Below are 192,326 nucleotides of genomic sequence, written 5' to 3'. Positions count from 1 at the left end.
AACTACCAAACGGAGACACAGAACATGTCTACGAAAAAGTAAATACATTCTTCAAAGACAAAGAAGGAAATGAGATTCCGAAATATCCAAGTGAGCCAGGAACAGTAGATAAGAAAGACATCCCAGAATACAGATTCGTAGAAAGTAAGAAACTACCAAACGGAGATACAGAACATGTCTACGAAAAAGTAAACACAGTGTTTAAAGATAAAGAAGGAAATGTCATCCCAGGAACAACAACAGAAGTAGGTGAACAACCTAAGAAAGATATTCCAGGATACAGATTTGTAGAAACTAAGAAACTACCAAACGGAGATATCGAACACGTATACGAAAAAGTAACAACTCCAACTCCATCAGTTGAAAAACCAAAAGGATTAATCAGAGATACAGAAGGAAACGTAATCCCAGGATTCGAATTCGATATGTTATCACCAGTTCTAGATATTCCTGAATATCAATATGTTGAAACAGTAACAGAAAAAGATGGAACAGTTAAACATATTTACAGAGCAAAACAAACTATCCACAGAGATAAAGATGGAAACCCAATTCCAAACGTACCTGCAAAAGAAAAAGGACTAAAAGGAAGCAGAAATATCCCAGGATACCGTTTAGTAGAAACTAAGACTCTTCCAAACGGAGATGTAGAACATGTATACGAAAAAGTAACAACTCCAACACCAGCAGCAGTAATTACAACATGGACAGATGAAAATGGTAACCCATTAAAACCATCTGAAAATGGAGCTAAAGGTGAGGGAACATTTGAAGGATACGAGTTCGTAAGAACTGTAGTAGACGAAAATGGAAATGTACGTCACATCTTTAGAAAAGTAACTGCAGCTACTCCTAAAGCACAAGTTAAACGTTTAGCTAACACAGGTAGCGAAACAGCTAACTCAGCGGTAGCAGGATTCGGTGTATTACTTGCAGGAATTGCAGCGGCAATCAGAAAACGAAAAAAAGAAGACTAAGATTTAATCATCAGTCTAAAATAAAGAATCACCCTCGATATATTTCGAGGGTGATTTATTGGTTTATTGTAAAGGTCCTTTGTTGGATAATTTAAAATAATATTTATAATGGTATTAAGGAATACTAATAGACAATTAATCTAAGTATCCTAATTTTTTAATTAGTTCCGCAGTTAATACAGCTCCACCAGCTGCTCCACGTAATGTGTTATGAGAAAGTCCTACAAATTTGTAATCAAATAGGTTATCTTCACGTAAACGACCTACAGTAATTTGCATACCTTTTTCGTTATCGCGATCTAGAACTGGTTGTGGACGATCGTTTTCTTCATAGTATTTAATGAATGGAGTTGGTGCTAGTGGTAAGTCGTATTTAGCAATTTCAGGAACATGGTTTTTGATTTTTTCAACTAAAGTTTCTAATCCTGGGTCATTTTCTAAATTGAATGAAACACAAGCAAGGTGTCCATCAAGAACTGGAACACGAATACATTGAGCTGACAGTTTCATAGAATCATCTGGAACGATTTTTCCATCAACTACTTTACCAAAGATTTTAAGTGGTTCTTTTTCACTTTTCTCTTCTTCTCCTCCGATGTAAGGAATGATGTTTTCGATCATTTCAGGCCATTCGTTGAAAGTTTTTCCGCTTCCTGAGATAGCTTGGTAAGTACAGATAGATGCTTCTTTAACACCGTACTCTTTAATTGCTTCAAAGATAGGAACATAACTTTGAATTGAACAGTTAGGTTTTGTAACGATGAATCCTTTTTTAGTTCCAAGACGTTCTCTTTGCGCAGGAAGAACATCTAGGTGAGCAGAGTTAATCTCTGGGATAATCATCGGTACATCATCTTTGTTTCTGTTTGCAGAGTTGTTAGATACAACAACAACTTCACGTTTAGCATAGTCTTCTTCAAGTTTAATTAAAGCTTCTTTGTCAAGGTTGATAGCGCAGAATACCATGTCAATTCCTTCAGAAACTTCGTCAATTTTGTATAAGTCTTCAACAACTAATTCTTTAGTGTATTCAGGAATAGCGTGGTCTAATTTCCAACGGCTTTCCATAAGTTCTCCATATTTTTTACCAGCAGAACGAGGTGACGCTGCTAATTTAACTACGTCAAAGTATGGGTGATTTTCTAATAATACTAATAAACGTTGTCCTACCATTCCTGTTGCCCCTAATACGGCTACTCTTGATTTTTGCATAATAAATCTCTCCTTTATTTGTATAAAAATTATTTCAAAATGAACTTCTTCTCTGCAATAAAAGAAGAAGTTCAAAAATTATTAACATATTAATTTAGAACTACTGTTCCTTCTTTATCAACTTTTAGTAAAATTGCTTGCCAGTCATATTTTAATTTAGCAAGTTCAGTTTTTATTTTTTCAATATTGTTAGTATCGCTAACTATATTCATAAGTGTAGAACCACTTCCAGAAATGAAAAATGCTGAACTATCAATTTTCTCACAAATTTCTCTAACTTCGTGATATTCGTGTATTATTTCTTTTCTGTAAGGTTCGTGGATTTTATCCCCCATAACCTTATTAAGAAGTTCTAAGTCATAAGTTTCAAATGCTTTAATAACCGATCCGATACGTGATAATGAGTAGATTGCATCTTGAAGCTTAATTTCTTTTGGCATTACTTTTCTAGCTTCTTCAGTAGAAGTTTCGAAGTTTGGAATTAACGCCAGGAAATTAAATCTCTCATCGACCTCATATCTTACAGTTACCGCTTCTTTACTATCAGTAGTACAAGATGAACTTAGACTTCCGAAAATAGCTGGCGAAACATTATCTGGATGACCTTCAATTTCATTAGCTATTGTAAAGATTTCTTGTTTATCAATAGGTGTATCAGTTAGTAAGTACGCACCGTATATTCCAGCGACTACACAAGTAGAGCTACTACCTAAACCACGGCTAATAGGTACATCATTATTGATTGATATTCTAACACCTGAAATTTCTTTGTTTAATTTTTTTAGTGTAGTTAGTAATGTTTGATAAACTAGGTTGTTTTCATTTGAAAAACGTTCTTCAAATCCGACGAATTCTAGACCATTGTCTAATTTTTCGAATTTAAAAGTAGTGTAAAGTGTTAAAGCAACACCAAGGCTATCGAAACCACATCCTACATTTGCAGAAGTGGCAGGCACACGAACACTTACCATTATAAATCACCTAGTTTCTCTAAGATGTATTTCTTCATATCTTCTTTATTAATTACATCTTTGTGTCTAATTTCTTTTTTGTCAAGATCTCTTAAATTCTCAGGGATAACAACTTTTGTTTGTTCATGAAGTTTATTCATAAGAGTAAACTCGTCCTCACCTTGAGTTTCGAATAGAGAAGAGTAGACACTTTCTGTAAATTTATATGGAGATGCTGTTGATAATACAATACTAGCATGCTCATTATCTAAATTATCAAGAAGAACTTTGTAAGCTACTGCAGTATGAGTATCTAATAGGTAGTTATCTTTTTCATAGATAGCTTTAATAGTTTCTTTAGTTTGTTCATCATCAGCAAACCCAGCTTGGAATTTGTCTTTTATCTTAGCTAATACTTCACCTGTAACTTCAAAGCGACCAGCTTGTTTTAAGTCTTTCATAAGTTTAGCAATATATGCATTATCACAACCACTAATGTAGTAAAGCAGACGTTCTAAGTTACTAGAAATTAAGATATCCATACTTGGTGATACTGTTTTTAAGAAGTCTCTATTCTTATCATAAACACCAGTTGTTAAGAAATCATAAAGTACATTATTGTTGTTACTTGCACAGATTAGTTTATTTACAGGTAAACCAATTTGTTCAGCGTAGTAACCAGCTAGAATATTACCGAAGTTTCCAGTAGGTACTACAAAGTTTACTTTATCATTTAATTTAATTTTGTTTGTATTTACTAAGTCTAAGTAAGAAACAACATAGTAAACTACTTGAGGGATAAGACGCCCGATATTGATTGAGTTTGCACTTGATAACTTAATGTTTTTAGAAAGTAATTCTTTTTTGAATTCTTCATCAACGAATAGTTCTTTAATCCCACTTTGAGCATCATCAAAGTTTCCGTGAATTGCACAAACTTTTGTATTCTTACCTTCTTGAGTTTGCATTTGTGTTTTTTGTACTGTACTTACACCATCGTTAGGGTAGAAGACCATAATTTTTGTTCTATCTACATCTTTAAAACCTTCTAGTGCTGCTTTACCTGTATCTCCACTAGTCGCTGTTAAGATAAGAATGTCATTTTTGTCTTCTACTTTTGTAAGTGCCGTTTTTGTAAGTTGTGGAAGAAGTGAAAGACCTACGTCTTTAAATGCACTAGTAGGTCCATTGAATAATTCAAGAACGTAGCTATCTTTTAATTCTACTAGAGGGGTAATATTCTCGTGAGAGAATTTTCCTCTATAAGCTTCTTCTACACATTTTTTAATTTCTTCATCGCTAAAGTCTACGAAAAGACGTAACACGGCTTCAGCTACTTCATAGTAACTTTTTCCGATTAATTTCTCTAAATCTAATTTATTTTTTCCTAAATCTCTTAAAACGAAAAGTCCACCTTCTTCACTTAAACCTTGAAGAATAGCTTCACTCGGATTTAATTTTCTATTAATATCTCTTGTACTTTCGTAAATCATTTAAAATCTCCTTGCTTTATCGTTGTATATATGATACAATGTTCTCTATAAAAATACAAGTGTTTTTTACAAAAAGAACTTATTTAATTTTTATAATTATAATTTTACACCAAAATAAGTTATAAAAACAGTCGAAATAATCAAAAAATTGAAATTTTTTGAAAATTTTCAAATTGATTTATTTGACATAAATAAAATACTTGATAAACTTTAACTATATAATTGAAAATAAATAATGAATTTAGGAGAAAATAATTATGAAGATTGCGATTTTAGGATATGGAACTGTTGGTAGTGGGGTATATGATATTATTACTGACGGTAAAACAGAAGAATTAAATAAAATTGAAGTAAAAAGTGTTTTCGCAAGAAGTCGTGATAAAATGCACCTTGCTACAGACGATATTAATGAAATTTTAAGCGATGAGGAAATCTCGGTTGTAGTTGAGTGCTTAGGTGGATTAAATCCTGCGTATGATTTCATTAAGAAATCTTTAGAAAATGGAAAACACGTTGTTACTGCGAATAAAGCTGTTGCAGCAAAGTATCTAGGTGAATTTGTTGAGTTAGCTGAAAAGAATAATGTTAAGTTTATTTTTGAGGCTAGTGTTGGTGGAGGAATTCCATGGCTTGTAAACTTAGAAAGAACTAGACGCGTTGATGAAGTAAAACGAGTATATGGTATTTTTAATGGAACAAGTAACTATATATTAGATAACATGTACAGAAATGATCAAGAATTTGATTCTACTTTAAAAACTGCTCAGGATTTAGGGTATGCTGAAGCTGATCCGAGTGCTGATGTGGATGGTGGGGATGTTGTGAACAAAATTATCTTAAGTAATGCACTTGCTTTCGATATTCACGTTAAACCTGAATTTCCTACATACTCTATGAGAAACATTACAAAAAATGATATAGACTATTTAAAACAGTATGACCTAGCTGTTAAATATATTGGAGAAACAAATGTAGAAAATGGGGAGTATGAGACTTCTGTAATGCTTTCTATATTCGGAAAAGAATCTCAAGAAGCGGCTGTTCCTTTAAATAATAATATCATTACTTTAGATGGTTCTTTCATCGGAGAACTTAAGTTTTATGGACAAGGAGCAGGAAAACTTCCAACAGGAAATGCTATTGTTCAAGATATAGTTGATATTAATGAAGGTTCAACTCGTGTTGATGTAGTAATTAAGAATGACTTATCTTATTCAGAAGAATTAACTAAAAGAAATTACTTAGTACGTTCATCAGTTGAATTATCTGGTGAATTAGTTGAGAGTGTTGAACAGTATAGAGAAAGCTACTATGTAAAAACAAAAGAAATTTCATTAAAACAATTAAGTTCTTTAGTTGATGAAGTAAAAGAGAAAGATAGTAAATTTGTAGTTGCTAAGTTTCATAAATAATTAAAAATAAGGAATAATATGATTATTAAAAATAAATGTTAGATTTTTCAGAAAATTTATTGATTTTTCTACAGATAGTTATATAATATAAATTAGTAATAAAATTACAAATAACATGAATTAGAAAAAGGAGTTAAGATGGTTAGAGTATCAAAATTTGGAGGAAGCTCGGTAGCGAGTGCTGAACAATTTAAAAAAGTTAAAAATATTGTAGAATTAGACGATGCACGTCGTTTTGTTGTAGTGAGTGCTGTTGGTAAGGCGAATAAAGAAGATAATAAGGTTACAGATTTACTATATTTATGCTACGCACACACTAAATACAATATAAATTTTGATAATATCTTTAAAATGATTAAAGATAAATTTATTGCTATTAAAAGTGAATTAAACTTGAAATTTGATATTGAAGGTGAACTTGCTAAATTAAAATCTGAAATTAGTAAAGGTATTGATGAAGAGTATTTAGTAAGCCGTGGTGAATATTTAACAGCTTTATTAATGGCAGAGTATTTAGGATATCACTTTGTAGATGCTAAAGACTTAATCTTTTACAACTATCAAGGTGAGATTGATTTTGAAAAAACTCAAGCAGCTTTTGATGCAATTGTAAAAGAATATGATCGTCTTCTTATTCCAGGGTTCTATGGAAGTAGACCAAATGGGGAAATTAAAATTATGACTCGTGGTGGAGGAGATGTTAGTGGAGCGATTGTTGCTAATATCGCAAACGCAAGTGTTTATGAAAACTGGACTGACGTATCTGGAATCTTAATGGCAGATCCTCGTATTATTGACAATCCACATGAGATTAAAGTAATTAGTTATACAGAACTTCGTGAACTTTCATATATGGGTGCAAGTGTTCTTCATGAAGAAGCAATCTTCCCAGTTCGTGATAAAGACATTCCAATCCAAATTCGTAACACAAATGATCCAACAGCAGAAGGGACTATTATCTCAGATAATAAACATCTAGATGCGAAACAAATAGTTACAGGTATTGCAGGGAAAAAAGATTTCTCTATTATTACTATTAAAAAACGTCACATGGCAAATGAAGTTGGATTAATTGGTAAAGCTCTGAAAATTTTTGAAGACTTTAATGTTAGTATCGAGCACATTCCAAGTGGAATTGACTCATTCTCTGTAGTTGTTGAAACAGGGAATGTTAGACCATTTATTCATGAGTTAGTAGCTAAAAATAAAGCTGTTTTAGATGCGGATGAGGTAAATGTAACTCATGAGATTTCTCTAATTGCTACAGTTGGGGAAAAAATGAAAAATACAAAAGGACTATCTGGCAGATTATTCAAAGCACTAGGGGAAGCTGGAGTAAATATTGCACTAATTTCACAAACTAATGATGAGATTAACATTATCGTTGGTGTTCATAACGATGATTACGAAAAAACTATAAACACTATTTATTCAGAATTTAAATAATATAAATGGCTTCTTATCTGATGTTAGATAAGAAGTCATTTTTTATAATATTTTATTTTATGAGGTGAAGTATGAAAATTTTACAGATTATGTGTCATCCAGATTTTGATGGAAAGCATAGAATTTCTAATATTTTAGCAAAAATTGGTGAAGAAAAATTAATAGAAGAAGGTTTTAACAATATTGAAAAGATAAATTTATATAATCCGAGTACTTACATTCCCGTGATGGATAAGTTTATGTTTAATTATGAGGGAGAGCAATTAACAGATAGAGAACAGCAAGATAAAATTAGACAAAAAGAATTGTTAGAACAATGGAAGAGTGCTGAAGCAGTGTTTATTTATATGCCGCTTCACAATTTTAATGTAGTATCAAAATTCAAAGATTATGTCGACAATATAATGATAGTAAATGAAACTTTTAAATGTGAGGTAGAGTCTCTAATAGGATTAGATCCTTCTAATAAACAAATAACCTTTGTCATTACTAGTGGGGGAGAATTTGATAAACATATCCAATATACTAATCTAGACTTTGCAGTTCAATATGTGAGAGGAATTTTTAGCGTCCTAGGAATAGACAAAGTTAAAGTTATAAGAGTAGAGGGCTTGGATTTAGCTTTCAATAATAAAGAAATAATAGTAGAGAAGGGTGTCTCTGATTTAAAAGAGTGGATAGAAGAATTTTCGAAAAAGAATAAAAAATAAGCTAAGAAGGAATAAGAGACTGTTTAATATGGTTTCTGATTCCTTCTTAGTTTTATTTAATATCAAATTCTAGTTGTTTTTCTTTTGAAGATAGAATTTTGAATTGACCGTTAGTTAGGTTAGCGATCCAATTTTCAAAGCTATCGTAGTCTTCTTGCATTACATAAATTGTATAAACGATTTTGTCAGTGTATTCTAAGTTGTTCACGATGAAATTAGTTTTTCCAATTTCATATTCTATTTTTCCGTTTAGACTATAGTCTAATTCTAATCTGACTTCAAAAGCATCTTTTCTTTCTACTAATGTTGCATTTTTTAGCGCGTTAATTACTCCACCACCATATGCACGAACTAAACCACCAGTTCCTAGCTTAGTTCCACCGTAGTATCTGATAACTGTGGCACAGACATTTTTTATTTCGTTTTTTACTAGTACGTCTAGCATTGGAGCGCCAGCAGTTCCACTAGGTTCTCCGTCATCATTAGCACGAGTTATTTCGTTATTATCACCAACTACATAACATGAGCAAACATGTGTAGCATCATAATGTTTTTTCTTCATTTTTTGAATAAACTCTCGTGCTTCTTCTTCGCCACTAATTCTTATAAGATGAGTAATGAATGTAGATTTTTTCTCTACAAATTCATCGTATGAATCTTCTTTGATTGTAATAAATTTTTTTGCCATAGAACCTCCTTTATAATTTATAATTTGCTAAATTTACTATATTAATTATGATGTATTATAAATAAAATGTCAATAATTAGAATGTATTTCTCATTATACTACTTGACAGATTATACTATGTAATGTATAGTATAATATGAAAGGAGATATTTGTATGGAATCTCAATTAAAAAGAGGATTATTGGAAATCTGTGTCCTCGCTACTTTACGTAATTCCGAATCATATGGTTATAAAATTATAAAAGATGTATCAGATGTAATTCCAATATCAGAATCAACATTATATCCTATCTTAAAACGTTTAGAAGCGAATAATTGTGTTACTTCTTATTCTGTAGAACACAATAGTAGACTAAGAAAATATTATAAAATCACAGATATTGGTCTTAACAAAATTCAAGAATTTCTTATTGACTGGCAAGTGATTAGTAATGCACATAAATATATTTTAGGAGATGAACAACATGAATAAAAAACAGTTTTGTACTCTTTTGGAAAATGAATTAAGAATATATTTATCTTCGGAAGAAGTATATAAGACTCTTAATTTTTTCAAAGAAATGATTGACGATCGTGTTGATGAAGGATTAAGCGAAGAACAAGCTGTATCGCAATTAGGTAATATAGACGATATTGTTGGTCAAATTTTAGATGAACATAATATAAAAAAAAGACAGAAAAAATTAGTATGGAGATTTATACCACAAAAAACACCCTCAGCAGCTAATATAATTATTGCTATACTACTTTTCCCTATTTGGATTACCATTTTTTCTTTAGTAGCTAGCTTTTTTATAGCTTTTGTGTCTTTAATATTCAGTTTGGTACTTGCTGTAATTTCATTTTTCGTTGGGGGGATTGCTCTTATATTTAAAGCACCCTTCTACCTTATATATGAAAAGAACATAGCTTATTGTTTAGATACTTTAGGCTTTGGTTTTATTATTACAGGAATTGGTTTAATAGGAATTTATTATTTATTAAAATCATTAAAAAAAGTAAGGAAAAATGGTTGGAGTTTCAAAAAAATGTTTGTGAAAGTTTTCAAAAAAGAGGTGTATATCAATGAATAAATTTATTAAAATCGCCTTTAGCCTGATAATTACTGGTTTCATACTAATAGGTTTTGCAACATACTTAAATAATGGTAATATACCTAGATTCTCTGCTAATTATGATAAAAAGAATTATACTGTCTCAATTAATGAGATTAAAGATTTGGATTTAAATATTCTTGATTCCGATATTGTCTTAGAAGAAAATACCTCTTCTGATAAAATAGAAATAGAATACTATACTGGTATAGAGCGCGAAACGCTTATAACCCACACTGACAAAAAATTATCTATAAAAGAAAATAAAAATACTTTTGGAGTTGATATAGATTTTAGTATTTTTTCTAAAAAACAAGAAATTAAAATAAAAATACCTACGTCTTCTAGTATAGATGTCCATTCTTTAAATAAGATAGGTAATTTAATTATTAAAGATTTAAGCATCAAACATCTTACAGCAAATAGTAAAATAGGAAATGTTTATTTAACTAATCTTTCTACTTTAGACACTGAAATCAAACTTTCAACTGGTGATCTTAAAATTAATAATTTTAAAAGTGAAAATAATTCTCTAAAAATAAAGACTGCTACTGGAAACATAAAACTAAATAATATTAGCGGTATTAGCAATCTAAATATTGATAATAATACTGGAGATATTGATTTATCATCATCAACTATAAAAAATATCAATATATCTAATAAACTTGGAAATATAACATTAAATAATTTACCTAATGAATCAACAGATAATATTAATTTAGAAACCAATACAGGGGATATTTCATTATTCAATCTTACAGCAAATAACTCTATTTCTCTAAAATCTTCAACTGGTAATATTCTTGCTGAATTAAACGATAATGAATCTAATTTCACAAATGGTTCTAATAAAAAGAAAACGCTGTTTACATCTTCTTCTACTGGAACTGTAAATGTAAAATTTTCAAATAAATAAATAATATCCCATCAAAATTAGTTTTGATGGGATATTATTTATTCTTAATTATTATTTACTCCGGTATTTTGATTAGCATTTGTTGTACCGACACCAGTTGTAGTATTTTGCTGTTCATTGCTATTGTTAGCATTGTTTTCAGTATTACCATTTTCATCAGGTCTGTTTTCATTGCTTACGGTAATATCATTTTTTAAATCTTTTTTAGTAAGTCTTTCAGGAAGATTTGCCAGTAAGTCTTCTGGTGACATTATTGTAAGTCCAACTTGAGGATATATAGTTTTTGGTAATAAATCATTTATTCTATATTCTTTTAATCCTATACTTATATGACCTTGATAGTAAATGTTTAGTAAGTCTTTCGCTTTTGGTAATGGTAAATCTAAATTATCTCTCAGTGCAGATGATGCGTATAATAGAGATAGTGGACGAGGATAGTAGTAATATACACCGTTATACATTACATCATATCCATCGATTCTGTGTGAAACGATTTGAATATCATCATTAAAGAACATTTTTATCGCTGAAGAGATTTCTGTCGTTGATAGGTTATGTTCTACATTATCACCTGCGATATTAATTACATCATTGATTTTAGTTAAAGCATTTAAGCTTTTTGCTTTATCGATAAGAGCGTGAATAGCTTGAAGCTGACGTTGACCACGTTCGATATCACTATCGTAATATCTACTACGAGCAAAGGCAAGAGCTTGTTCACCGTTTAGAGTGTGCCATCCTTTTTTCAATTTAACAGTGTTTTCTTCACCATTAGCATTTTGTTCATCCATATCGAATGGTACGTATAAATCAATTCCACCAAAGGCATCGACTGTTTGTTCAAAAGCTTTGAAGTTTATTAATACGTAGAAGTTGATGGGTGTATTTAATAAGTTTTCTACTGCGTTTGTTGTTCCTTTTACATCATTGTAGGCATGAGCATGAGTAATCTTATCATAGAAGTATGCACTATCATTATTCTCGTCATTTTTTTCACGCATTAAAGCAAGTGAGTCACGAGGAATACTAACCATGTCCATACGTTTTTTATCTTTGTTAACAGTTGCTAAAATCATAGAGTCTGTTCGACTGTCTGCTCGTGTTTGACCTTGAGCCTTACGATCATCGTTCATATCTATTCCTAAAATTAGTACTGAAAATTTCTTAAAGTTAGGATCAACTTCTTTCAAGTAATCAACTTTTTTGTATCCTTTTTGAGTTGAATTATAGAAGTTGAAGAACGTGTATGCTGCAAAAGCTCCTGTTCCTAAGAACAGCAATGCTAGAACTGTAAATATTATTTTTTTTAAACTTCTTTTTTTAGGAGAACGTTTATCATTTCTTGATCCAGAACTGATTCTATCTCTTCTAGATATTCTTTCTTTCATTTAATATAATCCCTTCTATACATTATAACTTTTTTATTATACTACAAATTTCAATTTGTTGCCATAATAAAGGTGAAAATTGGGGATAAATATTGAAAATAAGAGAAATAAAAGTGGGAAATTTTTGATATTTTCAAATATTTATATTAAAATAAAAATGTAAGTATAAAAATAGGAGTATATTATGCCAGAATTACCTGAGGTAGAGAATATAAAATTTGGACTTGAAGAAGTAGTAATAAATAAGAAAATTCTAGATGTGAAATATTCAAATGTTGTGACAGAAAGTCATAAATTGAATAAAATGGCGATAGTGAAGCAGGATATAAATTATTTTTCAGAAAATGTAAAAGGTAAAACTATAGAGAAATTATCTAGAAGAGGGAAATATTTATATTTTACATTAAATGAAGGATACATTATCACACATTTTGGAATGACGGGAGCATTTTTTTTAGTAAAAGATATAGCAGAAATTACTAATAAAAACTACTTCAAACATCAACATGTGATTTTCGAATTATCGACTGGTGAAAAATTAATCTACAGTGATATTAGAAGATTTGGTGAACTTAGATACATAGAAGATGTAACGAAATTTAAACCTTTTGTTAATCTGGCTCCAGAACCGTTTGATAAAAAAGCTAAAAAGTATTTTCTAGATAAATTAGATGAAAATAAATATAAAGATCAATCTATTAAAGCATTGCTTCTTGAAGGGAATGTATTTTGCGGATGTGGTAATATTTATGATTGTGAAGTATTGTATCGTCAAAAAATACACCCTTTAACTAAGGCGAGTGAACTTTCTAAAAAGAAAAAAGAAAGTCTATTTAAAGAGTTAGTTGATATTTTAGAATTAGCGATAAAAGAGGGGGGGTCTACAATTTCAGACTATGTACATACAGATGGTGGGGAAGGGAATATGCAGAATTTCCACCAAATTTATGGTAAGAAGGTTTGTCCATTAGGTCATGATGTTGAAAATGTTACAATAAAAGGTCGTTCTAGTCATTTTTGTCCTATTTGTCAAAAAATAAAATAAAAAGGAGATTCAATGGATAGTAGATTAGAATTTTTAAAGAAATATATTAGTATAGTTATAGGATCGTTGATCTTTGCAGCAGGATTAGAATTTTTCTTAATTCCTAATAATATCCTAGATGGAGGAGTGATTGGGGTATCTATTATTGCCCGCCATTATTTAGGATTACCACTTGGATTATTTATCTTTCTTTTAAATATTCCATTCTTATATTTAGGATATAAACAGATAGGTAAAGGATTTTCGATAGCATCTATTTTTGGTATTGTTATTCTTTCTGTAGCTACATCATACTTCCATAGCATTCCACCACTAGTTACGGATCCATTTTTAGCTTGTATATTCGGAGGGATTATACTTGGAATTGGAGTAGGGCTAGTTATTAGAAATGGTGGTACATTAGATGGTAGTGAGATGTTCTCAATCTATGCTACTAAAAAGTTACCAATTTCTGTAGGTGAGATGGTTCTTGGAATAAATGTTGTTATCTTTATTGCATCTGGATTTGTTTTCACATGGGAAGCTGCATTATATTCTATGATAAGTTATTTCATCGCATCTAAAGTTATGGATATCGTTATTGAGGGGCTAAATGACTCTAAATCGGTTATGGTTATTACAAGTAATTACCAAGTAATAAGTCAAGAAATTCAAGATAGACTTGGTCGTGGAGTGACTTTATTACACGGAGAAGGCGGTTATTCAGGACAAGAAACAAAAATTATCTTTTGTGTAATCACTCGTATTGAAGAATCAAAACTGAAAAAAATTGTATTTAGAAATGATAAGAATGCCTTTCTATCGATTGGAACAGTTAGTGAAGTAAGTGGAGCTAACTTTAAGAAAAAAGATATACATTAATAAACTTTCCTTTGCAGTATTTTCTGCAAAGGATTTTTTTATGTTATAATTAGTATAAAGAGGTGGGAGTTATGGAAGAATTATATAATTATCTTATTAAGAGTGAGAAAGTTTATTTGTTGGAAAGAAGAAAAACAGTAAAATGGTGGCATATACTATTTGAATTTGTTGGATTCCTATATTTTTGGGGAGAATATGGAAAAGATAGGACTTACGATTGCTACTTAGTTAAGTTTGAAAAACATTGGGAAATACTAGTGTGTAAAAAAGGAAAAGCACGAGAAAAAATTAAGCTTAAAGAGAAGTTTGAATTAAAAAAGAAATTTCTTTGCGGAGGTTATAAGTATAAAGTTCACCATGAAATTACGCATGAACTATACAACTATTTGAAATATTCATGCTAGCATGAGCAAAATTTGTCTAAATATGTTATAATAGACTGATGAATTTTTTAAAGGATAATAAAATGAAAATCAAAGAAATAATAGTAGTAGAAGGAAGAGATGATACCAATAGGGTTAAAGAAGCAATAGATTGCGATACATTTGAAACTAATGGCTCTGCTCTTACTAAGAAAAAAATAGAACGATTAATCTTTTTAGAAAAAACAAGAGGATTAATAGTTCTAACAGATCCTGATTATGCGGGGAAAAGAATTAGAAGTATAATAGAAAAAAATATCCCTACGGCAAAACATGCATATATATCAAATAAAAAGGCCGTTGATAGTAAAGGGAAAATTGGAATAGAAGCTGCGAGCAAAGAAGATATTATAGCGGCTATAAAAAATTATTATACACCGATGGATGAGGTGAAAAATGATATAAGTAATGAAATATTGATAGAGTTAGGTTTAGTAGGAGGAACTACGTCAAAAGTCCTAAGAGAAGAACTTTGTGAAAGATTAAATATAGGATATACTAATGCAAAACAACTACTAAATAAACTTAATATGTATAATATTTCTAAAGAACGTTTATTAGATGAGATGGAAAAAATAAGTAAAGGATTGAAATAATGATAGGAACACCTAAGAACACTTTTGAAATACTAAAAAAACACGGATTTACATTTAAGAAGAGTTTAGGACAAAACTTCTTGATAGATGCGAATATTTTAAATAGAATCGTTGATGGAGCAGGAGTAAATGAAAATATAGGAGTAATAGAAATAGGGCCTGGGATAGGTTCTCTTACAGAAGCATTAGCTAAAAAAGCTAAAAAAGTAATTTCGTTTGAAATTGATGGTAGACTTTTACCAATTTTATCTGAGACACTTGCTGATTATTCTAATGTTGAGATTATCAATAACGATATCTTAAAAGTCGATGTTGATAAAATAATTGCTGAGAAGATGTCAGATTGTGAAAAAATTATGGTAGTAGCTAACTTACCTTATTACATTACTACACCGATTTTAACTCATTTAATTGAGAACACTGAGAAAATTGATGGTTATGTAGTTATGATGCAAAAAGAAGTTGCTAATAGATTAAATGCTAAGGTAGGAACAAAAGATTATAACTCATTAACAATTTTATTAAATTACTATACAGATGTTGAGTATTTATTTACTGTACCGAAAAAAGTATTTGTACCTGCACCGAATGTTGAGAGTGCTGTTGTAAAAATCATGACAAAAGAAACTCGCGAATTTGAAACTGATGCCAAATTCTTTAAATTCGTGCGCTCATGTTTTGTACAACGTAGAAAAACTTTGCTTAATAATTTAATTTCAAGTTATGGTAAAGATAAGAAACAAGATCTGCAAAATGCTTGTGTAGACAGTGATATTGAACCTGGAAGACGAAGTGAAACTCTAAGTTTAGCGGAATTTTACAATTTATATAATAATTTAACAAACAACAGCTTAATTTAAAGGTAAAAAGATGGAAGAATTAAAAACTATAATAACTGAATTTCGAGAAAAAAGAGGTTGGGGAGAGTACGATACTTTAGAAAGATTTTCTAAAAGTATATCGATAGAAGCGGCAGAACTATTAGAGCATTTTCAATGGAGTGAAGAGGGAGATAATATACAAGAGATAAAAGATGAGCTAGCAGATGTGTTAATCTATGCTCTAGCAATGTGTTATCATCTTAATGAAGACCCTAAAAAGATTATAAAAGATAAGTTAGTTGATGTCGCAAGACGTTATCCAGAAAAATAAAAGAGGTTGACTCAAAAGTCTTAAAATTTAACAAAGTTCATATGAGAATATATAGACGCAGTGGTTTATTGATATCTAAATTCGCCTTGTAAAAGCTCTTTAGATATCTAATAAACTGTGCGGGGGTGACTCGACAAAATCGATTTCTACGAAATCACGATTTTTGAGTCACTCCCTTTTGTTATTAATAATAAATATCTATAAAAAAAGTAGCCCTTAATTTAGGACTACTTTTTAAAGTTTTTAATATTACTATCGACTAGTTTTAGTTTTTAACACTGGTACTTCTTTAGCTTTGTAGAACATAGCGTAAAGAACAGTTACTCCAATTGTTACTATTGCACAAAGGATGTAAATTCCTCTGTATGATAAGATTCCTTGAACAGTACCTAGTGCATATGGTCCAAATCCAAGACCAAGGTCTAATCCGATGAAGTATGTAGATAATGCAATACCTACTTTAGTAGAATCAACAAGTTTTAAACAAACAGCTTGTCCATTTGACATGAATGTTCCATATCCTAAACCGATTAAAGCACCAGAGAATAATAACATGAAGCTACCGTTTGTGAAACTTAACATTAATAATCCTAATGTTAAGAATACAAAACTTGGATACATAACTGCATTCTCACCACGTGCATCGAATACGCGTCCTGCGAATGGACGAGTAACTGTAACGATAAGAGCATATACTACAAAGAAGAATGCCCCAGCAGTAGATAAGTTTAAGCTATCAGCGTAGATAGATAAGAATCCTAATACACTAGAGTAAGCTAAACCAACTAGGAATGCTACAGTAGAGATGAATAATACTTTGTATTCAATAAATGTATTTAAAGCCCAGCTGTTTAATAATTTTTTTTGTTTTTCATCTAATTCGATATTTTGAACTGGGAATAAGAAACAAGCAATTGTAACTGCTACAGATAATACGATTGCTAAAATGATAACTGCATTAAATCCTGTAATAGGAAGTAATAACATACCGATAAATGGTCCAATTGCAGCTGCTAAACTTGTACTTAATCCGTAGTAGTTAATACCTTCACCGTTACGAGATTTAGGAATGTAAGTTGTAACTATTGCATTAGCTGCAGTAGAGATAGTCCCATAAGCAAATCCATTTAAGAAACGAACTGTATCTAAAATAACAATGTTAGATGAAATTAGGTAAGCTGCTGTTGTGATTAAATAGATTAACGCTCCAAAACGTAAAATTTGTTTACGCCCAACAATTTCTAATTTTTTCCCAATATAAAGTCTAGCAACAAGTGTACCGATAATATAAATACCAGCGGCGAATCCTGCCTGAGCAGCAGTAGCACCTAGTTGAGACGTTGCGTATTTTGCTGTAATAACTACGAAACAGTAATAAATTAAAAATACGATAAAATTAATTGTAGTTATTGTTATAAATCCTTTATTAAATAATTTGTCTTTTTCTTCTATAGCTATCTGGCTATCCATAAAAATTCTCCTAACTTATTTTTTAATAACATATATCTATCATACTCCTCTGAAAATGTATTTTCAAGTGTAAATTTTCATGAAAATGATATATTTTCAATTTTATTTTCATGTAAAATACTATTTATTATAATTAATAATAAATGGCTGTATAACAGTAGTCTGAAAGTTTCTATATGTGTATTAATATTTAAATATCAATATTTTAGCTATGAAAACGAATTATTTTCATAAGTTTCAAAAAATATTGAGAAAACACCTTAGTTTTTATAGTACAGCAAATATACATAAAACACCGTTAATATCCTTTTAATATTTTTTTGAAAATATACGTATTTACTTTTTTTCTTTACATGCCGAAAATTCATAGGTATGAATAATTTTAGATGAATTGTCAGAATCTTTTAATTTTTTTAGAAAAATATCTTGACAATAAAAAAAACTGTTGCTATAATGTAAACAAGAATTAAACGTAAAGGAGAAAAAAGATTTATGAAACTGTATCAAGTTGACACGCTACAATTAAATATTCGTTGGCAAAGCCACTAGATACTGAGTCGATCTTGTTTCTTTTTAACATAGATACGACTCTCAGGTGAGAAGTAAGTATCTATGTGGATTATTTGTGATGAAAAAATGAGACCACATAGAAATATCTAGGTGGTTTTTTATATTAAAAAAATGTCGAGGGACCACTAGATATTATGCTAGTGGTCTTTTTCTATAGATACGCTTCTAAAATTTGATTACAAAAAATATTATTAAAGAAAAAAAGGAGATTATTAAAATGAAAATAAATAAAATTTTTGTAGCATTCGCGGTATTATTAGTTTGTGTATTAGGTTATGGTTACTTCTCAAGTAAGAAAGGTGAAGATACTAAAAAAGTTGATAATAAAGAGGTAAAAGTAGGGGTACTTCAATTACTTAGTCACCCAGCGCTTGACCAAATTTATAAAGGTTTAGAAGATGGACTTAAAAAAGAAGGATATGAAGTTGGTAAGAATTTAAAAATTGATCTTCAAAATGCTCAAGGTGATCAAAGTAACTTAGCGAGTATGGGTCAAAAATTAGTTACAGATAACAACGATATCTTAGTAGGTATTACAACACCAGCTACTTTATCTCTATCAAACGCAACTAAAGATAAACCAATCATTATGGGTGGTATTACTTATCCAGTTGAAGCAGGATTAATTAAAGCTGAAGATAAACCAGGAAACAATATTACTGGTGTTAGTGATAGAACTCCAATTAAACAACAACTTGAAATCATGAAAAAAGTATTACCTAACATGAAAAAAGTTGGTATTCTATACACAGCAAGTGAAGATAACTCTGTAAAACAAGCTCAAGAAGCTGAAAAATTAGCTAAAGAATTAGGATTAGAAGTTAAAGTATCAACAGTAGCAAACACAAATGATATTCAACAAGTAACAGAAAGCCTTGCTTCACAAACTGATGCAATTTTTGTACCAATCGATAACACAATCGCTAGTGCAATGGCAACAGTAGTAAAAGTAACAGACGCTAAGAAAATTCCAGTATTCCCATCTGCAGACACAATGGTAGCTGACGGAGGACTTTTAGGACTAGGTGTTGACCAATATCAAATCGGTGTAGAAACAGCTAAAGTTGTTGCTAAAGTATTAAAAGGTGCAGACACTAAAGATATGCCAATCGTACTTGCTAATGAAGGTGTAATTTATCTAAATGAAGCAAAAGCAAAACAATTAGGAATTGAAATTCCAAAAGAAATTAAAGATAAAGCAAAAGTAGTAGATAAAAAATAATGGGAGTGACTCAAAAATCGTGATTTCGGAGAAATCGATTTTGTCGAGTCACCCCCGCACAGTTTATTAGATATCTAAAAAGCTTTTCTAAAGCGTATTTAGATATCAATAAACCACTGCGTCTATGAATTATCATATACATTTTGTTAAAATTTAGAACTTTTGGGTCAGTCCTATTATAGATAGTAAATAAAGTTAAAGGGGCGGCTCATAAAATCAGTATTCTAAATAGTTGTTTATGAGTCGCTCTAAATTATATAAAATTAGTTTAGGGAAAAATAAAAAAAGAGGTGTAAAATGGATTTATTTGTTTCTGCGATTTCACAGGGGATGCTGTGGGGGATATTATCGCTTGGATTATTTATTAGTTTTAGAGTATTAAATATTGCAGATATGACGACTGAAGGTGCGTATCCATTAGGAGCTGCGGTATGTGTAATCTGTATACATAATGGTATTAATCCTATTATTGCTACATTGATTTCAATAGTAGCTGGAATGTTAGCGGGACTTGTTACAGGATTTTCAATTACTGTTTGTAAGATACCAAGTTTACTTGCTGGGATTTTAACAATGACTGCATTATTATCGGTGAATCTTAGAATTATGGGAAGACCAAATTTAAGTTTAATCAATAAAGATACGATTTTTAGTAAAATTCAGGGATTAAACTTACCAACTCATTATGATACTGTACTTGTTGGAATTATTCTTTCTGGATTAATTATCTTCGCTATGTCTTTATTCTTTTCAACAGAATTAGGTCAGAGTTTAATTGCAACGGGGGATAATGAAAAAATGGCAACTGCTCTAGGTATTTCTACTAAATCGATGACGATTTTAGGATTAATGCTTGCTAATGGAATTATTTCTTTAGCTGGTGCAATTTTAGCACAAAATAATGGTTATTCTGATGTTAACAGCGGAATTGGAGTTATAGTAGTAGCTTTAGCAGCAATTATTATAGGTGAAGTAATCTTCAAGGATGTGACTTTTACGACAAGATTGATATGTGTCATTTGTGGAGCAATTATCTATAGATTATTATTAGTTGGAGTGTTAAAACTTAATATTATCGGTGCTAATGATTTTAAATTAGTTTCAGCACTAGTTATTGCCATATTCTTAACATTGCCTCAATTAAAATTAAAAGCTAAGAGAAAGGATGTATAGATCATGTCATTTATAAAAATTAATAAAATAGATAAAACGTTCTTTCCAGGTACGATTAGAGAACAACATGCTTTGAAAAATGTTAGTCTTGAAATCAAAGATGGTGATTTCATTACTATTCTTGGAGGAAATGGAGCGGGGAAATCAACGTTTCTTAACGCACTTGCTGGTTCTTTTTCACTAGATGGTGGTGAGATTTTAATTGAAGGAAAAGATGTAAGTAGTATAGTAGAACATAAGAGAGCAGGATTTATCAGTAGAGTCTTCCAAAATCCTTTAGATGGGACAGCTCCTCGTATGACTGTTGCACAAAATATGTCCTTAGCACTTCGCCGTGGTAAAGTGAGAGGATTTAAACCAGGAACTACTAAAGAAGATAGAGAACTATTTAAAAAGTTATTAGCAACTTTAGATTTAGGTCTTGAAGACAGATTAGATAGTGAAATGGGTCTATTATCTGGAGGTCAACGTCAGGCTATAGCACTTTTAATGGCAACTATGACTACTCCAAAACTTTTACTTCTTGATGAACATACAGCTGCACTAGATCCAAAAACTCAGAAGAAAATAATGGAGCTTACTCGACAAAAGATTGAAGAGAAAAACTTAACAGCTTTAATGATAACTCACAATATTCAAGATGCAGTCAAATATGGAAACAGAATAATAGTTCTACATCGTGGGGAGTTAGTTCGAGATATTAGTAAAGAAGAAAAAGAAAAACTGGATGCGAAAGCATTGTATGAATTACTTTATAATTTAGAAGAGAATGAATAAAAGTAGATAGAGCCTTTGAAATCAAGGCTCTATTTATTTTACTTTCCGTTGATATTTTATATATTAAACAAACTTTTTTAACATAGAAAGAAAAAAGTTAATATGGTATAATAAAAATGACGTAAGGAGTAGTATAGAGTGAGTACGCCTTGATGGAGGAGGCTCAGGTTGAAATCTTGGCTATTACGTCTAAGACATCTATTTATGAATAGGTGTCTTTTTTCATTTTAGATTCATTTTTTTATTTTAGAATGTATAGTAAATGAAATTATAAAGGGGTTGACTCCAAAAAACCACTGCGGAAAGTGACTAGATAAAATCGATTTCTTCGAAATTACGATTTTTGAGTCACTATCTTTACATTTACATATTAATTAAGTAAAATATAGTAGAAATTTAGTACGAGGAGATTGTTATGAAAATACTTGTTGTTGAAGATGAACGCGATTTGAATAGAATAATAACTAAGCATTTAAAGAAAAATAATTATAGTGTAGATAGTTGTTTTGATGGTGAAGAAGCTCTGGATTTTGTTAGCTATAGTGAGTATGATTTGATTATTACAGATATAATGATGCCAAATGTTGATGGCTATGAGTTTATAGCGAGACTTCGTGAGAGTAAAAATAATACACCTGTTATAATGTTAACAGCAAAAGATACTTTAGAAGATAAAATCGTTGGTCTTGATAGCGGAGCAGATGATTATATAGTTAAGCCGTTTGAGTTTGATGAGTTATTAGCTAGAATAAGAGTTTTGATGAGACGTAACTATGGTTTAGCAACTAATGTTATTCAAGTAGATGATGTTGTTTTGGATATTTCGAAGAAACAAGTGTTAAGAAATGGTCAGAATATTGGCTTAACTGGTAAGGAATATGAGGTATTAGAATATCTTATGAAAAATAAAGAGAGTATCCTAAGTCGCGATCAAATTCTTAACCACGTTTGGGATTATGATTATGACGGGGCATCTAATATTGTAGATGTTATTATAAAAAATATTAGAAAAAAATTAGATAACGGTACAGATAAGACTATTATTTACACTAAAAGGGGGTTAGGATACTTTGTTAAATAGAATCAAGAAATTATCGATATTTCCATTTAGAAAAGTATCATTAACTTTCAAAATCACTTTATGGTATACAACATTTATAGTTTTATTAATAGGATCATTGATAGTTGGGACATTTTTAGTTAGTGATAGTGTAGTAGGAAAAAATAGTGAGAAAAGATTGATAGAAGAAGTAACAGAAATTTCTACTGGAAGAGATAAGTTTACTCCTTTTGAGGATGGTGTTACGTTATCTGTTTATGATAAAGATGGGAACCTTGTTGCAGGGGCTGTGCCAAGAAATTTTAAAGTTAATGATTTTAGTCTAGGAGTTATTTCTGAGTATAAAGATGTTACTAATAATAAATATCTGTATTATGATTTAGAAACAAGTTCTGCGCGCTTAGGAAATGGAAAATATGTCCGAGGAGTAATACAAATTACTAATAATATTAATAGTTGGATATTACCATTAATAATAAGTATAGGAAGCCCGTTTGTTATAATAGTTATAATGTATGGTGGATATTTAATTATTAGGAGTTCATTAAAACCCGTTAGAGATATGACTGAAACTGCTGATGCTATCGCAAAGAGTAATGACCTTAGTAAAAGAATTACTATAAAAGATGGTGCGGATGAAGTGCATAAATTAGGTAAAGTTTTTAATGAAATGTTAGAAACATTAGAGAATTCTTCGAAAAGAGAACGTCAATTTAGTTCAGATGTATCACATGAACTTAGAACACCGATTTCCGTAATAATGGCAGAAAGTGAATATGGAGCTAAGTATACCGATTCTGTGGAAGATGCAAAGGAATCTTTTGATGTTATAGAAAGACAAAGTAAGAGAATGACTTCTATGATAAATCAAATTTTAGAATTAGCTAGATTAGATAGTCGTTTAGAGATTCCAAAAGAAGAACTAAATTTGTCGGATCGAATAAAATATACTTTGGAAGACTATAAAATCTTATTTGATAATAGGAATATAAAATTATCATTAAATATAGAAGAAAATATAATAGTAAATGCTAATGAAGCGTTAATTATGAGAATGATAGATAACTTATTATCTAATGCCTTGAAGTATACTCAAACAGAAGTAAAGGTTTGTTTAGCAAAAAGAAATAGAATAATACTTGAAGTTGCAGACGACGGAATAGGGATAAATGATAATGAGAAAAAACATATTTGGGATAGATTTTACAAAGTAGATAAATCAAGGACAACAACAGAAGATAACTCTTCAGGGCTAGGTTTATCTATAACGAAAAAAATAGTAGAATTACATAATGGTAAAATAGCTGTTTTAGATAATAAACCAAAAGGAACAAAATTTGTAGTTAATCTTTAAAAAAATGAGGAAGAGTGACTCGAAAATCGTAATGTAGAAATCGATTTTTTTGAGTCACTCCTTTTTTATATTTTAGAAAATTATAAATTAATATGAATCTTCATTTAAGATTCATAAAACATAGATATAATAAAAATATCTTAAAAGAAGAACAAAAGTGAAATCTTCATTTAACGTTCATAAAATAAAGATATAATAAAAATATCGAAAGAGAAGAATAAAAATGAAATCTTCATTTAACGTTCATAAAACGAAGATATAATAAAAATATAAAGAAAAAGAGGTAAATTAAAAATGACAAAAAATATAAATAATAACGAAATCGAAACAATTGAAGGAACTTATGTAGAAAATATCGAATATGATAACCAATATAATGAACAACCTAAAAAAACAAAAAGAAATTTTTTAAAACCATTAATTATCGGAGCATTAGCTGTAGTGGTGACTGGTGGAGTAGGAGCCTATGCATATGATAAATATGAAACTGCACAAAGAACTAAAATTCAAGATGCTTACTCAAATATTAAGTTGAATACAGGAAATCAAACAGATTCAAATAACAACGGAAATAACAACAATACACAACAAAATGCTAAGTCACAACAAGAGATTCGCTCAATTGTAGCAGAGGCAATATCAGTACCGGAGCAAAATATTAACTTTGTAAAAATTAAACCTAAATACGAGGATGATTATGCGCCACAAAATAATGGATCATCTTTATACGTGTACAAAGTAGAAGCACGTGCTAATGGATTAGAGTATGATGTAGTAGTAGATGCAGTATCAGGTAAAGTATTAAAAGTAGAGATAGATAATTAATAAAATAATAAACTGATAATCTAGAAAGAAAATCTAGGTTATCAGTTTTTTATAGTTATATGGGATGGTCTAAACGATTAATTATTCCTTTTTAATTGATTACTTTCTATTGTTATAAATATAGTATCCAATGAAAATAGCCGCTATTAAATATAGATTGAAGTTAGGATTTGCAACGTAGAAAAGCATTGCTTTATATGAAAGTCTCATAAATAATCCTTGGATAATTGACGGAGCAAAAAGTAAAATTACAATTACAGAATTATCCATTTTTTTTGCTAGTATTATTATAAATATTAATACAAGTAAAAGAATTAGAATTGCTAAGTATTTATTTATAATAATATTGAATGATGTTGGAAATTTAAAAGGATTAAAAAATATCAGTAATGCTATTAATAGTACTAAAATTGTAATTATTGTACTTTTAGTACGTTCATCGAGTTTGCTTTTGTTTGTATACATGAATATATAACTTAAATAAAATCCACCGAAAATTAAGATTCCAACTATAGCTGCTTCTAATAAATTTAAAGCCATAAAAGGATTAGCTAAAATAGGTGTAAGATAAAAAAGTAAATATATACCTGTAGCTATTATTAAATTACGTTTGAATATTGTCATATGCTCTCCTTAATTATTTAAATAATGATGATAGACCATAAGCTATAAATGAAAAAACTATTATAATAAGTAATAAAACTAGAGCACTTGAATTAAAGATGAAAAATAAAGGAAGTGCTAGAATAGTACTTAATACGGGTATAAATATAGTTCTTTGAATAAAGTATGATATTAATAGTGTTATAGCAAATGAAGTGAATCCATAAACCAATATTAAAATGAAACCAGCTTTATCACTAGTGCCATTGTAGAATTTCAAAAAAAGTAGTGGGATAATATAGTAGAAAATACTAGTAAGTAAAAATATCCCTAAAAATGTTTTTCTTTGCATGTTAAAGTCTCCGTTTATCTTGTTTTTATTATTGTAATATTTTCTATAATAGAAGTCTAGTAATATAAGAGTTTTAATAAAAAAATATTTTTTAAAGGAGGTAAAATATTTTCGGATATCCCTTGTTAAAATGAAATAATTAGAGTAAAATAAATATAATAATATAACAAAGGAGAACTATAATTATGTCAAAAGTTCATGTATTTGATCATCCATTGATCCAACACAAATTATCTTTTATTAGAGATAAGAGAACGGGTTCTAAAGACTTTAGACAGCTTACTAATGAAGTAGGTTCTTTAATGGCTTATGAAATTACTCGGGATCTTCCATTAGAGGATGTTGAAGTAGAAACTCCAATTCAAACTACTACTTGTAAACGTCTTGCAGGTAAAAAGATAGTTTTTGTTCCAATTCTTCGTGCAGGATTAGGAATGGTTGATGGTTTAATGAATTTAATTCCATCAGCAAGAGTAGGACATGTAGGTTTGTATCGTGATCCAGAAACACTTCAACCACATGAGTACTTTGTAAAAATACCAAGTAATCCAGAAGAACGTCATTTCATCGTTGTTGACCCAATGTTAGCAACTGGTGGTTCAGCTATTGCTGCAATTGACTCACTAAAACAACGTGGAGTTAACGATATTAAATTTATGTGTTTAATAGCAGCACCAGAAGGTGTAAAAGCTTTACATGATGCACATCCAGATGTAGATATCTATATCGCAGGATTAGATGAAAAACTAAATGATCATGGGTATATCGTACCAGGACTAGGAGACGCTGGAGACAGAATCTTCGGAACAAAATAATAAAATATTAATAACATATTTTTAAACAATTTAGATAAAATTTAAGAAATCGCTAGCAAATATTATAAAATAATATTATAATATGTATTAAGTATTTCTAATTTTATATTACAACAGATTTAGAAATATAAAAGATACTTAAGAAAAGAGGTGAGGGGAATATATGGAAAAACATACATATCTTATTACCAAATTATTTGGCTATGATATAACGGTTAATATTCCTAGTGTAATCACAACTTTAATAACAGTGTTGCTTACCTTTATTATAGTGATGTTTCTAACTAGTAGAATTAAATTAAGACCAGATAGTAAACGTCAAAATGCAGCTGAGTTACTTGCTTATTTCGTTAGTGATAATGTAATTAAGGGTAACGTTAGTTGGAAAAAATATGGTAAAGGATTATGGGCGACAGCGTTAACACTTATTTCACTTATTGCTGTAGCAAATACGATTGGTGTGCTTATAGAAGTTAGTTACAATGAAGTTGTATATGTGAATTCTATAACAGCCGATCCAACATTTACTTTCTCTCTTGCATTATTAGTTATTGTGTTTACTCATTATGCAGGAATTAAGTATAAAGGTACTAAACATTACTTTGGTACATATACTTCTTCGGGTATAGGTATTGCGCCGTTTAAAGTTATCGAAGAGTTTACAAACTTATTGACACTTTCAATGCGTTTATTCGGTAATATTTATGCAGGGGAAGTACTGTTAGCACTTTTAGCGACACTAACAACAGCAGGTGTCTTCGGTGCTATCGCAGGTATTACAGGTTTAGTAGTATGGAAAGGATTCTCTCTATTTATAGGATTTATCCAAGCATATATCTTTACGGTATTATCATTTATTTATATATCACATAAAATTAGTGATGAACATTAATTCAAATAAGTACACAATTTTATGTAAAAATTAATAATTAATAAAATTCATTTATTATCCAAGGAGGAAAATATAATTATGGTAGAATTAATTGGAGCAGGATTAGCAGCAGGATTAGCAGCGATTGGAGCTGGTATTGGTAACGGATATTTATTCGGTAAATTTATGGAAGGTGTTTCTCGCCAACCAGAAGTTGAACCTAAATTAAAATCTAATGCATTTGTAATGTTCGCACTTGTTGAAGCGGTACCTATCTTAGCAGTAGTTATTGCATTCATCATTTTAGCAAAATAGTTAATTTTAGTAATAAAATAAAATAACTAAGAAAAATAGGAGCAGTTAGTAAATGGAAAATTTAGTATTTTTAGCTACTGAACACGCTTCTCATCAAGGTTTTAATCTAGGAAATATGGCTATTAACATAATAGCTGTGTTAATCTTATTAGTATTACTGAAAAAATTTGCTTGGGACAAACTTATTGATATGTTAGATGAGCGTCAAAGATTAGTTGAAGGTCAACTTGATGATGCTGCTAGAAATCAAAAAGAAGCATTAGTTTTACTTGAAGAAAATCAAGAAAAATTAAAAAATGCTCAACAAGAAATTAAAGTTATGATGGAAGATGCTCGCGAACAATCTAAGATTGAAAAACAAGCTATTCTTGAAGAAGCTCGCAAACAAGCAGAACAATTAAAAGTAAATGCTCAAAGAGATATTGAGGATGAGAAGAAAAGAGCGCTTGAAGAAATCAACAGACAAATTGCTGATTTATCAGTGCTTGTAGCTTCGAAAATTTTAGAAAAAGAATTAGATGACTCAACACAAAGTGAATATGTTGATAAAGTCATTAAAGAGGTAGGGGTGAAATAATGAGTAAGTCAGTATTAGCTAATAAAATTGGATATTCATTATTTGAAGTTGCAAAAGAAAATAACGCATTAGAACAAGTAGCTAATGAGTTACCAGAAGTTGCAAAAGTTATTAATGGAAACTCTGATTTTGTTACATTGATGAACAACCCTAATTTAGAAAAAATAAAAAAAATTAACTTGATTGAAGCGTCATTTGCAGGAGTAAATAAATATGTTGTAAATGTTGTGAAAATCTTAGCAGGAAATCTGCAAATCTCATTAATAAATTTTGTTTTAGAGCAATTTACTGAATTGTTTAATAAACATTCAAATAGCGTTGTTGTAAAAGTTGAATCAGCTTCGCCACTAACTGAAGTTCAGTTAGAAAATCTAAAAGAAAAACTTAAAAATGAGTTACAACTAGAAAAAGTAGAACTTAATAACCTTGTAGACAAGAGTCTTCTAGGTGGGCTTAAACTTACTTACAATAACAAAGTAGTAGATGCTAGTGTTAGAGCAAAATTAAACGCTATAAAGTCAAAAATTTCTACAATCTAGAAGAAGTTGAAACAAGGAGGGACATAAATGGCTATTAGAGCTGAAGAAATTAGTTCATTACTAAAATCACAAATAGAAAATTATCAGTTTGAAGTTAAGTCAACAGATGTCGGTACAGTTATAGAAGTAGGGGATGGTATAGCTCGTGTATACGGTCTTAATGAAATAATGAGTGGTGAGTTAGTTGAATTCACTAAAACAGGGGTTATGGGTCTTGCTCAAAACCTTGAAGACACTAATGTTGGTATCGTAATTTTAGGACCAACAACTGATATTAAAGAAGGAGACGAAGTTCGTCGTACTGGACGTGTTATGGACGTTCCTGTTGGTGAAGAATTAATAGGACGTGTAGTTGATCCATTAGGACAACCAGTTGATGGACGTGGTCCAGTAAATACTACAAAACGTCGTCCAATTGAATCTCCAGCAGTTGGGGTTATGGGACGTAAATCTGTATCAGTTCCTTTCCAAACTGGTATTAAAGCGATCGATGCATTAGTACCAATCGGACGTGGACAACGTGAGCTTATTATCGGGGATAGACAAACAGGTAAAACTGCAGTAGCTATCGACTCAATTTTAGCTCAAAAAGGACAAGATGTTATTTGTATCTATGTTGCAATTGGGCAAAAAGAATCTACAGTACGTAGTGTTGTAGAAACACTTAAAGAACATGGTGCATTAGACTACACTATCGTAGTTACAGCATCAGCATCTCAACCAGCACCACTTCTTTACATTGCACCTTATGCAGGGGTTGCTATGGCGGAAGAATTCATGTTTAATGGTAAAGATGTAGTAATCGTGTATGATGACTTATCAAAACAAGCAGCAGCTTACCGTGAGTTATCATTACTATTAAAACGACCACCAGGTCGTGAAGCTTACCCAGGGGACGTATTCTATTTACACTCACGTCTTCTAGAGCGTGCAGCTCGTGTAAATGAAGATTTTGGTGGAGGAAGTATCACTGCACTACCATTCGTAGAAACACAAGCAGGTGACATTTCTGCATATATTCCAACAAACGTAATCTCAATTACTGATGGACAAATCTTCTTACAATCAGATTTATTCTTCTCAGGTATCAGACCAGCGATTAACGCAGGGCTTTCAGTATCTAGGGTAGGAGGATCTGCACAAATTAAAGCTATGAAAAAAGTATCAGGTACATTACGTCTTGACTTAGCATCTTACCGTGAGTTAGAAAGCTTTGCTCAATTCGGTTCTGACCTAGATCCAGCAACTCGTGAAAAACTAGAACGTGGTAAACGTACAGTTGAAGTTCTAAAACAAGACTTACACAAACCAATTCCAGTAGAAAAACAAGTTATGATTCTTTATGCTTTAACACACGGATTCTTAGATGATGTTGAAGTTAAAGATATTCACAGATTTGAACAAGAATTATATGCGTACTTAGATGCTCATGAAAATGAAGCAGTTAAGCACATTAAAGAAACAAAAGACTTACCAGCAACAGAAGTTATGGATGAAGTAATCGCTGCATTCAAAAAAACTTTTGCTTAAGATGAGAAGTAGTAGAGTAAAGGTGGTGAACTAATTGGCGTCACTAAGAGATATTAAAAACAAAATCAATTCTACAAAGAAAACTAGTCATATTACAAAAGCGATGGAAATGGTTTCCACTTCTAAACTTTTAAAAGCACAATCTAACACACAAAGATTCAATCCTTACATGCAAAAAATGCAAGAAGTGATGGGAACAATTTTTGGTAAAGGAGCTAATATCAAGCATCCTATGTTAGAAAAAAGAGAAGCTAAGAAAACTCTTTATGTGGTAATTACTAGTGATAGTGGTTTATGTGGAGGATTCAATTCTAATATCATTAGAAACTTTGTTAATACTGTTAACGAAAGACATAATGATAGCGAATATGGAATTGTAGCTATAGGTAACTATGGTGCAGAATTCTTCAGAAAAAATGGCTATAATGTAGTTGATAGTTATAGAGATATACCAGATGAGCCAAGTTTCACACAGGTTAAGGAAATTACTAATAAAGTTGTAGGTTATTTCATAGATAAAGAATATGATGAAATCTACATACATTACAATCACTTTGTTAGTATGATTCAACAGGTTGTAACTGAAAGTAAAGTTCTTCCTATAGAAAATACAGATCAATTCGCAAATTCTGATGAGCAACCTACAGGAGCTTATGAATTTGAACCTGGTGAGGCAGCAGTACTAGATGTAATACTACCACAATATGCTGAAAGTATGATTTACGGAAGTATATTAGATAGTAAGGCTAGTGAACATTCTGCAAGAAAAACAGCAATGAAAAACTCAACTGATAATGCAGGAAATATTATTGATACACTTACGATTAAATACAATCGTGCAAGACAAGCTGCAATTACACAAGAAATTACAGAGATTGTAAGTGGAGCAGCAGCAACAAAATAGTAATGAGAAAGGAGAAGCTATTAAGTTAGCAAACAACATATGAATAAAGGTTATATTCTCCAAGTTATGGGACCTGTAGTAGACGTAAAATTCGAATCAGGGCATATGCCTAATCTATTAAATGCTTTAGAAGTATTTATAGAAAAAGGTGATGGAAAAAAAGAAAAATTAGTTCTTGAAGTTTCTCTAGAAATTGGTGATAACGTAGTTAGAACAATTGCGATGTCATCTACTGATGGATTAAATAGGGGAGCAGAAGTAGTAGATACAGGAGCACCAATTACAGTTCCTGTTGGTAACTACACATTAGGTCGTGTGTTCAACGTATTAGGTGAAGCAGTTGACCACGGTGAAGAAGCAGGAGCAGAAGTTCGTAAAGATTCAATTCATAAAGAAGCTCCTACATTCGAAGAATTATCAACACACGTTGAGGTTCTTGAAACAGGTATTAAAGTTATCGACTTACTAGCACCATATATTAAAGGTGGTAAAATCGGTCTTTTCGGTGGTGCGGGAGTTGGTAAAACAGTTCTTATCCAAGAACTTATCAATAACGTTGCACAACAACACGGTGGTCTTTCAGTATTCACTGGTGTAGGTGAACGTACTCGTGAAGGTAATGACCTTTACTATGAAATGAAAGATTCAGGTGTTATTAACAAAACAGCCATGGTATTCGGACAAATGAACGAACCACCTGGTGCTCGTATGCGTGTAGCATTAACAGGATTAACAATGGCGGAATACTTCCGTGATGAAGAAGGACAAGACGTACTTCTATTCATCGATAACATCTTCCGTTTCACACAAGCAGGTTCTGAGGTTTCTGCGTTATTAGGACGTATGCCTTCAGCCGTTGGTTACCAACCAACACTTGCTACTGAGATGGGACGTTTACAAGAACGTATTACATCAACTAAAAAAGGATCTGTTACATCTATTCAAGCGATCTATGTACCAGCCGATGACTATACTGACCCGGCTCCAGCTACAACATTCGCTCACTTAGATGCAACAACAAACCTTGAGCGTTCATTAACAGAGATGGGTATCTATCCAGCCGTTGACCCATTAGCTTCTACATCAAGAGCATTAGCTCCAGAAATTGTAGGGGAAGAACACTATCAAGTTGCGACTAGAATTCAAAGAACTCTTCAAAAATATCGTGAATTACAAGATATTATCGCTATCTTAGGTATGGACGAATTAAGTGATGAAGATAAGAAAACAGTTGATAGAGCACGTCGTGTTCAATTCTTCTTATCTCAAAACTTCCACGTAGCAGAACAATTCACTGGTCAACCTGGATCATATGTTCCAGTATCTGAATCAGTAGAAGCATTTAAAGGAATCTTAGATGGTAAATATGACTATATTCCAGAAGATGCATTCCGTCTAGTTGGTGGTATTGAAGACGTATTAGAAAAAGCTCGTAAACTAGGAGTAGAAGTATAATACAAATAGGAGGTAAATAAATGAATACTTTAAGTGTAAGCATTGTTACTCCTAATGGAGAAGCTTATAGCGCAAAAGAGGCTTCTATGGTTGTATTAGGGACTACAAGTGGACAAGTTGGGGTAATGGCCAACCACGTTCCAATGGTTGCATCATTAAAAGTCGGACCATTAAAAGTAGTTTTTCCTGATGGCAGAGAAGAATATTTAGCTGTAAGTGAAGGATTTGTGGAAACACATAAAGGCGAAGTAACTATTATAGTTCAAACAGCAGAATTAGATAAAGATATTGACGTTGAACGTGCTCGAAGAGCATTACAACGTGCGGAAGAACGTCTTGCTAAAAAAGAAAATGGTCTTGATGTAAGACGTGCAGAACTAGCTTTAGCTAAAGCTTGTGCCCGTCTGAAAGTATCTGAAAAGTAAAGAAAAAGATATAGTTCATTTCATTTGAACTATATCTTTTTTTATAATTTTAAAGAGATAACTGGGAGTGACTCAAAAATTGTTATTTCGAAATCGATTTTGTCGAGTCACCCCCGCACAGTTTATTAGATATCTAAAAAGCTTTTATAAAGCAAATTTAGATATCAATAAATCACTGCGTCTATTAGTTTTCATATACACCTTGTTAAAATTTATAATTTTTGGGTCAGCCCGAGGTAAAAGTGTATTAGCTATTTTTTCTACGTTTTAATAGTATAGTTGCAGCGAATAATGAAATTCCCAATAAAGTTAAAGCCTTATTAGTAGTTTCTCCAGTTTTAGGAAGTGTTTTTGGTGGGTTTTTAGGAGTTGATTTTGCTCCTTTTGCATTTATAACTGTGAATTTTTTCTCTTCTTGTACTGCAGAAGTATTAATATCTTTTTCATTAGATGCTAATGCTGTTTTAATTTTTGCTATAATAGCAAACTTACTAAAGTGATTTACAGTAAATTGTAAATTTCCACCTGTAGTACTTGAAGGTATTAATTCAATAGAATTATCGTCTTTTAAGTGATATACAAGTATTTCTTTATCTTGTTCATTCTGAAGTAAAGCTATATGTACTGTTCTTGGTACATTTAGTTTAACTGTTTTATTATCTTTTTGTAATTCTAAATCAACAACCCTAATAGATGAAATTTCATCTTTATTATTAATTCCATTATTTTTATCATTTATTATTTTTGCTTTTAATTCTTCTAAATCTATTTTATTAGTAATATCAGTTGCTTTAAAACTGATTTCTTCGGCATGGTTAGAGTTTAGTTCTACACTGATATTTTGATCTTTTGATTTAATTACAACAGTTGTTGTTTCTTTGTTGATAGTTAGTTCTGGAAGTTTTGGAACACTAGGTGCTCTTTCTGGGTTTCTAAATTCAGAAACTTTACCATCTTTATCGATAACAACTTTATTTCCATTTGTTGAAAGTCCATCAATTTTTCCAGTGAAAGGTTTCAGAGCCTCAGCAATAGGAGCGTCAGCAGGAGTATTGAATTCAGAAACATTCCCATCTTTATCAACTACTACTTTATTGCCATTTTCAGAAAGTCCATTAACTTTACCAGTGAAAGGTTTAAGAGCTTCGGTAACAGTAGCATCAGTAGGAGTATTGAATTCAGAAACATTACCATCCTTATCAACAACTACTTTATTACCATTTTCAGAAAGTCCATCAATTTTACCAGTGAAAGGTTTAAGAGCCTCAGCAATAGGAGCGTCAGCAGGTGTGTTGAATTCAGAAACATTACCATCCTTATCAACAACTACTTTATTACCATTTTCAGAAAGTCCGTCGATTTTCCCAGTGAAAGGTTTAAGAGTATCAGCAAGAGGGACGCCAGTAGGAGTATTGAATTCAGAAACATTACCATCCTTATCAATAACTACTTTATTACCATTTTCAGAAAGTCCATCAATTTTACCAGTGAAAGGTTTAAGAGCCTCAGCAATAGGAGCGTCAGTAGGTGTGTTGAACTCAGAAACATTACCGTCATTATCAACAACTACTTTATTACCATTTTCAGAAAGTCCGTCAACTTTACCAGTGAAAGGTTTAAGAGCATCAGCAACAGGAGATTCATTAGGAATTGAATATTCATATTTTGTACCATATTCATTTTCTCTTACTTTATTTCCATTTTCGGCAACAACTGTTTTTCTAATGTTTGGATGCATTATGAATTGATTATTATCTTGGAATAATTGTCCCATTTCCAGAAGTATTTTTTCTGAATTATTTTTTGCGGCAAACATAACTCCAAGAGGAAGATTATTTTCACTCTTATAAACTGGTAAAGAGATAGCAGGATTTCCTGTTAAGTTAAATAGCCATGTAAATGGTGTTCTTCTCATCATTGGTTCCCATTGTTTTACTAGTAGATTGAATCTCTCTTTTGGATCTTTTATTTGATTAATATTATAAAGCTTTTCTTCAACCTCTGGATCTACATAAGGGTCAACTTTTTTATCGTTAGATGGTGCTGTCACAGCATTCGTTGCCATTAAGAATAAATCATATTTTTTATAAAATTCGTTCATTTGATTTATATATTCAGACATTGGTTTTGCAGAAGAAATATCAGTGTTAACAGTCTTACCTTTATATGACGATGTTCCTAGTGCATAAGTTGCAGGATCTAAATCGCGTTTATTATCTTCAGTAGCTACTTTTGCGGGAGCAGTGTATGCTCCACCAATAGCTCCAATTGTATAAGTTCTGATTCCTTCGTAACCATCAATAGGGAATTCATTTATTTCTTCTACAGTGAAGCCTTGTTTTCTAAGAAATTCAACAGCTTTAAGAACGGCCTTTTTTCCATCTTCACTTAATTCAACATCTCTTAATGGTGTTTTAAGTGAATACGCAATTTTTAATTTTTTCAAATCAGTTGGAACTTCTTCTAGTGTTTTAGGTTTGTTGATTGTTGTCTTGTCAAAATATGCCTTAGCATCTTCGATAGTTTTTACTAGAGGGAATTTTACTACATGACCCGTAGGTTTTAAACCAATTAAACCTGTCCATGAAGCAGGGATACGAATTGAACCACCAGCATCACTACCGCTTGCAATTGATACCATTCCACTTGCTACAGCACCTGCGCTTCCTCCTGAAGAACCACCTGTATTTCGACTTGGATCCCAAGGGTTACCAGCAGGTCCGAATAATTTAGAATCTGTGATATTTCTAGTTCCTAGTTCAGGGTAGTTAGTTTGTCCAAGTATTACAAATCCAAGTTTTTCGAATTCTTTTGCGACAGCTCCACTAAACTTAGAGACCTTACCTTTATTAAAATAGATACCATTAGAAGTATCACCATCTTTTAGTAAATCTAATCCTTTAATTAATGTAGGAACTCCTAAGAATGGTTGTTCTTCCCAGTTTACAGGATTAGCGGCAAGATTACCTGCTTTTACTCTCTCGTCTATTTCTTTAGCAGTTCTATATGCTTCATCGATAATAGCTTTAGGAATTTTTCCATTTTCAGTAGTGAGTACAGCATTTAATTTAGGATTTTCATCTGAAATAACTTTATATGCTAGATCAACTAACTCTGTACTTGTTACTTTTTTCTCACGAATTAGTTTAGCAAGTTCAAGAGCACTTTTTTGTTTATACTCTGCTACAGTAAATGGGATTGTAGGTTTAGAAGATGTGTTTTCTTCAGTATTAGTAGTAGAAACCTCATTATTACTACTATCTACATTAGGTTTAACATCTGTAGTTGAAGATGAATTTGTAGCAGTGTTAGAAGTTGGGGTTTCAGTAGTTGAAGTTCCGTTATTGCTAGCTGTATTATTAACTGGTGCAGATACTGTATCACTGTTTTCATTAGCATGGGCTTGGTTGTCGGTTGCTAAGACAGGAAATAGTGTAGTAGCTGCAAATGCTGGTATAAGAACGTATTTTAGATTTTTCTTTTTCATTTTTGACTCCTAATTTAATGAATAATAAATAAGCTGTTATATGCTTTGCTACTTAATTATACTCTGATATTCGCTATCAATCAAGGATATAGAATTAAAAAATAGAAAAAAATATAAGTGTCTTAATATTATCTTTTATTAGATAATATTAAGACACTCTAAATTGTTAATTTTATATAAGATTAGTATCCTTTAAGTGCATTTAGACGAGCTTCAGATTGTCCTTTACCGTCTTTTTTCTCACCTTTGTATACTGCAGATTCCCATGATCCGTACATAGGGTTAGGGAAGATGATGAATTTATCCCCAAATTCAGCTTTTAATTGTTCAAACATTTTATCTCTATCAGCTTCTGATTTAGTTGAGAATTCAGCGAAGTCAACTAAGTTATCCCCAAATAACATAACTAGGTTAGTATGTTTAATAACTTCTTGACGACGTCCTTCTTTAGACTTGTCACCTTCTTTTTTGAACATTAGGTGATCGCGTCCTTGAACTGGAAGACCTTGTGCTTCAAGGTTTTTAATTGTAGCATCTATTTGTGCATCAGTTCTGTCAGAAATGTAGTAAATTTGAACTTTATTTTTGTCAGCAAATTGTAAGAATTCTTTAGCTCCAGCCACTGGTGTAGCTTCTGCTTTTTGAACCCACTCGTCCCATAATTTTGGATTGAATGCAGTTCCATCTTTAACCATTTTTACTTGGAATGGTATGTTGCTTAATACTGTTTCATCAATATCTAAGACGATAGAATATGGTTTATCAGTAGGCTGTTTTAATAGTTCTTTTAACTTATTAGTAGCAACATTGTAACCTTGTTGGTATAATGCATCTACTTCAGCAGCATTTTGATACCATAAAGCTCCCATTGTATTTTCGCGTGATCTAAGTTGATCGTAAGTAAGAGTTATCTTGTTATCTCCACTCTTATTTTCTTCTTTTTTTTCTTCAGTTTTTTGTGCACAACCTGTTGCAAGAACAACAGTAGCTAATACTGATGAAATAGTCATAACAAATTTTTTATTTTTCATAATAAATATAGCTCCTTTTATTGTCTATAACTATAAGTATAATTTATTAATTAGGAAATTTCAATATGAAATTATTTTTTAAAAATTTATAATTTAAATATTTTAATATAAAATATTTAAATTAACGTTGAAAACGATTTATGAAATGATAATAAAACAAAATTAGTATTATTTTTATTTGAAGAATAATGATTTGTATTTTCTCGATTGAAATACAGAATTTTATATGCTATACTGAAATTAGGTGTTTTGAAACGCTTACTATAAGATTTCTTATAGATAATCACAATTAAATAATGAATTAAAAAGTTTAGTTTGTCATATAATTTTACTTAAAAGAAATTCAGGTTGTAAAAGGGATGAAAATATGAGTTATCTTATAGGAGTAAAATAATTAACAGGGGGAAAAACACATGACAATAAAAGTTGCTATTAATGGTTTTGGTCGTATTGGGAGATTAGTCTTAAGACAGATTCAAGCTCAGCATGCAGATGATATTGAGGTTGTAGCTGTCAATAGATCAAGAATGAGACCGATAAATCAAATAGTTTATCTGTTAAAATATGATACAACGCAAGGACCTTTTCCAGGGACTGTAGAAGAAGGAGAGGGAGCGTTTATCGTAAATGGTAAAGAAATTAAGGTTTTTGGAGAACCAGATCCAGAAAATTTACCATGGAAAGAGTTAGGTGTAGATATTGTTCTAGAATGTAGTGGACGTTTTAACAGTAAGGATAAAGCTGAAGCGCATATAAGAGCGGGAGCTAGGAAAGTCCTACTTTCTGCACCAGGAGGCTCAGATGTCAAAACTATTGTATATAATGTTAATCATGAAATACTAACTGGAGAAGAGACTGTAATCTCGGGTGCGTCATGCACTACAAACTGTCTTGCTCCAATGGCAAAAGTATTACATGATAAATTCGGTATTGTACATGGTTTAATGACAACTATCCACGGATATACAGGAGATCAGCATACTTTAGATGGATCTCATAACAAGGGGGATTTTAGACGTGGACGAGCAGCCGCAGAAAATATAGTACCGAATACTACAGGTGCTGCTAAGGCTATAGGATTAGTTATCCCAGAGTTAAATGGACGTTTAGATGGAGCAGCTCAAAGGGTACCCGTTCCAACTGGTTCGTTAACAGAATTATTTGTAACTATTGAAAAAAATGCTACTGTGGAAGAAATTAATGAAGTAATGAAAAAAGCAGCTAATGAATCATATGGATATACGGAAGATCCTATAGTATCTTCAGATATAATAGGAATGAGTTATGGTTCATTATTTGATGCTACACAAACAAAAGTTATTGGACAGGGCAAAAATCAAATGGTTAAGGTTGTTTCTTGGTATGATAATGAAATGTCATACACTGCACAACTAATTAGAACATTGAGATATTTTGTAAAATTAGTATAGAATATAAATTATAAGGCTAGGAATCTAAAAAAGGTTTCTAGCCTTTTTTGATTTCCATTATTATTTACTTAGTCATTTACTAAAAAAATTATTATTTTTCTGAATATAATGATAATATGATATTTTTTAGTTTTTGATTGTGTTATTACAAAGAAAAAGGTAATTAAAATAAAAAAATTACGTTATTTAAACTTATCTGTTCGACCTAAAGAGGTGTTGAAAAAGCACTTATATTACTATATTATAGTAGGTGTAATACAACAAAAAGTATAAAATAAATTTATAAATATGGAGAAAAAGTATGAAGAATTTATTTAGTAGAAAAGAAATATTTTCAATAAGAAAATTTAGTATGGGAGTAGCTTCAGTAATAATAGCTTCAAGTCTAATTGTGTCATCTCAAGCTAATGTACAATTGTTGAAAGCAAAAGAAAATATAGAAGTGCAGGCTAATAAAGATATTAATATACGTGTCATAGAAAGAGATGGAGGAGCTGTAATTGAGCTAGCTGCAACTAAAGATTTAACAGATATAGATGTAAATGTAATGTTAAATGGAAATAGAGTAGCTTCATATCACATTGAAAATATAAAGGCTGGACAAAAAATAGATAAGAAAGTAACAAAAGAACAGCTAGAAAAAATTAAAAAATTGATATCGAATGGGCAAAAAACTTTACCTAACACAGCAATAGTGGAAAGAAGTGTTTCACAAACAATTAATATTGCAGGTAATAATTTAAGAGTAGATGTTAAGTATCATGTAGAAGATAATTCAGTGCCGGAAATAAAACCAGAAAAACCAGAGATGAAACCAAAGCCTGAGGTGAAACCAGAAAAACCAGAGATGGAACCAAAGCCTGAGGTGAAACCAGAGAAACCAGAAGTAACTCCAACGCCAGAAGTAAAACCAGAAAAACCAGAGGCAAAACCAACGCCAGAAGTAAAACCAGAAAAACCAGAGGCAAAACCAACGCCAGAAGTAAAACCAGAAAAACCAGAGGCAAAACCAAAGCCAGAAGTAAAACCAGAAAAACCAGAGGTGAAACCAACGCCAGAAGTAAAACCAGAGGAAAAACCAACCCCTGAGGTAAAACCAGAGAAACCAGAAGCAAAACCAACCCCTGAAGTAAAACCAGGACAACCAGAAGTAAAACCAGCGCCAGGAGTAAAACCGGAGAAACCAAAGGAAAAACCCACTCCTGAAGTAAAACCAGAGAAACTAGAGGTGAAACCAACTCCAGAAGTTAAACCGGAGAAACCAGAGATAAAACCAACGCCAGAAGTAAAACCAGAAAAACCAGAGGTGAAACCAACCCCTGAGGCAAAACCAGAGAAACCAAGTGACAATGTAAATACAACTAAACCTGTAGGAGAAGAAAATAATAAAAAAGATGAAGAAGTAATTATTAAAGACAAAAATCTAAGAAAATTGATAAATAAAAATATCGATACTTCGCGAGCTGATGACGAAAAAATTACTAGAAAAGAAATAGAGTCATTAAAAGAAATTAGTATGAGAGATATAAAAGATAATCCGATACTAAAAGCAAAATCTTTAAAAGATACTCCTGAATTTAAGTTTATTCAATCATATGGTATTACAAATTTATCTGGATTGGAAAATGCTGTGAATTTGGAAAAACTAGATTTAGGGGAAAATGAAATAAGTGATTTGTCACCTATAGCTAAATTAAACAAATTATTAAAACTTTCATTAATAAGAAATAGAATCTCTGATCTAACTCCTATTTCAGAATTAACGAATTTAGAGTATTTAGACTTATATGCAAATAAAATTGAGGATATTTCACCTTTAGCTAAACTGACTAATCTAAGACATTTGGATCTTCATAATAACAATAATCAAACAGGAGACCCAGTTCATCCAACTGTTAGTGGTGGTATTAATGATATCTCTGCAGTTAGAAATATGTCGAAACTAGAATTGTTGTCATTAGGAAGTAATAATATAACAGACATAACTCCTATAAAAAATTTAACTAATGTTAAAGATTTAGTGTTAAGTGGAAATCATATAAGTAATTATGAGGGGCTGGAACAGTATATTTCTGATATTTTAGCTAAGCAAATGTCAGGTGAAGGGAGTGTTAGTTTTGCAGGTCAAAGATTAAATTACGATAAAACAGTTGACGTTTCAAAAACTAATGTATCAATAGATAGTCCATTTAGAGGAATTAATGAGCTAGGAGAAAAAATAGCTAAAGTTTTTGAAAGTGATGAACCTGTTAATCTATTTTCAACAGTTACTACTAATGTAGAAGGAGTAAGTGCAACATACAATCGAGAAACTTCAAAATTTGATTTTACATTTACTGAAGAGTTTTTAAATAAAAATCAAGGTAAAGTAGTACCAATAGATTTAAAATTATCAGTTGATGACTATACTTGGAATATAAGAAATATTAAATTAAACATTAAAGAAAAAGTTGCTGAACCTAAAAAATTAGTCATTGATGATTTAGTTGTAACAAATGAAAATAAACCTGTAACTGATAAGCTAACATACATACTAGTTAACAAAAAAAATGACAATGAAGTAATTGAAAAAAATACTAATAAAGGAATGTTAAGTGGACTTGAACTTACTAAAGATGAAGTTTATACATTATCTCTAAATGATAATGAGAAATATCAGATGGAAGATATTGATGTAGTAGCAAAAGAAGAGGATGGATTCTCTGTATTATATAATGTAAAAACTAACGAAATAATACAAAATTTAGAAGTGAAAAAAATAGAAAAAGAGGAAACACCTGAGGATGATGTAGTTACATTGGATGGTATTACTGCAAAAGTGACTAATAGTTCAGGTGCTCCAATTAGTAATGTTCCATTTAGACTGTTTGAGTATGATGGTATTATTCCAAATATTGTAAAACAAGAAAAAACTGGTGAAGAAGGTACATTAACATTTACTGCTAATAAACTTAAACCTAATAAAAAGTATGAATTAAGAATTGAAAAAAGAGATTCAGCATTTAATAGAGAGAATGTTATATTTACAACTGATGAAGATGGAGAAATTGTAAGTATTGATAATAAAGCAGTTACCGAACAAACTACTGGAGTAATTGATTTTAAAGAAGAAAGAAAAAATGATAAAGAAATAAAAACAATTAAATCATATTATAAAGTAGTAGATGAGAATGGAAATCCTGTTGAGAATGTTGAATTGTCTGTAAATGGTATTAGAACGAAAATTACAACATTGAAAAATGCTAGATCTAATAAAAATGGTATTGTAGAGTTGGATTTAGAAACTAAAGTTAATGGTGTAGATTATATAGTAAATGTATCAAAAAATGACCAATTCAACTGGGAATTCAGACCTGATTCAGTGAATTTAAATGTTTCAGAAGAAGGGAAAATCTCATATAATGATTTGAATAAAAATTATATATTAGAAGATTATAATGGTACTAAGATTCCAGTATTTGTGGTGAAAAAAATAGATTTAAATTATTTAAAAACAGATTTAAAAGAAAAAATCAAAGAAGCGGAAGCAGAATTAGAAAAATCACCTAATAAAGAATTAAAAAATATTGTAAATTCAGCGAAAGAGGAACTTGCTAAATCAGAGACTTTACCAATTTATGTAAAAGGTTATATAGGAAACTTGACAACTGCATTAGAAAAAATTAAAAAATCAAAAGAAGATGAGAAACCACTTAAAAAAGGTACTATTCCTGAAATGTTAGTTAGAAACGGAAAAACTCCTGAATTAAGTGAGGTGACAGTTGAATTCATTAATAAAAATAATCCAAAAGATAAAGTTATCGCTACCAGTGAAAATGGTATGTTATCTAATGTTCAGTTAACTGTTGGAGAAGAATATATTATTAAGATAAAAGGAAGAGAAGATGAAGTATTCCATGATAATCTCGTATTAAAAGAAAAAGAGGGAGAATTTATTCCATATAAAGTAGGAACAGATGAATTTTATGATTCTATAGATTTAGGTGAATTAAAAAAAGAAGAAAAACCCAAAGAGGATTTAAGTAAAATACGCGGTGAACTTGAAAAATTAGTTAGCAGAGAATTAAGAACAGAAAAAGGTTATATCGCTAACGAAGGAAATCAACCAGCTAATAATGCGTGGATTTTTTCTAAAACAGAAGCAGAAAAAGTACTTAGAAATCCGAATGCCACTAAGGAACAATTAGAAAATGAAATAAAAAACCTTGCTAAAAGAACAAATGAAGCAATAGTAGGAAGTGAAAAAACAAAAGTTAAGAAATTAATTGTCGCATCAGATAAAGACAATGAAGATAAGTTAAAATTAAGAGCAGAATTAAATGCAGCCAAAACTATAGAAGAAGTTAAGGCTATTGCTGAAAAAATAGGAGGGAAAGTAACTCCCCCTGGTGAAGGGAATGTGGATTCTAAACCGGAAACTCATGAAGAAAATAATTCTGGAGCAAAACCAGAAAATCCCGAGGTGAGCAAACCTAATAAATTGGAAAATGAGGGGAATGTTTCAACAGGAAATAATAAAATAGTGTCTATTAAAGAAGCTATCGTTCAAAATAAATTGTCAGGTAAGGGTGGGTTATTATTACTTGATGTAGAAGTTAAAAATACAGATGTAAACAAAGTAGGACTCGTTGCTTATCGAGATGGTGTAAAAACAGAGAATGTAACAATAGATAAATTTTTAACTGAATCAACTAATAAAGTGAGTTACACTATTACTGTTCCAAAAAATGAAAGTGATAAAGAAGTAAATTACAAATTTGTAGCTACCGTAGATGGAAAAGAAACGGATAAATATTTAGAAAAAACACAAGAAGCATTTGTAAAAGATTCTAAAATAACAAATTATTCATTAGAAAATGAAGTTCTCCAAGGTAAAGGAGTAGGTACTTTAGTTTTAAAAGGGGATAATTTGACTACAAGTAATGTGAAAATAAGAGTATTTAATTCTGATTCGATAGAAGAAAATAGTTCATTAACAAGCAGTGTTGTTTATGAAAAACGCAATAATGATATTTTAGCGAAAATTAACTTCCCAGAAAATAATGAGAGTAGTTCAAAATCATATAAAATTAAAATTTATCAAAACGGTAAAGAGGTTAATATTACAACATTAGACAAAAGAGATAGACGAGATAAGCCCACATTTACGGTAGTGGGTAGAAATCAAGATAGTACAAAACCAGTATTATCAAATTTGACAATTACATCATATAGAACTAGTGGGACTGGTGCTGTGAATGACGGGATAGAAAAAACTGAAACAACTGTAGCATCGAATCAAGTTAGTAAAAAAACTGAAGTTCACCTTTACGGAGCTAATTTGAATGAAGTAAAAACAAAAGTTGAGATAGTTGACCAAAATGGAGTAGAGTGGCCTATAGAAGGAGCTGAGAGTGATCTTATTAAAATGGTTCTTGCAGGTAAGAGTGGTGTAAATAATGGTATTCTTGGAAATGGAACATTCCAAATTGCTGAAATAATTTTACCAGGTAATTTAAAAGAGAATATGAAATTCACTTATACTTTTGCGGTGGATGGAACAAATTTTGATACAACTCATAAAGTACACGCTATTGTTGAAAAGACAGGCGGACAAGTAGATCCAGTGGTAAAAACTATAACACTTAAATATCAAGATGAAACTGGTAAAAAGATTGCTGAAGATAAAGTATTAAAAGCATATAGTCACTTCCCAGTTTCAGTAGGGAAAGCTGACTTAACAGGGTATACATTTGTTAAAGTAAAAGATATTAGTGCACTTAATGATAGAATTGGAGAAAAAACAGAAATAATATATGTATATAAGAATTCTAATGGTGATTCAATGACAGCAGAAAAACCAAAAGTTGAAGATTCAAATAACGGAACACAGCCAGTGGTTAATGAAGATGTTAAGAAATTAAAAGAACAACTACAGAATCTTGTAGCAAAAGACCTAAGAACTGAATCTAATTATAAAATGCAAGGAACTGGAGAAGAAACTGCTTGGCTGAATTCAAGAAATAATGCAGAAAAAGTACTATCTAAGGCTGGCGCTGATAAAAATGAATTAGAGATAAGAATTAATAAATTATCTGCAGCTATAAAAACGCTTGAGAAAGCAAATGCTCAGAAAAATAGTAGTTCTGCAGAAGTAACACCTTCAAATAATAATTCAACTTCTATGACTGAAGAGTTGAAATTAGTTAAAGAGGAAGCTAAAAATAAGGTATTGAATTCTGAGTTTATTCAAGATAAAACAAAATATATCAAGAGAATCAAAGAAGCATCAACTGTTGAAGTATTAAAAGTACTTATCTCTGAAATAGAGAAACTAAATAACAACGAGGGTATAAAACCTAAAACTGAGGAGAATATATCAGAAACTACTGAACAACTGAAAGAGAAACTGCAAGCATTAGTAGATAATGATTTAATGAAAACTGACAAGTATACTCAGGCAGCCCCAGAATTAAAAACTGAATATAAAAAAGCAAGAGCTTTAGCTAGAAACTATTAAATGAAGATACTTCAAAAGAGGGGATAAAAGAACAAATACAAGTCTTAGAAACTGTTATTAAAAAAATCACAGCATAATAAAAATATCGACTGAAACTTAATTATTTCAGTCGATATTTTTTATATATTAATAAGTCTTAGTATTTTATCGTAATATGAGTAGTTATTTTCTAAGATATTTTTTTCTTCTTTTACAAGTTCAGGTTCATCGGTAATAATACCATCTGCAGGGCTTTGTAAGTATCTAGTAATTAAAGCTGGATCATTTATTGTCCAGACAAAAACTTTTTTGTTTTGTTTTTTAGCTTGTTCTACTAGACGGTCCCTATACGAGAAGTCTTCTATTACGAAAAAGTCGACGCTACTTTGTTGAAAGTTTCCAAATTGAAGAGGGATTACATAACCAGTTTCTAAATTTGGTGCTTTTGTTTCAAGGTCTTCCATAACTTTAGAATTAAGTGACATGAATTTATAATTTTCAAGTTTTAATCTTTTTATCTCTTTAATAAGGATGTCGACGTAGTTACTTGGTTCACCACCATGAGGTTTTAGTTCTATTACTAGATTCATATTTAAATCCTTAGCTTTATTTACAAATTCTTCTAAAGAAGGTATTTTACTAGTATGGTTTCCTTGTTTTATTTGTAGACCAACAACCTCATCGAACGTCATATCTTGAACTCGTTTATTAACACCTGCAAGTCTTTTAAGGTTATAGTCATGCATTACAACGAATTTATTGTCTTTAGTTAGCAATATATCTAATTCTACGTAATTAGCTCCGACTTCAGCCGCACCTTCAAGAGCTTCGATAGAATTTTCTACACCTTTATAGACATAACCTCTATGAGCGATTGTTTCACTATTTTTGTTGACTCCATTTCCATAAATATTAAAACCATTAATAATAGAAGCAAGAATAATTATTATAGTAGTAAAGGTTGCTACTAATCTCGATTTATTCTTATTTTCGTTAAGGTTATTTACTAGTTCTTCTGATATTTCATTTTGATCTATTAGTACAGTTACTAATGAAGTTATGACCGTTACTTTTGAAATTACTCCAAGAAAGAATATAATTGCACTTATTGCCGAGAAAAATAAGGTTTGAACTATAGGATTATTACCATCTTTGTCAATATAAATACATAAGAAGGTGATAACACCGATTAAAATTACTGCAATAATGATGTATATTATTTCAAATAAGATAATAGTGAATACAAGTTTTCTTTTACCGGTTTTTGTAAGTTCCCAACTTCTTTTAATACTATCGAGTATATTCTCATCACCAACAGCAGTTAGGGGTAATGTAAAAATCAACCTAAGATTGAGATAGGCGAAAACAATCATTATTATTCCCCAAATGATAAAACCACTATTTGTTTTCATTATTTCACTGCTAATAAACTTTGGAATGAAGAGATTTTTAGCAAGAACGGATCTTACACCTATATTTACTGTAGGAATAGTAATTATGAAATAAATTATAAAAAATAGAGTTTGAAAACCTGCCAAATTTTTTGTTTTATTCCATGCATTCTTTAAGATTTTTCGATATGAATATTTCTTATCTGTTAGTTGTCCGTATATTGTAAATGTCAGTATAGAAAATTCTATAAACATAAAAAATGCTACGATAAGTATTAAAAAATTGAGAATTATAAAACTATAGGGATTGGTTAGTATGTGAAGGATATTGTTTTTATCAAGATATTCTTCACCTGCCAGAGTAAGTGCTAGTTGAAAAACTCTAGCGATTAACCATAAACCACATACAAGAATTAGTTGAATTATAGCAGCTATTGAAATGTATGTGAATTTATATCGATTAATGTTTGTAAAAACACTAGTAAATAGATTTTTAATTGAAAAATCCATATAAGCCTCCTATTTTATAGTTATTAGATTATAACAAAAATAATACTTTGAAGCAAGGAAGTTACTATTTATAAAAAATTATGGTAACGTTACTTTTTTCTCTTGACAATTTGATATTAAGAGGTGTACAATAAAAAAGTAACGTTACCATTTGTATTTTGGTAAATGTTAAGAGTCATTATATTAAAATTTAAAAATATAAAGGAGAAAGAACTATGGACTTAAAAAAAGTTGTTAAAGAAGTTGTTGAACATAGTGGTGGTGAGGAAAACTTACGCTCTGTTGTTCACTGCGCAACTCGTCTTCGTTTAGAATTAAACGATGAAAAAAAATATAATAAAGAAAAATTAGAGGATATTGAAGGTGTTAAAGGTGTATTCTTTAATAATGGTCAGCTTCAATTAATCTTCGGAAGTGGTCTTGTTCAACAAGTTTACGCAGCATATAATGAAGTATTCAAAGGTGCTGCATCAAATAGTGAAGAAGATTCAAGTGAAACTGTTAAAAAACCAAAAGGAAATCCGCTTCAACGTTTCGTAAAAATGTTAAGTGATATTTTCGTTCCAATTATTCCAGCGATTGTTGCTGGTGGTCTTTTAATGGGTATCAATAACGTATTAACAGCTAAAGATTTATTCTACACTGGTAAATCAGTTATTGAAGCTAACCCAGGTATCGCAGGTCTAGCAGACATGGTTAACGTATTTGCTAATGCGCCGTTCGTATTCTTACCTGTATTAATTGGATTCTCTGCTACTAAACGTTTTGGTGGTAACCCATATCTTGGGGTAGCACTTGCGATGTTAATGGTTCACCCAGATGTAATGAACTTCTATACATTTGGTAAATTAGATCCATCTACAAACCAACTTCTTGCACCAGCTTTAGATATCGTTAACCAAAGTGGTCAAGCTGTAGAAGGTCTTCAAAGAGTTACAACTCTTGGGTACTGGGATGTATTCGGATTTAAGATCGCTAAAGTAGGATATCAAGGAACTGTATTACCGATTCTTGCAGCTGCTTGGTTATTAGCTACAATCGAAAAATTCTTACGTCGTGTAACTCCATCATGGTTAGATAACTTAACTACACCATTAATTTCATTATTCGTAACAGGATTCGTAACATTCGCATGGATGGGACCAGTACTTCGTGAAGCTGGTACTTTACTTGGTCAAGGATTACAGTGGTTATACATGCAAGGCGGATTCGTAGGAGCAGCAATCTTCGGTTTATTCTACGCACCAATCGTAATTACTGGATTACACCAAAGTTTTTCAGCTATCGAAACTCAACTACTAGCTGCAACAGGATTAACATTTATTTTCCCAATCGCATCTATGTCTAACGTAGCTCAAGGTGCAGCGGTTCTTGCAGTATTAGTATTCTCTAAAAACACAAAAATGAAATCAATCTCATCAGCATCTGGTATTTCTGCTTTACTAGGTATTACAGAGCCAGCTATGTTCGGGGTTAACTTAAGACTTAGATATCCATTCTACGGAGCTATTGCAGGAAGTGCAGTAGGAAGTGCATGGATTGGATTAAACAAAGTATTTGCATCAGCATTAGGTGCAGCTGGTCTTCCAGGATTCTTATCAATTCCTGCAAACCATTGGTCAACATTTGGTATTGGTTTAGCATTATCATTCATCGTTTCATTCTCAGTAACAGCATACTTCTTCAAAACTAAGAAGGAACTTGTAAATGCTAGCTAATAACTGGAAACAAAATCTTCATTTAGAACCTACTAAAGGTTGGCTAAACGATCCGAATGGATTAGCTTACTTTAAAGGTAAATATCATATTTTTCACCAATATTCTTATGAAGTAGAAGGTGGATTAAAACTATGGTATTACTATACTAGTAGTGACCTAAAAAATTATGAAGATCGTGGCGTATTCCTTACACCAACTATAGAAGAAGAAAAAAGTGGTGTTTATTCAGGGAGTGCCAATATAGAAGATGGGAAATTAGTCTTCTACTACACAGGAAATGTGAAATATAAAGGTGATTATGACTACGTTCATGAAGGACGTGGTCATAATACCATATCTTTTGAAACGGAAGATGGAATTAATTTTACTGAGAAAAAATGTCTGTTAACTACAGATGATTATCCTAATATGTCAAATCATGTTAGAGATCCTAAAATATTTGAAAAAAATGGAAAAAATTATTTAGTTCTTGGAGCTAGAGATAGCAATGATTATGGATGTTTATTAGTATTCGATAAGGATACTCTTAAACCATATAAAACTATTTACTCAGAAAAAAATCTAGGATTCATGTGGGAATGTCCAGATTATTTCGAAGTAGATGGTAAAGAAATTTTCATGTTCTCACCTCAGGGTATTACAAGAATGTATCCAAATTATGGAAATATGTACCAAATTGGATATTCTGTAGTTGAAGAGGGAATTGAGAATGTTGATAAATTAGATAACTTCACATTACTAGATTATGGACATGATTTTTATGCATCGCAAACATTTTTAGATGAAGATGATAATCGTGTGCTTATCGGTTGGATGTATGTACCAGATAGTAGCTATACTAATCCAACTACGAAGTTTGGTTATCAAAACTGTCTAACTGTTCCGCGTGTAGTAAATTACAAAGATGGTAAGGTTAGACAAACGTTACACAAATCGGTGAAAGATTTATTAGGTAACGATATTAAAACTAATGACTTTAACAAAAATACATGGTATTATAAACAAGAACATAGCGATAAGTTTGAAATTAGCGTAGCTGATTTTAAAGTAAGCTATGACAATAAAGAATTGAAAGTATCTTTTGGAACTAGTGGTTATGGAAGAGATGATAGAAAATATAAACTGGATTTAGAAAATGTGGAAATAGTATTTGATAGTTCATCTATTGAATTATTCGCAAATGAGGGATCTTTTGCACTTTCAACAAGATTTTATCCAGAAAATCATAATGTTAATATCTTAGCCACTGATTATTTAGCAAAAGAACTTGGAGCAATTGAAATTAGAGAGGAGAACTAAAATGGCAGTTTTATGTATAGGAGAAATGCTAATTGACTTTATTGGAGAAGGTGTAGGTACAATCGATAAAGTAAAATCGTTTAAAAAAGAGGCTGGTGGATGTGTAGCTAATGTGGCTTGCGTGGCACAAAAACTAGGACATAAGAGTTATTTATTAACATCATTAGGACAAGATGGTTTTGGTGATTTTCTAGAAAATACTTTAAAAAATGAGAATGTAGATTGTAAATATGTGAGTCGTAAAGCTGATAGTTTTACACCATTAGCATTTGTTTCTTTAGATGAAACTGGAGACCGTTCATTTAGTTTTTACTTTAAAGGTTCATCAACATTAAGAATTAGTAAAGAAGATGTTGAAAAAGTTGATTTATCTGAAATTGAAGCAATTCATTTCGCAAGTATCGCTATTCAAGAAGAATCAAAAGATAGCCATCACTTATTATTAAAAAAGGCTAAAGAAGCTGGAGTGTTAATTTCTTTTGATGTTAATTTACGATTCAATCTTTGGGATGATCACAAATTATATCTTGAAACTATTAAAGAATTCTTACCTTATGTTGATGTAATAAAAGTTGCTGATAACGAATTAGAATTCCTAACTAGAACTACTAATATCGAAGAAGCATTGAAAAAAGACTTCAGTCACATGAAAGTTGTTCTTTATACTAAAGGAGAGCATGGTGCGGAAGTTTATTATGAAAATCATAAAGTAGTGACTGAAATACCTAATATAAAAGCAGTTGATACTACTGGGGCAGGCGATGCGTTCGCAGGTTCATTCTTATCAAAATTATTAAATCATGAAGATCTAAATAATATTTCTGAAGAAGATTTAGCACAAATGGCTAAATTTGCGACAAACTACGCTAGTTTAACAACTACAAAAACAGGTGCAATTTCAAGTTACTTAACAGAAGAAGAATACAATAATTTAATATAATTTTTAAAAAATAAGTCCTAATTAGGGCTTATTTTTTTCCCTCAGGTAACACGATAGAATTTCTAAAAATATTTAGAATAATATTTTCTAAACAAAATAAATAAATAAATAAAGGGGGTTATTTACAGATTTAATAATAATAAACTAATATTATTTTATTTATTTTATATTTTAGAATATATAAAATATAAAATAAAAGTTAGAATTTATGATGTATATACATCGTAAATTAAAAAATAATTATTCAAATATAGTTTTAATTTTGTTATAATATGTTTATAGAAATAAATAAAGGGGGATATTCATGGAGAAATATTCATTAAGAAATGACTTCTTGGGGGAAGTTATTGGTTCATTTATATTAGTTCTTTTTGGAACGGGCTCTGTGGCAGCAGCGGTATTATATGATGCACATCAAAGTTTGTTCCAAATTGGTATGTTATGGGCATTTGCGGTTACTTTTGGTATATATATGACTAGAAATTTAAGTAATGCTCATTTTAATCCAGCAGTATCAGTAGCAATGGTTCTTACAGGTAGAATGAGTGCTAAAAGATTACCGACGTATATTGCTGGGCAATTTATCGGAGCGTTATTAGGTTCACTAGTGATGTATGGTATTTATAGCTCATCTATAGCTCAGTTTGAATCTAAAAAGAATATAGTACGTGGAACATTTGAATCAGTTGCTACTGCGAAAATGTTCGGAGAGTATTATAATCAACCGGGTGGTTATAACATTTCTATGCCAGTGGCATTTGCTACAGAAGCACTTGGAACGTTTTTATTAGTTTTAATTATATTCCTGTTTACTGAAGGTGCTAATGTAGGTAGACCAAGTGATAACATGGCTCCTGTACAAATAGGTTTAACTGTTGGATCATTACTATGTTTATTAGCGACAATTACTCAAGCTGGTATGAACCCTACTCGTGACTTTGCACCACGTTTAGTAGCTTGGGCATTTGGTTGGGGATCAGCGGCATTTCCAGATGCCAGCGGTGGTTTCTTCTGGGTTTATATACTAGGACCAATAGTTGGTGGAGTATTAGCTGGATACCTATTTACTAAAGTATTAGAACCAGCGTTAAAAAGACAAAATGAATTAAACAAATAATATAATAAGGTTAGAGGAGAAAAGAATTATGACAAACAAAACAGATTTAATTTTAGTAGGTGGATTTTTAGGAGCGGGGAAAACTAGTCTTCTATGGGAAGTTGCGAAACGTTTAAACGAAAAAGGACGTAAAGTAGGATTAATCACAAATGACCAGGCGAGTGAACTTGTTGATACTTCATTTTTAGAAACTAATAATGACATCGTTGAAGAAGTAAGTGGAAGTTGTTTCTGCTGTAACTTTGGTGGCTTTGCTAATGCAATTGCTCACCTACAAGAAGCAAATAACAGTGATATTATTTTAGCTGAACCAGTAGGAAGCTGTACTGACTTATCAGCAACTATTATGCAACCATTAAAAGAAAAATACAATGAACAAGTTAACTTGAAACAACTTACAGCATTAGCGGATCCAACTCGCTTAAAAGCAGTATTAAAAGATCATTCAAACCCTGGAGATTATATTATTTATAAACAATTCGAAGAAGCGGATGTTATCTTAATTAACAAAGTTGAATTATTATCAGAAGAAGAATTAGCTGCTTTAGTAGAAAAAACTAAAAAAGAATTTAATAATGAAAATGTTCTAACTGCAAGTGTAAAAACTGGAGAAGGTTTAGACGCGTGGTTCGATTACATTATTAATAGTGAAAAAGAAGTAGGAAGAAGAATTGTAGAAGTAGATTACGATACTTATGCTGATGGAGAAGCATTATTCGGATGGTTGAATGGAACTTATGCTATTGAAAAAGAAGAATCATTTGAAACATTAGCTACTGCATTTTTAGCTAACTTAGGAGAAAGATTTGACTCATTAAATCTAAACGTAGGTCATGTGAAATTCCTTCTACAAGGTAAAGAAGAAGGTTTAGTAGGAAATATTGTAGGTAAGAAAGAAACTGCAACACTACGTAAATTAGATAATGCAAGTGATAAAGTGTTCCTTACAGTTAATGCACGTGTAGAAGTTCACCCAGATAAATTAGTTGAAATCGTAAAAGAAGAGGTTGAACGAGTGTTTAACGTAGTTGGATACAAAGAAGAAACTTTAAATGCATTAATTCCTGGACGTCCAAATCCAACATTTAGATATAGAGAAATCGTTAAACTATAATTATAGAAAAAAATAAACTTCTATGATAGAATAAAGAATAAGTGATAGTTGCTTGAATCAGTTGATTCAAGCAACTATTTAATATGAAGGGATGGTGATAAAATGAATAGTAATATCAAAATAAGATTATCAGTTGATAACTTTTATGATAATATTTCTAAAAATAAACAAAAGACAAAAATTGATCCAAAACAACTGAGTAAATCACTAGGATATGATGAAAAAATTATTAATGAGTTTCCTGATGAGATAAATATGGGGCTTTCTTGCGGAAATCCAATTAACCACTTGAAAATTAAGGAAGGACAATCTTTAATTGATTTAGGGTGTGGAGCTGGAATGGATATTTTCATTACAAAGATGAAAAATCCAAAAGTAGGAACACTATATGGTTTAGATAGATTAGATTCAATGTTAGAAAAAGCTAAGAAAGTTAGGGATAACAAGAAATTTGATAATATTGAATTTATTAAAGGAGAACTAATAAATATTCCTTTAGAAGATAAATCAGTTGATAGAGTTATTAGTAACTGTGTTATCAACCTTGAGCCTGACAAGCAAAAAGTATATGATGAAATATATCGCATTTTAAAAGAAGATGGTATGTTTGTAATATCTGATATTATCTTGAAAAAGGAGTTACCATTAGAGTGGAAAAATTCTCAACAGATGCACTGCACTTGAGTGGCGGGTGCTCTTCTGGAAGAAGAGATGGTAGATATTATTAAAAAAGCTGGTTTCACGAAATTCCAAATCATTAATTCTGATGTAACAGATGAGTATGCAGAAAAATGGGGATATGGAAAAGGTATGAAAGATTACATACAAAGTGGACTGCTTATCGGAAGAAAATAATGTTGTTGGCTAACGAAGAAAGCGTTAGCCAATTTTTTTGACATATCTAGGCAAAATGGAGTAAAATGTATACAATAAAGTTATTATAACAAATATTTTTTATAAATAGTAAGAAAAATATTAAATAATAGCTATATTTTGGTATAATATATTATATAGATAGAAATGAATTTTAGTGAAAGTAGTTATTATAAGTAGAATTAATAATAGTTATAAATTCATATATTTTAAGGAAATTTACATAATAATTCAAACTAAAATTTTTGTTTAAACTTTATTTTAATTAATCTTTGTATAATTATTATGATATAAATTGTATATGATGGAAAGATATAGTGAGGAGTGGAAGACGATGAGGTTATTATTAGCCGAAGATGAAAGAGACTTAGCAGACGCTCTTGAAGCAATGCTAAAACACAACAATTACTCAGTTGATGTAGTAAATAACGGACAAGATGCATTAGATTATCTAATGTTAGATGACTATGATGGTGCAATTCTTGATGTTATGATGCCGCAGATGGATGGAGTAACTGTGGTGAAAAAACTAAGAGAGAATAAAAAAAGTACACCAGTATTATTACTTACAGCTAAATCAGAGATTGAAGATAAGGTGTATGGACTAGATAGTGGTGCAGATGATTATCTAACAAAACCATTTGTAACTAAGGAATTATTAGCGAGAGTTCGTTCTATGACTAGAAGACAGGCGACATTCACTAGTAATGTATTAGAATTAGGTAATGTAAGTTTAAGTAAGTATACGTTTGAATTAGCTACAGAAAAAGACAAAGTGAGACTATCAAATAAAGAATATCAAATGATGGAAATGTTGATGAGAAATCCTGGAAATGTGATTCAAACTGAACAATTTTTAGAAAGAATTTGGGGATATGATAGTGAGTCTGAAATTAACGTAGTTTGGGTTAATATTTCATATCTAAGAAAAAAATTAAAAGCTTTAGACGCAAATATCCATATTAAAGCTACTAGAAATGTTGGTTATACTTTGGAGATGATTGATGTTTAAGAGTCTTAGAAGAAAATTTATTACAACGGCTGTAGGGAGTGTAGCTGTGGTAATAGCTATTTTGGCTATTGCGTTAAACTTTATAAATTATTATAAATTAGAGGAGAGAATCGACACAACACTATTAGATGCTTCTAGATCTCAGGCATTGATTAAAATTTTCGCAGAAGATGGAGATGATTTAATAATTACAAAAAATTCATCTAGTACGACAGATTATAATGGTTTTTCTATTGCGAAGGTTGACGATTCTGGGAGGATAATTAAATCATATCGTGATGATACTTTAATACCTGATCAAGATGCTTTGCAAGGTAAAGTTATTGAAGCATTAAAAGCAGGGAAAACAAGTGGATTTATCGGTAGCTATAGATTCTTAAAGGCAGAAACTAATGTTGGTAATTTGATACTATTTTTAAATTGTCAACGTGAGTTAGATTCACATTATTCATTTGAAAAAAATAGTTTATTAATTTCTATTGGAGTTATAGCATCAGTATTTGTTTTAATTGTGTTAGTCTCTAAAAGAGTGATAGCACCAATTCAAGAAACTTACATAAAACAAAAACAATTTATAACAGGTGCGAGTCACGAACTGAAAACACCGTTAGCTATAATTAGTTCTAACGCTGATGTATTAGAGATGATGAATGGTGATTCAAAATGGACGCAAAATATACATAATCAAGTAGATCGTCTTACTAGTTTAGTTAATAGTTTAGTAGTATTTAGTAGAATGGAAGAAAAGGATACTGTAGAAAGATCAAGATTTGATTTGACAAGTGCATTGGAATCGAGAATTGAAGATTTTGATGAATTAGCAAACTTCCAGAAAAAAAATATCGTTACAGATGTAGATTCTAATCTGTACTATTTTGGAGAAGAAGCTTCAATAGTACAATTGATGGATATACTATTAGAAAATGCTATTAAATATGCACCAGAAGACAGCAGTATATCAGTTAGTCTTAAGAAAAATAGAAAATATGCTATTTTAAAAGTTTCTAATAAAGCTGAGGTTAAGAAAGGTGATTTAAGTAAAGTATTTGAGCGTTTTTATCGCTTAGATGAGTCAAGAAACAGCGCAATAAAAGGATACGGTATAGGATTATCTATGGCGCAACTTATTGCTGAAAAACACAAAGAAACAATTCGAGCATATGCACCAGAAGATGGAATCTTCAAAATAGAAATGCGTTTTACACTTGATGAAAGATTATAATAAAAGTTAATCTTCCAAGCCAATGAGGTTTGGGAGATTATTTTTTGTTTTAAATTAATATGTTTATCAATAATAAATATTATAGAAAAATTTGTAATTATAAAATAATAATGCTATAATCTATATAATAAATAGAAAGATATTAAAGATTCATAATATTGAAATAGAATCAGTTTTTATAGAGGAAAATAAAGGGGAAGAAATGATGTTTGACGTATTTTTTGACTACGTAATTGGGATTGTTGGTGGTGCGAAAAAATCACTAAAAAAGTAGTTAGAATTCACAGAATTATAGCGATTATATTTTACTGTGTCGAGGTAATAACTCTTTTAGGTATCGCTATATTAACGATTGATGATTATCAAAATACAAAAAGTCTATTATATTTATTTAGTTTGTTCATTTTTGTATTGTTATGCCATATAATATTTAATAAAAAGTATCTTAATAAAAGTGAAGTAAAAGATTAAAAAGGGATAAATGAAATTCTTAATTAGTTAATTTTTAAAATTATCATTTTAGGTATAAAATTTGCTAATTCAGGTAATTTGTTATATATTATGAGAACGTTTTATGTTATAATTAGAAAAAGGAAAATCCTTTAATTTTATAGAAGGAGGGTTTTATTATGAAACCATTCAAAAGAACAGTGGAGAAAGTGTTAGCATGGATTGCTAATGTCATTTTAATAGTTTTAACAGGAGTTTTTGCGTATAGCTCATTCTTTAAAATTTCAGTTTTAAAAGATAATCCTGAGTTTTTAAATTTATTTAAGTCAGAACTAGAAAAAAATCCTAATGGGGCTACCTTAAATGGGGTTAACTTATCAGCCGAACAAATACTTGATTACACAATTCAAGGTTTAAAAATGTATTCAGTTCTGTTAGCAGTATTAGTTGTAGTAGCGTTATTAGCGACCTTCTTAATGAAAAAACGTATTTTATCTGGAATACTTTTCTTATTATTAGCAATAGTAGTAGCTGTTGGGACAGTAGGGGTATTAATTCCGGTATATCTATTCTACTTTATCGTAGCGATTATGCTATTTGTTAGAAAAGAAAGACCTGAGGAATATCAAGAAACGGTTAGTTACCTATAGATATTTATCTAATTATTAAAATATATGAGTAAAGAAAAGGTGACTTCATGGTTAGTAATATTTTATTATTTTGTCAAATATTAATAGGTTTATATAGTATATATATTAATTTTAAAAATTCAAAGTATATGAAGAAATCTAATTGGATAAATAGTATGACCTGTTATGTCTTTTTAGGTATGATTATTGAAAAAATGGATAATATCTATACTAAGATAATTCTTGTTTTCGTGATGTTTTTAATTTTAATTAATGAATTAAATACAATAAGAATATTAGAAAATAGCGATGAAGAGTCGATTGTAGAAAGAGTGTAACTAAACAAATAGTATTTAAGTTTGAAAAATTTAATAGAGAGTAACTTTAAGATAATGATTTTCGAAGAATCATGATTTTAAAGTTACTCTTTTTTTATGATTTTAGTAGATAACCAATATATTAAATTTTTAATCTGAAATTTAGACTATCAAATTTCAATAAATTGGGATATTGTGGTATAATTTATAAAGAGAAATAATGAAGGATTTATTATGATAAAATATAATTATAATGAGAGATTAATAGAAAAATTTAATATTATTCCTTTTATAGAAAAATATAATTTTAATAATGAAAAATACAATACTGCTATTTTTTGTGCGTTAAGTTCAATATATAATCATAGATCTAATTATGATAATATCGAATCAAAATCGATATTACTTGGAGATTATTATAGCTTTGAGTATTATAGTATATTGAAAGATGAGTTGGATAAGTTAAGTATTTTAACCGATACTATGAAAGTAGGCTATTTTCAACTTGTTACTAAAAGGATGAGTGAGGAAGAATTTTATTTAAGTATAATAAAGACATGGTTTAGTTTTTATGGTATTGAATTCCAGGAAACTGATAGTAAGACTGTGGTCTTTGTATAAAAATGATGGAGAATAGAATGTTAAAACAGTATGATACGTTGGTACATGATGTTTTAGAAGATATCTTAGATATCACAAAATGTGATGATGATAGATTAAATGAGATTATAAAAAGATATTTTTTAAATGGTGGAAAGAGGGTAAGAGTCCTTCTTTTACTTATGTGTGCTAAATTAGGAAATTTTGAATTGAATAGAAAAGATATAATTCGAATGGCTAGTATAGTTGAAATAATTCATACTGCAAGTCTTATTCATGATGATATTATTGATAATGCTGATACGAGACGCGGTAGTATTACAATGAATAAAGAGTATACTAATGAATTTGCTCTACATGTAGGGGATTACTTATTTGCGATAGTTTTAAATGAGGTTGCGAGGTTTAGTGATGAGAGAATTCATAGTTATTTAGCTGAGACTCTTAAGGAACTTTGTATTGGTGAGCTTATTCAAGCTGATGGTTTATATAATATTAAAACTAGACGAATAGATTACTTAAAGAAAATCAAAAGAAAAACAGCGATTCTAATCGCATTTGCTTGCGTTGCTGGTAGTATTGTTTCTAAAGCTTCTGATGAAAACATTAAAAGTGCATTTTCGTATGGTTATTACCTAGGAATGAGCTATCAAATTATTGATGATTACTTAGATTTCGCTGGTGGAGCTGAGAATCTTGGGAAAGAAGTGGGACAGGATTTAATGAATGGTAATATCACATTACCAGCATTACTTGCAAGAGAAGAAAACTCAGAATTATTTAGTAACTTTACTGGTGAAACAAGTTCTGAAGAAAAAATGGAAATTATTGACTATATAAAAAATAATGAGAAAATTTTATCAGAGACTCTTGATATAAGTAGACGTTATTTGCTAAAAGCACAAAATAGTATAGATAAAATAGAAATTTCAGTTAAAAATGAATTGACTTTTATAATGAATAAGTTGGCAAGGAGAGATAATTAAATGGATTTACAACAATTTTTAGAAGAATTAAAAGATATTGATTTTACTGCACTAGATAGAGAACAACAAGAAGAATTTCGTACAATACTTTTAGATTATGGATTATTTGATGAGTGTTTAGAGCTGTCTAAAGTTATTTATGAACAAAACAGAGAAGATGATACAGCTATCGAAGGTTATGTTCATAATTTATTATACTTAGATAGAAAAGATGATGCTTTGGTAGTATTATACAATTCACCAAAAACTTCATCAATTCTATATCAAGAAGGTTTAATATATTTAGAAGATGAATTATACGAAATTGCTGAGGATAAATTCTTGGCTGCAAGAGCTGGAACAGATTTTAATGAGGCAATTCGTGCTATCGATAAAGAGTTAGTTGGTATTTATTTAGCAACAGGTAGAGAAGATAAAGCAAAAAATCTGAGTGAAAGAATTTTCTATGAAGAGCCATCTTTAGAAAATTTCCAAACAGCATTTGATAATTTATTTGCTTTAGGATTATTTGAAGAAGCTATTGACTTTTACAATCAAAACGGTAGAGGATATGAAGATGCAAGCATATTATTCTCATTAGCATTTGCTTATAATCAAATTCAGAATTTGGAAAAATCAAAAATGCACTTATTAAAAACTATTGCTTTAGATCCTGACTTCACTGAAGCATACTTACATTTAGGGCATATGTCTAAAGGTGATGAAGCTAAGAAATATTTAGAAAAATATATTGAGTTACAAGGTATGGCGATTAGTGCATACTTACATTTAATTTCTTTATATAAAGATGATCAACAATATGACAACATTCGTACACTTATGCAAGAAGTCTTATCTTCTCAAGGAATTTCTGAGCAAACTTTATTTATTACTATAAATGCTCTTAAATCACTATTCGAATATGAAAAAATCTATGACTTATATAATGATAATTCATTGATAAAAGATGATCCAATCCTTTTAGGTGCTGCTTTAAATGCTTTATCTGAAGAAGAGGATTATATTGACTTTGTTGAGGAAGAAGTTGTTACTTATTTTGAAGTACTTCATGATGAACCAACATATGTAGAAACTTTAAGAAATGTTTATGACTTAACAGGAAGTGCAAGAGTGAGAGATATAATCAGTCATTTCGAGCAACATCATGGACCACATGGTCATCATCATTAGAATCAAGAAAAAATTAGAGATAGGATAGGAGGTGTTAGTTATGGATTATAGTTTTAAAGATATATATACTAGAGCTAAGTCGGTAGTTGAAACTGATAGTTATGTAATTTACCAAACGTTAAAGTCAAAATTATACTTTAGTGGGAATTATTTATTGATGAAAAAAGAGCCAACTTCAATAGATGAACTTGAATATTATATTGCATCTTGTAGAAACTTTTTTAGAGATAAAGGTGTTAATTTTATTCATTTGGCTGCATTAGAAAATGTAAAACTATCTTGGAAGCTTAAAAGATATTTAAAGAAAGAAGGCTTTAGTGAAATTAACTTACTTTTATATTATTTAAATATTAAAGACTTCGTAGAACCAGAATTAAGTGAATTTCAGGTAGAATATCTTCAAAAAGTTGATTTAAATAGATATTTGAAGTTTCAGTATAAAATAGATGTAGAGGCTAGCAATGAAGAGTGGGCAGAACATAATCAAGGTTTATTATACGAAGATATTAGATCTGAAAATATAAAGCAACTTGTGGCAAAAGATGGAGAAACAATAGTAGGGTCAGCTAATATAATAGTTAAGAGTAATTTCTTTGAGATAGATAATTTATATATAGCACCTGAATACAGAAATCGTGGGCTAGCTAAGCATATTATTACTCACGCTATAAAGAGTGAACGTAAAGAGAATGTTCTTTTAGTAGCTGATGCTAATGATACGCCTAAGTATATGTATGAAAATATTGGATTTTCAAAAATTTCAGAACAGAATTTTTATTTAAAAACGAAAGTATAATTTGTAAAGAGAGTGAACGACTCATAGATCATGATTTCCTCGAAATTAGATTACTTGAGTCGTATCTTTTTTATAAACATTATTAGGGATATTGAAGTTCCATGTTTCCTGTTGAGAAAATAGTTAATATGTAGTAAACTAGTAGAAGAAACGTAGAAAATATGCGGAAAAAGGATGTGATTATTGTAGTGAAGAGAAAATTTAAGAGATTTTTAAAGTTTGTTATTGAATCGATGGCAGTTATTTTGGTTGTATATGGAGTATTTTCTGCGGGTGGACATCTTAAGGCAAAGAAGGATGCGGCTAAGCAGCAAGAATTAGCTCAACAACAAGAACAAAATAAAGAAAATCAACAAGAAGAATCAACATCTGAAAATACAAAACTTAGTGAGACAGAACTTAATGAAGCGTTTGATAGCATATTAGAGCAATATAAAGGAGACAATGAGATAGGAATTGTCTACAAGAACTTTTCTACGGGATATAAATATGGACAAGAAGAAAACAAATACTTTACAGCCGCAAGTACAATAAAAGTAGTATATGCTATGAGAATATATGACCGCATAAGAAATGGTGAAGTATCAGAAGATGCTGATATATATTATAATGAGAACCATTTAGAAGAAGGAAATGGAGAAATCACCAATAATAAGAAGAAAAATAGCTACAAATTAGATTATGTTATTCAAAATATGATACAGTACTCAGATAATACAGCTACAAATATGCTTGTAGGGAATAGTGCTACTGCAGCTGATCTATTGGTGAAATATTTGGATGGCTTGGGTGTGAATTTATCACAGGAAGAAGCTCAAAAAAATAGAATAACACCGGCAATGATGGAGGTAGTTTGGGCAAAACTTTACAATGAACGTGATAAGTATTCGAAGTTAATTAAGTACCTAGAAGATTCTGAAGCTGGGGAAGTAATAAAAGATGGAATACCGAATAAAAAAATAGCTAGTAAGTATGGGGCTATAGAGGCTAATTATCATGAAACTGCTATAGTATTTGGTGATAAAGATTATATGTTATTAATCTATACTAATAAGTTGAATAAATCAAAACAAGCAATAAAAGAAATTGCTAAGAAAATTGATGAAATTACAAACAATAATATGTAATAAAAGGATTAGATAGAAAAAAACTATCTAATCTTTTTTTGTGAATTTTAAAGAGATTGACTCGGAAGCCGTAAATTTTTAGAAAATCCATTTAACAATAAATAAAAGGGGTTGTTTATTTATATCTAAATTAGCTTTATATCAGATGTTTAGATATCTAATAAATCTTAAGTGACGGACTCCGAAATTCTATTTCTTTAAAATCCTATTTTTTAAGTTACTCTTTTGGTATAATTTTATGATTACCCTTATCCCTTTATTAATTTTTATTTTCATGCTATAATTAACAGGTTATATAAATAAGACAGTATATAAAATTGGATAAATTAAGGAGAATTAAATGACAACATTTGAAGAATTAGGGGTTAGTCAGGAGACGGTTCAATCACTAAGAAACATGAATTTCATATCTCCAACTGGTATTCAAACAGAAACAATTCCATATGTATTATCAGGAATTGATATTTTAGCACAAGCACAAACAGGATCAGGAAAGACAGGTGCATTTGGAATACCGTTAGTAGATACAGTAAGGAAGAGTGATCAATTACAGTCATTAATCCTTGCCCCAACTAGAGAATTAGCTCAACAAGTAGGTGAACAACTTCGCCTTATGTCACGAGCAAAAGGATTAAAGGTTAGCATTGTTTTTGGTGGAACAAGTATTGAAAGACAAATTCAAGATTTGAAAAAACGTCCTCAAATTATAGTAGGAACACCAGGTCGTGTTATCGATCATATTAATAGAAGAACAATTAAATTAGATTCATTAACACATCTAGTATTAGATGAAGCGGATGAAATGTTAAATATGGGATTCATAGAGGATGTTAGATTTATTTTATCAAAAATAACATCAAGACATCAGACGCTATTGTTCTCAGCGACTATGCCTAAGACAATTATAGAACTTTCAAAAGATTTCATGAAAGATTATAAACTAATAAAAACTATCAGTGATGAAGATTTAAAACCAGATATTACTGAATATGCTACAATCGCTAGAGAAAATGAAAAACTAGAGACGTTGATTGGATTTTTAGATGTTCAAAATCCTAACTTGGCAATTGTATTCGGTAGAACTAAGCGTCGTGTTGATGAATTATCAAGTGCACTTATTGCTAAGGGATACTTAGCTGAAGGATTACACGGAGATATAACTCAATCTAAACGTTTAGAAATACTACGTAAATTCAAAAATAATTCATTACAAATTCTAGTTGCAACAGATGTAGCAGCTCGTGGTATTGATATTAGTGATGTAACTCATGTATATAACTTTGATATTCCACAAGATGTAGAAAGTTATACTCATAGAATTGGAAGAACTGGTCGAGCAGGTAAGTCTGGAGTGGCAATTACATTCCTGAATCCTGTAGAGATGCCTTATCTGAAAGATATTGAAAATTCTCGTGGGGAAAGAATGAAAATGTTACGTCCTTACTCACAAGATGAAGTGAAGAAAGCTCGCCATAACAGATTATTTGATGAAGTTGTTTCGGAAATGGACAATAACCATGTTGAATTTAATAGCTTGGCTAATAAATTGTTAGCTGAAACAAATGCAGAAAAAGTAATCACTATTCTACTAAGTAAATTAATCAATGATAAAAAAGATGTTGATGTAGAACTATCATTTGAAAAACCATTACCACGAAAACAAGAGCGTGGAAGACGATCAAATAGAGGAAATGATAGACGCAGACGTTCAGATAATAGAGATAAGAAAAATCGTAATGAACGTAGAGGAACAGATAAGAAATTCTTCGATAAAAAAGGTCGTAGAATGCAAAACAAATAATAAGGAAAAGATGTCAGTCTGTTGATTGATATCTTTTTGTTATATAAAATTATTAATGTAATTTTTAATGAATATACTGGAGAAATTCTGTAGTTTAAGGTATAATACTAATGTATAATTTTTATTAGTTTGGAAGGATATAGTGAACTCTTTATAACGAGATTAATTCCCTATATCTTTTAAAATGTGATAAGAAAATAATTTAAAGAAGGGAATAAGAATAATGAAGAAAGTAGGTGTCTTTTTAGGTATTTTATTTATAGCTATTTGTACATTCTTATTATTCTACGGTGAACCTGCTTACCAAAAATGGCAAGAGTACAATTTTAAATCGCAGGTTAAAGATACGGTGGAAGATGCTGATAAATCAGATTTCGCAAAAGATAGCAGTGCGAAAAGCGGGTGGTTAGGAGATAAATTCGTAAAAGTTTATTATCCAAACTCAAACTCTTCTAATTCAGATGAAATAAAATCACGTTTGGATGAAGAGACAAAAGGATTAGTTGAAGGAGAATTAGACTTTAATAAAGATATTAAAGAAATTGTTTTCTACGGAAGTAAAGAAAAAGAAAGTAATTTTGCTAATGTATCAGAATTAAGTGTTGAGAAAGTTACTCATAAAGTTTCTGATAAAAAAGTAGAAGCTGCAACAGAATCTAATATTTCTAGTATTTTCCATACGAGTGATGGGAAACCTTTCACCTTATCTAGTCTATTTTCTTCTCCAGATGATGCTAAGAAGAAGTTTTTATTTAAAATACAAAAACAATTAGAAGTTCGTGGAGTTTCTGAAGCAGAAGGAAAAGATGCTATTGTTAAACTACGTGATCAAGATATGGCTGATTGGAAATTCACTTACGGTGATTCTAAATTTAATATAAATATAGATCCTAAAGTCGGAGAAGTTAGTTCAGTAGAAGTGCCTATGGCTGACTTACACAAGTATATAACGGAGAGCTATCTAAAAGGAGAAGATTTAGATAAATATAAAGAATATGTTAAGAAAAGAGATAGAAAAGCTGTTGCATTAACATTTGATGATGGACCAAATCCACAGACAACACCTGTAGCATTAGAATTATTGAAAAAATATAAAGCTAAAGGTACATTCTTTATGGTAGGTCGTTCTGTCGCAGGAAATGAAGATCTTATTAAACAAGTTGTTGTCGAAGGGCATCAAATTGGTAACCACTCTTGGGATCATCCAGTTTTACCAAGTATAGGTCTAGAAAAAGCGAAAAAACAAATTAATGATACAACTGAAGCACTGAAAAAAGCAAGTGGACAAGATGTTCATGTTATGAGACCTCCATATGGAGCAATAAATGGTGCAATTCAAGCTGCTGTCGATCAATCATTTATTTTATGGGATATTGATACACTAGATTGGAAAAACCGTAATACTGCTTCTATAATGAAAGAAGTTAGAAAAGCTAAGCCTGGTTCAATTATCCTAATGCACGATATTCACCAAACAACTATTGATGCATTACCATCGATATTACAGTACTTAACTGAACAAGGATTTGAAATGGTGACTGTTGATGAACTAATGGGAGATCAATTAGAACTTCATCAATCATATACAAATAGAGAATAATAATTAAAGAGTATGATTATAAGGATTTTAAAGTTCTTATAATCATACTCTTTTTATTTTGAGAAATTAATAAGAAGAGATTATATAATTTATTTTTTAATGAATTTGATGTAGAATATAATTGAAAGAAATAATGAAAATATTGAGAGGCGAATATTATGAGAGTTGAATTAGTGTCAGTAGGAACTGAATTATTATTAGGTGATATAGTAAATACAAATACAGCTTATTTATCAAAAGAGTTGGCGGCTCTTGGGTTTGGAGTTTTTAGACAAACAACTGTAGGTGATAATCGAGAGAGATTAATTAAAACTTTAGAGAGTGCATTTTTAGAAAATGATACGGTTATTATTACAGGTGGCTTAGGACCTACTGATGATGATATAACAAAAGAATGTGTGGCAGAATACTTTGGTAGAGATTTTTATTTCCATGAGTATTCATGGGTGAAAATATTAGAAAGACTTACAAGATCAGGAAGAAATATTATAACGGAAAATAATAAAAAACAAGCAATGATTCCTGAAGGGGCAATAGTATTAGAAAACTTTTGTGGAACTGCACCAGGTATAATAATTGAGGAAAATAATAAAAGAATAATTTTATTACCAGGACCACCACGAGAAATGCGTGATATGTTTGAGAAAAGTGTAAAACCATATTTAGAGGAATTTAGTAATAAGTATTTTATATCTAAATACGCAAGATTTTATGGTATAGGAGAGTCTTTATTAGAAACTAAAATTAAAGATATAATGGATAATCAAACAAATCCTACGTTAGCACTTTATGCTAAAACAGGAGAAGTGCTACTTCGTATAACAGCTAGCGGTGAAGATAAGAATGAATGTGAACAACTTATAAGCGAACAATTGAAAGAGATTGAGAAAAGAGTAGGAGAGTACATATATCTTGTAGGAGATGAAGATATTTCAGGAACACAAACAGAAATGAATAATGTGGTGGCTAATCTTCTTATAGAAAATAATTTCACTATATCAGTAGCCGAGTCTTTAACTGGAGGAAAGATTTCTTCTATGTTAGTAGAAAAAAGTGGAATTTCAGAATCATTCCTTGAAGGTGTAGTTTGTTATTCAAATAAGTCAAAAATTAATACTTTAGGAGTGAATGAAGAAACTTTAGAGAAGTTTGGTGCGGTTAGTGAGGAAGTAGCTAAAGAGATGGCATTAGGAGTAGCGAACCGATTAGGTTCCGATTTTGCAGTTGCTACTACTGGGATTGCAGGTCCTAATAGTGATGAAAGTGGAAAACCTGTAGGATTAGCATATATTGGTATTTATTCTCAAGGAGAAGTGAGTGCAAAAGAGGTAGTTTTCACAGGAGACAGAGAATTAATCCGATACAGAACAAGTGTTGAAGCGTTTGCGGAAATTAGAAAAAATATTTTGGAAAAACTATAGTTTTTGCTTGTAAAATGATAGACTATTTTGTATAATATTATTAATAAAAAAAGATATTTAAGGAGATTGATTATGTATACAATGAACTTATCTAGTTTGGAGTCGCCGGATCCCAGGTATGGGCAAGATGATGAATATTCCCAGGACTTCAATACTGAAATAGACTATGAAGATGAAATTTTATCAGATTATGCTGATGAAAGTTATAACGAAGTAGAGTTTTCTGTTCCTGAAGAGGAATTCTTAGATTACTCTAACGAGATGTTCCTATACAAGGAGTATTCGTACGATTTTGCTGATGACTACGAATATGATGAAGTTAGTATATCTAATGATCAAATAATGTTAGAAAATATAAGCGAAGCTTAATATAACATTTTGAAAAAATAAGTTGACCTATAAGTGTTTTTCACTTATGGGTCAATTTTATGATATTATATTTTTAAAGAGATTTTGTTTATTTTAAATAGTTAAATTAATGCGAGTGATTTATATTTGAATATAAATGTATTTAGTTTTATTTAAACAATTTTTTATATAATTGTTATTAAAGAATGTGATATAATAAGTATTAGTATACAGTTGAAAGGAGGAGAAATATTGAAATATCGTAAATTGATAGCGTCTGCTTTACTAGGTTTAGGAATGGCAACTATTAATCATTCTAACGTTAAGGCTGATTATTTTACAGATTACAATACGACAGTAACGGATACAGTTTTTAGAGAAAATATATTTAATTTTGATATATTCAATAATAATAGAAATTATTCTCTTCCTGTAATAAAAAATAGTGTTATTCAGAGTAATATGGATGAACTTGAATACAACGCTGAATTACTTAGCTATAAAAAAAATTCATATAATTTTTTAATTTTTTATTCGTTAGATAGTAACAATATCCCAAATGAGCTTTTTAGAATACCTTTGAAAAAGAGTGGTAATGGGAAAATAGTTGATAAAAGTTTACTAAAACTTTTTGCTCCGAATACTAGAATAATAATGAATGTAATGACTTATGATATTGACAATAATGGTAGTATTAAGAATTTAGAATATTCAAAATCTAGTAAAATATATTTTACTAAGAAAAATATTAATTTAGTAGTAAGTGAAGGTAACAAAGAAGTAGTAAATAGGAATATTGAACTTAGAAATACTCCCCAAGAAGATAAGATTTCAGTTTATCCATACGAGATTGAAAAGTATTATAACCCGGATAAATATTATAGTTACAAGAAAGCTGTTATCTTAATTGATGGAAAAGAGTTGAATTCGGAAAATATTGAGTTACCTTATCTAGCTAAGAAAATCGAAGTAAAATTAGCACAAGATAAAGATTATTGGAATAAAGTAACTGTGGAATATCCATCTGAGTTGAAAAGAGATAATAAAGAATATTTAATAAAACAAGGAACAACTTTTTCAAGTTTTGTTAAAGAGAATGATATCAAGGAAATTACATCTAAAGATGCTAAGTATGAATTTTCTGGTTTCTATCTTGATGATAAAGAAATAGTGAGTTCACAGGTATTAGGAAATAATATAAAAATCCAAGCTAAATATAATACTAAGGTAGTATTAGATAATGGAAGTTCAAAAAAAGAAGTAACTTTGTTAACTGGTCAAAAATTAAGTGAAATAGATACTAAGTTCTTTAGTAAAGAGAAGTATCATGTAGAGAGTTATTCTATTTATAATGCAAATGATAATTCTAAGATTAAAGATGTAAAGGACTTGTCCGAGGAGAAGGTTGATAATAGTATCATTATTAAGGCTAATTACAAAGAAAATGTTAATACTCTTAAAATACGACAAGATGATTATAATAAACGTTTTGGTAAAGTTGATAAGAGTATTAGAGATAAAGATATAGAATGGCCTGAAACAAAAAAAATTGGAGAATTGTTATCTAAGCTACGTAAAAAAATTAAACCAAGTACAGGATACGAAGTACTATTTAGATCTAATAAAAAAGTTATAAATGATGATGAATACATTAATTCTGAAACTATTATAGAAATTTACTTTAAAAAAGTAGAGAGTGAATGGGTTAATGTCAAATTCGTAGGAAGAGGAATAGATAAATTTTTATCAGATGGTCAAGATGTACTAGTTGGTTCAAGAATAGATAGTATGGCTAACTTACCTACGGCTACAGGAGTTACAGATCAAGAATTTTTAGGTTGGCAGGCGAATGGTGATTATTTAATTGCTGGAGAAAATTCTGAGAAAATTAGAGTATCTAAAAATAAACTCCTTCAAACTAATGAGTTAGGTGCAGTTGTAACTGAAAAAGGAAAAGATATTGAATTTAATGCGGTCTATAGAAAGTTATTTAATGTAGAATTTGAGAATACTTTTGCCGGTAATATTAATTTTTCAAAAGATTCATCTAATATACTACGTGTTGATGAATTCAATAGTATTGGTGATGCTACAAAAAATAATAAAATACTAGTAGTTCCTAGATTAGGTTACTCATTATCTCATTTTATAGCAAATAAAACTGTAAAAGTAAATATGGACAAAGGTACTAGAGAAATATTTGCAGGTCAGGAAATTCAAGAAAATGATTTGTATAATGTTGTACCTACATCAGATTTAAAGATAACACCAGTATTTAAATTAAGTGTAGTTCCATCTTCACTTGAAGAGATGATAGAAAATAATAAAATAAAAACTGTTGATGATGCATTGGATATAAAATTTGAATCAACAGAAAATATTAGAAAAATTTTAGGACCATTGTATTACTTGAGATAAAAAGAATGGTATTAAATATGAGATAATAAAAGGATGCTTATCTCTGCTCAGCAGAGATAGGCATCTTTTTATTTTGTTTAAAGGTTATATATTTAATTTTCTCTTATATTAAAAAATATAATGTGTATAATAAAATTGTTTAGTGTTATTTTTGTATAAAGATCAATTTTTAAAATTTTAAAAAAATAATATAAATAATATGATATTATCTTTTTAAAATAATTATTTACTTGATATTAATACAATAATAATTGGTGTATATCAGTAGAAAACCATTTAATGTCCATATTAATATAGACATTAAATGGTATTCTGTCTTTTATGAAAACGTATTATAATATAAATAGGGAGGGATGAGGATGATAAGAAAATTAGAAAATCGCCAAGTAGAATTGTTACAGATATTAAAAGAAGCAGAAGATTTCTTACCTGTACATGTTATTGCAGAAAAAATGGGGATATCTACTAAAACTGTTTACAGGGATATAGAAAAAATAGTTAAGGATGTAAAAGAGATTAAACTATTAAAAAAACAAGGTAGTGGAATAAAAATGTTGTTTTCGAATTTTCTCATTGAAAAAATTCCTCAGAAACAATTAGTTAAGTATTCTTTAGAAGAACGCAGAGTTAATATATTATATTATTTATTAATAAATTCAAAAAACTATACTTCTATTGAAGAACTAGCTGAAATGAACTTTGTGGGGAAATCGAGTATAGTAAATGATTTAAATTATTTAGAAGATAGACTTGCTAATGAGAATATAAAATTAGAAAAAACGAGATTAGGAACTAAAATAATTGGAGATGAGAAAAATATTAGAAAAAATATAATGAATTTGATTCGAGATTATTCATTTACAGAAGATGAAAATGCAGAAGTATATTATTCTGATAGAATTGAAAAAAATACATTAAAAGAACTATCTTCTAAATTTGATTTTAGAAAAATAGAAACAGTTGAAAGAATTATATCGAAACACGAAAAAAATCTTCCGTATACAATAGGTGATTTATATTATATTAATTTAGTAGTTCATTTACTTATTGCAATAGAAAGAATAAATAGTGAAAATTATTTAGAAAATAATGGATTTCCTAATATAACTGATAAAAAATTTTATTATGAAGCTGAAAGTATAGCAGCTGACATTGAAAATGAATTCTTCATAAGTTTACCACCAAATGAAATTTATTACATCTATCAGTATCTCGTTAGTATGGGAGTAGGGAATTTAAATAATGATGTTGATTTTGAGGTGAAAGAAGAACTTGAAAATATTGTTAATGGATTTCTAAAAGCTGTTTCTAATACAAATAATAAGGTAAATGAAAACAGAGATAATATTTATTATTTATTTATACTACATATCAGAGCATTAATGAGACGATTAAAATATGGAATTAACATTAAAAATCCTTTGTTAAATAAAATAAAAGAAGACTATTCGAAACAGTTTTCTGATGTGAGTGTGTTGGCAAGAAAAATATTATCAGAAAAAATAAGTGAGGATGAGATAGCGTATTTAACTGTATATACTGAATCAATATTAAAATTGAATAATTTAAAGACAAAAGTAGTATTAGTTTGTAATAGTGGTTTTGGTACATCTCTATTTTTAAAAAAAAGGATAGAAGATAAGCTTAAAAATATAGAAGTAGTAGATGTTGTATCTACTAAAGATATAAAATTTTATGATTTAAGTAAAATTAGTTTTATAATATCTACAGTAAAATTAGAAAGTAAACAAGATGCTGTTTTCGTAAATGTTATGCTAAATGATGAAGATATTCAGAATATTAACAGAAAGGTGTATGGTAATGGCGATGAAGTTTAGAGTGTTTAATAATGAAAAAAAAGTAAGGTTAGAAGATATATATATTGATGTAGCAAGATATTTAGAAAGTAATTCATGGATATTTTCAAAGCAAATATTTTTGAAGGATTTGGAAACTAGAGAAGAATTAGGTTGTATTAAGGTAGATGAAAATTTTTATTTACCACATTTAGTAAGTAATAATATTAAAGAAAATATAGTAGTAAGAGTAGATGATTTTGAAGATGATGTGTTGTTTATTTTGATAAAAGAGAATGATAAAGAAGCTGAAAATAAGGCTAGAAATATTGTAAGAAATCTTTTAATAGAAAATAAAAGAAATATAATATTAAAGAGTAATAAAAAAAAATTTGAAGAGATTTCAAAATATGTGTAAGGAGGTATTTATATGTTAGATGAATTGTTTTCGGAAGATAATATATATTTGGGTGTTGAGGGAAATAACTTTTTGGAAGTTTTAAATAATGTTTCAAAAGAATTAAACAATAAAAAATATATAAATGATGGCTATATAGAATCTGTAATAGAAAGAGAAAAAATATTTCCAACAGGGCTTGAGTTTCCTAAATATTGTATAGCTATTCCTCATACAGATTCAAAATATATAAAAAAAGATGCAATAGCCGTAGTAAAACCTAAACAGAGCGTAATATTCAGGGATATGGCTACGAATTCAAAAAATCTTGAAGTAAATGTTTTTCTGTTACTGCTTATTAGTAAAAATGAAAATCAGGTAAAAGTACTATCAAGTGTTATAAGAAAATTTTCTGATGAAGATTTTTATAATAAAATCATACAGGTTACTGATAAAAAGCAAATTTTAAATATTATAAAAAATAAGGAGATTTAAGAAAATGACAAAGAAAGTATTAATTGCATGTGGTGCAGGTATAGCGACATCAACAATAGTTGTATCTAGAGTTGAAGAATTGATAAAAAAACATAATCTTGATGTAGATATTAAACAAATTAAAATAGCAGAAGCTGCTAGTTTGCAAAATGAAGCGGATTTGATAGTTTCAACTACAATTTTACCAACTACCTACTCAATTCCTAGTATAATTGCAACTAATTATATTATGGGGATCGGTGAAGAAGAGTTAGATGAAGAAATTTTAAGTCACTTAAGATAATTAAAAAATAAATAAAGGAGAAAAGTTATGCAAAAATTATTAGATATAACAAATTATATATTAGGTTTAGGACCTACTGTTATCTTACCAATAGCAATCTTTATTTTAGCTATTATATTTAGAGTACCTGTAGGTAAAGCTGTTCGTAGTGCACTAACTATAGGGATTGGGTTTGTAGGTATTAACCTAGTTGTGGGCATTTTAACTACTAATTTAGGCCCTATTACAGAGCAATTAGTAGAAAAATATAGTATTTCATTAAGTACTATTGATGTTGGCTGGCCAGGGGCAGCGGCAGGCTCTTGGGCATCACCTGTAGCAGCAATTTTAATTCCTATATGTGCTTTAGTTAACGTTATTATGATTGCATTAAAACTAACTAGAACATTGGATATTGATATTTGGAACTACTGGCATTTTATTGCAGCTGGAGCAACAGGATACATAGTATCAGGAGGTTCATGGTCATTCAGTATTTTATGTGCTGTTCTATATGAAGTAATGGTATTATTAATGGCAGATAGAACTCAAAAAATGGTTCAAGATGTATATGGTCTAAAAGGTATCTCATTACCAACAGGATCTACAGCAGCATTCGGATTTGTAGGTATTCCAATTGGTTGGCTGATAGCTAAAATTCCAGTTATTAAAGATATTCATATAGACTCTGAAACAATTCAAAAACGTTTTGGTATCTTTGGTGAACCAATGGTAGTAGGTACATTCTTAGGTATGATTTTACAAGCATTAGTTAACTGGAGAGATGTTGGTTTAGTATTAAAAACAGGTATTGCGATGGGAGCATTCATGTTATTAATGCCTCGTATGGTTAAACTATTAATGGAAGGTTTAATTCCAATTTCTGAATCTGTACGTGACTTTATGAAAACACGTTATAAAGGTAGAGACCTATACATTGGTCTTGATGCTGCGGTTTCAATTGGACATCCATCTAATATATCAACAGGATTAATCTTAGTTCCAATTACATTACTATTAGCAATTATTATTCCTGGTAACAAAGTTTTACCATTCGGGGACTTAGCTACTATTCCGTTCTACGTATCATTCATCGTAGCAAGTAGAAAAGGGAATATCTTCCACTCAGTACTAGCTGGAACAGTGGTAATTGCTTTATCATTACTTATGGCAACAGACTTCATCGGGGTTCATACTCAAATGATGCAAGGATTAGAACAATATAGTCATGGACATACAAGTTTAAGTTCATTAGACATGGGTGGTAACTTCTTTAACTGGGTTATCCTAAAATTCTCACAATTATTTTATTAAAATATAATTGTTAATAATAAATTTCTATGGCACCATAGTTCTATAATCTTTATTAGAAAGTAGTTGATTATGGTGCCGTATTAATTAGAAAAAAGAGGTATATAAAATGAAAGCTTCGGTTATGTACGAGCATAGAAAATTTGAATATAAAGAAATAGAGGAGCATAAGTTAGGTGAAAATGATGTAAGAATAAAAGTTCATTCTTGTGGAATATGTGGCTCAGATATTCATAAGATGCAAACTAAATGGAAATATGGGTATCCAGCAGTAATTGGTCATGAATACTGTGGAGAAGTAGTTGGATTTGGAGATAAGGTCACAAAATTTAAGAAAGGTGACAGAGTCGTCTGTGTTCCTTTTATGCCATGTAATGAATGTGAGTATTGTAAACAATCCTTATATTCAATGTGTGAAAATTACACTATGATTGGATCACATAGATTTGGTGGTTTTGCAGAATATTCTATTATAGCTGAGGAAAATCTTTTGAAAATAGGAGATTTAGAATATACTAAAGCAAGCTTCATTGAACCATTAGCAGTTGTAATGCATGCAGTTATGGGAATAGATATAAATCTAGGAGATAGTGTTGTTGTATTGGGCGCTGGAACTATAGGAATGTTAGTCTTACAAGCAATTAAGGCTGCAGGAGCTGGGAAAGTGATAGTTGTTGATATTGATGATAGAAAATTAGAATTAGCTAAAAAGTTGGGAGCTACTCAGACTATAAACTCATTATCTGAAGATTTAGAAAAAAAAGTAAAGGAATATACTGATGAAAAAGGTGCAGATATTTCTTTAGAATGTGCGGGTAGTGTTGTTACACAGGAGCAAGCTTTATTATTAACTAGGAAGCATGGTAAAGTTGGGTATTTAGGAATTGCTTATAAAGATGTAACACTTAAAGAAAAAGCATTTGAGAGCATATTTAGAAAAGAGTTGACTTTAAAAGGTTCTTGGAATTCCTATTCAGCGCCGTTCCCAGGAAGAGAATGGACTAATGCAATAGAATTAATTTCTAAAAATAAAATTGATGTAGAAAGCTTAATTACACATAAATTTACATTGAAAGATGTTGATAAAGCTTTTGAAATGATATTAGGAAGAACAGAACCGTTTGGGAAAATCCTTATTCTTCCAGAATTATAAGAAAAGAGGATAATAATATGTTAGCAGCAGTAAAAACAAAAGCAGGTTATGATAATTTAGAATTATTAGATGTTGAAGAACCTCAAGTATATGGTGATAGGGTAAAGATTAAAGTAGCATACACCGGAATATGTGGTTCAGATATTCATACTTTCAAAGGTGAATATAATGCTAAAGGATTACCAGTCACATTGGGTCATGAGTTTTCGGGAGTTGTAGTTGAAGTAGGAGCAGATGTTAAAAATGTGAAAATTGGAGATAGAGTTACTAGTGAAACTACTTTTGAAACTTGTGAACAATGTATATACTGTAAATCGAAAGATTATAACTTATGTGATAATAGAAAAGGAATAGGTACACAGGCTAACGGTAGTATGGCAAGATATGTATTGTCAAGAGAAGAAAGTTGTCATGTTCTACCAGAAAAAGTGAGCTTGAGAGCAGCTTCTTTAACTGAGCCATTAGCATGTTGTACGCACTCTGTTATGGAAAGAACATCGATAAAAGATGGAGAAACTGTTCTTGTTATTGGACCAGGGCCGATAGGGTTATTAGCAGCACAAGTAGCTAAAGCTAATGGAGCAAAAGTTATAATTACAGGAATTACAAAAGATAAGCCACGATTAGATTTAGCTAAAGAAATAGGAATTGATGTAACGGTAGACAGCTTAGTTGATGATTTAAGAGAAGTTATATTAAAAGAAACAGATGGATATGGTGTTGATAAAATATTTGATTGTTCAGGATCAGTATTTGCAGTAAATAATGCTTTACCACTTATTAAGAAAAAAGGAGATTTTGTTCAAATTGGATTATTTGCTAAAAAAATGAATGAATTTGATCAAGAAAGTATTATTCAAAGGGAAATACGCTATATTGGATCAAGATCTCAAAAACCATCATCATGGAATTTAGCATTAGACTTATTAGAAAATAATAAAATTGCAACAGATAAGATGATTACTAAAATATTCCCGTTAGAAGAAACTCGTGAAGCATTCGAAGCAGTAATGTCGGGAAAAGAGATAAAAGTATTAATCAAATCAAGTGAAGATATAGAATAATTATTAATACAATAATATAATTATTTATGGAGTAGTATGGGATTAAGAGTACTATTTTTCATCTCAAATTCCAACTTTGTGCAAAACAACTATTAAATTTAGTTAATTATTCAGTTAATAAAACTAGGAGAAATGGGGATATACTATGATAAAGAAATAGGGACTACAATGGTCTAGTAATGATTTTGGGTTCGATTAAACTCCTATATAGAAAAATCTATATAGGAGTTTTTAGTGATATTAAATTTTCTTTAGAAATTCTTCTACTTCTTTTTGAGTTTTAGCTAGTCTTGATACGAATCGACTAACTTCTACATTATTTTTGTAACCTACAAAAGAAGGAATACCAAAAATATCAAGAGCTTGAGCTATTTCTGGATAATCATCACGATTAACGTAGATGAATTTTATTTCAGGAAACTTGTTTATCGTTTCTTCTAAGTAACGGTCTAACATGATGCAATCTGGACACCATGTCGCAGAAAATACAAAGACAATCTTTTCATTTTCTTCTTTTAATACTTTAAATTGTTCTATAGAATTTAATTTTTCTATATAATTAAACATATAATCACCTCATTTATGACTAAGATTATATCACAAAAATTAATTGTTAGCATGGAGAATGCTTAGCTTCTAATTTTCAGTTTAAGTTTTCATTTTCAATTTTGATTACAAATGTAAGCATATATATTGAATTTAATTGTTAAATGTTGCATAATATGTGATATAGAGATTAGATTTATGTGATATAATAATATAAATGCTAATCTTTAGTTGATAAAAGCTATACAATATTATAGAGGTGAAAACATGGCAAAACATTATGATTATATTGCGATTGGTGGAGGAAGCGGAGGAATAGCTTCAATTAACCGAGCTGCAATGTATGGTGTAAAAGGATTGTTAATAGAAGGAAATGAATTAGGTGGAACATGTGTAAATGTTGGATGTGTTCCTAAAAAAGTTATGTGGCATGCGTCACAAATCTCTGAGAGTTTAAAATCATATGCTAATGACTACGGATTTAGTTTTGAAAATTTAGAATTTGATTTTTCAAAATTAGTAGGTAATCGTTCTGCTTATATCGATAGAATTCATGGTTCTTATGAACGTGGATTAAATAATAACAAAGTAGATTTAGTAAGAGGATATGCTAAATTTGTTAATAAAAATACAGTTGAGGTAAATGGTGAACAATATACAGCGGATCATATTTTAATAGCAACTGGTGGACAACCAACTATTCCTAATGTTGAGGGAGCAGAGTATGGTGTTACTTCTAATGAAGTTTTTGCATTAAAACAATTACCGAAACGTATTGCAGTAGTAGGTGCAGGATATATTGCGGTTGAACTTGCTGGTGTATTCCACGGTTTAGGTGTAGATACTCATTTATTTGTACGTCGTGATCGTCCTTTAAGAACTTTTGATAGAGATATAGTAGATACTTTAGTAAAAGTTATAAATGAAGAAGGACCAACTCTTCACACAAATGCTATTCCTAAAAAAGTTGTAAAAAATGACGATGACAGCGTTACTTTAGTGCTTGAAGACGGACGTGAAACTACAGTTGACCTATTAATTTGGGCAATTGGTAGAAAACCATTAACTGAAAATCTTAATTTAGAAGCTGCAGGAGTAGAACTTGATGAACGTGGATTTATTCCTACAGATAAATTCCAAAATACTAATGTAGAAGGAATTTATGCAGTAGGTGATGTAACAGGGCGCTTAGCGTTAACTCCAGTTGCAGTTGCTGCAGGACGTAGATTATCAGAAAGATTATTTAATAATAAACCTGAAGAACACTTAGATTACACTAACGTTGCTACAGTAGTATTCTCACACCCAGCGATTGGTTCTATTGGATATACAGAAGAGCAAGCTATTAAAGAATTTGGTGAAGAAAACATTAAAGTTTATAAGTCATCATTCACTCCAATGTATTCAGCAATAACTAGCCACAGACAACCATGTTTTATGAAACTTATTACTCTTGGTGAAGAGGAGAAAGTTGTAGGATTACATGGAATTGGCTATGGTGTAGATGAAATGATTCAAGGTTTTGCTGTTGCTATTAAAATGGGGGCAACAAAACGTGATTTCGATAACACAGTAGCTATTCACCCAACAGGTTCTGAAGAATTCGTAACAATGAGATAATTTTATAAAAAAATGATTGGCCTTTTCCTAGGTCAATCATTTTTTTTATTGACTTTCTATTTTTATAGGAGTATTCTGAACATAGGAGGGGCTTATTATGAAAAAAATATTAAAAACAATAATTATTGGAATATTCACTGTGTCGATAGCCACAGGTTGTGTGAGATTCAGTAATGATACTAATGATAAGCAAGAAAAAATATTTCTGAAGAATTTTCTAATAAAGTCTTTAGTGAATGGATTGGGAAGAAAGGGATAGATAGTATTAAAATTAACACATTGAAAAACAATGTTAAAGTTTATTATCACGATAATGAGACGATTTTAATACAAGGAAAGTACAAAGGAAATTATAAGTATTTTATTGATAATAATTTATTAGATATTACTGCTTTTGCAGAGGAATTAGGTGATAATAGCCTTAATGTATATCTTCCTAATAAAGTATATAAAAATATAAGTCTGGAAAACAGAGATGCAACTTCAAAAATATTTGTAAATTTAGAAAATTTAATTATTAATAGTAATGACGAGGTAGTAGTTGATGGAGCTGAGATAGGTAATCTTAAAATCGCTACTGATAATAAAAAGGTACAGATTACAAAGGATACTATAAATAAAGCGATTATTGAAACTAAAAATAATACAAAGATTATAGTAGACCAAACTAAAGTGAATTCTATGGATTTAATCACAGAATCTGGAGATATTTTCGCAAAAATTAAAGGAAATAAACAAGATTATCAAATAAATTATAATAAGAACACAAAAGAAATTAAAGATAAACAGATAACAGCAGTGTCAGATAAAGGGAAAATTGAAATTAGCTTTAGTTAGATTTGAGAAGGAATTTTTCAAAATATTAAAATAAGAGATGGATTTTTAATTAGTCCATCTCTTTGTTTTTATATTTAGAATCGACCATTTTTTATGAAATTTTCTAGTTTTTTTCTATCATTATCACTCATGCGGATATGTCTATTTTTTAATTCTCGTGAATTATGTTTTTTTGTTATTTTAGAAACATTTTGTTTTCTATCTTTCAACTCTTTTATAAACATATGACAATCACGTAAAATCGCTCCGTAGCCAAGAGTAGTGTCACGTTCATCATGATCGTCACTTACAACTATTATATCGATGAAATGATCAATTCTTAGCTCTCTAGTTTTTCTTTCTATCCATTGATCAGCTCTTTCACCAGTTTTTGTATAAACAATAGTGATAGGTGGTTCTTCTTTAATATATTCTTTTGAACGTGTTAGATAAGCATCGAATATACAGTACACGATATAATTGTTACCTCCTGCATATTCGCGAAGCATATCAATTAGAATATCTCGTTCTGTAGGAAAGGTAGAGCTTTTTATTAAGTCATATTCTTTCATACGAAAAAGTAAATTATAACCATCAATAAATAAATATTGTTTTTTCATAAAAAGTCCTCCTTTGATAATTTAATTAATTTCTTTCCTCATATCTACATGCTCAATACCAGCGTCTAAATAGATTGTATCGTTAACTTGATTATAACCTAATGATTCGTAAAACTTCTCAGCTTGAATTTGAGCACTTAGTTCGATAATTATTTTTCTTTTTAAAATTTGCTGTGCGATATTTTCGCATCCATTAATAAGTTCACGACCAATACCTTGACCACGATATTCTTTATCGATAGCGACACGTCCGATATGAATAACATCTTTATCCATATCGATAAGACGTGCGACTCCGATAAGTTTATCATCACTAAAATATCCAATATGAACCGTATTTTTGCTATGATCTTTTTCATCGAGTTCAAGCTCCACTGGAACATTTTGTTCTTTAACGAATACTTCTATGCGAAGGGAGTGACTCAAAAATTGTGATTTCAGAGAAATCGATTTTGTCGAGTCACCCCCGCACAGTTTATTAGATATCTAAAAAGCTTTTAAAAAGCGAATTTAGATATCAATAAACCACTGCGTCTATGAGTTACCATATACACTTTTTTGAAAATTTATGACTTTTGGGTCAAGCTCTTCTTTAGATTCTAATATTTTAATCATTAGATTTAATTCTTTCGTACATTATTATACCAGCTGCAACAGAAGCGTTTAAGCTTTGAATTTTTCCTAACATAGGTAGGTGATATAAGAAATCACATTCGTTAGTAACAACTTTGCTCATACCTTCACCTTCGTTACCAATAACGATAGCTAAAGGTACATCTTTTGCGATTTTTGTATAATCTTCAGAACGTTCAGCTAATGTTGTTCCAGCAATCCAGAATCCTTTTTCTTTTAATTTTTTAATAGCGTCAGTTAGGTTTGATACACGGATAACAGGCATGTGTTCGATTGCTCCTGCAGAAGCTTTAACCGCAGTTTGGCTAACCACAGCGGCACGACGTTTAGGAATTATTATTGCCTTAACACCACTTGCTTCAGCAGTTCGAATTATTGCACCAAGGTTATGTGGATCTTCAATATGATCTAAAATAAGTAAGGTAGTGTCCTTATTAATTTCTAAGTTATTTACTACTTCATCAAGTTCAAAGTAAGAGTATGGCGCAACATAGGCGATAACTCCTTGATGACGTTCAGTAGTTGAATTGTCTAGCTTGCGTTTTGGAACTTCTTGACAAATGATTTTTTTCTCATTTGCAATGGCGAAAATAGATTTTAATCTTCCTTTTTCTATACCCTCTTGGAATAAAATTTTATTAATTTCACGACCTGATTTAATTGCTTCTAATATAGCATTACGCCCAGCAATTACTTCTTTATCTAAATCAACTTCAGCAGTTTGAACTTGAGATTTTTGTTCTTTGTTTTTCAGTCTTAATTCTTTATAGTGTTTATTGTTTTTCTTCATATAGTCTAATTATGTAGTTAAACATTTCCTCCAATCTTTCAAAGTTTTTTTCTAAATATAAATAACCGAATACCGCCTCTAGTCCAGTAGCAAGTTTGTATTCCATAATACTTGCATTTTTTGCTTTAGAGTTGTTTTTTTGATTTTTTGCACGGTTATAAATTTTTTCTTCTTGTTCCGTTAATATACTATTGTTAAGTATATTTTCCATAAAACTTGCTTGGGCTCTGGCAGATACGATTGTAGAAACTGTTTTATGAAGATCATTTATTTTTCCTAAGTGATTTTTCATAACATATTCTCTACTCATAATATCGTAAATACTATCTCCAATATAGGCAAGGGTTAAAGCCTGCATTTGGTTAGGGTTAGTGAAGTTTTTTTCGGTAAATTTAAATGTTATATTTTTTTCCATCGTACACCTTGTTTTGTATCTTCTAGAATAATTCCTTGTTCTTTTAAGTCATCACGGATTTTATCAGCTAAGGCGAAGTCACGGTTTTTACGAGCGGCTTCACGTTCAGCTATCAGACTTTCGATGTGTTCACTATCGAGTGCATTATCTTCTTTTACATTTATTCCAAGAATTGAACTATACGTTTCGAATGCAGCGTTAATTAGTTCTAATGTTTCCTTATTAACAGCTTCTTTTGCTGTATAAGAATTAGAAATTCTTACGATTTCATACCATGAAGAAAGAGCATTCGCTGTATTGAAATCATCTTGCATATATTCTTCAAATTTATTTAGTTCTTCTGTAACTAATGTTACAACTTCTGTATCTAATTTTTCTTCAGTCATTTCGTTATTTAATCTGAATTGTAGATTTTGATATGAAGTTTTAATTTTTTCGAAGTTTGTTTTTGCTAATTCAATATTTTCTAATGTGTAGTTAATTGGAGTTCTATAGTGGACTGTCAACATGAATAAACGAAGTACCATTGGATTGATTTCAGCAATAATATCTTTTACTAAACGGAAATTCCCTAAACTTTTACTCATTTTAACATTATCAATATTTATAAATGCATTGTGCATCCAGTAATTACTAAATGGTGCATGGTTATGACATTCTGATTGTGCAATCTCATTTTCATGGTGAGGGAATGTTAAATCCTGACCACCAGCGTGGATATCGATTGTTTCGCCCAGTGTTTCTTTAGCCATAACAGAACACTCAATGTGCCAACCGGGGCGACCTTCTCCAAATGGACTATCCCATTTAACTTCACCTGGTTTAGCTTTTTTCCATAGTGCAAAATCTAGGGGATCTTCTTTGTGTTCTCCAACTTCAATACGAGCACCACTAATTAAATCATCGATAGATTGTTTACTTAATTTTCCGTAGTCTTCTTTTTTACGAGTTCTGAAATAAACATCACCGTCTGCTTCATAAGCAAATCCTTCTTCAACTAATTTAGCTATGAATTTGATTATTTCTTGCATATATTCTGTAACTCGAGGATTTTTTGTTGCTCTTTTACATCCTAATGCATCGTAATCCTTAAAGAAAGCATTGATGTACTTATCTGTAAGTTCACTAGTGGAAATTCCTTCTTCATTACTTGCTTTAATAATCTTGTCATCAACGTCAGTAAAGTTAGAGATAAAATCTACTTCATATCCACTATGTTCTAAATATTTTCGTACAACATCAAAAACTATAATAGGACGTGCATTACCGATATGAATATAATTGTATACAGTCGGTCCACAAACATACATTCGTACTTTATTTTCTTCTATTGTTTTTAAAATTTCTTTTTGTTTTGTCAATGTATTATAGAGTTTAATCATAAATAGCTCCTTTTTAATTGGGGGCAAATATGTAAGTGATGTACTCCCAAAATTCTCAATTTTTTAATAATTAGAAAAATCTATTACTTAAATTTTAACACAAAATGTTGATAAAATGAATTATTTATTAATATTTCATGTGAGATAGTTGATTTTTAATTGTTTTAAAATTTAATTTGTATTAAAATATATAGTGGATAAAAAATAAAGGATAAGGATAACATGAAATTATCAGATACGATTTATACGACTGATCAACATAAACAATCAAAAGATATATTTCTAATAATACTAGGAACAGTATTATTCTCAATTTATGCTGGATTGTTAATACCTGTTAATAATATTGGTGCGGGTGGTGCATTAGGATTAAGTTTAGTAATTAATAAAATAACTGGGATAAAAATAGGAACTGCACAATTTGTTTTAAATGTTCCATTATTTTATTTAGGTTATAAATATATTGGGAGAAAATTTGTAATACTAACAGGATTAGTAATTAGTATCTCATCTTTTTTAATTAACAATTTACCTAAGATAATAACTCCTGTTAACCTTGGAGATTCTCTTGTAGCCGCAATCTTCTGTGGAATTATTTCGGGATTAGCTATGTGTTGTCTGTTGGTTGCTGGAGCTTCAACGGGTGGAACGGATATAACAGGTAAGTTTATTACTAAGCAGTTTAAATATAATCTACCAACAGTTTTTTTAATACAAGATATAACAATATATACAATAGTGTGGATATTTTTTGATATTAAATATGTAATGTATGCACTTGTAATGAGTTTTGTACGTAATCAGACGATGAAAGGTGTTCAAAAATTCTTTTCAGCATATATACAATGTACAATAATTTGTAGTAATCCAGAAAAAATGGTGGAACTAATAAACACTACACTGCATAGAGGTTCTACAATAATGGATGTTGAAGGTGGATATTCTCATAAGAAAAAAAGAATGATTATCGTAGTTATTCAACAAAATGAGATGCATCTTTTAAGACAATTAGTAGCGAAAAATTGTCCAGAAGCATTTATTACAGTAACTGCAGTTAATACTATTGTAGGTAATTTTAAAGAACATTCATATAGACTATAATAACAAAGTAAATACGGCTTGAAAACACAGGTTTTCGAGTCGTATTTTTGTGAGTGACTCAAAAATCGTGATTTCGTAGAAATCGATTTTGTCGAGTCACCCCCGCACAGTTTATTAGACATCTAAAAAGCTTTTATAAAGCGAATTTAGATATCAATGAACCACTGCGTCTATGAGTTCTCATATGAACTTTGTCGTTTGGGTCAACCCCATAATAAAGGAAGTTTAAAAAGGGGAAATAAGTTGATAATTGACCATATTTGATATATAATAACAAGTGAAAAAGAAAATTAGGAGGTAAGAAAATGAATTTAATTCCTACAGTAATTGAGCAAACTTCTCAAGGAGAAAGAGCTTATGATATTTATTCAAGATTATTAAAAGATAGAATCATTATTTTAGGATCAGATGTTAATGATCAAGTAGCTAATTCAATAACAAGTCAACTTTTATTTTTAGAAGCACAAGATAGTGAAAAGGATATCTACTTTTACATAAATTCACCAGGGGGAAGTGTAACGGCTGGATTTGCAATTTATGATACTATGCAACATATTAAATGTGATGTTGTAACTATTTGTATGGGTATGGCGGCTAGTATGGGAGCATTCTTACTTGCAGCAGGAACTATTGGTAAACGTTATGCACTTCCAAATGCAGAAGTGATGATTCACCAACCCTTAGGTGGAGCGCAAGGTCAAGCAACTGAAATTGAAATAGCAGCTAAACATATTTTAAGAACTCGTGAAAAACTAAATAAAATTTTAGCGGACAGAACTGGACAAACTATTAAAGCTATTGAACGTGATACAGAACGTGATAACTACTTAACTGCTGAAGAAGCATGTGAATATGGATTAGTTGATAAAGTAATGTATCCAGAAAATAATAAACCACAAAAAAAAGAGAAACCAAAAAAAGCTACGAAAAAAGTTGCTAATAAATCAGAATAAATAAAAAAAGGAATTGGGCATGCAACCCGATTCCTTTTATATTTTCCAAATTTTTCCAAGAGCGTTACGAAATTCGTAATTATCCATAAAGTATTCTATATTACCATTGAAATTACGTTTAAATTGAAGAACACCGTAGTCACTTGCTGTTTCAGAAGTGAAATCTTTTGAGGTACCGAAGAAATTGAAATATTTAAAGTTATTATTTATTGCATATTTCATCATATGGAATAATATAGCATATGGTCCTTCATAACGATGGAACTTACTGATTGCTCCACTAGTGAAGTATATTAAATCTTGTCCTGATTCGATGAAACTTGCACATGATAAATTAATAATATTTCCATTTTCTGATTTTAGTTCTTTTATTTTTTCAATTTTTTTATACCAAATTCCAATATTTTCATCAAATTCCTTTAGACGATTCGTTGCCTTTTTAGCGTTAACTTTACCTTGATCTAGTTTTTCTTTTAAGTCATCTCGTTCTTTTTCAAGAGTAGCTATTGTTTCTGTAGTAGTTTTAATAAATTGATCGCAATCAATGTAAGAAATAAGATAACGTGCTTTTTCACCAATATTATTTTTAAGTGATTTAAAGTATGTATTGTCACGAATTTCAAAATTAATTCTATTTTCTGTGGCACGATTTATTTCATCAAAAATTTTAGCATCATTCTCATTAAAAATATCTATTTCTCGTACTAATACACCTTCTTTAATAGTTCTATTTATAGTATAACGAGCAATTTGAGATATATTTTTTAATAAATTAGATTCTGTTATGTTTTCATCTAATGACTTAGAAAATATACAACGGGGAGGTAATGTTGGGTTTGTAAACAAGTCAGCATTCATAGGGATGTAATTTAAATCATTCAAAATTTTTGCGACTTTTTTAGCATCTTGATTTTCAGTAATATATTCAATATCTTTGAAATATTTCTCGTTTACAAAAGGATTCACCCTTACAGAAAGCACGCGAAGATCTTTAGCAAAGTATTTTTTTAATTCTGTCATATAGAATTTTACTAGTTCAATATTTGAATAATTCATAATTGGACCAAATTGAGCAGTCACCTTATAAAAGAATTTTTTATACTGAAAATAAATGAAAGTTCCATAAGCTAAGATTTTATTATTTTCTTTAACTGCTAAAATTTTAGTTTTTAAATTATTATTGCTATTATTTGTCATGAAATTATATTCAGCTGACTGAGGGAAAAAATAACGGTGGTTATTTTCTTTTTGAAATTGTTGGAGTTCCTCACTATTAATTTCAGTAAATATCATCTTGAAATCTCCTTTTTAATATGTTTATTTTCAAAATTACTTATACGATTATATAATAAATTTTAGAAAAAAAAAAGTAATATACTGTAATTAAACTGATATGAGGGTAAAAGTAAATCAATTATAGTGTATAATAATCTTGAATTCATACAAATAATCGATCTAACTCAAAGAAGGTTGTAATTAGTTAAAAAACAATTACAACCTTATTTCTATATTTTCTTAATTTTTAAATTGCTTACCATTAGATAAGAACATAATATTACTAAGATTAGCGTAGCAATGCTTGGTAATTTTATCGGTGCGATAATCGCAAGAATTGTTCCACAAGTTGTGATAGGAACACCTTGGTAGTATCCATTTTTCATTTTTGTAACGTTGAATCTGGCTAGACGATAAGCACCACAACATACGTATACTCCGCAAATTATTGCAACTATTGTTGTTAGAATAGCTGATGGTTTTTCAGTAGTAACAAATATTTCAAAAACAAGCATAGCTGGTGCAACTCCAAAACTAACTACGTCACATAATGAATCTAAATCGTGACCAATTTCAGAAACAACACCAAGTTTTCTTGCAACGATACCATCGTATCTATCTGCAAGCATGGCTAATATAATAAAGACAGTTCCCCAAATGAAATATCCGTGTGATGTAGTCAAAATTGACATGAATCCACAAAATATATTACATAAGGTAAGATAATTTGGTATGAAGTTTTTATTCATTTTAAAAGTCACCCTCCAATATTGATATTATAATTATAGTACAAATTTGAAATAATGTCTAAGAAAATATAAAATTTATAATAATTAAAGTTAGAAAATTTATATAAGTACGGTGTTGTTTATCCTGAAAGAAACTGTTATAATTAGGGTACAGTTGAATTTTGGGAGGTGCACTATGGAAAAGAATTTTAAAAATTTAAATTTAATGAAGATTATAAAAGAACTGCTTATTATCTCTTTGGGATGTGCAATTTATTCTTTTGCGATTATGCATTTTAATGTTCCAAACAAACTTGCAGAAGGTGGAGGAACAGGGATAGCGCTGTTATTATTATATGCAATTGGACTACCGGTTTCTGTTGGGACAATTTTGGTGAATATTCCTTTATTAGTAATCGGTTATAAAATGTTAGATAAGAAAACTATGTTATATACTGTATATGGTATTTTTATGCTAACTTTTTGGATAGGAGTATTTGAAAAATATAATATCGCTATTGATATAGGAGGGGATAGACTACTTGCTTCTGTTTTTGGGGGGATACTTGCTGGTATTGGTCTTGGAATAGTCTTTTTAGCAGGTGGAACAACCGGGGGAGTAGATATCGTAGCTAAGATTATTCAACTTTATACAGGAAGTTCAATCGGTAGAATAATTCAAGTTCTCGATGGAGTAATTATAGCTTTAACATTTGTAGTAGTTAAAAGTTTTCCTGCGATATTATATACATTAATTTATATTTTCATATGTACTAAGATGATTGACTATGTTGTTGAAGGTGGTGTTCCTGGAAAAGGAGTAATGATTGTTTCATCAGAGATTGAATTAATAACTAAACGAATTCAAGATGATATGAATCGAGGTTTGACATATATTAAAGGTCAGGGAAGTTATTCTAAGAAAGATTTAAATATAGGATATTGTGTAGTCTCTAGAAATGAGATAGGGAAAGTGAAATCTATCGTTTATAATATTGACCCACGGGCGTTTGTAACAATCACCGAAGTTCATGATATTATTGGTGAAGGATTCAGTTTTGATCAACCGAAGAAAACGAGATTATCGTTTAAAAACAAATTATAAAAAAGGATGTATGGGAGTGACTTTATAAAAATGATTTTTTATGAATCATAAGTCTAAAGTCGCTCCTATTATTATTTAATACAAGGAGGAAAAAATCAAAAATAGTATGGTTAAAAATTATTATATAAGATTAGTAAGTTTAATATTATTAATAGCTGTTTGTTGTTCGGTATTTGGGCAGATACTATTAAATTTAATAGAGATAACAAGTGGTTACTATAAGTATTTGATAGTATTAACACCTTTAATTTTAATTTTCACAAAATTTAGTAATAAGTATTTAAAAACTAATACGATAGGAATGAAATATTTTATAGAAGCTGCAACTGGTAATAAAGATAAAGTAACATGGAGCTTTCCTTTTATACTAACGTTGAATACCTTATTAGCACATGGATTTGGAGTAAGTGTTGGACGTGAAGGAGTTGCTGTACAATTAGGTGGAGCTATCGGAGGTAATCTTACTGGAGGAGATTTCAGTAAGGAGAAGAAACAATTTTTTGTTAAATTAGGAATGATTTGTGGTTTTGCAGGATTATTTCAAACACCACTTGCTGCAGTAGTATTTATTTTAGAAGTTGTTAATGAAAAATTTTATTTTACAGTGAATAAGGTATATGAGTATATAATATATATAATCGGAGCATATATTAGCGCCTTTGTTTCCCATAAGTTAGGTTTAGAGAAGTTCTTTGTAGAAATAGATGTAAGTAAGGTAAATATAAATTTAGAATTTATATTCAAACTTATTTTAATTGGTATTGTTTTTGTATTTGTAGGGATCTTCTTTGTTGTTATTCAAAGAAAAATTAAAGAAGTGGTAGTTTTAAATGAGAAAATCAGTTGGATTCTTTTGATTGTTTTTATTCTAGTTAGTTTTATTTTTGAATATAGGTATGCTTCGTTAGGAACAAATTTAATTGGCTTTTCTTTCACAAACTTTGAACAAATTCAAATTTATGATTTTATATTGAAGATTGTTTTAACAGCGATTTGTACAGGTATTGGTTTTAGTGGTGGAGAAGTTACGCCACTATTTGCGATAGGAGCTACATGTGGAGTGATTTTAGGAACTTATTTAGGATTACCTATTTTAGTAACAGCAGCTCTAGGGTATTGTCTTGTATTCTCAGCAGCAACGAAAACTTACATTGCTCCTATACTTCTTGCTTTAGAAGTATTTGGTTATAAGCTTATGCTCTTTGCAATTGTTCCTTCATTTCTAATTTACTTAATAAATAAAAAGTATAGTATATATAAGTAGTAAAGATATAGAAGAAACCCTAGTGTGATAATTCACACTAGGGATTTGTTTTTAGAGTCCAAGTATATTAAGTATTTCTTTTTTATATTTTAATTTTTGCTCATCTTGATTTTCTATATCAAGATTTATTTTAATTTCTGATACTATTTCACCAGGTTTGTTTTTTATGATATAAATTCTATCACTAAGATCGATAGCTTCATCAATATCGTGGGTAATAAGTAGAGTAGTTAAGTCAAGTTTATTCTTAATTTCTAAATACCAAGAGTGTAGTGAAATTTTAGTAATTGCATCGAGTGCACTGAATGGTTCATCTAATAAGAATAGTTCTTCTTTAAACATATATGTACGAAGTAGTGCGATTCTTTGACGCATACCTCCACTTAATTCACTAGGATATTTATCTTTATATTCATAAAGATTAAATAATTTTAGACTTTTTATTGCTTCTTCTTCAGCTTCTTTTTTACTGACTTTTCTTATTAGAAGTGGAAGTGTTATATTTTGAATAATAGTTTTATGCTCTAGTAATAAATCTTTTTGAAGCATATAACTTACACGACCTTTATAGTCTGTGTTACCTTTTATAGATATCTCACCACTTTGAAGAGGATTGATACCTGCGATAATATTGAAAAGTGTAGTTTTACCAACACCACTACCGCCGAGTATAGATACGACTTCACCTTTATCGACGTAAATATTTATATCATGTAATATTTTATTGTTCGGATAATTGAAAGATAAGTTTTTTATTGATAATATATTCATTATTTTATAAAGTCATTGCTGAATCCAGTGTTTTCTGCAAGAGGTTTTTCAGTGATTTTGTTGTCGTTAACCCAACGGTAGAATGCATTCCATCTGTTAGCGTCGAATTCACCCCAGTGATCTTTGTTTGATGCATATTGTTTAGATAAATATTTTTGAGATTCAACGATGAAATCTTTTTTATCTTTTAATTCTGGAGCATTTTTAATTAAAATCTCTGCAGCTTCTTCAGGATGTTCTATAGCGTAGACATATCCTTTCTTAATAGCTTTAAGAACTTTTTTAGCTTCTTCTTTATTTTCTTTTAAGTAATCATTATTTGCAATAATTACTGGAGAATAGTAGTCTAAGTCTTTGTTGAAATCTTTTAAGTAGAAGTAGTTAATGTCTAATTTCATACTTTCTGCTAATTTACCATCCCAAGCATAGTAAATCCAAGCAGCATCGAAAAGACCATTTTCTAATGGAGTAACAGAGTTAGTATCTGTATTTGGAGCTAAGTTTAACTTATTAGCATCTCCACCTTGTTTTTGAATTAATGATTTAACCATTGCTAATTCTACTGGATCATTCCAAGTTCCATATTTTTTACCTTCAAGGTCTTTAGGTTCTTTAATATTGTTTTTCTTAAGCGAAATAATACCAGATGTGTTATGTTCGATAATAGCAGCTACAGCAGTGATTCCTGCTCCTTTAGAAAGTTTGTTAGCCATTGAGTCTTGGTAATAAATTCCAAAAGGTGCTTTATTGTTAATAATTAAATCAGAAGTACTGTCTTCAGGTGCTGGTTTAATATCAAGATCGATACCTTCTTCAGCAAAGTATCCTTTTTCCTTCGCTACATATAGACCAGTGTGGTTAGTATTAATCGCCCAGTCAAGAACGAAGTCAACTTTCTTAAGTTCTTTTTTCTCTGCATTTTTATTTACTGTACTACATGCAGTTAATGAAATTGCTAAGATAAATGCAAAAATGCTAGTTAATATCTTTTTCATGATTTTCTCCTATATATTTCCATTTAATAAATTTTTTCTCACTTAGTTTAACAAGTTCAATACTTAGTAAACTGATGACTGATACTAATATGATAATTGCAAACATAGTATCATATTCAAAAAGTTTTTTTGCTTTAATCATGTATACTCCAAGTCCTTCAAATCCTCCAAGCCATTCAGCTACTACTGCAGCGATAAATGCATAAGAGACGCTGACTCTAAGTCCTGCGTAGAAATAACTAAGACTAGTAGGAATTTTAACATGCCAAAGTATTTGGAATTTACTCGCATTCATAAGATGTAAAAGAGTGATCATATCTTTATCACAGTTTCTAAATCCATCTAGAATACTAACAACTATTGGGAATGTTGTCGTTAAAACAATCAATACAATCTTTGGAGTTAGTCCGTATCCAAGCCAAAGAACAAGGATAGGGGCTATGGCTATAGTTGGAATAGTTTGAGTTAGTACTAAAAGTGGATAAATTGTCTTATTAAATATTGGTATACTATCCATAATTAAAGCAAGAAGCCAAGCTATGACTATTCCTAGAAATAATCCTATTATAGCTTCGAGTAGGGTGATTTTGCTGTGAAAAATTAATAGTTGATAGTTTTTTATAAATGCTTTTACTATTTCAATGGGTGTTGGAATAATGTATTTAGGTAATAAACCAAGGTTTCCAGCACCTTGCCAAATTATGATTAAGAACAACATAGAAATAGTTGCAGCGTATTTGTTAATTAAATTTACTAATTTTCTCATCAATAGTTAAAACGTCTCCATAGTTAATTTTCACATTTGCAAAAATATTTTTGCTGTCCTCACCCGCTAGGACTAAACATTCTTTTAATGTATCCATTAAATCATTGAATTCTCCTTCAATGACCGTTTCGAATGGAGTTACCTTTAAATTAGAATGTTTATTTTGTAGAAAATAGATAACTTTATCTATAATCTTTAATCTCCCATCATGATTATCAAGTGGAAGAATTTGTAATGCAATACTGCAATTTATCAAAATAAAAAACCTCCTTACAATATAAGGGGGGTCTAAGTTTTGTCTTTAAGCTAAGTGTACCTACGCTGGCATTATCCAGATCAGGTGCGGTCGAAATATTGATATTTCCTCTCAGACTGTTCACAGACTCCCGTATAAATAATTATAGCATAATGGTAAAATAATTCAATAAAAGTACTTTCAAGTGAGTGACTCAAAAATTGAGATTTCGGAGAAACAAAATTTTGTCGAATCATCCCCGCAAAGTTTAGTAAATATCTAAAAAGCTTTTGTAAAGCGAATTTAGATATCGATAAATCACTGCGTCTATGAGTTTTTATATGAACTTTGTTAAATTTTAGGTCTTTTGGATTAGCCTCAAATAGGTAAGACTGTAAAATAGGTGAGATGAGTAGATTTAATATAACATAAATGATATATTTCTATATAGAAGTCTAAAATCATACTAGAGTTATTAATTATAATAACAATAGTATATATAAAAGAATTATTTTTGATTTTTCTTTTGATATATGATAGAATTATTAATCATAAATAAAATAAAAGAGGGATATACCAGTGAAAATTTTAAGAGAAATTATGGAATGGATAGTAGTTGTAGTAGTTTCGATAGCTATTTATCTTGTTCTAAGCACTTATGTTATTGCACCTTTTACAGTAAAAGGTCACTCAATGGACTACACATTTGCTGATAACGATAAAGTTTTCGTTAATAAATTTAGTAAAAACTTTGAACGTGGAGATGAAGTTGTTTTCCACGCCAATGAAACTGATGATTATATTAAACGTATAATTGGAGTTCCTGGAGACACAATTGAGTACAGAAACGATGTATTATATGTAAATGGTCAAAAAGTAGATGAGCCATACTTAGCTCAAAAAATAAAAGAGGCTAAGGCTTCTGGTACAGCACCATTTACACCAGACTTTAATATTGAATTTTTAAGCAGTACAAAATCTAAGACAGTACCTGAAGGGACATACTTCGTACTTGGAGATAATAGACAACACAGTACGGACAGTCGTGTCTTTGGATTCGTTAAAAAAGAAGCGATGATTGGAAAGGTAAGCTTAAGATACTATCCATTTAGTTCATTTAAATTCTTTTAATATTCAATCATAAAGAAAATTATATATATCGAATTATTTTAGTTGCTAAAAATATTACGTTATGCTAGAATAATATACGGGCACTCTTAAAGAGTGATTTAAGAAACCACCCCCTGCGATAATTTCGTAGGGGGTTTATTATTTTTTAATAGAAGGAGAACACAATGACAAAGTATATTTTTGTAACAGGTGGAGTAGTTTCATCATTAGGAAAAGGGATTGTAGCGGCATCAGTAGGTCGTGTATTAAAAAATAGAGGATTAAAGGTAACATTACAAAAGTTTGATCCATATTTAAACGTTGACCCAGGAACAATGAGTCCATATCAACATGGAGAAGTTTTCGTTACAGAAGATGGAGCAGAAACAGATTTAGACTTAGGGCACTATGAGAGATTCATCGATGTTAACTTAGGACAATATTCTAACGTAACTGCAGGACGTGTTTATTCTTCAATTATCGAAAAAGAACGTCGTGGAGATTATTTAGGAGGAACAGTTCAAGTAATTCCTCACGTAACTAACGAAATAAAATCTCGTGTATTATTAGCAGGAGAATCTAGTGATGCAGACGTAGTTATTACTGAAATCGGTGGAACAACAGGAGATATCGAATCTTTACCATTCTTAGAAGCTATCCGTCAAATCCGTAGTGATTTAGGTCGTGATAATGTATGTTTCATTCACTGTACATTATTACCATATATTAAAGCTGCTGGAGAAATGAAAACTAAACCAACTCAACAATCAGTAAAAGAATTACGTGGATTAGGTATTCAACCAGATATTATCGTAGTGAGAAATGAGCTTGCTCTAAACGATGAACTACGTGCTAAAATTTCATTATTCTGTGACATTCCTAAACAAAATGTTATTGAAAGTCGCGATGTAAGTAATTTATATCAATTACCAGTAAATCTTAAAGCTCAAAAAATTGATGATATCGTATTAAATCACTTTGGTTTAACAGCACCAGAAGCTGATATGACTGAATGGTTATCATTAGTAGAGAGAGTAGATAACTTAAAAGAAAATGTAAGGATTGCATTAGTAGGTAAATATGTAGAACTTCATGATGCTTATATTTCAGTCGTAGAATCACTTAAACACGCTGGATATAAACACAATGCTAAAGTAAAAATTGATTGGATCCAATCTGAAGATATTACAGAAGAAAATGTACATGAATATCTTAAAGATGCAGATGGAATTTTAGTTCCTGGTGGATTTGGTGATCGTGGAGTAGAAGGTAAAATCACAACTATTAAATATGCACGTGAAAACAATGTTCCGTTCTTCGGTATTTGCTTAGGTATGCAACTTGCTGCTGTTGAGTTTGCACGTAATGTATGTGGATTAACTGGAGCACATTCATCTGAATTAGATCCAAATACACCATACCCAATTATTAACTTATTAGCAGATCAAGAAAATGTTGTTGAAATGGGAGGAACTTTACGTTTAGGAAGTTACCCTTGTACATTAACAGAAGGATCTGTAGCACACAGAGAATATGGGGAAATCAACATTACTGAGCGTCACCGTCACAGATACGAATTCAACAACTTCTATCGTGATCGTTTATCTCAAAAAGGTATGGTATTATCAGGTGTGAGTCCAGATGGAAAACTTGTAGAAATAGTAGAGATTCCTGAACACCCATGGTTCGTTGCAGGTCAATTCCACCCAGAATTCAAATCACGTCCAGAAAAAGCACACCCATTATTCGCTGGATTCATTAAAGCAAGTTTAGAAAATAAAAGATAAGAAGTAGAGATTTAATATGAAATTATCAGGTTTAATCACAGAACTTGAAAACAATCGTAATGAACTTTTAGCTGAATCAATGGGAAAGTACATGCGGGATAAATTCAACTTTCTTGGTATAAGAGGACCGAAAAGAACAGAATTATTTAAGAAGTATTTTCCTACAGCTAGAAAAACAAAAGAAATAGATTGGAATTTTATTGAAACTTGTTGGAATAAAGAAGAAAGAGAATTTCAATATGCGGTAGTGTATTATTTAAAAGCTATGCAAAAATTTCTAAAAAAAGGTGATATTTCAAAGCTAAAGTATCTTGTAGTTACTAAATCTTGGTGGGATACAGTTGATTTACTATCTAAGATTATTGGTGATGTTGTGAATCGTAACAAGGAATTAAAAACTTTGATGTTAGAATGGTCAAAAAAAGAAAACAACATCTGGTTAAGAAGAGTAGCTATTTTACATCAATTATCATTCAAAGAGAATGTAGATAAACTTTTATTAGAAACAATACTAGAAGATAATTTATCTGATGGTGAATTTTTCATTAATAAAGCTATAGGATGGGCACTTCGAGATTATTCAAAAGTTAATCCAGAATGGGTTAGGAAATTCATAGAAAAAAATAGAAGTGAAATGGCGAATCTTAGTTTAAGAGAAGCGATGAAATATTTATAGGATTAGTTAGAGAAAATTGCTTATATTTAAATGAGTGATTTTCTCTTTTTTCAATATTAATATAATGTTATACTATTAATAAATGGAATTTAATATAAATTTTATACTATAATGTAGCTTTAAAAATACAATAATATACTTAGGAAGATATTATAAACAAAATTTTTATGTGATAATATTTTTTAGTCTAATAATAAGTTTTATAATAATAGAGGTGAAATATAATGAAGAGAATAGTTACAAGTTTTTTTGTAGTAATTCTTTCGGTTGTACTATTAATAATTCTACCGTTTATTTTGAAAAATAAGCAAGAAGAATATATTGATTTTTCAAATGTAACGGAGTCTATTGATAATACTAATAATGATGATGAAAACTTGAGAATAGGATTGATTTCGGTAGCAGGAGATAATAAGAGTTATATCTTGGAGAAAGAATTAGCTAATTACATCGGTGAAAAACTAAATAAAAAGGTTAAATTGATTCAAAAAAAAAGTTATAGAGATATAAATATTCTATTGAAAAATAATAAAATAGATATTGCATTTTTATCAACAGGAGCATATTCATTATATGAAGATAAGGATTCATTAGAACTTTTAGCTAGACCAAATAGGGGAAAAGCATATTATCATCCTATAGTCATCGCTAAAAAAGACTCAAGTATAAAGGAGATAGAGGATTTAAAAAATATGAGTTTTGCTTTTGTTGATACTTATAGTTATTCCGGGTATTTAGCATTAAATGACTATTTTAAAAAAAATGGAATAATAGTTAATAAATTTTTTAGTAGTAATTATTTTACGCATAGCCATGAGGAATCGATAAACCAAGTTGCAAGTGGAACAGCGTCGGCAGCTATAATTGATGACTGGGCTTTACAATATATACAAAATAATTTTCCAGAAGTAGCTAACAATGTTAAAGTAATAAAGACATTCCCAGAGGTAGCGACTGGTCCAGTAGTTAGTCATAAAAATTATGAAGATAAAGAAAAAATTAAGAATATATTACTTTCTATAAACAAGGATAATTCAATAAAGAATACATTATCTCAACTTCAGATTGAAAAATATGTAGAAACAAAAGCAAGTGATTATCCAAATCTAATAAGCGAGGATTAGAAAATGGATAAGTTGAAGATAAAAAATAAAATTATAATATTTTTTGTGGTAATTTATACAGTATATTTGAGTGTTGTTCTAGTATATACGTATGCTAATAATAAAAATATACTTGAAGGTGCATTGAAAGATAGAATAACTCAAACTTATTACCAATTATCAGGAAATATTTCAGAGAACATAAAAACAGAAAATACTTATGAAATATATCAAAAAATTCATAGTGCATCAGTAAATAAAGAGGTAGCATATATAGTTATTTACGATAATGAGAAAAATATATTAGGGAAAACTTTAAAAGGTGTTCCAGAGAAACTTTTAACATTTAATACCGAACAATTAAATAATTTTAAAAGATATGGGAGCTCAAGAGGAGAATTATTAGAATATATTTCTCCTATAGATGATGTAAATATCGGATATATAAGGATAGGATTTTACACAAAAGATATTTATGTTAAAACATACACGCAGTTTTTAAGAATATTATTTTTAAATATGATAGTATTTCTTATGTTGTTAATAATTGCTTACTATATTTCAAAAATGATTGAACGCCCTGTTCAAGATTTAACTCTAGTTACAGATGAAATTATAAGAGAAGGAGACTATAGAAAAAAAATAGAAAAAGATAATTATAGCCGTGATTTCCATGTTCTTGTTAGCTCTATTAATAAAATGGTTGAGTCAAATAGAAAAAACAAGAAATTGAATAACTATTTATTAAACAAAATATTCAGAATTCAAGAAGAAGAAAGAAAAATGCTTTCTAGGGAATTACATGACGAGGTAAGTCAGTCTTTAGCAAGCTTGTTGTTTTTATTGAGTAATCTTGTAGAAAAAGAAAGTGATGAAAGAAAAAAAGATAGATTACTATTAATACAAACAGAGATAGAAAATAGTTTAACAAACATAAGAAATATTGCAGTAAATTTAAGACCACCAAGTTCAGAATTGAGTTTAGAAGAAGTGCTTATAAAATACATAGAAGATTATAAAAAATTATATAATATCGAAGTGGATTTTTATACAAACTATAGAGGTGGAAAGAATAATAATTTTGATATAACCCTCTATCGTATAATTCAAGAATCGTTATCTAATATAAAACGCCATTCAGGAGCAACAGAAGTACAGATTAAACTTTATGGGAATGCAGATTACATTATCTTGAGTATTGCCGATAATGGTATTGGATTAACTAAAGAACGTGTAGAGAAGGCTAAAAAAGAAGGACGATTAGGAATTTATGGAATACAAGAAAGGATTTTAGATTTTTCAGGGGAGTTTAAGGTTTTACATAATAAAAAATATTCTACAATACTAACTTGTAAATTTAAGACTGAAGTGATAGAGGAGAAAGCTGATGAAGATATTATTGATTGATGACCATAAACTAATAAAAATTGGCATAAAAGTACTTTTAGAAGATGATGAAAAAATCAGTGTCATTGATGATTGTGCAAGTAAAACTGAATTTTTGGAAAAAATTAAAGATAATATATATAATTTATTTATTTGTGATATTTCATTGCCTGACGGGAGTGGATACGATATATTAGAAATTATAAAAGAGAAAAAACTCGATGCTAAAGTAATTATATTAAGTATGCATGAAGATAAATCATATATAAAAAAAGCTTTGAGACTGGGAGCCTCGGGTTACGTAACAAAAAGCACTGCTCATGAAGAAATCTTGCAAGCAATTGATAAAGTTATAGTAAAAGATGAAATATACTTAAATGATAAGTATGCTACAATCTTCTATGAACTATTTAAAGAAGATAAAGAAATAGAACTTAGTGAACGAGAAAAAGAGGTAGGGAGATATATAGTTGAAGGGTATACTCTGACAGATATTGGAGAGAAATTGTTTCTAAGTGTTAAAACTGTGGATACATACAAAAAACGCCTTATGGAAAAAACAAATACTAAAAAAAGAAGTGAATTAGTGGAATATTTAAAAAATAACCTTATATTATAACCAAAAGAAAAATATCTCTATCAGAATAAGGAGGATTAAAAATCTTGTCTGATAGAGATATTTATTTATTAATTTTCTAACTGTTTAGATGTTTTTTTGAATAGTGTTAATGAGATGAATACAAATGCTAATACGCAAGAAACGATTAATGCGTAGAAACCACCATTCCATCCAAAGACATCAACAAGTTTACCCATAACGTAACCAGCGCTTGCTGATCCAAGTAGGTAACCGAATAAACCAGTAAGCCCAGTTGCAGTACCTGTAGCAACACGTGGAACTAAGTCTGCTGCTTGAAGACCAATCATCATAACAGGTCCATAGATTAAGAATCCGATAGCTACAAGACAGATATTATCTACTAATGGGTTTCCTGGAGGGTTTTTCCAGTAAATGAAAACAGCTACAAGAACTCCAGTTAAGAATAATAACATAGGAGGAGCACGGTGTCCTTTAAACACTTTATCACTTAAGTATCCACTAGTTAGCATACCGAAGATACCAGCATATTCATATAAGAAGTAAGCCCAACTTTGTTTGTCAACAGAGAAGTGTTTTACTTCTTTTAAGTAAGTAGGTGCCCAGTCGATAATTCCGTAACGTACAAAGTATACGAATACGTTAGCGACTGCGATAGCCCATAGGAATTTGTTGTTAATAATGTATTTAAAGAAAATATCTTTTGCTGATAATGTGTGAGCAGACTCAACTTTTTCTACAATTTTTTCACCTTTCCATTCGTCTACAGGAGGTAAACCTTCAGACTCTGGAGTATCTTTCATTAGATAAAACATAATAATTGCTAAGATAATAGCAATAGTCGCTGGTAAGTAGAATAATGATTGCCAAGCACCAAAAACTGAAAGTCCTAAAAGTGCAAGAGGACCGATTAATCCACCACCAAGGTTGTGAGAAACATTCCACCAACTCCACCAGGCCCCACGCTCAGAAGCAGAGAACCAGTTAGTCATTGTTTTAGCACCAGGTGGGTATCCCATACCTTGGAACCATCCGTTAAGTGCTGATAAGAAAATCATTAATGTTAATGAAGAAAGTACTGCAGGAACAAGACCGAAAATTAAGCTGACAGCAGCAGAGGCAACTAAACCAATAGTAATAAAGTACTTAGGATTACTTCTATCTGAAACGTTACCCATGATGAATTTACTGAAACCATAAGCTAAAGAAAGGGCAAGAGAAACTTTCCCTAAATCAGCTTTAGAGTAACCATATTGATCAATTAAATAAGGGATAGCAAGTGAGAAGTTTTTTCTAATTAGATAGTATGCTGCGTATCCAATGAAGACTCCTGAGAATACTTGCCATCGAAGTTTTTTATATTCAGCATCAGTACGAGAACTATCAATTCTCGGTTTTGGTGCTGAAGCTCTTAAAAATGAGAACATAAAAATTCCTCCTTTACTTCAATAATGTATTATTTTAAACTTTAGATAAACTTAATTCATATTAAGCTTACTTATTAAAAACTTTGACGTCAAACTTTTAATAAATAGTTTACTTTTGAAAAATAGTTAACTTATAAAAATATTATATATAACCAATAAACCTTTGTAAATGTATTTTTATAAAGTTTTTCTCTTTTAGAAAATACCTTACAGTACATGTCAGAAAATACCTTACAGAGTTAATAGTTGATAAGTCAATGATAAAAAGATATAATAATGGCAATCTATAATTGACTAGTCAATAAAAGAGGAGGTTATGTGGATGGATGTAAGAAAATATGTAAATCTATTGCATGATTTGAAAGTGTTAGAGAGAAAGATTGCTCATATATTTGAGAAAAAAATAGGGATAAGCCTAACAAGATTTCAAATTATAAAATACTTATATGAAGTTGATGTAGCAACACCTAAACAGATATCTAAGATTTTAGAAATAGACGCAGCTGCTATAACTAGACATTTGAAAATATTAGAAGAAGCAGGATATATTAATAAGCGTCGTAATAAAGAAAACAATAGAGAAATTTATGTAGAAATAACTGAAGCTTCAAAAAACAAAATTGATAGTTGTACTAAAGATACTGATATCAGAAATATTATCAGTGAGGATTTTACAGATGATGATCTAAAAAAACTGACTAAATTATTAGATAAATTTAATAAAAGCTTAATTTAAGAAAGAGGTATAAAATGAATATAATATCAACCATTTTAACAGTGTTAGTAGCAGTGCTATTTTTCTATATAATGTACTTAGAAACTTTTGTAACAGATTCAGACAGTACAAGTAGAGTATTTAATATATCAAAAGAAGAATTGAAAAGACCGAATTTAAACATATTATTCAGAAACCAAGGTATTTATAATGGCCTATTAGGTGTAGCATTATTATATGGTGCATTTATATCAAAAAATCCTAAAGAAATAGTAGGATTGCTATTGGTTTATATTATACTAGTTGCTATATATGGTGGTTTAACAAGTGATAAAAAAATAATATTAAGGCAAGGTGGATTACCTATTTTAGCTTTAATATCATTATTCTTCTAGAGGTGCGATAAAATGGAGAAAACGGCGGTAATCATTGGAGCTACAGGTGCTGTAGGTAAAGAAATATTAAAAAAAATCTTAGCAGATGACTTTTATAACAAAGTATATATTCTTGGAAGGCAGTCAATAGACAAGTTAGCTGATGAAGAAAGATTAACTAAAATAATAGTTGATTTTGAAAATTTAAATTTTGATACAAGCATTCTAAAAGATGCAGATGTATTTGCAAGTCTTGGAACAACGATAAAAATAGCCAAAACTAAGGAAAACCAACGCAAAATAGATTTGGATTACACAATTAACTTCGCGAAAATTTGTGAAGGAAGAGTTAGGAGTTTTAATGTTGTATCGGCAGTTGGAGCAAATAGCAGATTTAAAAGCTTCTACTCTTCTTTAAAAGGAGAATTGGAAGAACAATTACAAAAAATGAATTTAGGAACTTTGAGAATATATAGACCGTCATTATTAATTGCTAAGAGAGCTGATAAGAGAGTGATGGAAGATTTTTTCATTAAATTATCTCCAGTACTTAAGCCTATACTACGTGGGAAATTTAAAAAATATAGTCCTATTGAAGTAGGGATATTAGGGAAAGAAATAGTTAGATTTGCGATAAAATATAAAGAAAAAGGGATATATACTTATTCTGATTTTAAAGAAACTTAATGATATTATACATTAAGTTTTTTTATATTTTTAATAAGAAATTTATTAATAATGATAAAAATAAAAAAAGATATATAATGTACAGAATATATAAATATTATTTTTTAGTAAGGTGACAAAGTTATGTAGATTTAAATGATTAATTATTTATTGTCTTAAATATATAAAAATTTAATTGTCATACTTTTGAAAATATATAATTATTTAGAGATAAGTGTTATTTAAAAGATATTAATATCTTTTAAAATTAAATTTATTGAGATATATTTTTTATTGAAAAGAAAATATTATTATGATATAGTATCTTTTAAAGTAAACTATTTAAAAAATAGTTTTCTTAAATCTACATATTAAAAAGGAGATAACAGTATGAAAAAAGGGTTAACAATATTCGCATTAACTACTATTCTTTGTGGAGCAGCTGCAATAACAGATGTAAAACATGAAGCTTTTGCAAAAAGTAGTTCGAGCTCAAAAGGAAGTAGTGCAAGTTCAGGAGGACGAGGTTCAAGTTCGAAGGGTGGTAGTTCGCATTCAGGAGGCAGAAGCTCAAGTTCAAAAGGAAGTAGTGCGCACTCAGGAAGTAGAAGTTCGAGTTCAAAAGGAAGTAGTGCACACTCAGGAAGTAGAAGTTCAAGCTCAAAAGGAAGCAGTACACACTCAGGAAGTAGAAGTTCAAGTTCAAAAGGAAGCAGTACACACTCAGGAAGCAGAAGTTCAAGTTCAAAAGGGACTAGTGCAAGCTTAGGAGGAAAAGCTTCAAGTTCAAAAGGGACTAGTGCAAACTTAGGAGGAAAAACTTCAAGTTCAAAAGGGGCTAATGTAAGCTTAGGAGGAAAAACTTCAAGTTCAAAAGGGGCTAGTGTAAGCTTAGGAGGAAAAACTTCAAGTTCAAAAGGGACTAGTGTAAGCTTAGGAAGAAAAACTTCTAATTTAAAAGGGAACGTTTCACAAAAAGGTCAAACAAATAGAAATTCAAAAGGGAAACAAGTTTCTATAAATAAAAAAGCGAGTACGAGTGCTATTCAGAGTACAAAGAAAAATAATTCAGTAAAAGTAATTTCAAAAAATAAGAATAGAAAATTATCGAATAAAGCTGTCAGTATAAAAAATAAAACAGCTATAAAAGGAACTTCAAAAGTTAATAGTTTAAGAAAAACAAATAAAATTAATTTAACTAAAAAATTAGTTGTACCCCAGAAAAATCTTAAACTTACTAACATATCAAAAAAATATGTTACGAATAAAGCAGTTAATGCTAAGACAAAGATTGCTACGCCACAAGAAATATCAAAATTACCAACTATAGCAATTGCAAGATATGCTATAAAGACAAGAACAGGAGCTAAGCTAAATCAACTACATGGGCATTATTGTGGTCCTGGACATGGAGATATTGTTAATGGTCCAAAGCCAGTAGATGCATTAGATGCATTATGTCGAGCTCATGATATAGGATATGAAAGAAAAGGTTATTTTAATAGAGAAGTTAATAACGAATTTATAAAAGGTGTGTATAGAGATGCTCATAAAATGTCTCCGCAAGTAAGAGAAAAAGCTTATTATTACGCGGAAGGATTTAAACGTATGGATAAAACACCATTACAAGAAGGTGCAAAATTTGGAAGTTTTGTTTCTGGAAAAGTTAAGGCGGCAGGTGCAGCGATAAGTAACGCTTTTAAGGCAGTAGGAAATGTTTTCAAATCAAATACAGCACCGATTGGTAAAAGGGCCCTGTAAGTGAATGTGAAAATCGAAGTGAGAAATCACACCACTTATTCCTTCTTACTAAGAAAGTTGTGCATTAATCAAAGGTCATAGAGTACTAGAGAGAAATACCTCAAAAATTAGTTTATTTTTGAGGTGTTTTATAATGAAGGTATTACTCATAGAATTTAGAATAGTAACTTATGATAGAAAATTTTAACGTTATAAATTTCATTTGTTTTCTAAGCAGAAAAGGAGTATAATGAAATTAAATATAATAAATATTAATATAGTATAAAGGAGAATTAATATGAGCGTAGGAATAATTTTTGAAGAAGCAGGTTTATTAAAAAAACATGATAGATTTAAATTAGTAAAAAAAGTAGGGAAAGAAGGCGATGTTATTCCTAAACATAATCATCCAGAAGCTTTAGTAGTATTTACTTGTGTCAAAGGTGAAGTTAAAGTGTTTTTAAACGATGAAGAAATTCATATTGTAGAACCAGGTAAGGTATTACATTTTGATGGTGATAATTATATTAATGCAGAATTTTTGAAAGATGGCGAAGTTTTTGTTACTTTAATCAATAAATAAGACTAAGATAATCTTCCTAATGTTTTCATAGCAATCTAGATTACTATTTTAAGGGAGGATAAATTATGTTAAATCAAGTAATTTTAATAGGAAGATTAGTAAAAAAACCAGAATTAAAAGAAAGTGATAAAAAAGTAAGTTATATTAAAGCTACTATTGCAGTTCAGTCTGATTTTAAGAATAAAGAAGGGAACTATGATACTGAATTTTTCGAATTTACTGCTTTTGGTAAAATCGCAGAAAATACAGTCAAATACTGCGAAAAAGGAAGTTTACTCAATATAGTGGGTACTTTAAACAATAATGTTTATAAAGATAAAGACGGAGTGACCCACTATAGAATTAAGATTATAGCTAATAAAATTTCATTTTTAAGTAAAGGATCTAAGAAAGAAGAAAGAGAAGCTGAAGATGTTTTTGTCTTAGGGCAATAGAAATAAATAGTAAACTAGGTTGCAAAACCTCTAACATAGTACAAACTGTGTTAGAGGTTAATTTTATACTTGTTTTTTATTTTATTTGGTATATAATAGTATATAAAAATTTAAATTTGAAAGGAAAGCGTGCTATGGAAGAAGTAAAAATAAAATATTTTAAGAATGATAAATTGATAACAATACCAAAAAAAGAAAAAAATAAGATTCTTGTTCTTCAAATAGTTTTAGAGATGTTGAAAGAAAAATCACTAGAGTTTACAGAAAAGGAATTAAACGAAGCGATTAAGGAGATTCATTCGGATTATTCTCTTATTCGAAGATACTTAGTTGACTATAAGTTTTTAGATAGGGATAATTATGGAAGAATATATAAGGTTGTAGGAAAAAAAGATGAATAATACTAAATTTTATTATCTATATAATATATTAGTTACAGTAGCAACAGCATTCTTTAATCCGATTTTATATATTTACTTATTATCAAAGAATTTTTCTTTCGCTGAAGTAGGGTTGTATTTATCAATTTTTTGGTTAGCTTCTTTTATGACAGAACTGCCTTGCGGGGCAATAACTGATAATATCGGGGCAAAAAATAGTATTCTTCTTAGTTCAGTTTTTAGGGTTGTTGGTTTAATATTATTGCTTAGCAATAGTTTAATTTTACTGTATATTTCTGCGATTTTATCCGCAATTGCAGAATCGTTTCAATCTGGAACACTAACAAGTTGGTTAGTAAATGTAAGCAATAAAAATAATGAAGAGGTAAATATTGATAAAGTTCTTTCTAGAAATTCTCTGTATGCATTATTTTTCTCAGCAATTGCAGGATTTATAAGTGCTAAATATGTGTATGTTTATTATAAAAGTTTGTCAATAATATTAAGTATGCTAGTTTTTATTATTTCGCTGTTTATTACACTTTTATTTATGAAAAACTTAGAAATTACACAAAAAATATCGATTGAGAAACTAAAAGGATCATTTGGAACGGTTAAAAACTCACTGAAGGAAACATTATATGTGAAAAGTAGTGTATTTCTTATGATACTTTTCGTTATTCCGTCTATCTTAGATCTTGGACCATCTAATCAATGGCAAGCGGTATTTGAAAAGCTTGATACTAATATAATTGGTTATATTTGGGTAGGTATTTCTATTAGTGGAATGTTGGGAAGTCTTATATATGAAAAACTATCAAATGAGTTATCAAAATTCCATGTATTGTATATATTTGTAGTTATTAATATTGGAACGTTATTAATGTTTATCTTTATTCAGAATGTTTATGCTAAGTTTTTATTATTTATGCTGTATATTATTTTCTTTACTATGATGAGTATTCAGGTCAATGTATTTATGCATAAATATTTAGTAAAAAATGATGATAACAGAACAACTGTAGTTTCAATATTCTATACTTTCGAATCTATTATTGTAGCAATATTATTATCAGTTAATGGAGTACTGACTGATAAAGTTGGTATAGAAAATACATGGCTAGTATTTTTAGGAGTAATAGGAATAGTTATTATATCATTTGCACTTGCTATGTTCAAAAAGAAATTTAATAAGTCATAGAATATCAAAATAAAATTTTTATAGCTAATATTATATGAGGGTGCCACTCGATAAAAACAAAGTTTAGGAAATAATTGTTTTTATTGAGTGGTATTTTTTTGAAAAGGGTAAACAATTGATGTTGCTTATTAGTTAGATTAATAGTAAAATAATTAGTATAAACTTATATACAAGGAGTTCATATTGTGAAAAAATACAAATTATCAATATTATTAGCAAGTGCAGTGTTAGGAGGAGTAGGTGCAACTTATTTATCGGCTGAAGCCAATGAAGTTTCTGCGGCTGAGGTAAAAACAGAAGTAGTTACACCGGCTACTACAGGAAATAATGAAGTGACACCTACTGGAGCGACTACAACAAGTCCTCAAACTACTGCTCCAAAAGAAGTAAAAAACATAGGGGAAGTACAAGGTGAAAGCCATGAAAGTCCTTTAGTTGGAAAAGAAGTAGTAATAAACAATGTTGTTGTAACTAAGACTGACAAAACTGGTTTCTATGTTCAGGATAAAGTATCAGACAATAATCCAAAAACTTCTGATGCGGTATATGTCGCTTCAAAAGACAAAGTTGAATCAGGTGATTTATTAAAAGTTCAAGGAACTGTTAAAGAAGGTTATATGGAAGAATATTCTGTAAAACCAGGTCAAACTTTTAAAAAACCAGCTGGAAGTTTAACAGTTACTCAAATTATTAACGCAACTATAACAAAATTAGGGAAAGCGGATTTACCAAAAGCATTAAACATTTCTGAAAAAATGCCTAAAGACATAGTTGATAATACACCAACTAAATATAATCCAGAAACTGAAGCTTTAGATTATTGGGAAAGTCTAGAGGGAATGCGTGTAGAAGTGACTAAACCAAAAGTTACTGGGCCACAATATAAAGGTGATATTTATGTCTTACCAGGCGACTACAAAGGTCAAAAACTTAATAACATCGGTGGAGTAAATCTTCGTCCTGGTGTACAAAATACAGAAGTACTACCTATTACAGTAGGGAATAAATTTGTAGCAAAAGCAAAAGACTACTTTAATGAAAATATTACAGGAGTAGTTACTTATAAAAATAAAACATATAAAATTGATCCATCTAGCGTACCAGCAATTCAAGATGGAGGATTAAAACGTGAAGTATCTAAAATTTATCCTTCTGAAGATAAGTTAACAATTGCTTCTTACAATATTGAAAACTTCTCAGCAAATAACAGTGGTCATGATGAAACACCAGAGGAGAAAGTTGATAAGATTGCTAATTCATTTATAAAAGAAGTTCACAGTCCTGATATCATAACTCTTATTGAGGTTCAAGATAATAATGGTGGAGTTAATGATGGAACTGTTGATGGAGTTAAGAGTGGGGAAAAATTAGCTCAAAGAATTAAAAGTCTTGGTGGACCTGATTATAAATATACTGAGATAGCTCCAGTTGATGGAAAAGACGGTGGAAAACCGGGAGCTAATATTAGGGTAGCTTACTTATATAACCCTAATAGAGTAACATTAATCGGTAAAGAGAAAGGTGGAAGCGAAGAAGCTGCTCGTTTCGTTAATGGGCATCTTGAAAAAAATCCATCAAGAGTTGATCCAACTAGCGTTCACTTTGAAAAAGTTAGAAAATCATTAGCTGCTGAATTTGATTTTAAAGGTGAAAGAATCGTAGTAATTGCGAACCACTTAAAATCAAAATTAGGTGACGATGCAATTTATGGTTCTAATCAACCATCTGTTGAAAATACTAGACCAAAACGTATAGAAGAAGCGAAAATCTTAAATGCATTCATTAAAGAAGGATTGCGTCAAAATCCTAACTTAAAATTTGTTCTTACTGGTGACTTCAATGACTTCGAATTCTCAGATAGCGTGAAAACAATCGTAGGAAATGAACTTGTTAACTTAATGGCTGAACATGAACAAGGAGACAGATACTCATACTTCTACCGTGGAAGTAATCAAAGTTTAGATAATATTTTAATTTCTAAAAATATTAAAGATAAAGTAGTCTTCTCTCCAGTTCATATTAATGCTTCATTCATGGAAGAACATGGACGTGCTTCTGACCACGATCCAGTAGTTGTGCAAATTGACTTCAGTAAAAAAGAAGTATCAACTACACCTGAAACAAGTCCAGCGTCTACTCCAACTACTGAAGTAAAACCAGTTTCAGAAAATAAACCTTCAGAAGATGTAGCTTCTAATCCAAACCAAGAAGTTGCTAATTCAAAAGAAGTTAAGGAAGAAAGAGCTGAACAAGGTAGCAAAGTTACAACTGAACAAGTTAAATCTAAAAAAGAGGAAACAAACAAAGGAGAAAACTTCTCTGGGAAAAATGTTCTTCCAAAAACTGGATTAAATTCTTCTAATTCACTTCTATTCGCTGGATTAAGTGCAGTTGCTGCATTCGTTCTAGGAAGAAAAAGAAATAAAAACTAATTAAAAATTTTCAAATTTCACAGTAAAAATATTAATAAAAATTGAATTTTACTTAAACGACTTTAAAAGAGATGTTATAAAATCTTTTTTAAAGTCGTTTTTTATTGATATGCAAGTATAATCATTAGAGAAATAAGACGAAATATGTTAAAATTTTATAGTTAAGCAAAATAATGATTGAGAGGTATATTAATCATGAAGACGAAATTATTTATAAATAATCTTGAAGTATTTGCTAATCATGGGTTATTTGAAGAAGAAAATAGACTAGGTCAGAAATTTATTTTTAGCATTGAGTGTGAGCTTGATTATAAAAAGGCGTTGTTCAGTGATGAGATGACAGACAGCATAAGTTATGCTGATATTGCGGATGTAGTGGTAGAGACTGCAACTTCAAATACGTATAATTTATTAGAACGCTTAGCTGGAGAAATTTTAAGAAATATTTTTGAAAAATTTCCTCAAATTGAAAATGTTAAGCTAGAAATTAATAAACCAGCTGCACCTATAAAATATCATTTTGAACAATGTGGAGTAGTTGTAGAAACATCACGTGAAGGATTTGGATTATAATGATTATACTAGCATTAGGAACCAATATAGAGCCACGAGAACAGTATTTAAAAGATGCTTTAAGAAAAATAGAAGCGAGTAATCTTAAAATTACAAAACTAAGCAGTATTTACGAAACACCTGCATGGGGTGGAGTAGCTGATCAAACCTTTCTAAATATGTGTATAGAAATAGAGACTTCATTAGAAGCGTATGAACTACTAGATACTATTCAAAAGATAGAGTTAGAACTTGGGCGTATTAGAAAAGAGCACTGGGGAAATAGAACGATAGATATAGATATAATTACATATAATAATTTAGTTTTTAATGATGATAGATTGATTGTACCTCATAAATATATTCATGAAAGAAATTTCGTACTAGCTCCACTAGTAGAAATGTATGGAGATATAGATGTTGATGGTAAGAATATAAAGCAATCATTAGACAAAATAACAGAAAAAATTAGTTTGTATAAAGAAAAATTGTAAAATGAAAGGATAGAAGATGTTTAAAATTAGAGAAATTGAAATACCGAACAGAGTAGTTTTAGCACCGATGGCAGGTGTATGTAATGCTGCGTTTCGTCTAACAGCTAAGGAGTTTGGTGCTGGATTAGTTTGTGCCGAAATGGTTAGTGATAAAGCAATTTTATTTAATAATAAAAAGACGATGAATATGCTGTATATTGATCCTAGAGAGCGTCCACTAAGTTTACAAATATTTGGTGGTGAAATCGATACTTTGGTAGAAGCTGCAAAGTATGTTGATAAAAATACAGAAGCGGATATTATCGATTTAAATATGGGATGTCCAGTTCCAAAAATTACAAAAGTAGATGCTGGAAGTAAATTACTTCTTGATCCAGATAAGGTATACGAGGTAATTGCTCGACTTGTAGATTCAGTATCTAAGCCTGTAACTGTAAAAATGCGTATGGGATGGGATGATGAACATATTTATATAATGGATAATGCAAGAAATGCAGAGCGCGCTGGAGCTAGTGCAATAGCTATCCACGGTAGAACAAAAGTTCAAATGTACAGTGGAAAAGCCAACTGGGATGTTATTCGAGATGTTAAAAAAGAACTTAAAATTCCAGTTATAGGAAACGGAGATGTAACGACTCCAGAATTAGCTAAGAAAATGTTAGATGACACTAACTGTGATGCAGTTATGATTGGACGTGCAGCTTTAGGGAATCCATGGATGTTATATCGTACTGTAAAATATCTAGAAACTGGTGAATTAACAGAAGAACCAACACCAAGAGAAAAAATTGATGTATGTTTATTACACTTAAGAAGGCTTATGGAAATTAAACCTGAAAAAGTTGCTGTACATGAGATGAGAAAACATGCTGCATACTACATGAAAGGTATTAAAGGTGGAGCGAAAGTTAAAAAAGAATTAAATACTTTAAACTCATATGCAGAGATGGAAAACTTATTTGGTGAATTTTTAGATTATCTTGAATCAGGAGTAGCAGCACTTAAAAAAGAAATAATAATTTAATGTATTGAATTATTGATTAATTAACATATGAAATATAGAAAAAAAGAAACTGTAGTTAATTCGGTACGGTTTCTTTTTTATTTTTATATTTTGAATAATTATTGATATTATAATATTCAAATACAACTCTAAAACTTGTTAAAATAAGTGTTTTAAGAATGTCAGTAGAGTATAGATTAAAATTGTTAATAAAAAATGTTTAAGGAAATTATAATAATCAAGGATTATAATTTTAAAAAATTATCTAGAAAATAATAATTTGATGTGTTATAATATTTTTAAAAGAAAACGTTTTAAAGATAAGGTAGGTATATTATGACTAGAAAGGCAAAAATTATCGCAACTTTAGGAAACAGTACAGAAGAATTATTAGAATATATTATAGAAAATGGGGCAGATGCTATCTTAATCGATAATTATTATGGATGCGCAGAAGAGTGTGATTTTAGAATTAATAAAATTAAAGAATTAAGAGAAAAATTAAATAAAAATACTGCAATTATTTATGATTTAGATCATATATATGCAGAAAGTAAATATAAACTTATAAAAATTGAAGAGAACAATGTTCATTTTGCTTGTCAAAATGATGTTGATTTTGTTGCCTGCCCATTTGTTAGTAATTTGGATGAAATTAGAAAAGTAAAAAGTATACTTCAAGCTAATGAGAAGAAAGATATTGGATTAATTGTAAAAATAGATTGTAAAGAAGCATATGAAAATATCGATGAGATTATTCAATTTGCAGATTCAATAATGATTAATAGGGATGAGCTAGGTATGGAATTACCTTACCAAAATTTACCTAGTATCCAAAAAGAAATTATTAGAAAAGCTAATGATTCGACAAAAGAAGTAATCTTAACAACGCAGATGCTTCATTCAATGATCTATAATCCAAGACCGACACGTGCAGAAGTATCTGATGTAGCTAATGCAATTATAGATGGTGTTGATGCAATAATGCTAATCGAAGAAACAGCAATAGGGAATTATCCAAAAGAAGCATTAGAGACAGTTGATAGAATTATTACCTACATCGAAAATCAAGATATAGTAAAAGATGATGATTCGGAAGAATATAAACATCATAAAATGAATATTGCGCATGCAATCTCATTATCAACTAAATATCTTCTTGATTCTGTTGATGTAAATAATATCGTAACTTATACGAAGTCAGGAAGTACTGCGAAATTTATCGCAAGATACCGACCAAAAGTTCCAATATTAGCAGTAGTACCAACTAAACAAAAAGCTAGAAAATTAGCATTAACACGAGGTGTTACTACATTTATAGAAGAAAAAACACTATCAATGGAAGAAATGCTAAATTGTGCACCGAATTTTTCTAAAGAGTCTGGTTTAGCAAAAGAAGGAGATTTAATTCTAATTACAGCTGGACAACCAGATTTAGGAAAAGACAATGTTCCACCTACTGACTTTGTAAATATTAGACAAGTTTAAAATAATAATAAAATAAACCATAATAAGAGTGATTTAAAATATCAAATGATTTTTAATCACTCTTTTTTTGAATTCTAAAAGAATGATTCTGGATAAAAATTAATTTTCAAACTAGTAATACAATCTTTTGAAGAAATTTATGTAAATATGATATAATCTAATTTATAATTTAGACACAAAGAGATAATTTTTAGAAAGGAAAGACTTTATGAAAAATAGTAAATCAATATTAAGAAATATATTGAAATATCTACTACTAGTTGTTATTTTAATTGGTGGTTCGTATGGAGCTTACTCATATTTTAATTCAAGTACAAGTTCTACTGAGTCTCAAGTTCAAATAAATAAAAAAGAAACTAAAAAACAAGAAGAAAAATATGTTGTAGATAAAGCGGAGAAAGAATACTTAGAAAAGAAATTTAATGAGTTAAAGGCAATCAATAAAGAGGTCATCGGTTATATGTATGTACCAGGTGATGGAAAAGATTCCTTAAAAGAACCGATGTTACAAACAACAAATAATTCTAAATATTTGGAATATGGTTTAGATAATAAACCTGCCCCATATATAGGAGCAGTTTTCATGGACTATGAGAATCAACCAGATCTAACTAAGAGTGATGTGAAATGGGTTTTTGGGCATGCAAGAGCTGGAATCGAGGAAAAGAAAATTACTTTAGATACTAGAGTATTTAACAATATGAATTGGTTTGGAAAAAAAGATTATTTTGATAGCCATAGAGTTATTGTTATGGAAACTTCTGAAAGAAAGTATTATTATGAAGTAACTGGTGTGAAAGTTGTAAATGAATTTACAAATTTATATCAAATTCCAACTACTTCAGATAAAAAAGGAGAATTTATCAAGCTGTTTAAAGAAGGAGCTAAGAATTGGCTAGAAAATAGCAAGATTTCTGGAGAGGATAATATGACTGTCTTTTGTACTTGTAGATTAGATGATGTTGCATTACGTACACTAGTATTAGCAAGACAAGTACCAGATAATGAATTAAAAGAATTTTTAGAGAAAAATAAAGAGCTACTTAATAGTTAATAAAAAGGAGAACATCTGAGATATTAGTATCAAAGAGGTTCTCCTTTTAAGTTTTAGATTTTATTTCTTGTTTCTTAATACTGCATAACTAACTAATGTAGAAATTAGCATTAGAGCAGTAGTAATGAAGAATGGTGTTGTATATTTTTCTAAGTGTAGGGCTTCCGGTATTTTTGTCAGCACTACAGGAGTAAGGATAACACCAATATTTCCACCAACTAAAATTACACTTGTTGCAAAGTTGATAAATTTATTATCTAACTTATTTGAAATGTAGAAGAAGTTGAATGACATAGTTCCTACGAAGCTTATTCCAATAAAAATAGCTGCGATGTAGAAGATAATAATATTGTTTGTTAAAGCAAATAATATACTTCCAATTGTCATGAAACTTAACATTATTGGTAAAGTTAGATTTTTGAATCTCTTAACAAGAATACCAAAGATGACTCCAGAAAGTATACCACTTAAAGCTAAGATTGTAAGTAGATTTCTAGCAACATCTGGTTGGTAATGATATTTTTCTGCTAGTAGTGTAGGTATTTTAATAGTTGCTCCCATGTATGAGATTCCTACTAAAAATGTTAAAAGAGTTAGAACGATAGTTTCTTTATGAAACTTAATGCTAACTTTTTTATTATTGACATTTTCAGAATTCGGTACAAATAATAGGAAAATTATAAATATAGGAAGTGCTAAAGCGTAAACTAAAAATGTATATTGAATACCGTAGATTAGTAAGTATCCTGAAATAAAAGTAGTTAGAGCTTTACCTATATTTAAAAATGCAGTTCTTAATCCGATCATAGTACCACGGTGTTCTTCATCAAAGAAATCACTAATCATACTGATTGAAAGTGAGTTGAATAATCCGATACCAGCACCAAGAAGTAATCTACTGATTAAAACAACTTTGAAGTTAGTTGTAAAGGCTGGAACTATACCAAATATGAAGATAAGAAGCAGTCCAAGTAGAACTGTATTTTTCTTTCCGATTAATTTAATAACACCGTTGCTAAGAAGAACGAAAATCGTAATCATCATAGCTGGTATTGTTGCTAAACTCTCAATAGAAGCCAGACCTATATTTGGGTTATTAGTATGATAAAAATTATATAGGTTTGGAATTACTGGAGAAATAGCAAGATGTGACATTAATAATATAGAAATACTAAGTAATGAAAACTTAGCGAATGAATTTAATTTCATTTTTGTATCTCCTTTTATTAGATAATCAATTCTAACTTATTTTGTAAGGGGTTGCCCCAAAAGCACTAAAAAGTTCTAAAATTTAACAAGGTTCATATGAGAACTCATAGACGCAGTGGTTTATTGATATCTAAAATCGCTTTATATAAGCTTTTTAGATATCTAATAAACTGTGTTGGGGTGACTCGACAAAATCGATTTCTCCGAAATCATGATTTTTGAGTCACTCCCAAGTTTCTTATGAAAACCATACTATTCAAGTATAAGAAAAATATTAACTTTGGTCAAGTGAAGATGGGTTATATAAGTAAAGTAAAAAAACTACTAATTAAGACTTGTTAATAACATAATAATAGGATAAAATAAAGATAACAATAATTATGGAAAGGTTTTGAGAAAATGGCAAAAGCAGAAATTAAAAGAATAGTAATGGATATGGTAGATGAAAATTGCTATATAGTTTATAAAGATGGACGAGGAGTTATTGTAGATCCAGGAGAAGGATTTGAGAGAATACAAAAAGCGGTAGAAGAATTAAATGTAAAAATCGAAGCAATATTACTAACTCATGCTCATTTCGACCATATTATGTCATTAGATGAATGTAGAAAACATTATGGAGTGCCTGTTTATATTTCAGAACATGAACGTGATTGGTTACAAAACCCTGACTTTAACGGTTCAACATTGTTCCGTTTAAGAAGACCACCTATGACTGATCCAGCGGAATTTGAGTTTGAAGAAAATAAAAAATACGAAATTGCTGGTTTAAGTTTCACTGTGTTACCAACACCAGGTCATTCACCAGGTGGAGTATCATTTGACTTTGGAAAATTTATAGTTGTAGGAGATGCATTATTTAGAAGCGGTTTTGGTCGTTATGATTTATACGGCTCAGATTATGATGCTTTAAAAAATTCATTAGGAAATGTATTATTCAAACTAGATGGAGCTAAAATAGTATATCCTGGACATGGTGATGAGACTACAATTGAAAGAGAAAGAGATCTAAATCTTATAGGTTTCTAATTTTAAAAATTATATTGTTAATTTTTAAAATAGGGAGGGATTTTATGAGGAAATATATAGGAAGATTGTATGTTGATTATATATTCTTTAATATTTGGGCGATAAGTTTAACGTGTGTTGTTGTGACTTCAGCAATTTTTAAATTTACTGGTTTTGAAGAAGTTTTTGGTATAGATGTATATATTATCCTATGGATAATATTAGGGTTAGTATTTTTAAATCATGTAATAGTTGTAATGTTAAGAGATAAATATGAGTATAATACATTTTTTGAAATTACAGATGAACATTTTAAATTGTCTTCAACATCGGTGTATACATTTTTTAAGTTGGAGAAAGTAGCACCACTTAGGAATATACTAGATTACACAATTAAACAAAATATATTGTCGAAAAAATTCAATATTTATAAAGTTAGTATAAACACTGGTTCTGAAAAATTAGGATTCTATGTTTCTAGAAAGGATGTAGAACAATTAGAAAAGCAATTGTTAGTAATACTAGAAAATAATCTTAACTATAGGAGGTATAAAGATGAATAATATTAAAAAAAGTCGAGTACACCCTATGGTTATTATGGATACTGTAATTACAGGATTTAGATTGTTTGGTATTTTTATGGTGTTAGCATTAAAAGAACAAAATTGGAAATATTATTTACTAGTTTTGTCGGGATTCCTTTTATTAATAGTAATAGGTATATTTGATTATTTTTTAAAAAGTTATGAAGTCCGCGATGGGGCATTAATTTATACAAAAGGAATAATAAATAAAGAAGCAAAAAATATAAATCTTGAAAATATCCAGTCGATAGATATGAGTTCTAACGTATTGTACCAGGCATTTAACCTACTTTCTGTAGATATAAATCTTGTTGGAGGTAAGATTAGGATAAAACCTCTGAAGAAGGAAGTTGCATTAAATTTAATTGATATACTAAGAGAATTAAAACAAGGTCAAGATGAGGATATAGCTATAGATCAAGAAGAAAAAGTGCAAGAGTCTCAAAGAGAAATATTAAGATTATCCGTGAAAGGCCTTGCATTTTATGGACTGCTTAGGGTTAGGTTCTTTGCAGCTTTAGGGTTAATATTAGCATTAAATGGTAAGATTCGAGATGTTTTCAAATATATCTTCGATAATGAAGCTTATTTTGATGAACTTCTTCAAAAAAATGCTAAGTCAGTCGCAGGGAACATAACAGCCATATTTATAATAATTGGAATTTTTATGATTTTAGTCGTAATCGCATCAGTTATTCATACAATTGTAAAATACTATAACTTTATCCTTACTACTAAAGAACATAATTTATTATGTAAATATGGATTGTTAAATAAAAAATCACTAGTTATTGATATTGATAGAATTCAGAGTGTAAAATTGATATATCCGTTACGTTATCGCCTTTTTGGACTAGCGAAGTTATCTGTTGAGACTTTGACTAATAACGTATCGGAAGATTTAAGTGAGCAAAAATCTACGATAGATGTCTTACCTTTGGTAAAAAGAGATTTTGTTCAGAATTTTGTGAAAAATAATCTAAGTATTGATTTAGAACATTATGATAATTTAGAAAGTGAAAAAATACAACGAAAAGCTAGAATTGCATTGTATCGTTGGAGTTTGTTTAATTGTAGTTTTTTACCGATAATAGTATTTGTGATTTTATACTTTGCTAATATAGATTTGAAGTTAGAGTATAAAGTTTTAAGTTCGCTTGCATTCTATATTGTCTTAGTTTCATATAGTGTTTTAGTAAAAAACTATATGTTGAAATATAATGAACTTTCTTATGATAGATATTATTTCAAGAATACATTTATGAGACAATTAACAATAATAACAGAATTCATTAAGGTGAAAAAAGTAGGAACTATTAATTGTAGAACAAACTATTTTATGAATAAAAGAAATCTTGCTCATCTATCGATAAATTCTATTGGAGTAAACTCAGATATTAAGTTGAAATACTATGATAAAGGATATAAAGAAAAATTAGAAAGAGATTTTATAATTTCGGAGGTAGATTATGAATAGAATATTTGAAAAAAAATCGAGTAATTTACCACAAAGAGCCATACAATATGTGAGAATACATTTTGGAATATATGCTCTACTTCTCTTATCACCAGTTATTGGTAAAAGTGTATATGATTATTTTAAAACTAAAATAAATTATACATTTCTAGGTCTAGGTATATTAGCGATAATAACAATATATGCTATAGTGGCTTTAATTATCCCACCATTAGTAATTAAACATTATTCTTATGAAGTAGACGAAATGGGTGTGTCGGAAGTTGAAGGAGTGTTTTTCAAGAGTAAAAAAATTTTACCATTTAATATCATTCAAGATGTTACTATTCATACAGGTCCAATTTTAAATAAGTTTAAATTAGCCAATATACAGGTAACGGGAATATATAGCAAATTATCGATTGATTATCTTCCAATTGAAGAAGCGGAGAAGTTAAAGAAAAAAATTCTTAAGGAGAGAAGTAAGTATAATATTGAATATTAATTTTATACTTTATCATTTGACAAATGACAGAAAGTATATTAAAATCGAATATGCTGATAAAAGAAATATAAATACTTATCAAGAGTGAGTGAGGGATAAGGCCCGATGAACTCCGGCAACCTAATCAATTGATTAAGGTGCTTTCCTTAGCAAAGGTTACTTTGAACGATGAGGTATACATAAAGACCTTGTCTATAAGATAAGGTCTTTTATTTTTAGTTAAAAGATATTAAGGACTTAGAAAGATTTGTATTAATATCAGACAAAAAATATTTTAGGAGAAAAAAATGAGCAAAACATATTTATTTACATCAGAATCAGTAACAGAAGGACACCCAGATAAAATTGCAGACCAAGTGTCAGATGCGATTTTAGATGCGATTTTAGAACAAGATCCATACGGACGTGTAGCTTGTGAAACTTGTGTAAACACAGGATTAGCTGTGCTAGTAGGAGAAGTTTCAACAACAGCAAATGTTGACTTCCAACAAATCGTACGTGATACAATTAATGAAATTGGATACACTGATCCTAATAAAGGATATTCAGGAGATCATATTTCAGTTCTTGTTGGTTTAGATAAACAATCTCCAGACATCGCACTTGGAGTTGATAATTCATTAGAAACAAAACAACAAAAAGAAGAAAATGAAGTAGGTGCGGGTGACCAAGGTCTTATGTTTGGATTTGCGACTAATGAAACACCAACATATATGCCACTACCAATTTACCTAAGTCAAAAACTTTCGAAACAATTAGCAGAAGTCAGAAAAAATGGAACGCTAACTTACTTAGGGCCAGATGGAAAAGTTCAAGTTACAATCGAATATGATATGAATCATAAAGTAAATAGAATTGATACAATTGTAGTTTCTACACAACACGATGCAGATGTAAGTCAAGAGCAAATCCACGCTGATATTAAAAAATACGTAATTGAGCCGTGTTTAGATAAAGATTTATTAGATGAAAATACTAAATACTTCATCAATCCAACAGGAAGATTCGTAATCGGTGGACCAGTAGGAGATGCTGGACTTACAGGACGTAAAATTATTGTTGATACATACGGTGGATTCTCACGTCACGGTGGTGGAGCATTCAGTGGTAAAGATGCGACTAAAGTAGATAGATCAGGAGCATATATGGCTAGATATATTGCCAAGAATATCGTAGCTAGTGGAATCTGTGATAAAGCTGAAGTTCAATTAGCTTACGCAATTGGAGTGGCTCACCCAGTATCAATCTTTGTTGAAACATTCGGAACTTCAAAAGTTGACGAAGGGGATATCGTTAAAACTATTAAAGAAGAATTCCGTTTAACACCAAACGGAATCATCGAAACTTTAGACTTAAGAAAACCAATCTTTAAGAAAACAGCTGCATATGGTCACTTTGGACGTGAAGATGTAGAATTCACTTGGGAAAGAACTGACAAAGTGGATGCATTCAAAAAATTATTAAAATAGTAGTATTGAGACGTAGAGTGGGTAATATCCTATTCTACGTTTTGTATTTTTGACAATAAAATTTGCTAAATTAAAAAAATCTCAATAATAAATTGATGTTTGATAGCATTTTAATTGCAAAATAATACTATATGTAGTTTAATATAAATAAGGACAAAAAGTGAAAAAAATATGTACAAATTGTGGAGGTAATTATGAACCTATATGAAAAAATAGGAGAAGAAAAAATTGATGAGTTAGTTATACATATGTATGATGATATTATCCCTAATGATGATAGAATAAATATTTTGTTTAATGATGGGTTTGAGAAAATAAAAGTGGAACAAAAGAAATTCTTTAGGTTGTTTTTAGGGGAGCCAGGGCATTCTGTATTCGCTACTCCAGATTTAAGAAAAAAACATATGAAATTACCAATTTCAATAAAAGAAGCAAAATATTGGTTGGAGGATTTTGAATTAGCTTTAGATAGATTAGACATAGATCCTGCAATAAAGAAATTTGTGAGTCAAAAAATTAATTCATTAACAATGCAGATGATTAATACAATTTAATAAATTAAAGAACCTTCTTTATCGATAATTTAATTCAATAAAGAAGGTTTTTCGTTATGCGACAACTTCGTCTTCATCTGATTTAGAGAATATTTCTCTAAGTGTTTCAGGAGAAGAGGTAGAAACAAATTTTATTGATGATTTTATATTGAACAGGAATGCTTCATCTTTGTGAATTCTATTAGCAGTTAATGCACCTTGGATACTAGTGAATAACCATTCGCTAACAGGGTTACAAACATCTTCTGGTAGATTTCTATCGAATAAACCATCAGCAAGTAGTAAACGCCAATTTTCAAGAATATCACTGCATTTTTCAGCGATTATTGGAGAAAGTTCTGCAGTCTCCATCGCCAATAATGTAAGTGAAAAACCACTACGTTTACAAGCTTTCCCTTTTGATATAAAAAGATCAAAAACAGCTGTTAAATACTCCTCTAAAGTCCCTAATTTTGGAGAAATTGTTTTAAATTCTTTTTTTACATTACTGTTGATTTTATCTAATGCTTCTAGATAAATTTCATCTTTTCCTTTTGGAAAATAGTAGTATACGCTTCCCTTAGGGGCTTTAGCTTTTTTAATTATATCCTGAACACTTGTCAGAGAATAGCCCTTAGTTCAAACGTTTTGGACAGTTGTTAAAATAATGTTTTCTTTAACTTTATTGTTTAACGTCATGTCATTCACTCCCTTGTTTTATTATTATAATTCCATTATACAATTTTATGTTATTAAAATCAACAATATATAATAAAAATTTTCTACTTAACCTGAATATACAGATACTGAATTATAGGCAGTGTTAACGTGTAACATTCAAAATAGTCTATAATTCTAAAATTATGGAAATATAAGAATATAATGTAATAATAATTATTATTTAAAAAAATAAATTTTAATAGATAATTTTGATATATTATTAGCTTTTTTCTTTGCAATATTTGTATTTAACCGACTTTTATAGTAAAATATAGAATGATATTCAATAAGGAGACGGGTATGTTAAAGAAGAAAATGTTTCAACTTTGTGTTGAATTAACTAATGGAAATATGAGCTCTAAAGCTCTGAAAAAATTAACAAAATCTAATCTAAGTCGATTAATGATACAACCATTTGCTAAGGTATATGATATTAATACTGATGAAATTTTAGATGAAATTGATGATTTTAAAAATTTAAATGAATTTTTTATTAGAAAGTTACGCCCAGATGCTCGACCAATCAATCTAGATGAGAATTCACTTGTAAGTCCAACTGATGGAGTGATTTCTGAAGTAGGTGTTATTTCTGAAGAAAGAACATTTGTTGTGAAAAATCAAGTTTACAACGTTCAAACATTGGTAGGAGATAGTGAGTTAGCGGATAAATATAAAGATGGTACATACATGATAATATATCTTAGTCCTAAGAATTATCACCGTATTCACTTTCCTATGAATTGCCAAGTAAAGGATGCTTATAGTCTTGGTAAATATTCATATCCAGTTAATAATCTTGGGTTAGAATTAGGAGATAATATACTAAGTTATAACTACAGACAAGTGTATAAATTAAGTGGAAAAATCAATTATACACTAATACCTGTAGGGGCTCAAAATGTTAACTCAATTATTCCTACATATGAGAGTATCTATGTGAAAAAAGGAGAAGAGTTGGGTTATTTCGAGTTTGGTTCAACAGTTGTATTACTGTTTGAAAAAGATAACATAATCTTAGAAGAAAACTTAGAGAATAAAGAAATCAAGATGGGAGAGAAAATAGCAACTATTTTATAGGCTATTGTGTAGAAAAAATGGTACTAAAAAGATATTTTTCACCAGATGATTTTGTAGAAAAGTATGAGTTTATTGATGTTGAGTATATGAATATGCACAACAAAAAAGTAATTATTTCAGATTTAGATAATACTTTAATATCATGGGATAGTAAGAAAGATACTAAAGAATTGAATAAATGGCTAAAGAAGATGAAGAAAGCTGGTTTTGATATTATTGTTGTATCTAATAATACAGAAGAGCGTGTTGAAGAATTTTGTAAAAAATTAAATCTTCAATATGTTGCGGGTGCAAAGAAGCCTTTAACTATCGGTTTTAAAAGAGCACTAAAAAAATTAAATAGAAAGCCAGAAGAAGCAATTATTTTAGGAGATCAAGTTTTAACTGATGTTTTAGGAGCGAAAAGTTTTGGAGCCATGAGTGTATTAGTTAAACCAATTTCAAAGACAGATGCTTTTAAAACTAGAATTAATAGATTTTTTGAAGCATTAATAATACATAATCTAACTAGAAGAAAAGCATTTCCTAAAATGAAAAAAGTAGGATATAGATTAAAACACAAGAAAGAAAATAGTGGAGGCCATATTGAGTAATAAAGTTTATTGTATAGGTTGTGGTGTTGAAATTCAAAGTGAGGATCAAAATAAACAAGGCTACTTACCAAAAAGTGTTGTAGAAAAAAGTATTGATGGTAATCTTGTTTGTAAAAGATGTTTCAGATTGAAAAATTATAATGAGGTATCTGATGTTCAACTAGGTGCTGAAGATTTTTATCAACTTATCAAAACATTATCGAAAAAAGATGCATTAATAGTAAAAGTTGTAGATATCTTTGATTTTTCTGGAAGTTGGATTGAAGATGTAGTAGATATCGTAGGAAATAATAAAGATATTGTCTTAGTAGCTAATAAACTAGATTTACTACCGAAATCAGTTAAACAAAATAAGGTGAAACAATGGTTGTTTAAGATGCTTAAGGCGAAAGGAATTAAAGTAAAAGATATTCTATTAATTAGTGCAATAAAAAATCAAGGTGTAGAAGAAGCTGCTAGTCGTATAGATGAGCTTCGTAATGGTAAGGATGTATATATTGTAGGTGCGACAAATGTTGGTAAGTCTACATTTATTAACAAACTTATTGAACTTACAACTGGGGATAAAAATGTTATTACAACATCTCACTTCCCTGGAACAACACTTGGAATGATCGAGATACCTTTAGACAGAGCTACTAGTATTTATGATACGCCGGGTATCATATTAGATTACGATATTGCTCATTATCTAGATGCACAAAGTTTAAAATTAGTAATGCCTAAAAAGGAGATTAAAGCTCGCGTATTTCAATTGAATGCTGAGCAAAGTTTATTCTTTGGTGGTATGGCTAGAATGGACTTTGTAGAAGGTGAGCGTCAAAGTTTCACTTTATATGCGTCTAATTTAGTAGAAATTCATCGTACAAAACTTAGTAATGCAGATGCATTATTTGAAAAACATTTAGGAACGTTATTGAAACCACCATTTGAAGATAATATTTCAATATTCAATAATCAAGTTAAGAAAAGTTTCACTATTGATAGTAGAAAAATGGATATTGTAATTTCTGGATTAGGTTGGATAACGGTTAATAGCGATAGTGGATGTAAGATTGATATTCATGTTCCAGAAGAAATTGAAGTGTTTGTACGTGAATCAATAATATAGTATAAGAAAAGAGGATAAGATGTTAAAAGGAAAACAAAAAAGACAATTAAGAGCATTAGCACATCATTTATCACCGATTTTCCAAGTTGGAAAATCAGGTGTGAATAGTGATATGATTCAAGGAATCAGAGATGCGTTAGAAAAACGTGAATTACTAAAAGTTAGTATTTTACAAAACTGTGAAGAAGATAAAGATGAGGTAGCGAAAATTTTATCTGAACGTACTTCATCTGAATTAGTTCAAGTTATTGGACACACAATTGTATTATACAAACAAAGCTCTAAGGAAAAGTATAGAAAAATAGAGTTGGTGAAGTAAGATGTCAATTGCACTTTATGGAGGTAGTTTTGATCCAATACATATTGGACATTTAATTACAGCTGAAAATGCACTAGAAACTTATAATTTAGAAAAAATTATCTTTATACCATCATATATTACACCCTTAAAAGGCCGAAAATTGGAGGCTAGTGATAAGAATAGATTTGAGATGACTAAGCTGAGTGTAAGAGATAATTTAAAATTTGAAGTTAGTGATTATGAAATCTCAAATGAAGGGATAAGTTATAGTTATAATACCGTTAAGTATTTTAGTGAACTATATAAAAATGAAAAAATCTATTTTATTATTGGAACAGATAGAGCGAAAGATTTAAAAAGATGGTATAATATAGAAGAACTATCTAAACTTGTAACATTTATTTTTGTAGCACGAGACGAAGAGGATTTGTATGAGGTAGTAAATGGAGATGTATTTTATAAATCTATAAGTTATGAGATAATGAGGACTCCAATAATAGAGATAAGTTCTAGTTTAATTAGAGATAATTTAAAAAATAAGAAAAGTATTAAATATATGATCACTGATGAATGTAGGTCATATATAGAGGAGTTGAGTTTATATGGAATATCAAGAAATTCAAAATAGAGTAAAAGAAATATTACCAGAAAAAAGATACGAACACACTTTAAGAGTTGTGGAAGTGGCGAAACATTTAGCAGAAATTTATGGGGCAAGTTTGGAAAGAGCAGCATTAGCAGCTTTAGTTCATGATGTTTGTAAACCTATGGATGAAGTATTAATGAAAAAATATGTAATTTTACATAATTTAGATGTTAATTTATTAGATTATCCTGTAGAGGTTCTTCATGGACCAGTAGCAAGTGCATATATCGAAGAAGAATTTGGTGTTGCTGATGAAGAGGTTAAGCTTGCTGTTGCAAACCATACTTTCGGTAGAAAGCACATGACGCTACTAGAAAAAATAATCTTTATCGCTGACTATATTGATCCACAAAGAAAACACCCGCATTTAGCTGAAGTGACAGAAGTATCTCAATATGATCTTGATGAAGCGGTTAGACTTGCGGCAAAATATACATTAGTTTACTTAATTGACAATGATGAAAGAATTTATCCTTCATTATTAGAATGTTATAACTACTATAATATTAAAAATTATCGTGTTGGATTTAAAGAAAAAAATAAAGACAAAATCTTAACAGATGAAAAAACAATCACTATCAGAAATAAGAGTGAAGCTCATTTCAAGAAAGGTGATTTATTAGAAGCTACAACTTATGAAGATCCAGATACAGTGTTTGCTACATTAGAAGTTGATTTAGTTAAACCTGTAACTAGAGAAACATTAACAGAGCGTTACGCTAAATATTACGGAGTTACTTTGGATGAGTTAATCGAAAAACTTGCGAAAAGATATCCAGAAGATGACGTACTATACGTAGTAATGTTCCATATTATAAAGAAATAAATAAAGAAAGAGGATGAAAATGGAAGTAGAAAACTTATTAAAAATTGTTGTAGATGCATGTGACGATAAGCACGGATATGATATCGTTGCTTATGATTTAACACAAGCAGGAGTATTATATGATTATTCTGTAATCTGTCATGCACCTTCAAATAGACAAGTAGAAGCAATTGCACAAGAAGTTAGAGAACAAGTATTAGAAAATGGTGGAGAAATTCACAGCACAGAAGGTTTAAGAGAAGCTAAATGGGTTCTTATGGACTTAGGTGATGTTGTAGTTAACATTATGACACGTGATGATAGAGAATACTATGAATTAGATTCATTATTTGAAAAATACCCTATAAAAGGTGTTTAATATGTATGAAAATTTAAGTATTGTTTATGATAAACTAATGGATGTCAACTACGATGCTTATAGAAATATTATTAATCAAGAATTAGAAGATAGAAGAAATCTTCTAGTTCTTGATTTAGGTTGCGGTAGTGGAACGATGCTACCAACACTGAAAAAATATGGAGAAGTGTTTGCAGTAGATAATAGTGAACAAATGTTAGCGATAGCGAGTGAAAAAGTTCCAGGTTGTAATTATTTTGCGATGGATCTATTAGAAATCTTATCGTTAAATATAGAATTTGATTTTGTTTTAAGTGCATTCGATGTATTTAATTATTTATCAGATTTTGAGGAATTTAAGCAAGGATTAAAAGAGGTTTATTCATCTTTAAAAGAAGGCGGAAAATTTATTTTTGATATTCATACTCCTAAAAAAGTTGTAGATATGCTAGAAAAACAAGTTTTTGGGTATGAAGATGAAGAAATTAGTTATCTATGGTTCACATATGAAACAGAAAATTCGTTAGAGGTGGAAAGTGAACTGTCATTTTTTATAAAAGAGAATAATGGATTATATAGAAAACTTGAACAGTTCCATTTACAAAGAACTTATGAAATAAATGATGTCCTTGGAGAAATTCAAAATATTGGATTTAAAGTGAAAGATTATTTCTGTGATTTTGATAAGAATAATAAAAATTACTCTGAATCAGATCGAATAATCTTTATTTTGGAAAAATAAAATGGCAGTAGATTTCAAAAAAACTCTTAAGCATTTATATGCACCTAAAACTAAACCAAGTATTGTAAATGTAGATAAGGCTAATTATATAGCTGTTAGGGGATGTGGTGATCCTAATGATGAAAATAGTGAATATAAAAAATCAATAAGTTTATTATATCCTGTAGCTTACGCGATAAAGATGAGTAAAAAGGGAGAGTATAAAATTCCTGATTACTTTGACTTTGTGGTACCGCCATTAGAAGGTTTTTGGTGGCAAGATGGAATAGAAGGTGTTGATTATGCTAATAAACAAAATTTCAAATTTATTTCATTAATAAGAATCCCAGATTTCGTTACAAAAGAAGTATTTGATTGGGCGATTAAGCAGGTGACAGAAAAGAAAAAAGAAGATTTTTCATCGGTTGAATATTTCACTTATGATGAAGGACAATGTGTGCAATGCATGCATATAGGCCCATATGATTCAGAGCCAGAAACTGTTGCTAAGATGCATGAATATATGATTTCTGAAGGTTATGAGTTAGATATAAATGAGACTAGATATCATCATGAAATTTATATTTCAGATGTGAGAAAAACAGTACCGGAGAAACTTAAAACAGTAATAAGACATCCAATTAAGAAAAAATCTTAAACTTGATTTTAGCATTGCTAAAATCAAGTTTTTTATGAATTGACATTATATGTTTAACATAGTATTATAGTTACAGATGTAACTGAGAAAAAAAGGATGAATGGAAATGGATATTAATATTTCAGAAGCTGAATGGGAAGTAATGCGAGTAGTCTGGAGCAATAAAGAAACTACAAGTAAATTTGTAATAGATACTCTAGGTGAAGAAAAGTCTTGGACTCCTTCAACTATTAAAACTTTACTTTCAAGGTTAGTAGAAAAAGGTTTTTTAGAAACAAGAAAACAAGGTAACAAATTTTTATATTCAGCAAAATGTGTAGAAGATGAGTGTTTAGAGATATTAACACAGAATTTTTTAGAAAGAATTTGTGAAAGAAGAACACATATAATTGTTAAGAATATAATTGAGAAAGATAATTTGAGTAAAAGTAATATTGATGAAATTATTGAATTATTACAAGAAAAGAGAAAAACTGCAGCTGAAGTTATTACCTGTAAATGTCTAAAAGGACAATGTAGTTGTGCTGCAAAACATGGTTAAAAGAGGGATGTAAAATGGAAACTGGTAAACAAAAAATACTAATCACAGGAGCTTCAAGTGGTTTAGGTCGAGAATTAGCTCATCAATTCGCACAAAAAGGAAACGTGGAGTTGATATTAGTTGCCCGTAGAAAAGAAGCATTAGAAAAAGTTGCTAAAAAGTGTAGCGCCTTTGACAATGTAAAAACTAGAGTTTATAGCGTTGATATTGGTTCGCAGGATCAAGTAGAACAGTTACTTTCTTCTATTACAGATATCGATATTCTTATTAATGGTGCAGGATATGGTATTATGAAAGACTTTAGCGAATTTAGTGATGCTGAGGTAGTTAATATGTTTGATACAAATGTAATTGGAACTATTCAATTGACTACAGAAATAGCTAAGAGAATGAGAGAAAGAAAATCTGGAACAATAGTTACTATTGCTTCATTAGCAGGTAAAATTGCAACGCCAAAAAGTTCTGTATATTCAGCAACTAAATTTGCATTAATTGGATACTTCAATTCTTTACGTTTAGAACTTAAAAAAGATAATGTTCACGTTATGACAGTAAACCCAGGGCCTGTAGCTACAAATTTCTTTAATATAGCTGATGAAGATAAGAGTTATCAAAAAGCTATGGGTGGTAAAACATTAACACCTAAACTTGTTGTAACAAAGATAATAAAAGGAATTGAAACAAAAAAACGCGAGGTAAATTTACCGTTTAAATTAGTTGTTGGTGTTAAAATTAGTCAATTATTCCCAAGGTTAAGTGATCGAATTTTAGCAAATATGTTTAAATAACAAAGAATAAATAAAAATCAAGGTTAGAAGAATCTAATCTTGATTTTTAATTTTATTCTAAAGTTTTTATTTTAAAAAAATCCGTTTTTTAATCGTTATCATTATTTCATACAGATTTTAGTATTGAAAAACTCGTACATTTATGATATTATGTAAATTATAAATTACAAATATGAAAGCGAGAAAAAAAGTTATTATGAAGAAAAAAAATTACACATTAGCGTCAGCTACAATAGTAGGATTAGCAATTGCAACTTCAGGGGGAGTAGCATTCGCAGATGAGACGCAAGGAAATACTTCGTCGTCAGCAACAACTACGCAGACACAGCCAACAGCACCAGCTTCTGCTTCTGCAACAGCATCAGAGAAAGATTTAGTATTAGTTCATACTAATGATGTTCACGGGCGTATCGTAGAAGAAAAAGGTCGTGACAAAACTACATCAGTTGTTGGGGATGCAAAATTAGCTACAGTAATTGAAAATGAGCGTGCTAAAAAAGATCAAACAACAGTAGTTTTAGATGCAGGGGATGCTTTCCAAGGTTTACCTATCTCTAACTCAACTAAAGGAGAAGCTCGTGCGGAAATTTTAAACAAAATGAATTACGATGCTATGGCTGTAGGGAACCATGAATTTGACTTTGGGTTAGATGAAGCTAAGAAGTATAAACAAATCTTAAAATTTCCACTGTTAAGCTCGAATACATACGTAAATGGAGCACGTTTATTCGAAGCTTCAACAATTGTTGATAAAGACAAAACAGTTAAAGGTGATGAAGTTGTTGTTATTGGGGTAACAACACCAGAAACTGCCACAAAAACACACCCTAAAAATGTACAAGGTGTAACGTTCAAAGATCCTATTCCAGAAGTTTTAAATGTTGTTAAAGAAATTCAAGCAAAAGCAAAAGCTACTGGTGATGATTATAAAACGTATGTTGTTTTAGCTCACCTTGGAGTAGATACAACAACTCCAAACGAATGGAGAGGTTCTACTCTTGCTGATGAACTATCAAAAAGTCCTTTACTTAAAGGAAAACGTGTAGTAGTAATCGATGGACACTCTCATACTGTTGAATCGAAAACATATGGAGACAATGTTACTTATAACCAAACAGGAAGTTACTTAAACAACATTGGTAAAGTTACATTAAAACCAAATAGTTTATTAGGAACTCCAAGTTTAATTAAAGCTTCAGAAACTACTAATGTGACTCCAAATGCTGAAGTTAAAGCGTTAGTTGATAAAATTAAAGCTAAATACGATGCAGAAAATGCTGTTGTGGTAGTGAAAAATAGTCCAGTTGAATTAAGTGGTACTCGTGAAAATGTTCGTGTTCGTGAAACTAACCTAGGGAACGTAGTAGCTGATTCACTTTATGAGTATGGTCAAACAGGATTTAAAAATAAAGCGGATATCGCAGTAACAAATGGTGGTGGTTTACGTGAAACTATTGCTAAAGACAAACCTATTACAAAAGGTAGCGTAATTGCAGTTCTTCCATTCGGTAATACAATTTCTCAAATTAGTGTTACAGGTAAAGACGTATTAGCTATGTTCGAAAAATCTTTAGGATCTATTTTACAAGTTGACAAAGCTGGTAAAACTGTTTTAGATGAAAATGGACAACCGTTATTAGAACCAAGTGGAGGTTTCTTACATGTATCAGGAGCTAAAGTATACTATGATACAAACTTACCTTCAGGTAAACGTGTATTACGCGTAGAAGTTAAAAATCATGATACAGGTGCCTATGATAAATTAGATTTAGCTAAAACTTACTACTTAACTACAAATGATTTCTTAGCAGCAGGTGGAGATGGATATACTATGCTAGGTGGAGCACGTGAAGAAGGTCCATCTATGGATGAAGCGTTCAAAAATTATTTAGAAAAAGCAGATTTAACTAAGTATGCTGTAGTAAATCCAAATTCACGTACAATTTCTGTAGATTCAAAAACTTACAAATTTGAAGAGGAAAAAGCAGAACAACCTAAAGAAGATAATTCATATACTGGAAATGTAGGTTCAGGAGCTAATCAAGGAGAACAATCAACTAAAGAAGAAGGAGTAACTTCAGGGAAAGTAGAACAAAACGGTAATAATGAACAACGTAAAGTTGAAAATGTTGAAAACAAAGATGAAGAAGCTAAATCAGAATCTAAAGCAACTAATGTTAAATTACCAACTAGTGCAGCTAACAACCAAGTTGTAGAAAATAGTAAAGAAAATAAACTACCTAACACTGGTATGAACACAACTAGCACAACTGCATTAGGATTAAGCTTAATTGCCCTAGTTGGAGCTGCCGTTAGACGTAAACTTTCTGAATAATTAAGTAATTAAATTATAAAAAAATTAAAGAGTATGGATATTTTCTGTACTCTTTAATTTTTAAAGTTTTATTATAATGTTCTTTAGTAATTGCTAAAATTGAATGATAAAAAAATATTGACAAGGGTTTCTTAACTTGATATACTTAAAACACAATAAAAAATTACACTTTGAAAAGAAGAGTAGTAGTTGATGTTTGCTTAGAGAGTCTCGGTAGGTGAAAGGAGATCAAAGATGATACTATGAAGATGGTCTTTTCGTGTTAGTAGTTGAATAGTTAAACTACTACGGAATAGCCCGATATAGCTAAGGGTATAAAAATAAAATCTAGATTTTGTTTTGGTACTTTATAAGTTAGTATTTGTGAGAATACTATAAATCAAGGTGGTAACACGTCAATAGATACGTCCTTGTAGAAGTGAATAACTTCTACAAGGACTTTTTTCTTTGTGTAAGAAAAGTGAGGTATATTTATGAAAAAAAATAATAAAAAAATAACAAAAGTTGTAAGTTCAAGTTTAGCTTTGACATTATTATTAGCAGGTTGTGCTACTAATCAAAGTAAGAAAACAGGGGATATTACAAAACCATCGGTTGAATTTAAAACTTTAGTTCAAAATGATGGAAATTCAGTTTCAGATAGTCATTTAAAAGTAGGAATATTATCGGCAGATCCCCTTACAGGAATGTTTAATCCGATATTCTTTTTACAAGCAACGGATTATTATATTATGAGAGACACGATGTTGTATACTTTTGCATTAGATAAAGATTACAGATTAAAACAAGATGATGATAATGCTCCTGCAAAATTTCATTTAGATAAAGAGAAAAAAGAAGCAACAATTACGTTGAGGAAAGATCTAAAGTGGAATAATGGAGAAGATGTTACAGCTGATGATATCATTGCTACATATAATCTAATGGGGAATCCTAAATATGTGGAAAATATCAGATATTCTTCTGATTATGAAGTGATTGAAGGAATGAAAGAATATCATGAAGGGAAAGCCTCGTCAATAAAAGGTATAGTTAAAAAAGATGATAAAACTGTAGTAATTAAATATACAGATGTGAGACCATCGTTACTTTGGGGAAATGGATTTTTAACTGTATTTCTAAATAAAGGTCAAGTAGAAGAAGCTTCTAAAGATTTCACAAAATTCTCTGGAGCAAATCTTAATACAAAACCATTATCATATGGACCTTACTACTTAGATAAACAAATCAATGGAGAAAGTGTTCTAGCTAAACAGAATCCTCATTTCTTTAATAAAGATAAAGTCAAAGTAAAAGAAATTGAATTTAAAGCTGTATCACCTTCTCAAGCTGCATCTGTTATTAAAAATGGAGACGTAGACTATATCCGCTCTCTTAGTCCAAATATTTGGGAAGGTATAAAAGATTCTAAAAATGGAGATGTCTTAGGTCAAACGGATCTTTATGTATCTTACGTAGGATTTAAATTAGGAAAATTTGATAAAAAAGAAGGAAAAGTCGTAACTGATACAAGTGGAAAATTAGGTGATGTTAAACTAAGACAAGCTTTTGGGTATGCTGTTGATTGGGATCAAATTAATGATAAATTGTTTAAAGGGTTAAGATATACTCCAACTGGTTCAGGTTTCTTCCCACCTAGAATCGAATTAGCAGTTAATCCTAACGGTAAAAAATTCAAAAAAGATGTAGAAAAAGCTAAAAAATTACTAGATGAAGCGGGATATAAAGATACTGATGGAGATGGATTACGTGAAAACAAAAATGGCGAGAAATTAGTATTCAATTATGCTGCAAGAAATACTGGTAGTGAAATAGATCAAGCGTTAGCAGATAACTTTATAAAATCTTGGAAAGAAGTAGGACTTGATGTTAAGTTAGTAGATGGTAAATTATTGTCACCTAAAGATTGGTCAACAAGGGTGCAAGGTGATGATCCCTCTATAGATATCTTCCAAGGAGCTTGGGGATTCTTTAATAATCCAAACCCTAACTATATAGCTGGAGGAACATCAAAATTAAACTTACCAAGATATATTGATGATACTCTAGCAAAAGACTTAGATACAATTGATTCGAAAGATTCATTTGATGACAACAAAATAAAAGAAGCCTTTAATAAATTTGATAATGATTTTGCTGAAGCTACTCCATGGTTACCGCTAAGCTGGAGTACAGATATAGTTTGGGTTAATAAAAGAGTTAAAAATATAGATCTTAAAAAATATAATACTTTTGATCAACAATTCTATGAACTTGAATTAACTTCAGATAAAGGAATAAAAAACTAAAAATAAATATATAAATAGATTGGGAACAAATAAATTAATATTTATTCAAAAACAATAAACATTAAAAGATTTATTTGTTCCTAAATATTATACAAATTTTAAAAATGTTAATTGTAAATTATTAATATTGAAAAATAATGAAATAATAATATTTTTATTAGTTTTTTCATAGTGATAATAGATATTATTATATGGAAAAATTTTCTTAAATATGATAGAATAAAGTATTGAGAAATCAACGAGTAAATTTCTAATGAAAGAGATTAAAGGAGATTATATGATTAATAAATTAGGATGGAAAATTGGTGGAGAACAAGGTGAAGGTATTGAAAGTACAGCCGAAATTTTCTCTACAGTAGTAAATACACTTGGATACCACATGTATTCTACAAGAGACTTTGCGAGTAGAATTAAAGGTGGTCACAGTAACAGTAAAATTTGTATTTCAGAAGAAAAAATAAATGTAATTGACTATAAGACAGATATTCTTATAGCTTTCGACCAAGCTACACTGGATAACTATATTCCAGAATTAGATGAAAATAGTATTATTATTGCGGATGCTAAAATTAAACCTGAAATATCAGAAGAAATTAAAGGTTTAGTTGCGGTATTTCCAATTACAGAATTAGCTAAAGAAATTGCTAATCCGATTATCAAAAACATAATTACGTTAGGAATTTGTTCAGCATTATTAGATATTGATTCAAAATTATTCTATGATATGATTGATTCAAAATTTGCTAGTAAAGGTGAAGAAATCGTAAATATTAATATTCAAGCCTTTGATAAAGGTCGTGAAATCATGACTGAGTTCATGGATGAAAATGGTATTAAAGATAAATATTATCTTAAAAAATTAAATCCAACTCACAAAAATATGTGGTTAATCGGTAACCATGCTGCTGGTCTTGGAGCTTTAGCAGCAGGTTGTAGAATGTATGCAGGATATCCTATTACACCAGCAACAGAAATTATGGAATATTTATTTGAAAAGCTTCCATTAGTAAATGGAGCATATATTCAAACTGAAGATGAAATTGCAGCCTTAGGTGTTGCTATTGGAGCTAACTTCGCAGGAGTACGTGCTATGACAGCTACATCTGGACCAGGTATTTCACTTATGACTGAGTTCTTAGGTATGGCTGCTATGGCAGAACAACCAGTTGTTATTGTAGATGTTCAAAGAGGGGGGCCTTCTTCAGGGCTTCCAACAAAAACAGAACAATCTGATATTTTCCACGCTGTCTACGGTGGAACTGGAGATGCTTCTCGTATCGTACTAGCTCCAACATCTGTAGAAGATTGTTTCTACACTATGATAGATGCATTCAACATGGCGGAAAAATATCAAACACCAGTTATTGTTTTAATGGATTTACAATTAGGAATGAATAAAGAAACAGTGCCTAACTTTGACTTTAGTAAAGTTCAAATCGATCGTGGTAACTTATTAAAACAAGAAGAAATTACAGAAGAAGATATTATCTACTTCAAACGTTATGCAACGGATGTATTAGTTTCAAATAGAACTATCCCTGGTCAAAAAGGTGGGATTCATAATGCGAACAGTTATGAACACTCAGTAGTTGGACTGCCTTCAGAGGTGAAACGTAATACAAAACGTCAAAAAGAAAAACGTGCTAACAAGATTGAATCAGCATTAGTAGAAAGACCATTTGTATTAAATGAATACAATGATGAAAAAGATATTCTATTAGTGGGTGTTAACTCAACTTATGGAGTATTAAATAAAGCTGCTAAACAACTAAAAGAACAAGGATTGAAAATTGATACAATGCATATTCGTCAAATTTATCCAGTTGCTCAAGCTGTTCGTGATACATTTGATAAATATAGAAAAATATATATTGTTGAACATAACCACAATAAACAATTGCGTACAGTAATTGCTAGTAAATATCATAATTCAGATAAAATTAGTAGTTTACTAAAATATGATGGAGATATTTACTATACTCATCAACTTGTTGAACAATTACTAGAGGAGGAGAAATAGTTTGAAAGTAACATTAAAAGATTATAAAAATGATGTTAAGCCCGATTGGTGTGCCGGTTGTGGAGACTTCTCGGTACTTGCGGGTATAAATAGAGCTGTAGTTAACCTAGGGATTAAACCAGAGAATGTTGTAATTTCTGCGGGGATTGGATGTTCTGGTAAAATTAGTGGATACACAAAAGCGTATGGTGTACAAGGACTACACGGACGTTCATTACCAATTGCACAAGGTATTAAATTAGCGAACCAAGATTTAACAGTTTTTGCAATGGGTGGAGATGGTGACGGATATGCTATCGGTATTGGTCATGCAGTTCATGCTATGAAACGTAATGTTAATATGACTTACGTAGTAATGGATAACCAACTTTATGCCTTAACTAAAGGTCAAATGTCTCCTAAGTCTGATGAAGGTTTAGTAACGACTACAACTTTAGAAGGAGTAATGGAAAAACCTTTATCAGCGATGAAAATTGCCTTATCTTGTGAAGTAACGTTTTTAGCACAAGCATTTACTGGTGATATGAAAGAGATGATGCAGATTTTCGAAGAAGCTGTTAACCATGATGGTTTCTCACTAGTTAACGTATTTAGTCCATGTAAAACTTATAACTATAAAAATACACCAGCTTGGTATAAGGAAAACTTAACTAAACTTTCTGATATCGAAGGTTATGACAATACTAATAAATTAGAAGCGTATAGAGTATTAGAAGAGTACAATGACCTTGTAACAGGGGTAATTTATAAAAATGATAAAAAACCTCATTATGAAGATACTTTACGTAATTATAAACGAGATGAACCAATTGCTCATCAGAATTTAGAATTTAGTGAGGAATTATTTAACTCGTTATGTGATGAATTCAGATAAGAGGTAAAATATGAAATTTAGAAAAATACTACTTCCATTAGCAGCAGCTTATGCTGGATATCGTATATATCAAAAAACAGAGGAACAAGAGTTAGACAACGATCATATAGATAGATGTAGAAATAAACTAATCGCATTAGGTTATGATGTGATTGATAGTTATACATTGAATCTAAAAGAAAATCCATACTTAATGTTTTATTTTGATAACGACAATATCAAGTACGAAGTTCGATATGATAAAGAAACGGAAATAATAGAGTACATAAAAGAGGTATAAGAAAATGAGTAAATCAATAGAAAGATTCAGAGAATTAACAATGTTAGACGGAACATCAGGATTTGAAAGTGAAATTTCAAAATATTTAGAAGAAAATTTATCTAAATATGCTGATGAGATTAAGTATGATAATCTTGGTGGAATCTATGCTATTAAGAAATCAAAAAAAGAAGATGCTAAAACTGTTATGATTTCAGCGCATATGGATGAAGTTGGGTTCATCGTGACTAAGGTATTACCAAATGGTATGCTTAAGTTTGAAACGCTTGGTGGTTTTAGAGAAGATGTTCTTTTAGCTCAAACATATACAGTAACTTCATATGAAGGGAAAAAATTCACTGGTGTAATTGGATCTATTCCTAAACACTTTACTGCAGGTGTAGCACAAAATGTAAAAATTAGTGATATGACTATTGATGTTGGTGCTTCGTCAAGAGAAGAAGCATTAGCGATGGGAATTCGTGAAGGTGCTTTTGTTACTCCAAAAACAACTTTTGAACAACTTACTGAACACAGATTTATGAGTAAGGCTGTCGATAATCGTTATGGATGTGTAATTATTACAGAAATTTTAGAGCAATTTGCAGAAAAAGAGTTAGATTTTAATTTAGTAGTTTGTGCTACTGTTCAAGAAGAAGTAGGTCTTCGTGGTGCAACTATTGCTGCTAATATGATTAAACCAGATGTATGTTTTGTTGTAGACTGTAGTCCAGCAAATGATATGGATGGAAAAGAGACTAGTAATGGTCGTTTAGGACAAGGTTTCTTAGTGAGATTAGTAGATAGAACTATGGTTCTTCGTGCAAATATGAGAGAAAAAATTGTAACTCTTGCAGAAGAAAATGGAATTAAATATCAATACTTCACTTCACCAGGTGGAACAGATGCGGGTAACATTCATCAAGCTTTAAATGGAGTTCCAACTACTGTAATTGGTATTTGTGCTCGTTATATTCATACTCATAACGCAGTATTTGATATTCGTGATTATTATGCTGCTAAAGCAATTTTAGGGAAACTAATTGAAACTATCGATGATAAGTTCATTGAAGATGTAAGAAAATAAAAAAATGTGGATAGAAATTTTTTCTATCCACATTTTTTATCTTTTTCTTTTACTTCGACGAAATTGTTGAGGTTCTTCTTCATAATATCTATTGTTGTTATTTTCGTATACAGGTTCTAAAGGATCATAATCTTCTTCATATTGAACCTCATCATAATCTTTTTCGTAGTTATCATAGTATTCATCTTCCATATATTCTTCTTGTATTGTCGCATGAATTTTTACTATTATTCCAAATAGAATACTATTTGCAATAAGTGAACTTCCACCGTAACTAATAAATGGCATACTAATACCGATAACTGGGATAATGCTCAGTGTTGAGAATATATTGATGAAAAATGAAAAGCAAAAACTACAAATACTAAGAAGAATAAAGTAATAGCTATAGTTACCTTGTTCACATTTTTTCACTATATTAAATAATCTTAAAATAAAGATGAAGAAGATGAATAAGAATATTGCAGCACCTATAAAACCAAAGTTTTTAGCAACTATAGAGAAAATAAAATCATTAAATTGTTCGTCTATATAGTTTTTATTTTTAACGAATGTACCAGTTAAACCACCTAATTTCACCTCATTAAGAACTTGAGTAATCTGGTAAGAATAGTCTAGCTTATATGCTTCAGGATTTAGCCATGAAAGAATACGGTTAAGCTGGTAAGATTTTAAACCAACCAAGCTAAGCAACCTCGGGAAGTATAAAGCCGCTAGAATAATAATTGCTAGTCCAGCAATAACTACCGAATAAATCCTAAATAGGGTTTTACCTTTGTTACAAACTAAGAAGACTAACCCTAGGAATAAAAAGATGAAAAACAATCCATTTCCTAAGTCATTTTCTTTAGCAACTAGGATAAATGGTATAGAAATTATTAACGCTAACTTTAAGAGTTTAATTGTATCAGTATTATCTTTAAAACTCTTTTCTTTAATAAGCATACTAACCATTGCTACAGTAGCTATTTTACCAAATTCTGAAGGCTGTAACGTAAATAATTTAAAATTATACCAACTACGAGCACCGTTAACTATTGGAGCAAGAGTAGGTGGAACTAAGAATATTCCAACTAAAAGAACCAAAGCAAGTAAATAAAATGCTATTGAAAATTTTTCGATATAAGTTATTGGTATTTTTTGTAATAGATATATTATTCCAAAACCAATTAAGTAAAAAACAAATTGTTTTAGAAATAGTGTTGGTGTTTTATTGTTGTTATATTCAGCTAATAGTATAAATAGTAAACTAGAAAAGCTAAATATAAAATAAAATATCAATATTGATAAATTTGTTTTATTTTTTATGAAATTTAACATAAGTCAACTCCTTTGATGTAATTATACAATATTGAAGGGATATACGCAACTTAAGAGGAATCTACAATATGAATTCAGTATAATAAGAGTAGACGAAGAGAAAATTATAGATTCTAGCTTTTTATTAGCAAATTCATCTAACGATTCATTATATTCTCAGTTGGCTACTTATGATAGTAAAGGGAATAGAATAGTATTTATAGATACAAATAATCTTGAAATAGGAAAAAATATAATGTTGGAACATTAGGAGATTCAATTGGTTCTGATATCAAACTTGAAGATATATATATAATGCTGATGGTGAATTTGAAGTTTCTAATGAAGACATTAGAAGAGATAAACCAGAGAATATTGATTCTAATGAGAATAAAACTAAATAAAACAAATCGGCAACTAATGAGAATAATGTTTTAAGTAAACTTTTAGCAAATACTGGACTTTTAACTGGGGGAATGGGAGTATTATCAGTTATCATCCTCTTATAGTAATATTGATATTAAGAAAGGAAAAATAATTGTATACTAAATTTATAAGAATAAATAATAAAAGAGTTACGTTAGTAAGTTGTGATTTACTAGCTAACTCTTTTTTATGTGTTTTGCCACATGTCACACTACTAAAAAATAACGTTTTATGCTAAAATTATATATGTTATAAATAAATGAAAGAAATAAAGAGAAAGGAACTTTTGAGATGAAATATACTCCAATGATAGAACAATATCTGAAGATAAAAAAAGATTATCAGGACATGTTTTTATTTTACCGTCTTGGTGATTTCTATGAGATGTTCTTTGAAGATGCGACTAGAGCGTCAAAAATATTAGAAATAACTCTAACTGCTCGTGATGGGGGAGCTGAAAAAATACCTATGTGTGGAGTTCCATTTCATTCATCAGCTACTTATATTGATACTTTAGTTAATAACGGCTATAAAGTAGCTATATGTGAACAAGTTTCAGAACCAGGTCAAGGAAAAATAGTAGAACGTAAGGTAGTGCAGGTGATTACACCAGGGACTTATATGAACTACAAAAACTACGATGAAAATAACTATTTAGGTAGTGCATATGTAAAGGATAATAATATCTATTTTGCATTTTGTGACATTATGACAGGGGATAGCCGTTGTACCGTACTAAAAACTATGGCTGACCTGCAAGATGAGGTACTGAAAAATAATATTAAAGAAGTAATTAGCATAAAAGATCAAGAGTTGGATATTAGTGCTTATATTACTGAAGTTGAATTAAATAATAATATTACTAAGGAAAAAACAAGTAATCTTACTGATAGTAATCTTCGTGTTGCTTGTGATGTTCTTTTAGATTATATTGAAAAAACTCAAAATAAGGATATTTCAAGCCTTAAAGATTTTGAAGTATATTTCAAAGATAAGTTTGTTTATATGACGAACTACTCATTAAAAAACTTAGAAGTTACTCAGAACATGGCTAATGGTGGTAAGAAAGGGTCTCTTCTCAGTATTGTAGATAAAACTTCAACAGCAGCGGGTTCTAGAAAACTGAAAAAATGGTTAGAAAATCCATTATTAGATCTTAAAGAAATTAAAAAACGTCAGGAAATTGTAGAAGATTTTACTAAACATTATTTTGAAAAAGCTGATGTGAAAACTAGTTTGAAAGAAGTATATGATCTTGAGAGAATTTCTACAAAAGTTTCTTATAATATAGTAAGTCCTAAGGAATTATTAAATCTAAAGAAAACATTAGCTCAAATACCAGAAATTAAGAAATTGTTATTAGGATTTGAATCTAATAAATTAAAAGATATCGCAGAGAATATCGATGAATTAACAGATTTATACGATTATCTTGAAGCGACAATCCATGAAGAAGCTGGTCAGACTGTTAAAGAAGGTAATGTAATTAAATTAGGCTTCAATGAAGAATTAGATAGCTATAAAAATGCTAGTAAGAATGGAAATAGAATTTTATTAGAAATCGAAGAACGTGAAAAAGAGAGAACTGGGGTTAAAAATCTAAAAGTTGGATACAATAAGATTTTCGGTTACTTTATCGAAGTATCTAAAGTAGGGCTTAAAACTATAGATCCAACTGAACTAGGTTATCATAGGAAACAAACACTTTCTAATTGTGAGAGATTTGTATCTGAAGAACTGAAAAAAGTTGAAGAACATATCGTAAATTCTAAAACGAAAATAGAAGAGTTAGAATTACAATTATTCCAAGAAGTTAAGACGAAGATTCATAACTATATCATAAGATTACAAAGAGTTGCGAATACTTTAAGTGATATTGATGTTTTTGTTTCATTATCTGATGTGGCAGAAGAATATGGTTATGTGAAGCCTGAGTTCAACGACAATAATATTATTGATATTGTTGATGGTCGTCATCCAATTGTTGAGAGAAATGTGAGTGCTGATAGTTATATTAGTAATGATTGTAAAGTAGATAAAGATAATAATATCTTGCTTATTACAGGGCCGAATATGTCTGGTAAATCTACTTATATGAGACAACTTGCTCTTATAGTGATTCTTGCACAAATTGGATCTTTTGTTCCAGCGACTTCTGCGAACTTACCGATTTTCGATAAAATATTTACGAGAATAGGTGCGAGTGATGATCTAGCTGGTGGTAAATCGACGTTTATGGTTGAGATGATTGAGGCGAAGAATGCTTTAGTCGAATCTACTGCAAATTCATTATTAATTTTTGATGAAATTGGTCGTGGGACATCGACATATGACGGTATTGCCTTAGCTCAATCAATACTAGAATACATTAATAATACTATTAAGTGTAAAACATTATTCTCAACTCACTATCATGAGCTTACAAAATTAGAAAATATTACCCAGGGAATAAAGAATATTCACGTTTCTGCAAAAGAAGATCATGGAAAATTAATTTTCTTATATAAAATTAATGAAGGACCTATAGAGAAGAGTTATGGTATCCATGTAGCTCAACTTGCTCATTTACCGGAAGATGTTATCGTAGGTGCTAATAAAATTTTAAGAGAATTAGAAAGTGGTAATAAAGGTAGTGAGGACCTTGTTGATAATGCTCGATATAATAAAGTTTTATTAAATGATGCTTCATCACAAGAATCTGAAGAAAAACTAAGAGCGAAAATTCGTTCTGAACTAGAAGAAGAATATAGTAGCAGAGTAGTTAAAGAAGATGTTATAAAAGTAGATGAGGAAGCTTTAAGAACGGAGCTCCATCAAGAACTAGAAAAAGAACTTAAAGAAGAATTAGAGAAAACTATTAGAAAACAATTAAAAGAAGAAGAAAAATCGAAGAAAAATTATGCGAAATTACAATTGGATTTCGATGGTGATAATGAGAAATTTGATGAAATCAAAAAGCAATTAGAAAGTGTAAACTTCTTAGAAACGACTCCAATGCAGGCGTTCAATCTTCTTTATGAATTACAAAGAAAAATAAGTGAGGATGTGAAATAAATTAGATGGGAAAAATAAATATATTATCTGCGGAATTATCTAATAAAATAGCAGCAGGAGAAGTTGTTGAAAGACCTTCTTCTGTAGTTAAAGAGCTTGTGGAGAACTCTATTGATGCAGGAAGTACTAATATTAAAGTTATAATTAAAGAATTTGGTATTCAACAAATTAGAATTATTGATAATGGTAGTGGTATTTCTAATGATGATTTAGCACGAGCATTTTTACGTCATGCAACTAGTAAAATAAGTGCAGACTATGATTTATTTCATATAGAAACGCTAGGTTTTAGAGGTGAGGCATTAGCGAGTATTTCATCTGTGAGTAAAGTAGTAATTAAGAGTTGTGCAGGAGAAGCACAAGGAAAAATGTTAGTTCTTGAAGGTGGAAAAGTAGTTTCTGAGGAATATTACGCTCCTATTAAAGGAACTGATTTAAGTGTAGAAAATTTATTCTACAATACACCAGCAAGATTAAAATATCTGCGCAATCCTCACACAGAACAAGCTAATATTACTAATATTATTCATAAGTTTGCCTTGTCTTATCCTAATGTAGCTTTCGAACTTCATGTAGATGGTAAGATTACCTTTAAAACATACGGTGATGGTGATGTTCATAAGATTTTATCTAAAATCTATAATATGGGTGTTGCTAGAAATATGATTGAATTCAGTGGTAGTAATGATGATTATAAAGTATTTGGTTATATTTCTGTTCCTGAAGAGACGAGAGCTAGTAAAAACTATATAAATATTTTTATTAATGGTCGTTATATAAAGAATTATGGAATTCAAAATGCTATAATCGATGCGTATGGAACACTTTTAATGATTAATAGGTATCCATTATGTGTAATTAATATCGAAATGGATCCAATTTTATTAGATGTTAACGTGCATCCAACTAAGCAAGAAGTAAGATTATCGAAAGAAGCGGAGTTAATACGTTTAATCAAAGAGGTTATTGCAGAAAGATTAAGTAATTATACATATATTCCACAAGGAATGAATAATGTTCTTACGAAAAAAGAAAAGGCGAAAATCGAAAAAATAAATTTCTTAGATGAACTTGATAATAAGTTCGGAAATATTGAAGATGAAAGTATTTTCTCAGCGGAGCAAAGAGAAGTTGCGGATAATAATCAAGATGAAAGTGGCTTTACTGATAACCAAACAGAACTTGCAAGTCATGTTGTTCAAGAAGATGAGTTTCTTTTCGGAGGAGATTTATTGACGGGCTCTAGCGAAGAAAAAACTTCAGTACAAAGTAAAGAAAACACATTTAATCAAAGAAGTAAAACGCAAAGAATTAAGAGCGACTTACCGGATTTAAGTTATAGTTCACATCCACGCGACAATAGAAACAAATACGGAGATAAGCCGACTAAAAAAGAAATAGAGAACTTCATGAATTTTTCTAAAAAAGAAGATAATACGAATTATGATGATCGTACTGAAGAAGTAGTTTCTAATGTAGTAAAAGATTACAGTCACTTTAATGAAATTAAAGATGCTAAAATTGTCCAAGATGATGATACAAAAGTTAGAACTCTACCAGACTTAAAAGTATTAGCACAAATCTTTAAAACATATATCTTATCAGAAGCGGATAATAAGTTATTTCTAATAGATCAGCATGCTGCTGCGGAAAGATATAATTATGAGAAATTACAACGTGAATTTATTGAAAGAAAGAATTATAAAAAGCAGATGTTAATACCGCTTATGTTTGATTTTTCTGTAGATGAAGTGGCTGAAGTTCGTAATAATTTAGAAAAATTCGAGGAACTTGGTATTGTATTCGAAGAGTTTGGAGATAATTCTTATGTTGTTCGTGAATTTCCTGGTTGGATAGAAGAAGACGAAGAACAAATGATAAAAATTATTGTTGAGAAGGTCCTTAAAAATAATAATATAACTTTCAACGAATTAAGAAATGATGCAATTGCAATGGCGAGTTGTAAAATGTCTATAAAAGCGAATCAAGTACTTACTGATGTAGAGATGAATAAGGTTATAAGTGATCTTTATGAATGTAAGAATCCATTTACGTGTCCACATGGACGTCCGATAATCACAAAAATGGAGAAAAAAGATTTAGAAAAAATGTTTAAGCGTATAGTGTAGGAGGTAAGATGGAAAAAATACCTTTAATAGCGATAGTAGGACCTACTGCAGTTGGGAAAACAGCACTTAGTATAGAACTAGCAAAAGAGTTCAACTGTGAAATAATTTCTATAGATAGTGTTCAAATTTATAAGAAGTTTGATATTGGTTCTGCGAAGGTGAAAAAAGAAGAGATGGATGGAATAGTTCATCATTTAATTGACGAACTAGAGCCTACTGATACTTGTTCTGTCTATGATTTTCAAAAACTAGCACGTAAGAAAATAGAGAAAATACATTGTCGTGGTAAGATGCCTTTATTAATCGGAGGAACTGGTTTTTATATGAATGCTGTTCTAAATAATTATGAGTTTACTGATTTAGAGGAAAAAACTTATGACATTGATGTTGATATGGCCAGAGAGTATCTAAAAGAAAACTATCCAGATACATATAATTCGATCGACCTAGAAAATCATCGTCGTGTAATCAATGCATATAATTATGTGATGAATGAAAAGAAATCTGTAACGACTAACAACAATGGGGATACGGTTCTTGATTGTTATAATCCATTTTTAATAGTTCTTAATACTGATAGGGAAGTTCTATATAGTCGTATTAATAAGCGAGTTGAGCTGATGTTTGAAGAAGGTTTAGAACAAGAAGTTAGAGAAATTATAGATGAGTATGGAATAGAACTCCAAGCTTTAGGAGCGATAGGATATAAGGAGATGATTCCGTATCTTAATGGTAATGTTTCTAAAGAAGATACCATTGCAGCTATCTCTCAAAACTCACGCCGTTATGCAAAACGTCAGTTAACATGGTTTAGAAATAAAATGGATGGAACTTGGTATGATACTGCTAATAAGGAACTATTGGCAGATGTAATAAGAGGGATCAAAGAGAAATTTAATTTATAATTATATTAGTAATTGTCTAGGGCTTGGAAGATTAATTTTTCAAGCCTTTTTTCTAATTTATTACAAGTTATTTTCTATTGTATAATAGATTGAACTCTAGTTATGATAAGATATAATAGAAAAATTTAAAATATTTCAAGAGTATTTCTGATTTAACTAGAGTTTTTGTTAGTTATGTGCTAAACTAGTAATACTAAAGATTCTTAGGAAGTAGGAGGAGAAGATGAATTCATTTAAATATCTTAAGCCAAAGTTATTTAGTGTGATGAAAAATTATACAAAGGAACAATGCTTAAAAGATATAATTGCTGGTTTAATAGTAGCTGTTATAGCATTGCCTTTATCGATTGCTTTGGCGATTGCATCTGGGGTGAATCCAGAACAAGGTCTTTATACTGCGATTATAGCAGGTTTTTTTATTTCGTTTTTAGGTGGAAGTAGAGTTCAGATTGGTGGACCTACGGCTGCTTTTGTCGTTATTATTTATGGGATAATAGCTGAACATGGAATTGCAGGATTAACTGTTGCTACTCTTATGGCAGGGATTATGCTGATTCTAATGGGGCTATTTCACTTTGGTGACTTAATTAAATTTATTCCGAAAACTATCACTATTGGATTTACACTAGGGATTGCTATGGGAATAGTAGTTGGTCAGGTTAAAGATTTTCTAGGATTAAGTATGGGAGCAGTTCCGGCAGAATTTGTTGGAAAATTAGTAGTGTATGGACAAAATATAAAAAGTATTAGCTTTGTTACTTTAGGTATAGGTGTACTTGCGATATTAATTCAAGTATTTTGGCCAAAAGTATCGAAGAAAATACCAGGTTCTTTAATTGCAATACTAGTTACAACATTTTTAGTAGCTATTTTCAAATTGCCGGTTAAAACTATTGGTGATCTATACACAATTAAAGCAGGACTTCCTAGCTTTACAATGCCCACAATTTCATTTTCACTAATCAGAGAGATGATTTTACCGGCATTTACAATCGCGATATTAGCCGCTATAGAATCGCTATTATCTGCTGTAGTATCTGATGGTATGACAGGAAGTAAGCATAAATCTAATGCAGAATTAGTTGCTCAAGGTGTAGGGAACTTTATGTCAGCACTTTTTGGAGGAATACCTGCAACAGGTGCAATTGCGAGAACGGCAGCTAACGTAAAAAATGGTGGGAGAACACCAGTAGCTGGAATGGTTCACGCATTTACTTTATTATTAATACTATTATTTTTAATGCCATATGCATCGTATATTCCTATGAGTTGCTTGGCTGCGATATTAATAATTGTGGGATATAATATGAGTGGATGGCGTATTTGTGTACGTATGTTAAAGACTGCACCGAAAAGTGATATAGCGGTATTAATTATCACTTTCTTATTAACGTTATTCTTCGACCTAGTAATCGCGATAGAGTTCGGTATGGTATTAGCTGCGTTCTTATTCTTAAAACGTATGTCTGATATTGCAGAAGTTCGACAATGGACATACAAAGGTTCATCTGATGATGATAAGTTATCTGAAGAAGTTGATTTAAAATATGTCCCTGAAAATACTATAGTTTATGAAATTTTTGGAGCGTTGTTCTTCGGAGCTGCTAATGTGTTTACAAGCTTTGAGCATGGCGAAGGAAAAAATGTTTTAATTATAAGAATGCGTAATGTTCCAGCAATGGATATTTCAGGATTAGAAGTGTTAGAAGAAATATTGGAAACTTGTAAAAAACGTGGATTAACATTAATATTATCACACGTAAATGAACAACCATATCATGTTATGGAAAAAGCTGGCTTTATTGAAAAAATAGGTAAAGAAAATATATGTGAGAATATTGATGCTTCTTTAGAGAGAGCGGAGAAATTAAGAGAACTATAAATTTAAGTAAACTTTAATTATAGTCTAAAGTTTATATAAGGTTTAAGATATATAATATAAATATAACAAAACTTAATAATATTTTTTTCATGATATATGGCTCATCGAAAGATGAGCCTTTCTCTATTTTAAGGATGCTTATATTCTGATTGGTATAGTATATGAAGAAAATTTATTAGTAACATTTATTTTTGAGTTATATATGGGTAATTTTTTGTACAGATAATATGATATAATAAATTTAAATAGAGGTAAATAGTATGAGTATATTAGAAATTTTATTAGTAGTATTTTCATTAATCTTTTGTATTTTTTATATGATAGTATTTGTAATAGCTAGAAAAATAGTGAAAAAAGAGGAAATGCTTTTAGAGAAGTTAACAGATAAAGAAATAGAAAAAGTTAGACTAAAGGAGAACCCTTCAAAAATTTCCTTGTTATTAAATTTAGTTATCACTGTAGCATGTTATATATATTTACTCATTTCAATAATAGATAAAGGGTTATTGATAAGTTTCTTCGGGGAAACACTAAACAAAGTAATTAATTCACTTATTATTGTTATAATTTTACTGCCACACTTATTGGAGAGAATTAATGTTATTCGTCGTTACAATAAGGTGAAAAATATGGCAGAGAACAATTAGACGTTCAAATATTTAAATATAAATTTAATAAATTTTTAAGATAATTGGTAAAATATTTATCGATTGTCTATTTTCATTAAAACTAAATTATTGACAATTGTAAACTATAGAGGTAGAATGAACTCATTAGTATTTAAAAAATTACTAATGAGTTTTTTAAAAAGATAATAGTCAAAAGATTTTACTGATTTGGAATTGCTTTTCATTGTTTATAACAGTGAAGAATAAATGTAAAAACAAAAAATACCTTTGAAGTTTTAAGATGAAGAGCATGTCCATAGTATTGTTACTGATAATAAATGTGACTTTAGGTAGGGAGTGAATATAAGTGAATAGTCTATTAAAATATTCAAGCATGTTTTCTAGAAAAAAATATGAAAACAACTCATTATATGAGTATTATGCTAGAAAAAATGGTTTGCAAGGTAAATCGCTATTAATATTAACCTGTCTTTATTATACAAAGGATGGGATAACTCAAACTACTATTTGTGAAAAAACATATTCTACGAAACAAGTAGTTAGTGCAGCAATGAAGACTTTTAAGGGAAAAGGCTATATTTATTTTGAGGAACAAGAAAAAGATAAGCGGGAGAAAATAGTTAGACTTACAGAAAAAGGTTACTTATATGCATCAAAAATTTTGGATCCTCTTAGAGAGGCTGAAGAGAAAGCAATAGGTCAACTTTCAAGTGAACAACAAAAACTATTTATAGAATACTATACAATCTTTAACGATAATATGAAGAAAAATATTGAAAAACTAGTATTGAAAGGAGAAAAATAAAAATGATTAAATATAATAATGTTTCATTATGCTGTTCCACAAATGGTTTAATACTTGACGGATTGAATTTTGAAATACAAGAAGGAGAGTTTTTTGTTCTAGTTGGACCTAGTGGAAGTGGAAAAACAACAACTTTAAAATTAATAAATAGACTGATAGAACAAACTGACGGTGATATTTATTTTGAAGATAAGAGATTGAAAGATTATGATTTAAGGGAATTAAGACTTAAAACTGGCTATGTTCTTCAACAAATTGCACTATTTCCGAATCTTACGGTTGCAGAAAATATTGCGTTAATTCCAGAGATGAAAAACTTTGATAAGAAAGAGATCAAAGAAAAAACAGAAGATTTACTAAGAAAAGTAGGATTGGATCCGAAGCATTATATGAATCGTCTTCCTAAAGAACTTTCTGGAGGAGAAAAACAGCGTGTAGGAATACTACGTGCAATTATTGCTAATCCTAAAATTTTATTGATGGATGAACCATTTTCGGCATTAGATCCTATTAGTAAAGTTCAACTTCAAGATTTAATAAAACAACTACATGATGAGTATAAAAGAACAACAGTTTTTGTAACTCACGATATGGATGAAGCGATGAAACTTGCTGATAGAATTTGTGTTTTAAAAGAAGGTAAGGTGGTTCAAATTGCTACACCAGAAGTACTAAAAGAAAATCCTGCGGATGATTTTGTTCGTGAATTTTTTGCAAGGGGGAATAAATAATGAATTTAGTAAGTACATTTTTAGAAAGAAAAAGTGATTGGATAACTGGCTTATATGAACATCTTCAAATTTCATTATTATCACTTATTATTGCAATTTTTATAGCAGTTCCGTTAGGAATAATTATTTCAGGGAATAAAAAGACAAGTGAGTGGTTTTTACAAATTACGGGTATCTTCCAAACTATTCCTTCTCTTGCATTACTTGGGTTATTCATTCCATTTATGGGGATTGGTACATTACCAGCAGTCGTTGCATTGGTAATTTATGCAATATTCCCAATACTACAAAGTACTATTACTGGATTATCGGAGATTGATCCATCGTTAGAAGAGGCTGCAACAGCCTTTGGTATGACAAAACTAGAAAAGTTGAAAAAATTTAAACTTGCACTCGCTATGCCAATACTTATGAGTGGTGTGAGAACTGCGAGTATTATGATAATTGGTACAGCAACTCTTGCCGCTTTAATAGGAGCAGGGGGATTAGGTTCATTTATTTTACTAGGAATAGATAGAAATAACTCAGCGTTAATTTTAATTGGAGCTATTTCATCCGCAATATTAGCGATTCTATTTGGGTTATTAATTAGATTTTTACAAGATAAAAAACCGAAAACTATTTTAGCTTCATTACTTGCAGCTGTAGTGGCTTTAACTATCAGCTTCCTTCCAATTGGAAAAATGTCTAATGATAAACTAATAATAGCTGGTAAAATAGGAGCAGAACCTGAGATATTAATAAATATGTATAAACTTTTAATAGAAGATGAGACAAATATTGACGTTGAGGTTAAACCTAATTTTGGAAAAACAAGCTTCTTATATGAGGCGTTAAAAGGTAAAAGTATTGATATTTATCCAGAATTTACAGGTACAGTTACTACAACATTATTAAAAACTCCTCAGACTGTTGCTTCTAATGATCCCGATGAGGTTTATGAGGTTGCTAAAAATAAAATTTTTGAACAAGACAATCTTGTGTACCTAAAACCTACAAAATTCCAGGATACTTACGCTTTAGCCGTAACAGAAGATTTTGCAAATAAAAATAAATTAAATAATATTTCAGATATAAAATTAGTAGAAAATTCTTCAAAAGTTGGATTCTCATTGGAATTTAATGATAGAGAAGATGGTGGTATAGGACTTAAAAATCTTTATCACTTAAATCTAAATGTTAAAACTATGGAAATAGCGTTAAAATATCAAGCTATTTCAAATGGTGATGTAAATATTATCGATGTATTCTCAACAGATAGCAAAATAATAACAAATAAGCTTAAATTATTAAATGACGATAGACATTTATTCCCACCATATCAAGGGGCACCGTTATTAAGAGAAGAGACATTGAAAAAACATCCTGAGCTTGAAAAAATCTTAAATAAACTTGCTGGAAAAATAACAGAAAAAGAAATGACTGAAATGAACTACAAAGTAGATATTGAAGGTAAACCTGCTTATGATGTAGCAAAAGAATATCTACAAAAAGAAGGATTAATTAAAAAATAACGTAGTATCTTAGTTGAAAATAAAATTCTCAAGCCTTATGGTTTGGGAATTTTTTTCTTTCTAACATTTCCTTTTTCATGTGATTTTTGATAAAATTAAAGGTGAGAGTTTTTTTAGCGAGGAATGTAGAAAGTAGGTGTAAATTTGCAAGTTACAAATATAACAAAGCTAAAAGTTAAGTATAAAATAGATTTGGAAAATGGTAAACATTTTTATGTTTCTGAAGATACGATAATTAAGTATGGACTTATAAAAAAAATAGATTTATCAAAAGAGCAATTAAAAGAAATCATAGCTCACGAAAGTGTAGAAAGTGCCTATAGTAAAGCAGTACATTATTTACAATTTGGTCTAAGAACTAAGCAGGATATAAGAGAATATCTTCAGAAGAAAGAGATTGCTAATAATGTTATTGATGAAGTAATTGAGAAGTTAATAGAAATTGGTTATTTGAATGATAATCACTATGTAGAAGCTGCGGTGACAGATTATTTTAATCTAAATTTAAAGGGGCCATATTGGATACAAAGAAAACTGTTAGAAAAAGGCCTAGATAAAGATGTTATAGATGAAAATATTGCCAAGATTTGTACTGAAGAAGCAATGATAGAAATTCTATATAAAATTATTGAACGTGAGTATAAAGTAAGAAGAGAAACGAAAAACAAAAAAGTTCAAAAAATAACACAAAAACTTTATACAAATGGCTTTACATCTGATATAATAAGAAAGGTGTTTGACATATTTTTCGAAGACTATGAAGATGAAAATGAAGAGGAAATATTAGATGAGCATTTTAGAAGGGCTTATCAAAGTTATAGTCGTAGATATGAAGGATATGCACTTAAACAAAAGCTGATTGAAAAGCTAATAAGGGATGGTTTTTCGTATTATACAGCTAAAGACTACGTAGAAAAACAAGATTTGTAAAGGAAGAATAAAATGGATAAAAGAAATGAAAGGCAAAAGAAAATAAGGAACTTTTCTATAATTGCACATATTGACCACGGGAAATCGACTCTTGCGGACAGGATTTTAGAAAAAACAAAGGCGTTAGAACAACGTGAAATGAAAGCACAACTTCTTGACTCAATGGATATTGAACGTGAAAGAGGTATTACAATTAAACTTAATGCAGTTCAATTACAATATACTGCTAAAAATGGAGAAGAGTATATTTTCCACTTAATCGATACACCAGGACACGTAGACTTCACATATGAAGTATCACGTTCTTTAGCAGCATGTGAAGGGGCTATTTTAGTAGTAGATGCTGCTCAAGGTATTGAGGCACAAACTTTAGCTAACGTATACTTAGCATTAGATAATAATTTAGAGATTATTCCAATTATTAATAAAATTGACTTACCTGCAGCGGATCCTGAGAAGGTTAAGACTGAAATCGAGGATGTAATTGGATTACCTACAGACGATATTGTATTAGCTTCTGCTAAGGCTGGAATTGGTATTGATGAAATCTTAGAACAAATCGTAGAATATATTCCAGCTCCATCTGGTGATGCGGCTGAACCACTACAAGCATTAATCTTTGACTCATTATACGATGCATATAGAGGAGTTATCGTTTCAGTACGTATTAAGAACGGTACTGTAAAAGCTGGAGATAAGATTAAGATGATGGCTACTGGTGGTGTGTTCGAGGTTACTGAAGTTGGTATTCACACACCTAAAGAGAAAATCGTTGATGAACTTACTGCAGGAGATGTAGGATTTATCTGTGCATCTATTAAAAATGTAAGTGAAACTCGTGTAGGGGATACAATCACATTAGCGAATAATCCAGCTAAAGAAGCATTACCTGGATACAGAAAATTAAACCCAATGGTATTCTGTGGATTATATCCAATCGATTCATCAAAATATAATGATTTACGTGAAGCATTAGAAAAATTAGAACTTAATGACTCTGCGTTACAATATGAAGCTGAAACGTCACAAGCACTTGGATTTGGATTTAGATGTGGATTCTTAGGAATGTTACACATGGAAATTATTCAAGAGCGTATTGAGCGTGAATTTAATATTGATATCATCGCAACTGCACCATCGGTTATTTACAAAGTTGAAAAAACTGACGGAACTCTAGTAGATGTGTCAAATCCATCAGAAATGCCAGATCCACAAAAAATTAATAAGATTACAGAGCCATTTGTTAAGGCGAGCATTATGGTACCAAATGACTATGTAGTTGCTGTTATGGATCTTTGTCAGAAGAAACGTGGTATTTTCTTAAATATGGAATATATCGATGATACAAGGGTTAATATTACTTATGATATACCTCTATCAGAAATCGTATTTGACTTCTTCGATCAACTTAAATCTAATACAAAAGGATATGCATCATTTGACTATGAATTAACAGGATACAAAGATAGTAACCTTGTTAAGATGGATATTCTATTAAATGGTGAACAAGTCGATGCTCTAAGCTTCATCGTTCACAGAGAATTTGCTTACCAACGTGGTAAAGTTATTGTAGAAAAACTTAAAAAACTTATTCCAAAACAACAATTCGAAATTCCTATCCAAGCTGCTATTGGAAATAAAATTATCTCTCGTGAAACTATTAAAGCGATGCGTAAAAACGTTCTTGCTAAATGTTACGGAGGGGATATTAGTAGGAAACGTAAACTATTAGAGAAACAGAAAAAAGGTAAAGAGAGAATGAAAGCTGTTGGTAGCGTAGAAGTTCCTCAAGATGCCTTCATGGCTGTTCTTAAAATGGATGAAGAATAATGAAGAGTTGTCCACGCGGAGTATATATTCATATTCCATTTTGTAAGTATATTTGTTCATATTGCGATTTCAACAAGTTTTATATACAAAGACAACCTGTTGACAAGTATATAGATTGCTTAATCAAAGAAATCGAGAGTATGGAAAACATTCAAAATGTTGAAACTATTTATATTGGTGGAGGAACACCAAGTGCATTAAGTGATGAACAACTTCATCGTTTATTAACTGCATTAAGAAATAAAATTCCACAACAACTGCGTGAATTTACTTTTGAAGCTAACCCTGAGGATCTTGTTGATTCTCGGGTTGCTTTGGTAAAGGGCTACGGAGTTGATAGAATTAGCATGGGGGTTCAGACTTTTAATAATGAGCTGTTAAAAATTCTTGGACGAGGACATGTTGCTGATGATGTGGATATGGCAATCGCTAATTGTAAAAAACATGGTATTGAAGATATAAATGTTGATTTAATGTTTTCATTACCGAAGCAAACTATGGATGACTTGTATGATAGTATGAAGAAGGTTGCAGAATACAATATTAGTCATATTTCATGTTATTCATTGATTTTGGAACAGAAGACTAAACTTTATAATCAGGTGAGAGATAAGAAAGTTACATTGCCATCGAATGAAACTGAAGAGAAAATGTACAATGAGGTTATTAATTTCTTAACAGAAAATGGTTATGAACAGTATGAAATTAGTAATTTTGCTAGACCAGGTCATGAGAGTGTTCATAATAGTAGTTACTGGAAGAATATTGAATATTATGGTCTTGGAGCGGGAGCGCATGGATATATTGATGGAGTACGTTATGCTAATCAAGGAGCATTAAAATTCTATATCGACAGTATGTTAGAAAAAGGTCATGCAAGACGTGAAGAAAATACTGTAACGACTAAGGAAAGAATCGAAGAGGAAATGTTCCTAGGACTACGTCTTTTAAAAGGTGTAGATTTAGATATATTTGAAGAAAAATATGGAAAAAGAGCAGAAGAAATATTTAAAGACGTTATTGATAAAAATATAAGAGAAGGGTACTTGGAAATTGAAGATAATAAACTTCGATTAACTAGAAAAGGATTATTCTACGGAAATGATGTCTTCTCTGAGTTTTTATTGGATTAATAACATATTTAAATAATTAGAATGATTTTTGTGGGAGGAACTTGATTAATTTATATAAAATTATTGAGTTTCTCCCAATAATGAAAGAAAGGAGAATTATTGTGGAACGAACATATATTGAAAGATTGCTTAATAATTTGAATGAAAAGTATGGTTTTAATTTGAAATTCAGTGAGAATTTTAAAAATGCATTTTCTCATTCTTCTTATACTAATGAGAAAAGAATCGCGAAGCATTTAAATTATGAGCGTTTGGAATTTTTAGGGGATGCTGTTGTTGAACTTACAACAAGCGAATTTTTATTTAAGAAATTTTATGAGCTTCCTGAAGGTGAGCTAACTAAGTTACGTGCATCTATTGTTTGTGAAAAAACATTGGTTAAATATGCTTTACAACTTGGCTTAGACAAATGTATATACTTAGGTAAAGGTGAAGAAAAGATGGGTGGAAGAAGTCGAGCAGCGTTACTTGCTGATATTTTTGAATCTTTCACAGGAGCAATGTACCTAGAGTCAAACCTTGAAGTTGTAAAAACTTTCTTACATAATACATTATTTACAGAAGTTCAAGACCTTGAATATCATAGCTTTGTAGATTATAAAACTATACTACAAGAGTACATTTCAAAAATTAAATTGGGTGAAATTGAGTATGTAGTACTTGATTCTACGGGTCCATCACATTCTAAAACTTTTACGAGTGCTATTTTAATTGGTGGAAAACAATATGGAAGTGGGACAGCTACTACAAAAAAAGAGTCTGAACAGCTTTCAGCCAAACAAGCATTAGAAAAACTAGGATACAAAGATATTTAAAATTAATGAAAGGAAACAAAGATGAAATTAGCAAAGGTTGAAGTTACAGGTTTTAAATCTTTTCAAAAGAAGACAACATTTGAATTTAAAAATAATTTAATCGGTGTTGTAGGACCGAACGGTTCGGGAAAAAGTAATATAATTGATGCTATTCGTTGGGTTTTAGGGGAGCAGTCTGCTAAAAATTTACGTGGTAGTAGCATGAAAGATGTTATCTTTTCGGGGACTGAAGATGCGAAAAGAAAAAACTTTGCTGAAGTAGCGGTAACATTTTCTAACGGAGAAGATAATTGTGAAATTAAAAGACGTTTGTATAGAAATGGTGATAGTGAGTATTACATTGATAATAAGCGTGCTAAATTAAAAGATATTACGGATATCTATCTTGATTTTGGGATTAATAAGGAAAGTTATAGTATTATTACTCAAGGTAAGGTAGAAGATATTATTTCATCTAAACCTGTTGATCGTCGAGCGATTATAGAAGAGGCATCAGGGGTATTAAAATATAAAAATAAGAAAAAAGAAACTAATCTTAAATTAGAGAAAACAAATGATAACTTAATGAGGTTAAATGATATTTTCTCAGAAATCTCAGGTCGTTATAAAATCTTAGAAGATCAAAAGAACAAAACACAAAAGTATCTTGATTATTCTAAAGAACTTGAAGAAAAAGACATTTTATTAAATGTCTATAACATTGCGGAATATCAAAAAAGACTTGCTGATTTACTTCAAGTTAAACAGGAAAAAGAATCAGAAAAACTTGGACTTGAAAGTAGACAAGAAGAACTAATAAAAGATTTAGAAAGTATCAAGAATAATTTAGTCTCATTAGATAGAACTTACATGAAATATCATGATGAGGAGTTAGAATTAGTTCAGAAAAAAGAATCTGTTCAATCACAATTAAGTGTTATTGAGGAAAGAAAAAATAACAGAACACTTAGAAGTGAAAAAATTAACGATGATATTAAGTATCTTGAGGAAAGAAAACAAAACCTTGAAAGTAAGCTGTCTGAAAGAGAAAATCTAAATGATGAAACTAAAGGGAGAATTCAAAAGATTAACAAAGAAATATCTTCGTTAGAATCAGGTGAAGAGAGTAAACTAGAATTAATCGAAAGAAATATAGAAGAATTAAAAGATACTTACTATAGCTTAATTAACGAAGAAACTAAACTAGAGAATAGTATAGAGTTTGCTAAGAAAAATCTTGAGAGTGCTGATGAGAACAGTAAAGAAATTCTAGATAATATTAAAAGACAAAAACAAGTTTTAAGTGTAAGAGAAGAAGAATTTTCTACAGCTACAGAAGAACAAAAGGTATTAAATGAACAATTATCTAATCTTCAAAGAGAACTTGATATATTAGTTGAGAAAAATATTCTAATTAATTCAAATGGAAAAAATATAGAAGAGCAAATTCGTACAGGTCACAACTTCAAGAGTAACCTGGAAAACCGTAAGAAGTTCTTAGAAGATCAAATCAACAATTTAAGCTTTTATAATATTGGAGTAAAAGAGATTCTTGCGAATAAGGATGTGCTAGCGGGTGTTCATAATAGTGTAGCAAATATTGTAGAATTTGATAACGAATATGCTGTTGCAATTGATATTGCTTTAGGGCAAGCACAACAAAATATTATCGTAGAAAATGAGAATGTTGCTAAACAATGTATTAATCATTTAAAGAAAGCTAATAAAGGTAGAGTTACATTCTTACCGTTAAATAATATTAAAGCAAAAGCAATAGCGAGTGATGTTTATAGGACAGTAGTAAATGAAGAAGGATTTATCAATATTGCTGAGAATTTAATAACTGTTGATAGTGAGTATAAAAATATAATATCTCACCTATTAGGGCTTGTTCTTATTGTTGATAATATGGATAATGCCAATAGAATAGCTCGTAAGATTAATTTTAGAAACAGAATTATTACCCTTGATGGGCAAATTATTAACAGTGGTGGGTCTATCACAGGTGGTGCTATTAATAAAAATAATAACTCTTCTATTAAACATAAGGCTGAATTAGATGAACTTTCACAAAATCTTATTAAAATCAATGATAAGATTGAGAAATTAGATAGTGAGAAACATCAATTAGAAAATCAGCAACAAGAAGTAATAAATGAAATTGGAAGTTTAAAATCAACAAAAGAAGAAGCGATTTTAAAACTTAAGCAATTAGAATTAAGTATAAATCATAAAAATTCTGAGATTGCTGATATTAAAGCAAATATAGAATTTAATGAAAGAAAATTATTAGAATTTAAAGACAATGAGGATAATTCAAGTAATATTATCGAATTAACTCAAAGTCTCGAGAAGATTAGAATCGAGCTACAAAAACTTGATGAGAAGATTAAAGAGGAAAGTAGTAAGAAACAAAATGCTCAAAGTGCTGAGGAATTATTCTTAGAGAAAATTGCTGAGCTTAAGATAGAAAAATCAAAATTGGAAGAGACTGCTAAGCATGGTTTAGAGTTAATAGAATCTCTATTAGCAGATATATCAGATGTGAACGAACAGTTGACAAGATTAGAAATGTCTAAAGATGCTGAGTCATTAAGTGAAGAAGATGAACTTAAGATATTAGAAAATAATTCTAAGATTATTGCTGAGTGTAGTGAACGTTTAACAATGCTTAAGACGTTATTATCAGATCTTGATATGGAAAAAACAGGATTGTTTAAACGTGAAAAAGAAATTACGGTAGCTCAACAAAGAAATAACGAAAGTCTACGTCAAAAAACTTCAGAATTTGAAAAATTAACTGTAGAACAGACGAAGATAGAAGTTAAAATTGATGAATATCTAGAAAACCTTGTTACTAATTATAATGTAACGTATGAGAGTGTATCAAATAGATTAACTGCCGATATTATAGATGAGGTACCTTCATATAAACACGATGTAGCAAGACTTCGTAAAGAGATAGTAGAGTTAGGTAATATTAACCTAAATGCTATAGCAGAGTTCGAAGAGGTTAAAGAACGTTACGACTTTTATAATGAGCAAATTACCGATCTTGTAGAAGCGAAAGAAAAACTAGAAGAGACTATTGCAGAGATTGATAAAGAAGTAAAAGAACGCTTTTTAACAACATTTGTTAAAGTAGCAGAGAACTTCAATAAAATATTTAAAGAATTGTTCAAAGGTGGTTATGCAGATATGACTTTAGAATCACCAAATGACATATTAAATACTGGAATAGTAATCGAAGCTTCACCTCCTGGTAAAAAACTTCAAAACCTTTCATTATTATCAGGTGGGGAGAAATCTTTAACTGCGATAAGTTTACTATTTGCGATATTACAGGTTAAAAATCCTCCGTTTGTAGTACTTGATGAGGTAGAAGCGGCGCTAGATGAAGAGAATGTTAATAGATTTGCTAAATTCTTAAAAGTTTATTCAGAGAATAATCAGTTCTTAGTTATCACACATAGACGAGGAACTATGGAAGCTATGGATACTTTATACGGAGTAACAATGCAAGAAAAAGGTATTAGTTATATCTTAGAATTAGAGTTAAAAGATGTTATCGAGAACTTTCAAGAGGTAGTAGAGTAGATGGATCAAAGGATATTAGAAATGTATAAATTTCACGAGAATATGCCATATATCTCTCCTGAACGAAATATTGACGAGTGGTTATTGGATGCAAAGCCAGTTCCAAAAGGAAATATGGTAACTTTGAAAGATAATCTGCTTGCTGGTGATATAATATTACTATGGAGAATTAGCTTTGGGACATTTACTACGAAAACATGATTCCCTAAATACTTCGAATATACGTATGGTATAAATGCTCCTGAGAACTTGAAAAAATTAGAAGATGAAGGGTATGTTGAAATCGAGAGTGCATTTTCTTCATTAGATCATATTAACTCTACAGCTAAGAAAAATATTCTTAAACAAAAAGGAGTCAAAGGACTATCTAAGTTAAAAGAAGCTGATTTAGATAAAACACTTGAAGAAAATTTTAGTGAGGAAGAGTTGGCTAAACTTTTCTCTATAAGAGGTTATAAATTAACTCAAAAAGGGGAAAAAGCTTTACTTGATAATCAAGATGTTATAGACAGACATCCAAAGAAAAATATATAAAAATAAGGACACAGTACAATTTTGAACTGTGTCCTTCAAATGTATATACTATTAATTATTTGAATATGATAAATTCTTAATAAATCCATACCATACATAAATTACAATAATTATCGCCAGTAATTCACTTAGATGAATTAAAATATTCAAAACAGAAAATTCAGCTATTTGATAATAAATTCCAGTTTTTTGAAATGCTATCGCGCAAATTACTAATGGGAAAGTAAAAGCAGAAAAGCTAGGATAGAATTTTCTTTTTAGTAAATAAGGTAATTGAATTAAAACAAAAATAAATAATAATACTGTAAGTGGTATTAATACTGCTAAAATTATGTTGCTTTTTTGTGTAACTCCTATCATATAACTAGCCAGTAATAATCCACCAGGTGCAGAAAATACTGTTATAGTGGGATAATCCCCATCTTTATAATGTTTATATTTATAAACTCTATAAAGAACGAAAGGTAATAATACTAAATAGTTAATATAAGAAAAATAGAAGTAAATTAATCCTAGTGTTTCTAAGTTGTAATTTATTGCTGTTACAGTTACAACGGCTGGTCCAACGAAGGTGATGAACCAAGTTGGATAAATATTTTTGATATGTTTTTCTTTCAAACCAAAATTATAAATTGCATAACAAACAACAAATAAATCTAGAAGAATTCCAATTATCCAAAAGGGAACACTGTAAGCACCGATAAATTTTTTCGAAAATGAACTTAAAAGCATAATACTCATCGGATAAGTTGCAAGAACCGTTGCAATTACAGGATTTTCCATTTCTTTTTTTAATTTGTCAAATCCTAGTGCAAATTTAATAGTTAAAAGTACAATTATTATAAAAGATAAAAGACTAAATAATAATTGTAATTTAGGACTGTATGGTTGTAATAGATTTCCTAACGCTACTGAACCAAGTGCTAAACCAGCAATAGGCGTAGGTAAATTTTTAATAATATTCATAAATAACTCCTAATATTTATTCTACTTTTATTGTATACAATTTCATGTAATAATTCAATAATTTTTCTATTGATATTTCATACAAAATGATTTATAATGAGAAACAAGTGTTACCTATTGATGGAGGTTTTAATATGGCACCAAAATTTAAATTTACAAAAGAAGAAGTTTTAGCTGTAACTATAGACTTTATAAGAGAAAATGGAATAGAAGCATTAACTGCAAGAGAGTTGGCTAAAAAATTGGAGTCATCTACTAAAGTAATATTTAGTTTGTTTTCTAATATGAAAAATTTAGAAGATGAAGCAAAGATTGCTGCTGAAAATATTTTTTCAGAAAAAGTTAATTTAGCATTAAAAGATGATAGTCCATTTAAACGATTAGGAGTAGAGTATATATTATTTTCAAAAAATGAACCTAAATTATTTCAATGGTTATTTATGAAAAAAGGAATAGAAGTAGAAAGTTTTAAAGATTTTCTTCCAATGCGAGACTACGAATATAAATCAGTAATTCAGTCTATAGATGAAGAGTATAAAATTTCAATAGAAAATGCAAAAAAACTTTACGAGCACTTATTTATATATAGTCATGGTATTGCAACATTAACAGTTACGGGAATACATAATTTTACAGCAACTGAAATTATTGAATATATGACTGAAGTAACTAAAAGTTTAATAATACAATATTTAAAGGAGATTGATTAAATGATTATAGCAAAGAATATTAAGAAACAATATAATGGTCAAGAAGTCTTAAGAGGAATAGATTTAAAAATTGATAAAAATGAATTTGTTGTTATACTTGGAGCTTCAGGTTCAGGAAAATCTACACTATTAAATATCTTATCTGGTTTAGAAAAGTCAGACTCTGGAGAAGTTGTATATGATAATGAGTCTATAAGTGGTTACTCAGAAAAACAATTAACAAAATTCCGTAAAGATAAAATAGGTTTTGTTTTCCAACAATATTATTTATTAAATAATTTAACGGTAGAACAAAATGTTAAAGTAGGAGCTAGTTTAGCAAATAATAAAGAGTATGTTGAGATTATAAGGGAATTAGGATTAGAAGATAAATTAAGTAAATATCCAAATGAGTTATCTGGTGGGGAGCAACAGCGTGTTTCAATTGCTAGAGCACTAGCTAAGAAGCCAGCGGTACTATTTTTAGATGAACCTACAGGAGCTTTAGATGAGGAAACAGGAAGAAAAATATTAGAGTACTTATTAAAACTAAAAACTAAATCTAACTTTACAATGATAATGGTAACTCATAATGAAAATATTGCTCAACTTGCAAATAAGATAATTCATGTAGGTAGTGGTAAAGTAACTTCGATTGAAGAAAACCATACACCTAAATCTGTAAGAGAGATAGGGTGGTAATTATATGATAGTTCAGTTAAAAGATTTAAGAAAAGCAATTGCAGTAGTGATAGTAAGTTACTGTGCGGTATTTATAACTACACTTTTTTCTAACTTATATTTAGATTTGAAAGGCCTAGATATTACGGGATTTAATATAATACAGAAGAAGTTTTATGATGCCCAGCTTATTGTTTCGAAGTTTGTAGTAATTATAACAGGAACAGTTTTATCAATAAGTGCGGCGGTAATGTTAATATTTTATATAAAACAATTTATTGATGATTCTAAACATAAAATTGGTATATTAAAAGCTCAAGGTTATAGTAATAACTTTATAGCATCTAAGTTTTCTGTTTTTGGACTTTTAGTATTTTTAGGTTCGTTATTAGGTTATGGAAGTTCACATTTGTTTATGCCGAAATTTTATGAAAGTAGAAATACGGATAATATATTATCTGAGCTTACAATGAACTTTCATCCCCAACTTTTATTAATAATGGTTATATTACCATCACTATCGTTTTTAGTAATATCAATTGTTTATGTACTGTTTAATTTAAATGTACCAACGATTAACTTACTTAAACAAATAAATTCAACAAATAAAAAATTTAGAAAAAGAAGATTTAGACAATATAAAAACTTTTTCAAAGAATTAAGAGCAACAGTATTATTTAGTAATAAAACCCTATTATTCTTTGTTATTTTTGCTACATTATCATTTTCTTCAATGATTCAAATGGCATTTGGTATGAGAGATTTTGTTGATGGAACAATAAGAATTATGATGATGATAATAGGTGTGATATTATCGTTATCTATATTATTAATTTCATTAGAAGTGATTGCTAGTAGTAATATAAAAAATATATCTATTTTAAATATTATGGGCTTTTCAAAAAGTGAATGTTCAAGAATAATATTATCAGGTTATAGAGTAGTAGCATACATAGGTTTTGCTATAGGAACAGTTTATCAGTATTTTTTAATAAGAGCATTACTAAAAGTTTTATCTAAAAAATTAGATAGCGAAACAACATATAACTTTGATTTAATTTCAGTAATTGGTAGTTTTATAGCATTTGTATTAATATATGAAATCTTTATTTTATACTATAGTAATAAGATAAAAGGTTTAAATGTTAAAAAAATTATGATGGAATAAAAATAACAACTCCTTGTATATTTATACAGGGAGTTGTTTTAGGAGTAGTTATTTAGCTAATCCTTCAGAAATTTTATCTAAGTTCCATTTCATCATGCTGTAGTAGCTATCTCCGTTTTGTCCTGGTTCAGCGATTGAATCAGTGAAGATTTTTTCGTAAATAGGAATGTTAGTATCTTTTGATACTGTTTGCATTGGACGTTCGTCAACACTACTTTCTACAAATAGAGAAGGTACTTTAGTTTTACGTAATTTTTCAACTAGAGTTTTGATTTGGTCTGGAGTTCCTTCTTCTTCAGTATTGATTTCCCAAATGTAAGCAGATGGTACGTTGTATGCTTTAGAGAAGTATTTGAAGCATCCTTCACTAGTTACTATAGTTTTTTTCTCTTTAGGAATGTTGTTGAATTTATCTTTAGCTTCTTTGTCTAATTTAGAAAGTTTTTCTAAGTAAGTTTTAAGATTTGCTTCGTAGAAATCTTTGTTTTTAGGATCTTTAGCTTCTAATTGTTTTGCAATGTTTTTAGCATAGATCATACCATTTTCAAGATTTAACCAAGCGTGTGGGTCTTCTTTACCTTTTTCGCTTTGACCTTCAAGGTAAATTACATCAACACCTTCACTAACTGCGTAGTAATCTTTGTTTTCTTCTTTTTTAGCATTTTGAACTAATTTTGTAAACCAAGCGTTACCACCAGTTTCTAAGTTAATACCGTTGTAGAAGATAAGATTAGCTTCAGATGTTTTTTTAACATCATCAGGAAGCGGTTCGTATTCGTGTGGATCTTGTCCAACAGGTACGATACTGTGTAAATCAATTTTATCACCAGCGATATTTTTAGTAATATCAGCGATGATAGAGTTAGTTGCTACTACTTTTAATTTAGTAGCATCATTAGACCCTGAATTTTGTTTAGCACTAGAACATGCGAAAAGTCCAACTGCTAAAGTAAAAATAAGGGCTAGAAAACTTAATTTTTTTAAACCTAATTTTTTCATATTATAGGCCTCCTTTATTATTTTTTTTTGTAAGACAGAGAATAAAATAGATTTACATAACTAATAATAATCATTATCAATTAAAACTTTTTTGATAACACCTTTAAATAAACTCACTTTGAAAGTATTTTTATATTTTAACAAGTTTATTTAAAGGGGTTATTATATTAAATTATTTTTATATAAAAACTAGTTTATTCTTTGTATATTATTACCTTAATTATTTTTTTTATGTTTAACAAAGCGTTGTTTTGGTGCAATGAAGAAACTTATTGCAAAAACAATAGCTGATGTTAATACGATGCTAGATCCTGCTGCTATATTGAATGAGTATCCTATAAATAATCCTAGAACTGAACAACATGCACCGATTGTAGATGATAAGAATATCATTGTTTTTAAACTATTAGCATATAAATATGCAGTAGCAGCAGGTGTAATTAGCATTGCTACAATTAGAATTGTACCAACACTTTGCATTGCTGTTACAGATACTAAAGTTAAAAGTATCATAAGTAAATAGTGATAGAAATTAACTTTCATTCCCATTGCTTTTGCTAATAATTCGTCAAATGAAGTTAGAAGTAATTCTTTGAAGAATAGTGTGATAACTAATAATACAAAAACTCCAACTCCAATAGTAATATACATATCTACATCTTGCACCGCCAGGATGTTCCCGAATAAGATATGGAATAAGTCTGTTGAACTTTTCGCAACACTGATTAAGATAACTCCTAATGCTAAGAATGAACTGAATGTAATACCTATAGCGGTATCACTTTTAATTATAGAATTACCTTTAATAAATGTTATGATAATTGATGCTAATAACCCGAATACGATTGCTCCTATGAAAAAATCTATTCCTAGAATAAATGATAGGGCTACTCCAGGAAGTACTGCGTGAGAGATAGCATCTCCCATAAGTGACATTCCTCTAAGAACTATAAAGCATCCTACAGCCCCTGCTACAATACCTATTACAATTGCAGTAATAAGAGCATTTTGTAAGAAATGGAAATTATAAAGTCCATCAATAAATTCTTTAATCATTTTCGCCACCTCCCATAAAGAATAGGTCGGTACCATAAGCATTTGTTAGATTTTCTCTAGTGAAAGTTTCTTTAGTATTACCATAAGCAATGATTTCTTTATTTAAAAGAAGAACATTGTCAAAATAAGAATGTACTTTTCTTAAGTCATGGTGCACTATTAATATCGTATGGCCCATATTTCGAAGATTTCGTAATGTCTCCATGATTATTTCTTCACTTACTGAGTCAATACCAACAAAGGGTTCGTCTAAAAATATATACTTTGCCTCTTGTACAAGACAACGAGCTATTAATACACGTTGGAATTGCCCCCCTGATAGTTCACTGATTTGACGGTTAGAGAATTTTTCTAAACCAACTAATTTTAAAGCATCATCAACTTTTTGCCAATCAGATTTTTTTAATTTTTTAAGAATACCAATTTTTGAATATAAACCAAGAGAAACACATTCTCTTACCTTTATTGGAAAATTATAATCTATATTTATTTTTTGTTCTACATAGGCAACATTATCAAGATTATCCTTTGCAATCTTATCATCAATTTTTGAAATACCAGTAGAAGGTATTATATTCAAAACGGCTTTTATTAAGGTAGATTTACCAGCACCGTTAGGCCCTATTATACCTGTAATACCAGGCCCTTTAATTTCTAAATTAATATTAGAAAGGGCAGGAGTTTGGTTATAGGTAACATTTAAATTTTCTATTTTAATCATACTTGTCCCTCCTTTATTTTATTTTCTCTACACATTAAAGTTTACCTTAGGAAAGAAAATAAGTCAAGACAATTTTGTTGTATTGAGAAAAAAATATGTACTTTATGAAAAAAACAGTGGAAATTAATTGTAATTTCAGAAAATGAAAATAAAAAAACCTACCTTACAAAAAATATTGTAAGGTAGAAATAAGGGAGTAAATATGAAAAGTCTTTATTATAAGCTAGGGAGACTTATAATAAAAGAACATATTGAAGTAATATAACAATTACTTCATTTATAAGTATAACAGAAGTATATACAAAAAACAAGAGGAAAATATAATTTTCTTTAAAATAATTCAGTTATATTTTGGTAAAATATTAATAAAACTCGATTTATATAAAAAGATTAAAATTTTGATAATAGTTTATATTATTATTTATATATTAAATACAACTAATGCTATTATTATAGTAAAAAATAGTATTAAATATTTTACTGTAAAGATGTAAATATAATAGGCATTTGTAGGAGTTTTAATAACGCTAATTTGTCATTTAAGAAAAATCAATATAATATTAAGTTATTATTTTTCGCTTTAAAAACTAAAAATATAAAAAAATGTTTGAGATAATGTGTAGAAAAAAGGTGAGATATTTTAATATGTAAATTGATTTTATAGGTTTATTGGAATTACAGTTGTATCTTTTAAGAATACAAAATATAAAAAGAAGTTAGTTTTTAATCCTAACTTCTTTTTATGATTTATTTTACTTCAAATTTTTCACGAACGATTTTTGCAACTTGTTCGCAATATTTATCTGTTAGTTCATCGCTACTAGCTTCTACCATTACACGAATTAAATTTTCGGTACCAGAAGCTCGTAATAAGATACGTCCATTTCCTTCTAATTCTTTTTCTACTTTTTCACATTCAGCAAGAATTTCTGCATCTTCCATAGCAGATTTTTTATCCACTACTTTTATATTGACTAGTTTTTGTGGATAAATACTAACTTCATTGGCTAGTTCTTCTAATGATTTTCCAGAAGATTTAATTATATCAGCCAGTTTAACAGCTGTAAGAATACCATCACCAGTTGTCGCATAGTTCATAAGAATAATATGACCAGATTGTTCTCCTCCAAGTGAGTAGTCGTTATTTCTCATTTCTTCAACAACATATCTATCTCCTACGGCAGTTTTTACCGATTGTAATCCATTTTCTTCGATTGCTTTGTAGAATCCGATATTACTCATTACTGTTGATACTACCATGTTATCTTTCAGTTCACCTTGTTCTTTTAGGTGTTTTGCTAAGATGAACATTATTTTATCACCATCAACGATATTACCTTTTGAATCAACAGCAAGCACTCTATCACCATCACCATCGAATGCAAAACCTACATCTACATTATTTTCTTTAACAAAGTTTGCAATTGTATTGATTTTTGTTGAACCAACATTGTCGTTGATATTGATACCATTCGGGTTACATCCGATAGTTTCAATATCTGCTTCTAAATCACCGAAGATGAATGGAGCTACACCTGTCGTGGCTCCATTAGCGCAGTCAAGAGCAATTTTAATTCCTGATAAATCTCCAGAAATAGATTGTTTTATGTGTTGAACATATTTTTGTGTTAGCTCATTTCCACTATATAATTTTCCGATTTTTTCAAAACTAGCATTTTTTATTTCGTCTGAATTGTCGATTAGGTGTTCAATTTCTAATTCTTGATCGTCTGTAAGTTTGAATCCATCAGGTCCAAAAATTTTAATTCCATTGTCTTGGTATGGATTGTGAGAAGCAGAAATCATAATTCCGCTATCTGTTTCAATTGTTTTAGTAAGATATGCAATAGCTGGAGTAGGGATAGTTCCTACCGTCATAACATTAACACCAGTACTAGTTAGTCCTGCTGTTAAAGCTTGTTCAATCATGTCACATGAAATTCTAGTATCTCTACCTATTATTACTTTTGGATGTTCTTTTTTTTCAGTAAGTAATTTACCAAGAGCTTTACCTACTTTAAAACTTAAATCGGCAGTTAGTGATTCTCCTGCGATACCACGAATACCGTCTGTTCCAAAATATTTTCTCATAAAAAAATGACTCCTTGTATTATAATCTATATGAATATTACTATATAAAGTAAAATAAGTCAAGGTCTAGGGTTGTTTTAAGCGTTTTATTAAGTAATTAATATCATGTAAAGCGTTATTTAAAAGAGAAATTAAGAATATTAAAAAACAACTCGAAAATTGATTGTAAAAAATCTTATTCTCGAGTTATTCTTTCAGGTTTTATGACATATAGAGTTTTTGAATTTATGAATCAATATGTATATTAGTAATTGATATTACTATTATTTATTTAATTTTTCAATATCTTCTAGAACTTTTTTAGCTTCATCTTTCTCGTTCTTAGAATAAACATGCTTATTATATATTATTGCACTTATAGAAATCATATGAGCTGAAACTGGAGCGGCTAAGAATAAGAATCCAATTGCTAAAAAGAATTTAAACTCAAGGACGTGTAAATATCTATAGAAATAAACAAATCCAGCAATAAGTACTAATTCAACAGCAAATGAACCAGTAACACCAGCGGCGTGAATTTTAGTTAGTTCATCAGGTAACCTAATGAATCCAATCACAGTTGCTAACATAGCTATAATAGAAACTAAAATTAGAAGTATAATAACAATATCTAAAATATTATTTAGTATCATCACTGAAAACCTCCTTTTTAGCTAAGAATCTAGCAGTAACTACAGTACCAACTAAACAGATAATAGCTATTATAAGTATAAGTGAAATATATGAAAAAGTTTTATAGTACATACTTACTAAAACTATTAAGCACATAAGAGGCATAGCAAGAAGGTCGCTTGCTATTAATTTATCAAAGATACTAGGCTTTTTAACGATATAAATTAGTAGGAAAAATATCATAGCAATACTAGCGAAAATCCCCAATAAAATAGAATACTCTACAATTTTATCCATCTAAATCAACCTCCAATATTGCTTTTTCAAAGCTATTTTTTATACCTTCAATTTCACCAGGAATATTATCAGTATCTAAACAGTGAATATGTAAGACCTTATTATCATGACTAATATTCACCGTAAGAGTACCAGGTGTTAAAGTAATCATGTTGGCTAAAAGGGTAATTTGCCAAGCTTTTTTTACTTCAAGAGGATATTCAAAAATGACAGGATTAACATCAAGATCTTTTTTGAACATTAATTTTAAAACATTCACATCTGCTTTTAGCAATTCAACTAAAAACATTAAGATTAATTTTATCCATTTGTATACATAAATGTAGTATAGTTGTTCTCCTAAAATATTTTTAACAAATGTTTTTCTGAAGATGAATAATAATACCATCCCCCAGAAAAATCCAACTGCAAAATATTCAGAATTATAACTTCCTGAAAAGAACATCCATATTACACCAACTAATATGTTAATTAAAAATTGTAGTGCCATAATTATGCTCCTTTCTTAAGTACTAAATCGATATAATGATGAGGATTAAGTACCATTTGTATACCTTTATCGAAGAATCCATCTAATAGGTTAGTGCTAACTCCAATAATTAATGCAATTGCTATGATAGCGATAAGAGGGATTTGTACACCTTTAGGAAGAGGTTTTAAAATTAAACTCTTATTTATATTATCGTAAAAGACATTTAAGAAAACTTTAATTAATGAGTAAAACACAACTAATCCAGATAAAGCAACAAGTATTGCAATAAATGTATTGTTGTTTGCTACTAATCCTTTAATTATTAAAGCTTTACCATAAAATCCGCTAAATGGTGGTACTCCTGCTAATGATAAGACAACAATAAAGTATGTCCATCCTAGAAGAGGATATTTGTTAATTAATCCACATTTTTGAATATATTTAACACCGCTAACGTAAATTATTAAGCCTACGATTATGAATAAAGCAGCTTTAAGCAGTATGTCGTTAACAGCGTAGAATAAAGCACCTTTAACACCAAATGTATTTAATGTAGCTGTTCCACAAACCATTACTCCTAGAGAAATTACAATGTTAAATACTACTATTTGTTTTAAATCTTTTTGGTAAATTGCCCCAATACATCCGGCTATTATAGATATAGCACCTAAAATTAATAAGTATGATTTAATGAAGTTTGACTCGTAGTAGAATAGTCCATAAGTTCTAATAATCGAGTATAGTCCAACTTTTGTTAATAGCGCCCCAAAGATAATTGAGACAGCAATTGGAGGTGCTACATACGATTTATTCATCCAAGTGAATAGTGGGAATAATGCTCCTTTCATACAGAACACGAATATCATTACTGCGCCGACAAGGTATAATCCTCTGCGATCTGACATAGAAGAAATTGTTTGTGATATGTATGCCATATTCAAACTACCAACAATTGTGTAAAGATAACCGATACTAATAACAAATAAACTACCAGCAAAAACGTTCATTAGTACATAACTAATAGAAGATTTAAGTTGTTCTTTATTTATACCTACTAACAATAGTAAGTAAGAAGACATAAGTAAGATTTCGTAGAAAACAAAAAGGTTAAAAATATCTCCTGTAGTGAATGCTCCGTTAATACCTACCATTATTAATAAGAAACCTGGATAGAAGAAGCTAAGTTCACGTATTTTATCTATTGTTTTAAATGAGTATAATAGAGTTGCTAAAAATACTAATGATGAAGTTGTAACTAAAACACTGTTTAGTCCATCTAAAGTCAATGTAATACCGAAAGGACTAGCCCAGTTACCCATTTCTAATATTAGTATTTTATGTTTATCTACAAGATAGATGTTGTAGATTGAAAATGCTAAGACTAACAGAGTAGCTAATGTTGTTAGTAAACGTTGCATGGCTATTCTTTTTCTAAATAATACTGTTATTGCAGCAAATAGAAGGGGTATAAATATTGGAATAACAGGTAAATTACTATGCATTATTTCTCTCCTCCTTCATATTTTCAACGTCTTCAAGATCAATTACATTATCGCTTCCTTTTAGTTTGTAGTTAGCGATATAAATTGAAATTAATAAACAAGTTACTGCAAAACCAATAACGATAGCAGTAAGAATAAGTGCTGCTGGTATTGGGTCTATATAATTTTTTCCTAATTCTGAGATAATGGGGATATCACCATCATATAGACCACCTGCGATAAGAATAATTAGGTTAGCAGCATGTCCAAAAAGACCAACACCGATAATTATTCGCATCATACTCTTAGAAAGCATAAGGTAAACACCAAAACCAACAAGAATACCGCATAAGATAATCATATAAAATTCCATTATTTACCATCCTTTCCAAAAGCTAATATTACTGACATTAATACACCAACAACTACGAAGTAAACACCTAAGTCGAAAATCGCAGCTGTATGTAATTCCATCTCTCCCATAATTGGAACATGGATATGAGTGAAGTGATGTTTAAAGAAATTTTTTCCAACAACAACTCCACTAAAAGCTGTTCCGATAGAGAAAAGTAAGCCGATTGCTGTTACATAAACGTAATTTATTGGAAGTAGTTTAGTAACTTTGTCTATTCCATATGTGAACATAGATAAAGCAAGAGCCATTGTACAAAGGAGTCCACCTACGAAACCACCACCTGGAAGGAAGTGCCCACCGAAGTATAAACTAAGTGAAAGTAGAAATATACAACCTGAAATAATTGCAGATAATGATTTTAAAATTACATCATTAGTTTTCATCTTTTGGTCCTCCTCTTTTAATAATTTTGAACATAGCATAAATTATTAGAGCTACCATCGTCATAACTGTTATTTCAAACAAGGTATCAAATCCCCTGAAATCAACGATAATAACATTTACTATGTTTCCTCCACCAGATGCTACAACGTTATCGAAATAAAATTGGCTGATTTCTGATGGATTTTTGTATGCATAAGATACAAGTCCTACAATTATAAAACTAACACCAGTCAGTGTTGCAATAATTGCGTTTGTAAGTTTGAAACTATTTTTTTCTACTTGTCTTGTTTTATCAGTTAATAGAATGAAAGCTATTAAGAAGATAATTGTAGAAATTGATTCGATGACGAATTGTGTCATTGCTAAATCAGGTGCTCTGAAAGTTACATATAAACCAGTCATCATAAATCCAACACCAGATGAAAGGATTATAAGTACTAATCTATTGTAAACTCTTGTTAGAGCAACACAACAAAGGACAATACATAGTCCAATGAATATATTCATATAATGAATAGTAGAGAAGTTATTTATTATCATAGGTCTACCAATTGCAAAATAACCACTGATAATGGTAGCTGATAGGCCACAGAATATATAACTCATATTTCTTCTTAGTTGATTAGTGATGAATGCATCGTGAAGTCTACCACTAACTTTATGTAATAATATACCTAAATTATTATATGCACCGTGAATAGAAATAATGCTAGGATTCATTGAATAAATACTATTTCCACTAGCAAAAACTTTATAAATTACAAAGCTTGCGATTATAACAAAAATAGAAGTAAGAAGCTCAGATGATATGAAACTATCATGATGAACATGAGTTATTACCTCATTATTTGTTGTTTTTACAGCAAGAGCAGCTTGTTGAGCTGGAATTACAATGTAATCTTTAATAAACGTGTTAATAATAACGAAGATTACAAGTATTATTGGAGAAATAAACATTCCATTTTTTGGTAAATGAAGTTTTTTGTCTCCAAGTACTTTACTATCGAAAGTACCTAGGAATGGTTTGAAAGCTAATATTAATGAATATACTGCTGTTCCTAGAGCACTGATTACAACAGCTATAACAATTATCATGTATAACATACTAGAATTTAATAAACCATATACAGCTGTTAAGAAATATTCTTTTGAGTAGAATCCACTTAATGGTGGAATTCCTGCCATAGAGAATCCAGCTATTATACTTAATATAAATCCAAGAGGCATATACATTCTTACTCCTCTTAGTTGTTTAATATCTCTAGTATGGAATGAGTGATCTATTATACCAGTTATCATAAACAAGCTAGCTTTAAATGCTGCGTGATTAATAATATGGAAACATACAGCATAAAATGCAAAAGTATAAATATAATGATTATCATTATATAGACCTAAGTTTGCAACACCAATCATAAGTGTCATCATACCAAGCTGACTGATTGTTGAATATGCTAAAATCCCTTTTAGATCTTTTAAAAAAATTGCAGATATTGATCCTAATAACATAGTAATAGTACCAAAAACAATTAAGACATTTCCGAAAGCTGGTGTGAATGAGAATACAATTCCAATTCTAAGTAATAAATAAATACCGGCTTTAACCATTGTCGCAGAGTGAAGATAACTACTAATTGGAGTTGGAGCAGCCATTGCATCAGGTAACCAAATATGAAATGGAAATTGAGCTGATTTAGTGAATGCACCAAATAAAATAAGAATCATAGCGATAATATATTTACTGTTGTAACCATGATTATTAGTGAAGTCAATTATTTCACTAACGTTAAAACTACCAGTGATACTATTTAGAATGAAGATACCTGCTAGCATTAATACACCACCAAAAACAGTAATTATTAATGATTTTAAAGCACCTTTTCTTGAAGCATCATTTTCATGCCAATAACTAATAAGTAGGAAAGAAGATACAGAAGTCAACTCCCAAAACATGTACATACTAAGCATATTATCAGATAATACTACTCCTAGCATTGCTGACATGAATATTAATAGAAATATATAAAATTTATGTAGTTTTTCATCTGAAATACTCATATAGTAACATGAATATAAGATTACTAAGGTACCAATTCCTGTAATTAGTAATGAGAAAAGAAGTGATAAACCGTCAAGATTAAGGTTAATATCAAGTCCTGCATTAGAAACAAATGCCAATTTTTTATATATTGTCCCACCTGAATAGATATATTTTATATTTGATACAAAATATCCAAACAGAATTAATGGTACAATTATAACAAATTTTCCAGTATGAATATTTTTGAAGTTTTTTCTTAAGAAAGGTATGAAAAACATCGCAATTACTGGGAAAAAGACAGCTAATTGTAACATAAAAAAACCTCTTTCTAATTTATTTTTTATAACATTAATTATATAACAAAATTGATTAAATTACTATTAATATCCAATTTTTATCTAATTATTTTTCAATAAATATTGTTGTATATTACAAAATACCATTAATAATTCTTTAATAAGCTGTAAAAATATGTGTTAATTTTTTTTGAAAAGAATAAATATTGTTGTATTTTAAGTAAAGTTTATATTTATATATATTTACTATATATTATGAAATTATTGTTGAAAACATCATGTAAGAGTTATTGTTTTCAGAATATTCGTTGGAAAATATAGATAATTATTTTTCTAATATAACTTGTTTAAGATAAGAAAAAAAGGTATAATAAAGTTATTAATATATTTACAGGGGGACTAACTGATGTCACATAAACAAACACCACATATTAAACCAAATGGAGTAGAAATCGCTGAAACGATTCTTTTACCGGGAGATCCTTTAAGAGCGAAATTTATTGCTGAAACTTTCTTAGAAGATGCCGTTTGTTTTAATGAAGTGCGTGGTATGCTAGGATATACTGGAACATACAAAGGTAAAAAGATTTCTGTAATGGGAACTGGTATGGGACCAGCTAGTATCGGTATTTATTCTTATGAATTAATTCATACATTTGGAGTGAAAAACTTAATTAGAATTGGAACTTGTGGAGCATTACAACCAGAAGTAAAATTATACGATGTAATCTTAGGTATGGGGTCTTCTACAAATTCAAATTACATGCACCAATACAATATCCCAGGAAACTATAGCTTAACAGCTTCATTTGATCTATTATTAAAAGCATACAATAAAGCTCAAGAAATGGGACAACAAGTACACGTTGGGAATATTTTATGTAGTGAGATTTTCTATAATGCTGATGAAAAAGCTATGGAAAACTGGATTAAAATGGGAGTTTTAGCTGTTGAAATGGAAAGTACTGCATTATACGCTAACGCAACCGCAGCAGGAGTTAATGCTTTAACAATCTTAACAGTAAGTGACTCTTTAGTAACAGGAGAAGAAACTACTCCTGAAGAAAGACAAACAGCGTTTACTAAAATGATGGAAATTGCTTTAGGTCTAGCATAAAATTTAAATTTAAGAGATAATTTAGAGGTAATATTATATGAGTAACTATCAAGAATTATATGAAAAATGGTTAAACAGTTCAGCTTTAACTGAAGAAGAAAAACTTCAATTAAAAAATGTAGCTGATGATGAAGTAGAAAAAGAAGATAGATTTTATAAAGAATTAGAATTCGGAACTGCGGGATTACGTGGTAAAGTAGGTATGGGTTCAAATAGAATGAATAGATTCATTATCGCTCGTGCTACAAAAGCGTTAGCGCAAACTATTATCGACAATGGATTACAAGAAAAAGGTATTGCTATTGCACACGATCCACGTCTTTTCTCAAAAGAATTTGCTAAACTAGCAGCATTAGTAATGGCTAGTAACGGAGTTAAAGCATACCTATTCGAAGATTTGCGTCCAACTCCAGAATTATCATTTGCAGTTCGTTACTTAGGAACAGCTAGTGGTATTAACATTACAGCAAGTCACAATCCTAAAGAATATAATGGATATAAAGTATACTGGCAAGAAGGGTCTCAAATTAAATCTGATATAAGTGATAAAGTTTTAGAATACATTAACTCAATGGATATCTTTGATAACTATGTTACTTTAACAGAAGAAGAAGCTCAAGAAAAAGGATTATTAGTTTACATTGGTCAAGAAATTGATGAAGAATTCTATAGAGAATCTTTAAACTGTGCAATTAATGATGAAAATATCGACAAAAATATTTCTGTAGTTTATACACCATTAAATGGTGCAGGATACAAAGCTGTAACAACAGTTCTTGCACGCCGTGGATTTGAAAATGTTCATGTTGTCGAAGAGCAAAAAGATCCAGATGGAACTTTCCCAACAATTGAATATCCAAACCCAGAGGACACTGCAGCATTTGAATATGGTGAAAGACTAGCTAAAGAAGTTAACGCTGATGTAATTATAGCAACTGACCCCGACTGTGATCGTCTTGCTGTAGAAGTAATTCACAATGGTGAAGTAGTTTCTCTAAATGGTAACCAAGCTGGAGCGGTATTAGTTCAATATGTTATTGAAAATCTTGCTAAACAAAACAAACTTCCAGAAAACCCAGTATTAGTTAAATCTATCGTAACTTCAAAAATGGTAGAACCACTGTGTAAAGAATACGGAGTAGAAGTAATTGACGTTCTAACTGGTTTCAAAAACATCTGTGCATTACCAAATGAATGGGATATTACAGGTGAGAAAAACTATGTGATGGGATATGAAGAAAGTATCGGATACAACGTTGGTACATTCTTACGTGATAAAGATGGTGTTACTATCGCTATGTTATTAGTAGAAGCAGCAGCATTCTACAAAACACAAGGTAAAACATTAGTAGATGTGCTGGATGGATTCTATGAAAAATATGGTTATTACCTAGATAAAACTATCTCAATCGTTTTAGAAGGAGCGGCAGGTGCTCAAAGAATTAAACGTATGATGGAAAAATATCGTGAAATCTTTGCTCGTGAAATTGCTGGAAGTGAAGTAGTAGCTATTACTGACTACTTAGTGCAAAAAGAAAAAACTGTAGCAACTGGTGAAGAAAAAGATATTGAAATCGAAAAAACAGATGCTGTTAAATTCAGTTATTCAGATGAATCTTGGTATACTTTACGTCCAAGTGGAACTGAGCCAAAAGTAAAACTTTACATCTACGTTAAAGATGCAGATAAGAAAGTTGCTGAAGAAAAATTAGTTAAATTTGAAGAAAAAGTATTAGAATTACTTTACTCAATCGATTAATAAATTAGTGAAAAAAGGAAGTGAGAAAAAATCTCGCTTCCTTTTTTGCTATTTATTATAATATTTTAGATATTCTTTACAGAATTGTCTAGCTGATAATTTTCCGCTTTGTCTATCTGCGTATGAAGAGCTAACAAATTTTGAAATTTCGTCAGTATATTCTACTTTTGGTAAAGGTTTCTCAAGGACAGTGTCTCTATTAATAGCGAATGTTGAGAAACAGATTCCAACTAGACGAGTATGTCTAGTTTCATGATTAAATGCACTTAGTTCTGCAAAAATCTCCACACTTCTAGTACCAACTCTAGAAATATAACTATTGATAATTAATGCTTCGTGTCTATGTACAACATCTAAAAATTGATATGTGTCAATACTTGCTGTAAAGAAGGGTAGGTGTGTATATCTACGTATTACTAAACCTTGTACATCGTCAAGCCAGTATAGAGTTTGTCCACCGAATAATGTGTCATGTCTGTTCATATGGTTAGGATATATAGTATGGAAGTTTTCAATCCTAGTATCTTTATAATTCATAACTTCTTGCATGAAAAAGTTCTCCTTAAAATTTAATTTTACTAATGTCTAATATAAAATTAGAATACATATGTAATTGTAACATAAAAAAACAATATTATTAAGAAGATTGTTTATAATATTAGAAAAAAGATACATATATATTTATATAAAAAATAGTGTAGTATAACCTTTACATTTTGTTAAAAAGTATATTATAATAAAATAAAATACAAATGAGGTGAAGAATAATGAAATATGAAACTATGTTAGAACGTTTTTTAGGATATGTTAATTTTAAATCTAGATCTAATGCGGCTAGTACAACAATCCCGTCTACTCCAGAGCAAAAAGATTTCTTACGTATGTTAAAAGGTCAACTAGAAGAACTAAATCTTAGCGATATAGTCCTAAATGAAGAAAATTGGTTCTTAACAGCGACATTACCAGCTAATACTGATAAGCCTTATGACAAAATAGGTTTTATTTCACATGTAGATACAGCTGATTTTAATGTAGAAGGAATAAATCCACAAGTTATTGAAAACTACGATGGAGAAGATATAGTTTTAAATAAAGAATTAAATATTGTAATGACTAAAGAAGAGTTTCCTAATTTAAGTAACTATAAAGGTCTTACATTAATTACTACAGATGGTACAACTTTACTAGGTGCTGATGATAAAGCAGGAATTACTGAAATAGTAGAAGCTATTAAATACCTAAGTGAACATCCTGAAATAGAACATGGAGATATTCGTATCGCATTCGGTCCAGATGAAGAAATTGGACGTGGTGCTGATCATTTTGATGCAAAAGGATTCGCTACGGATTATGCTTATACTATGGATGGTGGAGTTCTAGGAGAGCTTCAATATGAAAGCTTTAATGCTGCGCAAATTACATATAAAATTACAGGAGTAAGTGTACATCCAGGTACTGCAAAAGGAAAAATGAAAAATGCTAATATGATTGCTGCTGAACTAGCTTCATTATTCCCAGAAAAAGAAGTTCCTGAGCATACAGAAGGGTATGAAGGATTCTACTTACTACACAATATGCAAGCGAGAATTGAAGAAGCGGAAATGGTTTATATTATTCGTGACCACGATAGAGAAAAATTCCTTGCACGTAAAAAATTCGCAGAAGAAGTTGCTACTAAGATTAATGAAAAATATGGCGATGTTGTTGAATATGAACTTTACGATCAATATTATAATATGGGTGATGTAATAAAAGAAGATAAACGTTGCGTTGATGTAGCTGAACAAGCTATCAAAAATGTTGGTGTAACACCATTAATTATTCCAATACGTGGAGGAACTGATGGTTCTAAAATTTCTTACATGGGTATTCCGACTCCTAATATTTTCGTTGGGGGAGAAAACTTCCATGGACAATATGAATTTAGTTGCTTAGAACATATGTCAAAAGCGGCTGATACAATAGTGGAGATTGCTAAATTAGCAAAAAAGTAGAAAAAATAACTCCATGGTGTCAAAGATAATTTATGAAATCATATAATATATACTATATCATAGTAGCATTAAGTTTATTATGAAGAAATTAGTTCGTGAATTAATTTGAAACTTAATAGTTGAGTAATTCAAAAGCGAGATTTATAACGAATCTTGCTTTTAATTTTTTTTACTTAAGGAGTGATGTCTTTTTTATATAAAAGTATTTTGAAATTTGAAAAAAATGATAAAAAAAAATGCATTAACTCGAGTTATATGGTACAATAGTAATGTATATTAACTAAAAAATTGAAATGAAAGAGAGGATGGTTGTAAGATGACTAAAAAAACATTTTATGTTACAACTCCTATTTATTACCCAAGTGGTAACTTACACATAGGACATGCGTACACAACGGTTGCTTGTGATGCATTAACTAGATATAAAAAATTAAGTGGATATGATACATACTTTTTAACAGGTACAGATGAACACGGTCAAAAAATCCAACAAAAGGCTCAAGAAAAAGGTATTTCAGAACAAGCTTATGTTGATGAAATGATTAAAGATATTAAAAAATTATGGGAAGCAATGGATATCAACTATAGTAAGTTTATTCGTACTACAGATGATTATCATGAGAGAGCTGTTTCTGAAATTTTTGATAGATTAGTTGAAAAAGGTGATATTTACCTTGGAGAATATAAAGGTTGGTATTCAATTAGTGATGAAGAATATTTCACAGAAACACAACTTCAAGAAGTATTCAGAGATGAAGAGGGGAATATGATTGGTGGTATCGCACCAAGTGGAAATGAAGTTAAATTAGTAAGTGAAGAATGTTATTTCTTCAAAATGAGTAAATATGCTGACAGATTAGTGAAATACTATGATGAGCATCCTGAATTCATTTTACCTGAAAGCAGAAAAAATGAAATGCTTAACAACTTTATTAAGCCAGGATTGGAAGATTTAGCAGTTACTCGTACAACTTTCGATTGGGGAGTAAAAGTAAAATCTAATCCAAAACATGTTGTATATGTTTGGATTGACGCTTTAGTTAACTACATTACAGCTTTAGGATATGCGACTGGAGATAGTGAAGAATTATTTAATAAATATTGGCCTGCAGATGTGCAAGTTGTTGGGAAAGAAATCGTACGTTTCCACGTGATTTATTGGCCAATACTTCTAATGGCATTAGATTTACCTCTACCTAAGAAAATTTTTGCTCATGGTTGGTTATTAATGAAAGATGGTAAAATGAGTAAATCTAAAGGTAATGTAGTTGATCCATATATGTTGATAGAACGTTATGGTTTAGATTCAGCTCGTTACTATTTATTACGTGAGGTTCCATTTGGACAAGATGGTATCTTCACTCCTGAAAGTTTTATTGATAGAATCAACTCAGATTTATCAAATGATTTAGGAAACTTATTAAATAGAACTATTTCAATGATTAACAAATACTGTGGTGGAATTATTCCAAAATTTGTGGAACCAACTACAGAATTTGATAAAGAATTAATAGCTTTATCAAAAGAAGTTATTGCAGAATATGAAGAATATATGGAGAATATGCAGTTCTCTAAAGCATTAGAATCAGTATGGAAATTTATTTCTAGAACTAATAAATATATCGATCAAACTACACCATGGATTCTAGCGAAAGATGAAGCTAATCAACCTGAATTAGATAAGGTAATGAACTATTTAGCAGAAAGTCTTCGTATTGCTACAATTTTAATAGCGCCAGCTTTAACAAAAGCTCCTGTTGAAATTGCTAAACAATTAGGTGTTAAAGAAGAATTATTAGTATTTGAATCAGCTAAAACATTTGGAGTATTTGATGGAACGGTTAAAGTTGTAGAAAAACCAACTCCAATTTTCCCAAGATTTGATAAAGAAGTAGAGGTAGAGTATATTAAAAATCAAATGTCTCCTAAGGCTTTAGAAAACTTAGAAACTGAATCAAAAGAAGAACAGGATGATACTTATGTAGAACTTGCTGAAGAAATTACAATCGATAAATTCTTTGAGACTTCATTAAGAGTTGCAGAAGTATTAGAATGTGAAAAAGTTAAGAAAAGTTCTAAACTATTAAAATTCAAATTAGACTTAGGTAATCACCAAAGACAAATAGTTTCTGGTATTGCTAAATATTATGATCCAGCAGAATTAGTTGGTAAAAAAGTAGCTGTAGTAGCTAATTTAAAACCTGTTAAATTATGTGGTGAATTAAGTGAAGGTATGATACTATCAGCTGAAAAAGATGGTATTTTACGAGTAGTAGAAATTAATTCTGAAATCCCTAACGGGGCAGAAATTAGATAATAAAAAAAGAGAATATAGCTAAATGCTATGTTCTCTTTTTTTATGAGAAAATCCACCTTGGTTAATCAAGGTGGATTAGTTTATTATCTAGTTGTTCTTTTTTGAGTGTTTTGATTTTGGGTATTTTGAGAATTAGTAGTATTTTTATTATCATTATTCTTTTGTTTAGGTGCTTCTCTGTTTGTTTCAGTTACACGAACTGGATTAACAGGTACAAAAGATCCATCAGCTACATGATATATTAATCTATTATTTTTAGAAATACCAATACCAGTAATATTTAATTGGGCTCCATTACCATAAGTTGATCTGACGCTGCTTAGAGACTCGTCTGAATAAATATTTTGTGTAGTCAAGAATTTAATTGCTACTGGACGAGAGATAAAGTTTTCAAGTTGATCATTTTTCTTATCTACAGAAACAAATTTTTCATTTGCTGTAATATATTGCCCTTGTAAGTTACCTGATGAAATATGATACATGATGTATCCAGCTGGAGAGACTATTTTATCTACTGTTAGTTTTGTTCCAGGTTCAATTACATCTCCAGGTTCAGACCAACTAGCTGATTTAAATGCATGAATTTTTTTATTAACTGTAACTTCACGGTCTACGTCGAATGAGTAAGATGAGAATGTTCCAGCTAATTTTGCAGTTATTTCTTCATCTTGCGCTTCTGAATCTATACGAACGGCGTTGGCTTGTTCTTGCGCTTTAAGAATTTTTTCTTTTTCCTCAGCTTCTTTTTGTTTTTTCAATTCGTCTGTAGTATCGACGGCACTATTGTTAGTTTCACCGAATCCTACATAGTGCTCTTTTGCAGAAGAAATGAATTTCAGAGTAACTAAGAAACAAATTGATAATAATAATGCTAAAATTATTGAAGTTGCGATTCTAACCTTAATATTTTTGGATACTTTTTGTATTTTATCATAATTCTCAACTTTATTTCTTAAAATAGATTTAGAAATGAAAGCTTTAATACTTAGAAGAGATACCACGAATATATTTTTAGATTTATTGTCAATATATTTAACTTTAAATGCTGTTTCATCTTCATTAACAACTTCTTTTTTGATACTGTGAATTTCCTTTTTAAGACCATCTAGTTTATATTCAATATCAAGATTTTTTTGAATTTTTTCTATGGCTTTTTTTTCAGTTGTAATATCTTTTAACACAACTTGTCTTTGAGAATTTAAAACACTAAGTCTTTTTTCTTCTAGCATTATTTTCTCTTTATCAGTTTTTCTATTTTTTAGAGTAGAGATAGTAAGTTTCTTTTCTTCTATTTTATCTTCTAGAGAAATTAATGAAGTTTGTAATGATAGAAGAGTGTTTTCGTGTTCTCTCATCTCATTTTCTTTTTGTAATAGCTCTAATTTTTTCTTATCTTCTGATAACTTAAATTCTTTTTCTTTTCGTCTAAATTCTCTTTTTCTTTTTTCTTCTTGTTCTTTTTCGATACGTTCTTTTTCAAGGCGCTCTTTTTCTCTTTGTTCAGCTTTTTCTTTTTCTATACGTTGACGCTCTAATTCTTTTTCGCGAGCGATACGTTCTTTTTCAAGACGCTCTTTTTCTCTTTGTTCAGCTTTTTCTTTTTCTATACGTTGACGCTCTAATTCTTTTTCACGAGCGATACGTTCTTTTTCAAGACGTTCTTGTTCACGTTTTTCAGCTTTTTCTTTTTCGATGCGTTGACGTTCTAATTCTTTTTCACGAGCGATACGTTCTTTTTCAAGACGTTCTTGTTCACGTTTTTCAGCTTTTTCTTTTTCGATGCGTTGACGTTCTAATTCTTTTTCACGAGCAATACGTTCTTTTTCAAGTCTTTCTTTTTCAGCACGAGCAAGTTCATTTTTCTTCTTCTCTTCTTCTATTTTACGTTGTTGTTCTTCAAATTGTTTTTTAGCTTTTTCTAGCTCTAAAGCTCGTTTTTTTAATTCTTGTTCTTGTTTTTTTACTTCTTTTTCTTTTTCTCGAAGTTCTTTTTCAATAGCGGATTCATCAATATGAGAATTACTATTTTCCTTAGTTTCATTATTTTTAAAATTAAGAGTCTTAACTTGTTTTTTAAAACGACCAAAAAAAGATGTAGAGTTATCTTTTTCTTCAGTCGTGTCTGTAGTATCATTTTTAACTACTATATCTTTTTCTTCTTTTGACATAAAAATAATCCTTTCAAACAATATTCCATTCTATTATATCATAAAATAATAACAAAACTACATAAAAAACGCTTAAAATCATATTAAATTATGTAAAAAACTTTTAACTCTAATTGAAATATGTTATCATTAGTTGTAGATAGTTTTATCAATATAAATTATAATAAAAAGAGGTATTAATTATGAAGAAAACAATAAGCTTTAAAGGAACACCAGTTACTATTGAAGACAAGCTAAACTTAGGGGAAGTTTTCCCGAATTTTAGAGCTGTTACTAAAACATTATCAGAGTTTGAATTATCAGATTATAAAGGGAAAAAAGTAATTGTCAACACATTCCCATCAGTAGACACAGGAGTATGTGCTTTACAAACTATTAACTTTAATAAAGCAGTAGGGGATTTAACTGATACAGTAGTAATCACAGTATCAAAAGACTTACCATTTGCATTAGGAAGATTCTGTGCTGATAAAGAAATTAACAATGCAATTACTGTTTCTGACTATAAATATCGTGATTTTGAAAACAATAATGGATTATTAATTGAAGAATTAGGTTTATTATCACGAGCTGTATTTGTTCTTGATGAACAAGGAGTTATTCGCTATAAAGAAGTGTTAGAGGAAATCGGTGAAGAGCCAAACTATAACAATGCTCTAGATGCACTGAAGAAATTATAGTGGGGTAATAGATGACAGAATTAAAATATATAAATAAAGAAGAAAATAAAAATTTACAGATTAAAGATTTAATTACTTTAGGACTTTATACTATTTTATTAATTCTTGTAATGGCTGTGGGAATTGGAATTTCTACACTTTTAACATCCTTGATATTTGGCGGAAAAGTCTATTTTGCTACCTATACTTCTATTACAGCTGCTTTAGTTTGTGGAAGTGTATATAGTTTAATTTTTAATAAAATCAATAAAAATATGGCTATATTTATAATGATAGCAATTATTGGTATTTTTATGACTGTATCAGGGCACTCTGTTGTAGGTGGTGTTGTTCTAATTGGAGCGGCTGTTTTAGCGGAGATTGCATTTAGATATGGAAATGAATATTTATCATACTTATTCTTTAATTTAGGAAATATCGGATTAATATTACCAATGTTCTTTATGAAAGATGCATATGTAAAACATCTTCAAAATAGAAATTATTCTCAAGAAAAAATTAACTTAGTTATGAGTTCTTCTGATATGAAGACATTTATTTTTATAGTTATCTTTACGATTATTTTCTCAATTATTGGAACATACCTTGGAAGAAAATTATATTTCAAGAATTTCAATAAAGCAGGTATATAGTATGTTGAAGTTAGATATAAGAACTAAGATTTTTATATTGATCATTGCTAATATTTTAATGTTTAAAATGATGTCAATTAGCATGCATTTAGTTATTGCACTTTGTTTTTCAATATACTTAGGTATAAGTTCTAACTTTAAAAGAATGATTAGATTTTTCGGGATATATCTTTTCTTTACAGCATATGAAGTTTTCTTTGCTCATACCGTAACGCTTCAAGTTGTTGATAGCTTTTTATTACTAACTGCACTAATGTTTAAAACGTTATATTTCCCATTATGTGCGGGTATGGCGTTAGTTAGTAGTTCAAAAGTATCTGAATTGATATGTTTTTTAAGAAGTATTAGATTACCAAAGAAAATGATAATAGTTCTTGCAGTTTTATACAGATTTTTCCCTGTATTACTTACTGACTACAAACTAATAAAGAATTCGTTAAAAATGAAGGGGATTGGAGTAAGTAGAGGTTACTACTTACTTCATCCATTTAAATTTTTTGAATATATATTTGTTCCTTATGTAATTATAAGTACAAATATTGCTAATGAACTTTCTGTTTCGTGTTTGTGCCGTGGTATAGATAATGAAGAAAAACCAACTAGTTATATTGAATTAAAATTTAACAAGATTGATTATTTGGTCATGGTAGCTGTTACTATAATTTTTTGTTTTATTATGTTTATGAGGTGATAAGTTGATAACATTTAAAAATTTTAATTACAAATATGTTGAATCTAAAAAATTAAATATTGAAGATTTGTCACTAGAAATCAAAAAAGGTGAATGTATTCTGTTTACGGGAGCAAGTGGCTGTGGAAAAACAACAATTATGAGGGTATTAAATGGTCTAGCTCCTGAATTTTTTGATGGTGGTTTTAGTGGAGAATTTAAAGTTGCACATCTAAGTATAGGAGATAGATTAAAAGAATTCTCTAAAGTAGTAGGAAGTGTATTTCAAAATCCTAAGAATCAGTTTTTCAATTTAGACTCTACTAGCGAACTAGCTTTTAGTATGGAAAATTATGGTTATTCTAAACCTGAAATTCAAAATAGAATTGATGAAGTAGTAAATGAGTTTGCTGCTGATTATCTATTGGATAGAAACGTCTTAGAATTAAGTGGTGGCGAAAAACAAAAACTGGCTTTTATGGCAAGTATGATGCTTGATGCTGATGTTTATGTTCTTGATGAAATTACTAGTAATCTAGATTTAAAATCTATAAAACTAATATCTTCAATAATAGAAGCATTGAAAAATAAAGGAAAGACAATAATTGTAGCTGAGCATAGAATTTACTATTTAAAGAATTTAATCGATAGAATGTATATTATTAAAGATGGTAGACTAGTTCACGAAGTTACAAAAGAACAGCTTTCTGATTTTGATAGTAGAGCGTGTCAAACTAGACAAATAGATTTATCAAAAGTAGAGCTTGGTAGGAAAGAACCTAGAAAGAATAAAGAGAATTATTTATATATTGAGCAACTAGATTATGAAGTCCATAATCATCAAGTTTATTTAAAAAATGAGAGTTTTTCTTCATCAAAAATTTATTCTATAATTGGTGCTAATGGATGCGGAAAGACTACTTTTGCTAATGCTCTAAGTGGACTACATAAATCTAAACATAAAGTTACACTTAATGGAAAAAATCTTAATAAAAAAGATTTAATACGTAGTACATTCCAAGTAATGCAAGATGTGAATTATCAATTATTTACTAACCTTGTTGAAAAGGAGATTAAGTTAGGTAGTGAGAATTTAGAGTTATTTGATGAAGTAGTAGATAAATTAAATATTAGGAAATTTTTAAATCGTCATCCTAATACATTATCTGGAGGAGAAAAACAAAGGGTAGCGATAGCATCTGCTTTATTGTCTAATAAAAAAATCTTAGTATTTGATGAGCCAACGAGTGGACTAGATTATGTAAATATGATAGAACTAAGTCATTTGATTCAGCAAATAGCTAAAGATGATGTAGTGATATTTATAATTACCCACGATTATGAATTTTTATGTCAAGTCTCTGACGAAGTACTTTTCTTTGATAAACAAGGTATAAAAGAACGTATAGAGGTAAATGAGTCTAATAAAAATAAAATATTAGAAAAGATGAGTTAATGTACATTGTATGTTAACTCTTTTTTGCCTCATATTCATTTGCAAATGTACTATGTTAACTATATTTTCAACTCAAATAATTTGTTAATTTACTATTATCATGATAAAATATATAGGTTATAGAAAAATGAAGATAGGAGGGAATTTATGTCATACGCTTCAGATATGAAAAAAGAGTTGACTTTAATAGAGATAACAAAAGATAGAGAATTTTTATCTGAGTTATCTGCTCTTATAAAAATGAACGGTGTATTAAATATATCGAATGGTAGGTTAAGCTTAAGTTTTCAAACTGAGAATGCCTCAATAGCACGAAGAATGTTTTCTTTAATTAAGTATTTTTATGATGTACATGTGAATATTTCTGTACGTAAAAAATTAAAGTTAAAGAAAAATAATGTATATATTTGTCGTTTAGATCAAAATGTGAAAGAAATATTGACTGATCTTTACATTCTAAATGATAATTACACAATGAGAATAGATATTGCTAAAGAATTAATAGATACGGATGAGAAAAAACGAGCGTATTTACGTGGTGCATTTTTAGCAGGTGGTTCGATAAATAACCCTCGTACATCTAGTTATCATATGGAGATTTTCTCATCTTATGAGGAACACAATAGAGAATTAAATGAACTATTAAATAGTTATAAATTGAATGCAAGAAGCCTTGAAAGAAAAAAAGGATTCATTGTTTATATTAAGGAATCTGAGAAAATAGCTGAGTTTATTAATTTGGTAGGAGCTTTTCAAGCTTTGTTCCAATTTGAAGATGAAAGAATTGTTAGAGATATAAATAACTCTGTAAATAGAATGCAAAATTGCGACATGGCGAATATGAATAAGACTGTTAATGCCTCTGCGAAGCAGGTTGAGGATATTAATATAATTGAGGAAAGAATAGGGTTAGATAATATCGATGAGAAACTTCGAGTTGTTGCTGAAGCAAGACTTAAGTATCCAGAGTATCCATTAAAAGAAATAGCAGAAATGATTGAAGATGGAAAATTATCGAAATCGGGTCTTAATCATAGATTTAGAAAAATAGCGAAAATAGCTAAAGAATTAAGAGAAGGAACATACCAAGCAAAATAAAGAGAAAGGATAAAAAATGATGAGCAAGTGGGATGAACAAATTTTAGTTGTAAATAGAAAAGAATTATTTAATAATGAGGAAAATCATTTCTATGGTTTTATAGAAAAAAATGATGAAAAAACAAAAAAAATTATTGATACATTCGAATTATATGAAGTAAAACGTCGTGGAGATATGGAAGAAGATCCAAGTTATAAACAATTAATCGGGTACGTACTATTAAAAGATTCGAATACTAATGATGTATTAGTATATAAACGTCTAGTAGGTGGAGGTGAAGCGAGACTTCACGGTAAAGCTTCTGTTGGTATTGGTGGACATATGAACGAGGTTGAAGGAAAAACAATTTTTGAAATGTTAAAAATCAACGCTGCTAGAGAGTTGAATGAAGAAGTGGGAGTTTCTGAAGAAGAGGCATTAAATAATCTACACTTTATAGGGTTGATAAATGATGATAAAACAGAAGTAGGTCAAGTCCATGTAGGTGTTGTCTATGAGTGTAAAGTTGATAAAACTAAAGTGGAAGTAAAAGAAGATGATACACTTGTTATCAAGTGGATGTCAGCAGAAGAAGCAAAATCAGAAGAAAATTATGAGACTTGGTCAGAATTTTTAAAACCAATATTCTAATTATGAAGCGCGGTTTAAAAGAATACTAGCTTCATATTAATGCTAACTATATTCAGATTACTATTAAATCTGAAAAATAATAAACAGAATGAATTTGTAAAAAATAATTTTAAAAATTGTTTAAAACTAATCGTTCTGTTTATTTATTTTAAAACTGTTAGTTATTAAAATGTAATAAAATCTAACGTAGTCTTGAAAAAAATTAAAATAAAGTGTAATATTAATATATTAAATTATAATACTTTGCAAATTTACATTGAAAATTTTTCAAAAATTAAAATTTATAAAATGTACTTTCTAAATATAAAGTTTATAACAATATGTTAGAAAATATAACGTAAATATAGAAAGGATGATAATATGTTTAATATAAAAATGGATATGATACAAACAGTAGGATTGGCTGTTGTAATATTAATTATTGGAAGATTTCTGAGAAGTAGAGTTAAATTCTTTGAAACATATTGTATACCATCGCCAGTTATTGGAGGATTCTTATTTGCAATATTAAATTTAGTCTTAAGACAAACAAACTTAGTAATTTTTGAGTTTGATAATACTTTACAAAGTTTCTTTATGACAGTATTCTTTACAAGTATAGGATTTAATGCAAGTTGGAGATTACTAAAAGTTGGTGGAAGAAAAGTTGTTATGTTCTTATTAATGGCAATAATTTTAGTAGTTCTTCAAAACATTGTAGCGGTAGGAATTGGATATGCAACTGGAATAGATCCGCTAATAGCATTATTAACAGGTTCGACTGCAATGACAGGTGGACATGGAACTGCGGCTGCGATGGCACCAATCGTTGAGGAATTGGGCCACACAGGTGCTAAGAGTGTTGCTATTGCGGCAGCAACTTTTGGTTTGATTGCAGGATCTAGTCTTGGAGGACCATTAGCAAACAGGCTAATTAATGGTAAAAAGTTAAAAGTATTAGCTGAAGAAGTTGAAAATGAAAAAGTACATAACGATGAATTTTTATTCAATAATGATGTTAAGAAATTAGATGGTGAGAATTTCGCGAAAGCATTTTTCTTAATTTTACTTTCAATGTTTATCGGTAGTTATGTATCAACATTTTTAAATCATTTTTTAAACTTCCCGAACTATATTGGGCCGATGATTGTAGCGGCAATTTTAAGAAATGTAACAGACCATACAAGCAAGTTTGATTTACACTATGAAGAAATTCATATTTTAGAGGATGTTTCATTAAATCTATTCTTAGGAATGGCTATGATAAGTTTAAAACTATGGGAACTAAGTAGTGTCGCAGGACAACTTGCTGCTTTATTATTAGCTCAAGCAGTATTAGCATGGGTATTTATCTACTTTGTTACATTTAGAGTAATGGGTGGAAATTATGATGCCGCTGTATTATCTGCAGGACACGTTGGATTTGGACTTGGAGCAACACCAAACGGTATTGCGAATATGCAAAGTGTTTGTGATAAATATAAACACTCACATATAGCATTCTTCGTAATGCCAATAGTAGGAGCATTATTTATTGACTTCTTTAATGTTGCTATTATAAGTGGATTTTTCTCATTTTTATCTAGATAAAAATAAAGAAAGTTTGATTAGTAATTTGAATTCTAATCAAACTTTTTTTATGACTTTTACTTGATGAAAATGGTAATGTATAATATAATAGTTAGAAAGTTTAAATAGATTTGATAATCATTTTAGGAGAATAGAAGTGAAACAAAAAAAATATACAATAAGGAAAATTTCTGTTGGAATATTAGGTATTATTTTTAGTATTAGTAGCATCAAAGTAGCAAGTGCCAATGCGGTAATGGAAACTGACAATAAAGTAATAATTGATGAGAACGGTGTTCGACCAGATGTTGAACCTATTCTACCAGAGAATACACCAGAAAAATCAGGGAATAAACCACCGGTGAAGCCGACTGAAAAACCAGATAGAAAACCTCCTGTGGGACCGGAAGAAAAACCAACAGAAAAACCAGACAGAAAACCACCTGTGAAACCAGAAGAAAAGCCAACAGAAAAACCATCAGTTATGCCAGATAAAAAACCATCTACTGAACCAGATAGAAAACCATTGGTAGAACCAAAAGAAGATAAAACTCCAGTAAAACAAGATGATAATAAGTTCCCGGCAATGTCGGATAAAGAAAAATATCATGATGTAAACAAGTCTCCTAATAAAGATTTGTTAGTTGCAAATTTATCAGGCCGTGATTTGAGAGTAGAATATAAAAAAGGAAGTATCTCAGCTGATAAATTATATGTTGAATCTTTAAATGATAATAAGTTAAATAAATCTATTGAAAACAAGTTAGGTAATGATTATAAAGTTATAGAAACGTTCGAAATCCACTTTGAAAAAGATGATAAAAAGGTAGACAGTAACGAGGAACGAACGGTAAAAATAGCAATAACTAAGAAGGATAATACTGAATTAGAAGTTTATCATATTACGAATGATATCTCTCTTGAAAAAGTTAATAGTAAATATTCAGAAGGAGAATTACAGTTTAATATTAACCATTTTAGTAAATTTACAATTGTAGAACGAATAAAAATTTGTGCAAAAAATCTTGAAGAAAGAGCACAGGTGATTATTCCCGAAAGAGCTGTAGATGTTAAGAAGGAAGAATTACCAGAAACATTAACTAAAAAAATAGATAATGTGAATAAAGTCTCTTCATTACCAAAAACTGGTATAAAAACTTTAGCTTTAGAAGTAGTTGGAGTTATGTTAATCTTAGCAGCAATATTAATAAGAAGAGAACAAAAGAATAATTAAGACACTATAAAGAGTAACGATTTAGAAATTGATTGTTACTCTTTATTTTTAATTTTATAGAAGTATAAATTTTTTAGTTGAGAGTAATTACGTATATTAACCGTAAAGATTCCTATTTACAAATCCGAAACACTATGTTATAATAAAACGGAATTGTTACGAATTAAATATTTAAGGAGAATATGTATGAATAAAAAGAATATTATTATTACTAGTGCCTGTGGTTCACTTGTAATCGGACTATCAGCCTTCGCTGGTTACGAATACGGAAAACAGCAAACATTTCAAACAACATCACTAGTACAAAATACAGCACAAGCAAAGAAAATTA

General features: G+C 29.9%; 181 protein-coding genes and 1 riboswitch. Of the genes, 139 read left to right on the top strand and 42 right to left on the bottom strand.

The window, feature by feature from the left end; genetic code table 11:
* On the top strand, positions 1-977 hold a 977-nt coding region (locus tag ACWOA3_RS04370), incomplete at its 5' end, for a MucBP domain-containing protein (RefSeq protein ID WP_456884305.1).
* Positions 978-1,112: 135 nt separating this feature from the next.
* Here the strand turns inward: ACWOA3_RS04370 and asd are convergent.
* The 3 genes from asd to thrC form a co-directional block, all read right to left on the bottom strand.
* Positions 1,113-2,189, bottom strand: coding sequence for an aspartate-semialdehyde dehydrogenase (asd, locus tag ACWOA3_RS04365; protein ID WP_316452324.1), 1,077 nt, complete (start codon positions 2,187-2,189; stop codon positions 1,113-1,115).
* 89 nt (positions 2,190-2,278) lie between these two features.
* Positions 2,279-3,160, bottom strand: coding sequence for a homoserine kinase (thrB, locus tag ACWOA3_RS04360; protein WP_456884302.1), 882 nt, complete (start codon positions 3,158-3,160; stop codon positions 2,279-2,281).
* On the bottom strand, positions 3,160-4,632 hold the full coding sequence (gene thrC, locus ACWOA3_RS04355; RefSeq protein WP_003147260.1) for a threonine synthase: 1,473 nt from the start codon (positions 4,630-4,632) through the stop codon (positions 3,160-3,162). Before thrC ends, thrB begins: the two co-directional genes overlap by 1 nt.
* Before the next feature lie 257 nt (positions 4,633-4,889).
* Between thrC and ACWOA3_RS04350 the strand changes: the two genes are divergently transcribed.
* The 3 genes from ACWOA3_RS04350 to ACWOA3_RS04340 all read left to right on the top strand — a co-directional run bounded on the left by ACWOA3_RS04350 (position 4,890) and on the right by ACWOA3_RS04340 (position 8,200).
* Positions 4,890-6,044 (top strand): homoserine dehydrogenase, encoded by a 1,155-nt coding sequence (locus ACWOA3_RS04350; protein WP_456884300.1) that lies wholly within the window; start codon positions 4,890-4,892, stop codon positions 6,042-6,044.
* Between the two features lie 138 nt (positions 6,045-6,182).
* Positions 6,183-7,490, top strand: coding sequence for an aspartate kinase (locus ACWOA3_RS04345; RefSeq protein ID WP_456884298.1), 1,308 nt, complete (start codon positions 6,183-6,185; stop codon positions 7,488-7,490).
* A gap of 71 nt (positions 7,491-7,561) precedes the next feature.
* Positions 7,562-8,200 (top strand): NAD(P)H-dependent oxidoreductase, encoded by a 639-nt coding sequence (locus ACWOA3_RS04340; RefSeq protein ID WP_456884296.1) that lies wholly within the window; start codon positions 7,562-7,564, stop codon positions 8,198-8,200.
* A 52-nt stretch (positions 8,201-8,252) separates the two neighbouring features.
* Here ACWOA3_RS04340 and ACWOA3_RS04335 read toward each other — a convergent pair whose 3' ends face one another.
* On the bottom strand, positions 8,253-8,888 hold the full coding sequence (locus ACWOA3_RS04335; protein ID WP_456884294.1) for a YigZ family protein: 636 nt from the start codon (positions 8,886-8,888) through the stop codon (positions 8,253-8,255).
* A 154-nt stretch (positions 8,889-9,042) separates the two neighbouring features.
* Here ACWOA3_RS04335 and ACWOA3_RS04330 point away from each other — a divergent pair, with 154 nt between their 5' ends.
* From ACWOA3_RS04330 to ACWOA3_RS04320, 3 genes are read left to right on the top strand one after another with little or no spacing between them, the layout of a single operon-like run.
* Positions 9,043-9,360: a PadR family transcriptional regulator gene (locus ACWOA3_RS04330; protein WP_003147255.1), complete on the top strand. Its 318-nt coding sequence runs from the start codon at positions 9,043-9,045 to the stop codon at positions 9,358-9,360.
* Positions 9,353-9,961: a DUF1700 domain-containing protein gene (locus tag ACWOA3_RS04325; protein ID WP_003147254.1), complete on the top strand. Its 609-nt coding sequence runs from the start codon at positions 9,353-9,355 to the stop codon at positions 9,959-9,961. Before ACWOA3_RS04330 ends, ACWOA3_RS04325 begins: the two co-directional genes overlap by 8 nt.
* Positions 9,954-10,901: a DUF4097 family beta strand repeat-containing protein gene (locus tag ACWOA3_RS04320; RefSeq protein ID WP_456884292.1), complete on the top strand. Its 948-nt coding sequence runs from the start codon at positions 9,954-9,956 to the stop codon at positions 10,899-10,901. The genes ACWOA3_RS04325 and ACWOA3_RS04320 overlap by 8 nt, the downstream gene beginning before the upstream one ends.
* Positions 10,902-10,945: 44 nt before the next feature.
* Here ACWOA3_RS04320 and ACWOA3_RS04315 read toward each other — a convergent pair whose 3' ends face one another.
* Positions 10,946-12,289 (bottom strand): LCP family protein, encoded by a 1,344-nt coding sequence (locus tag ACWOA3_RS04315; RefSeq protein WP_003147252.1) that lies wholly within the window; start codon positions 12,287-12,289, stop codon positions 10,946-10,948.
* Between the two features lie 184 nt (positions 12,290-12,473).
* Here ACWOA3_RS04315 and mutM point away from each other — a divergent pair, with 184 nt between their 5' ends.
* The 6 genes from mutM to ACWOA3_RS04285 all read left to right on the top strand — a co-directional run bounded on the left by mutM (position 12,474) and on the right by ACWOA3_RS04285 (position 16,365).
* On the top strand, positions 12,474-13,334 hold the full coding sequence (mutM, locus tag ACWOA3_RS04310) for a bifunctional DNA-formamidopyrimidine glycosylase/DNA-(apurinic or apyrimidinic site) lyase (RefSeq protein WP_456884290.1): 861 nt from the start codon (positions 12,474-12,476) through the stop codon (positions 13,332-13,334).
* A 12-nt stretch (positions 13,335-13,346) separates the two neighbouring features.
* Entirely contained in the window at positions 13,347-14,195 is an 849-nt protein-coding gene (locus ACWOA3_RS04305; RefSeq protein ID WP_003147250.1) for a YitT family protein, read from the top strand.
* Between the two features lie 71 nt (positions 14,196-14,266).
* A complete protein-coding gene (locus tag ACWOA3_RS04300; RefSeq protein WP_456884287.1) occupies positions 14,267-14,599 on the top strand; it encodes a hypothetical protein in 333 nt (110 codons plus the stop codon).
* A gap of 62 nt (positions 14,600-14,661) precedes the next feature.
* On the top strand, positions 14,662-15,213 hold the full coding sequence (rnmV, locus tag ACWOA3_RS04295; RefSeq protein ID WP_003147248.1) for a ribonuclease M5: 552 nt from the start codon (positions 14,662-14,664) through the stop codon (positions 15,211-15,213).
* Positions 15,213-16,073: a 16S rRNA (adenine(1518)-N(6)/adenine(1519)-N(6))-dimethyltransferase RsmA gene (rsmA, locus tag ACWOA3_RS04290; RefSeq protein WP_003147246.1), complete on the top strand. Its 861-nt coding sequence runs from the start codon at positions 15,213-15,215 to the stop codon at positions 16,071-16,073. Before rnmV ends, rsmA begins: the two co-directional genes overlap by 1 nt.
* A gap of 10 nt (positions 16,074-16,083) precedes the next feature.
* Positions 16,084-16,365, top strand: coding sequence for a nucleotide pyrophosphohydrolase (locus tag ACWOA3_RS04285; protein WP_314989737.1), 282 nt, complete (start codon positions 16,084-16,086; stop codon positions 16,363-16,365).
* Positions 16,366-16,617: 252 nt separating this feature from the next.
* Here the strand turns inward: ACWOA3_RS04285 and ACWOA3_RS04280 are convergent, their stop codons facing one another.
* A complete protein-coding gene (locus tag ACWOA3_RS04280) occupies positions 16,618-17,835 on the bottom strand; it encodes an MFS transporter (protein ID WP_003147244.1) in 1,218 nt (405 codons plus the stop codon).
* Between the two features lie 787 nt (positions 17,836-18,622).
* On the opposite strand from ACWOA3_RS04280, the gene trpX reads away from it, so the two are divergent.
* The 6 genes from trpX to ACWOA3_RS04250 all read left to right on the top strand — a co-directional run bounded on the left by trpX (position 18,623) and on the right by ACWOA3_RS04250 (position 24,816).
* Entirely contained in the window at positions 18,623-19,627 is a 1,005-nt protein-coding gene (gene trpX / locus ACWOA3_RS04275) for a tryptophan ABC transporter substrate-binding protein (protein ID WP_003147243.1), read from the top strand.
* 297 nt (positions 19,628-19,924) lie between these two features.
* Complete coding sequence (locus ACWOA3_RS04270; RefSeq protein WP_456884285.1) at positions 19,925-20,800, top strand: ABC transporter permease; 876 nt, start codon at positions 19,925-19,927, stop codon at positions 20,798-20,800.
* Positions 20,801-20,803: 3 nt separating this feature from the next.
* Entirely contained in the window at positions 20,804-21,577 is a 774-nt protein-coding gene (locus tag ACWOA3_RS04265; protein WP_003147241.1) for an ABC transporter ATP-binding protein, read from the top strand.
* A gap of 415 nt (positions 21,578-21,992) precedes the next feature.
* Positions 21,993-22,658, top strand: coding sequence for a response regulator transcription factor (locus ACWOA3_RS04260; protein ID WP_003147239.1), 666 nt, complete (start codon positions 21,993-21,995; stop codon positions 22,656-22,658).
* The gene (locus ACWOA3_RS04255; RefSeq protein ID WP_456884282.1) at positions 22,648-23,991 is read left to right on the top strand and encodes a sensor histidine kinase; all 1,344 of its coding nucleotides are present in this window, start codon (positions 22,648-22,650) and stop codon (positions 23,989-23,991) included. Before ACWOA3_RS04260 ends, ACWOA3_RS04255 begins: the two co-directional genes overlap by 11 nt.
* Positions 23,992-24,285: 294 nt before the next feature.
* Entirely contained in the window at positions 24,286-24,816 is a 531-nt protein-coding gene (locus ACWOA3_RS04250) for a PepSY domain-containing protein (protein WP_456884279.1), read from the top strand.
* Between the two features lie 99 nt (positions 24,817-24,915).
* Here the strand turns inward: ACWOA3_RS04250 and ACWOA3_RS04245 are convergent, their stop codons facing one another.
* Both ACWOA3_RS04245 and ACWOA3_RS04240 read right to left on the bottom strand, forming a co-directional pair.
* Entirely contained in the window at positions 24,916-25,440 is a 525-nt protein-coding gene (locus tag ACWOA3_RS04245) for a hypothetical protein (protein WP_456884277.1), read from the bottom strand.
* Between the two features lie 13 nt (positions 25,441-25,453).
* A complete protein-coding gene (locus ACWOA3_RS04240) occupies positions 25,454-25,771 on the bottom strand; it encodes a hypothetical protein (RefSeq protein WP_003147233.1) in 318 nt (105 codons plus the stop codon).
* A gap of 185 nt (positions 25,772-25,956) precedes the next feature.
* Between ACWOA3_RS04240 and upp the strand changes: the two genes are divergently transcribed.
* The 9 genes from upp (at position 25,957) to ACWOA3_RS04195 (ending at position 33,202) form a co-directional block, all read left to right on the top strand.
* Complete coding sequence (gene upp / locus ACWOA3_RS04235) at positions 25,957-26,586, top strand: uracil phosphoribosyltransferase (protein WP_003147232.1); 630 nt, start codon at positions 25,957-25,959, stop codon at positions 26,584-26,586.
* Positions 26,587-26,749: 163 nt separating this feature from the next.
* On the top strand, positions 26,750-27,478 hold the full coding sequence (atpB, locus tag ACWOA3_RS04230) for a F0F1 ATP synthase subunit A (RefSeq protein ID WP_003147230.1): 729 nt from the start codon (positions 26,750-26,752) through the stop codon (positions 27,476-27,478).
* Between the two features lie 78 nt (positions 27,479-27,556).
* Positions 27,557-27,772: a F0F1 ATP synthase subunit C gene (gene atpE, locus ACWOA3_RS04225; protein ID WP_003147228.1), complete on the top strand. Its 216-nt coding sequence runs from the start codon at positions 27,557-27,559 to the stop codon at positions 27,770-27,772.
* Positions 27,773-27,824: 52 nt separating this feature from the next.
* On the top strand, positions 27,825-28,349 hold the full coding sequence (gene atpF / locus ACWOA3_RS04220; RefSeq protein ID WP_003147226.1) for a F0F1 ATP synthase subunit B: 525 nt from the start codon (positions 27,825-27,827) through the stop codon (positions 28,347-28,349).
* Positions 28,349-28,888, top strand: coding sequence for an ATP synthase F1 subunit delta (atpH, locus tag ACWOA3_RS04215; protein WP_003147225.1), 540 nt, complete (start codon positions 28,349-28,351; stop codon positions 28,886-28,888). The genes atpF and atpH overlap by 1 nt, the downstream gene beginning before the upstream one ends.
* A 27-nt stretch (positions 28,889-28,915) precedes the next feature.
* Positions 28,916-30,418, top strand: a complete 1,503-nt coding sequence (atpA, locus tag ACWOA3_RS04210; RefSeq protein ID WP_003147223.1) for a F0F1 ATP synthase subunit alpha — start codon at positions 28,916-28,918, stop codon at positions 30,416-30,418.
* A 34-nt stretch (positions 30,419-30,452) separates the two neighbouring features.
* Positions 30,453-31,322: an ATP synthase F1 subunit gamma gene (gene atpG, locus ACWOA3_RS04205; protein ID WP_003147222.1), complete on the top strand. Its 870-nt coding sequence runs from the start codon at positions 30,453-30,455 to the stop codon at positions 31,320-31,322.
* A gap of 39 nt (positions 31,323-31,361) precedes the next feature.
* Entirely contained in the window at positions 31,362-32,777 is a 1,416-nt protein-coding gene (gene atpD, locus ACWOA3_RS04200) for a F0F1 ATP synthase subunit beta (RefSeq protein ID WP_456884274.1), read from the top strand.
* 20 nt (positions 32,778-32,797) lie between these two features.
* Complete coding sequence (locus tag ACWOA3_RS04195) at positions 32,798-33,202, top strand: F0F1 ATP synthase subunit epsilon (protein ID WP_003147220.1); 405 nt, start codon at positions 32,798-32,800, stop codon at positions 33,200-33,202.
* 247 nt (positions 33,203-33,449) lie between these two features.
* Here ACWOA3_RS04195 and ACWOA3_RS04190 read toward each other — a convergent pair whose 3' ends face one another.
* Both ACWOA3_RS04190 and ACWOA3_RS04185 read right to left on the bottom strand, forming a co-directional pair.
* Positions 33,450-36,689: an amidase family protein gene (locus tag ACWOA3_RS04190; RefSeq protein ID WP_456884272.1), complete on the bottom strand. Its 3,240-nt coding sequence runs from the start codon at positions 36,687-36,689 to the stop codon at positions 33,450-33,452.
* Positions 36,690-36,871: 182 nt separating this feature from the next.
* The gene (locus tag ACWOA3_RS04185; RefSeq protein ID WP_172497903.1) at positions 36,872-37,720 is read right to left on the bottom strand and encodes a 5'-nucleotidase, lipoprotein e(P4) family; all 849 of its coding nucleotides are present in this window, start codon (positions 37,718-37,720) and stop codon (positions 36,872-36,874) included.
* Positions 37,721-38,133: 413 nt separating this feature from the next.
* On the opposite strand from ACWOA3_RS04185, the gene gap reads away from it, so the two are divergent.
* Positions 38,134-39,150: a type I glyceraldehyde-3-phosphate dehydrogenase gene (gene gap / locus ACWOA3_RS04180; RefSeq protein WP_456884269.1), complete on the top strand. Its 1,017-nt coding sequence runs from the start codon at positions 38,134-38,136 to the stop codon at positions 39,148-39,150.
* A gap of 301 nt (positions 39,151-39,451) precedes the next feature.
* Positions 39,452-45,649: a leucine-rich repeat domain-containing protein gene (locus ACWOA3_RS04175; protein WP_456884267.1), complete on the top strand. Its 6,198-nt coding sequence runs from the start codon at positions 39,452-39,454 to the stop codon at positions 45,647-45,649.
* Positions 45,650-45,768: 119 nt separating this feature from the next.
* Here the strand turns inward: ACWOA3_RS04175 and ACWOA3_RS04170 are convergent, their stop codons facing one another.
* Positions 45,769-47,529 (bottom strand): glycerophosphoryl diester phosphodiesterase membrane domain-containing protein, encoded by a 1,761-nt coding sequence (locus tag ACWOA3_RS04170; protein ID WP_456884266.1) that lies wholly within the window; start codon positions 47,527-47,529, stop codon positions 45,769-45,771.
* 215 nt (positions 47,530-47,744) lie between these two features.
* Between ACWOA3_RS04170 and ACWOA3_RS04165 the strand changes: the two genes are divergently transcribed.
* The 28 genes from ACWOA3_RS04165 (at position 47,745) to ACWOA3_RS04030 (ending at position 76,966) form a co-directional block, all read left to right on the top strand.
* Positions 47,745-49,247 (top strand): sucrose-specific PTS transporter subunit IIBC, encoded by a 1,503-nt coding sequence (locus ACWOA3_RS04165; RefSeq protein ID WP_456884264.1) that lies wholly within the window; start codon positions 47,745-47,747, stop codon positions 49,245-49,247.
* Positions 49,237-50,547, top strand: a complete 1,311-nt coding sequence (locus tag ACWOA3_RS04160) for a GH32 C-terminal domain-containing protein (RefSeq protein WP_456884262.1) — start codon at positions 49,237-49,239, stop codon at positions 50,545-50,547. The genes ACWOA3_RS04165 and ACWOA3_RS04160 overlap by 11 nt, the downstream gene beginning before the upstream one ends.
* A gap of 1 nt (position 50,548) precedes the next feature.
* Entirely contained in the window at positions 50,549-51,487 is a 939-nt protein-coding gene (locus tag ACWOA3_RS04155; RefSeq protein ID WP_456884261.1) for a carbohydrate kinase family protein, read from the top strand.
* Positions 51,488-51,791: 304 nt separating this feature from the next.
* A complete protein-coding gene (locus tag ACWOA3_RS04150) occupies positions 51,792-52,604 on the top strand; it encodes an MIP/aquaporin family protein (RefSeq protein WP_456884259.1) in 813 nt (270 codons plus the stop codon).
* A gap of 28 nt (positions 52,605-52,632) precedes the next feature.
* Complete coding sequence (locus tag ACWOA3_RS04145; protein ID WP_456884257.1) at positions 52,633-53,718, top strand: GTP-binding protein; 1,086 nt, start codon at positions 52,633-52,635, stop codon at positions 53,716-53,718.
* A 102-nt stretch (positions 53,719-53,820) separates the two neighbouring features.
* Positions 53,821-54,402, top strand: coding sequence for a methyltransferase domain-containing protein (locus ACWOA3_RS04140; protein ID WP_003147204.1), 582 nt, complete (start codon positions 53,821-53,823; stop codon positions 54,400-54,402).
* 27 nt (positions 54,403-54,429) lie between these two features.
* Entirely contained in the window at positions 54,430-54,573 is a 144-nt protein-coding gene (locus ACWOA3_RS04135; RefSeq protein WP_035467073.1) for a hypothetical protein, read from the top strand.
* 352 nt (positions 54,574-54,925) lie between these two features.
* Positions 54,926-55,603, top strand: a complete 678-nt coding sequence (locus ACWOA3_RS04130) for a response regulator transcription factor (RefSeq protein ID WP_003147203.1) — start codon at positions 54,926-54,928, stop codon at positions 55,601-55,603.
* Complete coding sequence (locus ACWOA3_RS04125; protein ID WP_442566017.1) at positions 55,596-56,825, top strand: ATP-binding protein; 1,230 nt, start codon at positions 55,596-55,598, stop codon at positions 56,823-56,825. Before ACWOA3_RS04130 ends, ACWOA3_RS04125 begins: the two co-directional genes overlap by 8 nt.
* Positions 56,826-57,454: 629 nt before the next feature.
* Positions 57,455-57,925 carry a DUF4064 domain-containing protein gene (locus ACWOA3_RS04120; protein WP_456884253.1) on the top strand — a complete coding sequence of 157 codons (471 nt, stop codon included), beginning with the start codon at positions 57,455-57,457 and terminating at the stop codon, positions 57,923-57,925.
* A gap of 128 nt (positions 57,926-58,053) precedes the next feature.
* Positions 58,054-58,242: a hypothetical protein gene (locus tag ACWOA3_RS04115; RefSeq protein ID WP_456884251.1), complete on the top strand. Its 189-nt coding sequence runs from the start codon at positions 58,054-58,056 to the stop codon at positions 58,240-58,242.
* Between the two features lie 213 nt (positions 58,243-58,455).
* Positions 58,456-58,842 (top strand): hypothetical protein, encoded by a 387-nt coding sequence (locus ACWOA3_RS04110; protein WP_456884249.1) that lies wholly within the window; start codon positions 58,456-58,458, stop codon positions 58,840-58,842.
* A 17-nt stretch (positions 58,843-58,859) separates the two neighbouring features.
* Positions 58,860-59,807, top strand: a complete 948-nt coding sequence (locus tag ACWOA3_RS04105; protein ID WP_456884247.1) for a polyprenyl synthetase family protein — start codon at positions 58,860-58,862, stop codon at positions 59,805-59,807.
* Positions 59,808-60,977, top strand: a complete 1,170-nt coding sequence (locus tag ACWOA3_RS04100; RefSeq protein ID WP_456884245.1) for a tetratricopeptide repeat protein — start codon at positions 59,808-59,810, stop codon at positions 60,975-60,977.
* Positions 60,978-61,017: 40 nt separating this feature from the next.
* Positions 61,018-61,773: a GNAT family N-acetyltransferase gene (locus ACWOA3_RS04095; protein ID WP_456884243.1), complete on the top strand. Its 756-nt coding sequence runs from the start codon at positions 61,018-61,020 to the stop codon at positions 61,771-61,773.
* Between the two features lie 233 nt (positions 61,774-62,006).
* Positions 62,007-62,900 (top strand): serine hydrolase, encoded by an 894-nt coding sequence (locus ACWOA3_RS04090; RefSeq protein WP_254263172.1) that lies wholly within the window; start codon positions 62,007-62,009, stop codon positions 62,898-62,900.
* Between the two features lie 340 nt (positions 62,901-63,240).
* Positions 63,241-64,701: a DEAD/DEAH box helicase gene (locus tag ACWOA3_RS04085; RefSeq protein ID WP_456884241.1), complete on the top strand. Its 1,461-nt coding sequence runs from the start codon at positions 63,241-63,243 to the stop codon at positions 64,699-64,701.
* 223 nt (positions 64,702-64,924) lie between these two features.
* On the top strand, positions 64,925-66,301 hold the full coding sequence (locus ACWOA3_RS04080) for a polysaccharide deacetylase family protein (RefSeq protein ID WP_456884239.1): 1,377 nt from the start codon (positions 64,925-64,927) through the stop codon (positions 66,299-66,301).
* Positions 66,302-66,459: 158 nt separating this feature from the next.
* Positions 66,460-67,722, top strand: coding sequence for a competence/damage-inducible protein A (locus ACWOA3_RS04075; RefSeq protein ID WP_456884237.1), 1,263 nt, complete (start codon positions 66,460-66,462; stop codon positions 67,720-67,722).
* 72 nt (positions 67,723-67,794) lie between these two features.
* A complete protein-coding gene (locus ACWOA3_RS04070) occupies positions 67,795-68,091 on the top strand; it encodes a DNA topoisomerase IV subunit A (protein ID WP_003147189.1) in 297 nt (98 codons plus the stop codon).
* Positions 68,092-68,322: 231 nt separating this feature from the next.
* Positions 68,323-70,488, top strand: a complete 2,166-nt coding sequence (locus ACWOA3_RS04065; protein WP_456884235.1) for a hypothetical protein — start codon at positions 68,323-68,325, stop codon at positions 70,486-70,488.
* Between the two features lie 359 nt (positions 70,489-70,847).
* Complete coding sequence (locus ACWOA3_RS04060; protein ID WP_456884233.1) at positions 70,848-72,326, top strand: BglG family transcription antiterminator; 1,479 nt, start codon at positions 70,848-70,850, stop codon at positions 72,324-72,326.
* A gap of 1 nt (position 72,327) precedes the next feature.
* A complete protein-coding gene (locus ACWOA3_RS04055) occupies positions 72,328-72,702 on the top strand; it encodes a hypothetical protein (protein WP_456884231.1) in 375 nt (124 codons plus the stop codon).
* Positions 72,703-72,714: 12 nt separating this feature from the next.
* Positions 72,715-73,176, top strand: coding sequence for a PTS sugar transporter subunit IIA (locus ACWOA3_RS04050; RefSeq protein WP_003147184.1), 462 nt, complete (start codon positions 72,715-72,717; stop codon positions 73,174-73,176).
* 4 nt (positions 73,177-73,180) lie between these two features.
* Positions 73,181-73,459 carry a PTS sugar transporter subunit IIB gene (locus ACWOA3_RS04045; RefSeq protein ID WP_003147183.1) on the top strand — a complete coding sequence of 93 codons (279 nt, stop codon included), beginning with the start codon at positions 73,181-73,183 and terminating at the stop codon, positions 73,457-73,459.
* Positions 73,460-73,486: 27 nt separating this feature from the next.
* Positions 73,487-74,752, top strand: coding sequence for a PTS galactitol transporter subunit IIC (locus ACWOA3_RS04040; RefSeq protein ID WP_003147182.1), 1,266 nt, complete (start codon positions 73,487-73,489; stop codon positions 74,750-74,752).
* A 106-nt stretch (positions 74,753-74,858) separates the two neighbouring features.
* Positions 74,859-75,902 carry a galactitol-1-phosphate 5-dehydrogenase gene (locus ACWOA3_RS04035; protein ID WP_172497897.1) on the top strand — a complete coding sequence of 348 codons (1,044 nt, stop codon included), beginning with the start codon at positions 74,859-74,861 and terminating at the stop codon, positions 75,900-75,902.
* A gap of 17 nt (positions 75,903-75,919) precedes the next feature.
* On the top strand, positions 75,920-76,966 hold the full coding sequence (locus ACWOA3_RS04030) for a zinc-binding dehydrogenase (protein ID WP_456884228.1): 1,047 nt from the start codon (positions 75,920-75,922) through the stop codon (positions 76,964-76,966).
* Between the two features lie 240 nt (positions 76,967-77,206).
* Here ACWOA3_RS04030 and ACWOA3_RS04025 read toward each other — a convergent pair whose 3' ends face one another.
* Positions 77,207-77,533 (bottom strand): thioredoxin family protein, encoded by a 327-nt coding sequence (locus ACWOA3_RS04025; protein WP_456884226.1) that lies wholly within the window; start codon positions 77,531-77,533, stop codon positions 77,207-77,209.
* Between the two features lie 246 nt (positions 77,534-77,779).
* Here ACWOA3_RS04025 and gorA point away from each other — a divergent pair, with 246 nt between their 5' ends.
* The 3 genes from gorA (at position 77,780) to ACWOA3_RS04010 (ending at position 79,969) form a co-directional block, all read left to right on the top strand.
* Positions 77,780-79,132 carry a glutathione-disulfide reductase gene (gorA, locus tag ACWOA3_RS04020; protein ID WP_456884224.1) on the top strand — a complete coding sequence of 451 codons (1,353 nt, stop codon included), beginning with the start codon at positions 77,780-77,782 and terminating at the stop codon, positions 79,130-79,132.
* Positions 79,133-79,229: 97 nt separating this feature from the next.
* Entirely contained in the window at positions 79,230-79,391 is a 162-nt protein-coding gene (locus ACWOA3_RS04015; RefSeq protein ID WP_456884223.1) for a hypothetical protein, read from the top strand.
* A 20-nt stretch (positions 79,392-79,411) separates the two neighbouring features.
* A complete protein-coding gene (locus ACWOA3_RS04010; RefSeq protein WP_456884221.1) occupies positions 79,412-79,969 on the top strand; it encodes a hypothetical protein in 558 nt (185 codons plus the stop codon).
* A 74-nt stretch (positions 79,970-80,043) separates the two neighbouring features.
* Here ACWOA3_RS04010 and ACWOA3_RS04005 read toward each other — a convergent pair whose 3' ends face one another.
* From ACWOA3_RS04005 to cysS, 5 genes are all read right to left on the bottom strand, one after another.
* On the bottom strand, positions 80,044-80,568 hold the full coding sequence (locus ACWOA3_RS04005) for an NYN domain-containing protein (protein WP_003147175.1): 525 nt from the start codon (positions 80,566-80,568) through the stop codon (positions 80,044-80,046).
* Between the two features lie 21 nt (positions 80,569-80,589).
* Positions 80,590-80,994 carry a GNAT family N-acetyltransferase gene (locus ACWOA3_RS04000; RefSeq protein ID WP_456884218.1) on the bottom strand — a complete coding sequence of 135 codons (405 nt, stop codon included), beginning with the start codon at positions 80,992-80,994 and terminating at the stop codon, positions 80,590-80,592.
* 181 nt (positions 80,995-81,175) lie between these two features.
* The gene (rlmB, locus tag ACWOA3_RS03995) at positions 81,176-81,991 is read right to left on the bottom strand and encodes a 23S rRNA (guanosine(2251)-2'-O)-methyltransferase RlmB (protein ID WP_003147173.1); all 816 of its coding nucleotides are present in this window, start codon (positions 81,989-81,991) and stop codon (positions 81,176-81,178) included.
* Complete coding sequence (locus ACWOA3_RS03990) at positions 81,975-82,406, bottom strand: Mini-ribonuclease 3 (RefSeq protein WP_456884216.1); 432 nt, start codon at positions 82,404-82,406, stop codon at positions 81,975-81,977. Before ACWOA3_RS03990 ends, rlmB begins: the two co-directional genes overlap by 17 nt.
* Positions 82,391-83,788: a cysteine--tRNA ligase gene (gene cysS, locus ACWOA3_RS03985; protein WP_456884214.1), complete on the bottom strand. Its 1,398-nt coding sequence runs from the start codon at positions 83,786-83,788 to the stop codon at positions 82,391-82,393. The genes ACWOA3_RS03990 and cysS overlap by 16 nt, the downstream gene beginning before the upstream one ends.
* A 222-nt stretch (positions 83,789-84,010) precedes the next feature.
* On the opposite strand from cysS, the gene ACWOA3_RS03980 reads away from it, so the two are divergent.
* Complete coding sequence (locus ACWOA3_RS03980; RefSeq protein WP_003147170.1) at positions 84,011-84,889, top strand: YitT family protein; 879 nt, start codon at positions 84,011-84,013, stop codon at positions 84,887-84,889.
* Between the two features lie 305 nt (positions 84,890-85,194).
* Positions 85,195-85,842, top strand: coding sequence for an ATP-dependent Clp endopeptidase proteolytic subunit ClpP (gene clpP, locus ACWOA3_RS03975; protein WP_003147167.1), 648 nt, complete (start codon positions 85,195-85,197; stop codon positions 85,840-85,842).
* Between the two features lie 36 nt (positions 85,843-85,878).
* On the opposite strand, the gene ACWOA3_RS03970 is transcribed toward clpP, so the two are convergent.
* Both ACWOA3_RS03970 and pssA read right to left on the bottom strand, forming a co-directional pair.
* The gene (locus tag ACWOA3_RS03970; RefSeq protein WP_442565989.1) at positions 85,879-87,135 is read right to left on the bottom strand and encodes a peptidoglycan bridge formation glycyltransferase FemA/FemB family protein; all 1,257 of its coding nucleotides are present in this window, start codon (positions 87,133-87,135) and stop codon (positions 85,879-85,881) included.
* A gap of 212 nt (positions 87,136-87,347) precedes the next feature.
* Positions 87,348-87,866: a CDP-diacylglycerol--serine O-phosphatidyltransferase gene (gene pssA / locus ACWOA3_RS03965; protein WP_003147165.1), complete on the bottom strand. Its 519-nt coding sequence runs from the start codon at positions 87,864-87,866 to the stop codon at positions 87,348-87,350.
* Between the two features lie 175 nt (positions 87,867-88,041).
* Here pssA and ACWOA3_RS03960 point away from each other — a divergent pair, with 175 nt between their 5' ends.
* Complete coding sequence (locus ACWOA3_RS03960) at positions 88,042-88,950, top strand: YitT family protein (RefSeq protein WP_442565988.1); 909 nt, start codon at positions 88,042-88,044, stop codon at positions 88,948-88,950.
* Between the two features lie 106 nt (positions 88,951-89,056).
* Positions 89,057-90,214: a chloride channel protein gene (locus ACWOA3_RS03955; RefSeq protein WP_456884211.1), complete on the top strand. Its 1,158-nt coding sequence runs from the start codon at positions 89,057-89,059 to the stop codon at positions 90,212-90,214.
* A gap of 51 nt (positions 90,215-90,265) precedes the next feature.
* Here ACWOA3_RS03955 and ACWOA3_RS03950 read toward each other — a convergent pair whose 3' ends face one another.
* The 4 genes from ACWOA3_RS03950 to ACWOA3_RS03935 are packed head-to-tail and all read right to left on the bottom strand — an operon-like array spanning position 90,266 to position 93,002.
* Positions 90,266-90,985, bottom strand: a complete 720-nt coding sequence (locus tag ACWOA3_RS03950; RefSeq protein ID WP_003147162.1) for an ABC transporter ATP-binding protein — start codon at positions 90,983-90,985, stop codon at positions 90,266-90,268.
* Positions 90,985-91,980 carry an ABC transporter substrate-binding protein gene (locus tag ACWOA3_RS03945; protein ID WP_003147161.1) on the bottom strand — a complete coding sequence of 332 codons (996 nt, stop codon included), beginning with the start codon at positions 91,978-91,980 and terminating at the stop codon, positions 90,985-90,987. Before ACWOA3_RS03945 ends, ACWOA3_RS03950 begins: the two co-directional genes overlap by 1 nt.
* Entirely contained in the window at positions 91,961-92,746 is a 786-nt protein-coding gene (locus ACWOA3_RS03940) for an ABC transporter permease (RefSeq protein WP_456884209.1), read from the bottom strand. The genes ACWOA3_RS03945 and ACWOA3_RS03940 overlap by 20 nt, the downstream gene beginning before the upstream one ends.
* Entirely contained in the window at positions 92,721-93,002 is a 282-nt protein-coding gene (locus tag ACWOA3_RS03935) for a thiamine-binding protein (protein WP_003147158.1), read from the bottom strand. Before ACWOA3_RS03935 ends, ACWOA3_RS03940 begins: the two co-directional genes overlap by 26 nt.
* A gap of 558 nt (positions 93,003-93,560) precedes the next feature.
* Here ACWOA3_RS03935 and lepB point away from each other — a divergent pair.
* From lepB to ACWOA3_RS03905, 6 genes are all read left to right on the top strand, one after another.
* Positions 93,561-94,112 carry a signal peptidase I gene (gene lepB / locus ACWOA3_RS03930; protein WP_003147157.1) on the top strand — a complete coding sequence of 184 codons (552 nt, stop codon included), beginning with the start codon at positions 93,561-93,563 and terminating at the stop codon, positions 94,110-94,112.
* Positions 94,113-94,276: 164 nt separating this feature from the next.
* Positions 94,277-95,878 (top strand): CTP synthase, encoded by a 1,602-nt coding sequence (locus tag ACWOA3_RS03925; RefSeq protein WP_442565984.1) that lies wholly within the window; start codon positions 94,277-94,279, stop codon positions 95,876-95,878.
* 16 nt (positions 95,879-95,894) lie between these two features.
* Positions 95,895-96,554, top strand: coding sequence for a DNA alkylation repair protein (locus tag ACWOA3_RS03920; protein WP_442565983.1), 660 nt, complete (start codon positions 95,895-95,897; stop codon positions 96,552-96,554).
* 224 nt (positions 96,555-96,778) lie between these two features.
* A complete protein-coding gene (gene phnD, locus ACWOA3_RS03915) occupies positions 96,779-97,678 on the top strand; it encodes a phosphate/phosphite/phosphonate ABC transporter substrate-binding protein (protein WP_442565982.1) in 900 nt (299 codons plus the stop codon).
* 3 nt (positions 97,679-97,681) lie between these two features.
* Entirely contained in the window at positions 97,682-99,064 is a 1,383-nt protein-coding gene (locus tag ACWOA3_RS03910; protein ID WP_456884207.1) for a sensor histidine kinase, read from the top strand.
* Entirely contained in the window at positions 99,045-99,662 is a 618-nt protein-coding gene (locus tag ACWOA3_RS03905; protein WP_003147152.1) for a response regulator transcription factor, read from the top strand. Before ACWOA3_RS03910 ends, ACWOA3_RS03905 begins: the two co-directional genes overlap by 20 nt.
* 68 nt (positions 99,663-99,730) lie before the next feature.
* Here the strand turns inward: ACWOA3_RS03905 and pgtP are convergent, their stop codons facing one another.
* The gene (pgtP, locus tag ACWOA3_RS03900) at positions 99,731-101,068 is read right to left on the bottom strand and encodes a phosphoglycerate transporter protein PgtP (protein ID WP_003147151.1); all 1,338 of its coding nucleotides are present in this window, start codon (positions 101,066-101,068) and stop codon (positions 99,731-99,733) included.
* A gap of 322 nt (positions 101,069-101,390) precedes the next feature.
* Between pgtP and ACWOA3_RS03895 the strand changes: the two genes are divergently transcribed.
* The 14 genes from ACWOA3_RS03895 to srtB all read left to right on the top strand — a co-directional run bounded on the left by ACWOA3_RS03895 (position 101,391) and on the right by srtB (position 114,184).
* A complete protein-coding gene (locus ACWOA3_RS03895; RefSeq protein ID WP_456884204.1) occupies positions 101,391-101,804 on the top strand; it encodes a MarR family winged helix-turn-helix transcriptional regulator in 414 nt (137 codons plus the stop codon).
* Positions 101,805-101,818: 14 nt separating this feature from the next.
* On the top strand, positions 101,819-102,178 hold the full coding sequence (locus ACWOA3_RS03890; RefSeq protein WP_456884202.1) for a DUF1304 domain-containing protein: 360 nt from the start codon (positions 101,819-101,821) through the stop codon (positions 102,176-102,178).
* Positions 102,179-102,190: 12 nt separating this feature from the next.
* Positions 102,191-102,844 (top strand): NAD(P)H-binding protein, encoded by a 654-nt coding sequence (locus tag ACWOA3_RS03885; RefSeq protein ID WP_456884201.1) that lies wholly within the window; start codon positions 102,191-102,193, stop codon positions 102,842-102,844.
* Between the two features lie 369 nt (positions 102,845-103,213).
* Positions 103,214-104,584 carry a hypothetical protein gene (locus ACWOA3_RS03880; RefSeq protein ID WP_456884199.1) on the top strand — a complete coding sequence of 457 codons (1,371 nt, stop codon included), beginning with the start codon at positions 103,214-103,216 and terminating at the stop codon, positions 104,582-104,584.
* 277 nt (positions 104,585-104,861) lie between these two features.
* Positions 104,862-105,146: a cupin domain-containing protein gene (locus ACWOA3_RS03875; RefSeq protein ID WP_003147144.1), complete on the top strand. Its 285-nt coding sequence runs from the start codon at positions 104,862-104,864 to the stop codon at positions 105,144-105,146.
* A gap of 65 nt (positions 105,147-105,211) precedes the next feature.
* A complete protein-coding gene (locus ACWOA3_RS03870) occupies positions 105,212-105,580 on the top strand; it encodes a single-stranded DNA-binding protein (protein ID WP_456884197.1) in 369 nt (122 codons plus the stop codon).
* Between the two features lie 134 nt (positions 105,581-105,714).
* On the top strand, positions 105,715-105,981 hold the full coding sequence (locus ACWOA3_RS03865) for a DUF2087 domain-containing protein (RefSeq protein ID WP_316451652.1): 267 nt from the start codon (positions 105,715-105,717) through the stop codon (positions 105,979-105,981).
* Positions 105,974-107,161, top strand: a complete 1,188-nt coding sequence (locus ACWOA3_RS03860; RefSeq protein WP_456884196.1) for an MFS transporter — start codon at positions 105,974-105,976, stop codon at positions 107,159-107,161. Before ACWOA3_RS03865 ends, ACWOA3_RS03860 begins: the two co-directional genes overlap by 8 nt.
* Positions 107,162-107,346: 185 nt before the next feature.
* Positions 107,347-109,593 (top strand): endonuclease/exonuclease/phosphatase family protein, encoded by a 2,247-nt coding sequence (locus ACWOA3_RS03855; protein WP_003147140.1) that lies wholly within the window; start codon positions 107,347-107,349, stop codon positions 109,591-109,593.
* Between the two features lie 195 nt (positions 109,594-109,788).
* Entirely contained in the window at positions 109,789-110,166 is a 378-nt protein-coding gene (gene folB / locus ACWOA3_RS03850) for a dihydroneopterin aldolase (protein ID WP_003147139.1), read from the top strand.
* The gene (gene folK, locus ACWOA3_RS03845; RefSeq protein ID WP_442566550.1) at positions 110,166-110,639 is read left to right on the top strand and encodes a 2-amino-4-hydroxy-6-hydroxymethyldihydropteridine diphosphokinase; all 474 of its coding nucleotides are present in this window, start codon (positions 110,166-110,168) and stop codon (positions 110,637-110,639) included. Before folB ends, folK begins: the two co-directional genes overlap by 1 nt.
* A gap of 16 nt (positions 110,640-110,655) precedes the next feature.
* Positions 110,656-111,663, top strand: coding sequence for a tRNA dihydrouridine synthase DusB (gene dusB, locus ACWOA3_RS03840; RefSeq protein ID WP_003147137.1), 1,008 nt, complete (start codon positions 110,656-110,658; stop codon positions 111,661-111,663).
* A gap of 315 nt (positions 111,664-111,978) precedes the next feature.
* Positions 111,979-113,130 (top strand): pyruvate kinase, encoded by a 1,152-nt coding sequence (locus tag ACWOA3_RS03835; protein WP_003147136.1) that lies wholly within the window; start codon positions 111,979-111,981, stop codon positions 113,128-113,130.
* A 208-nt stretch (positions 113,131-113,338) separates the two neighbouring features.
* Positions 113,339-114,184, top strand: a complete 846-nt coding sequence (srtB, locus tag ACWOA3_RS03830; RefSeq protein WP_003147135.1) for a class B sortase, LPKTxAVK-specific — start codon at positions 113,339-113,341, stop codon at positions 114,182-114,184.
* Between the two features lie 60 nt (positions 114,185-114,244).
* Here the strand turns inward: srtB and ACWOA3_RS03825 are convergent, their stop codons facing one another.
* Positions 114,245-115,393, bottom strand: a complete 1,149-nt coding sequence (locus ACWOA3_RS03825; protein WP_456884192.1) for an MFS transporter — start codon at positions 115,391-115,393, stop codon at positions 114,245-114,247.
* A gap of 399 nt (positions 115,394-115,792) precedes the next feature.
* On the opposite strand from ACWOA3_RS03825, the gene ACWOA3_RS03820 reads away from it, so the two are divergent.
* The 6 genes from ACWOA3_RS03820 to ACWOA3_RS03795 all read left to right on the top strand — a co-directional run bounded on the left by ACWOA3_RS03820 (position 115,793) and on the right by ACWOA3_RS03795 (position 120,969).
* A complete protein-coding gene (locus ACWOA3_RS03820; RefSeq protein WP_003147132.1) occupies positions 115,793-116,422 on the top strand; it encodes an MBL fold metallo-hydrolase in 630 nt (209 codons plus the stop codon).
* Positions 116,423-116,466: 44 nt separating this feature from the next.
* Positions 116,467-116,964, top strand: a complete 498-nt coding sequence (locus tag ACWOA3_RS03815; protein ID WP_456884190.1) for a hypothetical protein — start codon at positions 116,467-116,469, stop codon at positions 116,962-116,964.
* Positions 116,957-118,462 carry a PH domain-containing protein gene (locus tag ACWOA3_RS03810; protein ID WP_456884189.1) on the top strand — a complete coding sequence of 502 codons (1,506 nt, stop codon included), beginning with the start codon at positions 116,957-116,959 and terminating at the stop codon, positions 118,460-118,462. Before ACWOA3_RS03815 ends, ACWOA3_RS03810 begins: the two co-directional genes overlap by 8 nt.
* Entirely contained in the window at positions 118,455-118,946 is a 492-nt protein-coding gene (locus ACWOA3_RS03805) for a PH domain-containing protein (protein WP_456884187.1), read from the top strand. Before ACWOA3_RS03810 ends, ACWOA3_RS03805 begins: the two co-directional genes overlap by 8 nt.
* Before the next feature lie 72 nt (positions 118,947-119,018).
* Positions 119,019-119,121, top strand: a riboswitch (SAM riboswitch).
* A 112-nt stretch (positions 119,122-119,233) separates the two neighbouring features.
* Positions 119,234-120,415 (top strand): methionine adenosyltransferase, encoded by a 1,182-nt coding sequence (gene metK / locus ACWOA3_RS03800; RefSeq protein WP_456884186.1) that lies wholly within the window; start codon positions 119,234-119,236, stop codon positions 120,413-120,415.
* A gap of 194 nt (positions 120,416-120,609) precedes the next feature.
* Entirely contained in the window at positions 120,610-120,969 is a 360-nt protein-coding gene (locus tag ACWOA3_RS03795) for a truncated hemoglobin (protein WP_003147127.1), read from the top strand.
* A 54-nt stretch (positions 120,970-121,023) separates the two neighbouring features.
* Here the strand turns inward: ACWOA3_RS03795 and ACWOA3_RS03790 are convergent, their stop codons facing one another.
* Complete coding sequence (locus ACWOA3_RS03790; RefSeq protein ID WP_442566555.1) at positions 121,024-121,572, bottom strand: LmrA/YxaF family transcription factor; 549 nt, start codon at positions 121,570-121,572, stop codon at positions 121,024-121,026.
* A 396-nt stretch (positions 121,573-121,968) separates the two neighbouring features.
* Between ACWOA3_RS03790 and ACWOA3_RS03785 the strand changes: the two genes are divergently transcribed.
* The 17 genes from ACWOA3_RS03785 to ACWOA3_RS03705 all read left to right on the top strand — a co-directional run bounded on the left by ACWOA3_RS03785 (position 121,969) and on the right by ACWOA3_RS03705 (position 138,130).
* The gene (locus tag ACWOA3_RS03785; protein ID WP_003147125.1) at positions 121,969-122,745 is read left to right on the top strand and encodes a phosphatidylserine decarboxylase; all 777 of its coding nucleotides are present in this window, start codon (positions 121,969-121,971) and stop codon (positions 122,743-122,745) included.
* Positions 122,746-122,762: 17 nt separating this feature from the next.
* The gene (locus tag ACWOA3_RS03780; protein ID WP_003147124.1) at positions 122,763-123,338 is read left to right on the top strand and encodes a YqeG family HAD IIIA-type phosphatase; all 576 of its coding nucleotides are present in this window, start codon (positions 122,763-122,765) and stop codon (positions 123,336-123,338) included.
* On the top strand, positions 123,331-124,449 hold the full coding sequence (gene yqeH, locus ACWOA3_RS03775; RefSeq protein WP_003147123.1) for a ribosome biogenesis GTPase YqeH: 1,119 nt from the start codon (positions 123,331-123,333) through the stop codon (positions 124,447-124,449). The genes ACWOA3_RS03780 and yqeH overlap by 8 nt, the downstream gene beginning before the upstream one ends.
* Before the next feature lie 19 nt (positions 124,450-124,468).
* Positions 124,469-124,768, top strand: a complete 300-nt coding sequence (gene yhbY, locus ACWOA3_RS03770; RefSeq protein ID WP_003147122.1) for a ribosome assembly RNA-binding protein YhbY — start codon at positions 124,469-124,471, stop codon at positions 124,766-124,768.
* Position 124,769: 1 nt separating this feature from the next.
* Positions 124,770-125,378 (top strand): nicotinate (nicotinamide) nucleotide adenylyltransferase, encoded by a 609-nt coding sequence (gene nadD, locus ACWOA3_RS03765; RefSeq protein WP_003147121.1) that lies wholly within the window; start codon positions 124,770-124,772, stop codon positions 125,376-125,378.
* The gene (yqeK, locus tag ACWOA3_RS03760; protein ID WP_003147120.1) at positions 125,353-126,222 is read left to right on the top strand and encodes a bis(5'-nucleosyl)-tetraphosphatase (symmetrical) YqeK; all 870 of its coding nucleotides are present in this window, start codon (positions 125,353-125,355) and stop codon (positions 126,220-126,222) included. The genes nadD and yqeK overlap by 26 nt, the downstream gene beginning before the upstream one ends.
* A 19-nt stretch (positions 126,223-126,241) precedes the next feature.
* Positions 126,242-126,580: a ribosome silencing factor gene (gene rsfS, locus ACWOA3_RS03755; RefSeq protein WP_003147119.1), complete on the top strand. Its 339-nt coding sequence runs from the start codon at positions 126,242-126,244 to the stop codon at positions 126,578-126,580.
* A gap of 1 nt (position 126,581) precedes the next feature.
* A complete protein-coding gene (locus tag ACWOA3_RS03750; RefSeq protein WP_172497893.1) occupies positions 126,582-127,301 on the top strand; it encodes a class I SAM-dependent DNA methyltransferase in 720 nt (239 codons plus the stop codon).
* Position 127,302: 1 nt separating this feature from the next.
* Positions 127,303-127,938: a GyrI-like domain-containing protein gene (locus ACWOA3_RS03745; protein ID WP_003147116.1), complete on the top strand. Its 636-nt coding sequence runs from the start codon at positions 127,303-127,305 to the stop codon at positions 127,936-127,938.
* Positions 127,939-128,044: 106 nt separating this feature from the next.
* Positions 128,045-128,479: a CopY/TcrY family copper transport repressor gene (locus ACWOA3_RS03740; protein WP_003147115.1), complete on the top strand. Its 435-nt coding sequence runs from the start codon at positions 128,045-128,047 to the stop codon at positions 128,477-128,479.
* Between the two features lie 14 nt (positions 128,480-128,493).
* The gene (locus ACWOA3_RS03735; protein WP_003147114.1) at positions 128,494-129,267 is read left to right on the top strand and encodes an SDR family NAD(P)-dependent oxidoreductase; all 774 of its coding nucleotides are present in this window, start codon (positions 128,494-128,496) and stop codon (positions 129,265-129,267) included.
* Positions 129,268-129,463: 196 nt separating this feature from the next.
* Complete coding sequence (gene nt5e / locus ACWOA3_RS03730) at positions 129,464-131,602, top strand: cell surface ecto-5'-nucleotidase Nt5e (RefSeq protein WP_456884182.1); 2,139 nt, start codon at positions 129,464-129,466, stop codon at positions 131,600-131,602.
* Between the two features lie 473 nt (positions 131,603-132,075).
* Entirely contained in the window at positions 132,076-133,890 is a 1,815-nt protein-coding gene (locus tag ACWOA3_RS03725; RefSeq protein ID WP_442566537.1) for an ABC transporter substrate-binding protein, read from the top strand.
* A gap of 277 nt (positions 133,891-134,167) precedes the next feature.
* On the top strand, positions 134,168-135,910 hold the full coding sequence (locus ACWOA3_RS03720) for a 2-oxoacid:acceptor oxidoreductase subunit alpha (protein ID WP_456884179.1): 1,743 nt from the start codon (positions 134,168-134,170) through the stop codon (positions 135,908-135,910).
* A gap of 1 nt (position 135,911) precedes the next feature.
* Positions 135,912-136,784: a 2-oxoacid:ferredoxin oxidoreductase subunit beta gene (locus ACWOA3_RS03715; RefSeq protein ID WP_003147040.1), complete on the top strand. Its 873-nt coding sequence runs from the start codon at positions 135,912-135,914 to the stop codon at positions 136,782-136,784.
* A gap of 10 nt (positions 136,785-136,794) precedes the next feature.
* Positions 136,795-137,064 carry a hypothetical protein gene (locus tag ACWOA3_RS03710; RefSeq protein WP_442566535.1) on the top strand — a complete coding sequence of 90 codons (270 nt, stop codon included), beginning with the start codon at positions 136,795-136,797 and terminating at the stop codon, positions 137,062-137,064.
* Between the two features lie 4 nt (positions 137,065-137,068).
* Complete coding sequence (locus ACWOA3_RS03705; RefSeq protein WP_003147037.1) at positions 137,069-138,130, top strand: M42 family metallopeptidase; 1,062 nt, start codon at positions 137,069-137,071, stop codon at positions 138,128-138,130.
* Between the two features lie 36 nt (positions 138,131-138,166).
* Here the strand turns inward: ACWOA3_RS03705 and ACWOA3_RS03700 are convergent, their stop codons facing one another.
* Positions 138,167-139,450: an FtsW/RodA/SpoVE family cell cycle protein gene (locus tag ACWOA3_RS03700; protein WP_456884177.1), complete on the bottom strand. Its 1,284-nt coding sequence runs from the start codon at positions 139,448-139,450 to the stop codon at positions 138,167-138,169.
* A gap of 31 nt (positions 139,451-139,481) precedes the next feature.
* Here ACWOA3_RS03700 and ACWOA3_RS03695 point away from each other — a divergent pair, with 31 nt between their 5' ends.
* Positions 139,482-139,700, top strand: a complete 219-nt coding sequence (locus tag ACWOA3_RS03695) for a hypothetical protein (RefSeq protein WP_442566532.1) — start codon at positions 139,482-139,484, stop codon at positions 139,698-139,700.
* Between the two features lie 21 nt (positions 139,701-139,721).
* Here ACWOA3_RS03695 and ACWOA3_RS03690 read toward each other — a convergent pair whose 3' ends face one another.
* Positions 139,722-139,928 carry a hypothetical protein gene (locus tag ACWOA3_RS03690; RefSeq protein WP_442566531.1) on the bottom strand — a complete coding sequence of 69 codons (207 nt, stop codon included), beginning with the start codon at positions 139,926-139,928 and terminating at the stop codon, positions 139,722-139,724.
* A 218-nt stretch (positions 139,929-140,146) separates the two neighbouring features.
* Between ACWOA3_RS03690 and mutS the strand changes: the two genes are divergently transcribed.
* The 15 genes from mutS to ACWOA3_RS03615 all read left to right on the top strand — a co-directional run bounded on the left by mutS (position 140,147) and on the right by ACWOA3_RS03615 (position 160,322).
* A complete protein-coding gene (gene mutS / locus ACWOA3_RS03685; RefSeq protein ID WP_456884175.1) occupies positions 140,147-142,909 on the top strand; it encodes a DNA mismatch repair protein MutS in 2,763 nt (920 codons plus the stop codon).
* Positions 142,910-142,914: 5 nt separating this feature from the next.
* Positions 142,915-145,038 carry a DNA mismatch repair endonuclease MutL gene (mutL, locus tag ACWOA3_RS03680; RefSeq protein WP_456884174.1) on the top strand — a complete coding sequence of 708 codons (2,124 nt, stop codon included), beginning with the start codon at positions 142,915-142,917 and terminating at the stop codon, positions 145,036-145,038.
* An 8-nt stretch (positions 145,039-145,046) separates the two neighbouring features.
* The gene (gene miaA / locus ACWOA3_RS03675) at positions 145,047-145,943 is read left to right on the top strand and encodes a tRNA (adenosine(37)-N6)-dimethylallyltransferase MiaA (RefSeq protein ID WP_003147032.1); all 897 of its coding nucleotides are present in this window, start codon (positions 145,047-145,049) and stop codon (positions 145,941-145,943) included.
* Positions 145,944-146,166: 223 nt separating this feature from the next.
* Positions 146,167-147,825, top strand: a complete 1,659-nt coding sequence (locus ACWOA3_RS03670; RefSeq protein ID WP_456884171.1) for a SulP family inorganic anion transporter — start codon at positions 146,167-146,169, stop codon at positions 147,823-147,825.
* Positions 147,826-148,085: 260 nt separating this feature from the next.
* Positions 148,086-148,472, top strand: coding sequence for a hypothetical protein (locus tag ACWOA3_RS03665; RefSeq protein ID WP_456884169.1), 387 nt, complete (start codon positions 148,086-148,088; stop codon positions 148,470-148,472).
* Between the two features lie 328 nt (positions 148,473-148,800).
* Positions 148,801-149,259, top strand: a complete 459-nt coding sequence (locus ACWOA3_RS03660; protein ID WP_456884167.1) for a MarR family winged helix-turn-helix transcriptional regulator — start codon at positions 148,801-148,803, stop codon at positions 149,257-149,259.
* Positions 149,260-149,261: 2 nt separating this feature from the next.
* Entirely contained in the window at positions 149,262-149,990 is a 729-nt protein-coding gene (locus ACWOA3_RS03655; protein WP_456884166.1) for an ABC transporter ATP-binding protein, read from the top strand.
* Positions 149,990-151,504 carry an ABC transporter permease/substrate-binding protein gene (locus ACWOA3_RS03650; protein ID WP_456884164.1) on the top strand — a complete coding sequence of 505 codons (1,515 nt, stop codon included), beginning with the start codon at positions 149,990-149,992 and terminating at the stop codon, positions 151,502-151,504. The genes ACWOA3_RS03655 and ACWOA3_RS03650 overlap by 1 nt, the downstream gene beginning before the upstream one ends.
* A gap of 144 nt (positions 151,505-151,648) precedes the next feature.
* Complete coding sequence (locus ACWOA3_RS03645) at positions 151,649-152,434, top strand: RecX family transcriptional regulator (protein ID WP_003147024.1); 786 nt, start codon at positions 151,649-151,651, stop codon at positions 152,432-152,434.
* Between the two features lie 12 nt (positions 152,435-152,446).
* A complete protein-coding gene (lepA, locus tag ACWOA3_RS03640; RefSeq protein ID WP_456884162.1) occupies positions 152,447-154,264 on the top strand; it encodes a translation elongation factor 4 in 1,818 nt (605 codons plus the stop codon).
* Positions 154,264-155,397 (top strand): radical SAM family heme chaperone HemW, encoded by a 1,134-nt coding sequence (hemW, locus tag ACWOA3_RS03635; RefSeq protein ID WP_456884161.1) that lies wholly within the window; start codon positions 154,264-154,266, stop codon positions 155,395-155,397. The genes lepA and hemW overlap by 1 nt, the downstream gene beginning before the upstream one ends.
* 101 nt (positions 155,398-155,498) lie before the next feature.
* Positions 155,499-156,212: a ribonuclease III gene (gene rnc, locus ACWOA3_RS03630; RefSeq protein WP_456884160.1), complete on the top strand. Its 714-nt coding sequence runs from the start codon at positions 155,499-155,501 to the stop codon at positions 156,210-156,212.
* A gap of 21 nt (positions 156,213-156,233) precedes the next feature.
* The gene (gene smc, locus ACWOA3_RS03625; protein ID WP_456884158.1) at positions 156,234-159,788 is read left to right on the top strand and encodes a chromosome segregation protein SMC; all 3,555 of its coding nucleotides are present in this window, start codon (positions 156,234-156,236) and stop codon (positions 159,786-159,788) included.
* A complete protein-coding gene (locus ACWOA3_RS03620; RefSeq protein ID WP_003147019.1) occupies positions 159,789-159,989 on the top strand; it encodes a hypothetical protein in 201 nt (66 codons plus the stop codon).
* Between the two features lie 48 nt (positions 159,990-160,037).
* Positions 160,038-160,322, top strand: coding sequence for a hypothetical protein (locus ACWOA3_RS03615; RefSeq protein WP_003147018.1), 285 nt, complete (start codon positions 160,038-160,040; stop codon positions 160,320-160,322).
* Positions 160,323-160,373: 51 nt separating this feature from the next.
* Here the strand turns inward: ACWOA3_RS03615 and ACWOA3_RS03610 are convergent, their stop codons facing one another.
* Positions 160,374-161,288: a TDT family transporter gene (locus tag ACWOA3_RS03610; RefSeq protein WP_456884156.1), complete on the bottom strand. Its 915-nt coding sequence runs from the start codon at positions 161,286-161,288 to the stop codon at positions 160,374-160,376.
* A gap of 134 nt (positions 161,289-161,422) precedes the next feature.
* On the opposite strand from ACWOA3_RS03610, the gene ACWOA3_RS03605 reads away from it, so the two are divergent.
* Genes ACWOA3_RS03605 through ACWOA3_RS03595 form a run of 3 tightly spaced genes read left to right on the top strand, consistent with a single transcriptional unit; the run spans position 161,423 to position 163,826 of the window.
* Positions 161,423-161,998, top strand: coding sequence for a TetR/AcrR family transcriptional regulator (locus tag ACWOA3_RS03605; protein ID WP_003147014.1), 576 nt, complete (start codon positions 161,423-161,425; stop codon positions 161,996-161,998).
* On the top strand, positions 161,999-162,679 hold the full coding sequence (locus tag ACWOA3_RS03600; RefSeq protein WP_003147013.1) for an ABC transporter ATP-binding protein: 681 nt from the start codon (positions 161,999-162,001) through the stop codon (positions 162,677-162,679).
* A 4-nt stretch (positions 162,680-162,683) separates the two neighbouring features.
* Positions 162,684-163,826 (top strand): FtsX-like permease family protein, encoded by a 1,143-nt coding sequence (locus tag ACWOA3_RS03595; RefSeq protein WP_456884154.1) that lies wholly within the window; start codon positions 162,684-162,686, stop codon positions 163,824-163,826.
* A 48-nt stretch (positions 163,827-163,874) separates the two neighbouring features.
* Here ACWOA3_RS03595 and ACWOA3_RS03590 read toward each other — a convergent pair whose 3' ends face one another.
* The 11 genes from ACWOA3_RS03590 to mbhE form a co-directional block, all read right to left on the bottom strand.
* Positions 163,875-164,825, bottom strand: a complete 951-nt coding sequence (locus ACWOA3_RS03590; protein WP_003147011.1) for a metal ABC transporter substrate-binding protein — start codon at positions 164,823-164,825, stop codon at positions 163,875-163,877.
* Between the two features lie 216 nt (positions 164,826-165,041).
* Positions 165,042-165,881, bottom strand: a complete 840-nt coding sequence (locus ACWOA3_RS03585) for a metal ABC transporter permease (protein ID WP_003147010.1) — start codon at positions 165,879-165,881, stop codon at positions 165,042-165,044.
* Entirely contained in the window at positions 165,874-166,602 is a 729-nt protein-coding gene (locus ACWOA3_RS03580) for a metal ABC transporter ATP-binding protein (RefSeq protein ID WP_003147009.1), read from the bottom strand. Before ACWOA3_RS03580 ends, ACWOA3_RS03585 begins: the two co-directional genes overlap by 8 nt.
* A 747-nt stretch (positions 166,603-167,349) precedes the next feature.
* The gene (glmM, locus tag ACWOA3_RS03575) at positions 167,350-168,693 is read right to left on the bottom strand and encodes a phosphoglucosamine mutase (RefSeq protein WP_003147008.1); all 1,344 of its coding nucleotides are present in this window, start codon (positions 168,691-168,693) and stop codon (positions 167,350-167,352) included.
* Positions 168,694-168,956: 263 nt separating this feature from the next.
* Positions 168,957-169,325, bottom strand: coding sequence for a cation:proton antiporter (locus ACWOA3_RS03570; RefSeq protein ID WP_003147007.1), 369 nt, complete (start codon positions 169,323-169,325; stop codon positions 168,957-168,959).
* Positions 169,312-169,602 carry a monovalent cation/H+ antiporter complex subunit F gene (locus ACWOA3_RS03565; RefSeq protein ID WP_003147006.1) on the bottom strand — a complete coding sequence of 97 codons (291 nt, stop codon included), beginning with the start codon at positions 169,600-169,602 and terminating at the stop codon, positions 169,312-169,314. The genes ACWOA3_RS03570 and ACWOA3_RS03565 overlap by 14 nt, the downstream gene beginning before the upstream one ends.
* Positions 169,595-170,092 carry a Na+/H+ antiporter subunit E gene (locus tag ACWOA3_RS03560; protein ID WP_003147005.1) on the bottom strand — a complete coding sequence of 166 codons (498 nt, stop codon included), beginning with the start codon at positions 170,090-170,092 and terminating at the stop codon, positions 169,595-169,597. The genes ACWOA3_RS03565 and ACWOA3_RS03560 overlap by 8 nt, the downstream gene beginning before the upstream one ends.
* Positions 170,093-170,094: 2 nt before the next feature.
* Positions 170,095-171,576 carry a proton-conducting transporter transmembrane domain-containing protein gene (locus ACWOA3_RS03555; protein ID WP_456884149.1) on the bottom strand — a complete coding sequence of 494 codons (1,482 nt, stop codon included), beginning with the start codon at positions 171,574-171,576 and terminating at the stop codon, positions 170,095-170,097.
* Positions 171,569-171,928, bottom strand: coding sequence for a Na(+)/H(+) antiporter subunit C (locus tag ACWOA3_RS03550; RefSeq protein WP_003147003.1), 360 nt, complete (start codon positions 171,926-171,928; stop codon positions 171,569-171,571). Before ACWOA3_RS03550 ends, ACWOA3_RS03555 begins: the two co-directional genes overlap by 8 nt.
* Positions 171,928-172,353, bottom strand: coding sequence for a Na(+)/H(+) antiporter subunit B (locus ACWOA3_RS03545; RefSeq protein WP_003147002.1), 426 nt, complete (start codon positions 172,351-172,353; stop codon positions 171,928-171,930). The genes ACWOA3_RS03550 and ACWOA3_RS03545 overlap by 1 nt, the downstream gene beginning before the upstream one ends.
* On the bottom strand, positions 172,343-174,709 hold the full coding sequence (mbhE, locus tag ACWOA3_RS03540) for a hydrogen gas-evolving membrane-bound hydrogenase subunit E (protein ID WP_003147001.1): 2,367 nt from the start codon (positions 174,707-174,709) through the stop codon (positions 172,343-172,345). Before mbhE ends, ACWOA3_RS03545 begins: the two co-directional genes overlap by 11 nt.
* A gap of 388 nt (positions 174,710-175,097) precedes the next feature.
* Here mbhE and deoD point away from each other — a divergent pair, with 388 nt between their 5' ends.
* Both deoD and ACWOA3_RS03530 read left to right on the top strand, forming a co-directional pair.
* Positions 175,098-175,808 (top strand): purine-nucleoside phosphorylase, encoded by a 711-nt coding sequence (gene deoD / locus ACWOA3_RS03535; protein WP_003147000.1) that lies wholly within the window; start codon positions 175,098-175,100, stop codon positions 175,806-175,808.
* Positions 175,809-175,845: 37 nt separating this feature from the next.
* The gene (locus ACWOA3_RS03530; protein ID WP_003146999.1) at positions 175,846-177,567 is read left to right on the top strand and encodes a phospho-sugar mutase; all 1,722 of its coding nucleotides are present in this window, start codon (positions 175,846-175,848) and stop codon (positions 177,565-177,567) included.
* Between the two features lie 48 nt (positions 177,568-177,615).
* On the opposite strand, the gene ACWOA3_RS03525 is transcribed toward ACWOA3_RS03530, so the two are convergent.
* The gene (locus tag ACWOA3_RS03525; protein ID WP_003146998.1) at positions 177,616-178,116 is read right to left on the bottom strand and encodes an acyl-CoA thioesterase; all 501 of its coding nucleotides are present in this window, start codon (positions 178,114-178,116) and stop codon (positions 177,616-177,618) included.
* 218 nt (positions 178,117-178,334) lie between these two features.
* On the opposite strand from ACWOA3_RS03525, the gene pepT reads away from it, so the two are divergent.
* Both pepT and metG read left to right on the top strand, forming a co-directional pair.
* A complete protein-coding gene (gene pepT / locus ACWOA3_RS03520; RefSeq protein WP_003146997.1) occupies positions 178,335-179,561 on the top strand; it encodes a peptidase T in 1,227 nt (408 codons plus the stop codon).
* A 316-nt stretch (positions 179,562-179,877) separates the two neighbouring features.
* Entirely contained in the window at positions 179,878-181,878 is a 2,001-nt protein-coding gene (gene metG, locus ACWOA3_RS03515; RefSeq protein WP_035466989.1) for a methionine--tRNA ligase, read from the top strand.
* Between the two features lie 83 nt (positions 181,879-181,961).
* Here metG and ACWOA3_RS03510 read toward each other — a convergent pair whose 3' ends face one another.
* On the bottom strand, positions 181,962-184,046 hold the full coding sequence (locus ACWOA3_RS03510) for a DUF5776 domain-containing protein (protein WP_456884144.1): 2,085 nt from the start codon (positions 184,044-184,046) through the stop codon (positions 181,962-181,964).
* Between the two features lie 182 nt (positions 184,047-184,228).
* Here ACWOA3_RS03510 and tpx point away from each other — a divergent pair, with 182 nt between their 5' ends.
* From tpx to ACWOA3_RS03470, 8 genes are all read left to right on the top strand, one after another.
* A complete protein-coding gene (tpx, locus tag ACWOA3_RS03505; protein WP_003146993.1) occupies positions 184,229-184,726 on the top strand; it encodes a thiol peroxidase in 498 nt (165 codons plus the stop codon).
* An 11-nt stretch (positions 184,727-184,737) separates the two neighbouring features.
* Entirely contained in the window at positions 184,738-185,358 is a 621-nt protein-coding gene (locus tag ACWOA3_RS03500; RefSeq protein WP_003146992.1) for an MptD family putative ECF transporter S component, read from the top strand.
* Between the two features lies 1 nt (position 185,359).
* Complete coding sequence (locus tag ACWOA3_RS03495) at positions 185,360-186,049, top strand: energy-coupling factor transporter transmembrane component T (RefSeq protein ID WP_003146991.1); 690 nt, start codon at positions 185,360-185,362, stop codon at positions 186,047-186,049.
* Positions 186,050-186,053: 4 nt separating this feature from the next.
* Positions 186,054-187,484 (top strand): ABC transporter ATP-binding protein, encoded by a 1,431-nt coding sequence (locus ACWOA3_RS03490; protein ID WP_456884141.1) that lies wholly within the window; start codon positions 186,054-186,056, stop codon positions 187,482-187,484.
* 147 nt (positions 187,485-187,631) lie between these two features.
* The gene (gene whiA / locus ACWOA3_RS03485; protein ID WP_003146989.1) at positions 187,632-188,582 is read left to right on the top strand and encodes a DNA-binding protein WhiA; all 951 of its coding nucleotides are present in this window, start codon (positions 187,632-187,634) and stop codon (positions 188,580-188,582) included.
* 19 nt (positions 188,583-188,601) lie between these two features.
* Entirely contained in the window at positions 188,602-189,213 is a 612-nt protein-coding gene (locus tag ACWOA3_RS03480) for an NUDIX domain-containing protein (RefSeq protein WP_456884139.1), read from the top strand.
* 360 nt (positions 189,214-189,573) lie between these two features.
* Complete coding sequence (gltS, locus tag ACWOA3_RS03475) at positions 189,574-190,782, top strand: sodium/glutamate symporter (RefSeq protein WP_003146987.1); 1,209 nt, start codon at positions 189,574-189,576, stop codon at positions 190,780-190,782.
* A 136-nt stretch (positions 190,783-190,918) separates the two neighbouring features.
* Entirely contained in the window at positions 190,919-191,995 is a 1,077-nt protein-coding gene (locus ACWOA3_RS03470) for an LPXTG cell wall anchor domain-containing protein (protein WP_456884138.1), read from the top strand.
* Positions 191,996-192,326: the final 331 nt, after the last annotated feature.

Source organism: Gemella taiwanensis (assembly GCF_054054385.1).
Note: the sequence above shows the minus strand (reverse complement) of the source record. Positions and strands in the feature narration are given on the sequence as shown.

Coding starts and splice junctions, on each gene's coding strand:
- asd (WP_316452324.1), bottom strand. CDS start 2,189: ATGCAAAAATCAAGAGTAGCCGTATTAGGGGCAACAGGAATGGTAGGA.
- thrB (WP_456884302.1), bottom strand. CDS start 3,160: ATGGTAAGTGTTCGTGTGCCTGCCACTTCTGCAAATGTAGGATGTGGT.
- thrC (WP_003147260.1), bottom strand. CDS start 4,632: ATGATTTACGAAAGTACAAGAGATATTAATAGAAAATTAAATCCGAGT.
- ACWOA3_RS04350 (WP_456884300.1), top strand. CDS start 4,890: ATGAAGATTGCGATTTTAGGATATGGAACTGTTGGTAGTGGGGTATAT.
- ACWOA3_RS04345 (WP_456884298.1), top strand. CDS start 6,183: ATGGTTAGAGTATCAAAATTTGGAGGAAGCTCGGTAGCGAGTGCTGAA.
- ACWOA3_RS04340 (WP_456884296.1), top strand. CDS start 7,562: ATGAAAATTTTACAGATTATGTGTCATCCAGATTTTGATGGAAAGCAT.
- ACWOA3_RS04335 (WP_456884294.1), bottom strand. CDS start 8,888: ATGGCAAAAAAATTTATTACAATCAAAGAAGATTCATACGATGAATTT.
- ACWOA3_RS04330 (WP_003147255.1), top strand. CDS start 9,043: ATGGAATCTCAATTAAAAAGAGGATTATTGGAAATCTGTGTCCTCGCT.
- ACWOA3_RS04325 (WP_003147254.1), top strand. CDS start 9,353: ATGAATAAAAAACAGTTTTGTACTCTTTTGGAAAATGAATTAAGAATA.
- ACWOA3_RS04320 (WP_456884292.1), top strand. CDS start 9,954: ATGAATAAATTTATTAAAATCGCCTTTAGCCTGATAATTACTGGTTTC.
- ACWOA3_RS04315 (WP_003147252.1), bottom strand. CDS start 12,289: ATGAAAGAAAGAATATCTAGAAGAGATAGAATCAGTTCTGGATCAAGA.
- mutM (WP_456884290.1), top strand. CDS start 12,474: ATGCCAGAATTACCTGAGGTAGAGAATATAAAATTTGGACTTGAAGAA.
- ACWOA3_RS04305 (WP_003147250.1), top strand. CDS start 13,347: ATGGATAGTAGATTAGAATTTTTAAAGAAATATATTAGTATAGTTATA.
- ACWOA3_RS04300 (WP_456884287.1), top strand. CDS start 14,267: ATGGAAGAATTATATAATTATCTTATTAAGAGTGAGAAAGTTTATTTG.
- rnmV (WP_003147248.1), top strand. CDS start 14,662: ATGAAAATCAAAGAAATAATAGTAGTAGAAGGAAGAGATGATACCAAT.
- rsmA (WP_003147246.1), top strand. CDS start 15,213: ATGATAGGAACACCTAAGAACACTTTTGAAATACTAAAAAAACACGGA.
- ACWOA3_RS04285 (WP_314989737.1), top strand. CDS start 16,084: ATGGAAGAATTAAAAACTATAATAACTGAATTTCGAGAAAAAAGAGGT.
- ACWOA3_RS04280 (WP_003147244.1), bottom strand. CDS start 17,835: ATGGATAGCCAGATAGCTATAGAAGAAAAAGACAAATTATTTAATAAA.
- trpX (WP_003147243.1), top strand. CDS start 18,623: ATGAAAATAAATAAAATTTTTGTAGCATTCGCGGTATTATTAGTTTGT.
- ACWOA3_RS04270 (WP_456884285.1), top strand. CDS start 19,925: ATGGATTTATTTGTTTCTGCGATTTCACAGGGGATGCTGTGGGGGATA.
- ACWOA3_RS04265 (WP_003147241.1), top strand. CDS start 20,804: ATGTCATTTATAAAAATTAATAAAATAGATAAAACGTTCTTTCCAGGT.
- ACWOA3_RS04260 (WP_003147239.1), top strand. CDS start 21,993: ATGAAAATACTTGTTGTTGAAGATGAACGCGATTTGAATAGAATAATA.
- ACWOA3_RS04250 (WP_456884279.1), top strand. CDS start 24,286: ATGACAAAAAATATAAATAATAACGAAATCGAAACAATTGAAGGAACT.
- ACWOA3_RS04245 (WP_456884277.1), bottom strand. CDS start 25,440: ATGACAATATTCAAACGTAATTTAATAATAGCTACAGGTATATATTTA.
- ACWOA3_RS04240 (WP_003147233.1), bottom strand. CDS start 25,771: ATGCAAAGAAAAACATTTTTAGGGATATTTTTACTTACTAGTATTTTC.
- upp (WP_003147232.1), top strand. CDS start 25,957: ATGTCAAAAGTTCATGTATTTGATCATCCATTGATCCAACACAAATTA.
- atpB (WP_003147230.1), top strand. CDS start 26,750: ATGGAAAAACATACATATCTTATTACCAAATTATTTGGCTATGATATA.
- atpE (WP_003147228.1), top strand. CDS start 27,557: ATGGTAGAATTAATTGGAGCAGGATTAGCAGCAGGATTAGCAGCGATT.
- atpF (WP_003147226.1), top strand. CDS start 27,825: ATGGAAAATTTAGTATTTTTAGCTACTGAACACGCTTCTCATCAAGGT.
- atpH (WP_003147225.1), top strand. CDS start 28,349: ATGAGTAAGTCAGTATTAGCTAATAAAATTGGATATTCATTATTTGAA.
- atpA (WP_003147223.1), top strand. CDS start 28,916: ATGGCTATTAGAGCTGAAGAAATTAGTTCATTACTAAAATCACAAATA.
- atpD (WP_456884274.1), top strand. CDS start 31,362: ATGAATAAAGGTTATATTCTCCAAGTTATGGGACCTGTAGTAGACGTA.
- ACWOA3_RS04195 (WP_003147220.1), top strand. CDS start 32,798: ATGAATACTTTAAGTGTAAGCATTGTTACTCCTAATGGAGAAGCTTAT.
- ACWOA3_RS04190 (WP_456884272.1), bottom strand. CDS start 36,689: ATGAAAAAGAAAAATCTAAAATACGTTCTTATACCAGCATTTGCAGCT.
- ACWOA3_RS04185 (WP_172497903.1), bottom strand. CDS start 37,720: ATGAAAAATAAAAAATTTGTTATGACTATTTCATCAGTATTAGCTACT.
- gap (WP_456884269.1), top strand. CDS start 38,134: ATGACAATAAAAGTTGCTATTAATGGTTTTGGTCGTATTGGGAGATTA.
- ACWOA3_RS04175 (WP_456884267.1), top strand. CDS start 39,452: ATGAAGAATTTATTTAGTAGAAAAGAAATATTTTCAATAAGAAAATTT.
- ACWOA3_RS04170 (WP_456884266.1), bottom strand. CDS start 47,529: ATGGATTTTTCAATTAAAAATCTATTTACTAGTGTTTTTACAAACATT.
- ACWOA3_RS04165 (WP_456884264.1), top strand. CDS start 47,745: ATGGACTTAAAAAAAGTTGTTAAAGAAGTTGTTGAACATAGTGGTGGT.
- ACWOA3_RS04160 (WP_456884262.1), top strand. CDS start 49,237: ATGCTAGCTAATAACTGGAAACAAAATCTTCATTTAGAACCTACTAAA.
- ACWOA3_RS04155 (WP_456884261.1), top strand. CDS start 50,549: ATGGCAGTTTTATGTATAGGAGAAATGCTAATTGACTTTATTGGAGAA.
- ACWOA3_RS04150 (WP_456884259.1), top strand. CDS start 51,792: ATGGAGAAATATTCATTAAGAAATGACTTCTTGGGGGAAGTTATTGGT.
- ACWOA3_RS04145 (WP_456884257.1), top strand. CDS start 52,633: ATGACAAACAAAACAGATTTAATTTTAGTAGGTGGATTTTTAGGAGCG.
- ACWOA3_RS04140 (WP_003147204.1), top strand. CDS start 53,821: ATGAATAGTAATATCAAAATAAGATTATCAGTTGATAACTTTTATGAT.
- ACWOA3_RS04135 (WP_035467073.1), top strand. CDS start 54,430: ATGGTAGATATTATTAAAAAAGCTGGTTTCACGAAATTCCAAATCATT.
- ACWOA3_RS04130 (WP_003147203.1), top strand. CDS start 54,926: ATGAGGTTATTATTAGCCGAAGATGAAAGAGACTTAGCAGACGCTCTT.
- ACWOA3_RS04125 (WP_442566017.1), top strand. CDS start 55,596: ATGTTTAAGAGTCTTAGAAGAAAATTTATTACAACGGCTGTAGGGAGT.
- ACWOA3_RS04120 (WP_456884253.1), top strand. CDS start 57,455: ATGAAACCATTCAAAAGAACAGTGGAGAAAGTGTTAGCATGGATTGCT.
- ACWOA3_RS04115 (WP_456884251.1), top strand. CDS start 58,054: ATGAAGAAATCTAATTGGATAAATAGTATGACCTGTTATGTCTTTTTA.
- ACWOA3_RS04110 (WP_456884249.1), top strand. CDS start 58,456: ATGATAAAATATAATTATAATGAGAGATTAATAGAAAAATTTAATATT.
- ACWOA3_RS04105 (WP_456884247.1), top strand. CDS start 58,860: ATGTTAAAACAGTATGATACGTTGGTACATGATGTTTTAGAAGATATC.
- ACWOA3_RS04100 (WP_456884245.1), top strand. CDS start 59,808: ATGGATTTACAACAATTTTTAGAAGAATTAAAAGATATTGATTTTACT.
- ACWOA3_RS04095 (WP_456884243.1), top strand. CDS start 61,018: ATGGATTATAGTTTTAAAGATATATATACTAGAGCTAAGTCGGTAGTT.
- ACWOA3_RS04090 (WP_254263172.1), top strand. CDS start 62,007: ATGGCAGTTATTTTGGTTGTATATGGAGTATTTTCTGCGGGTGGACAT.
- ACWOA3_RS04085 (WP_456884241.1), top strand. CDS start 63,241: ATGACAACATTTGAAGAATTAGGGGTTAGTCAGGAGACGGTTCAATCA.
- ACWOA3_RS04080 (WP_456884239.1), top strand. CDS start 64,925: ATGAAGAAAGTAGGTGTCTTTTTAGGTATTTTATTTATAGCTATTTGT.
- ACWOA3_RS04075 (WP_456884237.1), top strand. CDS start 66,460: ATGAGAGTTGAATTAGTGTCAGTAGGAACTGAATTATTATTAGGTGAT.
- ACWOA3_RS04070 (WP_003147189.1), top strand. CDS start 67,795: ATGTATACAATGAACTTATCTAGTTTGGAGTCGCCGGATCCCAGGTAT.
- ACWOA3_RS04060 (WP_456884233.1), top strand. CDS start 70,848: ATGATAAGAAAATTAGAAAATCGCCAAGTAGAATTGTTACAGATATTA.
- ACWOA3_RS04050 (WP_003147184.1), top strand. CDS start 72,715: ATGTTAGATGAATTGTTTTCGGAAGATAATATATATTTGGGTGTTGAG.
- ACWOA3_RS04045 (WP_003147183.1), top strand. CDS start 73,181: ATGACAAAGAAAGTATTAATTGCATGTGGTGCAGGTATAGCGACATCA.
- ACWOA3_RS04040 (WP_003147182.1), top strand. CDS start 73,487: ATGCAAAAATTATTAGATATAACAAATTATATATTAGGTTTAGGACCT.
- ACWOA3_RS04035 (WP_172497897.1), top strand. CDS start 74,859: ATGAAAGCTTCGGTTATGTACGAGCATAGAAAATTTGAATATAAAGAA.
- ACWOA3_RS04030 (WP_456884228.1), top strand. CDS start 75,920: ATGTTAGCAGCAGTAAAAACAAAAGCAGGTTATGATAATTTAGAATTA.
- ACWOA3_RS04025 (WP_456884226.1), bottom strand. CDS start 77,533: ATGTTTAATTATATAGAAAAATTAAATTCTATAGAACAATTTAAAGTA.
- gorA (WP_456884224.1), top strand. CDS start 77,780: ATGGCAAAACATTATGATTATATTGCGATTGGTGGAGGAAGCGGAGGA.
- ACWOA3_RS04015 (WP_456884223.1), top strand. CDS start 79,230: ATGAAAAAAATATTAAAAACAATAATTATTGGAATATTCACTGTGTCG.
- ACWOA3_RS04005 (WP_003147175.1), bottom strand. CDS start 80,568: ATGAAAAAACAATATTTATTTATTGATGGTTATAATTTACTTTTTCGT.
- rlmB (WP_003147173.1), bottom strand. CDS start 81,991: ATGAAGAAAAACAATAAACACTATAAAGAATTAAGACTGAAAAACAAA.
- ACWOA3_RS03990 (WP_456884216.1), bottom strand. CDS start 82,406: ATGGAAAAAAATATAACATTTAAATTTACCGAAAAAAACTTCACTAAC.
- cysS (WP_456884214.1), bottom strand. CDS start 83,788: ATGATTAAACTCTATAATACATTGACAAAACAAAAAGAAATTTTAAAA.
- ACWOA3_RS03980 (WP_003147170.1), top strand. CDS start 84,011: ATGAAATTATCAGATACGATTTATACGACTGATCAACATAAACAATCA.
- clpP (WP_003147167.1), top strand. CDS start 85,195: ATGAATTTAATTCCTACAGTAATTGAGCAAACTTCTCAAGGAGAAAGA.
- ACWOA3_RS03970 (WP_442565989.1), bottom strand. CDS start 87,135: ATGATATTTACTGAAATTAATAGTGAGGAACTCCAACAATTTCAAAAA.
- pssA (WP_003147165.1), bottom strand. CDS start 87,866: ATGAATAAAAACTTCATACCAAATTATCTTACCTTATGTAATATATTT.
- ACWOA3_RS03960 (WP_442565988.1), top strand. CDS start 88,042: ATGGAAAAGAATTTTAAAAATTTAAATTTAATGAAGATTATAAAAGAA.
- ACWOA3_RS03955 (WP_456884211.1), top strand. CDS start 89,057: ATGGTTAAAAATTATTATATAAGATTAGTAAGTTTAATATTATTAATA.
- ACWOA3_RS03950 (WP_003147162.1), bottom strand. CDS start 90,985: ATGAATATATTATCAATAAAAAACTTATCTTTCAATTATCCGAACAAT.
- ACWOA3_RS03945 (WP_003147161.1), bottom strand. CDS start 91,980: ATGAAAAAGATATTAACTAGCATTTTTGCATTTATCTTAGCAATTTCA.
- ACWOA3_RS03940 (WP_456884209.1), bottom strand. CDS start 92,746: ATGAGAAAATTAGTAAATTTAATTAACAAATACGCTGCAACTATTTCT.
- ACWOA3_RS03925 (WP_442565984.1), top strand. CDS start 94,277: ATGACAAAGTATATTTTTGTAACAGGTGGAGTAGTTTCATCATTAGGA.
- ACWOA3_RS03920 (WP_442565983.1), top strand. CDS start 95,895: ATGAAATTATCAGGTTTAATCACAGAACTTGAAAACAATCGTAATGAA.
- phnD (WP_442565982.1), top strand. CDS start 96,779: ATGAAGAGAATAGTTACAAGTTTTTTTGTAGTAATTCTTTCGGTTGTA.
- ACWOA3_RS03910 (WP_456884207.1), top strand. CDS start 97,682: ATGGATAAGTTGAAGATAAAAAATAAAATTATAATATTTTTTGTGGTA.
- ACWOA3_RS03905 (WP_003147152.1), top strand. CDS start 99,045: ATGAAGATATTATTGATTGATGACCATAAACTAATAAAAATTGGCATA.
- pgtP (WP_003147151.1), bottom strand. CDS start 101,068: ATGTTCTCATTTTTAAGAGCTTCAGCACCAAAACCGAGAATTGATAGT.
- ACWOA3_RS03895 (WP_456884204.1), top strand. CDS start 101,391: ATGGATGTAAGAAAATATGTAAATCTATTGCATGATTTGAAAGTGTTA.
- ACWOA3_RS03890 (WP_456884202.1), top strand. CDS start 101,819: ATGAATATAATATCAACCATTTTAACAGTGTTAGTAGCAGTGCTATTT.
- ACWOA3_RS03885 (WP_456884201.1), top strand. CDS start 102,191: ATGGAGAAAACGGCGGTAATCATTGGAGCTACAGGTGCTGTAGGTAAA.
- ACWOA3_RS03880 (WP_456884199.1), top strand. CDS start 103,214: ATGAAAAAAGGGTTAACAATATTCGCATTAACTACTATTCTTTGTGGA.
- ACWOA3_RS03875 (WP_003147144.1), top strand. CDS start 104,862: ATGAGCGTAGGAATAATTTTTGAAGAAGCAGGTTTATTAAAAAAACAT.
- ACWOA3_RS03870 (WP_456884197.1), top strand. CDS start 105,212: ATGTTAAATCAAGTAATTTTAATAGGAAGATTAGTAAAAAAACCAGAA.
- ACWOA3_RS03865 (WP_316451652.1), top strand. CDS start 105,715: ATGGAAGAAGTAAAAATAAAATATTTTAAGAATGATAAATTGATAACA.
- ACWOA3_RS03860 (WP_456884196.1), top strand. CDS start 105,974: ATGAATAATACTAAATTTTATTATCTATATAATATATTAGTTACAGTA.
- folB (WP_003147139.1), top strand. CDS start 109,789: ATGAAGACGAAATTATTTATAAATAATCTTGAAGTATTTGCTAATCAT.
- folK (WP_442566550.1), top strand. CDS start 110,166: ATGATTATACTAGCATTAGGAACCAATATAGAGCCACGAGAACAGTAT.
- dusB (WP_003147137.1), top strand. CDS start 110,656: ATGTTTAAAATTAGAGAAATTGAAATACCGAACAGAGTAGTTTTAGCA.
- ACWOA3_RS03835 (WP_003147136.1), top strand. CDS start 111,979: ATGACTAGAAAGGCAAAAATTATCGCAACTTTAGGAAACAGTACAGAA.
- srtB (WP_003147135.1), top strand. CDS start 113,339: ATGAAAAATAGTAAATCAATATTAAGAAATATATTGAAATATCTACTA.
- ACWOA3_RS03825 (WP_456884192.1), bottom strand. CDS start 115,393: ATGAAATTAAATTCATTCGCTAAGTTTTCATTACTTAGTATTTCTATA.
- ACWOA3_RS03820 (WP_003147132.1), top strand. CDS start 115,793: ATGGCAAAAGCAGAAATTAAAAGAATAGTAATGGATATGGTAGATGAA.
- ACWOA3_RS03815 (WP_456884190.1), top strand. CDS start 116,467: ATGAGGAAATATATAGGAAGATTGTATGTTGATTATATATTCTTTAAT.
- ACWOA3_RS03810 (WP_456884189.1), top strand. CDS start 116,957: ATGAATAATATTAAAAAAAGTCGAGTACACCCTATGGTTATTATGGAT.
- ACWOA3_RS03805 (WP_456884187.1), top strand. CDS start 118,455: ATGAATAGAATATTTGAAAAAAAATCGAGTAATTTACCACAAAGAGCC.
- metK (WP_456884186.1), top strand. CDS start 119,234: ATGAGCAAAACATATTTATTTACATCAGAATCAGTAACAGAAGGACAC.
- ACWOA3_RS03795 (WP_003147127.1), top strand. CDS start 120,610: ATGAACCTATATGAAAAAATAGGAGAAGAAAAAATTGATGAGTTAGTT.
- ACWOA3_RS03785 (WP_003147125.1), top strand. CDS start 121,969: ATGTTAAAGAAGAAAATGTTTCAACTTTGTGTTGAATTAACTAATGGA.
- ACWOA3_RS03780 (WP_003147124.1), top strand. CDS start 122,763: ATGGTACTAAAAAGATATTTTTCACCAGATGATTTTGTAGAAAAGTAT.
- yhbY (WP_003147122.1), top strand. CDS start 124,469: ATGTTAAAAGGAAAACAAAAAAGACAATTAAGAGCATTAGCACATCAT.
- nadD (WP_003147121.1), top strand. CDS start 124,770: ATGTCAATTGCACTTTATGGAGGTAGTTTTGATCCAATACATATTGGA.
- yqeK (WP_003147120.1), top strand. CDS start 125,353: ATGGAATATCAAGAAATTCAAAATAGAGTAAAAGAAATATTACCAGAA.
- rsfS (WP_003147119.1), top strand. CDS start 126,242: ATGGAAGTAGAAAACTTATTAAAAATTGTTGTAGATGCATGTGACGAT.
- ACWOA3_RS03750 (WP_172497893.1), top strand. CDS start 126,582: ATGTATGAAAATTTAAGTATTGTTTATGATAAACTAATGGATGTCAAC.
- ACWOA3_RS03745 (WP_003147116.1), top strand. CDS start 127,303: ATGGCAGTAGATTTCAAAAAAACTCTTAAGCATTTATATGCACCTAAA.
- ACWOA3_RS03740 (WP_003147115.1), top strand. CDS start 128,045: ATGGATATTAATATTTCAGAAGCTGAATGGGAAGTAATGCGAGTAGTC.
- ACWOA3_RS03735 (WP_003147114.1), top strand. CDS start 128,494: ATGGAAACTGGTAAACAAAAAATACTAATCACAGGAGCTTCAAGTGGT.
- nt5e (WP_456884182.1), top strand. CDS start 129,464: ATGAAGAAAAAAAATTACACATTAGCGTCAGCTACAATAGTAGGATTA.
- ACWOA3_RS03725 (WP_442566537.1), top strand. CDS start 132,076: ATGAAAAAAAATAATAAAAAAATAACAAAAGTTGTAAGTTCAAGTTTA.
- ACWOA3_RS03720 (WP_456884179.1), top strand. CDS start 134,168: ATGATTAATAAATTAGGATGGAAAATTGGTGGAGAACAAGGTGAAGGT.
- ACWOA3_RS03710 (WP_442566535.1), top strand. CDS start 136,795: ATGAAATTTAGAAAAATACTACTTCCATTAGCAGCAGCTTATGCTGGA.
- ACWOA3_RS03705 (WP_003147037.1), top strand. CDS start 137,069: ATGAGTAAATCAATAGAAAGATTCAGAGAATTAACAATGTTAGACGGA.
- ACWOA3_RS03700 (WP_456884177.1), bottom strand. CDS start 139,450: ATGTTAAATTTCATAAAAAATAAAACAAATTTATCAATATTGATATTT.
- ACWOA3_RS03690 (WP_442566531.1), bottom strand. CDS start 139,928: ATGATAACTGATAATACTCCCATTCCCCCAGTTAAAAGTCCAGTATTT.
- mutS (WP_456884175.1), top strand. CDS start 140,147: ATGAAATATACTCCAATGATAGAACAATATCTGAAGATAAAAAAAGAT.
- mutL (WP_456884174.1), top strand. CDS start 142,915: ATGGGAAAAATAAATATATTATCTGCGGAATTATCTAATAAAATAGCA.
- miaA (WP_003147032.1), top strand. CDS start 145,047: ATGGAAAAAATACCTTTAATAGCGATAGTAGGACCTACTGCAGTTGGG.
- ACWOA3_RS03670 (WP_456884171.1), top strand. CDS start 146,167: ATGAATTCATTTAAATATCTTAAGCCAAAGTTATTTAGTGTGATGAAA.
- ACWOA3_RS03665 (WP_456884169.1), top strand. CDS start 148,086: ATGAGTATATTAGAAATTTTATTAGTAGTATTTTCATTAATCTTTTGT.
- ACWOA3_RS03655 (WP_456884166.1), top strand. CDS start 149,262: ATGATTAAATATAATAATGTTTCATTATGCTGTTCCACAAATGGTTTA.
- ACWOA3_RS03650 (WP_456884164.1), top strand. CDS start 149,990: ATGAATTTAGTAAGTACATTTTTAGAAAGAAAAAGTGATTGGATAACT.
- lepA (WP_456884162.1), top strand. CDS start 152,447: ATGGATAAAAGAAATGAAAGGCAAAAGAAAATAAGGAACTTTTCTATA.
- hemW (WP_456884161.1), top strand. CDS start 154,264: ATGAAGAGTTGTCCACGCGGAGTATATATTCATATTCCATTTTGTAAG.
- smc (WP_456884158.1), top strand. CDS start 156,234: ATGAAATTAGCAAAGGTTGAAGTTACAGGTTTTAAATCTTTTCAAAAG.
- ACWOA3_RS03620 (WP_003147019.1), top strand. CDS start 159,789: ATGGATCAAAGGATATTAGAAATGTATAAATTTCACGAGAATATGCCA.
- ACWOA3_RS03610 (WP_456884156.1), bottom strand. CDS start 161,288: ATGAATATTATTAAAAATTTACCTACGCCTATTGCTGGTTTAGCACTT.
- ACWOA3_RS03605 (WP_003147014.1), top strand. CDS start 161,423: ATGGCACCAAAATTTAAATTTACAAAAGAAGAAGTTTTAGCTGTAACT.
- ACWOA3_RS03600 (WP_003147013.1), top strand. CDS start 161,999: ATGATTATAGCAAAGAATATTAAGAAACAATATAATGGTCAAGAAGTC.
- ACWOA3_RS03595 (WP_456884154.1), top strand. CDS start 162,684: ATGATAGTTCAGTTAAAAGATTTAAGAAAAGCAATTGCAGTAGTGATA.
- ACWOA3_RS03590 (WP_003147011.1), bottom strand. CDS start 164,825: ATGAAAAAATTAGGTTTAAAAAAATTAAGTTTTCTAGCCCTTATTTTT.
- ACWOA3_RS03585 (WP_003147010.1), bottom strand. CDS start 165,881: ATGATTAAAGAATTTATTGATGGACTTTATAATTTCCATTTCTTACAA.
- ACWOA3_RS03580 (WP_003147009.1), bottom strand. CDS start 166,602: ATGATTAAAATAGAAAATTTAAATGTTACCTATAACCAAACTCCTGCC.
- glmM (WP_003147008.1), bottom strand. CDS start 168,693: ATGAGAAAATATTTTGGAACAGACGGTATTCGTGGTATCGCAGGAGAA.
- ACWOA3_RS03570 (WP_003147007.1), bottom strand. CDS start 169,325: ATGATACTAAATAATATTTTAGATATTGTTATTATACTTCTAATTTTA.
- ACWOA3_RS03565 (WP_003147006.1), bottom strand. CDS start 169,602: ATGGATAAAATTGTAGAGTATTCTATTTTATTGGGGATTTTCGCTAGT.
- ACWOA3_RS03560 (WP_003147005.1), bottom strand. CDS start 170,092: ATGGCACTACAATTTTTAATTAACATATTAGTTGGTGTAATATGGATG.
- ACWOA3_RS03555 (WP_456884149.1), bottom strand. CDS start 171,576: ATGCATAGTAATTTACCTGTTATTCCAATATTTATACCCCTTCTATTT.
- ACWOA3_RS03550 (WP_003147003.1), bottom strand. CDS start 171,928: ATGGAATTTTATATGATTATCTTATGCGGTATTCTTGTTGGTTTTGGT.
- ACWOA3_RS03545 (WP_003147002.1), bottom strand. CDS start 172,353: ATGAAAACTAATGATGTAATTTTAAAATCATTATCTGCAATTATTTCA.
- mbhE (WP_003147001.1), bottom strand. CDS start 174,709: ATGTTACAATTAGCTGTCTTTTTCCCAGTAATTGCGATGTTTTTCATA.
- deoD (WP_003147000.1), top strand. CDS start 175,098: ATGTCACATAAACAAACACCACATATTAAACCAAATGGAGTAGAAATC.
- ACWOA3_RS03530 (WP_003146999.1), top strand. CDS start 175,846: ATGAGTAACTATCAAGAATTATATGAAAAATGGTTAAACAGTTCAGCT.
- ACWOA3_RS03525 (WP_003146998.1), bottom strand. CDS start 178,116: ATGCAAGAAGTTATGAATTATAAAGATACTAGGATTGAAAACTTCCAT.
- pepT (WP_003146997.1), top strand. CDS start 178,335: ATGAAATATGAAACTATGTTAGAACGTTTTTTAGGATATGTTAATTTT.
- metG (WP_035466989.1), top strand. CDS start 179,878: ATGACTAAAAAAACATTTTATGTTACAACTCCTATTTATTACCCAAGT.
- ACWOA3_RS03510 (WP_456884144.1), bottom strand. CDS start 184,046: ATGTCAAAAGAAGAAAAAGATATAGTAGTTAAAAATGATACTACAGAC.
- tpx (WP_003146993.1), top strand. CDS start 184,229: ATGAAGAAAACAATAAGCTTTAAAGGAACACCAGTTACTATTGAAGAC.
- ACWOA3_RS03500 (WP_003146992.1), top strand. CDS start 184,738: ATGACAGAATTAAAATATATAAATAAAGAAGAAAATAAAAATTTACAG.
- ACWOA3_RS03495 (WP_003146991.1), top strand. CDS start 185,360: ATGTTGAAGTTAGATATAAGAACTAAGATTTTTATATTGATCATTGCT.
- whiA (WP_003146989.1), top strand. CDS start 187,632: ATGTCATACGCTTCAGATATGAAAAAAGAGTTGACTTTAATAGAGATA.
- ACWOA3_RS03480 (WP_456884139.1), top strand. CDS start 188,602: ATGAGCAAGTGGGATGAACAAATTTTAGTTGTAAATAGAAAAGAATTA.
- gltS (WP_003146987.1), top strand. CDS start 189,574: ATGTTTAATATAAAAATGGATATGATACAAACAGTAGGATTGGCTGTT.